Genomic DNA, 230,686 nt, shown 5'->3' on the forward strand with positions numbered 1-230,686 from the left:
AACGGTATTTCGACGGCACCAACTGGACCAGCGAATGGGCTTTCGCCACCGAGCCGCCGAAGAAGGGCGTCTCGGGAAAGGCGGCCCTGGCCCTGGCGGTACTCACCGCGCTCGTGCTCCTCGTCATCGTCGGCAGAAGCTGGGGCTTCGACGGAAAGGATGGCGGCCAATCGTCCCCGTCGGGTGGTGCGACCGTGGCGGGACCGTCGACACCGACCGAGGCGGCGCCGTCGACGCCGGCCGGTCCGAAGAAGCCCGACGGAGTGACCTTCACGACCGCTCCAGGCCCGGACGGCGACATCGTCAACGCCCGCTTTGCCATTCGAGACAACTACACCGAGGCGATGATCAGGGACGGCGCGCGGCTCGACACCATCGCGATTCTCAAGTACGCGCGAGCGACCTATCCCGAGGCCGCCGCGGTGAACGTTCAGGGCACTTTCCCGATGACCGACCCGTACGGCAACACTTCGACCCAGGTCGCCATCGACCTCACCTACTCGCGGGCGACGTTGAACAAGATCAACTTCGATGGCGTGAGCAAGAACAGCATCTGGGAGATTCGCGATTCCGGCGCCATTCTTCCGGCCTTTCAGCCCTAGCCGACGGCGGTGGCGGTGGGCCGGCGGTCAGGGCTTGGCGAAGCCCGCCTGGGCCAGGATCTGCTGGCCGGCCGGGGAAGTCACCAGGTCGACGAACTTCTGCGCCTGCGCGGCATGCGCGGCGTTCCGCAGCACCCCGATGGGGTAGACGTTCACCGCGCCGGCCGCCTCGGGGAAGGTCACGGTCGCGACCTTGCCGGCGGCCGTCTTGGCGTCGGTGACGTAGACGAGCGCGGCGTCGGCCTGACCGGTGGTGACCTTGTTGAGGGCGTCGGTCACGCTGAGTTCCTCGCTGACCGGGTTGAGCCGCACCCCGGCGCTGTCTTCGACGCGACGCGCGGCCGCCCCGCACGGCACCGGCTGCTGGCAGATCACCACGTTGAGGCCGGGCTTGGCCAGGTCGGCGAAGCTTTCGATCTTCTTCGGGTTGCCCGGCGCGGTGACGATGACCAACGTGTTCGCCGCGAAGTTCCTCGGCTCGCCGCTCAGCAGGCCCGCCTTGCCGACCGTGTCCATCTGCGCGGTGTCGGCCGACGCGAAGACGTCGGCGGTGGCGCCCTGCGTCAACTGGGTGGCCAGCTCGGAGGAGCCCGCGAACTCGAAATCGACGCCGGTGCCCGGGTTTTCGGCCGTGAACTGCTGACCGATCCGGGTGAACGCCGGTTTGAGCGACGCGGCGGCAAACACCATCGCCTTCCCGGACGCCTGCGGCGACTGCGCCGGCGGTTTGGAACCGCACCCGACCAGCCCGGCCACCAACACCGTCGAAACCAAACTGGCCAGGATCCCGATCCGACGCATGGGATGCACCCTAACCCGCCGATGCTGCGGTGCGCGTGGCGCCCAAATCGCCGCAAAAAGTGACGCACAAATAGTTACCGAACTGATCCGCGCGTCGCGGCGGCAAAAATTTCGCCGGCTAGCTACTGTCCAGTAACATATACGGGGATTGACGCCATAACGCGCTGAGGTCCCAGGCAGAGGAGGTCATGGCAGTGGAGGTACTGGTTACCGGCGGAGACACGGAGCTGGGGCGCGCGGTGGCCGAGGGCTTCCGCGACGACGGCCACAGAGTGACCCTCGTGGGCGCGCGCAAGAGCGATCTGGAGATCGCCGCCAAGGAACTAGAGGTCGAGGCGATCGTCTGCAACACCACCGACCCGGCCAGCCTCGAAGAGGCTCGCCCGCTGTTCCCCCATCACCTGGACACCATCGTCAACGTGCCGGCGCCCACCTGGGAGGCCGGCGACCCGCGCACCTACTCGATCGCCGACACCGCCAACGCGTGGCGCAATGCCCTTGACGCGACGGTGCTTTCGGCGGTGCTGACCCTTCAGACCGTGGGCGATCATCTGCGTTCGGGCGGGTCGATCATCAGCGTGGTACCCGAGAACCCGCCGGCGGGCAGCGCCGACGCGGCGATCAAAGCGACGCTGGCGACTTGGACCGCGGGACAGGCGAGCGTCTTCGGCACGCGCGGAATCACGGTCAACGCCGTCGCCAGTGGGCGCAGCGCTCAGGCCGGCTACGACGGGCTTTCGCGCACCGCCGCGCCGGTGGCCGCGGAGGTCGCCCGCCTGGCGCTGTTCTTGACCACGTCGGCGGCGCGCCACATCACCGGTCAGACGTTGCACGTGAGCCACGGCGCGCTGGCTCAGTTCGCCTGAGGCGTAACCCGCGCCCGCCGCAAACCCTTCTCCCGCGCCCGGCCGATCGCTACGGTAATCAGCGTGGCTATTCGACTTGGTCTGCAGATTCCCAACTTTTCCTACGGCACGGGGGTAGAGCAACTCTTCCCCACCGTCATCGCCCAGGCACGCGAGGCCGAATCCGCGGGATTCGACTCGGTTTTCGTGATGGACCACTTCTACCAACTGCCGATGCTGGGATCGCCCGATCAGCCCATGCTGGAGGCCTACACCGCCCTGGGGGCGCTGGCCACCGCCACCGAGCGGGTGCAGCTGGGCACCTTGGTCACCGGCAATACGTATCGCAACCCCACCCTGCTGGCGAAGATCATCACCACACTGGACGTGGTGAGCCAGGGCCGCGCGATCCTGGGCATCGGCACCGGCTGGTTCGAGCTCGAGCATGACCAGTTGGGTTTCGAATTCGGCACCTTCACCGACAGATTCAACCGGCTCGACGAAGCCCTCGAAATCATCCTGCCGATGATCAAGGGCGAGCAGGCGACCTTCTCGGGCAAGTGGTATCGCGCCAGCGACGCGGTCGCCAATCCCCGCTTCCGAGACCACATTCCGCTGATGATCGGCGGCAGCGGCGAGAAGAAGACAATCCCGCTCGCCGCAAGGCATTTCGACCACCTCAACGTGATCGCGGGCTTCGACGAACTGCCCGGCAAGTTGGAGGTGGTGCGGCGCTCGTGCGAGGAGGTGGGCCGCGACCCGGCGACCCTGGAGACCAGCTCGCTGACCACGGTGCTGATCGACGAGAACGCGAGCCTTGACCAGATTCCCGCGGAGATGAAACAGCGCATGGTGGTCGGCACCCCGGACTCGGTCGCCGATCAGATCAAGACCAAGGTCATCGACGCGGGCATCGACGGCGTGATCATCAACCTGCCGTTCTACACACCGGGCATCGTCGAGGCGGCCGGCGAGGCGCTGCGCCCGCTCGTCGGGCTCTAGGCGGCAGGGCTCAGCGCGCACCCGGTCGGCGAACATGACGAGAATCACGTTCGCCGACCAGGAGTGATGCGCGCGGTGTGGTTGATTACACACGTTGTGAGTTGGGTTTCGGGGTATCCGCCTGACTAGCGTGGTTGCTAATCGCAGTCGCGCGTCCAAAAGCCCTCGTCAGGAGCAGCGGAAACATGAGCCCCCAGCCAGGTACCAAAGCTGGACCGGAGCGTCGCCATCAGGTCGTCATCATCGGGTCGGGCTTCGGCGGGCTCAACGCTGCCAAGAAACTCAAGCACGCGAACGTCGACATCAAACTGATCGCCCGCACCACGCACCACCTCTTCCAGCCGCTGCTGTACCAAGTGGCGACCGGCATCGTGTCCGAGGGCGACATCGCCCCGCCCACCCGGGTCGTCCTGCGTCGGCAGCGCAACGTCCAGGTGTTGCTCGGCGACGTCACCCACATCGACTTGGACGGCAAGTTCGTCGTGTCGGATCTGCTCGGCCACACCTACGAAACCCCTTACGACAGCTTGATTGTCGCCGCCGGCGCGGGCCAGTCCTACTTCGGGAACGACCATTTCGCCGAGTTCGCCCCGGGCATGAAGTCGATCGACGACGCGCTCGAGGTCCGCGGGCGGATCCTGAGCGCCTTCGAACAGGCCGAGCGGTCCCGTGATCCGGAACGACGCGCCAAGCTGCTGACGTTCACCGTGATCGGTGCCGGCCCCACCGGCGTCGAAATGGCCGGGCAGATCGCGGAATTAGCGACCTACACGCTTAAAGGCTCGTTCCGCCACATCGACTCCACCAAGGCGCGCGTGATCCTGCTCGACGCCGCCCCCGCGGTGCTTCCGCCCTTCGGCGACAAGCTGGGTCAGCGGGCCGCCGACCGGCTGGAAAAGATGGGCGTGGAGATCCAGCTGGGCGCCATGGTCACCGACGTCGACCGCAACGGCATCACCGTCAAGGACTCCGACGGCACGGTCCGGCGCATCGAATCCGCTTGCAAGGTCTGGTCCGCCGGCGTTTCGGCCAGCCCGCTGGGCCGCGACCTCGCCGACCAGTCGACGGTCGAACTCGACCGGGCCGGACGCGTCAAGGTGCTGCCCGACCTGTCCATCCCGGGCCACCCCGACGTGTTCGTCATCGGCGACCTGGCCGCGGTCGAAGGCGTGCCGGGGGTAGCCCAGGGCGCCATTCAGGGCGCCAAGTACGTCGCGAGCACGATCAAGGCCGAACTCGACGGCGCCGACCCGGCCGAGCGGGAACCGTTCCAGTACTTCGACAAGGGATCGATGGCCACGGTGTCGCGATTTTCCGCGGTGGCCAAGATCGGTCCGGTCGAATTCAGCGGCCTGTTCGCCTGGTTCGCGTGGCTGGTCCTGCACCTGGTCTACCTGGTCGGGTTCAAGACCAAGATCAGCACGCTGCTGTCGTGGACGGTGACGTTCCTGAGCACCCGACGGGGTCAACTCACCATCACCGAGCAGCAGGCGTTCGCCCGCACCCGGCTCGAACAGCTGGCGGTGCTCGCCGCGGAGACCAAGCGCCCGGTCGCCCGACGGGCCAGCTAGCCGCGCGCCGTCGCCAGTCCCGTTGCGGGACCTAGGTATTCGGCGATCGCGCAACCGGAGTGCCCTGCGATCAGCCTTCGCGAAGCTCGAGGTTCTGCAGTCGCACCTGGCCGCGGGCAACCACGCGATCGTCGTCGTCGGTGATGGTGACCAACCACAATTGCTGGCGCCGGCCGCGGTGAATCGGTTCGACCCTGCCGTAGACCATGCCCGAGCCGATGGAGCGCAGGAAGTCGGTGTTGTTGTTGACTCCCACGACATTTCCGCCACCGCGGGTGGCCAGCCAGGTGTAGGCCGCCACGCTGGCCATGCTTTCGATCATCGAGCAGTAAACGCCGCCGTGCACCAGACCCATCGGCTGCAACAGCTTGGGCGTGACCTCGAGTTGGGCGCGGGCGCCGTCGGGGCCGAGTTCGGTGAACTGCAAGCCGATCTCGCGGTCGAAGGGCGCGGAGAAATGCGGCGGGATGATCGTTTCCTGCGGCTCTGGCACGCCCCTGTGTCTACACCATCGCGTGCGGGACGGCTTTGGCGGCAGCACAACTCGCCGGATATACCCCGAAAACGGCTGAGCCCCGTGCACTAGGCACGGGGCTCAGCCGATCGAGTAGACCGGGGGTCACTGCAGCCCTCAGGACTCTCACGCGGTCCGTTATCGCTCGACTGGATTAGCATAGGCAAGGCTGCCCTAACTTTGCAAGGGGTATTGTTCGACTTGTTCGCGCCGGGGCGCGACGGCGGGCCGGCACAGAGATTTGTCAGCTTTCCGTACGACGGTCGGTAGTAAGCGGGAGTAGTCTGGTTTCGACGCTCAGGAGATGAACGAACTATGGCCAAACTGACACGGCTGGGGGATCTGGAACGGGCCGTCATGGACCATCTGTGGTCCACGCCCGAGCCTCAGACGGTTCGCCAGGTCCATGAGGCGTTGGCGGCCCAGCGCGACCTTGCCTACACCACGATCATGACCGTGCTGCAGCGGCTGGCCAAGAAGAACCTGGTCTCCCAGATCCGTGACGACCGCGCGCACCGGTACGCCCCCGTGCACGGCCGCGACGAACTGGTCGCCGGGCTCATGGTGGACGCACTGGCCCAGGCCGAGGACTCCGGGGGCCGGCAGGCCGCGCTGGTGCACTTCGTCGAGCGCGTCGGCGCCGACGAGGCCGCGGCGCTTCGGCGCGCGCTCGCCGAACTGGAAGCCAATCAACGCAACAACTCGCCATCTGCTGGCGCAGCCCCGGAGGGCTGAGGGACACTAACAGTGTGTCCGCGCTGGCTTTCACCATTCTCGCGGTGCTACTGACCGGCCCCGTGCCGGCCATGTTGGCACGCGCGCGCTGGCCGCTGCGCGCCCCCCGTGCCGCCATGGTGTTGTGGCAAGCCGTCGCGCTGGCCGCGGTCCTGTCGGCCTTCAGCGCCGGGATCGCGATCGCCACCCGGCTGCTCATGCCCGGTCCCGACGGGCGACCCACGACCAGCATCGTCGGCGCCGCCGACCGGCTCGGATGGCCGCTGTGGACGGCATACATCGGGGTTTTCGCGCTAACCGTGCTGGTCGGCGCCCGATTGATGGTCGCACTCGCCCGGGTGGCCATCGCCAATCGCAAGCGACGGGCCCATCACCGCATGGTCGTCGACCTGGTCGGAGTCGGCCACGACGCGGCGCTGTCCCAGTCCTGCACCCGCAGGCGCGACCTTCGCGTACTGGATGTCCCGCAACCGCTCGCCTACTGCCTGCCGGGTGTGCGCAGCCGGGTGGTGGTCAGCGAAGGAACGCTGAGCACGCTCGCCGACGCCGAAGTCGCCGCCATCCTCACCCACGAACGGGCCCACCTGCGGGCCCGGCATGATCTGGTGCTCGAGGCGTTCACCGCCGTGCACGCCGCCTTCCCGCGGGTGGTCCGCAGCGCCAACGCGCTGGGGGCCGTCCAGCTTCTGGTCGAGCTGCTCGCCGACGACGCGGCGGTGCGCGCCGCCGGCCGCGCTCCCCTGGCCCGGGCACTGGTCGCCTGCGCGTCGGGGCGGGCGCCGTCGGGCGCGCTCGCGGCGAGCGGCCCCAGCACGGTGCTGCGAGTGCGCCGGCTGGGCGGACGCGGCAACAGCGCCACGCTGTCGGCGGTCGCGTACCTTGCCGCGGCGGCGGTCTTCGTGGTGCCCACCATCGCGCTCGCCGTGCCCTGGCTCACGGAGCTGGAACGCCTCTTCAACCTCTGACGCCGCCGAGGGCCGATCACCCCGGGCGCGTGTCCATGCGCTGTGCCACAGTGTCACCGAAAGCTTTTGCGAAATGTTCTCCCGATTTGAGAGGCAAGACATGAGTTCGTCGGACACGCAGGCGGGTTCCCAGACCGGCACCGCGCAGATCGGCGTCACGGGCCTGGCCGTGATGGGGTCGAACATCGCCCGCAATTTCGCCCGGCACGGCTACACCGTGGCGCTGCACAACCGGTCGATCGCCAAAACCGATGCGCTGCTCAAAGAGCACGGCGGAGACGGCACGTTCGTGCGTACCGAGACCATCGCCGAATTCCTCGACGCGCTGGAAAAGCCGCGACGGGTGCTGATCATGGTCAAGGCCGGTGACCCGACGGACGCGGTGATCAACGAGCTCGCCGACGCCATGGAGGACGGCGACATCATCATCGACGGCGGCAACGCCCTCTACACCGACACCATCCGCCGCGAGAAGGCGATGCGCGAGCGCGGCCTGCATTTCGTCGGCGCCGGCATCTCCGGCGGCGAGGAGGGCGCGCTCAACGGCCCGTCGATCATGCCGGGCGGCCCGGCCGAGTCGTACAAGTCGCTGGGCCCGCTGCTCGAGGAGATCTCCGCGCACGTCGACGGGGTGCCGTGCTGCACCCACATCGGTCCCGACGGCGCCGGGCACTTCGTCAAGATGGTGCACAACGGCATCGAGTACTCCGACATGCAGTTGATCGGCGAGGCCTACCAGCTGCTGCGCGACGGCCTCGGCAAGACCGCCGGCGAGATCGCCGACGTGTTCGACGAGTGGAACTCCGGCGACCTGGACAGCTTCCTCGTCGAAATCACCGCCCAGGTCTTGCGCCAGACCGACGCCAAGACCGGCAAGCCGCTCGTGGACCTGATCCTCGACGAGGCCGAGCAGAAGGGCACCGGCCGGTGGACGGTCAAGTCCGCCCTCGACCTCGGTGTGCCCGTCACCGGCATCGCCGAGGCGGTGTTCGCCCGCGCGCTGTCGGGATCGGTCACCCAGCGCAAGGCCACCACCGGGCTGGCCTCGGGTGAGCTCGGTGAAAAGCCCACCGACGCACGGCAATTCACCGAGGACATCCGGCAGGCGCTCTACGCGTCGAAGATCATCGCCTATGCGCAGGGCTTCAACCAGATTCAGGCCGGCAGCGCCGAATACGACTGGGGCATCACGCCCGGCGACCTGGCCACCATCTGGCGCGGCGGCTGCATCATCAGGGCGAAGTTCCTCAACCGGATCAAAGACGCCTTCGACGAAGACCCCGACCTGCCGACGCTGATCGTCGCCCCCTACTTCCGCAGCGCCATCGAGGCCGCCATCGACGGCTGGCGCCGGGTTGTGGTGACCGCCACCCGGCTGGGCATCCCGATCCCCGGCTTCTCCTCGGCGCTGTCGTACTACGACGCGCTGCGCACCGAGCGGCTCCCCGCCGCGCTGACCCAGGGGTTGCGGGACTTCTTCGGCGCCCACACCTACGGGCGCATCGATGACGACCCCGACAAGCGCTTCCACACGCTGTGGAGCGGCGATCGCACCGAAGTGCCCGCCTAGCCGGGCCACACTGGAGGGCGTAAGGGGGCTTGGGTTGCGATGAGGTTTCTCGACGGGCACCGACCCGGATACGACTTGACCTACAACGACGTCTTCATCATGCCGAACCGCTCGGAGGTCGCGTCGCGGTTTGACGTCGACCTGTCCACCGGGGACGGCTCGGGCACCACGATTCCGGTCGTCGTCGCGAACATGACCGCGGTGGCCGGCAAGCGGATGGCCGAGACGGTGGCGCGCCGCGGCGGGCTCGTGATCCTGCCGCAGGATCTGCCCATCACCGCGGTCGAGCAGACGGTCGAGTTCGTCAAGGGCCGCGACCTGGTCCTCGACACCCCGGTGGTGCTCGAGCCCGACGACTCGGTGTCCGACGCGATGGCGCTGATCCACAAGCGGGCGCACGGGGTCGCCGTCGTCGCCTTCGAGGGCCGGCCCCTGGGACTGGTGAGCGAATCGTCCTACCTGGGCGTGGACCGCTTCACCCGGGTGCGCGACGTCGCGATGACCGACTTCGTCACCGCCCCGGTGGGCACCGAGCCGCGCAAGATCTTCGACCTGCTCGAGCAGTCCCCGATCGGTGTCGCGGTCGTCACCAATGCCGACGGCACGCTGGCCGGGGTGCTCACCCGCACCGGCGCCATCCGCGCCGGGCTGTACACCCCGGCCGTGGACGCGCGTGGCCGCCTGCGGGTGGGCGCGGCCGTCGGCATCAACGGCGACGTGGGGGCCAAGGCGCGCTCGCTGGTCGAGGCCGGAATCGATCTCCTGGTGATCGACACCGCCCACGGGCATCAGGTCAAGACGCTCGAGGCGATCCGGACGGTCGCGTCGCTCGATCTCGGCGTGCCGCTGGCGGCGGGCAACGTGGTCTCGGCCGAGGGCACCCGCGACCTGCTCGCCGCCGGGGCGAGCATCGTGAAGGTCGGCGTGGGCCCGGGCGCGATGTGCACCACCCGGATGATGACCGGGGTCGGGCGCCCGCAATTCTCGGCTATCGTCGAATGCGCTTCGGCGGCACGGGAATTGGGCGGGCATGTGTGGGCCGACGGCGGCATCCGCCATCCGCGCGATGTGGCGCTGGCGCTGGCGGCAGGCGCGTCCAACGTGATGATCGGGTCATGGTTCGCCGGCACCTACGAGTCGCCCGGCGACCTGATGCGCGACCGCGAGGACCAGCCGTACAAGGAGAGCTACGGCATGGCGTCCAAGCGGGCCGTGGTCGCCCGCAGCGGCGCCGACACGGCGTTCGACCGCGCCCGCAAAGCCCTGTTCGAGGAAGGCATTTCGACCTCGCGGATGGGGCTGGACCCCGCCCGCGGCGGCGTCGAGGACCTGCTCGATCACATCACCTCGGGCGTGCGCAGCACCTGCACCTATGTCGGCGCCGCGAGCCTGGCGGAACTGTACGAACGGGTCGTCGTCGGGGTGCAGTCGACCGCGGGCTTCGCCGAGGGGCATCCGCTACCGCTGGGCTGGTGACACGCGCCATGCAGTAAGGCTAGCCTTGCCTAATAAGGCCTGCTAACCTACTGCGCCATGACCTCCTCTTCCCCCACCGTCAGCGCCGAGCTGCTGAGCATCCTGCGCGACGACCTCAACGTCGACGCGTCCCGCCTGACCCCCGACGCCAGGTTGGTCGACGACGTCGGACTGGACTCGGTGGCCTTCGCCGTGGGCATGGTGGCCATCGAAGAACGGCTGGGCGTCTCGCTGTCGGAAGAGGAGCTGTTGAACTGCGACACGGTCGGCGACCTGCAGGCCGCGATCGCCGCCAAACACCGCAATGAGTGAGCTGGCCGCGGCGCTGACGGCCGCGATGCGCGGCGCCAACAGCGATCTGGTCGTCTTCGACCGCGAGTCCTCGGCCTGGCGCCGCCATCCGTGGCCCGAGGTGCACGGGATGGCCGAGGGCATCGCCGCCTGGCTGCTCGACCGGGGCCGGCCCGCCGCCGTGGGGCTGGTCGGCGAACCGACCGTCGAGTTCGTCGCCGCGATCGCGGGCGCGTGGCTGACGGGCCAACCTGCGCGGCCTCAATCAGCGTCTCTCGGTGTCCCCCGCGGACGTCGGCTGCTCGTGGCTGCCGCTCTACCACGACATGGGTCTGTCCTTCTTGCTCGCGTCGTCGTTGGGGGGCATGTCGGTATGGCTCGCGCCCACATCGGCTTTCACCGCCTCGCCGTTTCGATGGTTGAGCTGGCTGTCGGAAAGCCGCGCGACGATCACCGCGGCACCGAACTTCGCCTACAACCTGGTCGGCCGGTACGCCCGCCGGGTCTCCGATGTCGACCTCGGCGCTGTGCGGGTGGCGATCAACGGCGGGGAGCCGATCGACTGCGAGGGATTCGAGCGCTTCGCGCAAGCGATGGGCCCCTTCGGGTTCGACGCCGGGGCGGCCACCCCGTCCTACGGGCTGGCGGAGTCGACGTGCGCGGTGAGCGTGCCCGCCCCGGGCACCGGGCTACGGTTCGCCGACGTCACCGACGAGACCGGCTCGCGCCGCCACGCGGTGCTGGGCGAGGCCATCCCCGGCACCGAGATCCGGATCTCGCCGCGTGACGGCGCGCAGGGCGACATCGGTGAGATCGAGATCCGCGGCGCGTCGATGATGGACGGCTACCTGGGCCACGCCCGCGTCGATACCGAAAACTGGTTTCCCACCGGCGATCTCGGCTTCTTTGCCGACGGCGGCCTGGTGGTGTGCGGCCGGGCCAAGGAGCTCATCACTATCGCCGGGCGCAACATCTTCCCGACCGAGATCGAGATGGTCGCGGCCGGGGTCCGCGGCGTGCGCGAAGGCGCCGTGGCGGCGCTGGCCACCGGCGAACGTTCCGCGCGCCCCGGCCTGATCGTCGCCGCCGAATTCCGGGGGTCAGATCAGGCGGGCGCGCGCGCCGACGTCATCGCGCGCGTCGCATCCGTGTGCGGCGTCGTTCCCTCCGACGTCATCTTCATGGCCCCGGGGTCGTTGCCCCGAACGTCGTCGGGCAAACTGCGCCGCCTGGAAGTGCGGCGCTCTCTAGAAACGGTGGATTAAGTGACGGCAACGCCTGAGACGACCGCAACCGACCTCGACGGCTACCGGGACCTGCTGACCGACGCGTTCGACGAGCAAGTCCTGGCCTGGACGGCGGAAGCCGAAGCGCGGCAACGGTTTCCACGTGAGCTGATCGAACACCTCGGCGCCCGCGGAGTTTTCCGCGAGAAGTGGGGCGACGGCCCGCTGCCCGACGTCGGCAAACTGGTCGAGCTCGCCTTCGCCCTCGGCAGGTTGTCCTCGGCCGGCATCGGGGTGGGCGTCAGCCTGCACGACTCGGCGATCGCCGTCCTGCGCCGGTTCGGCAAGTCGGACTACCTGCGGGACATCTGCGAACGAGCGATCCGCGGGCAGGCCGTGCTGTGCATCGGGGCCTCCGAGGAGTCCGGCGGCTCCGACCTGCAGATCGTCGAGACCGAGATCTCTTCTCGGGAAGGCGGTTTCGACGTCCGCGGGATCAAGAAGTTCGTCTCGCTGTCCCCCATCGCCGATCACATCATGGTGGTGGCGCGCAGCGTCGACCACGACTCGTCCAGCAGGCACGGCAACGTCGCGCTGGTCGCGGTGCCGACGGCCCAGGTCAGCGTGCAGCGGCCCTACGACAAGGTTGGCGCCGGGCCGCTGGACACCGCCGCCGTGCACATCGATACCTGGGTTCCCGCCGACGCCCTGGTGGCGCGGGCCGGCACCGGGCTGGCGGCCATCAGCTGGGGACTGGCCCACGAGCGGATGTCGATCGCCGGTCAGATCGCGGCGTCGTGCCAGCGGGCGATCGGGATCACGTTGGCCCGCATGATGTCTCGACGCCAGTTCGGTCACACGCTGTTCGAACACCAGGCGCTGCGCCTGCGGATCGCGGATTTGCAGGCGCGCGTCGACCTGCTGCGGCATGGCCTGCACGGCATCGCGGCGCAGGGCCGGCTGGATCTGCGCGCGGCCGCGGGAGTCAAGGTGACCGCGGCCCGCCTTGGCGAGGAAGTGATTTCGGAATGCATGCACATCTTCGGCGGGGCGGGTTACCTCGTCGACGAGACGCCGCTGGGCGAATGGTGGCGCGACATGAAGCTCGCCCGGGTCGGTGGCGGCACCGACGAGGTGTTGTGGGAGTTGGTGGCCGCCGGAATGGCGCCCGATTACGGCGGCTATGCGTCCCTGGTCGGCGATGCCGGGGCTTCCAGCGCGTAGAGCGCCATGCGCCGGTTCGTCGTGTCGTGCTCGCCGAGGAACTCACATCCGACGTACTCGCACAACCTGCGCGCGGCGGTGTTGCGGTGATCGGGATCGAACATGATCCGGCGGCACCGCGGCTCCATCGAAAAGGCGCTGGCCACGATCCGGGGCAACAGCATCGGGCCCAGGCCCCGGTTCACCAGCTTCACATCGGCGATGGCGGCGTGCAGCCCCAGGTCGTAGGGCTCGGCGTCGTAATAACGTGAGATGAGATCCCTTGCGCCCCAATACAGTTCGAGGTAGGCGCAGTCCGCGCCGCGCACGTTCCCGATCAACGGCAGGGAGTAGGTGCCCCCGAGTTGGGCGTCCAGGTGCTGCCGCCAGCGCGGCGTCGGCCAGTCGTACTCCCACGCCTCGGCCAGATGCGGCTGGTTCATCCACTCGGCCACCATGTCCGCATCGGCGAGCTGCGCGACGCGCAGCGCGAAGGGGGCATCCAGAAAGGGCGTGGGTGGCCGGGGGATCTGTGCGACGTGGTCGGCGATGTCGAAGCGCTCGCGGGGCAGGATGTGAACGGACGGCGTTTCCGGTGGGGCGTCGGACATAGTGCGCAGAGCGTACCTGAGTAAGGGTAGGCATACCGTAGTTGCCCCGGGTCGGCGGTCGCCTCCGGCGCCGGCACCAGCGTCGCGGCGGCGTCGCCGCCGCAGGGCCGAAACCCGGGCTAGCATAAGGCAGCAAAGACGGAAGCAACCGCGTCCGCCCGCGACCAGGCAGCGAAAGGATCGACGTGCCGCAGGCACCCGTGCAGGCCATCGGCTTGCCGGCGCACGGGCCGTCGGACGAGCCGCCCGATGCGGAGCCTCCCCCGGTCACCGCCTCGCCACATTCGATCCGCGGGCGGCGTGATTCATGAACGTCACCGTCACCGTGATCAGCATTGTGGCGATCGCGGTGCTGATCTTCGGCAACGCCGTGTTCGTCGCCGCCGAATTCTCGTTGACCACCCTGGACCGCAGCGCGGTCGAGGCAAACGCCCGCGGCGGCGGCCGCCGCGACCGCTGGATCCGCCGCGCGCATCAGCGGCTGTCGTTTCAGTTGTCGGGCGCGCAGCTCGGGATCTCCGTCACGACGCTGGCGGCCGGTTACCTGACCGATCCGATGGTGGAGGACCTGCCGCACCCGTGGCTGGACGCGCTCGGTATCCCCGACAGGGTCGGCGACGCGATCATGGCCGTCCTGGTGCTGGTGATCGTGACGTCGGTGTCGATGGTGTTCGGCGAGCTAGTCCCGAAATATTTGGCGGTGGCGCGACCTCTGTCGACCGCCCGCGCCGTCGTGGCCGCCCAGCTGCTGTTCTCGCTGCTGCTGACCCCGGCGATCCGATTGACCAACGGCGCGGCGAACTGGATCGTGCGCCGGCTGGGCATCGAGCCCGCCGAGGAGCTGCGGTCCGCCCGGTCACCGCAAGAGCTGTTGTCACTCGTGCGTTCGTCGGCGCGCAGCGGCGCCCTGGACGCCCCGACAGCCGCCCTGGTGCGCCGATCATTGCAGTTCGGCACCCTGAGCGCTGAGGAGCTGATGACACCGCGGTCCAAGATCGTGGCGCTGCAGACCGACGACACGGTGGCCGACCTGGTGACCGCGGCCGCCGAGTCCGGGTTTTCCCGCTTCCCCATCGTCGACGGTGACCTCGACGAGACCGTCGGCATCGTGCACGTCAAACAGGTGTTCGCGATCCCGCGGGCCGACCGGGTCCGCACGCTGCTGACGACGGTGGCCCAACCCGTGGCCGTGGTGCCGTCCACACTGGACGGTGACGCGGTGATGGCCGAGATCCGGGCCAGCAGCCTGCAAACCGCGCTCGTCGTCGACGAATACGGCGGCACCGCGGGCATGGTGACCCTCGAGGACTTGATCGAAGAGATCGTCGGCGATGTCCGCGACGAGCACGACGACGCCACTCCCGATGTGGTGCCCGCCGGCACCGGCTGGCGGGTGTCGGGCCTGTTGCGCATCGACGAGGTGGCCGCCGCCACCGGCTTCCGGGCGCCCGAAGGACCCTACGAGACGATCGGCGGGTTGGTGCTGCGCGAGATCGGTCACATCCCGGAGGCCGGTGAAACGGTGAAGCTTCCCGGGCTGGACGCCGACGGGCTGCTCGACGCGGTGACGCGCTGGCAGGCGCGGGTCATCCGGATGGACGGCCGCCGTATCGACCTGCTCGAGTTGACCGAACTCAGCGGTCACGGCGACATTCCCGCGGCGGAAGGACGCCGATGAGCGAGACCATGGGCGTGCTGCTGGCGTGCCTGCTGATCGCGGTGAACGCGTTCTTCGTCGGGGCGGAGTTCTCGCTGATCTCGGCGCGGCGCGACCGCCTCGAAGCGCTGGCCGAGCAGGGCAAGGCGGCCGCCGTCGCGGTGATCCGCGCCGGCGAGCAGCTGCCGTCCATGCTGGCCGGCGCGCAACTGGGCGTCACGGCCGCGTCGCTGCTGCTCGGCCGGATCGGTGAGTCGGCGGTCTCCGACCTGTTGCAAACGGCGCTCGGGCTGACCGCGATTCACCCGGCGCTGCTGCACACGTTGTCGTTCGTGATCGCCCTGGCCATCGTGGTGACGCTGCACGTGCTGCTGGGCGAGATGGTGCCCAAGAACATCGCGTTGGCCGGTCCGGAGCGCACGGCGATGCTGCTCGTCCCGCCGTATCTGGCGTACGTGCGGGTGGCCCGGCCGTTCATCGTGTTCTACGACAAGTGCGCCAGCGTGGTGGTGCGCGCGCTCGGCGTCGAGCGCAAGGAGGAGCTGGAGATCACGGTCTCGCCCGTCGAGCTGAGCGAGATGATCGCCGAGTCCGCGTCGGAAGGCCTGTTGGACCAGGAGGAGGGCACCCGGCTGGCCCGGGCGCTGCAGATCCGTCACCGCGTGGTCGGCGACGTGGCGGTGCCCCTCTCCGGGGTGCGCGCGGTGCCGGTGGCCGCGGCGGGCAAGGGCCCCACCGTCGGCGCGGTCGAGGAAGCCCTGGCCCAGAGCGGCTACTCCCGCTTCCCCGTGGCAAACGTCGACGGCAGCTTCGTCGGCTATCTGCACATCAAGGACGTGCTGACGCTCGACGACGGTCCCCAGACGGTGATCGATCTGGCAAAGGTGCGGCCCTTGCCGGGGCTGCCGCGGTCGCTGCCGCTGGCCGAGGCGTTGTCGCGGCTGCGCCGCAACAACAGCCACCTGGCGCTGGTCACCGACGAGATCGGCGCCGCGGTGGCGATGGTGGCGATGGAAGACCTGGTCGAAGACTTCGTCGGGACGATGCGCGAGGCCTAGCCGCACTGGCCCGACGGTTCCGACCGCGCGCAGCCCGTATGATCTTTCACGGCTACCAGTTAAGAAAATGCTGGAGGGCGCTGGAGGGCAGCACGCCGCTTGCGCACGGAATGTGCGTTGCTGGACATCGATTCCGGTGACCGCCGCAGCATCATTCTTGGGGCTGTCAGCGTATCTTGACCTGCTGTGGCGGGTCGACGGATAACGCTCGCCAGGCTGCGCTCGGTAGGCTGATGACATAGCTAATTTGGGCCTTTCTGGCCCATGGACGGCCCATGGACGGTCCAGGGCGGCCCATGACGGAGGAGAATCATGACTGATCGCGTGTCGGCGGGGAACTTGCGCGTCGCCCGGGTGCTTTACGACTTCGTGAACGAAGAGGCCTTGCCCGGCACCGATATCGACCCGGACAGCTTCTGGGCGGGCGTCGACAAGGTCGTCACCGACCTCACCCCGAAGAACCAGGATCTGCTGCGCCGCCGTGACGAGCTGCAGGCCCAGATCGACAAGTGGCACCGACAGCGGGTCATCGAGCCGCTCGACATCGACGCCTACCGCGAGTTCCTCACCGAAATCGGTTACCTGCTGCCCGAACCCGCGGATTTCACGATCACCACCTCGGGTGTCGACGACGAGATCACCACGACCGCGGGCCCCCAGCTGGTGGTGCCGGTGCTCAACGCCCGCTTCGCGCTGAACGCCGCCAACGCCCGGTGGGGCTCGCTGTACGACGCCCTGTACGGCACAGATGTCATCGGAGAAGACGACGGCGCCGAGAAGGGGTCGAGCTACAACAAGGTGCGCGGCGACAAGGTGATCGCCTACGCGCGCAAGTTCCTGGACGAGGCCGCGCCGCTGGAGTCCGGCTCATGGTCCGACGCGACCGGCCTGTCCGTCGAGGACGGCCGCCTGAAGGTCGCGACCGCCGACGGCTCCGTCGGCCTGGCCGACCCGGAGAAGTTCGCCGGCTACACCGGCGAGCTCGGTTCCCCCAACTGGTCGGTGCTGTTGGTCAATCACGGCCTGCACATCGAGATCCTCATTGATCCGGACTCGCCGATCGGCAGGACCGACGCCGCGGGCATCAAGGACGTGGTCCTGGAGTCGGCCGTCACCACGATCATGGACTTCGAGGACTCGGTGGCCGCCGTCGACGCCGACGACAAGGTGCTCGGCTACCGCAACTGGCTCGGCCTGAACAAGGGCGACCTGTCCGAAAGTGTCGACAAGGACGGCAAGACCTTCACCCGGGTGCTCAACGAGGACCGGACCTACTCCACGCCCGACGGCGAGGGCGAGCTGACACTGCCGGGCCGCAGCCTGATGTTCGTCCGCAACGTCGGACACCTGATGACCAACGACGCGATCGTGTGGAGCGACGGCGACGAGGAAAAAGAGGTGTTCGAGGGCATCATGGATGCGCTGTTCACCGGCCTCACCGCGATCCACGGGCTCAAGACCGGCGACGCGAACGGGCCGCTGGCCAACAGCCGCACCGGGTCCATCTACATCGTCAAGCCCAAGATGCACGGGCCCGACGAGGTCGCGTTCACCTGCGAGCTGTTCAGCCGGGTCGAAGACGTCCTCGGCCTGCCGCAGGGCACCCTCAAGGTCGGCATCATGGACGAGGAGCGGCGCACCACCGTCAACCTCAAGGCCTGCATCAAGGCCGCGGCCGACCGGGTGGTGTTCATCAACACCGGGTTCCTGGACCGCACCGGCGACGAGATCCACACCTCGATGGAGGCCGGTCCGATGATCCGCAAGGGCGCGATGAAGAGCACCACCTGGATCAAGGCCTACGAGGACGCGAACGTCGACATCGGCCTGGCCGCCGGCTTCAAGGGCAAGGCGCAGATCGGTAAGGGCATGTGGGCGATGACCGAACTGATGGCCGACATGGTCGAGCAGAAGATCGGCCAGCCGAAGGCCGGCGCGACCACCGCGTGGGTGCCCTCGCCGACGGCGGCCACCCTGCACGCGATGCATTACCACTACGTCGACGTGGGTGCCGTGCAGGAGGAGCTGGCGGGCAGGAAGCGCACCAACATCGACGAGTTGCTGACCATCCCGCTGGCCAAGGAATTGGCGTGGGCTTCCGAGGAGATCCGCGAGGAGGTCGACAACAACTGCCAGTCCATCCTCGGTTACGTGGTGCGCTGGGTCGCGCAGGGCGTCGGCTGCTCGAAGGTGCCCGACATCCACGACGTGGCGCTCATGGAAGACCGTGCGACGCTGCGGATTTCGAGCCAGCTGCTGGCCAACTGGCTGCGCCACGGTGTGATCACCGAGGAGGACGTGCGGGCCAGCCTCGAGCGAATGGCCCCGCTGGTGGACGAGCAAAACGCCAAGGATGCGGCGTATTTGCCGATGGCGCCCAACTTCGACGACAGCGTGGCATTCCTGGCGGCGCAGGACCTCATCCTGACCGGAACGCAGCAGCCCAACGGCTACACCGAGCCGATCCTGCACCGTCGTCGGCGCGAGGCCAAGGCGCGCGCCGCGCAGTCGAATTGAGCCTGCGCTCAATTCGGGTTCGCACGTGTAATAGTGCCGCGGATGACTAAGATCGGCGGCGAGTTCATTCGGATGGATCGACGGAAAGGCCGCGGGCACTGCTATGGGTAGGCACAGTGCGCCCGACCCTGACGACTCCCTCGACGAGCCTTCTCGCGACGACGCGGTCGACGAGCCGTCCCGAGGTGACGACGCAGGACATCAGCGGCGGGATGCCGGCGCCGGCGAGGCGGCGGACGAGGATTACTACTCGGACGCCGACGACTTTGCGGACGAGGATTACTACTCGGACGAACGTCACTACGCCGACGACGAGGAGCCCTACGCCGACGACGAGCCGTACGCCGCGGGCGACGCGTTCGCCGACAGCACGGCCGACGAGTACCCGGAGTTTCCGCCGCGGCAGCCCGCCCCGTCGAGTGCGGAGCCGCCGGCCGCCTCGCCGTCGCTGTTCCGGGGCGGGCATCGGGGGCTGACCGACTGGCGGGGCGGCCATCGGAGCGAGGGCGGGCGGCGGGGCGTCAGCATCGGTGTGATCGTCGCGCTGATCGCCGTCGTCGTCGTGGTGGGGTCGGTGATCCTGTGGAGCTTCTTCGGCGACGTGCTGTCCAAGCGATCGCACAACGCGGCCGGCCGCTGCGTGGGCGGTCAAGAGACCGTCGCCGTCGTCGCGGACCCGTCGATCGCCACGGCCGTCCAGGAATTCGCGGAAAGCTACAACAAATCGGCGGGGCCGGTCGGCGACCGCTGCATGGTGGTCAACGTCAAACCCGCCGACTCCGACGCCGTGCTCAACGGCTTCATCGGCAAGTGGCCCGCCGAACTGGGCGGCCAGCCGGCGCTGTGGATCCCCGGCAGCTCGATCTCCGCCGCACGGCTCGCGGGAGCCACGGCTCAGAAGACGATCAGCGAGAGCCATTCACTGGTCAGCTCCCCGGTGGTGCTTGCCGTGCGCCCCGAACTGGCACCGGCCCTCGCCAAGCAGAACTGGGCGGCACTGCCCGGGCTGCAAACCAACCCGAATGCGTTGGCCGCGTTGAACTTACCCGCCTGGGGATCGCTGCGACTGGCGCTGCCGACGGGCGGCAACGGGGACGCATCGTTTCTCGCCGGTGAGGCGGTGGCGGCCGCGTCGGTGCCGCCCGGCGCCCCGGTGACGCAGGGCACCGGCGCGGTGCGCACCCTGTTGAGCGCACAACCCAAACTCGCCGACAGCTCGCTGACCGAGGCGATGAACACGCTGCTGAAGCCCGGCGACGCGGCGACCGCGCCGGTGCACGCGGTGATCACCACCGAACAGCAGCTGTTCCAGCGCGGCCAATCGCTGCAGGACGCCAAGAGCGCCCTGGCGTCCTGGCTTCCGCCGGGGCCCGCGCCGGTGGCCGACTACCCCACCGTGCTGCTCAGCGGTTCGTGGCTTACCCGCGAACAGGCCACGGCGGCCAGCGAATTCTCCCGCTTCATGCACAAGCCCGATCAGCTGGCGAAGCTGGCGAAGGCGGGCTTCCGGGTCAACGGGGTCAAAACCCCGAGCAGCCCGGTGACCGCCTTCCCGGCGCTGCCGTCCACGCTGTCGATCGGCGATGACCCGATGCGCGCCACGCTTGCCGAGGCCATGGCCGCCCCGTCGGCCGGACAGGCCACGACCATCATGCTTGACCAGTCGATGCCCGGCCAGGAAGGCGCAAAGTCCCGGCTGGCAAACGTCATCGCGGCGCTGCAGGACAGGATCAAGGCCCTGCCCCCCACCGCCGTCGTCGGCCTGTGGACTTTCGACGGTCACGAGGGCCGCTCCGAGGTGGCGAGTGGGCCGCTGGCCGATACCGTTAACGGGCAGCCGCGCTCGGCGGCTCTGTCGGCCGCGCTGGACAAGCAGTACTCGTCGGGTGGCGGTGCGGTGTCATTCACCACGCTGCGCATGATCTACCAAGACATGCAGGCCAATTACCGTGCGGGCCAAGCCAATTCGCTTCTCGTGATCACCGCCGGGCCGCACACCGACCAATCCCTGGACGGCCCGGGGCTACAGGATTTCATCCGCAAGAGCGCCGATCCGGCCAAGCCGATCGCGGTGAACGTCATCAACTTCGGTGCCGATCCGGACCGATCCACCTGGGAAGCGGTCGCCCAGCTCAGCGGCGGCAGCTATCAGAACATCGCGACATCGGCGTCCCCCGAGCTCGCGACGGCGATCAACGCCTTCTTGAGCTGACGACGCGGGCGGCCGGCGCCATCGCGCGCCGCAGCCGGCCGGCGATGGATACGCCGGCGTGATCCCCCGAGCCCGACGGCATCGTCGGCGGAAAACCCGGAAATTCCCGCCGCCACCTATCCGATCGCGGCCGGTTGTGCCACACTCGTGATAGAACGAACCGTTCTTTCTATCAACGTTGATCTAGGAAGACGCACCGCAAAGACCGCCGAATCTCGTTGAGCTGTTGGCCAACCCAGGAAGGCGCACCATGGCCCACCCCCTGCCCACCGATCCGGAGGACCCGCAGGCCCGGATCGAGCGGCGCGCCCGGCGGGCGGACACGGATTCGGCCGACACGTCGTTTCTCGCCGAGGAGATGTCGCCGTGGCTGTCCCCCGCCTACGGCGCGGCGAATGTGGTGATGCAGCTGGCGAATTCCGGTGTGGCCTATGGCGTGATGGAGAGCAAGGTCGACAGCGGCAACCTGTACAAGCATCCGTTCAAACGGGCCCGCACCACCTTCACCTACATCGCCGTGGCCATCGCCGGCAACGCGCAGGATCGTCGGGTGTACCGGGAGGCCGTCAACGCCGCACACGTCGAGGTGCGCTCCGGCCCGCAAAGCCCGGTGCGCTACAACGCCTTCGATCCGGAGTTACAGCTCTGGGTTGCCTCCTGCATGGCCGCGGTCTTCGAGGACACCCGTAGGCTGCGGGGCGGCCGTTCCCGGCGCGACCCCGAAACCGTGCACGAGGCGGCGTCGGTGTTCGCCACCACCTTGCAGGTGCCGCCTGAAATGTGGCCTGCCGACCGGCAGGCCGCCGACCGGTACTGGCAGGAGCAACTCGATCGGCTCGACTTCGACGATCGCATGCGTAGCTACCTGATCGGCATCGCGCGCCTGGATTTCCTGCCCGCCCCGATTCCGGCGCTGTTCGGCGGATGGAATCTCTTCATGACGCTGGGATACCTGCCGCCGCAGCTGCGCGAAAAGCTCGGGTTCCGTTGGTCGGACGCGCAACAACGCCGATTCGACCGCTGGCAACGCGTCTTCGGGGTGCTGGACCTGTTCACGCCGCGGTTCTTGACGCGCCTCGGCGTGCACGCGGTGGTGTGGGACATGCGTCTGCGGCACCGGATCGGGGCAACCGTCGTGTGACGACAGACCGACGCGCACAAGGAGGAACGGTATGACGACGACAAGCCGAATCGAGCGACGCGGCAACGCTTCCGCTGCGACGTTCGTACCCCCCGAAGCGGAATGGAATTCCGCGCATCGCGCGTTGGCCGACGATGTCAGGTGGTTCGCGGGGTCGCCGTTGGCGGCGGCGTTCGGCCGCCTGGCCCTCGACCAGGTGGCGCATCGCGAAATCGCGGCCGCAGTGGACCGCAGCGGACGCTTTGCCGACAACTTCACCGACCGTGGGATCCGCAGCGCCGCGTTCACCGCCCTCGCCGCCTTCGGTGACAGCTCGGACGTGCCGGCGTCGCGGGCCGATCTCAAACGGTTGCACCGCGACGTGCGCGGGAGGGGGATGGACTCGTTCAGCGACACCCGCTACAGCGCGCTCAATCCCGAGGTGTGGACCTGGGTGGCCGTGAGTGGTCTCAACCTTTTGTATCAGGGTTATCTGCGAGTGTGCGGGCGTCGCCTCACCCTGGCCGAAAAGGAAGTCGTGTATCAGACGCTGCGCTCGGAACTGCAGTTCCTGGAGCTGCCCAGCAAGCAGGGGAAGCTGCCGGCGACCTTGCACGACATGCTCGAGCATTACGATGCAGTCGCGGCAAAAGACTTGGCGGACAACGAGTTTCTGCAATTCGCCAATCGCAGCTTCGTCGCCCCACCGATCCCGAAGTTGTTGGTTTCCCGGCAGATTCGGCCCGTGCTGCAATTGGTCTGGCCGGTCCTGACCACGCTGGCATCGCGTCCGGTGGTCGTTTGCTCGGCCGCTGTCGCCCATCCCACGATGCGCCGGCTGCTCGGGGTGCGGTGGGGCGCCCGCGAGCAGGCCGAGTTCGTCGTCTACGTCGCCGCGTTGCAGATGGGCTGGCGATGGCTGCCGCGCCGGCTCACGCTGGAACCATTGGCCTACAACCGTTACCGATACGAGCGGCTCCGGGACCGCTACCGTTCCGTGCTGTTGGACTCCTTCGCGGCGCCCGACCGGAATTGATCCGGCGCGATCGCTGAAGCGATGGCAGCGCACCGCAACGGCGCGAATGCGGATGAATAGGCTGAGGGAGCGCAGAATTGCCGCGATACCCCAATCGGCTGGAGGGCAGATGGTAGACCCCGCGATGCTGCTCGGCGCGCCGCCCGACGGCCTGGCCGCCCTCGATCCGACCGCCCGCTCGATCGTCACCGCCGCGCGCACCTGCTTCACCGAGCGCGGATTCTCCAACACCACCATGCAAGACATCGCCGACACCGCCGGTGTCGGCGTCGCCACCGTCTACCGCCGGTTCCGGCACAAGCGAAACCTGGTGCGGCTGACCATCATGGACGAATCGCTGCGGCTGAGCACGCTGGTTTCCGAGGTCGCGGGTCGCGCGGGATCACCGGAAGAAGGGATCGCCGAAGTCTTCGCCGCGTTCGTTCACGAGGCCTCCGCCCCCAAGCTGCTGACGCGAAGCATCCGCGAATCGCCCGCCGCCGGGGAGTTGACCGCCTACCTGACCGACGAGAACCTGATCGCCATGACTCGCGGCTACATCGCGACGTGGCTGCGCCGCTGGCAGGAGCGTGGCGAACTGGCCGCCGACCTGGACACCGAGGTCCTCGGGGAGATGATCGGCCGGCTGATCATTTCGCTGATCAAGACGCCCAAGTCCGTCATCCCGGTCTACAACCTGAACGAGGCCCGCGATTTCGCCCGCCGGTACCTGGTGCCGCTGGCGTTACAGGCCCCGGCGCGAACGCCGGGGTGAGCCCGCCCCGACCCGATCGTCAGGCGAACGCCTCCACGGGCGGGCACGAGCAGACCAGATTGCGGTCGCCGTAGGCGCCGTCGATGCGGCGGACCGGCGGCCACACCTTGGGCCGGAAGTCCTTGCCCAGCGGGTAGGCGGCCTCTTCCCGGGTGTACGGATGGTCCCACTGGCCGATCACCAGGCATTCGGCCGTGTGCGGGGCGCCCCGCAGCGGGTTGTCGTCGACCGACCACTCCCCCGCACCCACCCGGTCGATCTCGCCGCGGATCGCGATCATGGCCTCGCAGAAGGCGTCGACTTCGGTCAGGGTCTCGCTCTCGGTGGGTTCCACCATCAGCGTGCCCGCCACCGGGAAGCTCATCGTGGGCGCGTGAAAGCCGTAGTCCGCCAAGCGTTTTGCGACGTCGTCCACGGTCACGCCGGTGGCCTTGGTGATGCCCCGCAGATCCAGGATGCATTCGTGGGCCACCATGCCGTTCTCGCCGGTGTAGAGCACCGGGAAGTACTCGTCGAGGCGACGGGCGATGTAGTTGGCCGAGGTGATCGCGGTCAGCGACGCCGCGCGCAGGCCCTCGGCGCCCATCATCCGGATGTAGGCCCAGCTGATCGGCAGGATCGAGGCGGACCCGTAGGGCGCCGACGACACCGGATGCCCCTCGGGCAGTTCGGGGGCGTGCGGGTGACCCGGCAGGAACGGCGCCAGGTGCGAGCGCACCGCCACCGGCCCGACCCCCGGGCCCCCGCCCCCGTGCGGGATGCAGAACGTCTTGTGCAGGTTCAGGTGGCTGACGTCACCGCCGAACTTCCCCGGCCGCGCCAGGCCGACCAGCGCGTTGAGGTTGGCGCCGTCCACATACACCTGGCCCCCCGCGTCGTGGGTGGCCGCGCAGATCTCGGCGATGTCGTGCTCGTAGACGCCGTGGGTGGACGGGTAGGTGATCATCAGCGTCGACAGCCGCTCCCCGTGCTCGGCGACCTTGGCGCGCAGGTCGTCGAGGTCCACGTCGCCGTTGGAGTGGCAGGCCACCACCACGACCCGCATCCCGGCCAGGGCCGCCGACGCCGCGTTGGTGCCGTGCGCGCTCGACGGGATGAGGCAGATGTCGCGGTGCGGTTCGCCGCGGCTGGCGTGGTAGTCGTGGATGGCCAGCAGGCCGGCGTATTCGCCCTGCGATCCGGCGTTGGGTTGCAGCGAGACGGCGTCGTAGCCGGTGATGTGCACCAACCAGGCCTCCAGGTCGGCGATGAGCCGCCGCAGGCCCGAGGTGTCGGATGCCGGCGCGAACGGATGCTGGCGGGCGAATTCCGGCCAGGTGATCGGCTCCATCTCGGCGGCGGCGTTGAGCTTCATGGTGCACGAGCCGAGCGGAATCATGCTGCGGTCCAGGGCGATATCTTTGTCGGCCAGCATGCGCAGGTAGCGCATCATCGCCGTCTCGGTGCGGTACTGGGTGAAGGCGGGATGGGTCAGGAACTCTGATGTGCGGGTGATGATGCCCGCGCACACCGGCTGGGCGGCCGGCACGCCGAACGCCTCCAACACCGCGGCGACGTGCTCGTCGGTGGTGGCCTCGTCGCAGGCCACCGACACGTGGTCGTCGTCGACGCGCCACAGGTTGATGCCGTGGGCTTTCGCCGCGGCGATCACCTCGTCGGCGCGGCCCGGCACGCGGGCCAGCACGGTGTCGAAGTACTTGTCGTGCACCAGCGCATCGCCGATGCCCGCGGCGATCGCCTCGGCGTGACCGTGGACGCGGCGCGCGATGGCGGTCAGCCCCTCGGCGCCGTGGTAGCTGGCGTACATCGCGGCCATCACCGCCAGCAGCACCTGCGCGGTGCAGATGTTGCTGGTCGCCTTGTCGCGGCGGATGTGCTGCTCGCGGGTCTGCAGCGCCAGCCGGTAGGCGGGTGAACCGTCGGCGTCCAGCGACACACCCACCAGCCGGCCCGGCAGTTGGCGCGCGTGGTTGGCGTGCACCGCCAGGTAGCCGGCGTGCGGTCCACCGAATCCCATTGGCACACCGAATCTTTGGGTGGTGCCGAACGCGACGTCGGCGCCGATCTCACCCGGGGGCGTGATCAGCGTGCACGCGAGCAGGTCGGCGCCGATCGCGATCAGCGCGCCGCGGTCGTGCGCCTGCCCGACCAGCGGCGCCCAGTCGGTGACCCGGCCGCTCGCGCCGGGCAGCTGGGCGATGACGCCGAAGAAGTCGCCGTCGGGCAGTCCGTCGCGCAGGTCGGCGGTGACGATCTCGATGCCCAGAGGCGCGGCGCGGGTGGCCAGGATGGCGGCGGTCTGGGCGAAGACGTCGGCGTCGACGGCAAGCCGGTTGGTTTTGCCGCGGGCCGCGCGGTGCATCAGCGTCATGGCCTCGGCGGCGGCGGTGCCCTCGTCGAGCATGGAGGCATTGGCGACCTCCAGGCCGGTCAGGTCGGCCACCATCGTCTGGAAATTCAGCAGCGCCTCGAGCCGGCCCTGGCTGATCTCCGGCTGATACGGCGTGTACGCCGTGTACCAGGCCGGGTTCTCCAAGATGTTGCGCAGCAACACCGGGGGCGTGAGCGTGTCGTAGTAGCCCTGACCGATCATGGACACGGCCACGGTGTTGGCGTCGGCCAAGGCCCGCAGCTCGGCCAGCGCCTCGGTTTCAGTGGCGGGTGCCGGCAGCCGGTCGAGGCCGGGCGCCGCGCCGTTGTCGGTGAGTTTGTCCAGGATGCCCGACGGGACGGCTTTGGACGCCAGCTCGTCGAGGGAGTCGACACCGATGACGGCGAGCATGGCCGCGACGGCCTGGCTGTCCGGGCCGATGTGCCGAGCTGCGAACGGGGATTGATCGGACACTGGAAACTCCTGAGTAGGCGGACAACGACAGATCAAGGCAGAGGACGAACGGTCCTCTCCCTCTGTCTTCACCCTTCGCCGGGCGCCTGAGAGATTCGGCGCCGGATGCTTGTCCTGCGCGCCTTTCCCCATCGGCGGGTGTCGACCCGCAGGTCTTCACCGCTTTCCAGAGGCATCATTGTTTCGCGCGGTCCGGGTGCCTGAGAGGTTGACGGAGAGGTGTTGCTCCTTCGGCGCCCGTGACTGGCAGTCACGGAACTCTCCCGCTCGAATACGATGCGCGGCCCAGTTTACTCGGCCGCGTGGGCGCGAAGTTGCGCGCTCTCGGGGCGCGCCGTCAGCCGATCTTGCGGTCGCGGTGCTTGCGCCGGGACGCCAGCTCGTCCTCCGGCTCGGCGATCGACTCGCCGCCGTCGGCCCGCTCGCCCGGGAAGTCCGCGATGACGCCGGTCAGCTCCCGCATGGCGCCGGACACGGCGATGCCGAACACGCCCTGCCCGCCCTGGAGCAGGTCGACGACCTCTTCGGCCGATGTGCACTCGTAGACGGTGGTGCCGTCGGAGAACAGGGTGATGTTGGCCAGGTCCTGAACCCCGCGCTGGCGCAGGTGGTCGACCGCGACGCGGATGTTGTGCAACGAGATGCCGGTGTCGAGCAACCGCTTGACGATCTTGAGAACCAGGATGTCTTTGAACGAGTAGAGGCGCTGGCTTCCGGAGCCCGCCGCGCTGCGGATCGACGGGACGACCAGCGAGGTGCGCGCCCAGTAGTCCAGCTGCCGGTAGGTGATGCCGGCGATCTGGCACGCGCTGGGACCGCGGTAGCCGACCAGTTCGTCGGGCACGGAGTCGTCCGGGAAAAGTCCGGGCTGCACGGGGGCGCTGGCCGCGGTGACGCTGCGGTCGTTACTCGCGCCGTTTTCCTGCTCAGCTAGGTTGAGCTGCTCTTGGCGTGGCTGCTCGCTCACGGTGGTTCCTCTCCGCGATCGCGCTCTCGTCGTTAGCTGCGTCTCTGGCTGCACCGCAGCCACGTCTGCTCAGGCCCGAGTGCTAGTGAGCTTACGCTTTCCTAGAGCCGCCGCGCCTGAAGTCGTGATCAAAGTATGGCCGCCTCGGGGCCAACTGGGCGGGCTATCCGCCAGCGTGTCGACATCACGTTGCCAGTTGAGACGCATCCGTGATGTCCCCACCAGGCTAGTCCAGCGACACCCGCCTCTCCTAAACGCTGGTGGCAAACGCTGGTGGCAAGGCCGGGCAGGAGCTAGGTGGCTTTGAAATCGTCGGGAGACACGCTGTCGAGAAATTCTTTGAACTTCTCCACCTCGTCCTCGCGGACGGCGGTGCCGCCCTCTTCGTCGGTCTCGTCGGGGATCAGCAGCCCGGCCTGGGCAAGCACGGGCTCCTCGACGTAGATGGGGACGCCGACGCGCAGCGCTATCGCCACCGAATCCGATGGGCGCGCCGACACGGTGATGTTGCGGTCGAACACCAGGTCGGCGTAGAAAGTGCCTTCCTGCAGATCGACGATCCGCACCTCTTTCAGCGAATGCCCAAGCGCGGCAATGACATCCCTGATCAAATCGTGCGTCAACGGACGAGGCGGCTCGACGCCCTGCTGCTCGAGGGCGATCGCGGCGGCCTCCGACTGGCCGATCCAGATTGGCAGGTAACGGTCACCGTCGGTTTCGCGCAGCAACAACACCGGCTGGTTTTGCGGCTGCTCTACGCGAATGCCGACAACACGAACCTCACCCATTTGTGTCTGTCCTCCGCATTCGTGGCGCCGGTTGGATTGGTACTTCCAGCGACGGCGAGGCCAAAAATCCGCCCTACCGCCGAAACCAAGCTGTCGACCGAAGTCTAGTCCTCAGCGATCCAGAACGTCGCGAACGGCGGATTTGATCAACGACGTGTGCAACGTGATAGCCAGCGCCGCAACTTCACGCGCCAAATCGTCGGCGCGATCGCGGGCACCGGCCTTGCCGGCTTTGACTACCGGACCGGCGATTTGGGCGATCAGGTCCGACTGCCGGTCGGCCGCCGAGCGGAATGCGCGCAGATGCCGCGGCTCGACGCCGTAATCCGACAGCGCCCGCGCGCACTGCAGGATGACGACGGCGTGCTCGTCGAAGAAACCGGCGGGGCCGGTGGTGATGACGCCGGCTTTGAGTAACGCGGTCAGCAAGTCGTCATCCACGCCCGCACGCGCCAGCAGCTCTTCGCGGCTCAGCCGGACGTGCGTGGGCGCCACCGCCGACGCGTCGGAGCCGGGTCCGACGCTGCCGTCCGCCCCGTCCCCGGTGTCACCGATTCCCGTGACCGACACCAGGCGCGGGACGGCATAGGAGGTTTTGAAAGGCGGTAGCTCGCCGTCGGGCTGGGCGTCCAGTTGCGCCCGGATGACCTTCAGCGGCAAATAGTGATCGCGCTGCGCGGTAAGGATGAATCGCAACCGCGCGCAGTCGTACGCGGTGAACCTTCGATACCCCGACGCAGCCCGTTGCGGCGTCACCAGCCCCTCGGCCTCCAAGAAGCGAATTTTGGAGATGGTGACATCGGGGAAGTCCGGCCTCAACAATTCCAGGACCGCCCCGATCGACATCCCGGCCAGTGCCGAGCTATCGGGTGCGCTCACTAGCCTGAAGATCCTCCATCCTCACCCTGCTTGGGTCCGGTCAGAAACACCAAGCGGAACTTGCCGATCTGCACTTCGTCACCGTTGGCAAGCACCGCGGAATCCACGGGCTCACGGTTGACGTAAGTGCCGTTGAGACTACCAACGTCGACCACGCTGAATTCGTTGTTTTCCAACCTGAATTCGGCGTGCCGGCGGCTGACGGTCACGTCGTCGAGGAAGATGTCGCTGTCGGGGTGCCGGCCGGCCGACGTGGTGGGCTGGTCGAGCAGGAATCGCGATCCCGCATTGGGGCCCCGTTTGACGACCAGCAGCGCCGAACCCGCCGGGAGTCCCTCGACTCCGGATACCGCGCTTTCCGTGCCCGCTTGCGCGGGCGCGTCGAGCTCGTTGAGGAAGTCGGCACGAAAGACCGAGGTCGTCTCTACCGTGACTTCGTCCGAATTCTGGTCTTGCTGACTTCCTGAGTCCATGTCCGTCACGCGCTGCTCCTCACTGGCCGCTGTGGCGTTGTCTGTCCGGGCCGCTCGGCCGGCTTCCGCACCAGGTCGTGTTGCCCGGTTTGCCGGTCTTCAAAAGGTAGATGTGTCGACGGTACCGCGCACCTGCCTGCAATGCGCCCACCGCCTGACGATCCGAAACTGCGATCCCCCCGTGTGCCGGCTGCACCGCTCGCCTGGCCGTGCGGGGCTGCAGGGACATTAGCAACCGTCATTCGGTCAGCGTTCCGCGGTAGGCCTCCGCGTCGAGCAACGAAGAAATGGCGGACTCCGCTGCGGCGACGTCGGATACCTGCACATCCAGCAACCAGCCCGCCCCGTACGGATCGGAGTTGACCAGTTGCGGGCTGCCTTCCAGGTCGGTGTTGACGGCCGACACTTTGCCCGACACCGGGGCGTACAAGTCCGACACCGATTTCGTGGATTCGACCTCGCCGAAGGATTCACCGGCGGTCAGCTCGGCGCCCACGTCGGGCAGCTGTACGAAAACGACATCGCCCAACGCCGACTGCGCGAAGTCGGTGATGCCCACCCGCACGGTGTCATCACCACTTCGACGAACCCACTCGTGTTCGGCGGTGTAGTGCAGATCGGGCGGGATATCGCTCACGAGTGATCCTGTCTGTTCGGAAAAATGCTCACTTGACGGGCTGAGCGTATTGGTGCGGTTTTGGTTGCCGCAAGGTGGTCACGTCCACCCGGTCGGACTGCTGGACGGACATCCGCGCACCGACGCGTTTGACCGTGTCCTGCGCGCCGCCGGGGATGTTCATCGCCGCGGCCAGGGTGGGCGGATCACCAATCGCCAGAATCGAATACGCGGGCGACAGCGTCTTGGAGTCGACGGTCAGCGACCCGGGCACACCGGCGACCCAGGTGTCGACGCCCACCCGCACGGACTGGTGCGCATCGTTGATTTCGATCGCCTCGGCCCCGGCGGCACGCAACTCGTTGATCACGTCGAGCATCGCCTCGGGGGAAACCCCCGGCCCGGGGTCCTCGATCGTGACGGTGACGCCGGGCCCGGTGGCGCCCACGGCGCCGACCAGGATGGACAGCGCCGCGAGCCTGGATTGGGCGGACTGGATGGCGGCCTGGTCGTTGTTGCCGGACGCCTGCAGTGAATTCAGCGTGTTCTCCAGCTCGTTCACCTCGCCGCGGAGGGTGCCCTCGCGCTGCCGCAACGAATCCAGCAGCACCAACAGGTCCGCGGGCCGGGCCGTGTCCAGCGAATCGCCCGATTCGGTCTGGCGGACCTGGGTGACGATGGCGATGCCGAGAAGCAGACACAGCAGCACGGCCAGCGTCGCGAAACCCAGTCGGGAGCGGCCGCCGCGCAGCATGCCGGACAATCCGCGCCGGCGCAGCGGCCCGATCTCGGGACGGGGGTGTTTCCCGGGCAGTTCGTGACGTCCGCGCGGCGCGCCCGGATCCGGCGCCGCGTCGGCGCCGCGATCTCCCGGATCCTGGCTCACGCCGGGCTCGATCGGGTCATGGCGTCACGCCCCGAACAGCCGGCGGCGCAGGGCCGCGGCGTTGCCGAAGATGCGAATGCCCAGCACGACGATGATGGCCGTGGACAACTGGGTGCCCACACCCAGTTGGTCGCCGACGTAGACGATGAGCGCGGCCACGAAGACGTTGAACACGAACGAAATCACGAAGACCTTGGGGTCGAAGATCCGTTCCAGATAGGCACGCAACCCACCGAACACGGCATCGAGGGCCGCGACCACCGCGATCGGCAGATAGGGCTGGACGACTTCGGGCACCGCGGGGTGAAACACCAGGCCGAGCACGATGCCGATCGCCAGCGCCGCGAGACCGATCATGCGGGGTTTCCCGTCTCGCACAGGCGAAGCTGTCTGGTCGGGACTTTTCTCACTGTGGCCCAATCTGCTTGGCGAACTTGACATCCCGGACGGATCCGGCAGGCAGCGAAAGACCGTCGGCGACATCCACCGTAACCACCACGCCGTAGGAAATCTCCAGCAGCCTCAGGCGCTGCAGCCCCGGGCTGTTGTCGAAGACATCGCGCATCGACCGCGGCGCCCCGATGGCCAGGATCGTGTACGGACTGCTGGTCGGGTTGTTGTCGACGAGGATCGCGCCGCCGGCTTGCCGGATGGTCACGTTGGGCCCGATCCGCACGCCGCCGACCGAGATCGCCTCGGCGCCGCTGGCCCACAACGAGTTGACCACCAGCTGCAGGTCGCGGTCGAGGATGATCTGCCTGCTGCCGCTGACCCGCTGCTTGGACACGTCGGAAAGGTTCGGGCTGGCGCCCGGATCGGTCACGGTCAGCTTCAGGCCGGGACCGATGATCGCCGTGCTGCCGGCCGCGAGGCTGAGCGCGTCGAGGCGTTTCAGCAGCCGCTGCCCCTCGGCGTCGTCGGCCAGCGCGTGGCGCTGCACGTCGTCGAGTCGCGTGGAGAGCTGGTTGCGGCGCTGGGCCAGCTTGGTCGCGGAGCCCTCCGCCGACCGCACGTTGCCCAACAGCAGTTGCTGGGCGTCGCGCACCCCGGGCGCGACCGAACGGGCCTGCGCGACCGCGGCGGCGAAGACCGTCGCGATGAGCAGCGCCGCCAACGCCTGCCAGAGCCAGCCGAAGGCACGTTGGCGTCCTTCGGTGGTCGCTCGCCTGGCCGCCGCCGCGGCGTAGCCGGGATCCAGGTGCTCGGACAGCAGCGCGCGCAGCAGGGAGGGCACCGGAATGTGTTGTGGCCGCGCCGCCACGTGCGCGCTGTGACCGGCGTTGGGGTCGTAGCCGCCGAGCCTGCGGTCCACGTCAGCCATGGTCGGTCGCTTTCGCCACGGCCGACGGGCGCGACCCGCGATCGACCTTGGGCATGCGGCGCAGCACCAGCGTCATCTGGACCGCATACTGCACGAACGCCCACAGGTAGCCATACAAGCCCCAGATCAGGAAGGCCCACCCGCAGGCGCCCACCACGCGGCTCCACAGCGCGTCCCACGTGCCCAGCAGCACCAGCGGGAAGCCCGACATCAGCGCGAACGTCGCGGCCTTGCCGATGTAGGTCACCGGCAGCGCCGTGAGTCCGCGGCTCCACAGCAGGGGCAGCGTCGCGGCCAGCAGGCTATCGCGGGCGAGCAGGATGACGACGAACCACCACGGCACGATCCCGCTGAACGCCATCACCACGGGGACGGCGACCATGTAGAGGCGGTCGACGGCGGGGTCGAGCAGCACACCCAGGCGCGAGGACTGATTGAGCAGCCGCGCGATCTTGCCGTCGGCCCAGTCCGAGGCGCCGCTGAACATCAAGATCGCGACGGCCCATCCGTGGGCGTGCGTCACCAGCAAGGCGTAGATGAACACCGGAATGAGCGCCAGGCGGATGACGCTGAGCGCGTTGGGGACCGTCAGCACCCGGTTGGGCGGAAGCACCGGCTCCATGAGCCGTGACCTTAACGCGACTCCACGCCGAACGCCCGGCTGGGCGCACACTCGGGCGCGAACGCCCGGCTGGCCGCACGCTCGGCGAGTGGGTCTAGCGGAACACGCCGGGCAGGCTGAGGGTGGACAGCGTGTCATCCGACAGCGGGTTGTCGTTGACCATGTATGTCCACGTCGACGTCGGCCGCGCCAGCTTGGACAGGTCCAGTCCCTGCTCCTCTTCGAGGACGTTCGCGGTTTCGAAGGTCTGTTGGGCCGCCTCGACCGCGTCCGCGGCCAGCGACGCGAACGCGTCGACCGCCAACCGGTGAAACTCGTCCAGCGGATTCTGCCGGCCCAGCGCCCGCAAGTGGATGCTCTCGCGGATGTCGGCCAGGTACGCCAGATGGTCGGCCCAGCCGCGGTCCAGGTGATAGAGCATGATCTGCCGGCAGATCGTCTCGAGGCGTTCTTCGGAGATTTCCTCGGCCAGTTCCGCGTAGCGCTTCGGCGCCAGCTCGGCGAGTTCCTCACGCGCGGTCGCGGTGCGCAGCAACGTATTTCGTCGATCGACGATGATGGCGCGCTGCTGGGCGATCAACTGGTTGTAGCGCCAGGTGTTCGCGTGCACGTCGAGCATGCGGCCCTCGGCGACCCGCTGGGCATGGTCGAGCAGCCCGGCCGCCTTGGGGCTGACGATCCGGCCGTCCTCGTCGGTTTCCATCGGCAGCTTGTTGTGGTCGAGGTTGGCCGCCACGACGTCGTCTTCCCAGCTGGAGAAGAACACCGACGACCCCGGGTCGCCCTGCCGCCCGGCGCGGCCCCGCAGCTGGTTGTCCAGCCGCTCGGTGTGGTGCCGGCCGGTGCCCACGACGTGCAGCCCGCCCAGCTCGGCGACGCGGTCGTGGTCGGCTTCGTCGGAGCCCCCGAGCCGGATGTCGGTGCCGCGCCCGGCCATCTGTGTCGACACGGTGACCACGCCGAACTTGCCGGCCTCGGCGATCACCTGGGCTTCCTCGGCGTCGTTCTTCGCGTTGAGCACCACCGCGGGCACACCGCGGCGCAACAGCCGTTCGTGCAGGTCCTCGGACTCGGCGACGTCGCGGGTGCCGACGAGCACCGGCTGCCCGGTCTCGTGGACGTCGGCGATGTGCGCGACGATCGCGTCGTTCTTGGCCGCGCCCGTGATGTAGACCCGGTCGGACTCGTCTTCGCGAATGTTGGGCTTGTTCGGCGGAATTGGCGACACACCGAGCTTGTAGAACTGGCGCAGCTGCTCGCCGGCGGCCAGCGCGGTGCCGGTCATGCCGCACACGGTGGCGTAGCGGTTGATCAGCGCTTGCACGGTGATCGTGTCGAGCACCTCGCCGGTCTCGGTGGTCTCGATGCCCTCCTTGGCCTCGACGGCGGCCTGCAGCCCGTCGGGCCAGCGCTGCAGTTGCGCGATGCGGCCGCGCGAGGAATTGATCAGATGCACCGCGTCGTCGCGGACGATGTAGTGCACGTCGCGTTGCAGCAGCACGTGCGCGTGCAGCGCGACGTTGACCTCGGTCAGCGTGGTGCCGACGTGCTCCTCGGAGTACAGATCGATGCCGCCGAGCGCCTTTTCGACCTTGCGCGCGCCGGCCTCGGTCAGGTGGACGTTGCGGCTGTCGGAGTCCGTGTCGAAGTCGGTGTCGGCGCTCAGTTCGCCGACCAGCTTGATGATTTCGAGTCGCGGGGTCTCCCGATGGGTGGTCCCCGCCAGCACCAGCGGCACCAGCGCCTCGTCGACCAGCACCGAGTCGGCCTCGTCGATGAGGGCCACGTCGGGGTTGGGCGACACCAGGTCGTCGACGTCGGTCACCAGCTGGTCGCGCAGCACGTCGAAGCCGATCTCGTTGACCGAGGCGTAGGTGACGTCGCAGCCGTAGGCCGCCTTGCGCTCTTTGCTGGACGACTCGGCGGTGATCCAGCCGACCGTCAGCCCCATGGCCTCGATCAGCGGGCCCATCCATTCCGCGTCACGACGCGCCAGGTAGTCGTTGATCGTCACCACGTGCACGTGCCGCCCGGCGAGCGCGTACCCGGCGGCGGCGATCGCGCCGGCGAGGGTTTTGCCCTCACCGGTGGCCATCTCGATCACGTCGCCGGCCAGCATCCGCAGCGCCCCGAGCAGCTGCACATCGAATGGACGCAACCCGCTGGCCCGCTCGCCCGCCTCGCGGGCGATCGCGAGGAACTGCGGGATGTCCTCGGAGTCAGCGAGGTCCTCGAGGTTGAGCAGCCCGGCCGCCTTGCGGAGCTGCTCGTCGGTCAGACCGGCCGCCTCGTCGTCGTATTCCGACGAGTCGGTGACCTGGGTGAGAGAGCGGCTGCGGTCCTTTTCAGTGCTGGCGCCGAGCAGCTTCCAAAAGCGGCTGCTCAGCCGGCCGGGTTGAGCGCGGGTCGTCTTAGGCACAGGTCAACGGTACGCGGTGGGCCGCCGCGCACTCTCATCACGCGAGGTTGGATCGGCGTGGATAGGCGACGTTCGGGTCGGTGAGCACATTGACGACGGCGGGCAGGCCGCTGGCGAAGGCCCGTTCCAGGGCGGGCCGCAGCTCGCCGGGCGCGGCGACCAGCTCGCCGTGGGCGCCCAGGGCGCGCGCCACCTCGTCGTAGCGGGTCCCCGGGCGCAACTCGGCCACCACCGAATAGCCGTACAACGCTTCCATGGGGTGCTTTTCCAAACCCCAGATTCCGTTGTTGCCGATCACCGACACGACGGGCACGTTGTGCCGGACCAGGGTGTCCCATTCCATCCCGCTGAAGCCGAACGCGCCGTCGCCCTGCAGCAGGACCACCTGGCGCTCCGGCCGGGCCAGCTTGGCGGCCAGGGCGTAGCCCGGGCCCGAACCCAGGCAGCCGAACGGCCCGCTGTCCAGCCAGCACCCCGGCAGATAGCTGTCGATCACCCGGCCGGCGTAGGACCCGAAATCGCCGGCGTCGATCACGACGATGGCGTCGCGGTCCAGCATGGGCGCCAACTCCGCGTACACCCGCATGGGGTGCAGGGGGACGCGGTCGTCGGCGAGCTCGGCGGTCTCCTTGGCGCGCGCCGCGGTCTCGGCCGCCCGCAGTTCCTCGATCCACTCTCGGTGCCCGGCGCCGCCGGCGGTGGCCAGCGCCGCCAGGATCGTCAGCAGGTCGCCGTAGAGCTCGGCCTGCACCGGCCGCGGATGGCGTCGCTCGGGTTGGACACGGTCGACCACGACGAGCTGGGTCTGTTGCCCGAACACCGCGCCGAAGCCGAGCCGGAAATCCATCGGCACGCCGACGATCAGCGCAACGTCGGCCTCCCCCAAGGCTTTTCCGCGTGCCCGGGAGAACGCCAACGGATGGTCGGCCGGGACCGCGCCGCGGGCCATCCCGTTCATCAGCACCGGGATCTGGAGTTCCTCGGCCAGGCGCAGCAGCGCGGCTTCGCCGTGCCCCCACCACACGTTGGTGCCGGCCATGATGACAGGGCGCTTCGCCGCGGCCAGTAGACCGACGGCTCGCGTCAGCGCCTGGTCATCCGGTGCGGGCCCCGGCGGCACGTCGACGAGGGCCCCGGGTCGCCCCAACACGTCGGGGTCGTCCGGCATGGAGAACACGTGGTCCATCGGGAAGTCGACGAAACCCACGCCCGAGGGCGCACCGATTGCGGCGCGCAACGCGTCATCGACGAGGCGCCCGGCGTCGTCGGCCGACTGCGCGGTGGCGGCGAACCGGGCCAGCGGCGCCACGAACGGCACGTGGTCGATCTCCTGCAGCGAGCCCATCCCCCAGCGCTGCGCCGGCGCGCGGCCGCCCAGCACCACCAGGGGCGACTGGTTCTGCTGCGCCGCCGCCATCGCGCTCATCCCGTTGGTGATGCCCGGCCCCGCGGTCAGCGCCGCCACGCCCGGGGTCCTGGTCACCTTCGACCAGCCCTCGGCGGCGAAGGTCGCGGTCTGTTCGTGGCGGGTGTCGATCAGCCGGATACCCTCGTCGCGGCAGCCGTCGTAGATCGAGAACAGGTGACCGCCGGACAGCGTGAAGACGGTGTCGATTCCGCTGGCCCGCAGGCGCCGCGCGACGAGGCGGCCGGCATGTACGGTCTGGCTGGACAGATCGGCGCTCATCTGCGCAGCCTAGCGAGAACCGCTCGGGTAGCTTGCGGGGAAGTGCCGACCGCGGAAGGAGACGCCGAAATTGGACTCGAAGCTGTTCAAACCGTCCATCGATTGGTCGTCGGCATTTCAGGATTCCCTGCAGTGGCTCGCCATCGCGTGGGTCATCGGTGCCGTCTGCCTGTTGGCCGCGCTGGTCGCCGCCAGGTATCTGACCCCGTGGGGCCGCCAATTCTGGCGGATCACGCGCGGCTACTTCGTCGGGCCGACCAGCGTCAAGGCGTGGCTGGGGCTCGGTGTGCTGCTACTGCTGGTGCTGTTCTCGGTCCGGCTCAACGTGCTGTTCAGCTATCAGAGCAACGACATGTACACGGCGTTGCAGGTGGCACTCAAAGGGCTCGCCACGGGTAACGACGAAGTCAAACATTCCGGGATCCACAACTTTTGGGTCTCGCTCGGGATCTTCATCCTGCTGGCGGCCATCTTCATCGCCCGGGTGATCCTCGACATCTACCTGACGCAGCGGTTCATCATCGCCTGGCGCATGTGGCTGACGGGCCATCTCACCGACGACTGGCTCGCGGGCCGGGCCTATTACCGGGATCTGTTCATCGACAAGACGATTGACAACCCCGATCAGCGCATCCAACAGGATATCGACATCTTCACCGCGGGGGTGGGTGGCACCCCGAACATCCCGTCCAACGGGACGACCAGCACCCTGCTGTTCGGTGCCGTCAACGCGGTGGCGTCGGTGATCTCGTTCGCCGCGATCCTGTGGAACCTGTCCGGGGACTTCGATCTCTTCGGTGTGAACGTGCCGCGTGCGATGTTCTGGACCGTCCTGGTCTATGTCTTGATCGTGACGGTGGTCGCGATTTGGCTTGGGCGCCCGCTGATTTGGCTGAGCTTCAACAACGAGAAACTCAACGCCGCGTTCCGTTACGCCCTGGTGCGGTTGCGCGACGCCGCGGAGGCGGTGGGCTTCTACCGTGGCGAGCGCGTCGAACGCACCCAATTGTGGCGGCGCTTCACGCCGATCATCGACAACTACCGCAGGTACGTCCGCCGGACCATCATCTTCAATGGATGGAACTGGTCGGCGACGCAGACCATCATTCCGCTGCCGTTGGCGATTCAGGCGCCGCGCCTGTTCAGCGGGGAGATCGCTTTCGGCGATGTCACCCAGACCGCGCAGGCTTTCGGCAACATCAACGACTCACTGTCGTTCTTCCGCAACAACTATGACGCGTTCGCGGCCTTCCGGGCGGCGATCATCCGTTTGCACGGCCTCGTCGACGCGAACGACAAGGGCCGCGAGCTGCCCACCATTCTCGTCAAACCCAGCGAGGAGACCGCGGTCGAACTGCGCGGCATCGAGGTGCGCACGCCGGAGGGCGACCAGCTGGTCGACTCGCTGGACATCCAGCTCGATTTGGGCGACAGCCTGGTGATCACCGGACGCTCCGGAGCCGGCAAGACGACGCTGCTGCGCAGCCTGGCCGAATTGTGGCCCTACGCCTCGGGAACGCTGTGCCGTCCGGATGGCGACAACGAGACGATGTTCTTGTCGCAGTTGCCATATGTGCCGCTCGGCACTTTGCGCACCGTGGTGTGTTACCCGAATTCGCCGGACGGCGTCTCCGATGACCAACTGCGCGACGTGCTCACCAAGGTTGTTCTGGCGCCGCTCATCAGCCGGCTGGACGAGGAGCAGGACTGGGCCAAGGTGCTGTCCCCCGGCGAGCAGCAGCGCGTCGCGTTCGCGCGCGTCCTGCTCACCCGGCCGAAGGCGGTCTTCCTCGACGAGGCGACCTCCGCGCTGGACGCCGGCCTGGAATTCGCCCTGTATCAATTGGTTCGGGCGGAGCTGCCGGAGTGCGTCATGGTCAGCGTGAGCCATCGGCCCGCCGTCGAACAGCACCACGAGCAGCAGCTCCACCTGCTCGGCGGCGGCGCCTGGCAGCTGGGGCCCGTCGAAAAGGAGCCCGCGCAGGTCTAGCGCCTACGCTGCCCCGGGCCTTAACGCCTGCGCGCCGCGTACGCTCCGGCGGTGGGTCGTCGCGCGCCTACGCTGCCCCGGCCCGTCGGGCCGCGTGCGCTCCGGCGCGGCGCCCGAAGAACGAACCCTCACCCAGCTGCGTCCCGCTCGCGTAACCCTTGCCGTCCTGGGCGAGGTTGGACGCGCACGCGCCCGCGGCGTACAGGCCGGGCACCACGGTGCCGTCGTCCCGCTGCACCTCTCCGTCAACGGTCACCGCGAGGCCGCCGATCGTGAAGCCCGAGTACATCGCACGCCCGAGCGACAGATCGAACACCGCCCACGGGCCGTTGTCTTGCGGCGCAAGGTATTCCGGCTGCTTGTGGAAGTCGGGATCCTCACCGGCGGCGGCGAATTCGTTGTAGCGGTCCAGGGTGGCCGCGAGGTTGCCGGCCGGGATGCCAAGCGCGGCTTCCATTTCCGCGATCGTTTCGTAACCATCGAGGAAACGGATCAGCGGCATCGCCGGCATCTCGGTGTGCGCCTCGTCGACGACGAGGTATGCGGTCTGCTCCGGCTGCTCGAGCACGAAAGCCGAAGTGCGCGAATGGTAGGAGTCCTCGGCGACGAAGCGCTTGCCCTCCTTGTTGACGATGACACCGGTCAGCAGGATCTCGGGCGGGTAGGCGGCCGCGGTGATGAACAACTCGTCCATGTGCTTGGTGGCGCCACCCGCCGAGACCCCCATCCGGATGGACAGCCCGTCGTCGTTGGGGTTGCCCAGGATGTAGGGCGCCGCGAGGCCGTGGTGCTTGGTGCGCCGCGGTTGGCCCAGAGCGGGAGTGTGCTCGGCGACCATCTCCGGATTCATCGCGAAACCACCGGCCGCGATGATGACGGCTTTGGCCTTGATGGCGCCCGTTTCGGTGAAGTGCTTCCAGGCGACGCCGACCACGGCGCCGTCGTCGTCCAGGATGAGATTGGTGGCGCCGGTCTCGTAGCGGGTCTGCACGCCCAGCGAGTCGGCCCGCTTCACCAACAGGTCGATGACCATGGCCGCGCCGCCCAGCTCGCCGGGGACCGGCACGGAGTGCCCGCGCGGCGCCGGCTTGGCCCGCTCGCAGAAGGGCCACACCTTTTCGTTGCCCGTGTAGCTGAGTCCCTCGGTGCCCGGCGGCACGACGACTTTGCCCGGGTAGTAGCTGCGCTCGAACTGAAAGCCCAAGTCTTCCAGCCAGTTGAAATGCTCGACGCTGCCGTCGCAGTAGGCGCGGATCTTGTCGAGTTCGGGCTCACGCGAGACCTCGACGAGATACTTGTACATCTCCTCGGCGGAGTCGTCCTGACCGGTCGCCTGCTGCACCGCGGTCCCGCCGCCGAGGTAAAAGTGGCCCCCGGCAAGCGAAGTGGTGCCGCCGGCCGCGGCCGCGCGTTCGAGCACCAGCACCCGCGCCCCTTCGGCCGCCGCGCTGACCGCGGCGCAGCCACCGGCGATGCCGAAGCCGATCACCAGTACGTCGACCTCGTCGGACCACGACGTCACGTCGTTGGCACTGACTGTCGCCGGAATCTCGGTGCTCATTGGCGCTGCTCCTGTTTGATGTAGTCGTAAAACGCCCTCATGTCGGGCGCGATGTACGCGAACTCCACGAACGGCACACCCGCCTGTGGCGCCGCGACGTAGGCGAACTGGATTCCGCCGGGCATCACGCCTTGCTGCACGACCGCGGCGCCTCGCTCGGCCGCCTGGACCAACGCCGCCTCGAATTGCTCGGGGCTTTCGGCCTCCATGCAGATGTGGTGCAAACCCGGCCCGCAATCGCGCAAAAAGTCACTATAGATGTTCTCGCCGCGCACCGGTTGGATCAGCTCTAACTGCATGTCGCCGAGGTAGCTCAAAGAGATGCTGGCGACGAAATCGGCGGGCTCGCCGTGGTAGCTGCAGGCTTCCGGAGCAAAGTGCACGTCGGGTATTCGCACCCACTTCCGGACACCTAACAGGCCGGTGAGCGCGGTTTCTGTGGCGTCGAGGTCGGCGGTAACCCACGCGATCTGCGTTGGCGATTCAACGGGAAGGGTCATCGTCTCGCAGAATAGTCCAGCCGCCGGGCCGCCAGAAAGGGGCCGAACGACTTTGCCATGCCGGGCCGTTCCGCGCCGGAAATCCCCGGGTGAACACGTTCTAATTCCGTGTGTTCGCCGGTCCCCGGGGCATCAATGTTGGCTCAGCACATCCACCAGCAGCCGCAGCTGGGCGTCGAAGATCTCCTCCGGGTCGGTGAGGGTGTCCGTGCCGTATTGCCCGAACACCTCGAGGCTGATGGCGCCGAGCACCCCGGCCCATAGCAAGAAGCACTTGGCAAGCACCTGATCGTCACCGGGGAATCCGAATTCGTGTCGAATCCGCTCGAAGTCGGAGGACATCGGTTGCGGCGCAAGATCATTGGTGAGCCGGATGTCCCCGGTGGCGATGCCGGACGCGACGGCGTCGAACAGGGCCGCGACCACCCGGGTGCCGACGGCGACCGTGCGCTCCGGCGGCGCGTGATAGCCGGGGACCGGACTGCCGTACAGCAGGGCCCAGCACGCCGGGTGGGCGACGGCCCACCGCCGGGTCGCCCGCGCGATGGCGGTGACGTCGTCGCTCCACAGCTCCCCCGCGGTTTCGCGGGCGCGTTCCACGGTGTCGGCCAGGTCGGAATAGGCGTCGACCAGCAGCAAGGTCAGCAGCTCGTCGCGGCTGGAGACGTAGCGGTACACCGCTGAGGAGACCATGCCCAGGTCGCGGGCTATCGCCCGCACCGACAATCCGGCCGCACCGCGCTCGACCAGTTGGCGGCGACCGAGTTCGATGATTCGCGCCTCGATCTGTTCCCGTGACTCCTGGCGTTTGCCCACGCGATCAGTCTGACACAACCGAGAACACTGCTCTTGCTTTCTGGAGCGCGTTGTGGCAGCTTCATCAGAAGTGAGAGCGCCGCTCTCAACAATTCTGACGGGATTAGCCGAGAGGATGCACCATGTCCACGCGTTATGAGGAGCCGAACCGGGCCGCCCGCGCGGCCAACCTGGCGATCCGCTGGCTGGCCGACGCGGGGATCAGCATCGCCGGCACCCGCGCGCTGCGCGTTCGTGGGCGCAAGTCGGGCAAGCAGCGCGCGGTCGTGGTCAACCTGCTGACGGTCGACGGGGTGGACTACCTGGTCTCGCCCCGGGGCAACACCCAGTGGGCGCGCAACGTCCGGGCTGCGGCCGTCGTCGAGGTGGGTCCACGGTGGCGTCGCCAACGCGTTCGGGCCAGCGAGGTCGACGACGCGGTCAAGCCCGATCTGCTGAGGTGTTACCTGGCCCGGTGGTATTGGCAGGTCAAGGATTACGTCGCGGGGCTGACGCCGGACAGCAGCGACGAGCAGTTCCGCGCCGCGGCGCCGACGATTCCGGTGTTTGCGCTCACCAAGGCGGGCTGAGGCGATCCGGCCGGGCCGCTAACGCGCGTTGTCGCGCGCCCCGAGATCCTCGCGGACCTGCTGCGAGGTGGCCCCCCACGACACCGCCGCCGGAAAGTCCCCCCACACGCTGTTGAAGATCCCGACGAGCTGTCCCGGGCCGCCACTGGGCGCCAGATACACCGGCCCACCGGAGTCACCGTTGTGGCTCTGCACGCCGTTGGACATGGTGAACCAGCCGTTGTTCACGCTTTGCACCGTCCCGCAGGTTTCCCCGGTGATCACGCCGTAATGACAGATCGGCTGCCCGGGCGTCAGCGCCAGGCCGGGGTCGGAGACCAGCGGACGACCGCCCGGCAGGATGTTGTTCGCCGTGACGTCGTTGTCCAGCACGATCGCCTCGTAATCGTTGATCACCTGGCTCGTGGACACCGTCGTCCCGCTGGGTGTGTTGTCCCGGAAGGCCGCCAGACGGCCGATCACGGCGCCGCCCCGATCCGTGACCACTCCGCCCCCGCCGCGGCAGTGTCCGGCGGTGAACGCGACTTTCAGGGCGGGGTCGACATATCCCAACGTGCAGACGCGGTTGTCCTGGCGTATCTCCATGCCGGGATACACCACGACGTCCGCTTTTGCCGGCGCCGCCGGCAGCAAGGAGGCGAGCGCCGCGACAGTAACCGACGCGGCGAAGGCGCGCATTGCCAGGCGATGCACCATTCACTCCGATCCATCGGGCGGATACCGACGGGAGGTCGAGGTTACGGCGTAACCGGCCTCCACGTTCAGCTTTTCGCGCCGGGCAGCGCCGATGTTACAGAGTGGTCACGAGCGGGGCCGTCGCACCGGTTTGACCGGCGGTGCGCGGCGCCCAGCCGGGCGGGCCGAACACGTAGCCCAGCCGGTCCCGCAGCCGGGTGGCCGTCCGCCAGTCGCGGGCGATCGCAACGTATTCGCGCGTCTGCAGCTTCCAGATATTGAAGGTGTCCACCTGCTTCGTGAGGCCGTAGTGCGGGCGGAACAGCTCGGGCTGGAAGGTGCCGAAGAGCCGGTCCCAGATGATGAAGATGCCACCGTAGTTTTTGTCCAGGTACACCTTGTCCATTCCGTGGTGCACCCGGTGATGCGACGGTGTGTTGAAGACGAACTCGAACGGCCGGGGCAGCTTGTCGATCCGCTCGGTGTGGATCCAGAACTGGTAGATCAAGTTCACCGAGAAACTGAAGAACACCATCCACGGCGGAATTCCCAACAGCGGCAACGGAATCCACATCAAGATCTCGCCGCTGTTGTTCCATTTCTGACGCAGCGCGGTGGCGAGGTTGTAGTACTCACTGGAGTGGTGGGCCTGGTGCGTCGCCCACATCAACCGCACCCGGTGGGCGATTCGGTGGTAGGCGTAGTACAGCAGGTCGACGCCGAGAATAGCGATCACCCAGGTGTACCACTGGGTCGCCGACAGGTGCCACGGCGCCAGGTAGGCGTAGATCGCGGCGTAGCCGAGCAGGGCCAGCGTCTTCCAGCCGGCGGTGGTGGCCACCGAGACCAGCCCCATCGAGATGCTGGTCAGCGAGTCGCGGGTGCGGTGCGCCCCCGAAGCCGGACGCTCGGCGTCGGCCGCGAGGTGTTCCAGCTTGCGGGCCGCGGTCCATTCGAGGGTCAGCAGCAACACGAAGAACGGAATGGCGAACAGCACCGGGTCCCGCATCTGCGGAGGCAGCGCGGACAGGACGCCGGAAAGGGCACTCACACAGGTAAGACTACGACGAACGCCGTGATGCTCACCGGCGATCGTCGGACTGCACGTCGTTCCCGGCATACCACTGGACCGCCCGAACGCCGGGCAGCAGGGAGAGCTCTGCCACCAGCCGCTCCAGCCGGGCCGGGGCGTCACTATCCATCAGCAGGTGGGCGGTCAGGGTGATCTCGTCGTCGGCGGGATGCCCGGTGTGGATCCCGCGAAGCGTGATGTCATTGCCGCCGGCATGCTGGACGATCTGGGCGCGCGCGTACTTCTCGTGCTTGGGGCGGCAGACCACCTGCACCAGATACGGCAGCAGGCTTTCGTCTTCGTCGGCGCTGTTATCGCGGTCGATGAGCCGGCCGAGCGGGCGCCCCAGCACATGAATGCCGATGACCGTGCCGGTGCCGATCAACGCGAAGACCAGGTGCCCGGAAGCGGCCAGCACGCCGATGGCCGCTGAGCACCACAGGGTGGCGGCCGTGTTGAGGCCCCGGACGTTGACCCCCTCCCGCAAGATCACCCCACCGCCGAGGAAGCCGATACCGGACACCACATAGGACGCGACCCGGGTCGGGCTGGAATCCGAGGTGGCCGCCGCGTAGAGGACGAACAGGGTTGCGCCCCCGGCAACCAGCGCGTTGGTGCGCAGGCCGGCCCGACGGGCCCGCCACTGCCGTTCCAGGCCGATGAGGGCGCCGCAGCCCACACCGACGCCCAGGCGCAGCGCGAAATCGACGGCGCTCAGCGTTTCCACGACCCGCTCCTTCCCGGTTGCAGACGGCGAAGGGAGCCAACCAAATCCGGGTTAACCGCAAGTGGAGCCCAACCGAACCGCTGGCGTCGGGTATGTCCCCCGGCGGGCGGCGAGTCTCAGGCTAACCGGCTTTGGGCGTGAGGTGGTGGGGGCAGTAGGCGTTCGATGCGAGTGCCGCGAATTTGGCGGCGGCGTCCATCGTCATGCCGGGATTTTGGTCCTTGATGTCGCTGACGACCTGCAAACCCGTTTCGCCCCTGCCCATCAACCCGCACACGGCCTTGGCGGACGTGATGACTTGGCTCGGGCTGCTGTAGGTGATGCCGGAGTTGCTGAGGTTGGCCAAAAACGCCGCATCGTCGCCCTCGGGCTCGGCGTGCGCGGGCGCCGCGAAACCGACCACGCCGGCGGCGCACAGCAGCGCAACGAGACTTTTCATGCCGATCCCGCCTTTCCGAGAGTTGGCAACGTCACCTTGGGCTTGTCTCCGCCGGACACGTGCACCGCATGGATGCCGGGTTTCTTCGACAGTTGGTCGAGCAGATCGTCGAGTCCGGCCTTGTCGACGTTCCAGTGCTGCACGGCTTCCGGTTGCTTTTGCAGCTTCGCGATGACGTCGTCGAGTTTGACGGGCTCGGCGGGCTTCGCCGCGCCCCCGGCGCGGGCCCCCCTGCCGCTCACGACCTGCGGCGTGACGGCGCCGAGTGCGCCCCCGGTCAGGCTTCCCAGCGCCATCTGACCCAGCAGGCTGCCCGGAATTCCGGCCGCGGGCGCCGCGGCGATGCCGGCGCTCGGCGCCAGGCCGCTGGCCAGCCGGATGGCCGGGGTCGCCGACGCCCAGGTCGGTGGCACCGATAGCTTGCCCACCACGTTCGCCTCGCCCATGCCCGCCGATACCGCGCTGGTCAGGCCCGCGCCGGCCGACCGCATCCCGAGCCCGGCTCCCAGCGCGGACTTCGGGATGTCCAGGCCCTCAACCGGGAGGTTGTAGAAATACTTGAACTCGGTCATGCCGAGATTGATCGGAGCCAGGGCTTCGCTGGCTACCGTGTTGAACCGGCCGATGTCGGCCAGGATCCCGAACGTGTTCTGCCACGTCGTCCCGGCCAACGGTGACCCGGTCAGGGTGTTGAGCACCTGGTCCCAGAAGTCCATGTAGCCGCGGGACGCGTTGCCGATGGCCTCGAGCAGCTGGCTGATGATGCCCGACGGTGGGGCCGCGGCCTCCGCGGTGGCGGCGGTGCCGCTTGCCACGCCGGTTGCCTCGCCCAGCGCGGCCGCCTGGGCGGCGATCCCCGTCGGGTTGGTGGTCTGGGGTGGCTCGGTGAACGGTGCCAGTCGCGTGGCGGCAGCGGACGCGCCGGCGTAGGCGTACATCGCGGCGGCGTCCTGGGCCCACATTTCCCCGTATTCGGCCTCGGTGGCGGCGATCGCTGCGGTGTTCTGCCCAAAAGCGTTGGTAGCCAACAGCGTTGCCAGCCGGACGCGGTTGGCCGCGATCTCGGGCGGCGGCACCACCGCCGCGAATGCGCTCTCGTAGGCGCCCGCGGCCGCCGTGGCTTGGACGGCCGCCGTCTTGGCCTGCGCCGAGGTCGCCGACATCCATGCGACGTACGGCGCGGCCGCCGCGGCCATGGCGGCTGCCGACGGGCCGGCCCACGCCTCGTTGGCCAGGCCCTCGACGATCGAGCCGTAGGACGACGCCGTGGACTGCAGTTCGGCCGCGAGCGCGTCCCACGCGGCGGCGGCCGCCAACATCGGCCCCACCCCCGGACCCGTATACATCTGGCCGGAGGTGATTTCGGGTGGCTGGAAGGCGAAAGTCATGGCGATGGCCTTCCCGCGCCTGCCGGGCCGGTGGCCGCCGCGGACGAAGCGAGGGTGCCGGCAAACATCGCGTGCAGCGCGGGCGTTTGCGGCGGTGGAGTCACGGCTGACATGGGCCGTCCTGCACGGTCGAACGCGGTCTGAGGTGTCATGTCGAAGCCCCTCAATCCGCCGGCACCACGATGATCGTGGCGGTGGTCGCGACGCCGTCGGCGGCCGCCGCGGCGACGCCGGTCGTGCCGTTGCTAACGGTGCGCACGCCGGCGCCCGCGAGCGCGCGTCCGGCCACGCTCGCCATGGCCATCTCGCCGAACATCGCCCCCTGCGCCGTGGCGGTCATCGGCGGGACGGCGCCCAAACTCGCACCCGGCAGTATCGACGCGATCGTTTTCATCACGGGCGCGGCGGTGGCCCAGGCTTGGGGAACCGACAGCGATCCGACCAGGGTCGCGCGGCCCATCGACCCCGCCACGCCCCCGATGTCCGGTGTCACCGCGGAGACGTAGCCGCCCCGCAGCGGCGCCAGCGGCGAGAGTCCCCCGACGATGTCCTTCCCGCCGCCGAGCAGTTCGGCGACACCCGGCGCGTTCTGGGCTACGCCTAAGGGCTGGAGGGCGAACAGGAACCAGCCGCCGGGCACGATGAGTGCCCCAATGGGGCTGTAAGCACCGGTGACAGCGGCGAAAAAGGGCCGCAGAGCGGCCGTAATCGGGTAGATGGCTTCGATGATCGACGCCGCCGGCGTCGCCGCCGCGGCCGACGGGGTCGTCGCCAGGGCTTGCAACATGATGGGCGCCGCGTTGACCATCGCTGACAGCTCAGATTGGAGATCCGAACCGGCGCTTTGCGCCACGGCGGCGGATTGCCGTGCCGCCGCGGATGAATCGGTGGTCTGCGGCGGCTCGGTGAAGGGCGCCAGCTGCGTGGCCGCCGCCGACGAGGCGGCGTAGGTATACATCGCCACGGCGTCCTGCGCCCACATCTCGGCGTACTCCGCTTCGGCCGCCGCGATGGCCGCGGTGTTCTGGCCAAGGATATTGGTGGCGATCAGCGTCATCAACAGGCTGCGGTTGGCGGCAATCACCGGCGGGGGAACCGTCGCGGCGAACGCGGTCTCGTAGGCCGCGGCAGCGAGCCGGGCCTGCGTCGCCGCCTGCTCCGCCTGGGCAGCGGTCGCCGTCGCCCACGCCACGTACGGCGCGACCGCGGCGCTCATCGACGACGCTGCCGGTCCCAGCCAGGACCCCGCGGTCATGCCGGCGACCGTCGAGCCGTAGGCCGCCGCGTAGGAATACAGTTCGGCTCCTAAGGCATCCCATTCCGCGGCGGCGACCAGCAAGGGCCCCGATCCGGCACCCACGTACATCCGTCCTGAATTGACCTCTGGTGGCAGCGCCCCGAAGTCCACCCATTGCCTCCCGTCCTTCTGGCGCCAGGGTAGGAGCGGATACGCGGGCATCCCGCGAACAAGGTGCGGCTCACATGGAATTCATGAGATTCGCCGATGGAGCATATGTGTATTCCATGTGTTTACGGCAGCGCTGCAAAGCGTCCTTCGGCTGAGAAATTCTCAGGATCGGCAGTCCGCTCCGCCAACCGCTGATGCCAGCGAGGTGAATGCGCGCCGCGCGCAAGGGATTTCGGGCGCGAAACCGGCCCGGCCGATTGCACGGTCGCCGCGTGCTACGCAGCTATCTTCTGTTAAGTTGCTGCGGGCAATAGAATTTCGCCGCGATCGCCAAGAACGACGTCGCGTGGTCGTCGGTGAGTCCGGGGTTTTGGCTCTTCAATTCGTCCACCATTTGGGGGCCCAACTCGCCGTTTCCCATCGACACGCAGACGGCTTTGGCGAACTTTACGGCCCCATCCGGGGTCGCGTACGTGATGCCCGCGCCGCGCAGCGAAGCGAGGAACCCGGCCTCGTCGCCACCGGTCGACCCCGGTTCGCCATGCGCGAGCGGGGACAGACCGATGGCGGCCGAAACGCCGACGCCCAGCGCCAGCAGCAGTCTCATGACTCGAGATTCTCCCATGCCGCCGCGACGCGCGCAGCGCCCAGCCTCGAGGCCGCAGACATGCTGCGCGACAAAACATTCAGCGTCACCGGCCCGAAGGGCCGCCTGCGGATCAGGCTTTGGAGAGCTGGTTGGGGCAGTAGAACTTCGCGGACAGCACAGCGAAATTCGACGCCATCTCCATATCCATGCCGGGGTTGCGGGCCTTCACGTCGTGGACGACCTCCAATCCCGGTTCACCGTTGTTCAAGCACGAGCACACGGCCTGTCCGGCGGCGACGGCCGAACCCGGGCTGGCGAAGCTGAATCCGGCTTGGTGCAGCGCCGTGATGAAGCCGCCGTCGTCACCGTTCGGTTCTGGCCCGGGATCGGCGTAAGCCGGTGCGGCAAGGCCGATCATCGCGAACGCACCCAGGAGCGCCAGTAGTTTTGTCATCACTCATCACCCTTCTGTCATCACGCGCGGCCGGCGGCGTGAGCGCGGATTGCCTTGTCCCCTAACCCGACTGGGCTTCGGTCGGTAGGACGTTGGACTTGCCTCCCTTTTTCAGATGCACCGCGTGGATGCCGGGTTTCTTGGCCAGCTGCTCGAGCAGCGCGTCGAGGTTTTCCTGATCGACGTTGTGGTGCTGCACGCTTTCGGGCTTCTCCGAGATCTGTGCGACAAGGCGTTTCAGCTGTTCGGGCGATTGCTTGTCCTTGAGGTCTTTGATCGCGGCCATCCGGTTGCGCACCCCACCGCGGACCGCGGTGGGCCCCCCGGAACCCAGCGCGCTGCCCAGCATCCCGGCCAGGCCCATCGAACTGAACAGGCTTCCCTCGCCCAGCGCCGCCGCCGGCACGGCCTCGGTCCCGGCGGCCGACAGGGCGGCAGCGACGGTCCTGACCGACGGCGTGGCCGTGGCCCAGCTGGGCGGGATCGAGAGCTTGCCCACCAGGGTGCCGGCATTGCCCATGCCGGCGATGGGGCTGATCGCGCTGTAGAGCGTCCCGCGACCGAAGCCCAACGCCCCAAGCCCCGCGCCCAGAGCGTCCTTGGGCAACGCACCGTACGCGACGGGAGGGGCGAACTTGAGCCACTGTGACAGCGGAAAGTTGACCAGCAATCCGACGTCGTTGAACTGAGTGGTCAGACCCAACGGCACCTTCACGGCGTTGTACATCGCGGTGTAGAAGCTCGCCCCGCCCGGGACGGTGTTGAACAGATTCGTCATGAACGTCTGATAGAGGTACGCCAGGTTCGCCGCCCCGGAGAAGGGCCCGCTGTAGGGCAGCGTGGTGGTCGCCGCCGTCGCCGCGGCGTTCGCCACGTTGGCGGCGGGGGTGCCGGCCGCCGACGTCACCGCGGCCGCTTGCATCGGTTCGGCCGCCGCGCTGGTGGTCTGGGGCGCCGGGCTGAACTCCGTCAATTTGTTGGAAGCGGTCGCCGAGGAGGCGAAGTAGGTGTCCATCGCCGTGGCGTCCTGCGCCCAGAACTCGCCGTATTGAGCCTCGTTCGCGGCGATCGCGGACGTGTTCTGCCCGAAGAGGTTCGTCGCCACCAATTGCGCCAGCAGCGCCCGGTTTTCGGCGATCACCGCCGGCGGCACATGGGCGGCGAAGGCCGCCTCGTAGGCGGTTGCCGCTTCGGTGGCCTGGGTCGCGGATTGCGCGGCGGCGGCGGCGGTCTGCTGCATCCAGGCCACGTACGGGGCGGCCGCGGACGCCATGGCAAACGACGACGGACCCGCCCAGGGCCCGGCGGTCAGGCTCGAGATCGTCGCTGCGTAGGACGTCGCGGTGGACTGTAATTCGGTGGCCAGGCCCTGCCAGGCCGTCGCCGCGGCCACCAGCGATCCGGCGCCCGGGCCGCTGTACATCCGGCCCGAATTGAACTCCGGCGGAAAGGCTCCGTAAAACATCCGTGTTACCCCTTACCTCGGAATTCGAGCGAAAGCACCTGGCTGCCATGCGGTTTGGTCATCGCGGTCATTCCTCGATGCACGGGATCACGATGATGGTGGCCGCGGCCGGATCGGCCTCCGCGGCAACGCCGCCCAGCGCTCCCATTGCCGTGGCGGCGCCGCCGACCGGACGGGTTGCGGCGGCGGCGACGGCGCGTCCGGCCAAGCTCGACAGGGCCATCTGGCTGAAGACGCCCTCCTCGCCGGCCAACGCGGCCGGCGCCGCCGCCAAGTTCGTCGGCAACCCCTGGGCCAGCGTTCGGATCGCCGGGGCGGCTTCCGTCCAGCCCTGCGGCACCGACATGCCGCCGACCAGAGCGGCTTTGCCCATCGATCCCGACACCTGCCCCGCCCCGACCGCGGAGCTGAGCATGGGCTTGACGGCATCGGCGCCACCGGTGAGCGGGGCCAACGCGCCCGAGATGGCTTTCGGCCCAGCCAGATAGGCGGCCGCGCCCTGCCCGTTCTGCCCCCAGGCGTACGCCTGGCCGAACGACAGGAATGGGCCGCCGGGGATGGTGGTCCACGACTGCGGCGAGTACACCCCGGTCACCACCGACCAGAACTCGTTCCAGTTGGTGATGAAACTCGGCGTCGTCAGTTCGGCGGATGACGTTCCCGACGAGCCGGCGTTCGCCACGGATTGCACCGCAGGCTGCAGCGTGCCGCTCAGGTGCGACAGCTGGGTGGCGGTGGTGGTGCCGGACTGGCCGCTACTCTGAGCGACCGCTGCGGCTTGGGCGGGCCCGGCCGAATCGTTGGTGGTGCGCGGGGGCGGTGCGAACGGGGTCAGCTGGGAGGCGCTCGCCGAGGATGCCGCATAGCCGTACATCGCGGCGGCGTCCTGCGCCCACATCTCCATGTAATGGGCCTCGGTGGCGGCGATCGCCGGGGTGTTCTGGCCCAGGATGTTGGTGGCGACCAACGTGGCGAGCAGGGCGCGGTTGGCCGCGATCACCGGCGGCGGCACCGTGGCCGCGAATGCCGCCTCGTAGGCGCCGGCGGCGAGCTTGGCCCGCGCGCCGGCTTCCTCGGCCTGCGCCCCGGTCGCGTGCATCCAGGCGACGTAGGGGGCGGCCGCGGCCGCCATCGCCAGCGACGAGGGGCCCGTCCAGGGGCCCGTCGCGAGCGTCTCGATGGTCGAGCTGTAAGACGCTCCCGTCGTCTGCAATTCCGCGGCCAACTCGTCCCAGGCCGCGGCGGCGGCCAGCAGCGGCCCCGATCCCGCGCCGACATACATCCGCCCCGAGTTGAATTCGGGTGGGTACGCGCCGAAGTCCAGCATTCAGGACCTCCTCGAGTCTCGGCCACGCTGAGCGCGGCGTCGGGGGCCGCGCGTCGACAAATTCGCGCCTGGAAGGGAATTCACGAAGCATGCCTTCGACTGCGGGCGCGCATTTCGCGGGTTGGAAGACAGCAAGCCCTACTCTCCTAGCTGCAAACCGGCGCCATAAAGGGCGGATGAATGAGTAGTCAAGCCACGCTGCTATCGCAATGACGATGTTGCACGGTTGGTATTCAGGCGGCGTTCCCGCCAGGTAAAGCCGTGTAAAACATCGATGTCGCAGCCTTCAGTGCCGGTGTGAGAACGGCGCATGACATCCTTTCGACTAGTGGCGCATATCACCTGGTATGCGCGCGTCGGGCGGGGTTGGGCGTTCTGATGTATTGCTTCGAAGGTGTCCGCATTGCGACGCGACGCGACGACCGAAAAACTTTCTTTATCAACGATGAGTTCTGGCTTTCGGAATCGCCAAAGGACGATTCCGCGCCATTTTCGCGGAAATGCGATTAAGCCCAGTTCGAGCCGACGGCGTCGTCATCGCCGAACTGGCGGTTGTGGTCACGCTGTGTCCTACGGGGTCCGTTCATACCACTAGACGCGGCCAGTCTGCTGTGGCGCTGGTGGGCCACTGACAATTTCCTGTGGGATGAATTCCCGTAAGGCGCAGCGGCTTTCGGGTGTGACACAGACCTCTCGGCGCACGGCGGCGGCGCGATCGGCACCGCGAATTTTTCCATCCGCCGTTGTAAAGATCGGGGCGGTAACGGTTTCGCCCCAAAGCCAAGGGCGCGTGCCGGAGACCTATCCGGCCGCGGGCGGGCGCACCACGAAATTCGGCCGGAAGCCGTACTGCGGGATGGCGCGTCCGAGTCCGTGGCTGCCCATGGGGCTGAACGGCATACCGGGCAGGCCAGCCGCCATCGCCGGAGGTGGAGCCACCATCGGGGTGCCGCCCAGCGCCGGCCCCAACGGGCTGGCGACCGGCGCGGGAGGGGCCCAGCTCGGCGGCACCGACAGCGGACCGACCAGCGACGCCCGGCCCAGCCCCGCCGAGACCGATGCGCCCGCATTGCCCACGCCCGCCAAACCCGACAGTCCTTGGGCGCTTGTGCCGATGCCCGTCGCCGCCGGCGCCCCGCTGGCGATGTCGTTGAGCGCGCCGGCGCTGGCGCCGATCAGCGTCGAGCTCGTCACGCTCTGCACGATCTGGGCTGGGTTAATTGCGCCGGTCGACGTGATCGTGTTCCAGAAATTGCTGTTCGGGTCCAGGATCGACGACACGCCCGACGTCGAGGGCGTCGATGATTCCGTCGGTGACGACAGGGTCTGCAGCGCATTGGGCACGGCGGTGTTCAGCTGCGACAACGTCGCCTGCTGGTTTCCCGCCGTGGTGCCCGTCGCCTGGGCGACCGCGGCGGCCTGGCGGGCTTGGCCGTCCTGGCTGGCCGTTTGCGTCGGGTCGGTGAACATGGCCAGGCGGGTCGCGGCAGCCGAGGAGCCGGCGTAGCCGTACATGGTCGCCGCGTCCTGGGCCCACATTTCGCCGTACTGCGCCTCGGTGGCCGCGATCGCCGGCGTGTTCTGGCCCAGCATGTTGGTGGCGACCAGCGTCGCCAGCTGCGCACGGTTCGCCGCGATCACCGGCGGTGGCACCGTGGCCGCGAACGCGGCCTCGTAGGCCGCCGCGGCGGCTTCGGCCTGGGCCGCGGCCTGCTCGGCTCGCGTGGCGGTGGTGCTCATCCAGGCCACGTACGGCGTCGCGGCGGCGACCATCGCCGCCGATGCCGGGCCGTGCCATTCCTCGCTCGCCAGCGACGAGAGCGCCGACCCGTACGACAGTGCGGCCGAACGCAATTCCGCGGCCAAGCCATGCCACGCCGACGCGGCGACCAGCATCGGGCCCGACCCGGGTCCGGCATACATACGCGCGGAGTTGATCTCGGGTGCGAGCATTGCGAAGTCCACAAACATTTCGGGCCCCCTCCCCTAGCTCGCTGCGATCGTGTCGGCCATCGCCCGTGCCCCTGACGTCCCGCACATGGCGGCGACGCTGAATTGTGTTGCGGTTGACGCTGATAACTCAGCAACGGCTTCGCAACGCGTCATCGGAAACGACATCGGAGTTCTCCTCACTGAAGAGACCGAACTCAGCCGTGATGTGCCAGTCGGGCTAATTCCGCGCACACTCGCGCACGCACGCGAAAAGCGTTGGCGTGCGCGAGAATAAGTGGAAGGAGCCGATCAGGCTACGAAAGGTGGCCGGGGTCGGATCGCAACGAAATGGTCATCGATCTGGGATGCGGACTATCACCGGAACTCATTTCGCTCCTCACCTCCTCGCGGCCAGGGCATACGGGGATGCCATACGTCGCACACGGGGAGAAGCGCCCAACGCGAGAACCGTTGGGCGGGCACCCCTCTCGTCAGAGCTTCGGCACCACACGGCGTATCCGCCTCACCAGAGCCGGAAGCCACTTGGGCTCAACCCTTAATCCGGGAGGAGCTGTCCTGACCCTGGGCGTCTCTCGACGTTCGAGGTCAGTGGCCTATGTCCGTGCAGACGCCTCACCTAGCGAGGTGCTTGCACAGGCCATGGTGGCACCCGGGATTCGTTGAGTCAAATTGACGTGCAGCACAATCCCCATGCCCGCCGAGCCCGGCTACGCCGCTAGTCCGACTTCTCGGCCACCGCTGCGCTGAGGCCCTCCGCGAGATCCTCGCGGGTCAGCTCCTTGAACCGCAGCAGTTGGCGCTCGGTGAACTCGGTCACGTCGCTGGCCAGGACCGCATCCAGGTCCTCGTCGTCCAGACGGAAACTGCGATGATCCCGGGCCTTTTCCACCACGTTGCGCACGAAGCCGGCATTGCCGAGCGTATCGATGCCGCGGATGAGATCCCCGTCTTCCGAATACGTTTCGTCGAGATAGAACTTGGTGTACGACGGCAGCAAGGCCTGCGCCGACTCATCGGTGATGACGTCTTCGTTTTCCTGGCCCATCAGCCGGGTCAGCGCGACGAGTTCGTCCGGGGTGTAGCTGAAGAACTCGATCACGGTCGAAAACCGCCGTCGCAGACCCTGATTCACTTCAAGCATCTTGTCCATGGCCTTGGCGTAGCCGGCCCCGAAAACGACCAGCTCGTCGCGATGGTTCTCCATGTACAACAACAACGTATTGATGATGGCGTTGCCGTAGGGATCGCCCTGCTGATAGCCCTTCTCGTGCAGCGTGTGCATCTCGTCGAAGAAGACCGCACCGCCCAGGGCGCCCTCGAGCATCTCCTCGGTGTTCTTCTCCGCGTCGGCCATGTACCGGCCCAGCAGCTTGGTGCGGCTGGTCTCGACGACCACCGGTTTGCGCAGCACGGTCAACCCACACAGCTGCTTGCTGAAAGCCCTTGCCACCGAAGTCTTTCCGGTCCCCGGCGGACCGAGCAGCAAGGTGTGGCGCGACGTCACCGGCACGGGTAGGCCCATCTTGGCGCGCGCCAGGTTCACCTTCGTCGTCGCCTTGATCAACTTGATTTCCCGCTTGGCCCGCTCCATGCCGAGCATGGCGTTGAGCTCGGCGTCGCCCTCGGCCAGGTACTTCGCCGCATCCTCGGCGTGGCGGGCGGCCTCCGTCTCCGCGCGGGTGGGCGCGCTGTCGGGGTCCCACGGGTCGGTGCGGGCCTCGATCGTTTCCGGGTCGGTCAGGATCAGGCGAAAGTTCGGGTTGTCCAGCGCTTCCCGGGCCGGGGTGAACTTCGGATCCCGCGAATACACGCGCCGCAGCAGCTCGACGGCCTCGTCCTCGCGGCCCAGATGGCGCAGGCACATGCCCTGGGTGTACAGGGCGATGTTGGCCGCGCCCGGTACCCGGTCGCCCTCGATGGCGTCCTGGCCCCGGCGCAGGGCCTCTTCGAACACGCCCAGCGAGGCAAGGGCCGTGGTGGCCATCGCCGCCCCGGCGGCCTTCAGCTCGGGCTGGCGCCACCCCTTGCCCTCGGCGAATTGGTTGAGCACGTCCGGCCACCGCCCGGTGCGGAAGTACAGGACGCCGCGCACGTAGCTGACCAGCTCCTCCTCGAAGGCCTGGCGGGGTTCGACGCCGTCGAGCAGCTTCGCCGCTTCCGCATAGCGTTTGGCTTCGGCAAGCACCGCGGCGTAGGCGCATGCCAGCGACTCCACGCTGGTCACCGCCAGCCGCAGGAACAGCCCGTCGGACACCTCCGGGCGGAACTGCAGCTCGGTGACCCCGAGGCGGCGGGTCTCCCACCCGAACGTCCGGATCGACGACCAGGCGCCGGCGAGCACGTCGAGGCTCTGCTCGCCGGCCAGCATCCGCGCCAGCCAGGCGTCACACATCGACGGGTCCAGGTTGGTCGCCGTGGTGAACATCTGCGACGCAACCTGCGGGTTGTGGCTGGGTTGCAGCCCGTTGACCGACACGCCCGACGCCAACAGGCCGGCGACCATCGCGTTACGGGCGCCTTCTGCGGTTGATTGGGGCCTCGTCATTGCGCTACAGGTACGCCCGCCGAGCTCCCTCGCAGCTGATCGACGGACAGCGCGAGGTCATCGTCGTCGGCGCGCAACGGACGGCTCGGCACCACCAGCAGTGTGCGGGCCGTCGGGGCGGGCAGGCTGGCTCGCACCGCGGCCAGCTGACGACCGGTGAGACGGTTGAGTCCCGACGAGACGTTTCTGCGCAGCCGCTTCTCGGTGTGGTATCGCACCCACGCCGACACCTGCGGACGGCCGCCGCGGGAGGTGAGCCGAATGGTCAGCACGGTGGCGAAAGTGTCGTCCTCCCAGAGCTCCTCGAGCTTGTCGGTGGTGATGTCCGACGGCGTCAGCCACAAGCTCGTCACGAACCCGTTGAAGTGCTTGAGGCGGCGCCACCCGGGCCGGCTCCAGGTCGGCTCCAGATCGGCGAGCACCGCGCGGTCGACTTCGGCGAGCTCCTCGGCGGTCAACGGCCTTGCCGCACAGGTCAATCCGTCGAGATCCTGAGCGAGCCGCTCGGTGGCGGCCACCAGGGTCGACGCGAGCGAATCGCGGGCCGCCACCGCGGCGACGTTGCGCTGCGGGTTCATCCGCAGCACCAGCCAGGTCCGGCGCACGTAGGAGGTGGGCTGGTCATTCGCCACCTCCCATTCCTCGGGGCCCCAGTCGTCGAGCTTGGACAACTCGGCGGCATTACCGCCGCGGCGCACCTTCACCGACACGATGTCGATGTCATCGAGGTGGATGTCGAACTGGCGCAGCCCCGAGGCGACGGCCTGCACCAGCAGCGTGGGGCGCGACGACCGGTGACGATGGCGCGACGCCGAATCGTCCTCGCCGCCGTTGACGGCGATCACCGTGACGAGCTGGCCCTGGTACTCGCGCACGCCGACCTTGTCGCGGCCGAATTTGCGTTGGTGGTCGATGGCCGGGGTGCAGCCGGCCGCCAGTGCCGAGCCCGGATCGGCGGACCAATCCCACAGCCAGGTCGCCAGCCCCGACGTCACCGTCAAGCCGTGGTAGGTGACCAGCGACAGCAGCGTGATCAGCGCGGCCAGACCGACCCCCACCCAAAAGGCGATGCGGTAGGTGCCCTGCCAGGACTCCGGGCAGTGACTGGCCACCGCCATGATCACGACGTCGACCAGGAACACCGTGGTCACCCGCGGCCACGACAAAGACAACCCAAACCTGCGCTGCGCCTTCATGAGTGCTGCTGCTCCGCCCCTATTGCTGTTTCCGAGAACGCTTCATCAGCATCGCCGTGCCGAACACTCCGCCGCCGATGAGCAACGCCACGAACAATCCTCCGGCGGCAACCCATACTGGCACCATATCGCGGGGCGGGGCCGGTTTCGGAACGGTCAGCGGCGCCGACAGTTGCTGCGGCGGCTTCACCGGACCGTCGGGCACATCCCAGGTCAGTGCCGCGACCGGGTCGACGACCCCGTGGCCGACCTGGTTGTCCACGCCGCGGGCGGGAGCCCGGGCCGTGCGCGTCAACCGGTTGATGACCTGATACGCCGATAGCTGCGGGAACTTGGCGCGCACGAGCGCCGCAACCCCCGACACGATCGCCGCCGAGAAGCTGGTGCCGGAAGGAACCAGCAGCGTGTTGTCCGGTCCGTCGATCGCGTTGATCAGCCCGTCGTCGCGCGGCGAAAGCCCGACGACGTCCGTTCCGGGCGCGGCGATCCCCACCCACGGCCCGGCCACGCTCGTCGACGCCTGGCCCTGATTGCCCTGGCTCAGCGGGCGGCCTTCCTCGTCGACCGCCCCGACGGTCAGGACGTAGTCGCTGAACCAGGACGGCGTCACGACGGTGGTGACGGCATTCCAGTTGCGAGGATCGTTGGGCTGCAACGGATCATGAGGCGGGTTCTGCTTGCAGTCCTTTTTGCTGGTGTCGCCGGCCGCGGCCACGATGACGACGTTCTTGTCGACGGCCGCGTAGCGGACCGCGGCGCCCAGCGAGCGCTGGTCGATGACGTTGCGCGCGCTCATGCACGTCACGTCGGAGATGTTGATCACCGACGCGCCCATGTTGGCGGCGTGCACGATCGCCCGTGCCATCGTCTGGACGTTGTCGATCTTCGCCGACGTCTGCGGATCCTCATCGCCGGTGTAGGCGTCCTTGAGGCCGAAGGCCTGGCTGGTCTGCCGGATCGCGATGATGTCGACGTCGGGTGCGATCCCGCTGAACGCATCCGGACCGCCCTTGGGGGGCGCGGGTGGCGGCGGTGCCGGCGGCGGCGGGTCGAGCGGACGCGGATTGTCTACCTCGACCACGCGCCCACCACCGGAGTAGCCGGGGATGGTCACCGTGCCGGCGCCGTGGTTGCCCGCCGGCGCCTGCCCGCCTTGGGGGGGTCCGGGGGCGGGCCCGCCGGGCGCCGGGGCTGCCGGTGGCGGCGGGGGCGCCCCGAAGGGGCCCGGAGGCGGCTGCTGCTCCTGGGGCGGCGGGGGAACCATCGTCACGGTCTGGGGCAGCGGTGAGAGGGTCACCGTCTGCGGCGGTGGTGCTTTGGGCGGTGGCTCCGTAGTGGGAATGGTGACCGGCTTGCGCGGTGCCGCCGGCGGTACGCCCGCGCCGTTGGCCTGGGCCGCCCCGATCATCGACGCCACGATGGTGCCGTGCGCGTCGCAGTCGGACAGCCCGTCACCGGACATGATGTAGTCGCCGCCCGGGATCAGGTGCGGAAAGCGCGGGTGCGGGGTGACGCCGGTGTCGATGACGGCCACCTTCTGGCCGGCGCCGCGACCGAACTGCCACGCCTCCTGCAGATTGAGCATGTCCATGTATTTGGGCTGCAGCCGAAAATCGGTGCCGGGCAGCACGCCCACCTCGGTGCAGTACGAGTTCTGCTTCATCGGCGCCCCCGGCCCGGGCGGACCGTCCGGCGGCACCGCCGCGGCGTCGATCGTCGGAGGCGAGATCGCATACGCCGGCGGCAGATTCGCCAACGCGCCCGATGCGAGCAAGGCGGCGGTGACGCTCGCGGCGATGCCGCGGCCACGCCACACTTTGCCGTCAGCGGTAGCGGATTGCTGCATAGACATTCATCAACCACAATGCCAGCGGGAAAATTGGCATCAGGCAGAGGTATTCGATCCATTCCACGAATTTGCGGAATAGCGGGCTGTAGACGGTGTTTGGCACGACGGCCGCGGATGTCAGCCCCGCGACCGGCACCAAAACCAGGATCGCCGCGCAGATCGACACCGCCAGCGAGGACTGCAGCACGAGCGCGTAGCGCACCACGACAGCGCCGACGATCAGCACCCCGGTGCCGGCCAGGGTGATCGCCTGCCAGCGGTCGACGTACGAGCGGCCCCGCAGCAACAGGAATCCCGCGCTGAAGCCCGCCAGCAGGACCGGCAACCAGCGCTGCCCGGTGTGCGGGTCCGACAGGGCGGTCAGCGAGACGACCATCAGCACGCCGAGCCCGATCAGCAAACCCGACAGGAACGAACGGGCGCGTTCGGCCTGCGTCAGCACGTCGCGGACCGATGCGGGTCCCTCCAAAACCGGGGGGCCGCCGTCGTTGCGCACCACCGTGGTGGGCAGGTCGGGCCGAGCCTCGAACACCCATCGGCTGGTGGCCGACGGGAAGACGGGCAGGCGGATGCCGGCCAGCCGCCGGGAGATCGCGGGCGCACTCTGGTAGATCAGGACCGACACGAGCACGACGCAGGTCAGCAGCGTCACGGCGCTGGTCATGGCCACCATGCGCGCCAACGCGGCCACGGCCGCGATCGCGCTGACGGTGACGATCGCGGTGTAGATCGACAGCCGACGCCCGGTGAAACGCAGCGCGAGGATCGCGGCGATGGTGAGGACGCCGAAGCCCAGCACCGCGTGTGGCGACCCGACGCCGCCGGGCGGCGCGGACGCCGCGGCGATCGACAGCGGTGCGAGGCTGCTCAACAGCATGATGTCGGCGACGCGCCGATCCTGCTGGGTGGTCGCCCGCATCAACAGCAACAGCGAAACGCCCAGCATCAGCACGCCGATCACGCCCGCGTAGACGGTGGGCAGCCACGAGTTGTGGTGCCAGCGCCACCAGCCGAGCAGACCGGTCGCGGTCGTCACCCCGATGGCCACCATCGCCGCACCGACCTGCACGGCAACCACGGGGTCGATGGCGGCGAAGCGCTTGCTGAGGTCCGCGGCGACCGCGGTGGAGATGTGCTCGATGACCTGCGAGCGGTGCTCGGTGTCCGGGATGAATCGGATCCACAGCCGGTCGCCGTCGTAGACGTCCTGCTCGCTGAGCGATTGGGTGGCCCGCAGCGGCGAGCCGTCCACCAGGCACAGCGCCCATCGGCCCCGGCCCGCGGCTTCCAGCGGAGTCTCGCCGAGCTCGCGGAGCCGGCTGTTGACCACCTTCAGCAACGGGTCGGTCATGACCGAGACGGGGGCGTTCGCGTCCAGCAGGACGCCGATCTGGACGCCCGTGCCGGCCATCACGCCGACGACGACCGCCTGGGGCTGTGAGATGCCCTCAACGTCAGCCTGTGGTACTTCAACGACCGCAGTCATCGCCTTGCACTCCCTACCGTGATGAATGGGTGAGCCGGTGCCGCCGTCCGCGTGCCGGCCGGCGCCGGTGTACTCGCCGAGGTGCTGGGGTCCCCCCCGCAGCGCATTCCGACTAATTGGAATTCCATCTGCCTCGCCTTGCGATTAAGAGTTGTGGTTGACACCGTTTTGACATTTGCTGATGTCTTGACAGAAGTATGCCGTGTTCGCAGCTCAACCGCATGTTGAGTGCGACGACATTGATGAAATCTGTGTTTCGCGCGAGTGTCACACCCTGCTGTGAGTTTTCCACTCGCCGTAGGGAAGTGTGTCGAGCACGGTTTTGACGCCCACCTGCACGAGCTGCGGCGTCGCCGGGCAGATGGCGAGCCACGCCTCCCCCGAACCCGCGGTCCGGGCTTGCTGGTAGAGCGCGATGCGGCCACCGGAGCCGTCTTTCAGCGACAGCACGGACGCGCTGGGACCCTTGGCGTCGTCCTGGTATTGGCGGGCGTACACGGCGACCTCGGCGGCGGGGTCCGACAGCGCCTGGCCCAGCGCGGCCACGGTGGCGGCGCTGATGCCCATCCGGCGCAGGTCTCCGCCGGAGAAAACGTTGAAGCCCGACTCCTGCCACGACTTGGTCGCTTCCAGCATCTCCTCCAGCGGCACGTTGACCGCGTTGATCGCCGCAGGCTCGGCGTGGTGAATGGATTCCAGCGCGTCGATCACCAGGGACGCGATCGAGGCGCTGTCGGCGACGGCGACGTCGTCGACGGTGATCTCACCGCCGACCCGGACCGCCGACACCCAATGCTGGCCGCGGCGGGCCAGGACTACCCGAAATTCGTTGTCGGGGATGTCGCGCGAGCCCGGGGGCTGATTCTCGTCATCGAGGACGCCGTAGGCCAGCTTGCCCCGCGACAGCAGGGCGACCACCTCGAGGTCGGGCGCGGCGAGCACTTTCATCCGAGCGGCCACCTGCTCGTTGACCTGGTCGTTCTCGACGATGCCCTGCTCGCGCATCACCGCCATTCCGGGATGCTCGTTGAGCCAGTCGTTCGAGTCCGTGGATACGTAGGGCCGGCACCGCAACTCCGGCGCGACGTGCCGGATGTCCAGCAGCGCCTGGAGCATCCAGAAGCCGTCGACGTTGACGGTGATGTCGGTGCGGGTGCTCTGTTGGTCCATCAATTCCTCAACTGGTCCCTGAATAGCTCAAGCGTCACACTGCACGGTAACCGCAGGACGCGGCAGCACACCGACGGGTGGTGTGCTGCCGCGCCTGTGGTCGAGGCGTCAGGCCCAGCTGGACCCGACGGCGCTGTCGGTACTGGCCATGTTGCTGCCCGCGGACTGAACCTTCTGTCCGTGGGAGTTGGCCTGCTCGTAGATCACCTGGAAGTTGCGACCCAACTGGGTGATGAACTCCTGGCACGCGACCGAACCTGCACCGCCCCAAAAGTCGCCGGCAGCAAGCACATCGCGAACGATGGCCTGGTGCTCGGCCTCCAAGGAGGCGGCCTGGGCGCGGATCAGGGCACCGTGGGCGTCCACGTCGCCGAACTGGTAGTTAATGCTCATATCGGTGTTCTCCTAAAGTCTCGAAATGTTAGGCAGCGGCCGTTTTCGGCGCTAGCTGCTGAGGATCTGCTGCGAGGCCTGCTCTTGCTGCTCGTAGTTGTTCGCGTCGCGGATCAGCCCGTCGCGCACCCCGTGCAGCATGTTGACGATGTTGCGGAAGGCCTGGTTGACCTGGCCCATGGTGTCGTAGGACGTCGCCTGCGCCTGGCCGCTCCAGCCCGCGCCGGCGATGTTCATCGACGACGCCCACATCTTGCGGGCCTCGTCCTCAACGGTCTGGGCGTGCACCTCGAAACGCCCCGCCATCGCCCGCATCTCGTGCGGGTCGGTCATGAAACGTGTTGCCATGTCGGCTGTCTCCTTATTACGTAGTTAGTGGGTGTGTGGTTTAAGACGGTGGCCGGATCGTTTACGGATTACGCAACCGCCGTGCCGAATGGATAGAAATGGCCCCCCCTTCCCGTCAGCCGGCGGCCACCGGGCGTTGTCACGGTAAGACGGACGTCAGACCCGAACCGCGACGTTTGAGTTGACGGAATGCGTGTTGGTGTTGGGGTTGCTGCGTGGGGCGAACCCTGCGGCCCCGCGCTCAGCCCCTGGTGGGCGGTTACGTGGGAACCCACGTCGATGAGGATCTGTCCCAAGCCCGGAACCGCCGATGCGACTCAGCCGGCGGCGGCCGCGTTGGCTGCCTCGGTGGCAGCGTACGAACCGGAGCTCATGGACAGGGTGTTCACGAATTGCTCGTGGATGGCGGCAGCCTGGGCGCTCACCGCCTGGTACATCTGCGCGTGCGCCGCGAACTGAGCCGCGGTCAACGCCGACACCTCGTCGGCAGCAGCGGGTACCACCCCCGTCGTTGGGGCTGCAGCGGCTGCGTTCTGGGCGCTCAAGGTCGACCCGATAGCCTGCAGATTCCCGGCCGCCGCGGCCAAAGCCTCCGGCTGTGTGGTCACGAACGACATATTTGTTTCCCTCCTAGTTCAAATCCCCGACTCTGCGAGAGTAGATGACTGCGACCCCCGAGGCCGGGGTGGACGCAGCGTGTTTGCAATTGTTCACGTAGTGGTACGGCGAATTCACTTTCGTTAACGACACAGTAACAGCGTCTGACCTCGACCGCAGCCCTTCGCGCGACAGTCAGAACAAACGGCATCTGGCCCCGGTCGAAAAAGTTGCTGGTAGCCATCGGACAGGTTGCTGCGGCCACGTCGAGCGCCACAACGATCCGACTGCCGACGAACTCGCCGCACCGAGTCATCGCGATGACCTTTGCCACTAGCGCGTCGCTCGCACCTCCTTTCGTCCATTTCAGCTGGTTGATCGCACCGATGGCCGCGGCTCAGCCGGCGAAGGGTGGTCGGGCCATGACAGTGGGCCGGAAGCCGTATTTGGGTCCGGCCACGCCGTGTCCGCCGGCACCGGCACCGGCCAACGGCATCCCGCCGAGCAGGTTTCCGGGTCCACCGGCGGCCTCGGGGGCCGCGCTGATGGTGCTGACCGGAATCGCATGCCCGAGCGCCGGCGCCGCCGCCGGGGCCCCCGACCACGCGACCGGCACCGACAACTTGCCCCCGATCGAGGCCGCACTGCCCAACGCCGCCACCGGATGCGCCGCCGCAGCCCCCCCACCGAGCATGCCGCCCAAACCACCCAGCGCGGGCAAGGCCTTGGCCGCCGCCGGGGCCGCACTACCGATCAACCCCAACGACTTCGAGATCTGCACAAAGTTGTTCCCCATACCAATGCTGAAGTACGGCAGACCCTCGGTGTTATAGAACAATCCCGCAAACGGGGTGTAGCCGTTCACCGCGGTTCCCAGGCTGGTGGGGAGCGTAGTCTGCCCGGTCAACAGGAACCAGATCTCGGTCAGCGGGTCGGTGGCCGTCGTCGCCTGCGTCGTGGCGTTGGTGGTGGGCTGGGCCAGCGACTGCAACACCTTGGACGTGTTGACCGCCGAGGAATCCGTGGTCGCCTTGGTGACCGCCGCATTCTGGGTGGCCTGCCCCGACGCATTAGTGATCTCGGGAGCCTTCTGAAACGGCGTCTGCTTGGTCGCCGACGACGACTGACCCGCATACCCATACATCGCACCCGCATCCTGAGCCCAATACTCGCCATACTGGGCCTCCAACTGCGCAATCAACGGCGTGTTCTGCCCCAACACATTCGTCGCCTGCAACTGAGAGACCTGCATCCGATTCGACGCCACCAACGGCGGCGGCACCGACGCCGACAACGCCGCCTCATACGCCGCCGCCGCTGCCCGCGCCTGCGTCGCCGCCTCCTCAGCCTGCGCCGCCGCCGAGGTCATCCACGCAACGTACGGCTCCACCGCCTGAGCCATCGTCGCCGACGCCGAACCCAACCACTCCTCACTACTCAAAGCGGTCACCACCTTCTCGTAAGAAAGCGCCGCCGAATTCAACTCCGCAGCCAACGCACTCCACGCCGACGCCGCAGACACCAACGAACCCGACCCCGGACCCGAATAAATCCGCGCCGAATTGAACTCCGGCGGAAAAGCCCCATAATCCAGCACGAATAGCCCCTTAACCTGTGATCTGCGAATCGACGCGTCGAGTTGCGAAAGACGTTAATGCGCTGGTGGCCGGCCCCGCCCCGCTCGAATGGCGGGCGGCCTTCCGGCCCGCCTCTCGGGTGGCCGGCGCCATGCGCCGCTCGCCGCCGGCGGACCGCGCGGTGGTCGGCCCGGATAGCGGTCTGGAACTGCGGAAACGGCCGGAACCGAGGGTGCGCCCGGTCGGGCTACCGCGGTGCGATGTCGTGGTCGCTCGGGGCACGGGTATCGGGGCCGGGGATAAAATCCGGTCGCGGATAAAGGTGAGGGTGCGCATGCCGAATTCCGCCGCTTATCCGGCCGAGGGCGGGCGTGTCAGCACGCTGTAGCGGAATCCGTATTTGTTGACATAACCGGCGGCCGCGCCACGACGACCCAGCGACCCGGCCGGCATGCCACGCAGCAACCCGTTGGCCGGTCCACCGGTGGTGCCCGTCGCGGCGGCCTGGACGGGGGCGGCCTCCAGCTCCGAGACCGTCGAAGGACTGACCGCCGAGGTCAGCGTCGCCCAATGCTGGGGCACCGACAACATCCCCACCCGCGCGGCCTGCCCGGCACCGGCGGCAACCCCCCCGCTCGCATGGCCCAGCCCCCCGCCCAGGTTGCCCAGACCCAAACTTGCGAACTGCGGCGTGGGGAACCACGCACCACCGGCACCCGCCGTGCTACCACCGGGACCAGAGGTCAGCTGTTGCGCGATCGATGTGCAAAAGCTGGCCATACCGTTGGAGAAATACGCCAGACCCGTCGTCCGCTTCAGGATCGTGTCGTAGATCGTGGGGGTCAGCCCCAGCCAGTTGTTGGTGGGGGTCGGCAGCCCGTTCTGCAGCAAGTTCTGAAGCGTGCTCGTGAGCAACCCTGATTCCGAGGCGTTGGTCACGGTCGCCGGCGCCTGCGCGGCTTGAGTTGCGCTGAGCGACAAGGCTTGTGGCGACGCCAGCTGTGAGGTCGTTTGTGCGGTGTTGCCCGCCGGCTCGGCAACCGCCTGGGCCACCGCAGCGGCCTGCCCGGAGTCCCCGTCGGGGGTCGTGGTGTGCGGCGGCGCCGTGAACGGGGCCAACTCCGACGCGGTCAGCGACGAGCCGGAGTACCCGTACATCGCCGCGGCGTCCTGGGCCCACATCTCCATGTACTGCGCCTCGGTGGCCGCGATCGCCGGCGTGTTCTGGCCGAGGAAATTCGTTGCGACCAGATTCGCCAGCAGCACCCGATTGGTCGCGATCACCGGCGGCGGCACCGTCATCGCAAACGCCGCCTCGAACGCCGCCGCGGCGGCGCGTGCCTGGCCGGCCGTCTCCTCGGCCTGCGCGGCCAGGATGCTCAGCCAGCTCACATACGGCGTGACCGCAGACAACATCGACGCGGATGCCGGGCCCACCCAGGGAGCGTGGGTCAGTTCCGAGATCACCACCGCGTAACCGCTTGCGGCCGTGTCTAACTCGGCGCCGAGTCCATCCCAGGCCGCCGCCGCGGCCATCATCGGCCCCGAGCCCGGACCCGCATACATGCGACCGGAATTGACCTCCGGCGGTAATGCCCCGAAGTCCATGGCTATGAAGCGCCGGGCTCGAACGACATGTATCCCCTCGTACGTGGCATTGAGTCGGTGAAATTCAGCATTGGCTTGCTTGGGAAGGCTAAGTGGCCGCCCGGCTTATCGCCGCCTGGTCGCACGGCCGCTGGTGCGGCGACGGCCGCGCCCAGAGCGGAGTTACGACTCAGCGCCGGCGCGTCGCCGCGCTGGGCCGTGTCGCGCCGCGGCGACCGATTACCTGCGGGAACACCGCGTCCGTGCCCACCAGGGCGCGCCGTCGTCCCGGGTCGGCGGGCCGATTCCGGGTGTCTGCGCGCAGGTCAAAAGCCCCACCGCGGGATAAAAATCCGGCCGCAGATAAAGCCGTTGCGAGGTTCGCCGCTGCGGCGACCACCGCGGCCAGCACGACGGCCGCGAACAGGGCGGCAGCTGTCACGACGAAACACGCCCTGCCGCTTTTGCTTTCGGGGCAGGGCGTGTTCTCGATCGCTCCCGGGCTCGCGGGGCCCGGGGAAGCTATCCGGCGAAGGGTGGTCGGGCCATGACAGTGGGCCGGAAGCCGTATTTGGGTCCGGCCACGCCGTGTCCGCCGGCACCGGCACCGGCCAACGGCATCCCGCCGAGCAGGTTTCCGGGTCCACCGGCGGCCTCGGGGGCCGCGCTGATGGTGCTGACCGGAATCGCATGCCCGAGCGCCGGCGCCGCCGCCGGGGCCCCCGACCACGGGACCGGCACCGACAACTTGCCCCCGATCGAGGCCGCACTGCCCAACGCCGCCACCGGATGCGCCGCCGCAGCCCCCCCACCGAGCATGCCGCCCAAACCACCCAGCGCGGGCAAGGCCTTGGCCGCCGCCGGGGCCGCACTACCGATCAACCCCAACGACTTCGAGATCTGCACAAAGTTGTTCCCCATACCAATGCTGAAGTACGGCAGACCCTCGGTGTTATAGAAGAGGCTGGCGAACGGACTATAGCCATTGACGGCCGTTCCCAGGCTGGTGGGGAAGGTGGTCTGGCCGGTCAACAGGTACCAGATGGCAGAGAGTGGATCCGAGCCCTGCGACGTCGCCTGCGTCGTGGCGTTGGTGGTGGGCTGGGCCAGCGACTGCAACACCTTGGACGTGTTGACCGCCGAGGAATCCGTGGTCGCCTTGGTGACCGCCGCATTCTGGGTGGCCTGCCCCGACGCATTAGTGATCTCGGGAGCCTTCTGAAACGGCGTCTGCTTGGTCGCCGACGACGACTGACCCGCATACCCATACATCGCACCCGCATCCTGAGCCCAATACTCGCCATACTGGGCCTCCAACTGCGCAATCAACGGCGTGTTCTGCCCCAACACATTCGTCGCCTGCAACTGAGAGACCTGCATCCGATTCGACGCCACCAACGGCGGCGGCACCGACGCCGACAACGCCGCCTCATACGCCGCCGCCGCTGCCCGCGCCTGCGTCGCCGCCTCCTCAGCCTGCGCCGCCGCCGAGGTCATCCACGCAACGTACGGCTCCACCGCCTGAGCCATCGTCGCCGACGCCGAACCCAACCACTCCTCACTACTCAAAGCGGTCACCACCTTCTCGTAAGAAAGCGCCGCCGAATTCAACTCCGCAGCCAACGCACTCCACGCCGACGCCGCAGACACCAACGAACCCGACCCCGGACCCGAATAAATCCGCGCCGAATTGAACTCCGGCGGAAAAGCCCCATAATCCAACATCATTGACTCCTTAACCCGTCGCGGCCGCGTTGGCCGCCTCAGTCACCGCGTACGACCCGGAGCCGGTGCTCAGGGTGTTGACGAACGTTTCGTGGATTGCCGCCGCCTGCGCGCCGACGACCTGATACATCTGTGCGTGCGCAGCGAACGGCGCCGCAGTCACCTCCGGGATGAGGTGGATCATGGGGCATCGCCTCCGTATGTCGAGCTGTCCATGGGGGGTCATCCGGCCGAGGGCGGGCGTGTCAGCACGCTGTAGCGGAATCCGTATTTGTTGACATAGCCGGCGGAGGCGCCCCGCCGTCCCAGTGCCCCGGCGGGCATGCCGCGCAGTAGTCCGTTGGCCGGTCCGGTGGTCCCGGTCGCGGCGGCCTGGACGGGGGCGGCCTCCAGCTCCGAGACCGTCGAAGGGCTGACCGCCGAGGTCAGCGTCGCCCAATGCTGGGGCACCGACAACGTCCCCACCCGCGCGGCCTGCCCGGCACTCGCGGTAACCGCGCTCAGGTGGCCCGCTCCACCACCGAGGTTGCCCAATCCCAGGTTCGCGAACTGCGGCGTGGGGAACCACGCACCGCCGGCACCCGCCGTGCTACCACCGGGACCAAAGGTCAACTGCTGGGCGATCGACGACGCGAACTGCCCCATGCCGTTCGAGAAGTACGCCAGACCCGTCGTCCGCTTCAGGATCGTGTCGTAGACAGTGGGATTGAGCCCCAGAAGGTCCTGCAGCGAGCTCGAGACCCCGGTCGTCGTCGACCCCTGAGCCGATGCGTTCGTCGCCGTGGCCTGGACCTGCATGGCTTGAGCTGTGTTCAGCGTCAACGCTTGTGGCGAGGCCAGCTGCGACGTGGTTTGTGCGGTGTTGCCCGCCGGCTCGGCGACGGCCTTCGCCACCGCGGCGCCCTGATTGCCGGTTGCGTCCGGGGCAGTGGTGTTGGGCGGCGGCGCGAACGGGGCCAACTCCGAGGCAGTCGCCGACGATGCGGCGTACCCGTACATCGCCACGGCGTCCTGAGCCCACATCTCCATGTACTGCGCCTCGGTGGCCGCGATCGCCGGGGTGTTCTGCCCGAAGAAGTTCGTCGCGATCAGATTCGCCAGCAACACCCGATTGGCCGCGATCACCGGCGGCGGCACCGTCATCGCAAACGCCGCCTCGAACGCCGCCGCGGCCACCCGGCCCTGGCTGGCGGCCTCTTCGGCCTGCGCGGCCACGGCACTGAGCCAGCTGATGAACGGGGTGATCGCCGAGATCATCGAGATCGACGCCGGCCCCACCCATGGCCCACTGATGAGCTCCGTGACCACCGAGTTGTAGCCGGTGGCCGCCACGCCCACCTCGGCCGCGATCTCGTCCCAGGCGGCGGCCGCGGCCATCATCGGCCCCGAGCCCGGACCCGCATACATGCGACCTGAATTGATTTCGGGCGGTAACGCACCGAACTCAAGCACCTATCCTCCTCAGTCGGCCGAGCCCGCAGGCGATTTCGGCTGGCACATGGGAATCAGTGGTGGCGGTAATCACGGCTCTGTAAACGACCCCACCGGTCGATCGCTGCGTCCGCGGGAGCCCGTCAGCGGCCCTTCGGACCGCGACTCGGCCGGCCGGGCGGGCCGGCGCATGCTGACCAAGGGGCTGCGCCCGGAAAGGTGATCTGCCACCACGCTTCTCGGACGTCTGGTCAAAAACGACATGCACCTTCTGCCTCGGCCAATCCCGTTTTCAGCAACCGAGCGACAGCCCCGTGTCTTCGAACTGCCGCCCGGCACTGAGATTAGTTCGTTACGGGGCAATCGCCGACACGCAAAGGGCCCTGTTCATTAATGGCCAACCACTGTTCATTCCCGGTCGGCAGCAGTTCATACAGGGCAACGGTTTGTTCATTAACCGTTTGCTTTCCACCGCGCCGTGCCGCGGTTTCGCGCCGTCAGTCCTCGTCGAGGATCAGCGCCATCTCGGGGCAGGAGGCGACGCCATCGCGAGTCAATTGCTCGTCTTCGGGCCGGACGTCGTGCTCCTGAAGAATTGAATAGCCGGACTCGTCAATGGGAAAAAGGTCGGGGTCGACGGCGTAACACTGGGCGTGGCCCACGCATTTCGACTGGTCCAGACGAACCCTCACGAATTCCTCCCTACGCGGCCCGACATTGCGCTTCACGGTCCGATACCCAGATTAGCCGGTCGGTAATGTATCGAAGATGTTCGCCATCGAGAACCGGGCGCCGAATGGCTCGCATCGGTTCGGGTGCTCGGATCCGTGTTCCTTTGCCCCCCATGCAATATTGATGCGCCCCCAGATGTTGCTGCCGGCATGAGCGACGGTCAATACGGCTCGTTCCACCTACCCCGGCTGGAATTCGACAAGCTGCCGATGAGCGCCGATCGCGGCCTGGGGTGGAAGACGCTGCGCGACGCGGGGCCGGTCGTCTTCATGAACGGCCACTACTACATCACGCGCCGCGAAGACGTGCTGTCCGCGCTTCGTAATCCCAAGGTCTTCTCGTCGACGGTGCTGCAGCCCCCCGGCCACCCGCTGCCGGTGCTGCCCCTGGCTTTTGACCCGCCGCAACACACCCGCTACCGCAAGATCCTGCAGCCGTATTTCAGCCCGCACGCGCTGAGCAAGTCCCGCCCCGCGCTGGAGCGGCACGCCCGCGACATGATCGGGGCGCTGGCCGGCCGGGGTGCGTGCGAAGTGATGGCGGATCTGGCGAGCCTGTACCCGTTTCAGGTGTTCCTGGACCTCTACGGTCTGCCCCTCGAGGATCGTGATCGGCTGATCGACTGGAAAGACTCCGTCATCTCCGACAAGCCGTTCCTCACCCAGGCCGATATGGCGAAGGGCCAGCAGCTGCTGCAGTACCTCGTCGACGCCATCGCGCAACGCCGGCAGAATCCGGGTTCGGACATGTTGTCGCAGGTGATGACCGGCGACGGCGGCTTCAGTGACATCGAGCTGCTCGGCATGAGTCACCTGTTGATCCTCGCCGGTCTGGACACGGTGACCGCGGCGATCGGATTCTCGCTCTTCGAATTGGCGCGCCGGCCGCAGCTGCGCACGGAACTTCGCGACAACCCCAAGCAGATCAGGGTTTTCATCGAAGAGATCGTCCGGCTGGAACCCTCGGCGCCGGTGGCGCCGCGGATCACCACCGAGTTCGTCGAAGTCGGCGGCATGACGTTGCCGCCGGGCACCTCGGTGCGGCTCTGCATGGCGGCCGTCAACCGCGACGACAGCGACTCGATGTCCACCAATGAGCTCAACATGGACGGAAAAGTGCACCGGCACTGGGGGTTTGGCGGCGGCCCGCACCGCTGCCTGGGTTCGCACCTGGCGCGCATCGAGCTGACGGTGATCGTCGCGGAGTGGCTCACCCAGATTCCGGATTTCGAGCTGCCCGCGGACTACTCCCCCGTGATCAATTACCCCTCAAAGAGTTTCGCGCTCAAGGAACTGCCGCTGTGCTGGGGCTGAGCGGGATCTCCCGCCCGGCCCCGGCGCAGCGGCTGCAGTCCCCATGGGCCCTACTTGCGCAACTGGGTCGCCGCGACCTGGACGAACACACCGGTGTCCTCGGCCATCAGCAGGCCACGGCCGCGGGGCAGCGGGCCACCCTTCATCTTGCCGCGGATGAATCCCTCGTCGGGGTCGGCGTCCATCACCAGCAGGGGCGCGTTCGCCTGGGCCAGCGCCCGCAACATCGGGTCGCTGCCCGCCGACGACCAACCACCGAACGTCCGGGTGACGATCACGTGCAGGCCGACGTCGGCGGCCCGGGTCACCCACGGTGCGGCCTTGTGCAGCGGCGAATCGAAACCTGCCGGCAGCTGCTGGATGTCGTCGACGATCAGGAAGATCTCCGGTCCGCTCCACCACGACCGCGACAACAACTCTTCGGCGGACAAGCCGGGCGGTGGTTCGCGGCCGGCCAGGACCGCGGCCAGTTCGCCCATCATCGCCTGCACGCCGTCGAGGTTGTAGGCGAATTTCTCCACGTAGTCGGAGCCCAGCGTGGTCAGCAGCTGACGGCGCGGGTCCACCAGCCACACCTGGGCCGAGGGCTGTCCGGCCGGCGGCGGCGGCGCGCTGGTCGCTCCCGGCGCGTAGAGCCGCCCGATCTCGGACATGATGGTGGCCAGCGTCGTGGTCCGCCCACATTCGCGGCGGCCGGTGACCATCAGGTGCGCGTTCTCGGCGAAATTGAGATAGACCGGCGACAGGTCCAATTCCGAGATGGCCCAGGCGATTCCGCCCGCGCCGACGCCCTGGCGGGTGTCTCGGGCGGCGATCTCCCGCAGCTGCTCCACGCCGAAGGTCGCCGGCAGCCGGCGCACCGGCGGGGCCTGGCCGCTCGCGATCCGGCTGACGGCTTCGACGACGCTGTCGGACTCGAAACGGTTGTCCGGCGTGCTGGCCAGCGCGGGCCGGGCCACCAGCGTGTGCAGACCGGACTGGGGGTCGGCGTCGAGGCGGACGTAGTTGACCGCGACCATGCCGCGACCCGGCTTGACCGGAACGTCCTTGGCGAACCGGGAGCGCACCAGCTTGGCGTCTTCGACGGCGGCCAGCCGCAACTCGACCCGGGAGCCGAAGCCGCTGCGCACCGGTGGCCGCAACTCGGATTCGCGGTCGGCGGTGACCACCACGTGCACCCCGAACGAGGGGCCCTGGTTGATGATCACGTTCACCTGCTCGATCAGCACCTCGTTCTCTTCGGCCAGCGCCCGGTAGTTGTCCACCACCAGGTAGACGTCGCCGAACCCGTCGTTGGGGACCGGGCCGGGCTCACCGCCGAACTTGCGCCGCCGGAACACCTCCATCGAGGCGATCCCGTACTCGAGGAAGGTGCGTTTGCGCTCCCGCACCAGCGCCAGCAGCTCGGCCACCGTGCGGCGCACGCCGTACGGGTCGGTCGGACCGGCCACCTCACCGACGTGGGGCAGCCGGGCGACCGTGGTCAGCGCGGTGCTGCTGTAGGCCAAGCAGTAGAACTGGATCTGCTCGGGCGTGTGGGTCAGCGCCGCCGCGCAGATCAGGGTCTGCAGCGCGGTGGTCTTGCCCGAACCGCCGGCCCCCAGGATCAGGACGTTGGCGCCGGGGCCGGACGTGTCGACCGTCCACGGTGGCTGGTCGTGCTTGAACGGGCGGTCGATGATCCCGATCGGGAAGACCAGATCCTGCGCGGTGCCGTACTCCTGCTGCCACGGGTGACCGAGGAACCGGTTCACCAAATCGTCGATGGCGACCGGCTGGTTCAGCGGCGGCTGCCACAGCCGGTACGGCTGGAAGTCGATCTTGCGCAGCTGATCGATGATGACGGTGCCGACCTTCGGCGTCCTGATCCCCTCGACGTCCTCCTCGGCCGCCTCGATCGGAAGTACGTCGCCGTCGGTGGGGATGGCCGGGACGTTGACCTCAGGTCCCCCGACGCTGACCTCCAGCGGGGTGAACGAGTTGGTGAACAGCTGCGGGCGCACGTAGTCGATGCTGTGCACCAACGCCGGCGCCTCGTCCCCGTCGTCGGTGAGGCCGCGCGGAAAGTAGTCCCGCCACAGGAATTCGGCCTGGAACCGGACGATGTCCTCCAGGCTGCGGCGGAAATAGCCCAGGCCCGCCTGGGCGGGCAGGTTGACCGCGTTCGGCACGCCGGCCGCCTGCGCCGCACCGGCGGTACGCGCCTTCAGCACCAGCCGGTAACCCATGTTCTCCATGAGCTTTTCGGCGCGGCTTTCGATGGTCTGCGACGCCATCATCAGGTGAATCCAGTAGGCGCGGCCCTGACGGCCGATCGAGTCGAGGACGTCGACCGCCGTCGGCATGATGCGGAACCATTCGTAAAACTCGTCGATGACCACCACGAGCATCGGCAGCGGCGCCATGTCCTGCCCTCGCGCCCGCATCCGGCTGCGCACCGAGTTGTATTCCTTGGCGTCGTCGACGCCGGCGCTGTCGCAGATCGCCTTGCGGCGCGCGATCTCACCCCAGAGCGCGTCGAGGAAGCGCTCCATCAACGCCTGGTCTTCTTCCAGGTCGGTGATGATCCGGGACACGTGCGGGACCCCGGCGAACGGCTTGACCGCCGAACCACCCTTGAGGTCGGCGAGCACGAACTGCAGCTCCTCCGGCGGGTGGCTGAGCATCAGGGATTCGATCACGGTCCGCACCAGGGTCGATTTTCCCGAACCCGTCGTTCCGGACATGACCCCGTGTGGGCCGTCGCCGCCTTCGTCCAGCGACTTCATGTCCAAGAACAACAACTCGCCGTTGTCGGAACGAACACCGAACGGGGCCCGCAACCGCGACCGGCCCATCGAGTCGTTGCGGCTGCCCCACAGCGCCTCGAAGTCGATGTGGCCAGGATCGTCAATTCCGTAGTAGGCCATGATGTCTCGGGCGCCGATGTGCGCCACCCGTTGGCCGATCTCTTCGTATGCCTCGGCGAGCCGCCAGCGCGCCAGCTTTTGCGAGAACTCCTCCGCCTCGGCGACGCTGATGTGATCGGTGAGGGCGAAGAACCAGGGCTTCTCGTCGATCACCATCCAGGTGTCGCGGTCGCGGGGCAGCGCCTCGATCACACCCTTCTTGTCGAACCGCAGGGTCCGCTCCGGGACGGCGCTCCACATCGGCGAGCCGGTGAGATCGAAGAACGTCACCCCGTCGACGCCTTCACCGCTGATCACGTATTCCCATTGGGGGTCAACGGCGTCGGCGATGATCACCGTGTGCGGTGTCGGGGTCTGCGCGGACGAGCTGGCGTGCCGGGGAGTGAAAGACCCACGGCCGGCGAACAATTCGGCCTGCTCGGCGGCAAACTCGCGCACCGAGCTGTAGACCATCCGGGCATTGCCCGCGGCGTCCTGGCGGCGCGGATCACCGAAGTGGGGCAGCCATTTCACCCAGTCCCATTCGTCCAGATCCGAACTGACGACGATCATCCGCACGTGGTCGGGTCCGTGGGAGAACGCCAGCTGGCAGATGATCGCCCGCATCAATCCCAGGACCTGCTCGCGGTCCCCGTCCAGCGAGTACCAGGGTTCGACCAGCACCGAGATCATCTTGGGCAGGTTGTAAACGACGCTTTGGTAGCGCCCGAACTCCTGCAGCGCCTTACCGGTCACCGGCTCGAGCTCGATGTCGGTCGGCATGTTCTGGGGCTCACCCCAGGTCACCTCGGGGCGTGTCATACCGACGCCGACGCGGACGACACCGAAGTTGAGGTCCTTGCCGTCGGGTTTGCGTTCCCACATGCGCGACGAGCCGACCGCGGCGGCCAGCGTGGTGGGCGCGGGGTGGAACCACCGGTAGTTGGCGTCCATGCTGTCGGCCGACTCGTGGGCGGTCTCGCGCAGCATGTCCAGCATCAACATGAACTGGGCCCGCATCGAGTCCAGCTTGGGCCGGCTCATCTGCTGCTGGCCGCCGAATCGGCCGCCGAACATCATCATCGCGACGCCGCCGATCATGAAGATCGGGAAGATGGCGCCCGCGCCGCCGAACACGTGCGAGCCGCTGGCGAAGGTCATGCCGACCATGCCGATCAGCAGGCCGACCACCAGGACACCGACCACGACCAGCCACCACGGCTTGCCTTCCGGTGGCGGAATGCTCAGCGGGGTCGGAAGGACGATGTTCTCCGGCTTGATGACCGGGGGCTTCTCCGGTGTCGGCCGGGCAAATCCGCGTTTCACTTGGGTACCGCCAACTCTCCTGGGGACATATCCATCGGCAGCGTGTCGTGCTGCACCAGCGCATCGGAGCGCGACAACGTCGGCCCTTGCGGCAGCAGCCGCAGCGCCACCCACGGCGCCAGGGCCGGTTTCGTCTTCAGGCCCAACGCTTCTCGGACTTCGCGGGTGTCGTCGACCCCGAATCGGGCGCCGGCATCCGTGAGCCACCACAGCGATTCGGTGGTCTTGGCGCCGGGATCGTTTCCGGTGACGGCGACGAAGTTCGCGTAGTCGGGCCCGAAGAACACCTGGTCGGCTTCGCGGCCGGTGGTGTCGGCCTTGACCAGCGACACCACCCGGTTGACGTCCTTGGACTCGACCGGGATGGTCGCGCCCGAGATCACCTGCACACGGGCCCGGTTTTCACCGGAGGTCTTCTGCCACCACCAGCAGGTCGCCGGATTCTCGCGGATGTCCATCACGTTCAGGGGCGCATCCGGGTAGGACGACAAATCCAGCTTGTTGACCACCGGCATCTTCGCCAACGCCGACGGTTCCACGGTCACCGGTTTGGTGTTGCCCGGTCCGGCGTTCTGCAGGATCTGGGCCACCAACGGCGGCAGCGTCTGCACACCGTCGGCCAATACCAACGAATACTGTTGCGGCCCACTGATTTGCGGGGTGACGATCACCGTGCCGATGGGTCCGGGCGCCCCCGGGAACGAGGCGCCGGCGCCCGCGTTCTGAATCTGGGGCACTGTCAGTTCCGGGCCCACCGGCAACGCGTCGTACAAGGCGCGGCTCATCGGCTTGGCCATGCTGACCTGCTCGGGGGTCAGGCCCAGCGGCAGCAGCACCGACCGGTTCGCGGCGTCGATGCGCGAGCGGCGTCCGTCGCGGATCACCCAGGCGTCGCCGCCGTAATTCAGCACCACCGCGTCCGTCCCCGTCAGCACCCGTCGGTGGTGGCTCAGATCGGGGTTGCCGTCGATGACCGTGACCGTCACGCCGGACGGCGCCCCGGCACCGGTCGAATTCGCCACGGTGTCGCACACCAGCCACGACGACGCGGCCGGGCTGGTGGGGTGGAAGCTCGAGGGCGCACCCGGGATGCCCACCATCGGGCCGCGCGGCAGGGTCGCGATTTGGCTCGACCGGACCAGGTGGGGGTTGTCCGGGCGACCGGTGATCAGGCGCGCCGACGCCAGGTTCAGCGCGGGATACAACCGGTCCCCCACGCGGACGTACAGGGCGCCCGAGTCGCGGTCGGCGATGATCGGCGATTCGTTGATCTGGCCGGCCGGGCTGATGAAGGAGTAGAGCAGCGCGCCCAGGCAGATCACCAGCGCGGCCGAAATCGAGGCCACTACCGCAAGGTTCTGGCGCCGACCGGGCTCGACCTCCATGCGCACGCGCCACCGGGTCAGCGCTATCGCGGTCCGGCGGGCAAGGAACTGATAGCCGGTGACCTGGGTCCGCGTCGACAGCCCGAGGCCGTACCCCGACCCGCGCTGCCCGCGACTCTCTTCCGCCACTAATTCACCATCCGGTTTGCTCGAACGCCTGGATTTCGTCTCTCGGGACCGATCCAGCGCGAATTACATGACAACGGTAAGGCACCTGCACGGACCTCGCCATGCGGCGCCGAAGCGCATGCATTTCCACATCTGTCGAGGCACCCGAATCCGGCGCCGTTCGCCGCGCCGGAGCCCGCCGCGCCGACGGCGGCGGATGACACCACTGAGCTGGCAGTTTCTGTTCCCCCACGGATCAGTTCACCGGATTCTTGTCGGTCCCCTCAGGGCATCGTAGTGGCCCATGGCGTCGGCGTCCTGTTGAGCGCGCGAGCGGGTTACCGACGGGCGAGATAAATGAACGGCAGGCGACCGTCCAGCAAAGAAAACGCCAACTCGCGCCGGGTCCGGGTCGCCGGTCCACGAATCCTGGCAGCAAGATGGCCCTATGACCGAACTCGCGCCGTCGCTGATCGAACTCGCCCGGAGGTACGGCATCGCGACGGAGTACGAGGACTGGAGCGGCGCGCGGGTGCGAGTCTCCGAGACGACGCTGAAGGCCGTGCTGGCCGCGCTCGGCGTCGCGGCCGACAACGAACAGGAACGCAACGTCGCGCTGACCGCCAAGTTACGGTCACACTGGGCGCGGCGACTGCCGGCGACCATCGTCGGACGTACCGGCGAGCAGATCCGGTTTTGGGCCCACGTCACCCACGGTGACCCCGCCGAGGTGTGGTTGGCGCTCGAGGACGGCACGGTGCGCGGCGGCGTCGTGCAGGTCGACAATTTCACCCCGCCGTTCGACCTGGACGGACGCTGGGTCGGCGAGGCCAGCTTCCTGCTGCCCACCGACCTGCCGCTGGGATATCACCGGGTGCACCTGCGTTCCGGGGACTCCGAGACCAGCACCGCGCTGATCGTGACGCCCGATTGGCTCGGGCTGCCGGAGCAGCTGGGCAGTCGCCGCGCGTGGGGCCTGGCCACGCAGCTCTACAGCGTGCGGTCCCGGAAGTCCTGGGGCGTCGGGGATCTCACCGATCTGACCGACCTCGCGGTGTGGTCGGCGTCGCGGCACGGCGCCGACTACCTCTTGGTCAATCCGCTGCATGCGGCGGCGCCTCCCGGTCCGAAGAGCCGGATGGAGCCCTCGCCGTACCTGCCGACGTCGCGGCGCTTCGTCAACCCGATTTATCTTCGCGTCGAGGCGATCCCCGAATTCGCCGACCTGGGCAAGCGCAGCCGGGTCCGCCGGCTGCGCTCGGAAGTCCAGCAGCGCGCCGGCCGCCTCGACGCCGTCGACCGCGACAGCTCGTGGGCGGCCAAACGGGTCGCCCTCAAGCTGCTGCACGAGGAACCGCGGTCGGCCGGCCGGGAGCTGTCCTATGTCGCCTTTCGCGACCGGGAGGGCCGCGCGCTCGATGACTTCGCGACCTGGTGCGCGTTGGCCGAAACGTACGGCGACGACTGGCATTCCTGGCCCGAAGCGCTGCAGCATCCCGATGCCTCCGGGGTCGCGGACTTCGTCGAAAAGCATTCCGACACAGTGGATTTCCACCGCTGGTTGCAGTGGCAGCTCGACGAGCAGCTCGCCGCGGCGCAGTCCCAGGCGGTCCGGGCCGGAATGGCGTTGGGCATCATGCATGACCTGGCCGTCGGTGTGCACCCCAACGGCGCCGACGCCTGGGCGCTGCAGGACGTGATGGCGCTGGGCGTGACCGCCGGCGCGCCGCCGGACGAGTTCAACCAGCTCGGCCAGGACTGGTCGCAGCCGCCGTGGCGGCCGGACCGGTTGGACGAGCACGAATACCGGCCCTTTCGCGCGTTGATCCGCGCGGTGCTGCGGCATGCCGGCGGGGTGCGCATCGACCACATCATCGGGTTGTTCCGGCTCTGGTGGATCCCGCGGGGCGCGTCACCCACCGAGGGCACCTACGTGCGCTACGACCACGAAGCCATGATCGGCATCGTCGCCCTGGAAGCGCATCGGGCGGGCGCGGTGGTGGTGGGCGAGGATCTCGGGACGGTCGAGCCGTGGGTGCGGGATTACCTCCTGTTACGCGGCTTGCTGGGCACCTCGATCCTCTGGTTCGAGTTGGATCGCGACGGGAACGGCGGGCCACTGCCGGCCGAGCGCTGGCGGGAGTACTGCCTGTCCTCGGTCACCACCCACGACCTGCCGCCGACCGCCGGCTACCTGGCGGGCGACCATGTGCGGCTGCGCGATTCGCTGGGATTGCTGACCCGGCCCGTCGCCGAGGAGCTCGAGTCCGACCGTGCCGAGTTGGCGGCGTGGCTGGCCGAGTTGCGGCGGGTGGGTCTGCTCGAGGACGGCGACGACGACCCGGAGCGGGTCGTCGTGGCGCTGTACCGGTATCTGGGCAGGACGTCGTCGCGGCTGCTGGGGGTGGCGTTGACCGATGCCGTCGGTGACCGCCGCACCCAGAACCAGCCCGGCACCACGGACGAATACCCCAATTGGCGGGTCCCGCTGACCGGCCCGGACGGGCGCGACGTGATGCTCGAAGACGTCTTCACCGATCCCCGGGCCGCCACGCTGGCCGAGGCCGTGCGCGCCGCGGTCGCACCCTCAGAAAGCAGGGAAGGCGCGACCCGCTGACGGCGCGACCGGCCGCCTTGTTAGCTTCAGCAACCATGAAGGTCTCAGTCGTGGCCCCGGTCGCCGACGGTGTCACCGCGGACCCCGATTGGATGGTGGCTTTCGCGCGCCACCTCGAGGCGTGCGGATTCGAATCGATCGTCGCCGTCGAGCACACGGTCCTGCTCACGCGCTACGACAGCGTTTATCCCTACGACAGTTCCGGACGGGTCGGGCTGGCGGCCGACTGTCCCATTCCCGACCCGCTCGATCTGCTGGCGTTTCTGGCGGGCCACACCACCAGCCTCGGGCTGGCCACCGGGGTGCTGGTACTGCCCAATCACCACCCGGTGGTGCTCGCCAAGCGGGTCGCCACCGTCGATGTGCTCTCGGGCGGAAGGCTGCGGCTGTGCGTGGGCGTCGGCTGGCTCAAAGAAGAGCTGCAGGCGTGCGGCGCGGACTTCGACAACCGGGGCAGGCGTGCCGACGAGCAGCTGGCGGTGATGCGCGCGCTGTGGGCCGACCAACCCCGGGGGGCATCATTCCACGGCGACTTCTTCAGCTTCGACAATGTGACGAGCTATCCCAAACCCGTTACCGCGGAACGGTTTCCGGTGCACATCGGCGGCCATAGCCGAGCGGCCGCGCGCCGGGCGGGGCGCTTCGGCGAGGGCTTCCAGCCGCTCGGCGTCACCGGAGACCGGCTCGCCTCGCTGATCGCGCTCATGCGCGACGAGGCCTCGGCGGCGGGCCGCCATCCCGCGACCCTGGAGGTTTCGCTCGGCCACAGTGTCACCAAGATCGACGCCGAGCGCGCGGCGAGCCTCGTCGATCAGGGCGCCGACCGGCTGGTGTTGGCCATGCCGCCGACCGCCGACATCGAGCAGGCCAAAGACGCCCTGTCGGCGTGCGCGCAGCGGCTGTCACTGGTTTCGTGAGGCCGATGACGCTGTCCGCCGACGAGCGAATGGCGCTCAGCGATGTGGTCCACCGGTACGCCGCCCACGTCGACGACCGTGAATTCGATGCCGTCGCGGACCTTTTCACCGTCGAGGCCGAGTTGGTCGTGCCCGCACCACCGGCCGATCTGCTGCCGATACATGCGCATCGCGGCCGGGAAGCCATCGCGAGGGCCGTCGCGGCCGTCGCCGCGGTCGCGCGCACCGAGCACGCGATCGTCGGTGAGGTGTACGAGGCGGCCGGGCGGCCGGGCACCGCACGAGGGCGCGTCACGTGCGTCGCCCACCACTGGAACCAGCGCGGCGACGAGGTGGTGGATGTGGTGTGGCATCTGCGCTACGACGATGACTACCGCCTGACCGACGGGCGCTGGCGGATCGACCGCCGGGTCTTGACCATCAACGCCATCGAGGCTCGGCCGGCCAAACGATTGCGGCCCCGCGACCCGGCGTAGCCCCGACCATCCCGGAAGTTGTAGGTAAACTCACAGCTACCGCCCAGGGTCCGAGTTTGCGGCGTAAGCCTTCGCCTTCCTGTCGCAGTTGCGGCGATCGTCACCAATGCCCTGGCGGATTCTGCCCGCTGGCAACTGTTGCCGACGAATATATGGCGCGACAAGACTCGCCCAGCGGCGTTTTTTCCAATCAAACTTGGATTTATCCAGGTGTTTTCGTGTATTTTCAAGCCCGTGACGCATGCCGAAAGCAAGCACGTTGATCCGGTGGGGAACAGCTCGATCTCGACGTTGGCGGTAGGCACGCCGCTGACATCCGATCCTGGTTATCGGCACGAGATCCATACCGCTCACGACACCATCGATGTTGAGGAGTACGGCGGCGGGTTCGATCTCACGAGGCGGGCGACCGCCCCGAAGTTGCGCGTCGGCCGCGACCGGTGGTTCAACCTACTGTGGCTGATCCCGATCGGCTTTGCCTTGTTGATCGCGTCGGTGGCGATCGGTAAGGGTTTGCACAACATCCCGGCCATCCAGTCGTTCATCGCGCGCTACCCCGGGACCGACCCGCACAGCGGCGCTCCGGCCGGGCTGCCGGCGTGGATCGGTTGGACGCACTTTTTCAACCTCTTCATGATGATGTTCATCATCAGGACGGGGATTCAGATTCTCTGTGACCATCCCCGGCTTTACTTCAGCCGCAACGCCACCCCGGGCAAAGATGAGTGGCTGCGGGTCGGCCCACCGGTGCCTGACGACGAGCTCTGGACCGCCAACGCCGACACCGTCGCCCTCCCACCGCAATTCGGCCTGCCCGGATTCCGGCACTCCATCGGGCTGGCGCGGTGGTGGCACCTCGGCGTCGACGTGCTGTGGCTCCTCAACGGGGCCGTGTTCTACGTGCTGCTGTTCACCACCGGGCAGTGGCGCCACATCGTGCCGACCAGCTGGGACGTCTTCCCCAACGCCGCGTCGGTCACGATTCAGTACATGTCGCTGGACTGGCCGACTGACAACGGCTGGGTCGCCTACAACGGCCTGCAGCTGCTGTCGTACTTCACCACCGTCTTCATCGCCGCGCCTGCCGCGTTGATCACCGGCCTCGGGATGTCGCCGGCGCTGTCGCAGCGCGTGCACTGGCTGAGCAAACGCCTGAGCATTCAGCACGCACGGTCGCTGCATTTCCTGGTGCTGGTGTACTTCCTGTTCTTCATCCTGGTACACGTGACGATGGTGTTGACCACTCAGGCACTGCGGAACCTCAACCACATGTTCGCCTCCCGCGACGACAACAGCTGGATCGGTTTCTGGATCTTCGCCGCGGCCATGGTGCTGACGGCCGTCGCGTGGGTGTGGGCCACACCGTTCACCATCAAGCACCCGCGGGTCGTTCAGCGGGTCGGGTACGCCCTGGTCGGCCCGTTCCAGCGGGTGCTCGAGCGGCTGGACCCCAAGCCGGGCGCCTTCACCGAAAAGGACATCTCGCCGCACCACTGGCGCAACGGACGCCTGCCGGAGACCGTCGAGTACAAAGAACTCGAGCGCGACGACTTCAAGGACTGGCGGCTGAAGGTCTACGGGCTGGTCGAGCACCCGATGGAGTTCTCGCTCGAGGACTTGATGGCGCTGCCCTACCACGAGCAGATCAGCCAGCACTTCTGCATCCAGGCATGGTCGGGCGTCGCCAAATGGGGTGGCGTGCAAATGAAAACGATCATGGACATCGTCAAGCCACTGCCCGAGGCGAAATGGGCGGTCTTCTATTCGATGGGTCTCGGCGCCACCGGGGGCATCTACTACAACGCCCATCACATCGGCCAGATGGACCACCACATGACGATGCTGGCCTACAACATGAATGACCAGCAGCTGCCGTACATGCACGGCAGGCCGCTGCGGCTGCGCAACGAGCTGCAACACGGCTTCAAACTGGTCAAGTGGATCAAGGGCATCGAATTCGTCGCCGACTACCGCGACATCGGAAGCGGTTACGGCGGCTACAGCGAAGACCACAAGTACTTCGGGCGACACCAAACCCTGTAAGGCCCGTCAACTCCTCCAAGTCGTTTGTCCACCGGGCGTTTTGGGTAGCTCCAAAGAATCGGCCGGACGGAAGCGACAGCAGAGGAGACGCCCATGAGGCACAGCCCTGTCGACCATCATCGGACCGCCACCCACGATCGCGACGAATCGATGCCTGATGCGGCGCCGACGCCCGGACTGGTCGTGGTCTGCGCCGCGGCGCTGGCGTTCGTGGTGTGCGTCGCGAATTTCGCTCTGGGGCAGGCGCGCGCGGGCGTCACCGCCGCGATCGTCGCGATGCTCGCGTTCGGGGCGGGGCTGGCGTGGCTTGCGATGGACCGCAGGCGGATTCGCCAGGAACAGCGCGAGTGGGTGATCGGACACCCGGGCCGCTAGCTCCGCTACCGCAACGACGCGAGATTGTTCACGGACTTTTGCACATCGGATCGCAGCACCCGGGCGACCAGTCCCCCGATCGGCCCGCTGAGTAAGCCGCCCTTGAGATCGGCGGCGAGGTGAAAGGTCGATCCCGGGTTGTTCGCGGAGACGGTCATCTCCACGTTGAGCCGGATTCCACCACGGCCGCGGCCTTGCAGCTCAATCGATTTCGGCTCGTCATACCGGGTGACGGTCCAATGGATGACGTTGCGGAAACCCTTGACTTTCACGCACGACGAGACGCAGGTGCCCTTCTCGATCGTGGCCGGAACGGGACTTCGCCATCCGGCGAAGATCGTCATCCACTCGTCGAACCGGTCCAGGTCCGACGCCAGCTTCCAGGCCGCTTCCGGCTCCACCTTCGAGGACACCGAAACATCTACTCGAGCCAAGGCGTTTCTCCGCTCCTCCGCCACATCACCAGCGCTGCCACCCACCGGTGACACACGCACAACCGTGGATGAGTACCCCAACACCGCCGGCCCTATTCGTTGGCCAGGCTCAGGGCCACGCCTGTTCGAGTTGCTGAGCGACGTCGATGATCTGCGCGGCCTGCGACGCCGGCGCGTCGATCTCGGTCGCGACATACTGCGCGATGAATCGCCGGATCTCGCCGTCCACCCCGGCCAAGATCCGCAGCACCTCGCCGCGGATGGATTTGGACGAGACGTTGACGGTGATGTCGGAAGGCCGCGGCTTGGCGACGTCGACGATCAACAGCAGCGGTTCGGCCGCGCGCGCCGTCGCACGCAGGGCGATGTCGCCCGAGACCACGAAGCGCTGCTTGTCGAGCCACAGGTCCACCAGCAGATCGATCGACAGCGGAATGTGGATGACGAAGGTGATGCTGTCGCCCAGCCGGCGGGTGACGCGGGGTTCCTGGATTTTCACGTTCGCGCTGACCTTGGCGATCTTGCCCGGCCCCTGGGCGATCGGCTCCATGTCGAACTCGCTGCCCGCGATGTCGGCGAACGCGGCGGCAACACGCTCGGGAGTGACGGCGACCTCGAAGAACCGGCGACCGAATTCCTCGTAGGTGACAAAATCGTGATTCGACATAGGCTTATACGGTCTCACGTCACCTGCCCGAACGGCCGCTGATCCGCTCGCGTCGCAGGAATACGCGCCAGTTCCCGTCCCGGTAAACCGGGCCCGCCCGGCGGGTGATCTGCGTCGATCCCGCCGGCCTGTGAAGCCCGCCACACGCGGCGGGCTTGCGAACCGACGCTAGGCCTTGATCGCCTCGACGAAGTAGCCGCGCGGTATTCCGGGCACGTCGAGCGGGACCACCGGATGGTCCCAGCGATTCCACTTCGTTCCGGGCTCGGCGACATCGGTAACTTGGGCCGTCCAGCCGTGCCGCTCGACAAGGGACGCCGGTGCGTCGGTACCGAACGTCCATGGCGCACCGAGGCGCCGCATGAATTCCAGGGTGGGCTGCAGGAATTCCGCTTCCATCAACGTCGCCCCGACCAGGTCATAGAGCCCGCGAACCCGGCGCTGATAACGCGTCGATCCTGGTGAACAAGGCGCCGACATCCGATGCCTCGAGGTACTGCAGCAGACCCTCGACTAGCCACACCGCCGGTGCAGATGACGAAAATCCATAGGAACGCAAGGCCTTCGGCCAATCGTCGGCCAGATCGATTCCCACCGTGACCCGATGGCACCGGGGTTGCTCGCCGGCGAGCCGTTCGTCTTTGATCGTGGTCACCCGCGGCTGGTCGACTTCGTAAACGGTGGTGCCCGGCTGCCACGGCAGACGGTAAGCGCGGGCGTCCATGCCCGCGGCGAGGATCACCACCTGCGAAATGCCGTCCGATGAGCCCGCAGCAGGCGCTCATCCCAGAAGCGAGTCCGGATGGCGATTTGCGGTGACGTCGCGCCCGTCTTCGCCACGGCTTTGGCAAGCAATTCGCGACCTTCGTTGCCGGCGAGCCGTTCGGCGAACGGATCGGTGAACAGTCGGTCCCGGCGCGACGATTCCTCGGCGCGCATCGCGGCAACCAACAGGCCTGTGTGAGCTACGGCTCGTCCGGTGTCTTCCATGTCGCAATCATGTGCACGCCCGAGCGAATGGTCTTGGATATTTGTGCCGCTCGAGCGGGACGTGGCTGGGCAACAGGATGCGCTGCCGCCGGTAGTACGTCGGCGTCGTCCCGCTGAACGCCCGGAATTCCCGCACGAAGTGGGATTGGTCGAAATACCCTAAGTCGGCGGCGATGCGGGCGCCGCCCGTGCCGTCGCCAAGGCGCCTCAGCGCGGCTTGGAAGCGCCGGGCACGGGCGAATTCCTTTGGGGGCAAGCCAACTTCGGCGCGGAACAGTGCGATGAGCCGCTTGGTGGACAAACCCGTCATGCGGCGGACATCAGCCAGTCGAATCGAGGGATCGGCTTCGACCGCAACCATCGCGGCAGCGACGCCGGGATGCCGATGCACCGACGAGCGCGCCTGCGCCAGCATGAACTCCTCCAGCAGACGAAACCTGGCCGGGACGGACGGCGCCTCGATCAAGCGCTCGTGCAAGTCGCGTCCTCGCCGTCCCCAGATCTCACCGCCGCCCACGGGTCCATCCGCCAGGTCGCCCAACGGTATGCCCAGAAACGGAAATGCGCCCCCGGGTCGAAAATGAATGGCCATGACGGCCTCGTCGGCCGCGATGTCCGAGACGTAGGGCGTGTTCTACGATCCCGTGACGAACGCAGGCGGAACGCTCATCTCGGTGGTGCCGTCGGCGGCATAAAGGTCCAGGTGCTGGCGGTGGCCAACGTCGAAGACGATCGTCACCGCGCCGCGCGGCAGCGCTCGGCTTCGGTATCTCGCCCCGCGATGAAGCCAATGCCCAAAGAATTCGATATGGTCCGCCAGCACAGAGCCCGGGCGGTACAGCTGCGGCGCCGAGCCCATCAGCAGACCCGGTTCACATCGCGTTGGACACCGGTCACAGATGACATTCTCGCACTTCGCTCGACGCCTACGACCTTGGATACGGTGCGCGCCCGTCAGCGGAACAGGCTTATGCCGTAGTCGGTTTCGGACATCGGTCGATTGGCCGCCCTGATCTTCCGCCAGCGCCTGCTACCCCGCCCGCGCGCCGGCCAATAGAGCTCGAGCCCGAAGGCGCGACCCGCGGAACGGTCCGGTGCTTCATCGAAAGAGTTATCGAAAGAGTTGGAGACGGCCGGGTTACCCCTCGAAAGCTCGGCCGTCCCAACGTCTTGGTGCCCGCTCAACAGGTCACTGCGGCGGACTCGAACAGCGGTCCCCATTCGCGCCGGGCCGCGGATTGCGCATCGACGAAGCTCGGTGTCTGTTGGCCATCGCCGGCCAGATGCACCAGGGCCCATGCCATCGCGAACACCGGCACCTTGTGCCGCAATGCCGCGCTGTGCAGTTCGTCCAATGCGGCCTCCGAGGGGCATCGGCGCAGCCCGATGAGAATGCCCCGCGCGGTGTCCAGAATGCGACCGGAGTGCGGACCGCACGAAGTCTGGGCGGGAACCCAGTTCGTTGACATGCTGTGGATACCTCCTGCGGCGCCGTTCATGAATCCGTCACTCACGTACCGGACGAGGAATTCGTGTGTGCTACGCATCGTCGCGGCCGCATACCTCAAAAGCGCCCTGTGCCATGATTTGTCGATTGCCCGCGTTCTGCCAGACCGCCGCCGACATCGATATGCGCCCGTGACCGTTTCGGAATCGGTTGCTAACCACGGAATCCGCGACGCGTGGTAGCGAAACTGGTTGCCAAAAAGCGCGATTAGGCCGATCCCTACCTTAGAGAATCGCCTTGAGTTCCTTGGCCTTGGCGATGTCGTCCCAATCGACGTCGAGCTCCAGCAGGATTTCCTCGGTGTGCTGTCCGTGTTCGGGCGCCCGCGCGGGCGCCGGCGGGGTTTCGTCGAATTGCACTGGCGCGGCAACGATTCGGTACTTCTCGCCGTGGTCGTCGACGTTGGTCACCACGTAGCCGTTGGGCTCGACCTGCGGGTCGTTGAGGGTCTCCCGCGGCGTCGCCAGGGCGCCCCACACGCCGGGTTCGTCCGCGAGCACGCGTTGCCAGTGCGCGAGGTCGTGGCGGGCGAACGCATTCGCGAAAAGTTCGGTCGCCGCGGCGGCGTTGGCGATCAGGTTGGTCGACGGGACGAAGCGCTCGTCGTCGGCCAGCTCGGCCAGGCCCATGCGCTGGCAGAAGCCCACCCAGAATTTGTCCGGCTGCAGGAATACCAGCTGGATCCACCTGCCGTCCTTGGTCTTGTACCGGTTGACGAGGGGGTTGATGGCCAGGCCCGGCGGGGCGCCCGGAATGCCGTCGATGTCGAAGAAGTCGGCGGCCGAAATGGACGGCGCTATCGACCACATCGCCTGGGCCAGCAGCGAGGAGTCGACGATGGTCGGCTCGCCGGTGCGTTCGCGATGGAACAGGGCGGCGCAGACGCCGCCGGCCAGCGTCGCACCACCCTGCAGGTCACCGAAACCGGGTCCCTGAACCGCTGGGGTCTCGCTGCCGAACGGTGTGAGCGTGTACGCCACCCCGCCCCGCGCGAGGTACGTCGCGGCGTCGAACCCGCCCCTGTCCCGGTCCGGGCCCCGCACTCCCAGCCCGGTGCCGCGCGCGATGATGATTTTCGGGTTGAACGAGCGGATGTCGTCGACGGTCAGGCGCGCCCGCTCGAGCGCGCCCGGCAGCCAATTGGTCAAGAACACGTCCGCGCTGGCCAGCAGCCGGCCGAAGAGCTCACGGCCGGTCGCCGACTTGATGTCGATCCCGATGCTGCGCTTCCCGCGGTTGCCCAACTCGAGGATGAAGTCGGCGTCGGGGCGGGCGGCTTGCCGGGTGAAACCGCCGACCACCAGCGCGCGGCCCGGGTCACCCGAGGTGACGCCCTCCACCTTGATGACGTCGGCGCCCCAGTCCGACAGGGCGGCACCGGCCGACGGCACGTAGGTCCACGACGCCAACTCGATGACCCGCACGCCGTGGAGAACACCGTCGGACATCGCCAACCCCCTTGCTCGCTGCCATTCCTTGCTATTTTAGATATTCTAGCTAGTCTTGGGCGTAGTGATAGCCCGTCCGCAGGTCAGCGCAGTTTTTCGGGGAAGAGACGCGATGGAGCCGAGCGAAGGTCTCATTTCGCCGCCCACCGCGGTGATTGCGTGTCGCGGCACGACCCGGCCGGGTGACCGGCCCCCTCCTTCCCGGCGCAGCGGCGGCCGTCAAACCGAATGCCGTTGGGCCCCAAGGTCGATCGTGATATAGCCGCACGGACGAAGGACGAGGGATGGGCAGAGTAGCGGGCAAGGTGGCCGTCATCAGCGGCGCCGCGCGCGGCCAGGGCCGTTCGCACGCGCGGATGCTGGCCGCCGAGGGTGCGGACATCATCGCGGTGGACCTGTGCGCGGACATCGAGACCAACGAGTACCCCCTGGCCCGTCCGGAGGACCTCGACGAGACGGCGCGGCTGGTCGAAAAGGAAGGGCAACGCGCATACACGGCGGTCGCGGACGTTCGCGATCGCGTCGCCTTGTCCGCGGCCATCGATGCCGGCGTCGCCGAGTTCGGGCATCTGGACGTCGTGGTCGCCAACGCGGGGATCTGCCCCCTGACCGCGGGTCTGCCGCCGCAGGCTTTCGCCGACGCCGTGGACGTGGATCTCATCGGCGTGCTGAACCTGGTGCACGCGAGCCTCAAACATCTGCGGTCCGGCGCGTCGATCATCGTCATCGGCTCCAACGCGGCGTTCATGTCATCCCTGAGCACCTCCGGCGCTGAGAGTGGGGTCGGCGGCCCCGGCGGGGCCGGGTATGCCTTCGCGAAACTGGCTGCCGCACACTATGTCAACGACTTCGCGTTGGCGCTCGCCCGGTTTTCCATCCGGATGAACGCGGTGCATCCGACGAACGTCAACACCGACATGCTGCACAGCCCACCGATGTACCGCGCGTTCCGGCCGGATTTGACAGAACCGACCCGCGAGGATGCCGAGCCGGTGTTCCCGCTCGTGCAGGCGATGCCAGTCCCCTACGTCGAACCCGAAGACATCAGCGAGGCGGTGCTGTTCCTCGCTTCGGATGCGGCGCGCTACATCACCGGACAGCAGTTGCGCGTCGACGCCGGGGGCTTCCTGAAGGTCAAACCCTGGTCGGGAGCGTGATGACCACCAAACGCGGTGCACCGCAATGGGGCTCAGAGGGCGCCGAGCGCCGCCTGTACGAGCTGATGGTGCTGATGAAGGCGGCCGACGATCGACTGTCCAAGGGCATCGGCACCGGCGAGTTCATGTGCGTGTACTGGCCCTCGCGGGGCCAGGAGGCGATCGCCGCCGCGATGGGCGTGGCGCTGCGGCCCGACGACCAGCTGGTGACGACCTACCGCGGCCTGCACGACCTGATCGGCAAGGGCGTCCCGCTCGAGGAAATCTACGGCGAGATGATGGGCCGCACGGTCGGCGCCGGCCGGGGCAAGGGCGGCACCATGCACATCGCCAATCCCGCTAAGGGCGTGATGCTTTCGACCGGCATCGTCGGTGCCGGACCACCGGTGGCCGTCGGGCTGGCGATGGCCGCCAAACGCAAGGGCATCGACCGCGTCACCGTGGTCAGCTTCGGCGACGGCGCCACGAACACGGGCTCGTTTCACGAGGCGGCCAACATGGCCGCGCTGTGGGACCTGCCGCTCGTCTTCGTCTGCCAGAACAACCTCTACGCCGAGATGACGCCGACGTCGGACACCATGAAGCTCGAACACGTCGCCGACCGGGCCGCCGGCTACGGCATGCCGGGCGTGCGCGTCGACGGCAACGACCCGCTCGCCGTGAAAGCGGCGCTCGACGACGCGCTGCGGCGGGCGCGCGACGGAAACGGCCCCACCTTCATCGAATGCGTCACGTTCCGCTTCCGCGGCCACTACTTCGGCGACCGGACGCCCTACATCCCCAAAGAGCAACTCGAGGCGGCGATGGCCGCCGACCCGGTGCCCCGGTTCCGCAGCCACCTGGCCGCGACCGGCGTCAGCGATGACGACGAACTCGACCGCATCGACAGCGACGCGGCAGCCGCGGTAGAGGCGGCGCTGCAAATCGTGCTCGGCGCGGACCCCCCGTCGATCGACGAACTCGACCGCGACGTGTACGCCACCCCGATCGCGTTCCCGGTGTAACCGCATGGACGACAAGGAGATGAGCATGCGCGAGGCGCTCAACCTCGCGCTGGACCAGGCGCTCGCGGCCGACGAACGGGTGTTCCTGCTCGGGGAGGACATCGCCGATCCCGGCGCCTCCGGGCCGACGGCGGGCTTGTCGACGAAGTACGGCCACGACCGCGTCCTCGACACGCCGATCTCGGAGGCCGCGATCGTGGGCGCGGCCATCGGCGCCGCGATCGACGGGCTGCTGCCCGTCGCCGAGATCATGATCATGGATTTCATCGGGATCGCCGCCGATCAGCTGATCAACAACGCCGCCAAGCTGAGGTTCATGACCGCCGGGCGCACGTCGGCGCCCATCACCGTCCGCACCCAGGTGTACGCCGGATTGGCCACGGGTGCAACGCATTCGCAGAGCCTAGAGGCGTGGTTCATGCACATCCCCGGCATGAAGGTGATCGTGCCGTCCACCCCGCGGGACGGCAAGGGGCTGCTGACGGCGGCGATCTTCGACCCCGATCCCTGCCTGTTCGTCGAAACGATCCGGCTGCAGAGCAAGAAGGGTCCGGTCCCCACCGAGCCCGGGTTCTCCATCCCGCTCGGCCAGGCCGACATCAAGCGGCCGGGCACCGACATCAGCGTGATCGCCTACGGCCGCTGCGTGCACGACGCGCTGAGCGCCGCGGAGACGCTACGCGAACGGGGTGTCAGCGCCGAGGTGATCGACCTGCGCACCCTGGTGCCGCTCGACGTCGACACCATCGTGGGGTCCGTGCGCCGCACGCGCCGAGCCGTGATCGTCCATGACGCCGTGCAATTCGGGGGCCCCGGAGCGGAGATCGCCGCGATCCTGCACGCACAGCTCTTCGGGGAGCTCGCCGCGCCCGTCGAGCGGGTCGCCGCACGATTCGTCCCCAACCCGGCCGCGGCGGCGCTGGAGGCCCAGGTGTATCCGACGCCGGCGCGGATCGTCGAAGCGGCCCTGCGCACCTGCGAGAGGACGAAGGTGCGTGGCTGACTTCATCATTCGCATCCCCCGGGTCTCGGTGGCGGTCTCGGAGGCCGAACTGACCGGGCTGCTCGTCGGCGCCGGCGAGCACGTCGAAGCGGGCACGCCGATCTACGTCATCGCCACCGAGAAGGTCGAGCAGGAGATCGAAGCCGGGGCGACGGGGACCGTGCGGTGGACGGGCCAGGTCGGGACCACCTACGACATCGGCGCCGAAATCGGCGTCATCTCGTCATAACGAAGAAAGGTATCCCATGGATCTCAACGAGACCCGCGAGAGAATCATCTACGAAAAGGACGGCCCCATCGCGCGCGTCACCCTGAACTGGCCGGAGAAGGCCAACGCCCAGGACCAGAAGCTGGCCGAGGAAGTCGACGCCGCACTGGCCGACGCCGACCGCGACTACGACATCAAGGTGCTCATCCTCAAGGCCAACGGCAAGGGCTTCTGCTCGGGCCACGCGATCGGCAACAACGCCGTCGACTACCCGGCGTTCGTGGAGAACGCCATGGTCACCGGCCACCCCTGGAAAGCCCAGAGCGACTTGTTCGTCAAGCCGACACTGAACCTGTGGGAATTCTCCAAACCCACCATCGCCCAGGTGCACGGCTACTGCGTGGGCGGCGGCACGCACATGGGCCTGACCACCGACATCGTCATCGCCTCCGAGGACGCCTACTTCTCCTACCCACCCCTGCAGGGGTTCGGCATGCCGTCGGGCGAATGTTCCATCGAACCTTGGGTTTTCATGAACTGGCGGCGCGCCGCCTACTACCTGTTCACCGCCGAGGTGATCGACGCCAGGAAGGCGCTGGAAGTCGGCCTCGTCAACGAGGTGGTCAAGCGTGAGGACCTCGACGCCCGGGTGGACGCGATCGCCCGCCACATCGCCCAGGCGCCGCTGACGACGCTGATGCTCACCAAGGCCAATCTCAAGCGGGCCTGGGAGCTGATGGGCATGCGGGTGCACTGGCAGAGCTCCAACGACCTGGTCGCGCTCGCGTCGATCAGCAAGGACGTGCAGCAGCTGATCCAGACGGTGTTCAAGGACAAAGTGCTGCCCTCCGAGCACGCCCGCCGCCAGGCCGCCGCGGCCGCCCAGACCGACGGCGCCGCAACCACATAGGGTTCGCGGTGAACATCGCCGACCACGCCCGCAGTGCCGCGCAGTCGCCGGCGCTCATCGTCGCGGACGGCGAGGTGATCTCGTACGCCCAGCTGCACGCGCGCAGCCGGCGGGTCGCCGCGCTGCTGCACGACGCCGGGCTACGACGCGGCGACGGCGTCGCGCTGGTCCTGCCGAACCGCCCCGAATTCCTCGAAATCACCTGGGGCGCTCAGCTTTCCGGCCTCTACTACACCGCCGTCAACACCCACTTCACCCCCGAGGAGGCGGCCTACGTCATCGACGACTCCGACGCCAAAGCGGTGTTTGTCGACGCCTCGATGCCCGAACTCGCCGCGCACCTGCGTTCCGCCAATGCCGCGCCGGTCGCCCACGTCGCCGTCGGGGGCTCGACGGCCGGCTGGCAGTGCTACGAGGACGCGCTTGCCGCGGCCGGCGAAGCGCCACCGGTGTCGGATGGCTCGGAGATGCTGTATTCGTCGGGCACCACGGGACGGCCCAAGGCGGTGCGGCGGCCGCTTCCCGAGGACGGCAACGGGTCCTGGGCGCAGTCGGTGCTGGAGATGGCCCTGATCCACAAGTACGGGATGGGCCCGTCGAGTGTGTACCTGTCCCCCGCGCCGCTGTACCACGCGGCGGGGGTGAACTACACCATGGCCGCCAACCGGGTCGGCGCCGCGTCGGTCCTCCTGCGCAGGTTCGACGCCGAGACCGTGTTACGGCTGATCGAGACCCACCGGGTGACCCACGCCCAGTTCGTGCCGACGATGTTCGTGCGCATGCTCAAACTGCCCGAAGCCGTGCGACGGCGCTACGACGTGTCGAGCCTGCGGTGCGTCATCCACGCGGCCGCGCCGTGCCCGGTCGACGTCAAGCACCGGATGATGGAGTGGTTCGGACCGATCATCCACGAATACTACGGCGGCACCGAGGGTTTCGCGGGCACCACGATCGGACCACAGGAATGGCTTGCCCATCCGGGTTCGGTGGGCATCCCGACGGCCCCGGTGCACGTGGTCGGCGAGGACGGGCGGGAGCTTCCCGTCGGTCAATCCGGCGAACTCTATTTCGAGGGTGGACCGGACTTCGAATACTTCAAGAATCCCGCCAAGACCGCGTCGGTGTCCAACAACCGCGGCTGGCGCTCGCTCGGAGACGTGGGCTATGTCGACGGCGATGGGTACCTGTACCTCACCGACCGGTCGACGTTCATGATCGTCTCCGGCGGGGTCAACATCTATCCGCAAGAGGCGGAGAACCTGCTCGTCATGCATCCAAAGCTGGTCGACGCGGCCGTATTCGGGGTCCCCAACGAGGAATTCGGCGAAGAGGTCAAGGCCGTCGTGCAGCCGGCCACCGGCATCGTGGCCGGGCCGGACCTCGAGGCCGAGCTCATCGACTACTGCCGGGCCCACCTGGCCGGCTACAAGTGCCCGCGCAGCGTGGAGTTCGACCGAGAGTTGCCGCGGGACCCGAACGGAAAGCTCTACAAGAGGCGCGTCCGCGAACGGTACTGGCAGGGACGGGTATCGCGGATCTTGTGAACGAGGATGGCTATGAACGCTAGGAACGTGCCGTGGGCGGTCCGGACCCCCGATCGGATCCCCAAGCAGCGCTACTACGACCCGGATTTCTACGCGCTGGAAGCCGAGATGCTGTGGCCCCGCACGTGGCAAATGGCGTGCCGGCTGGAGGAGATCCCCCGGCCCGGCGATTACGTCGAATACGAAATCCTCGACGAGTCCGTCATCGTGGTGCGGGTGGACAGCCAGACGGTGCGCGCCTACCACAACGCCTGCCGGCATCGCGGCGTAAAGCTGGTGGAGGGCAACGGGAACCGCCGCACCTTCGTATGCCCCTTCCACGGCTGGTGCTGGGGCCTCGACGGCCACAACACGTTTGTGCTGCGGCCCGAAGCCTTCGCCGACGAGAACCTGGCCGCCGACGACCTTCGACTCGTGCCGGTGCGATGCGAGCTCTGGGGCGGTTGCGCGTGGATCAACCTCGACGACGACGCCCCGGCGCTGCGTGACTGGATGGAACCGTTCGCATCGGTGTACGACGCCTGGCAGGTCGACTCGCTGCGCGTCGAGTGGTGGAAATCGTGCCGACTGCCGGTGAATTGGAAACTCGCCGCCGCGGCGTTCATGGAGGGCTACCACGTCCCGCAGACCCATCCCCAGTTGCTGCCGTCCGCGCAGACCGGCGACGTTGCCGCGGCGGTGCACCCGGTCGTGGCGAGCAGCCTGTATTTCATGCGCACCCTCGGTGACGGCATGGCGGGCATGACGCACGAGAACGACATCCGCATCGCCGAGGGCCTGCAGAACATCGAGCTGCCGTCCGACCCGGCGGCGGCGATGGCCGCGTGGCGCAGCGCGCTGAACGACGCCGTCGTCGACTGGCATCGCGCCCGGGGCAGCGGCATGCCCGACCTCAACGACCTGGTCCGCCGCGGGATCACCGACGCGATCGGGTTCGCATTCCCGCATTACTTCATCCTGCCCACCTACAGCAGCGCGTCGTCGTACCGCATCCGGCCGCTGGGGCCCGAGGACACGTTGTTCGAGATCTGGTCCCTCGCCCGGCTTCCCAACGACGCGTCGGCCGGTAAACCGACGCCCCCGGTACCGATGGCGCCCGACGACCCGCGCTGGCCGCCGATTCCCGCCCAGGACTTCTCCAACCTGCCGCGGCAACAAAAAGGATTGCATTCCAAGGGCTTTGACTTCATGCGGTTGTCCCACCAGATCGAAGGACTGATCTCCAACTTCGAGCGTGTCATCGACGGTTTCCTGGCGGGCCTGCCGTACGACGCGCTGGTGCCCGCGATCCAGAAGACCAACACCACCATCGACGTGCCGATCGCCGATCTCGGCTTCACGGCGAGCTCCGTGGAGGCGCGATGAGCGCCCAGTGGGACCGCTCCGTGGATCTGCTAATCGCGGGCAGCGGCGGCGGTGGCATGGTCGCCGGGCTGGCCGCCCTGGACTGCGGGCTCGAGCCCCTCATCATCGAAAAGCAGTCACTGGTCGGCGGTTCGACGGGCCTGTCGGGGGGCATCGTGTGGCTGCCGAACAACCCACTGATGCGCAGGGATGGCGTCGCCGACTCGCACGAGGACGGTTTGGCCTACCTGGCCGACGTGGTCGGCGACATCGGGGCGCCGTCCTCGCCCGAGCGGCGCGAAATGTTCCTCACGGCGGGCCACGGGATGATCAATTTCCTCACCCGCAAGGGCGTCAAATTGGTCCGGTGCGCGGGCTGGAGCGACTACTACCCGAACCACAAGGGCGGCAACGCGTCCGGCCGCGCGGTCGAGGGAATCCCGTTCGACGCCGCGCAGTTGGGTGATTGGCGCGACAAGGTGCAGCCGCCGCTGGCCAAGAACTACGGATACGTGGTGCTGACCAACGAGTTGCGTTCGGTGCAATACTTCAACCGCTCGCCGCGCGCGTTCGCGGTCGCGGCCCGGGTGTTCCTGCGCACCGCCGCGGCGCGGGCCCGGCGGCGCCAGATCCTCACCAACGGCGCCTCGCTGATCGCTCAGCTGCTCAAGGCGCTGATGGATCTCAGCGACGGGCATCCCCCGCTGTGGACCGACGCCGCGATGGCGGACCTCGTCGTCGAGGACGGCCGCGTGGTGGGCGCGCGCGTCGTGCGCGACGGCACGCCGTTGAACGTCGAGGCACGCAAGGGAGTCCTGCTGGCCGCGGGCGGATTCGGCCACAACAAGGAGATGCGCCGCCGGTACAGCGGTGACCAGCCCAACGAAGGGCAGTGGTCGATCGCCAACGCCGGTGACACCGGCGAGGTGCTCGAGGCGGCGATGCGCCTGGGCGCCAAGACCGATCTGCTGGACGAAGCGTGGTGGCTGCCTTCGGTTTTCATCGCCAACGGTGGGGCCGTGGCCGCCTCGCTCGGATCGGGCCGCCAGCGGCCCGGCGCCATCTACGTGGACTCGAGCGGCCGGCGGTTCTGCAACGAATCGAACTCCTACGTCGAGGTCGGCAAAGCGATGTACGCCAACAAGGCCGTGCCCTGCTGGATGATCTTCGACAACGGATACGTCCGCAGATACGTCACCAGCGCCAACCCGCTCAAGCGGAACCAGGCGTTGCCGCCGGAGCTGATCGAGTCCGGCGCCGTGAAACGGGCCGAGACGATTGGAGAGCTCGCCGGCGAGATCGACCTTCCCGCAGACGAATTGGCCCGCACGATCCAGCGGTTCAACCGGTACGCGGCCAAGGGTCTGGATCCCGACTTCGGCCGCGGCCAGTCCGCCTATAACGACTGCCTCGGCGATCCGGGGTACCGGCCGAACGCCGCCATCGGGCCGCTCGACACCGCGCCGTACTACGCGACCCGGGTGCTCCCGGCCGACGTAGGAACGTGCGGGGGCGTGCTCACCAACGAGCACGCGCAGGTCCTCGACCAGCAGGACCGGGTGATCGAGGGCTTGTACGCCACCGGCAACACCACGGCGACCGTGATGGGCCGGACCTACCCGGGTGCCGGGGCGAGCATCGCCAGCTCGATGGTGTTCGGTTACGTCGCCGCCCGCCACGCCGCCGGCAAGTAACGGCGAAAGGACCCGTCAGGCGGGCATTCCCGCCGAACGTGACACTGTCGTCACGCTCGCCGCCGAACGTGACACTGTCGTCACGTTGGCGGGGACTCGTCGTCGTCGCGGTCGACGAATTCACGCGGCTTCAGGCCCGACTGCATGAGCTCGGCCCGCCGCGCCTGCACATCGGACGCGGCGCCGACCATGTTCGTCAGGATGTGACTGACCTGCAGGTGCACCCGCATGCCCATCAATTCCCACGCGCGCTTCACGTTGTTCTTGACGGCCATCAGTGTGGTCAACGGGATTTGGGCGATCCTGCGCGCCATCTCCTCGACGGTGTCCTCGAGCTGATCGCGCGGCACCACCCGGTTCAGCAGACCCCAGTCCAGGGCCTGCTGCGCGGAGAGGGTCGGCGCCAGCAGCAGCCAGTCCATGGTGCGGTGCCAGTTCATCAGCAGCCACGGCTCGATCATGGTGTGCCCGCCGGGCTCGCCGAGGCTTTGGGCAAGGGGCATTTGGAAATACGCGTCCTCGGAGGCCACGCAAAAGTCGGTCAGCAAGCCGAGATAGATTCCCCCGCCCATGCAATAGCCATGGATCTGCGAGATGGTCGGCTTGGGGAATTCCCACAGGTACAACGTCGGCCACAGGAACAGGTCGGCGGTGCCCTTGTAAAGGTCCTCGAACGTCTCGCCGAAATCCGGGTACGGGTTTTCGTCCGGGCCCCAACGCGCCACGTGCCCACCACAGAATCCCTTGCCGTTGGCTTTGAGGATGACGACCTTGATGTCCTTGTCGCGGTCGGCCTCGTGCAGGCAGTCGTCGACCTCGGTGACCAGGATCGCGTCTTTGGTGTTGGCCTTGTCCGCTCGGTTGAGGATGATCCGCGCAATTGGCGGTTCGCGTTCATAGATGACCGCTTCGAGCTCGCGCCGCTCCATGGTCGGACCATACCCTTCCGCATCCCGCGCACCGGTGATTTGGCGGTTGCGCGACCGCGGCGCGAGGAGTGAGCTGTAGTGGGTGCGCAGTGCCGACGGATGGGGCTGAGACGGCGACTCCTCTCGAACGGGTGCAGCAGCTGGACCTCGTGGCCCGGCTCAAATCCGCCTACCCCGAACTTCCGGACGCTCCCACGCCGGATCTCATCGACCACGAGCGATTCGCCGCCTACGTCAAGACCCCGCACGACGTCGGCGGCGAGCCGGACGCCCCGATCGAGTTCGAGAACAAGGAGTACGAGATCTGGGAGCACAACACCTATGTCATGTGCGAGGTGCTCGGCTGGCGCGGCATCTGGCTGTCCGAGGAACGGCGCCGGATGGGCAACGTCGATCTCGGCCGCACCATTTATCTCGGCCTTCCCTATTACGGGCGGTGGCTGCTGGCGGTCGCACGCGTGCTCGCCGAAAAGCACCACATCGGCCTGACCGAATTGGCCGAACGAATGGCCGAGGTCAAGGCCCGCTACGCGGATGGCCCGAGCGGAAAGCCCTTGGCGGCCATGCCGAAGTTCGAAGGCGATCCCGCACCCGTCAACCGCAATCGGCACCATATCCACGCCGCGGGCAAGGGTGACCCACAGGTGTACGCCGGGCAGGCCGGCGCACCGAAGTTCGGTGTCGGTGACAAGGTCGTGGTGCGCGATCTCCCCGTGCTGCTCTACACCCGCACCCAGGAATATGTGCGCGGCGCGACTGGCGAGATCGCGGTCGTGTCCTATGAAAGCCCCGCCGCCGAGGACGAGACGTGGGACGGCGCGGACCAACGGCCCGAGTGGTTCTACATCGTCCGGTTCAACCTCTCCGAGCTGTGGCACGGCTATACCGGTCCCGGCAACGACACCCTGCAGACCGAGATCCCGGAACGATGGCTGGAATCGGCCTAGCCACGGGATCCGAGTTCGAGAAAGGACTACGGCATGAGCGCTGACGAACACGATCACGAGCGCACCGCCGCGCCCATGGTGGATGAAATCACCGACTTCGAAGTCCTCGAGATCGCGCTCCGCGAATTGTGCATCGAGAAGGGGCTTTTCACCGCGGAGGATCATCGCCGCTTCACCGAGTTCGCCGAACAGATCGGCCCGACGCCCGCGGCGCGCCTGGTGGCGCGGGCCTGGCTCGATCCCGACTACAAGGAGCTGGTTCGCTCGGATCCGCTTGCCGCCAGCAAGGAGGTGGGCGTCGACTGGCTGGAACCGACCGGATTCGGGACCCCGAGTGACTTCACGGCCCTCCACGTGCTCGAAGACACCCCGACGCTACACCATGTGATCGTCTGCACGCTGTGTTCGTGTTATCCGCGGCCGATTCTGGGCAATTCGCCCGAGTGGTATCGGACGCCCAACTATCGCCGCCGCATCGTCCGCTGGCCCCGCCAGGTGCTCGCGGAGTTCGGCCTGATCCTTCCGGAGGACGTCGAGATCCGGGTGGAAGACTCCAACCAGAAGCACCGGTTCATGGTGATGCCCGTCCGTCCCGACGGAACGCAGGGCTGGACCGAAGACCAACTCGCCGAGATCGTCACGCGCGACTGCCTGATCGGTGTCGCGCTGCCCAAGCCGGGGGTGACAACCAACGCCGTCACCCAGACCCGAGCCGCCGTCCATCCCGCAGCGCCCTGAGGCACAGATGAGCACCGCGCACAACCCTCGCCCGATCGCGGAATCCACGGTCGCGCCGCTGACGAAAATCGTTGAGCGCAACCAGATCTGGAGTCGTATGACCGCGAAGTACGGGGTCGACAACCCGGTACCGCCCTGGCAGACGAGTCTCGACGGGATTTGCGATGCGATCGACCAAAGCCGTTGCGGCGCAGAGGCCCTCGGGTTCGCCGAGCGGCGGGAGGATGAGGACACGCTGTCGGCGACCGTCTACGCCGAACTGCCCTACCCGGAGAACCGGCTGGTTGCGCTGGCCCACTCGCTCGTCGCGCGCGGCGTCATCGACGAATCCGAACTCGAGGCAAGGCTGACCGCCGTGCGGGCCAGGTTGGAATCCTGAGCGACGTCATCGCAAATAGTGAGCTCCAGCACAACAACCCTTGCTTTTCGCGGCTGATGAGGGGCTTCGGTCGGCGATGCGCTACGCTGGCGACAACGTTGGCTTCGTAACACTGCATGCCAACACCGTCGTGGAACGCTTCCTCATCCCCCTGGTGCCCAGCGAAGAAGATCGCGCTTGACACCTAGATGAGCGTGCATCGTGCACTAGCTTGTCTCGCGGCGATCGATTTTGCCACCCGGCAATCTCGCCATCCTCGTGCCGATGCCCGCGTGACCTCTCGTCTCCGACACGGCACCACCGATGCCTGAAAGGCACCGAAAAGTGACTACCGACAAGACTTTCGCCGAACTCGGCGTGGGCAAAAACATCGTCAGCGCGCTCACAGCGCGCGGCATAACACACCCCTTTCCGATTCAGGTGGAAACCCTGCCCGACACACTCGCCGGCCGAGATGTCCTCGGCCGCGGGAAAACCGGCAGCGGAAAGACTCTCGCATTCTCGATCCCCCTCGTCAGCCGCCTCTCCCCCGGAAACCGGCGCCCCGCACGACCATCGGGGTTGGTTCTCGCGCCCACCCGCGAGCTCGCAACGCAGATCACCGCGACGCTCGAGCCGTTGGCGGCGGCCTGCGGCCTGCGGGTCACCACGATCTTCGGCGGGGTATCGCAGAGCCGTCAGGTGTCCGCGCTCAAATCCGGCGTCGACATCGTCGTCGCCTGCCCCGGCCGGCTCGAGGACCTGATGAAGCAACGTGTGATCAGCCTCGAGGCGATCGAGATCACCGTGATCGACGAGGCGGATCACATGGCCGACCTCGGTTTCCTGCCCGGCGTCACCCGGATCCTGGCCGCGACCCCGAACGGCGGCCAACGAATGATGTTCTCGGCGACCCTGGACAATGGCGTCGACAAGCTCGTCACCCGGTTCCTCCAGAACGAGGTGTTGCACTCCGTCGACGGGGCCGACTCACCGGTGGCGCAAATGACCCATCACGTGTTCCACGTGGCCAACGCTGCGGCCAAGAAGGACCTGGTGCACCGGCTCGCTTCCGGCACCGGGCGTCGGATCCTGTTCATGCGCACCAAGCATCAAGCCCGCAAGCTCGCCAAGCAGCTCACCGAGTCCGGCGTTCCGTCGGTCGACCTGCATGGCAACCTGTCTCAGCCCGCGCGCGAGCGCAACCTGGCCATGTTTGCCTCCGGTCGCGCCCGCGTGCTGGTGGCGACCGATATCGCCGCGCGCGGTGTGCACGTCGACGAGGTCGAACTCGTCGTGCACATCGACCCGCCGAGCGAGCACAAGTCCTACCTGCATCGGTCGGGACGCACCGCGCGGGCGGGAAGCGCCGGTGACGTCGTCACCGTGGTGCTACCCGAGCAGCGCCAGGATACGCAGGTGTTGCTGCGCAAGGCCGGCATCAAGGTCGCTCCTCAGCAGGTGACCGCGACGTCGGATGCGGTCCAGGTGCTCGTGGGTGAGGTCGCCCCCTACCAGGCCCCGGCGCCCGCCAACGTTCCCGCGCGCCAGCATCGCCAGAACACCGGCGGTAACCGGCGGCGACGGGGCAACGCCCGGTCACCCAAGGCCAGTTCCCCCGCCGAACCGGCGATATCGCACCGCAACGCCACACCGACACGGCGACTGGATCGTCGCCGCTCGAGCCGCGCACAAGGCAGCGCCGGATAGTCCGCCTTCTGGCGGTCAGGCTCGCGCCAGCAGCCAGGCCTGACCGCCTCCTTCACCGGCGGCGACCGCTTCCAGTTGAGCGAACGCGGCGGTTAGCTCGCCCGGCGCCGCGCGAAACGGCCCCGGTGGCGCCCCCACCTCGCTGAGCACGGCGATCGCCAGCAGCCCACCGGGCACCAGGCGCTCGATGATCGCACGGTCGAGGCGACGGTCCCGGAACTTGCAGCAGAGGACGACGTCGACGGGCGCACCCGCCGGCAGGCCGCCGTCGAAATCGGCGACGTCGAAGCGACAGCGGCCGGCCACCGAGGCACGCTGAGCCAAATCCCGCGCGTGGGCGATCGCCACCGGGGAGATGTCCAGCCCCACCACGTCCAGGCCGCGCAACGCCAGCCAGACCGAGCCGATTCCCTGCCCGCAGGCCAGGTCGAGCGCGGTGCCGGCGGTGGGAAACTCCTGCGCGTGGCGCGCGAAAACATCGGGCGGCGCAACCGAATCCAGCGTCGGCGGCGCCTTCGCCGCGTACCGCTCGTCCCAGCGATGCCGGTCCGATTCGCCCATACGCGACACTCTAGGACCCGCTTCTTCTGGACAGCTGTCTGCTATTGGAATCGCGCGGCGAAGACGACCGCGAGGAATGGAAGTTGTTGGCGGCGGGCCGCCTTCCTACACTGGACGAGTGTCCAAAGAGGCGTCGTTCCCGGCGGTTGTCGCCGGAACCGCCGCCGGTGCGGCCCGCCGGTCGGATCGCCGTCCGGGCCAGACGATTCGCAAGGTACTCGATGCCGGGTTGGAGGAGTTGCGGGAATCGTCGTACGCGAACCTGACGATGCGGGCCGTGGCGACTCGCGCAGGGGTGTCACCGGCGAGCGCCTACACCTACTTCCCGTCGAAGAGCGCGCTGGTCGCCGCGGTGTACCTGCGCTTCCTGCGCGACCTGCCGCTGCACACCGACGTCAACGAGACGACCAAAACCCGGGTCAGCGCCACCTTGCGGGACATGGCGGTGGTGGTCGCCGATGAGCCGGAGTTGACCGCCGCGTGCGGCGCGGCGCTGATGGCCGACGATCCGGCGGTCACGCCGCTGCGGGAACAGATCGGCGAGGAGGTGTCCCGGCGGATCGGCGCCGCGTTGGGCCCGGGTTGGCCGCGTGCGGTGAAATCCACGCTGCAGATGACCTTTTCGGGGGCGCTGATGACCGCCCGGTTCATCAGCTTCGCCGAGGTAGCCGGCCAGCTCGACGAGGCCGTCAACCTGATCCTGGGCGCCTCGGTGGCGTGAAAGCCCTTGCCGCGCAAGCTTATCCGTTAGCCGGTGGCGGCGAGCTTTCGGGAGGGGCGGCCCGCCCGCAGGAACTGACCGAATCGTTCCTTGCCCAGCGCCGGCGCGGCCTTGCCCGCAGCGAACGCGAGCTTCCCCGACACCAGCACGGCCGTGACGGTCTCGTCGTTGCGGTTGACCATCCGCGACAGCCCGCCGTAGGACTCGACGGGATGCTCGGCGTAGCGGTCGAGGGAGTCGTCGAGCTTGTCGGGATCGATGACGACGATGTCGGCGCGGTCACCCTCGCGCAGCGTCCCGGCGTCGATGCCGTACCACTCCCCGAGCTCGCCGGTCAGCCGGTGCACGGCGTGCTCCATCGAGATGAACGGCCTGCCGGACTTCTCGGCGTCGTGCGCGTGTCGCAGCAGGCGCAGTCCGGAGTTGTAGAACGCCATGTTGCGTAGGTGCGCGCCCGCGTCGGAGAACCCCATCTGGATGGTCGGGCTCTGGGCCATCTTCTTGAGGACCTCGGGGCGGTGGTTGGAGATCGTGGTGCGCCAGCGCAGCTTCTCGCCGTGTTCGACGACCAAGTCGAGGAAGGCGTCGACCGGGTGCAGCCCGCCGCGCTCCACGCCGACCTGCCCGAACGATTTGCCGATGACGGATTCATCGGGGCAGGCCACGATTTCGGCGTCGAAGAAGTCGCGGTGCCAGACCCGTGGCCCGAACTTGCTGTCGTAGTCCTTGCGGAACTTGCGCCGATACTCCTCGTCACGCATGAGCTGATTGCGCTCGATCTCGGTCTGCAGGTGCAGCGCCGCCGCACCGGAGCCGAACTCCTCGAACACCACCAACGAGATCCCGTCGGCGTAGACCTCGAACGGCACCGGCAGATGCTGCCAGCGGAAGTTGCCGCCGAGGGCGTTGACGACGCGGGCGAGCCGGTCCATGACGTGAATGACGAACGGGATGGCCTTGATGTCGGCCGCCGACAACAGGCTGGTCTTCAGCCGGGGCCGGCGGAACCCGAGCGACGTCAGCAGCTGCGAGAGCACCGACAGCGGATTCTTGATGTCCGGGCCGGACTGCAAGATCTTGTCGCGCCGCCGCAGAATCGCGTTCAGGCGGCGCAGCTCGCGCGGTGACGCGTACGTCGACGGCAGCGTGCGCGACCGGCAGACTTCGCCGTCGAGTTTGTCGAACAGCAGTTGCTGGGAGGACATTCCGACGAAACCTTCATCGAGCGCATCGTTCAGCATCGCTTCCATGCGGGCGAGTTCCGCCGCGGACGGCCGGACGTCCTTGCGCGTCGCCCGATCCAGACCCATCGTCGCCGCGCGCAGATCGGAGTGGCCGATGAAGGCCGCGAGGTTCGGACCCAGGTTGAGGCGTTCGAGTTCGGCCACATACTCCCTGGGATTGGTCCACGACCGCGCCGCGTCGAGGTGCTCGATGACGTAGCGCCTGGGGATGGCTTCGACCCGGCCGAAGATGTCACCGGCGTCAACGCTGTTCAGGTACACGGTGGACAGCGAACACGATCCCAGCATCACGGTCGTCACACCATGCCGCAGCGATTCGGAAAGGTCAGGCGCGCAAAGGATTTCGACATCATAGTGGGTGTGGATGTCGATGATGCCGGGGATCACCCATTGGCCCGTCGCGTCGATGACGTCGGCGCCGGTCGTGTCGAGTGGCCCCTCGGCGATGGTGACGACGCGGCCGTCACGTACCCCGATGTCCCGCAGCGCCGAAGGTCCTCCGGTCCCGTCGAACCAGCGCCCGTTGGTGATCACGGTGTCGTACTGCATCGGTCGGCCTTTCTGCCGGGCGCCCTGCCTGCTGGATCCACAGTGATCATACATACTGGGCATAGTGTCTGGCCGCGTTCTCGGTCCGCGACGCGATGGTTAGCCAGCAACGGCGGCGCCGCGACGGACGCTATGATCCAGCTGTGGGGATCACCGCCTACCGGTTTGCCGTTCGGTAATCATGCGCAGTCACGGTTGGGCAGGAAATACTCCGGCTTCCGATACGGAGGCCATCGAGCGCATCCTCGACGCCGCCGACAGGATCATCGACGAACGCGGTTCAGCGTTGCGGATCGCCGACGTGGCGCGGGCGCTGGGCGTCACCCGCCAGACCGTCTATCGCTATTTCCCCGGAACCCAGGCGTTGTTGGTGGCGTCCGCGATGCGTTCGGCCGACGGCTTCCTCGATCGCATGGCGGCCCATCTCGAAGGCGTTACCGACCCGGTCGTGGCCATCACGGAGGGGATGGCCTTCGCCGTCGAGGAGCTGGCCTCGGACAATCAGGTCGAATTCGTCCTCAACCAGCGCCATCGCGGTGGCCAGAAGGTGTCGATCATCTCCGATACCGCGTTGGCATTCGGTCGGTCGATGCTGCATCGCTACGACATCGATTGGGAGCATTACGGTTTCGACGAGGCGGGCCTGGACGAGCTGAACGAATTCTCGTTGCGGGTCCTGCATTCCTTCCTCACCGACCCCGGGCGGCCGCCGCGCAGCGGAGCCGATCTGCGGCGCTATCTCACCCGCTGGATCGGGCCGGCGATCGCCTACCCGCAGCTGGTCCGCGCGATGGATGCGCTGGGCACCGCCGAGCCGCCGCGAACGCGCCGGCGCTCGTCAAAGGCATCCTGACCCGGACCGCCGAAGAGGCTCGCACGTACCGCACCCGCCGGGCGCCCCGACGGTGGCCATACATTTCCATCGATATGTCCATCGCGGGTGTGTTCGCCCGTAAACGGTGCGGGGCCCGCCGGCCCGGATCATGCGGCAGGCGGCGGCTTTCGGACGTCCGGTGCGCCACCGCTCATCGCGCCTCGGTCGCGGCGCCGATCATGTTGTGCATGTCTTCCACTGACCACGGACCGGCCTCGTGGTGATCGCGATAACCCAACAGGCGCGGCGTGTGGCGGTCGAAGCTGCCGACGAAACCGCCCGCGGCCACGAGGATCTGGCCCGTCACGTCACGCGCCAAGTCGCTCGCGAGATAGGCGTAGACCGGGGCCACGAATGCGGGCGGCGCGCTGTCGAGCGAGGCCCGCATCGTCACGTCGTCGAGCAGCCCGCGGCGGTGCAGGTCTTCGATATGTCTTTCGTACTCGAGACCCGTAGAAAGCCGCGTCCTGGCGCCGGGACACACCACGTTGGCGCGAACGCCGTGGGGCTTCAGTTCGGCGGCGATGGCCATCGTCAGGCCGTTGACGGCCCCCTTGCCCGCGGGGTAGCCGGTCCCGCCGTAGTCGCCCAGAAACGCCACCGAACTGGTGTTGATGATGGCTCCGTGGCCCTGCGCGGCCATGACCGGCGCGGCGGCCCGGCACGTGTGAAACGCCGTGCCCAGGTGCGCACCGATCAGCCGGTCAAACTCGGCCGCGGAGATCTTCAGGATCGAGGAACCCGGCGGCTCGGCGATTCCGGCGCAATTGATCAGCGAGTCCAGCCGCCCGAAAGTGCTGACGCACGCGTCGACGAGTGTTTGGGCCACGCGTTCCTCATCCGCGGCTCCCACCACCGCGGCGGCGCGTCCGCCCGACGCGATGATCGCGGCGACCGTCTCCTCCACGGCGTGCCCGTCGCGCCCGTTGACGACCACACCGGCGCCCAGGACGCCCAACAATTCGGCGACGGCGCGTCCGATCCCGCGACTGCCACCGGACACCGCCACCCCGCGCCCCTCCAGCAGGGCCTGCGCGCCACGTCCGCTCACCGGGAGCCCCGGCACACCGCACGGCCCACGTAAAGCATTGCGCGCGAATCGCTCTCGCGATCGGTCCCACGCACGCCACTGGATTGGATCATGAACATCAGGCGAACGATACCGAAGCGAACACTGGCGCCGATCATCTTCGGGCCACCCGAGTCGCAAACGCCCTCTTCAAACCGGGTGTTCGCGTCCATGGCCCAGCCACCAACCCGCAGGCGGCGCCAGCCGAGCGAGACGACGACTCTGTTTGCCAACCATGCCGCGTCCTGGGTTGTCGGGCCGCCGGTAGTTCACAACACCGCAGCTCGGGACCATGACGGCAGCCAGCGTGCAGGCGCGGCGCCCAGATCGCCGACTTGCTGAACGCCACTAGTACACCGCGGAAACAGTTAAGCAACGCCACCAACCGGCTGCCGGGACCGATCGCCGGGTGCTGCGCGGGGGCGTATAGTCTCCACTGAAGTCCGCTTCTGGACCTGTCGCCGTTTAGCTCAAAGCGGCCAGTCAGCCCCACGGCTACTGAGCTTGGTACTGGCTCCGGCGATCAAACACCCGAGAGTCATCTCCCCGTTGGTAGCGCGGGTGCGGTGGTAAACGACAAGTCCCGCGGATCAGGATGCAGTGGAGGCGACTGTGCGGCGTTCCGCAATGTCTTTCTGCATAGACTCAGGGAAGTGAGTCAGCAATGCAAACTTGTTCTCGCGCAGGCGTTTACGCGATTTTTCGAGTGAACACAAGGTGCGTCGCCCGATGACCAACACGATTGCCCCAACCCGTCCGGCACCGGCAGGCGCCCGACAATCAGACGATTCCTACGACGACGTCGTCGACATGTTCGTGGAACTGAATCAGATGCCGGCCGAATCGCATGAGTACGGCCGCCAGCGCGAACGCATCGTGGCCCGATGCCTACCACTGGCCGACCACGTGGCCAGCCACTTTGCCCGCCGGGGCGAAGGCCTCGAGGACCTGATTCAGGTCGCGCGCCTGGGCCTGATGAACGCCGTCAACCGGTTCGACCCCGCGAAGGGCCCCAGCTTCATCGGGTTCGCCGTCCCCACCATGATGGGCGAGGTCCGGCGTTACTTCCGCGACCACAGCTGGGGCATGCGTGTGCCACGGCGGCTGCGCGAGCTGCACGTCCAAATCAGCAGGGCGACAGCCGATCTCGCCCAGCAGTTGGGGCGCGCCCCCACCGCCGGCGAGCTATCGCAGATGCTCGAGGTTCCACGGGAGGAGATCGTCGAATGCCTCGTCGCGGGCGATGCCTACCGGCTCGATTCCCTGGACGCACCGCTGGGCGCCGATAGTTCCGGAACGCCGCGCTCGGTGGCCGACTCGGTGGGCGACATCGATCCGCAGATCGAGCACATCACCAACCGGGAAGCGCTGCGCGTCCTCGTCGCCACGCTGCCGCCTCGCGAACGCGACGTTTTGCGCATGCGGTTCTTCGAATCGATGACGCAGAGCCAGATCGCGGAGCGGATCGGGGTGTCGCAGATGCAGGTCTCGCGCATCCTGGCAAACACCCTGCGCTGCCTGCGCGACCAACTCGAGTAACCCATCCGGCACCCAGTACGCTCCGCGGCGTCCCTCGCCGCGGAGCAATGTACTGTGCGATTCGAAGGACGGACCCGACGCGGTCGCCGGGAAGACCTGGAAGGGAACTCGATCGATGAGGATTTCACGAGCGCTGCTCGCGGGTGTCGCAGCGACAACGGCGCTGGCGGTGTCGGTGTCCGGCTGCGGCAACAACAAGCAGCAACCGTCGACGTCGAAGACCGGATCCGCGACCTCGGCAACCTCCGCCACCAGCAGCCCCGGCTCGGCACCACCGTCGTCGTCGGCGGCACCGGCACAGCCCAATGAGTACGCCCGGCTGCTCATCCAGGCGAGCGACATCAATGCACCGGTTCCCTTTACCGCCGCTCCCCCGACGAGCAATCCCAATGGGCAGCCGGGCGTGGCGACGACCTTCAAGGACGACGACGGCAGCCACGCGATCAAGGTGACCATTGGTGTCTACGACGACCCCGAGGCGGCGACGAACGCGTTGAACGCCGCCAAGGGCCAACAGGGCGGCGTCGTCAAGGACCCGACCACGCAACCGTCGAACGTCGGCAGCGGCGGCACGATGCTGATGGGAAACGCGCCCGACCGCAGTAAGGGTGTGGTGATCCTGCTCTTCACCGAGGGAAGGGCGCTCGCCACGCTGCAGTTCGACGGCCCGACCGACACGCTGGCCCCGCCTGATTTCGTCAACGATGTCGGCCAGAAGCAAGACGCGGCCATCAAGAAGGGGCTCGGCGGCTAGGCGCTGAGCAGGCCCGAGCAGACCCCCAGCCGAGGGACGCCATGAACGTCATCGGGATGCCGGCTCACGCCCTGTTGCTGCATTTCGTGTTGGTGCTCGTGCCGCTGACCGCCGCGCTGGAGATCGCGTGCGGGCTTTGGCCGGCCGCCCGGCGCGGGCAGCTGATGTGGCTCACGCTGATCTTGGCGGCGGTGACGATGGTGTTGACGCCCATCACCATCGACGCCGGAGCGTGGCTCTACGACCGCCAGGCCAACCCCAGCCCGATCCTGCGCGAGCACGCCGAGCGGGGCGGCGTCATGACCTACTTCTCCGCCGCGCTGCTGGCGGTTGCCGTCGCGCTCATCGCGCTCCGTGTCGTCGAACGCCGATCCGATCAGCGCCGCGTGGTGCTCCACGTCCTCGTCGCGATCGTGGTGCTCGCGACCGGCATCGCGTCGACGCTCCAGATCTACCGGGTGGGCGACGCCGGCGCCCACGCGGTCTGGGGCGGCTGAACAGCCGCTAGTGCTGCACGGGGCGGTTTCGATCGAGTTTGCCCAGCCCGGTGATTTCCAGGCTGACCGACTTACGTTGTCCCGCAGCGCCAAGCATGAAAAGCATGTCGGATAGCGGCGCGCCCAGCCAAAATCGCCAAAACCTTTTGCGGAAAAAGGTCCAGGCGTAGCTGCCGCTCCCGATCGTCCAATGCAAGGCCATCGTGACCAGGTAGTAGATGGCCCGTTTCGGGCGTGCGGTAACCATCTCGAGGTTCATCTCCCACGCCTCGAGGCCCCACGCGCGGTAGCGCCATTGCAACTCGTACTTGTTCTGGAACTCGTAGAACGCCAGCATTTCGCCATTGGTGACCAGATATTCGTCAAAGACAAGGATCGATCCCTCGACGAAGCGGTCCTTACAGGTTTCCAGCGCGTGCAGGCAACTCTCGTAGGTATCCAGATCCATGTGAAAAAGCTTGATGATGGCGTCCGGCCGGTCGGCCAGGAATGGGGCCAGCGTCTCGTAGGTGCTTCCCCTGATGAACTCCACCTTGCGGCCGAGCGCGTCGGGCACCCCGTCGTGCAAGCTGACGCCGGTATCCCGGATGAAACGTTGCGCCACCGGCTCCGCCAGTGAAAAGGTCCCGCGCTTGATGACGGTGTGGTCATCGATCTGCCAGTCCTCGACGAGCCCGGAAAAGGTATCGAACCCGTACACCGTGCGGTTGGAGGCGTCAGAGATGAGCCGGGTCGACCAGCCCGCCCAGACGCCGAGGTCAAGCAGCAATTCGTCAGGATCGCCGGGGCTTGGCGTCGCCAGGCGCGAGGCCTCCCACAGCAGCGTGTGGCCCCCGATCTTGCACCGACGCAGATCCGCGAGCGTGCGCCCGATAAACGAACGATATGCATCGTCGTAAATTTCGATGTCCCGCGCATACAAATTGGGGATATAACGGTCCCGGCCCTTATAGACCAAGCGCGCGCACAGCAGCGCCACAACAATCAGGGCGACCCCGATGAGGAGAACCGGCTGGAAGTAGCATGCCGCAAACACAATGGCCGCGATGCCGATAAGAATCGCTTTCCATATGCGGTGAAGCCCCGTCCGATCCACGGTCCGCGTGTCGATTACGACCACCGGTTCTGCCTCCCGATTTCTCGTCCGGATTAGACATCTCACGACCAATTTCGTCAAGGGGCGGCCCTGCGGTGCCCAGGGGATGCCGCCCGGCGTGCCCGGCGCGGCGCCCCGCATTCCCGGTCAGCTAACAACCGTGACGCGGGCGGAATTCGCTCGCAGCACGCCGAATTGGAATTCGACGGACCTTTCGGCCGCCGTCATCGGGCGCCGGCGGGCGGGATCCGGGGCCGCCGCGGAACCCCCAACTAAATAAATTGCTTGATTTAACCCAGCGGCGCGTGTTCACTGAGGCGATGACCGCCGAGCGGATCGCTCGTTCCGAAAGGTCGACGGGCACCCGAGAGGCGCTCTTGTCGGCCGCCGAGGTGTTGTTCGCCGAACGCGGGATGTATGCCGTGTCGAACCGGCAGATCAGCGAGGCGGCCGGACAGGGCAACAACGCCGCGGCGTGTTACCACTTCGGGAGCAGGGTCGACCTGCTGCGCGCGATCGAAGCCAAACACCGTGACCCGATCGAGGAGCTGCGCGCGCACATGCTGGCCGCGGTCGGCGATTCCGCCGAGCTGCGGGACTGGGTGGGCGCGCTGGTGCGTCCGCTGACCGAACATCTGGCCGCGCTGGGAACCCCGAGCTGGTATGCGCGATTCGCCGCCCAGGCCATGGCCGATCCCACGTATCGCCACGTGGTCACCAAAGATGCGCTGGCCTCGCCGTTACTGGTGGAGACGCTCGAGGGCATCAACCGCTGTCTCCCCGAGCTGCCCAAGCGGGTGCGTTCCGAACGGATGGTGATGGTGCGCAACCTGCTGATGCACACCTGCGCCGAGCACGAGGGCGCGCTGGCCGAGCACGGGCCGCGATCGCGTTCGGCCTGGCCGGTCGCCGCCGAAGGGCTGATCGACGCGATCGTCGGCCTGTGGCGCGCGCCCGTCCACGTGGCCGCGGCGGGCGGCCAGCCGTCACCGACAACCGCGTAAGCCGAACACCGAGGAGCACGATGACCGAAGGATCCACCGCCACCGATATCCCGGAGTTTCCGATGACACGCGCGCCGGGGTGCCCGTTTTCCCCGCCCCCGCAGGTATTGGAGCTCAACGCCGACAAGCAGCTGAGCCGGGTGCGGATCTGGGACGACAGCACACCGTGGCTCATCCACGGCTACGACGCGATCCGCGCGCTGTTCACCGACTCCCGCACCAGTGTCGACGACCGGCTGCCGGGTTATCCGCACTGGAACGCGGGCATGCTGGCCACGGTGCACAAGCGCCCGCGTTCGGTGTTCACCTCCGATGCCGAGGAGCACACCCGGTTTCGCCGGATGCTGTCGAAACCGTTCACCTTCAAGCGTGTTGAAGCCCTGCGGCCGGCGGTGCAGAAGATCACCGACGATCACATCGACGCCCTGCTGGCTGGGCCGAAGCCGGGCGACGTCGTCAGCACCCTCTCGCTGCCGGTCCCCTCCCTGGTCATCAGCGAACTGCTGGGCGTGCCGTACGAGGACGCGGAATTCTTCCAGACCCAAGCCCAGCGCGGCATGGGCCGTTACGCGACCGAGGAGGACACCGCGCAAGGTGCTGCCTCGCTGGCCAAGTATCTGGCCAACCTGGTTCGGACGAAAATGCAAAGCCCCTCAGAGGATTTGGTGTCCGACCTCGCCGAGCGGGTCAACGCCGAAGAGATCAGCGTGCGCGAAGCCGCACAATTGGCGACCGGTGTGCTGATCGCGGGTCATGAGACCACGGCGAACATGATCAGCCTGAGCATCGCCGCGTTGCTCGAGCATCCCGATCAGCGGGCACTGTTGCGCGACACCGACGATCCGAAGGTCATCGCGACCGCGGTCGAGGAGCTGATGCGCTACCTGAGCATCATCCAGACCGGTCAGCGCCGAATCGCCGTCGAGGACATCGAGATTGGCGGCGAGACGATCCGCGCCGGCGATGGCATCATCCTCGACGTCGCCCCGGCGAACTGGGATGAGCGCCAGTTCCCCCACCCGGACCGCCTCGACCTTTTGCGCGAAGACGGGCCGCACGTCGGGTTCGGCTACGGTCGCCACCAGTGCGTGGGACAGCAGCTGGCCCGCATGGAATTGCAGATCGTCCTGCCCACCCTGCTGCGCCGCGTCCCCACGCTGCGGCTTGCCGTGCCGCTGGATGAGCTTCCGTTCAAGCACGACGCGCTGGCCTACGGCCTCTATGAGCTGCCCGTGACATGGTGAAGCCCGATCTCGCGCTGAGTGTTCCCGATCTGCGCGGCAGGTTCGCGGTCGTGACCGGGGCGAACAGCGGTTTGGGGTTCGGCCTGGCGAAGCGGCTGACCGCCGCGGGCGCCGACGTGGTGATGGCTGTCCGTGACCGGGTCAAGGGCGAACGGGCGGCCGCCGACATCCGCCGAGAGGTGCCGCAGGCCAAGCTCTCCATCAGGCAACTCGACCTGTCGTCGCTGGAAAGCGTGGCGGCGCTGGGTGAACAGCTCACCGCCGAAGGGCGCCCGATCGACATTCTGATCAACAACGCCGGCGTCATGACGCCGCCGCAGCGCCAGCAGACCCGCGACGGCTTCGAATTGCAGTTCGGGACAAACCATTTAGGCCACTTCGCGTTGACCGGACACCTGCTCTCGTTGCTGCGGGCGGCGGAATCCGCGCGGGTGGTGACGGTCAGCAGCCTCGCCGCGACCCAGGGCAAGCTCGACTTCGGCGATGTCAATGCGCAGCAGGGCTATAAGCCCATGCATTCGTACGGGGTCGCCAAATTGGCGCAACTGATGTTCGCCGTCGAATTGGATCGGCGCAGCCGCCAGGGTGGCTGGGGGTTGATGTCCAACGCTGCGCACCCGGGCCTGACCAAGACGAACCTGCTCAGCGGCGCCTCGTACGGCCGCGACAAACCCACGTTGCAGGCCCGGTTGACGCAACTGACCTGGCGCGTGATGCCGTTCATGTGGCTCGACATCGACGAAGGCATCAAGCCGTCCCTCTACGCCGCGGTGTCCCCGGATGCGCAGGGCGCCATGTATTACGGTCCGCGCGGCTTCTACGAGACGGTCAGGGGTGGAGTCACTTTCGCTCGAGTCCCCCGGTTGGTGCGCAGCGACACCGACGTGCGACAGCTGTGGCAGCTTTCCGAGCGGCTCAGTGGCGTCACCTATCCCGACCCAGATGCACAATGATGAGTGATCCCCGATGAAGGGACGATGATGTCCAGCCCAGCCCAAACCGTCTATCCCGACGGCGTGATCGGCGCGCCCAAGGACCGTCGCGGTCATGCCGCGGAGTTCAGCACCGGCCTGCCGGCCGGCACCGAGGTCTTCTCCGCCGACAACCACATCTCGGTGGCCGACGACATCTTCTACGAGCGCTTTCCCGAAGATCTCAAGGATCAGGCCCCGCGGATCTGGTACGAGGACGGCGCGTACCTGCTCGGCCCGCCCGGACAGTCGATGGTGGTCGGCGACTTCAGCGCGGTGCTCATGCAGTACGACGATCTCGCCGGGGCGGCCACCAACAACGTCGAGGCCCGGGTTCGTGAGCTCGCCGAAGACGGCGTCGACAGGGAACTGGCCTTCCCGAATGCGGTGCTCGCGCTGTTCCACCATCCCGACCACGCGATCCGCGAGCGGATCTTTCGGGTCTACAACGAGCACATCGCCGACGTACAGGAACGTTCCGGCGGGCATTGCTATGGCGTCGGATTGATCAACTGGTGGGATCCGGCCGGCGCCCGCCGCACGCTCACCGAGCTGAAGTCGCTGCGGCTGACCACGTTTCTGATGCCGATCAGTCCCGGCAACGACCGCGACGGCCAGCCCATCGATTACTCCAGCACCGCGATGAGCGCGGTGTGGGACGAGATCGAAGAGGCCGGCCTGCCGGTCGCGCACCATATCGGCGAGAGTCAACCCAAGTTCCCCAGCGAGGTCAACAGCGTGGCGGTGGCCATGATGGTCAACATCGACTCGTTTCGAGAGATGTTCTCCAAGTACATCTTCGGCGGCATCCTCGACCGGCATCCGCGGTTGCGGGTCGGCTGGTTCGAGGGCGGTATTGCCTGGGTACCGACGGCGCTGCAGGACGCCGAGCACGTGCTGGCCTCGTATCGGCACATGCTCGCGCACCAGCCCGAGCGCCACATTCGCCATTACTGGGACACGCACATGTACGCCTCGTTCATGGTCGATCCCTTGGGCTTGCGGCAGATCAACGAGATCGGCGTCGACAAGGTGATGTGGTCGTCGGACTACCCGCACAACGAAAGCACTTTCGGCTATTCGGAGCGGTCGCTGGCCGCGGTGGTCGGCGCCGTCGGGCCGGAGGACGCCGTGCGTGTTGTCGGCGGCAACATCAAGAAATTCCTGGGGATCGCCGCATGACGAACTCGGCGACCGCCGTCGACTCGGTGCTCGACATCCCCGACGAGCCGGATTGGGCCCGCATGCGCGCGGAGACCGGAGCGCGGCTGCGGGCGGCGATGGCCGAACACGGTGTCGACGCGCTGATCCTGCTGCTGAACGGCTACGTCGGCTACGCCACGGGCGCCAGCTGGCCGCTGTTGGATGCGGGTCTGTCCCACGTGGAGCGCCCCGTCGCGGTGGTGCTCGCCGATGACGTGTATCCGCACCTGTTCATGCCGTTCCGCAGCGGGGCGTGCGCGGAAGCGCCGGTTCCCGACGACCATCTGCACGGCCCCGCGTACCTCGAATTCGACCACGGGGTCGAGGATTTCGCGCGGCGGCTGGCCGGGATCGTCCCGCCGGGAGCGCGCATCGCCGTCGACGAGCTCACCGGGGCGATGCGGCGGGCGGCGCCCAAGCTCTTCCCGGCGGGCCCACCGACGGATGCGGCCATCGTGGTCGGCGCCGCGCAGTTGGTGAAGACCCGCGACGAATTGTCCTGTCTGCGCAGGGCGGCCCGCATCACCGAACAGGCCATCGTGGACGTGCAGCAGGCGCTCGCGCCGGGCGTCCGCCAGATCGATCTTTCGGCCACGTTCGTGCGTCGCGCGTTCGAGCTGGGCGCCACCACCAACATGCTGGAGGCCATCTGGCAGGTGATGCCGAGCTCCCGGGAAGCCGGGGTATGGACGACGCACGGCGACCTCGCGCTGCCGTTGCTGCCGACGGATCGCGAACTGGCGGCCGGCGACGTGCTGTGGACCGACATCAGCATCACCTACGCCGGATACTGTTCCGACTTCGGGCGAACCTGGGTGGTCGGCGAGCGCCCGACGACACGACAGCAGGACCAGTTCCGGCAGTGGCGCACTGTCCTCGACGCGGTGCTGGCCGTGACCAAAGCCGGTGCGACGTCCGGTGATTTGGCGCGCGCGGCGATTGGCGCCAACGGTGGCCGCAAACCCTGGCTGCCGCATTTCTATCTGGGGCACGGCATCGGCACCTATCCCGCCGAGGCGCCGATGATCGGCACGGATCTCGGCGCGGAGTTCGACGACAACTTCGTCTTCCCGCCCGGCATGGTGCTGGTCTTGGAACCGGTCATGTGGGAGGACGGCACGGGAGGCTATCGGAGTGAGGAGATCGTGGTAATCACCGAGGACGGCTACGTGCCGATCACCGACTACCCCTACACCCCCTATGACGACTGAAGTTCTGCCCGACCCCGTGGCGTTGCGCTCGGGGCGCCGGGAACGCGCGCTGGCCCAGATGGACGAGCATGGTCTGGACATCCTGGTGCTCGGGCGGCAGGCCAACATTCGTTACGTCACCGGCGCGCCGCAGCTGTGGATCGCCGGGACACGACCGTTCGGTCCGATGTGTGTGCTGGTGCGTGCCACTAAGGACATCTACCTCAACAGCACCGACGATGAGGGGGTCCCGGAGGAGATCGACCACGATCACCTCTACGGGCTGGCCTGGAACCCGATGACGCTCATCGACGTGCTGAAGAAGGTCGACGGCGCAGAGTCGGCGCGGCGGGTCGGAACCGATGCGATCACACCGACTTTCGCCGCGCTGCTGCCCGAGGCATTTCCCCACGCGGAACTCGTCGACGCCGAGCCGGCGATGCGCGCGGCTCGGCGCATCAAGACGCCCGACGAAATCGCCGCGATGGAGGCGGCCCTTCGCGTCGCCGACCACGGACTCGCCACTGCCCTGGGCGAATTGGCGCCCGCGGTGTCGGAGCGGACCCTGGCCGGGGTGATGATGGAGGCGATGGCCGCCGGCGGGGTGAGCACGCCGGCCACCCAGGACGCCGCGTGGGTGACGTCGCGGGAACAGCCGTGGCGCCGCGCTTCTGCGCACGAGATCGGATCGGGCGATCTCGTCGCGTTCGCCGCGGGCGCGTTGGCGGACGGCTACGTCGCGGAAGTGGGACGCACCTGGCCCGCCGGCGACGCCGTCAGCGGCGATGTGCGCGAGCTCTTCTCGCGGTCGAACACGTTGTACGACACGATGCTCGCCGCGTGCCGTCCCGGCGCACCCACCCGCGATCTGCTCGCCGCCTATGAGGCGGTCGGTGAGCCGATACCGCCGATGCCGATCGCGCACGGGCTGGGGCTGGGTTTCGACCCGCCGGTCGTGTCCGAAGCCCTGCTGGCCGCGGGCGAGCACGACCAACTCGAGGCGGGCATGGTGTTGGCGATCACCGGTTATGTGTGGCGGCAGGGCGCCGGCGCGGTGTTCCGCCGCGACACCGTCCACATCACCGAGGAGGGCGTCGATGTGCTGACCACCAGTCCTGCTTGGGGTTAGCCTGGGCGGCGTCGGTCCTTCCCGGCCCCACGGGCGCGATTACGGATACCGGAAACGGATATCGAAATCCCTTGTGTCACTGCGGTTTCAGTGGTCACAATCCGCGGTTTTTTGTCGGTGGCCGTTCCTACACTTTGGGGCATGGGTTCGAGCAGTCGGGATGAGATCGTCGAGGTCTTCGAAGCGCTCGATGCCGACCTGGACCGGTTGTGCGCGTTGTCCTTTGAGGTGTTCACCACCCCGGAACGGTTGCGCACGCTCGAGCGCATCGAACGCGTTGCGCGCCGGCTGCGCGCCCCCCAGCATGAGTTGATCAATCAGCTGCGCGCCCAGGCCACCACGACAGAACTCGGTGGCACCCTGCGTTGTGCGCTGGCCGATCGGTTACGCATCACCAAGTCCGAGGCCGGCCGCCGGGTGGACGAAGCCGCTGATCTCGGGGAACGTCAAGCGTTGACCGGGGAGGTGTTGGCCCCCACCTTGAGCGCCACAGCGGCCGCCCAACGCCAAGGATTGATCGGCGACGGACACGTGCGGGTCATCCGCGGTTTCTTTGCCAACCTGCCGTCCGGGGGCGACCCGTGCATCCACGAGCACGCCGACCAAGATTTGGCGCAGCAGGCCCGCGGCTTTCGCCCCGATGAGTTGCACAAATACGCCCACCGGCTGATGGGCTGGATCAACCCCGACGGCAAACTCAAAGACGGCGAGCGTGCCCGCAAGCGCGGCATCACCGTCGGCGCCCAGCAATACGACGGCATGTCACCCATCCGCGGCTATCTGACCCCCGAGGCGCGCGCCACCTTCGAACCCGTGCTGGCCAAGCTGGGCGCCCCCGGCGCCTGCAATCCTGACGACGACGTTCCGTTCATCGATGAGGTTCCCGATGACGATGCAGTGCGCCGTGACCTGCGTACCCCAGCCCAGCGCAATCACGACGGTCTGCTGGTCGGGCTGCGCACCCTGCTGGCCTCCGGGGAGCTGGGGTGCCACAACGGCCTACCCGTGTCGGTCGTGGTCTCCACCAGCCTGCAGGAGCTCGAAGCCGCGGCAGGTAAAGGTATCACCGGCGGGGGCTCGTTGGTGCCGATGTCGGATCTGATCCGCATGGCCAGCCACGCCCACCACTATTTGGCGATCTTCGACCGCGGCAGGGCTCTGGCGTTACACCACACCAAGCGGCTGGCCTCTCCCGCTCAGCGAATCATGTTGTACGCCAAGGACCGGGGCTGCACGAAACCGGGCTGTGACGCGCCGGCGTATCACAGCCAGGTCCACCACGTGAGCGGCTGGACCACCACGCATCGCACCGACATCGACGACCTCACCCTGGCCTGCGGACCGGATAACCGGCTAGCCGAAAAGGGTTGGACCACCCGCAAAAACGCCCGCGGCGACACCGAATGGCTCCCACCGGCCCACCTCGACCACGGACAACCCCGCACCAACGCCTTCCATCACCCCGAACGATTCCTGAATTACGACGAGGACGACGACCCAGTTTGACGCTAGGGCACCGCGTCATCGAGCAGGTCCCCCACTCGATGACGTTCCCACGCGCTGAGCAGGTTCGACAGCATCTGCAGTGGCGCGCGCACGCTTTCGTCGTCCCGGATGCGTGGATCCTTGCGCGTGCCGGGCACGGCGTCGAATCGCTTGCGGATCAGGGCCGGCACGTCCAACAACCAGGCGACCCCCATGGCGGCCGCATAGAGCAGCATGTGCCGACGCAACCGGGACGGGTCGAGACGTGGACCGCCGCAGCGCTCGTATTCCATGACGAAGAGGGTCAGCAGCTCGTCGAGATGCGCGTCCCACATCTCGGTCTCGGCGCCGGACATCGCTCCCCACAGCGCCATGCCCAGATTCATCTGGGCGACGCATCCCCAGTCCATCAGGCCGCAGTGCAACGCGCCGTCGGCGTCGCGCCAGAACCACGCGTTGTCGATGTTGGCGTTCCAGTGGCACAGCGCGACATAGTCGGAGTCGTCGGCCAGTTGGTGCGCGATGGTGTGCTCATGGAGCGCCACGCGGGCTACGTCATCGCGCAGGCGGGCCAGGAATTCCGGCGAGCCGACGTTCGCCGGCAGCAACCCGGGATGGGTGCGCGCGAATTCGGCAAGTTGGTTCACCCGTCGGTCCAGCTGCTCCGCGGACAACGCCGCCCGCTCCCCGACCGTCGCGGCCCGCACGTCCAACGGAAAGTGAGCGGTCAATTCCGCGGGCAGCCGGCCGGAGCGATGCGTGCCGGCCAGGCGCGCGAGCGCGGTCAGCAGCGCGCGGTAGTGCTCGAGGGGTTCGGGCATTTCGTAGTCGAGGCACTTGTGGTACTGGCGCTCGATACCGTTGCCACCGAAGGTGATCCGCTCGGTGATCAGTAGGCCGGTGCCGGTTTGACCGTGGTAATCGGCGAACTGCGCGCAGGGTATGGCGATGGGGAATTCGGGGGCGCGCGACAGCGAGGCGAAGCGGACTTCGGGTTCCATCTGTGTCTTTCCGCGATCGCGCACCGGATTGTCGAAATCGCGGGAGAACTTGACGAACAGGTCGGTGTGCAGATCGGGTGCGGGACGGTCGTATTCGACCGACAACACCACTTTCCGTCCGGTGCTGCCGCCGTCGATCTCGCGGTAGTCGCCGATGTGGACAACGCTGTTGTCGTCGAGTGTCCCGGCCGCCCGAAAGGCCTTCGTGAGGAACGAAGCTCCACCGCTGAGCAGGGTCGCGGGGTCCGCCGGGATCGGCAATCCATACTGATCACCGATCACCCAGTGCGAACTCACAGCACTACCAGGTCTGTTCGGCGGCGCGCACCAGCATGTGGTTGACCGCCACCCGTCGGTCGCGGGTGACCATGAACAGGACCGCGTCGGCGATGTCCTCGGGCCGCAGCATGACCATGCCCGACGTCTGCTTTTCGAAGGCCTCCCGCGAGGATTCGGCCAGATGGCTGAAGATCTCGGTATCCACCGTTCCCGGGCCCACCACGCCGACGCGCACCCGCTTGCCGAGCACCTCTTGGCGGATGCCTTCGCTGAACGCGTTGACCCCGAACTTGGTCAGCGAATACACGGCGGTATTCGGCCGGGCCACCCACCCGGCGGTGGAACTGATGGTCACCAGGTCCGCCACGCCGCGGGGCGAGTCGGCGGCGGCGTCGATCAGGTGCGGTAGCGCCGCGCGCGTCGCGTAGAGGACACCCTGCACGTTGACGGCCACCATGTTGTCCCAATCCTGCAGCGAGGCTTCGGTCGCGGGCGCCGACTGCATTAGGCCGGCGTTGTTCACCAAGGTGTCGAGGCGCCCGAACTCAGCGATGGTGCGCTGCACGGCGGCCGCGACCTGCTCGGCGTCGGTGACGTCGGCGGCGACGACGAGCGCTGTGCCGCCGGAGGATTCGATCTCGGCCTTCAGCTCCGCCAGTCGGTCGCCGCGGCGCGCGAGAAGGGCCACCGCCGCGCCCTCGGCGGCCAGCGCTTTGGCCGTCGCCGCTCCGATGCCACTACTGGCGCCGGTCACCAGGGCCGCGGTCTGCGCCAAGATTGTCATGATCCGCCCGTCGGTTGCGTGCCCAATATCTCCTGCAGAACGTAATCCGTGTCCTCGCCCAGGTCGGGCGCGCCGCGCGCAATCCGCGCGGGGTTGCGCGCCAGCCGCCAGGACGGTCCGAGCACGGGCCGCTGGCCTTCGCGATGGTCCGAAACGAAACGAAACAGTTCGCGGTCCCAGAGTTGTTGGTCGGCAATCACATCCATGGCGGTGGCGCTCTTGGTGGCCGGCACTCCCGCCGTTCGTAGCCGATGAGCGAGTTCCTCGGCGTCGAGGGCGCGGGTCAGCGACGCGAGATCGGCGTCGAGGGGTTCGACGTGCCGGCGTCGGTCCTCTGACGTGGCGTAGCGGGGGTCGCCGGCCAGCGAGGCGGCACCGAGCACGCCGCACAACCGCCGCCATTCGGTGTCGTTGGAGACGGCCACGCTGACCCAAGAGCCATCCGCGCACGGGTAGCAGCCGTGCGGGCACATGTCGGGGTGGTGGTTTCCGTCGGCGCCGAGTCGTCGCCCGGTGAGGCTGTGTTCGAGCAGGCTATCCCCGATCATCGAGGAGAGGGTTTCGACGGCCGACACGTCGACGAATTGCCCTGCGCCGCTGAGCTCGCGGTGCAGCAGGGCCACCACGGCGGCGTATGCGGCCGCCGCGCCGACGGTGGAATCCCCGTAGCGCATGCTGGTTCCGAGCGGGGGCCCGCCGGCGTAGCCGACGAGCGGCGCGAGGCCGGCCAGGGCGGCGAAGCAGGGCGCGTAGCCGGTCTGATGTCCAGCGGCCCGTCGTTGCCCCACATCTTGATCGACACCGAGATGATGTCGGGTTTGATATCGGTGAGCCGGTCGTACCCGAGGCCTTGGCGCTCCATCGCGCCCGGCCGCAGGTTGTTGATGACGATGTCGCTGCGGGCGATCAGGTCCCGCAGTTGCGCCATGCCCTCGTCGGACTTGATGTCGATGTCGACGCTCAAGATCTCGGGGTTGATGCTCAGGAAGAACGGCGCGTGGTTGATGTCGGTGCCGCCGTAGGCCCGCATCTCCTCGGGCAGCGCCGCGGTTTCGACCTTGATCACCTCGGCGCCCAACAGCGCCAGCAGCTTGCCGGCGTACGGGCCGGCCCACACCTTGGTGAGTTCGACGACGCGCACCCCCTCCAGCGGGCCACCGCGCGGTGTCTTGGGCGGCTTCAGCTGCGCCGAATGCACCGCCGGTGGGGCGTGTGGAGTGTCGAGGAGGTCCGGGACCGACGCGGTGTGCTGGCCGAGCGCGGGTGCCGCGGAGGCGATTTCAGCGGGGGACGCGCTGAACAGGTACGGCACCGTGGGGTATGCCGCGTCGCCGAGCACGGGGTGGCTCACGTCGGAAAAGAAGCCGCGGTGACGGTACTGGGGTGAGCGATGCAGGTCGGCGGCCTCGTTGACCGGCACCAGCGGCACGCCCAGGCGCTGAGCCTCGTCGGCCGCCGTCTCCTTGGACAGGTCGCGGACCCACGCCGCGAATCCCCGCTGGAACGCGACGACCTTGTCCGGGGTGACGGAGAACTCCAGCCAGTCGTCGTCGAAGTCGTCGAGCCAAATCGGGCGGCCCATCAACTCCTTGACGCCGAGCCAGTGGGCGCGGCTGGTCAGGTACAGATAGACAAAGCCCTCGGCACAGGCGAAGAACGACGCCGGACCCTGCTGGTCGTAGTCGTCCCGGGTGCCGAGGGCGGGGACTTCGCCGGTGACCAGGCGCCCGAGAATGCAATCGGCCCGCGAGACCAGCACCGCCTGCTGGGAGACGTCGATGGTCTCGCCCCGGCCGGAGTGCAGGCGCCCGAACAACGCGGCCGCGACGCACAGCGCCGCCTCCAGCCCCGCCTCGTAGTCGGGCAGGAATCGGCCCGGCCCCCGCAGCGGCGGCCTGGTCGGGTCCGGATGGCTGGGGGTGTGATAGCCCCAGCCGCTGGCGTGGAACACGTTGATGCTCTTCGCATTCGCGTACTCGGCCGGGACGTCACGGCCGAACGGCGTGATGGAGCAGCACACTGCGCTCGGGTGTCGCCGCCCCCAATCGGTGTCGCCGTCGTCGATGACCGCGTCGGCGCCGCCGATGAGCCGATCCAGACGCTCGGCGCCTGCTCGCGAGGCGGTGTCGAGAACGACGGAACGTTTGTTGGTGTTGAGGTAGGCGAACAATGCGCCGCCCTCAACGCCGTCGGCGAGACGGGGCGCCATGGCCCGCGTCGGGCTGCCGCGACCCGGCGCCTCGACCTTGATCACTTCGGCGCCGAAGTCGGCCAGCAGCTTTCCGCAGTACTCCCCCGCGACCGACCCCGCCAATTCGATGACCCTGAAGGCCGTCAGCGCCGACATGTGCGCCCTCGCAAGGTGGTCAGGGCTTCGCGCGACCGGAGCGGCTCAGTCGCCACTCCGGTGGGAAGTTCATGTCGTTGTCCTTGACGACGTTGTTGAGGCCCTTCTCGAAGGTGCCCGCGGTCAGGTCGACCTCTTGCGCGTCATTGGCGATCATCGGCAGCATGCCCTCGACCATGCCGGTCAGCAGGCTGCCGAAGTACTCGCCCTTGTGCTGCTTGTAGAGCTCCAGGAAGGTCTTCTGCACGGCCACGGTGTCGGTCGGGCGGGCCTTCGAGCACGCCAGCGCGTACTTGAGGGTCTCGTCTTCCAGCTTGTCGCGGGGCACCACGCTGTTGACGAAGCCGCAGTCGTACATCTCCTTGGCGCTGAACGGCCTTCCGGTGAACAGCATTTCGGAGAACTTGCGCAGGCCCATCGTCTCGGCCCACCACCACAGCCGTGGGCCCCAGCCCACGTAGCGGAACGCCGGGTGGCCGAACAGGGCGTCGTCGGAGGAGATCACCAGGTCGGCGTCGCCGGCCTGGTAGAAGTGCCACCCGTAGCAGTAGCCCTTGGCCTCGATGATGCTGATCTTCCGAAGTTCTTGCAGCGGACGGTTTCCCGCGCGCGCCTTGGCGTAGAAGTCGGTGACCGTGGACAGGTAGCGGTAGGAGCCGCCGGGCGGGTACTTGACGTCGTCGTCGTTGATCGCGAGTTCGTGCAACAGGGGCATGCCCGGGTTCTCCAGCATCCCGCGCTGTTCGGGCAGGTCTCCGCCGCTACCAAAATCCTCACCCTCGCCGCGGATCACGACGACCTTGACGTCGTCGTCGACGTTGCACTTGTGGATCAGATCGGCGTAGTTCTGCCGCATCCCCAGGGTGGTGGAGTTCTGCGCGTCGGGGCGGTCGAAGGTGATGTAGGCGATGCGGTTCTTCTTATCCTTTTCGAACTTGATGTACTGCTCGGCTTCCTTCTTCATTTCTTCGTAGTCGTACTCGGGCATAGTCTTCTTCTTTCAGTTGAATTTTTGTTAATGCTTACTTGAGCAGAGCACCCGCGTCGACGGGTAGCGAAACGCCTGTGATGTAACGCGATTCGTCAGAGGCAAGGAACAGGACGGCATTGCTGATGTCGACGGCTTCCACCCAGGGCACCGGCAACGTGTGCATCATCTGCGAGAACGGCGCGAAATCGTCCGGCCCGGGATTTTCCAGGTCCGGCCGGAACAACCGGAACGTCACCTCGTTGATCGTCATCGGGGTGTTGACCTGGCTCGGGTGCACCGAGTTGACCCGAATGTTGTGCTCGCCCAGCTCGACGGCGAACGCCCGCATCAGCCCCAGAACTCCATGCTTTGCGGCAATGTAGTGGCCGGTGTGCGCCATGGCCTTGTGCGATCCGACGGAACCGGTCAACACGATGGAGCCGCCCCGGCCCCCAGAGATAATATGTGGCACACCGGCTTTCACCGTGTGCCACACGCCGGAGAGGTTCACGTCGATCATGTCGTGCCAGATGTTCTCGCGGATCTTGTGTAGCTTGTTGCCGAAGGTGCCGATGCCGGCGTTGGCGACGATGATGTCGAGGCGGCCGAGCTGTTCCACCCCGCTGTCCACGGCGGCCTTCAGCGCGTCGTAGTCGCGGACGTCGACCTGAGCGGTCACGATGCGGCGGTCGAGAGCCTTGACCAGATCGACGGTTTCGTCGAGGTCTTCCGGCGTCGAGTGCGGATAGGCCAGGTTCTCGATCGGCCCGCAGACGTCGATGGCGATGATGTCGGCGCCTTCCTGCGCCAGACGCACGGCGTGGCTGCGGCCCTGACCGCGGGCGGCGCCGCTGATGAAGGCGACCTTCCCTTCTACCCGCCCATTCACCCGACTTGTCATCGTGACACCAGCGCCGGCATGCACTCCCAGCCCCGCACCGTGGACGTGGGGCTGAGTGTGGCTTTGCTCAGGTCGACCTCCCATTCGGGGAAACGCTTGAGAATCTCCTCTAGCGCGACGCGGCCCTCCAGGCGCGCCAGCGCCGAGCCCAGGCAGAAGTGCGTGCCCATGCTGAACGTGAGGTGCGGACGGACCGCGCGATGAATGTTGAATTCGCCCGCGTCGGGCCCGAACTGGGCCTCGTCGCGGCACGCCGATCCGATGAGCATCATCATCACGCTGCCCTCGGGCACCGTCTGGTCGTGCACGGTGACGTCGCGGGTCACGTACCGGGACACGTGCGGGGCCGGCGGTTCGTAGCGCAACAGCTCCTCGATGGCCTGCGGGACGAGCGCGGGATTCTCGACGAGGTCGCGGCGCTGATCGGGGTGCTCGGCGAGAACCTTTCCGGACCAACCGATCAGCCGGGTGGTGGTTTCATTGCCCGCCCCGGCGACGACGTTGAGGTAGACGAGGATCTCTTCGCGACTGAGGTGCCGGGTCGTGCCGGATTCGTCGACGAACTCGACGTTGAGAAGTTCGGTCATGATGTCGTCGGACGGATGCTCCGCGCGCCAGTCGATGTACGCCTCGAACTGCTCACCCACGGACAGGCCGTGCTGGGCCGCGTCCATGGGCTTGCCGGCCTCCGTGCGCAGCTGCGCGTTGCCCCGGTCGCGGATGTACTCCTGGTCGTCTTCGGGGATGCCGAGCAACATGCTGATGACCTTCATCGGCATCTGCGCGCCCAGGTCGGTGACGAAGTCGAAGTGCCCCGAGCCCACCAGCGGGTCCAGGAGTTGGGCGCAGAAGTCGCGGATCATCGGCTCGAGCGCGGCGATCCTGCGCGGGGTGAACATCCGCGACAGCAGTTTGCGGTGCACGTCGTGGATCGGCGGGTCTTCGAAGATCAACATGCCCGACGGGATTTCGAGGTTGGCCTTGATCAGCTCGAGGATCGCGCCGCGCGCGGAGCTGTACGTCTCGTGGTCGACGAGCGCCTTGCTGACGTCGGCGTAGCGGCTCACCGCATAGAAGTCGAATTCGGCGTTGTAGTACAGCGGCGCCTCTTCGCGCAACCGCGCGAACATCGGGTAGGGGTCGGCGATCAGCCCGACGTCGTATGGATCGAAACGAACATGGCTGTCGGTGCTCGCCGTCACGAAACCCCTCCTACCGCTGCAGTTTTGGATATCCGGATTACCAGCGCCGGGGCCCGCGCTGCCAGCGTTACGGTGCTGGATTCGGTCCGGGGCAATTTACACACTCCGCTTAATTGCGTCGCTCTGGCGTGTGCACAAGTTCGGCTCAAAACGGCGCATGAACGTGGACTCACTCTATTGTCGTAGAGAACCATACTGCGGGTGCTCTGGCAAGGGTAAGAGCCCCGCGCGCCGGATCCGGCCGGGGCTCTCATTGCGACCCCGCCGCCCCGCCGCGCAGCAGCTGCAGGCCGCCCGCCTGGGTGAGCCGCCCCTTGTCCGAACTCCTCAATATCCCGGCCGCGATCGCCGACAAGACCCCATCGAGCTGTTCGGCGCTGTCGACGATCCGGTCGCCATGGGCAAACCGCTGCAGCAGGCCGTTGATGAACGTCAACGTGACGTTGCTCAGATCCTCGACGACGGCCGGATCCAGCTCCGCGCCATGCGGCATGAGCTGCACGAGGATTTCCCGATGCAGCTTGGTGAACTCGTCGGTGGCCTGCTGCAGGATCGCGGCCAGCGCGGGATCGCGGGTGGCCTGCATGGTCAGCTCATATCGCGCCCGGGTCCGGTACAGCTGCGGATCGCTGCCAGCCTGGATGACGACCTGCGACAACCGCGAGGGTGTGGGAGCCTCACCGCCGGCCTCGGAACTGTCCGCGATCGCCTGCAGTTCGGCGAGGTCGAGCTCGGCCGAACGCTCCGCGACGGCCCGCAGCAACGCCGAGCGGGTGCGGAAATAGAACGACGTCGTGCCGTCCGGCACGCCCGCCTTGCGATCCACCTTCAAATGGCTCAACCCCTTGGCCCCGTCATCGGCCAACAATCGAATCGCCGCATCGCATAAATCGCGGCGGCGCTCGGCGGGATTAGGCTTTCGTCGTTTATCCATAGCCATTCAGGATCGAGACACTACTCTATATTCGTAGTGTCAGTAAAGGATGGCACATCTCCCCCTCGGCGGCACCGCGCCCGCTTGGCACCAAAGAAACTGCGGTGCAAGAGTTCCGAGGATCCTCCGGATACGTGAGTAGAGTGTGTTTCGATGTGTCCCCGTCGAGTTCGCGTGCGCAACGCCGTCGCCTGGCTTGGGTCCATCGGTCTACTTGCGGCGCTGACGTGTGGCTGCCACTCGGCGCACAAGCCCGCGCCGTCCAGCCCGCCGACCACCAACGCGCCCACCACTTCTGCCGCGCCGCCGGCGCCGCCGCCGATCGTGAAGATTGCGCCGCTGCCCGTTCGGCCGGTGACAAAGTCACATCCGACGACGCCCGCCACCAAGTGCCCGGACATGGGTCCAAACGTCCCCGTCGCCCCGACCGACGCCCTCAACACCTGCGACATCGGCCGGGCCAACGTGTACGCGCTGGGTCCGGAAACCATGCAGCTCGGGCTGATCCACGTGGACCCGCCCAAGGCCCTGACGGCAGATTTTTACGAGGTGACCCTGGTGCTCGACCCGCCGTCGGCGGCGGCGTGGGCGTCGTTCACCGCCGAGCATCTCAAAGACCATGTGGCCTTCATCCGGGACAACCTGGTGCTGGAAGCGCCGATCATCGAGGAACAGGTCACCTCCGGACGGATCGTGCTGACCACCCAAACAGCCGAGGGGGCAGCACAATTGGCCCAGCTGGCGGGTCGTCCCGCGTGACGGCGGGAATTCCTAACTGGGCCGTCGAGCCGGGCTGCTGTCTTGCGTGCTCCACCGTCGACGGCACGCCATCAAGTTTCGTCGTTCGTGCGTAGTTCCCAGGGCTGCATGCCAAGCAGACCGGCAAGGCGCCGCTGCATCTGCACGCCGGACGGAAGCGGGCGCCACCATATGGTCACCTCGGCGATCTTGCCGTCCTCGTCGAGCAGGATGTAGTCCATCCCGTCGACCACGGTGTCTTCGACCTGCAGCCGGAAGTACGCGGCGTGGTGCGTCTGGCCGCTGAGGACTTCCTGGTAGGCGAGATCGGTCGCCACCGTGCCGACCCCTTGCATGGCGCCCAGGACGGCCTCCCGGCCGGTGAGTGGGTCATCGCCGAGCGGGCCGTAGAGCACCGCGTCCTCGGCGAGGAGTCCGGAAAGTGCGTCTTTGTCTGCGCCGCCGTGCATGCAGTCGACGAAGGCCTGCACCGTGCCGCGGTGCGGGGTGAACGTGGTCATGGTTACTCCTGTGTGGTTGTGGTCGTCGCTCACTCAGATCACCGTGGTGCCGCCGTCGACCACCAGCTCCATGCCGTTGACATAGCTCGAGTCGTCGGAGGCGAGGAACAACGCGGCCGACGCAATTTCCGTGGGGCGGCCCATCTCTCGCCGCGGGATCACGGACTGGAACTGGGCCTTCATCTCCTCGTCCATCACCTCATCCAACATCGGCGAGGCGACCTGGCCGGGAGTCAGCACGTTCACCCGGATCTTCCTGTCCCTCAACTCGGCCACCCACACCCGCGCGTAGGCGGGCAGCACGGCCTTGCTTCCCGCGTACACACTCCAATTCGGGTAGCCGCGCAGCGATGCGTTCGATCCGGTCATGAAGATCGAGCCGCCGTCGTTGAACAGCGGCAGCGCCTTCTGCACGGTGAACAGCGTGCCGCGCGCGTTCAGCCAGAAGGCGTCATGGAAGTCCGCCTCGGTGATCTCGCCGAGCCTGTTCTGCTTGCCTATCCCGGCGCTTGCCCACAACGCGTCGATCGCGCCTTTCTCCCGCCTGACCGTGTCGAACAAGCGGTCCAAATCGTCGAGTTCGGCCGAATCACCTTGCACGCCGGTCACATTCCGCCCGATCTGTTCGACGGCCTCGTCCAGGGCGTCCTTCCGTCGGCCCGTGATGAAGACGTGAGCCCCCTCGTCGGCGAACAACTTGGCGCCGGCCAGGGCCATGCCACTTGTCGCGCCGGTGATCACTGCGACCTTTCCATCGAGCTTTCCCACGATTACTCCATCCGGTTCGTAGCGCCGATGTTATATACACCGAACTGTGTGCTTAACGTATCGGAGAGACATCTGTAATGCAAGCTATGCACACCGATCCGTACCCAACTGGGCTAGGCTGGCTCTATGACCGAGTTGGAGAAGGGGCCGCGAGGGCTGCGCCGCGGCAGGGGCGCACGCGAGCGCATCCTGGGCGCTTCACGACAACTGTTCCGCGATCAAGGCATCAACAGCACCGGCCTTGACCAGCTCTGCGCGGTGGCCCAAGTGTCCAAGCGCACGTTCTACCAGCACTTCACCGGCAAGGATGAGCTGATCGCCGAACACCTCCGCCGATTCGATCCCGACATCCTGCCCGAGGTCTTCGACCGCACCGACCTCACGCCGCGTGAACGGCTCCTCGCCGCATTCGACATTCACGGGCCCCTGTGCCCGTTCATCGCGGCGGCCGTCGAGATTCGCGACCCGGGCCACCCGGCACGCGTCCACGCCCGCGACTACAAGAAGGCTTTTGCCGCTCGCCTCGCCGAAACCGCGCGCGAAGCCGGCGCCACCGACCCCGAACAGCTCGGCGAACAACTCGCGCTGCTCCTGGATGGCGCCTCGGCGCGCAACCGAGTCCTCAACACCGAATCCTTCGCCACCGCCGGCGCCATCGCCGCCGTCCTCATCGACAACGCCATCCCCACAGCAGCGGAACCGCCCGGCGCAGGCGGGAACCGGTCAACCGGGACGAGGCCGCGTGCCGGCTCCGACGGCGAGCTCAGCCGAAATTGACGACGAGGGAGAAGTTGAAATCCTCCAAGCCATTCCGGCCCACGCCTCCTGATAGCAGGTCCCCGAAGAAAGTATTGAACGCCTCAAGCCCCGACACCGCCGACCTCGACTCCGCGGTTAGAGTCAACGCATGGGGCAGGTAACGGACCGCTGGCGTGCCGCTCGGGTGGCATCGGCGTTGTACAACACGGCCGCGATGCATGACGGCGTCGCTACGGTGGGCGCAAAAGTGTTGTGGGGGTTGGTGTTCCATGACCTCCTGGAAGGGGTTCAGCGGGTCGGCGATGCTCCCGATGGCGCCCATATCCTTGACATCCCGTGCGGTGGAGGCTTCGCGTTTCGCGGTTTGCGCCGCGGGCAGGATTGCCGCTACGTGGCCGCGGACATTTCGTCGGACATGCTGAGGCGGGCGCGCGGCCGGGCGACCCAGTTGGGCGTGGTCGGCCTGATGGAATTCAGCGAGGCCGATATCACAGATTTGCCCTTCCAGGACAACACGTTTGACCTGGTTTTGACGTTCAACGGGCTGCATTGCCTTCCTGATCCGCAGGCTGCGGTGGTCGAGCTCGCCCGCGTGCTCAAGCCGGGTGGGATTCTGCGCGGGAGCACGTGTGTCCGGGGTCGCGGCTGGCGCCAAGATCGCTTTGTGACGGCGTTGCAGGCGGCCGGCTTTTTCGGGAATACGCCCCAGGCCGGTGACGTGCAGCGCTGGCTCGACGACGCGGGACTCGACGTCGTGGTCGCGCGGCACAGTGGTTCAGTCGAGCTATTTGAGGCCCACCGACCCGGCACGTGATCGAGAAGCGGTGAACCGGTAGCTAGAGCTCGGTCTCGAAGACGGAGACGGGTTCGAGGATCACGCCGGTTTCTTCGACGTAGCGATCCCACAGCGCCACCAGCTCGGCGAGCTTGTCGGGATGCGACGCGGCCAGGTCGTCGACTTCACCGGGATCGGAAGCCAGATCGTAGAGCTGCCAACTGCCCGGACCGTACGGGGCCGGCAGGTGCAGCGCCTTCCAGTCCCCCTGCCGGATGGCGCGGCGGCCGAACAGCTCCCAGCCGGTCCCGGTGTCCGCGTCGTGCACGGTCTCCGCGGCGCCGGTCAGGTACTCCACCAGTGAGCGGCCGCGCATGGGGGCGACCTCGCGGCCGCGGTAGGACGTGCCCGGGTGTGCGGCGCCGGCCAGCTCCAACAACGTCGGTGCGATGTCCATGACGGTGCTGAACGCGGTGCCGATCTGCTGTTGCCGGGCGAAGCCCGGCCAGGTGATGAAGCCCGTCACGCGGATCCCGCCCTGGGTGGTGAACGCCTTGTGCAGACGCGACGGCGCGGTGGCCGCCTGCGCCCAGCGCGGCCCGTACCAGATGAAGGACGTGGGCCGGCCGAGGTTGTCGAGGCTGTTGTCGCAATTCTTTTCGATCTGCGCGGCGATTTCCGCGCCGCGCAGCGGCATCGCCTCCACGATCGCGCCCTCGGCGCCGTTGTCGGACAGGAAGATGACCACGGTGTCGTCGAGTTCGCCGCTGGCCGACAGGTAGTCGATCACCCGGCCGACGTTGTGGTCCATCCGGTCCACCATCCCGGCGTAGACCTCCATGCTGCGGGCCGAGCGCGCGCGCTGCTCGTCGGTCATGTCGGCCCATTCCGGGGCGCCGTCGGCCACCACCGGGTGCGCGACGACGTCGGGCGGGCACAGGCCGAGCCGCTTGAGGGCGGCCAGTCGCTCCTCGCGCAGCGCGTCCGGTCCCTGGTCGTAGCGTCCGCGGTACTTGGCGACGGATTCGTCGGGCGCCTGCAACGGCCAGTGCGGCGCTTGGAACGGCAGATAGGCGAAGAACGGGCGGTCGTCCTCGGGTGCGCGCTCATCCAGGTAGCGCAGCAACGTGTCGGTGTAGGAGTCCGACGAGTAGAAGTCGTCCCCGACGGTGACGAATTGGTCGTCCTCGGTGTAAAGCGTTGGCACCGGCGAAAACCCACGCGCGCCCGCTCCCCCGTAGTGGCTGGCTCCGGCGGGCAGCAGCGCGAAAGATCGCTCGAAACCGCGCGCCCACGGCGACCTGTCGATCGTGGCGCCCAGATGCCATTTGCCCGACATCAGCGTCAGATACCCGGCGTCGCGCAGGAGTTCGGGCAACGCGACGACCCGATCGTTCAGGTAGCCCTCGTAGCCGGGCGCTCCGCGAAATCCCGGGGACGCCACCTCGAGCATCGTGCCGATGCCGGCGATGTGGTGGTCGGTCCCGGTCAACAGCATCGCCCGGGTCGGCGAGCACGCCGGCGCCGAATGGAAATCGGTGAGCCGGATCCCGGAGTAGGCGAGCCGATCGAGGTTGGGCGTTTCGATCTCGCCGCCGAAGGCGCCGATGTCGGAAAACCCGAGGTCGTCTGCGACGATCACGAGGAAGTTGGGGCGTTTCACGCTCAAGCATCCTGCCAGGTCGGTGGTCACGGCGGAACGCTGGCGCACCGCCGCAGCGCCGCAGCGCCGATCGCGGCCGATATTGTCTACGCATGGAGATGTTGGCGCAGTTCGGGATGTCCATTCCGCTGGTTGCGGCCCCGATGTCGGGGGGCCCGACCACGCCGGCCATGGTGTAGGCCGCCACCCGCGCGGGGGCCCTGAGCGTGCTGGCCGCCGGCTACAAGACCGTCGAGGCCGTCGAAGCCGAGATCAAAGCCGTTCGCGCCGAAGGGATCCCGTTCGGCGTCAACGTGTTCGCACCGAACCCGTTGCCGGTCGACGCGCAGCGCTACCGGGCCTACGCCTCGAACATTGCGGCCGACGCCGACCAGTTCGGCCTGACGCTGCCGTCCGAGCCCATCGAGGACAACGACAGGTTCGACGAGAAGATCGAGCTGCTGCTCGACGATCCGGTTCCGATGGTGTCGTTCACGTTCGGGATTCCGCCGCGCGACGTGATCGCGGCGTTGCAGCGGGCCAAGAGCGTGGTGGTCCAGACGGTCACGACGGCCGAGGAGGCGGCGCAGGCGCACGCCGCCGGGGTCGACATGCTCGTCGTGCAGGCGGCGGACGCCGGCGGGCATTCCGGCACCCTGGCGCCGTTGCGACCGTTGACGCCCGTCGGGATCGTCGATCTCGTCACGCAGGTCGCGGCGACGGTTCCCCTGCCGGTGCTGGCCACCGGCGGGCTCGCCACGCCGGCCGCGGTGGCCGAGGCGATCCGGGCGGGCGCGGCCGCGGCCGCCGTCGGGACCGCGCTGCTGCGCGCCACCGAGAGCGGCGCGTCGGCCACTCATCAGGCGGCACTTGCCGATCCCGCGTACACGGAGACGGTGCTGACCCGGGCCTTCACCGGCCGACCGGCGCGCGGCCTGCGCAACGCGTTCATCGACGCCCACGAAGCCGAGGCGCCTCCGGGTTATCCCGCCATCCACCACCTGACCAGCCCGCTGCGCAAGGCGGCCGCGGCGGCGGGCAGGCCCGAGTACGTACACCTGTGGGCGGGCACCGGTTTTCGGCACGCGACCGCCGAGCCCGCGACCGACATTCTGCGCCGGCTGGCGTCGGACCTGTGACGGTTCAGTATTCGAAGCGGTTGAGTACGTCGTAGCCGCGCCCGCCCATCACCCACGTGGCGTGGTAGATCAACCGCACCGCGGCCGACGGGATGTGCTTGTAGCCGGCCAGCGCGGGGGTCTGCTCGAGGAACCGCAGCCGGGGATGCCAGGCCGCCAGCTGGCGCGCGTCTCGGATGCCCCAGGTGATGATGCCCCTGGTGAAGACCTTGGACAGCAGCGGGGCCAGGGCCGAGAGCGTATCGAAATGCATTTCGCCGCCGGGGAATCGGTCGATCAGACGCTGCAGCAGCCGCCGGACTTCCTCTTCGCGCAGGTACATCAGCAGGCCCTCGGCCACCACCAGCGTGGGGCGCCCGGCGGGAACTAGGTCCAGCCACCGCAGCTCGGTCACCGACGAGCCGATCATCCGGTAGCGCTCGGTGTCGTCGTAGAGCTGCCGCCGCAGCCCGATGACGCTGGGCTGATCGACGTCGAACCAGGAAACCGACGGCGGTAGGTCAAGGCGGAAGGCTCTGCCGTCAAGGCCGCAACCCAGGTGCAGGACAACGGCGTCGGGATGACGGGACAGGTAATCGGCGCACCAGTCGTCGAACTTCTTGGCGCGCAAGGCGACCAAGTATTGGTTCGAGGCGGGCATCGTGCTCCGGCGCATGCGCTTGAAGTCATAGCCGATCCGGTCCACCGCCTCCGCCGCTACCCCGTCCCCCAAAATCGGTCGCTTCGAACGGCTTTCGCACGCGCGCAGATACAACGTGACAAGGTTCGTCCATTCCACCGAACCCCAGGCGACCGAGCTGAAGTCGACTTTGTCCGGTGCGGTCATCGCTGTCTCCTGTTCGCGCGGTATTCCGTCCACATTTCCATGAGCTGGTCGCGGTAGGCCTGCGTGCAGAACTCGCAGAAATCGCGGAAGTCCTCGACGCGCCGGCGCTGTTCGGCGCGGTCCTCCCCGAGCACGGACAGCGCGAAGTCGGCGGGCTCGATGCCCAGCCGCATCAGCGACAGCTGGGTTTCCAGCACGCTGGTGAACCCGCCTGGCCTGACCCGGTAGAGGTGTTGCCGGTTCGGGCTCGGCAACCGCTCCACCATGCCGCCTTCCAGCAGCTGGCGGGCGACGGTGCTGATCGACGCCTTGCTCACGGACAGCGCGGCGGCCAGCGCGGTCAGCGACTGCTGCGGCGGATCGCAGATCAGCAGCCACCCGTAGAGCCGACCCATGGTGCGGGTGGCGCCCAGCAGCTCGAAGAACAGCCCGAGGCGGTCGACGAACTCGGCCTCTTCCGGCGACATACGCCTCCATCAGATCGTTCAGTACATACTAAACGTAACTTACACCAAGCCGTCGGCGCAGGGAACCCCGCCGGAGGTCAAGGGTGCTAACCGGTCAGAATGCCTCGGGGTCCTGTTGCACCGCGGCCGGCACCGGGTGCCGGTACAAGCGGGACGCGTTCTCCCAGCTGAACTTACGGATGACGTCGGGCGGCAGATCGCCGATCTGTTCGTGGATGGCTTGTTGGGTGTGCGGCCACGTCGAGTCGCAATGCGGGTAGTCGGCTTCCAGCATGATGTTGTCGACCCCGATCCGGTCGCGCTGCACGAACGACGACTTGTCCTCGACCGCGCAGAACCAGAAGTTGCGGGTCAGCACCTCCGCGGGGGTCAGCCGCTCGCCGAGCGCCTGCCAGGTGCCATACATCGCGTGATAGCTGAGCATGTGGTCGAGGCGGTCGAGCAGCCCGGCGACCCAACCGATTCCGCCTTCGGACAGACAGATCTTCAGATCGGGGAACCTGCTGGGCAGCCCCGAGTACAACCAGTCGACCGCCGCGGAGATGGCATAGGCGAAAAACAGCACGCCCTGCACGTCCGGTGGCGCGTCCGCGGTGGTGGACGGCGACGACCCGGAGGACCCGATGTGCAGGTTCACCACGGTCCCGGTCTCGGCGCACGCGGCCATCATCGGATCCCAGTGATCGGTGTGAATGCTCGGCAGTCCCAGCATCGCCGGGTTCTCGCTGAACGTCACGGCGTGAAAGCCACGGTCGGCGTTCTCGTAGATCATCGTCGCGCCGAGCTCGGGATCGAGCAGCCACGGCAATTGGCAGGGAATGATGCGGTCGGGGTGCGAGCCCGCCCACACGTCGAAATGCCAGTCGTTCCAGGCCCGAACGGAGGCCAGCGCCAGGTCGCGGTCGCTGGTCACCTGCTGCAGCCGCTGTCCGGCGAAGCCCGGGAGAAACGACGGGAAGTTGAGCGAGGCGTAGATGCCGTTCAGATCCATGTCCTTGACGCGCTCATGGATATCCCATGCGCCCCTGCGCATCTCGTCGAATCGGACGGGTTCGAAGCCGTACTCCGCCACCGGTCGCCCGACCACGGCGTTGAAGCCGACGTTGGGCAGTTCTTGCCCGTCGTACACCCAGGTCTGTCCCCCGGTGTCGGTGTCGACGACTTTGGGCGCGCGGTCGGCGAACTTTCGGGGCAGCCGGCCGGTGAAGGTGTCGGGGGGTTCGACGATGTGGTCGTCGACCGAGATCACCGTGTAGCGGCGCGGCGCCCGAGGCGGATCGGGCAGAAAGGTGACTGACCGCTCGGTGCCGGTCTTGGCCGTGGTGAAGTTCAGGTCGGTGGCCAGCTCGTCGATCGATTTCACGCGTCAATCTCCTTGCGGCTCAAGTCAGTACGTCGGGGTCGGCCTTGATCGTCATGCGCGCGGCCCCGGCCCAGTACACGTCGGCGGCCCGTTCGATCAGCGAGCGTTGCATGCCGGCCATGTCCGACCACTGCATGGGGACCGGCTCCCTGCCGGTGAGCATGACGTCGTAGGCGAGCTTGCATACTCTTTCGATCGAGGCCGCGCGATAGACGGCCTCGGGCAGGTTGCGGCCGGTCGCGATGACGCCGTGGTTGGCCAGGATGGTCAGGTTGGCCGCGCCGATGCGGGCCGCGAGATCCGCGGCGCGAGTGGGGCTGTCGATTTCGCCGTCGTAGGTCTCGACCAGGCACAGGTCGTCGAGGAACAGCGAACCGGTTTGGTGCACCAACTCCGGCAGCCTGCCCAGCGCGGCGAGCACGCATGCGTAGTACGGGTGGTTGTGGATGACCACGCGGGCGTCCTGGCGGGCGCGGTGGAGTTCGGTGTGGATGTGGATCGCCGGAGTGACGTCCCAGCGACCGCTGACCACGTGCGCGTCACCATCCACGACGCAGATGTCGGAGGCGGTGATCTCCTGCCACCACAGACCCCAGGGATTGACGAACATGTCCGTCTGGCCGTCGAGCTGCCAGGTGATGTGGCCGGCCATGTTCTCGGCGAACCCGATGCCGGCGAGGTGACGGAACGCGATGGCAAGCGCCTGCTCGTGGGAGAGTTCGACGCCGATCGGTGGAACCACCGACGGCGCCCAGACTTCCAGCCCGCCGCGGCGTGCGTCAGGTGCGTTCATGGCCAGCCTCCATCCTCGCTCCAATATCCTCGCGAAGTAGGCCTTTGGCTATCTTTCCGCCCGACGAGCGGGGCAGTTCGTCGACAATGATGAGGCGCTCGGGCAGCAGTTCCTTGGAAACTCCCAGCGCCAGCAGGTGTTCGACGAGCTCGGGAAGGTCGATGGTGGCGGAGTCGGTGAGTTCGGCATAGAGGCAGACCTTTTCGCCGAACACCGGATCGGGCATGGCGACCGCGGCCGCCACCGCGATGGCGGGATGGGTGGTGACGGCGTCTTCGACCTGGCTTGCGCTGATGTTCTTGCCGCCGCGCACGATGAAGTCGGAGGTGCGCCCGGTGACCCGCAGATAGCCGTCCGCGTCGATTTCACAGATGTCGCCCATGCGCATCCACCCCTCGCGGGTGAACAGCTTGTCGTGGTCGGTGCCGCCGAGGTAACCGAGGCTGGTGGCCGGGCCCCGGCACGCGGGCTGGCCCCGGCCCGTGTCGGTGACGTCGCGGTCTCCGTCGAAGAGCCGGACCGACATTTCGGGGATGATGCGGCCCCCCGTGCGGAGCCGGTGTTCACGCGAGTCGTCGGCGGTGGTCGCGCTCAGCATCCCCGTCTCGTTCGAGCCGAAGAACTGCAGGATCTTGGCGCCGGTGAGGTCCTCGAATTGGGCCGCGGGCCGATACGGCAATGCCTCCCCGCCGGTGTAGACGACGCGCAGCGAACTCAGGTCGTGCTCGCGACTGGCCGGGTCCGCCATCAGCATCGTCAATTGTGTGCTGACGCAGCACAATACGCTGACCTTGTGCCGGGCGATCGCCTCGCAGGTGGCTTTGGTGGTGAACCGGTCGAGCAGCACCGCCGTGGCGCCGAGGTAGATCGGCGTGGTGTGGCTGGTCCAGAGCCCGAACCCGAATGGTGTGGGTATGACCGGCAGGAAGATGTCATCCGGCGTCAGCAGCCCGTTCGCGACGGCCTTCTGATGGAAGTAATACCAACGGTTCTGGGTGTGCACGACGCACTTGGGTAGCCCGGTGGTCCCCGAGGTGGAATTGATCAGGAAAACGTCGTCCGGGCCGAGCCGGCGGTCGCTCGTGAGCGCCGTGGGTTCGGCGTCGACATCCAGGCGAAGCGTCCGGCTCAGGAGCAGCGCGGGCAGCCCGAGTTCGCCCGCGACGCCCGCCGCGGCTTCGCGGTGGGGTTCGTCGCTGATCAGGACCTTCGGCGAGGCGCTGCGCAGTATCGCGGCGGCCTCGCGGGTGCCGGCCCGCGCGCCGACGCCGACGACCACCGCCCCGCAGCGTTCGACCGCGACGAACAGGGCGTGGATGGCCGCGGAATCCCCGTGCCACACCGCGACCCGATCCCCGCGCGCGACACCGGCGCCGGCCAGAGTTTCAGCCAAACGTGTTGCGACACCGTCGAATTCGCGCCGTGTCAGCGACGTTTGGTCGTGGTCGACATAGGCGGGACGGTCCGGGGTTTGCGCGGCGTTGCGACGCACCGCGTCCGACAGCGTCGTATCGCACCACCAGCCCGCGGCGCGAAACCGGGCCGGGTCCTCAATGGAGAACGCCGGCGACGACTCGATATCCAGCCCACCGGCGCTCATTCGGTAAATGATAGGAAAGCGGTGCGGGCCGCGGTCGAACCGCCGTCAAGAAATCAGGCGGCTAGGGATTCCTCGGGGCGGGAGTGGAGCGCTGGGTTTTGGCGGGAACACTCGGTGGGCGGGGGTGCGCCCTATGGCAGTTGCGCAGGCACCCGCAATTAAGGCCGATGATGCATCCTTCTCCGCCGGTGGCTTGCACGGGCAAGATGCCGTCGGGTCCGCTTTGCGATCCGGGCAAGGCGTTGATGCCGAGATCGAGAGCCGGCGTGGCCGGTCCTGGCGCGCCGCCGGGCGACCAGCCCATCGCGATGACCAGCGCGGCTACGCCCACGCAGATCGCGGGTCGTGCCCCTTCCTTTCGGCTCCCCACATGACACGAGTCTAGTGACGCCACAAGGGATGCACGGGACGCGCACGGACCCGGTAGGACACTCCAAGGTGTCACCAAGAATTCCTTAAGGCCCGTCGCGGGAGGGTTGATTCGTTGCCCGAGATGCCATTTCCCGCCCCCGCGTCCGCCGCCACACCATGGCCGTCCGGATGGCATAGATTCCGGCGCTGACCGCGGACATCACGGCGGTCAACAGCAGCCACCGACCCAGAAACGGGTCCTGGGTCTGGCCGGTCGCGGCCCGGTAGGTGGCGGCGCCCTGTTCGATGATGCCGGGCAAGAACACCAGCAGCGTCAGGCCCGCCCCCAGCGCGGGCACCCGGAGGTAGTTGAGCACGGGCAAGTCGGGGCCGGGGCGCGCAGGTCGGCGGGGCAGCAGCCGGTCGAGGCACGCGTAAACCGGGAACAACACCAGGTCGTGGGCGACGATGGCCGCGGCGAACCACACGATGATCGACTGCCACCACACGCCCGGGTTCCACAGCGTGACGGGTTTGACCGTGGCGACCGCATAGCCCAGCAGCGCGAATCCGGCGATCATCGTCAGCAGGTGCAGCGGATGGGATCCGTAGAGCCTCGCGAACGCGTTACGCATGTGCGGCCGTCCGAAAGTCAATGGCGGCCACCCATTTGGTGTTGTGGACGCCGGGCAGCGCGGGCACGATGACGCGCGCGGGGAAACCGTGGTCCGGGGACAGATCCGCGCCGTTGACGCGAAGCGCCAGCAGCGCATCCGGGTGCAACACCTGGCTGCCCTGCAGGGTGGCGCCGCCGAAGGCGCCGGTGCGTTCCAGCGACGACACCCGCGCCGATGCCGGTGCGGGCACGCCGGCCAGCCGGGCCAGATCCGCCAGCCGCACCCCGCTCCACGTTTGCGTGGTCGACCACCCTTCCACGCAGGCGATCGGCAACACCGCGGTGTGCTGCGGCATCGCCAGCAGCGCGGCGCGGTCGACGGTCACCGGTCGGGGGCCGCCGGTCATCCTCAGGCGCCATCGGTGGGCGGTGTCCTCGGGGGCGATTCCGGCGGCCGCCGCGGTCCGGTTGACCTCGAAGTCATTGGGCCCGTTGCCGCGGCTGCGCCCGCGTGGCAGCAGCAGGGCGGCGGGCCGGGCATACCCGCCCACGGTTTGACCGGCGGTGATGAGCGCGAGAAAGAGCGCACCGCCGCCCACCAGCGCCAGCGCGCCGCGGCGGCTCATCGTCGCGGGTCCGGGGTCGGCGGCGACCAGCCCGTCGGGCCGCCAGGGCTGCGGCTTGGTGTCGGAGCGCCCGGTGCGGAGCACGTCGCGCAGCGACATCGAGCGCAGACCGGACCACATGCGCCGGCCTTTGACCGCCACGTGCATGGCGAACCCGGTGATGAAGACCCACGCGCCGAAATAGTGCGCGGTGTAGAAGCTGAATCCGAAGATGTAGTCGTACTGGATGTTCAGCACGCCGGTGACGATCTCGAATAGGACGCCCCCGACCAGCATCAGCAGCGAAACCCGTTCCAGCAGTTGGGCAATCGACCGCGCGGGCGGCAACACGAACAGCCGCGGTATCACCGACCACAGCTTGGCGAGCACCACGGGAATCAGCACCAGCCCGAGTCCGACGTGAAGTCCCTGGGTCAGCCGGTACAGCCAGGACGGGCGGGTGGGCCAGTCGAAGGTCGGCAACTTCAGCCAGCCGACGTCGCCGGGGATGGCCTGGCCGAATCGTGGCCCGTAGGCGATGTAGGACAGCAGGCCGGTGAGGATCACGACTGGCAGGGTCACCAACAGGACCGAGCCGAATACCGCTGTCAGCCATGGCCCGCGCAGCGGGCTGCGCCACAGCCGCGCGGGAAAGGCGCTCGCGGTCCGGATGATATGCACCATCGATCATCATCCACGAGGCGCCGGCGATAGCGGTTCATTTCGATGATCGTCGGGCGAGCATGGGGCCTAGTGTCCTGAGTCATTAATTTTGGTGCAGTAGTTTGCGATGCTTGCCAGGATCTGGTCGGCGGTTTTGGTCCAGACGTAGGGTCGCGGGTTGTCGTTCCAGGTGTCGATCCAGGCGCGGATGTCGGCGTTGAGTTGGCGGACCGAGGTGTGGGTGCCGCGGCGCAGTTTCTTGGTGGTCAGCTCGGCGAACCAGCGTTCGACGAGGTTGAGCCAGCTTGAGCCGGTCGGAGTGAAGTGCAGTACGAACCGGGGATGTGTTGTCAGCCAACGCTTTACCGCAGGAGTCTTGTGCGTGGAGGCATTGTCGAGAACGACGTGGCAATCCAGGTCGGCGGGCACTTGTTCGTCGATCTTTTTCAGGAAGGCCAAGAACTCCTGGGAGCGGTGTCGGGCATGCAAAGAGCCGATGACTTTTCCGGTGGCCAGGTCCAGGGCGGCATACAGGCTCGACGTGCCATAGCGGACGTAGTCGTGGCTGGCCCGTGCTGGCGTGCCGGGCAGCATCGGGAACACCGGTGCGGTGCGGTTGAGCGCTTGGATCTGGGTCTTTTCATCGACGCAGAGCACCAGGGCGCGCTCGGGTGGGTCCAGGTAGAGCCCCACGATGTCGCGGACCTTGGCCACGAACAGCGGATCCTTGGACAGTTTCCACGAATCCTGCTTGTGCGGCGCCAATCCAAACGCCCGCCACACCCGCGAGACCATCGACTGACTCAACCCGAGGTGGGTGGCCATCGAGCGCGTCGACCAGTGCGTGGCATCGGGCGGGGTGGTCTCCAACGTCGCGGTGATCAACGCTTCGATCTGCCCATCGCCGACCACCCGAGGCCTACCCGGCCGCGGCTCGTCAAGCAGGCCATCGCAGCGCTGCTCAACAAAACGGTTACGCCACCGCTTGACCGTCGAGCGTGAGATTCCCATCCGGTCGGCCATGTCGGAATTGGACTCACCATCAGCGGCCGCCAACACAATTCGCGACCGCAACGCCAACCCCGCCGCACTCGTTCGTCGCCGAGCCCACCCCTCTAACTCGGCACGTTCAGCATCAGTCAACACAATCTCAGCAGCACGCGGAGTGGGCATCACCCAGTTTAACAACTGAGCCGTAATTAACGACTCAGGACACTAGTAGGGAAAGGGCGGTTCGTCCCTAGCCACCCGCGCGGCGCGAGCGGGGATGCCGTCAGTCGTTGCCGCGCGGTGGCGGTTGCACCGCCACGCCCGTTGATTGGTGTTCGGGACCCGCCGCCGGGTGTTCGGCCGGGACACGGTCGCGGAACCGGGCGCCCTCGCTGGGACGCTGCGGTGCGGGTTGGCCTCCCTGGCTTCGGTACGGGCCGGGTTTCCGCCGAGGCTTTCCGCCGGGGAATGCCAGCCGAAAGATGGTGCGCTGCACCATCAGCCACTGCTTCGAGAACCGCCCGGAGTTGTACGGCAGCTCGTAGCGCTCGCAAATGTCTTTGACCTTGGGCGCGATCTCCGAGTATCGGCTGCTCGGCATGTCGGGGTAGAGATGGTGCTCCACCTGATAACCCAGGTTGCCGCTGATGATGTGGAACAGCGGGCTGCCCTCGATGTTCGCGGCGCCAACCAACTGGCGCAGATACCACCCGCCGCGCGTCTCGTCTTCAACGTCTTCCTGGCTGAACGTGTAGGTCTGGTCGGGGAAATGACCGCAGAAGATGATCGCGTTCGACCACACATTGCGGATGAGGTTGGCGGCCGCGTCGGCACCCATGGTTCGTAGATAGGTGCTTTCCACGCCCGGCAGGATCTTGTCGAGGAACCCCGCCGTCGAGCCCAGGCGGCCCGCCCCGGCCCTTCGGAGCGCCCTGCCCAGGCGCGACTCCGCGGGCTGATCGAGCCTGCCGCGCAAGGCCAGCTGGACGAGCGCGAAGGCGCCGGCGCTGATCAGCGGCCACCCGAGATAGTCCTTGAAGATCTGCGCGCGGGCCTTGCCCCCGATGCCCCTCAGGTCCGTGCGCACCTCCGACCACGGCTTCTCGCGGCGCCGAATGGCGTCGATGTCCATGTCGTGAATGGCCACGCCCCACTCGAACAGCAGCATCAGCAAGACGTTGTAGAGCGGCTGAAAGAGGAACCGCGGGTGCCATTGTTGATTCGGATCGATCCGCAGGAGCTCGTAGCCGAGATCCTTGTCCTTGCCCAAGATGTTGGTGAAGGTGTGGTGAACGTAGTTGTGGGAGTGTTTCCAGGCCTCGGCGGTCGACGCGGTGTCCCAGTCCCACACCGAGGAATGGATATCGGGATCGTTCATCCAATCCCATTGCCCGTGCATGACGTTGTGGCCGATCTCCATGTTCTCCAGGATCTTGGCCATTCCCAGACAGGCCGTTCCCAGGACCCATGCGGTCTTCGAGCGCGAGCCGAGCAACAGCACCCGGGCGGCGACCACAATCTGTCGCTGCACCGAGATCACCGTCTTGATGTAATGCCGGTCGCGTTCACCGAGATCGGCGAACACCTCGTCATGAATCGCGTCCAACTCCTTCGCGAGCTTTTCGCGTTCTTGCTCCCCCAGGCGGGCGAGCAACTCGCCCCCGGTGGTTTTCGCAGCGGCTGTCACAACCCGCTCCTTTCCGTCACAGCTCGAGCTCGACATCACCTTCGGCGGTGTTGATGCAGATCCGGACGTCTTGTCCGGTGGGCTCGATCACGTCACCCGAGCGCAGGTCACGCAGCTTGCCCGACTTCAGCGTCCCGACGCAGGTATGGCAGATTCCGATCCGGCAGCCGTAGGCCAGGTTGAGGCCCGCCTTTTCCCCGGTCTCCAAAATCGATGTGCCGCCATCGCATTCGGCGGTCTTCTCACTGTCGAGGAAGGACACCGTGCCGCCCTCGCCGGCGTTGGCGTCGCCACCGATCTTGGGCTGAAACCGCTCGAAGTGCAGCCGGTCGCGGTCGCCGTTGCGTTCCCAGTGCTCGATCAGCGCGTCGAGCATGTCGCCGGGACCCGAGCAGAACGCCTCGCGTTCGCGCCAATCCGGACAGGCTTCGTCCAGGTCATCCGGCTTGAGCCGGCCCCGCTCGGAGGTCAGGCGCAGATCCAGCCGCATGCCGGGGTGGCGGCGGTCGAACTCTTCGAGGACCGACAAAAACATGACCTGCTCGCGGGTGCGGGCGGAGTGAATGACCACGACATCGCCGACGTCACCGCCGTGATCGATGCTGCGCAACATGCTGATGATCGGGGTAATGCCACTGCCTGCGCTGATGAACAGCAGCTTGGCCGGCAACGGCTCCGGCAAGGTGAACACGCCTTCAACCTCGCCCAGCCGGACCAGATCCCCGGGCCGGATCGTGTGCACCAGATACGGCGACACGACACCGCCGTCGACCCGCCTGGGCGTCACGCTGATCAGCCCGTCCTCGGGCGCCGGATCCGACGTCAGCGAATACGCACGCCAGTAGTAGACGCCGTCGACGACCACGCCGAGCCGAACATACTGACCGGGCTTGTGGCCTGGCCATTCGTACCCGGGCCGGATCAGCACACTCGCCGCTTCCGAGCCCTGCGGCTCGACCCGTTCGACCTTTCCGCGCAGCTCTTTGGTGGTCCACAGCGGATTGATCATCTCGAGATAGTCATCGGGTTCCAGCGGGCTGAACAGCCGCCGCACCGCCCGCAGGAACAGCCGACGCCCGCGGGGGACGTGGGGCCGGGCGCCGCGTTCAGCCATGCCAATGGAGTACACAGGTGTACACCGACTTAAACCGCAGATTTGAAATTGGTTGGCACACATGGTTACACATATGCAAAATGTGCCCACACATGTCGCATACACGTTCACCATTCAGTGTTTGGACGGGGTCGGCGCCCCGCGCGGCTAATGTCGGTGGGTGTGTTGATGGGCTTCCTTCTCGCGTTGGGCTGCTCGGTCTGTTACGGCACCGCGACCGTGCTGCAAGCGGCGGGGACGCGGTCGGTGGAAGCGGGCAGCGGCTCGGGCGTCGACACCGTCTTGCTGTTGCGGGCCGTCCGGCAGTGGCGCTACCTGGCCGGTGTCGGCCTCGACGTCGTCGGATTTCTCCTGCAGGTGGCCGCGCTGCGGCTCGTTCCGATTTACGTCGTCGCCGCCGCGTTGGCCGCCTCGATCGCAGTCACCGGCGTCGTGGCCGCATGGGTCTTGTCGGCCCGGCTGTCGCCGGCCGAATGGAGTGCCGTCGGCGTGGTCTGCGCCAGCCTCGTCGTCCTCGCACTGGCGGCCGGGCCCGGGCACTTTCGACATGCCCCGGCCGGGCTCGGCTGGGCGCTCCTGGGGGTGGTGGCCGCGATATTCATCGCCGGCGCCGCCGCCGGGCGTCTGCCGGACCGCGCGCGTGCGCTCGCATTAGGGCTGGGCGCCGGGACGGGCTTCGGCGTCGTCGAGGTCGGCGTGCGGCTGATCGACGTGATCGATCCGACCACGCGCGCGTTCTACACGAACCCCGCCCTGTACGCGGCGGCCGCGGGTGGCGCCGCGGGATTTCTGTTGCTCACGTCCGCTCTACACCGCGGCTCTGTGACCACGGCGGTCGCGGGCATGGTCGTCGGAGAAACCCTCGCACCGGCGTTCGTCGGGGTGGCGTGGTTGGGTGACACCGCACGCGACGGGCTCGGCTGGCTGGTGATCGCGGGATTCGCCGTCGCCGTGGCGGCCACACTGGTGCTGGCGCGGTTCGGGGAAGCCCCGGTACCTAGCGAGGCCGGTGGGGCCGACCCTGTGTCGGGCGGTTGATTCAGGCGCCCGCGGTGGCGGATGCCGAACGGCCACCGGTGTTTTCGACCGCCGGCGCATACGTGGTGGCGCGCGCGGGGCGCGTCCACAACACGCCGTCCTGGGCGCTGACGCCCACGGCGATGAGCGCGCGTTTGAGGATCTTGTTGGTCGCGGTCGCCGGCAGCTGGTCGTTGATGCGCACGTAGCGCGGCCACGCCTTGGGTGACAGATCGGGCTGGGCCGCGAGAAACTTCCCGAAGTCGTCCGGGGTCAGATCCGCCCCGGCACGCAGCACCAGGGCGGCCATCACCTGGTCACCGACTTGGTCGTCGGGAACCGCGTAGACGGCGACCTGGCTGATAGCGGGCAGCCGCGCCAGGATCCGTTCGATCGGGGCGGCCGCCAAGTTCTCCCCGTCCACCCGCATCCAATCGGAGGTCCGCCCGGCCAGGTAGATCCACCCGTCGGCATCGCGGTAGGCCAGATCGCCCGACCAGTACATCCCGTGCCGCATGCGCTCGGCCGTGGCCCTCGGATCGTTGTAGTAGCCGGCGAAGGGCCCCGCGCCCTGGGTGTTGACGAGTTCGCCGACGGCCTCGTCGAAGTTGGTCAGCGCGCCGTGCGCGTCGAACCGGGCGACGTCACATTCGGTCAGCGTCGCCGCGTTGTAGATGCTCACGCCGGGGTACGGCTTGCCGATGGAGCCGGGCGGGGTGCCGTCCTCGCGGACCACGATCACCGCGAATTCGCTGGAGCCGAAGCTGTCCACCACGCGGCACCCGAAACGCCGTGCGAATTCGGCGATGTCGCGATCGGTCGCCTCGTTGCCGAATGCCACGCGCAACGTGTTCTCGGCGTCGTCGGGACGTTCGGGGGTGGACAGGATCAACGCCAGGGGCTTGCCGACGTAGTTCAGGTAGGTCACGCGGTAGCGGCGCACGTCGTCGAGGAAGCGGGACGGCGAAAATTTGGCGGGGACCATGGTGGCCCCGCTGCCGATGGCCACCGCCCACCCTGCGGCGACGCCGTTGGAGTGAAACAGCGGCATCGCCAGGTAGCAGACATCGGCGGCGGTGACGTCGTACTGGAAGATCAGGCTGGCGCCGCACATGACGGCCATCCCGTGTGCGAATCGGACCACCTTGGGGTCACCGCTTGTCCCCGAGGTGAAGATCATCATGAACGTGTCGGCGGCGGCGACCTCGCGATGGGGGGTCAGCGGTGGCGCCGCGGCCACCGCATCGGCGTAACTCGTCCCGCCCACGTCGAGAACCTGAATTCCCGTGAGATCCAGGCCGTCCAGCAGGGGCAGGTGATCGTGGTCGACGAGCACGATCTGGCAGTCGGAGCGCCGGATGTCGGCGAGCAGCGCGGGTCCGCGGCGGGTCGTGTTCAGGCCGCACAGCACGTAGCCGCCGAGCGCGGCCGCTGCCATCGCGCGCAGCATCGCCGGTGAATTGCCCAGTGCGGCACCGACATGCAGCGGCCGGCTGGGATCGGCACGCCCGATCAGTGCCGCCGCCTCGGCCTCGGCTTCGGCGAGGTGCTCGCGCCAGGTCCACGTCCTTTCGTCGTGGGCGATCGCGGGGGTGTCCTCGTGCCTGCGCTGCCGCAGGAGCTGCTGAACCGTCTCCGGCACTGTCTCACTTCCTCTTTGCCGTCATCGGGTGCGGCCTCCGAGGCCGCCGCCGAGGTCGGACGGCCGGTACTTCAGCAACGTGATCCCGTCTGCGAGGTCGCAGAACACCGGCTCGAGCCGCATCCCGATCCGGATGCCGTCGGGATCGACGTCGACCAGCTCGGTGCTGAATTTCGGTCCGGCATCCCACTGCACCACCGCGGGCAGCTGCGGCACCGCGTCGGCCCACGGCGGGCCGGTGGGCCGACGGGCGATGGTGAAGGTGTACAGCGTTGCGGCGCCGTCGATCTCACGCCACTCCAGGTCGTCGGCCAGCGTCCCCGGAGCCAGGGTGCGCGGGTAGAACACGTAGCGCTGAAGCGACTGCGAGTACTGCACCAGAATCCGGTGCTGCGCCAGGCCGTCCCAAAACGGCCGGGAGACGGGCGTCGGCTCGGGAACGGGAAGGGCCGCTGGGTTCATCGGCTAGTCCCCCTGCATGAGCAGCGCGACCTGCTCGCTCATGATGCCGCCGTTACCGGTCACGAAGGCGGTGTCGCAGTCGGGCACCTGCGCGTCGCCCGCGCGCCCCATGATCTGCCGCGCGCCGTCGACCACGTGGTGCATGCCGCCGGCCATGCCGGCCTGACCGAAGGACAGTTGCCCGCCCGCGGTGTTGAGCGGGAACTCTCCGCGATAGGTCAGGTCGCGTTCGTTAATCCACGACATGCCTTTGCCTTTCGCGCAGAACCCGGCGTCCTCCAGGCTCATCAGCACCGTGATGGTGTAGCAATCGTAGATCGAGGCGACGTCGACATCGGACCGGGACAGCCCGGCCATCGCGAAGGCCCGCTCCGCGGCGCGCGCAATGGGTGTGGACAGCAAGTCCTCCGCGTAGGTGGGGGTCTTGAAGGCGATGTGTTCGCCGAAACCCTTGATCCACACCGGGCGGTGGCGGGCGCGGCGCGCGATGTCGGGGTTGGCGATCAACACCGCCGCTCCCCCGTGCACGCGCATCACCGTTTCCAGCATGTGGATGGGGTCGGCGATCATCGGGCTGTTCAGCACGTCGTTCACCGTGATGGGGGTGCCGTGAAAAACGGCGCCGGGGTGGGCGCACGCGTTGGTGCGTTGGTCGACGGCGATCTTGGCGACGGCGGCGGGGTCGTAACCGTATTCGGCCGCGTACCGCTGGGCGATCTGAGCGTAGGGCGCGTTTTGGCCCACGTTGCCGTAGGGGATCTCGAATTCGGCCTGCGGCGAGCCGTAGTTGTTGGAGGATGCCCCGTACCAATTCGGGTCGGCCGGGGGTCGCCGCCCGGACTGCGGCACCGACGCGGAGCCCGGTACCACGGCCAGCGCCGCCTCGCAGACACCGAGTTCGACGGCGGCCGCGGCACGCCACACCATGCCGGCCGAGGAGGCCCCGCCTAAGTCGACCCGCTCACCGAAATCCAGTGCCAGTCCCAGGTATTCGCACAGGGTGGCCGGGGCGAACATGGCCGACTCGGCGACACCGTGGGTCAGCAGGCCGTTCACGCAACCCGGGTCGATGCCGGCGTCCTCGATCACCACCTTCGCCAACAGCGCGTATTGGTCCAGGGTGAACAGCGCCGGCCGGGCGGGGCGCCGCTCGGCAGGCAACTCGGCGATGCCGACGATCGCGGCCTCCCCTCGCAGCCCGGTCATGCCCGGCTCCCCCGCCGCGGCAGCGCGACCGTGGCGGTGCCGGGCATCAGCACCGTGTCCTCGCGACGCCCGGCGATGTCCAGATCCACCAACCCGGCCCCCCTGAAAACGTCGTCTCCCAAGCGTTTACCGGTGACTGCGCCGCCGAAACTGAGCGCCTCACCGGGATAGGCGATCGCCCGGTTCTGCACGGCGAACGTCACCAGCCGGCCCCGCCCGCCGATCCAGTCCCCGAGGGCGCGGGCCAGCAGCGCCGCCTGCAGCGGACCGTGCACCAGCACGTTGTCGTAACCCTCGGTGTCGCGGGCCCATTCCTTGTCGTAGTGGATGCGGTGGCCGTTGTAGGTGGCGGCGCTGAAGAAGAACATCTGGGTCTCGTCGACGGTCACCGTCAGCGTGGGGATGTGATCGCCGACGGCGATGTCTTCGAAGAAGACCTGCTGGTCGCTCATGGGCGGGCGATCATCGACGTCGACGCTTCCGCCAGCAGGTCGCGGTCCTGGTTGCGGTACACCGTGTGCCAGGTGACGAGGACGAATCTGCCGGAGCGGCCCTGCTTTTCGACGATCGACTCGACGGTGCGGACCATTTCGATCTTGTCGCGGTGGTAGGCCGGCAGGTGAAAGGTGAAGCTCTCCCCGCCGGCCATCCGCTTGGGCGCGCGGGGAAACGCGAGGCCACCGGAGACCGCGCCGGAGGATCCGTCGGGGCGCAGCGACTCGAGCCGCGCCACCCCGAGGACCGCGTACTGCAGGAACAGCGGCGGGCAGATGATGTCGCGAAAGCCGTTGGCGCGGGCGTACTCCGGGTCGAAATACAACGGGTTGTCCTCGCCCACCGCGGCCGCCCACCGTTGCCAGTCGCGCCGGTTCACCTCACCGGTCGCCGACGCGGCGACCGTGCCCACCCGCGACGCGGACTCGGCGTCGATCAAGCTGTCCTCACTCATCGGCGCTCCCTTCGTGCATGGTTTCCTGAAGCCACGACGCCGCGACGTCGGCGCCGCCACCGAGCGTCGAACCGAGCCGGGCCCGTTCGGTCCACAAGTGCAGGTCCGTCTCGGTGACGTAGCCCATCCCGCCGTGCAGCTGGTGGGCGTCCAGCGTGATCAGCCGGGCCGCGGTGGCCGCGTGCATGCGGGCGATGGCCGTCTCCCTGCTCGCGGTGCGGCCGCGCCCCAGCCAGAACACCGCCGCGTGCGCCGCCAATCGCGCGGCCGCCAGCGCGATGTGCATGTTGGCGATCAGATGCTGGGCCGCCTGAAACGATGCGATGGGCCGGCCGAACTGGTGACGCAGCTTGGTGTAGTCGACGGTGCGGTCCAGCACCGCCTGCCCCACCCCCACCAAGTCGAGTGATCCCAGCGCCACCGCGGTGTTGGCCAGCCGGCGCAATCCCGGCGCCGTGACGCCGCCGAGCACGGCGTCACCGGCCACGACCACATCGTCGAAACGCACGGTGAACGCCCGGTGCCCGCCCGCCATGTCGAGCGGCTCGACGGTCACGCCACCGGCGTGCACATCGACGATGAAGACCAGTGTGCGTTCGGCTACGTCCCGCGAAGAGGCGGCCGACACCACGATGAGATCGGCGACGTCGGCGTCGGCGACGTAATCCGCAATCCCGTTGAGCCGCCACCGTTGCGAGGCAGGATCGGCGCGCAGCGGCGGACAGACGACCGCGGCGTCGCGGGCGTTCCAGAGCGCGGTGGTGGCGCGGACGCTCCCGGCCGCGAGCGGTGGCAGCCAGACGGCCTTGGCGCCCGGGGAGCCGAGCTGGTCGAGCGCGAGGGCGGCGTGCACGCTGCTGTGCACCGTCGTCGGGCACAGGGCGCGACCGGCTTCGGTGAAGAACACGGCCAGGTCATCGAGGGAGCCGCCGGCGCCGCCGTACTCCTCGGCGATGGCCAGGCCGAACACACCCGCGTCGGCCAGCGCCTTCCACAGCGCCGGTGTGCGGCGGTCCGCGCCCGGTTGGTCGAGGGCGCGCACCAGGCTGACCGGGCTCTCGGCGGCCAGCAGGGCACGCAACGCCGAGGCGAACTCGCGCTGTTCGGCGGACGGGATCGTCTTCATCGGTGGGTGCGAGGCTCCGAGTCAGCGTCCATAAGAGGGCATCCCGTGCCCGCGCTGGGCGATGATGTCGCGAAGCACCTCGTTGGTACCCCCGCCGAAGCGCATCAGCGGGGCGGCCCGGTAGAGCCGCTCGAATTTGCCGGCCAGCGGGGCCTGCTCGCTGCGGTGCGCCAACAAGCCATCCGGGCCGAGGAGATCGAGCGCCAGAGCGGCGATGCGCTGCCGCAGCTCGCTGGTGAACACCTTTTCGACGCTGACTTCGACGGTCGGAATGACGCCGTTGTCGAGGATCGAGGCCGCCTCGTAGCCCATCAGGGTGGCCACCGCGACGTCGGCTTCGGCCTGCGCCAGCCGACGGCGAAGCGACGGGTCCTCGGCGGGCACCGTCCCGTCGCGCCGCGGACGCCGCGAAAGCTCGTGCAGTTCCTCGACGGCGCGGCGCAGGTCTCCGGCGTTGGTCAGCGCGCCGCGTTCGAGGTCGAGCGCGCCGGTGATGTAGGTCCAGCCGCGGTTGACTTCGCCGACGAGATTGGTGACCGGCACCCGCACGTCGCGGAATCCCACCTCGTTGGTGCGGTAGCCCGACCACGCGTAGAGCGGGCGGATTTCGACGCCGGGGCTGTCGATCGGGACGATGATGACCGAGATGCCGCGGTGGCGGGCACCGCTCGGATCGGTACGGACGCAGAGCCATTCATGCGTCGCCCGCTGCGCCCCGCTGTTCCAGATCTTGGTGCCGTTGATCACCCATTCCTCGGCGTCGCGGGTCGCGCTGGTCCGCAGGTTCGCCAGATCGGTGCCGGCCTCGGGCTCGGAATAGCCGACGGCACAGATCATTTCGCCGCGGGCGATCAGGGGCAGCCATTCGTTTTTGTTTCGTTCGGTGCCGTGCCGCATGATCATCGGCGCCACCGACGTGACGGTCAGGTCGGGGCCGGGCACGCCCCAGTATTCGAATTCGCTCATCAACAGGTGCAGGTGAATGGCACCGAGGCCCAGGCCCCCGTACTCGCGCGGCCAGTTCAGCCCGAACCAGCCCTTGGCGCCGATCTTGCGTCGAAACCGCGCCACTTCGCCGTCGGGAAACTCCAAGTCGTGCGCGGCGAGCTCCGCCCGCAGGGCCGGGGTGACGTTGCCGTGCAGAAATTCGCGGACCTCGGCCAGCCAGGCGCGCTGCCCGGCGTCGAGTTCGAAATCCATTCCGGCGCCTGTGCCTTTCTCGCAGCCTCGAGGCCTTACATCGGGCAGCGTCAGCGTAACGCCGCCGCGAGATCACGCGTGGCATTCTCCGGTGCGTCGGTCGCGAACGGCCGGGGTTCCGACTGTAAATCCGCTGTTAAGACCCGCCGACGCTCTGGCGGATTCGGCGAAAGGCTGCGAAAATTCTCGGATTGGTTGGTCGACGCGGACCAGGCACTCTGCCCCAGCCCGAGGGAGAAATCATGCCCACTGTTGAGACGCGCCTCCGCGAAGATTTGCGCAACTACGCCGTCGAGTTGAGGCAGCTGGCGTACACCCTTCCCCTGGGCGTAGGCGAGCACAATCTTTTGCAATTGTCCGATCGCATGCGCGCCGCGGCCGACCAAGTGGTCCGCAAGGGCGCCTGACGGACGCGGCCGCGCGCGATCACCCGCCCTTGAGGCGAATCTTCCAGCGCACGAAACCCAGATAGACGGCGCTGATGAGCGCCAGCATGCCGACGTCGAACCACCATGCGGCCGGCGTGTGCTGCCAGTGCGAATCCTTCGGGGTCAGGGGGCCCGGCACCAGCTTGGTCAGGTCGGCGGTGGACGCCGACGCCGCGAATCCCCATCGGGCGGGCGTGGCCCAGGCCATCTGATCCAGGCCCACCCGGCCGGTCACCGGGATCATCCCGCCGGAGAACACCAGCTGCGACATGACGGCCACCACCAGCAGGGGCATGATCTGCTCGTTGGACTTGGCGACCGCCGACAGCGCCAGCCCGAGCATGGCGGAGGCGACGCACGTCAGCGCGACGTCGACGAACAACTCCAGGGCGGGCTTGCCCAGCGCCACCGCGCCCTGGGTCGGCGCGCCCTTGCCGAGCACCGCGATGATGCTCACGATCGCCGACTGGACGATCGCGAACACCGTGTAGACGCACACCTTCGCCAACAGGTACGCCGACGTGGACAGGCCAACCGCCTGCTCGCGCAAGAAGATCGCGCGTTCGCCGATGAGGTCGCGGATGGTGAGCGCGGTGCCCATGAACACCGCGCCGACGTTCAGCAGCACCAGGATCTGGCCCGGCTCGTTGGGTGCCGCACCCATCGGGTTCGGGATGCCGAAGCCGACGTCGCCGGGCACCGACATCGACAGCGAACCCATGATGAACGGCAGCAACGCCAGGAAGACGAAGTAACCGCGGTCCGAGATGATCAGCCGCATCTGGCGCCGGGCGATCGTGGAGAACTGCCGGAACAGGCTGGTGTGTGAGGGGTCGCCCAGTTCGGCGGGTTTCTCCGCCGGCGGCGGCGCCGGGGCCGGGCCCGTGCGGGCCAGGTAGCGCGCCCGGGACCCGTCGGGGTCGTTGGCGACGGTGCTGAAGATGTCGGCCCAGTTGGTGGTGCCCATGGCGGGACCGATTTGGCTGGGCGGCCCGCTGAACGCCGTCTTGCCGCCGGGGGCGAGCAGGAGCACCTGGTCGCAGACGTCCAGGTAGGTCAGCGAGTGGGTGACGACGAGCACCACCCGGCCGGCGTCGGCCAGCTGCCGCAGCATGGTCATCACCTGCCGGTCCAGCGCCGGGTCCAGCCCGGATGTCGGCTCGTCGAGGATCAGCAGCGACGGCCCGGTGAGCAACTCCAGCGCCACCGAGGCGCGCTTGCGCTGGCCGCCGGACAGCTTGTCGACCCGCGTGTGCAGGTGCTGGGTCATCTCGAGTTCCTCGAGCACCCGGGCCACCACCTGGGCGCGGTCGTCCTTGGTCGTGTCCGGCGGCAGGCGCAGCTCGGCGGCGTACATCAATGCCTGCTGAACGGTCAGCTGCCCGTGCACCACGTCGTCCTGCGGCACCATCCCGATTCGGCTGCGCAGCGAGGCGTACTCGGCGTGGACGTTGTGGCCCTCGAACGCCACGGTGCCCGTGGTGGGGTGCGTGTACCCGGCGACCAGCCGCGCGAATGTCGATTTGCCGGCGCCGGACGGCCCGATGATCGCCGTCAACGTCCCGGGCAGCGCGGTCAGCGAGATGTTGTCCAGCAGCGTCTTGGTGTTCTCGATCGTCCAGGTCACCCCGCGCACGTCGAGGCCGCCGGTGCGCGTCTCGGTGGCGGTCTGGTCGCGGCGGGCCAGGGTGCCGCCGTGGAAGACGAGGTCGATGTTGCCGATCGTGACGACGTCGCCGTCGCGCAGCACGGCCGAATCGACCCGGGCGCCGTTGACGAACGTGCCGTTGATGCTGCGGTTGTCGTGGATCTCGGTGCCACCGGGCGCCGGGATCAGGGTGGCGTGGTGGCGTGACGCGAGGACCTCGGGGATGACGATGTCGTTGTCGTTGGCGCGGCCGATCGTGATCGCGCCCGGTGTCGACTCCAGCCCGGCCTTGCCCGGCCGCAGGATCTTCATCATCGAGGTCGCGATGTTCGACGAGTCACCGCCGATCCGGCCCGTCTGGGATGCCGCCGGCTGCGCGGTGGTGGGCGGGGCCGCGTGCGTCGACGGCGCCCGGTAGATCTGCGGTGCGGGCTGGGCTGCGCTGGGCGGCGCGGCGAGGGGGCCGCTGGTCGGATAGCGGGGCTGCGGGCCCGACGGCTGGCTCGGGGTGGGCCCGCTGGGCGGCTGGCTGGGCTGTGTTGCGGTGGGCGGATGGGCCGGGTGACGGAACGAGGCCGACGCCGGCTGCTGCGGCTGGGCGGGGTGGTGGGTGCCGGTGGGCGGGCCGTGCGGCGCCCCCACCAGTGGCGCGCTGGACGTGCCGACGATCGGTATCGACGTCGTCAGGGGCGGCCGCCCCGCCGAACCCTGGTGACGGCCGACCTCGAAGGTCAGCGCCGGGCCGTCCGGATTGCCGACGTTGACGCGCTGCCCGTCCTGGATGTCGATGACCGGGACGCGGCGGTTGTTTACGTAAAGGCCGTTGAGGCTGCCGTTGTCGACGGCGATCCATCGGCCCTGGTCGTACCTCACGATGAGGTGGGTGCGGGAGATCAGGGGGTGGGCGACGCGGACGTCCGCGCGAAGGTCACGCCCGATCACTACGTCGTTGCCTGGCGCGAAGGTGCGTTCGGCTCCCTCGTACCGCACGGTCAGCGCAGGCGGGGCTGGTGGGCTCATCAGGACCAACTGTAACGGCAGCGGCGCGACTTACGCGCTGCGTCCCGTCCCCGGCCATCGCCGCCGGCCGGCACCGGCAGCGTGTGGCAACCGCAGCCACCGCGACCGAGGATGGACACCGTCCATCGAATCAGACTGCGGCACAATTACTTTCGTCGTCTTCAACCGGCCGCCGCGGCGCTGCGCAGGCGGCGCGCGTTTCGGACCTTTCTCCGGACCGCGTCCCTGACCGGGGTGACGTCTTTGACGAAGTCCCCGAGGTATTTGATGGCGCGGCGCCCCTCCGGCAAGATGTCGGCGGCCAGCGGGAAGTCGTGAATTTGGCCGTCCCAGAGGTGCAGATCGCACCGGATCCCGCTGGCTTCCAGGCGCTTCGCCATCAGTTCGGCGTCGGCGAGCAACAATTCGTCCGAGCTTGCGTGGATGGTCACCGGCGGCAACGACGACAGGTCGGCATCCACGGGCGAGGCGACCGTGGACTCGCCCCGGCCTTCGACGACCTGCGCATCGCCGAGGTACTGAGCGAACCTCGAGAAGGCGCGGCGGGTGAACATCGAGCACTTGCGTGCGTTGCGGTGCTTGAGCTTTCGTTCCGGGTCCGCGTCGGTGAACGGCGAGATGGTCGCAACCCCGGCCGGCTCCATGACGTCGTCGCGAATCGCCGACAGCGTGGTCATGAACGCCAGGTATCCCCCGGCCGAGTCGCCGGCCACGACGACCCGGTCGCCGTCGTAGCCGCGGTCCTGCAGCCACCGCAGGCCGCTGATCCCGTCGTCGATGGCATCGGTGATCTGATGCGCGGGCAGCTTCCGGTACGCGACGGCGAGCACGGCGGCGTCGGCCTCCTTGGACAAGCGAGTCACCATCGAGCGATGCGTGTTGAGGCCGCAGGTGAGGAACGCGCCGCCGTGCAGATAGAGGATGGCCCGGTCCCCCGAGACGCCGGGAGCGCGGACCCACTCGGCGGCGCAGTGCTCGAGACGAACCGGTTCGGTGCTCGCCCCGGAGCCGAGGCGGGGAAACATCCCGGCGAAATCGTCGACGTACTCGAGCGGCCAGTGCAGGTTGGGCGTCATGGCCCAGGCGCGCACGGCGTTCTTCACGATCAGGCGGCTGGCGAACGAGACGGCAACCGACTGCGGGCTATGCCGATGATGCATGCGCCGCGTCGTCGCCACGCTCGGCAATATGCGGGCCGGATCGATTGTGCTCACCATGTGTCATCAACTCCTCAAGTGGACACCGGATACCCGGCATACCGGCCGATGCAGCGCGCAGCAAACGTCGCATACGTCACTGTTTGCTGGCCGCAGAGATGGGTACCACTGCCTGATCCCGTTTGCGGTTGTCGCGCGGGCCGATCGGGGCCGGACCGGGTGTGGGCCGGCCCGCCGAGTGGCCCAAGATATGAGCGATGACACACGCACAGCATCCGGACCTGTTGCTGGCCGGCCGGGTGGCGGTCGTGACGGGCGGTGGCGGCGGTATCGGCGCGGCCACCGCGCGGCTCTTCGCCCGCCACGGCGCCCACGTCGTGATCGCGGATATCGACGGCGAGCTGGCCGATGCGACCGCCGACGCCATCACGGCCTCCGGCGGGTCCGCGCGGGCGGTCATCACCGACGTCCGGGCCCCCGACCACGTCACCCGCCTGGCCCGAACGGTGCTGGATGGGTATGGCCGGGTCGACGTGCTGGTCAACAACGTGGGCCACTGGCTGCGCCACCCCGGGAACTTCGCCGACACCGACCCGCAGCTCTGGGATGAGCTCTACCGAATCAACCTGCACCACGTTTTCCTGCTCACGCGGGCGTTCCTGCCCGCCATGGTGGACCGGCACGCCGGCGCGATCGTGAACGTCTCGTCGGTCGAGGGGCTGCGCGGTTACCCGGAGGATCCGGTGTATGCCGCGTTCAAAGCCGGCCTGATCGCGTTCACTCGGAGCCTCGCCGTGCAAGTGGGCATCCACGGCGTGCGGGTCAACGCGATCGCGCCCGACGTCACCGAGTCCCTTCAAGTGCCCTACTCGCAATGGCTTTCGCCCGAGGAGCAGACGCGATGGCCGCAGTGGGTGCCGGTCGGTCGGATGGGCGTGCCCGAGGATCAGGCCAACGTGATCCTGTTTCTGGCCTCGGACCTGTCGTCGTTCGTCACGGGCCACACCATTGCGACCGACGGCGGCACCGGCGCGGCCGGCGGATGGTTCCGCTCGGCACGCCGGCCCGGCCGCGAGTGGACGAATCGGCCCGTCGACCCCTGAGGGTCTTTCGTACGCCGCCGGCCTCGAAGCGCTTGTGCGGGACGGAATCCGGCTTGATCGCCGATGATCGTCACCGGATGCCGTCGATCACCGCGTTGCCGGGCGGCGGGTCGCGAAGCGTCGCGGGACCGCCGCTATTGTTCGGCTTTCTGGCGAGCTTCGTTGATCTCGGCGGCCTTTCGGGCGCTTTCGGCCTCGGCCTCCTTCTTGGCGGCCTCGCGCTGCGCGTCGGCCTTGTCCTGCTGGGCCTGGCCTTCGCGCATCAGGTCGTCACGTCCGGCGACCGCGCCGGCGACTTCCTTCACCTTGCCCTTGACTCCCTCGACGACGCCCTTGATGGCTTCCTCGGGACCGCTCTTGTCCGACATAGGTACTCCCTCCGTGTCGTGCGTCTTGCTCAGCACTTATTGCCCAACCGGCCGGCTCCCAAAACCTCGGAGTAGCCTTCGCCACAGCGGCGATGCGGCGGGCGGGCGAGACCGCGGGCAGCTCCGTTTAATTGCCTTGCCGTTCAGGATGTTTGGCAAGGGACCGGCGGGAGGAGCCGTAACAGTGGAAATGTGGGAGCTGGTGGCCCGCGAGCAGATCCGCGACACCTTGGCGCGCTACAACTGGTCCGGCGACGCCGGTGCGCTCGACGCCCTCGCGGAGACATTCTGCTCGGACGGTGTCCTCGAGATACGGGGATTCGACCCACTGCGCGGGCGATCGGCGATCGCGGAGTTCCTGGGCGGTGTCACCGGAAACCTCGCCGTCGACGTGGGCGTCAAACCCCTTGTGCGCCACAACGTCGCCAACGTGTCGTTCACCGAGCTGGCACCCGGCCAGGCGCGCGTCAGGTCGTACTTCACCGTGGTCACCCATATCGGCCTCGACCATTGCGGCCGCTACCGCGACATCCTGGTGCCCGAGGACGACACCTGGCTGATCAAGCACCGCCAGGTGTCGACCGACTGGGCAGCGCCCGACTCGGCGATGGCCCGCTAGCACTCCGCGACGTCGTCGTCTCGGCCTGGTCAAAGACTTTGGCCGCGTGGCGTTTTCGTATCGCACCGGGACGCCGGGGGGCGGCTTCGAACACTCTGCCGGCGAGATGTTTGCCGAAAGCCCCTCACCGGCTACAGATAAATGTCACACCAACACATTGCGGTCGCACCGAGCGGGCGTCCCGTCAGCGGGCCTGGGATGACCGATGGTCATGTGACCAGCGGTCAGAGCCACATACAAGAGACGAGCAGATATGCAACGACTCAGCGGGCTAGATGCGTTCTTCTTGTACCTCGAATCACCGACGCAGCCGTTGAATGTTTGCTGCGTCCTGGAGCTCGACCCGACGACCGCGCCGGGCGGGTATAGCTTCGCGCGTTTTCGTGAAGCGCTGGCGGAGCGGGTTGACGCCGTGCCGGAATTCCGCCTCAAGCTGGCCGACAACCAACTGAACTTCGACCATCCGGTCTGGGTGGACGACGACCGGTTCGATCTGGCTCGCCACCTACACCGCGTCGCCCTGCCCTCGCCCGGCGGACCCGAAGAACTGGCGGATATCTGCGGCCACGTCGCCGGGCTTGCGCTCGATCGCGATCGTCCGCTGTGGGAAATGTGGGTGCTCGAAGGCCTGCGCGGCGACGCGCTGTCCGTCGTCCTCAAGGCCCACCACGCGGTGGTCGATGGCGTGGGCGGTGCCAACCTGCTCGCGCAGTTGTGCAGCGCCGCGCCCGACGGCCCGCCGCCGAAACCGGCCGCCCGCACCGGCGCGGCGAATCCCCTGCAGATCGCCGCCAGCGGTCTGATCGGGGCGGCGTTGCGGCCGTGGCGCCTGGCCAGGGTGGTGCCGGCCACGGCGCTGACGCTGGCGCAGACGGTCCTGCGCGCCCGCGGCGGCGGCCACACGATGGCGGCCCCGTTCGCGGCGCCGCCGACGGCGTTCAACGGCCGTTTCACCCGGCGCCGCAACGTCGCCCTGGCCGGCGTGGACCTCGACGACATCAAAACCGTCAAAGCGCGGTTCGGGGTGACCGTCAACGACGTGGTGACGGCGATGTGTGCGGGGGCGCTGCGGCAGTTCTTTCTGGACCGCCACGCCCTACCGGCCATCCCTCTGGTCGCCAGCGTGCCGGTGTCCGTCCGCGGCAAGTCGTCGCGGCCGGGCCGCAACCAGACGACCTGGATGCTGTGCCGGCTCGAAACCCACATCGCCGACCCCGTCGAACGACTCACCAGCATTGCCGCCGGGAACGCCGCGGCCAAGGACCACGCCGCGGCGATGGGCCCGTCGCTGCTGCAGGACTGGACGCAAGTGGCCGGGCAGACCATGTTCGGCGCCGCGATGAAATTGCTGCCCCGCATCCCGCTGCCCGAGAAGCCGCCGCACAACCTGGTGATGTCGAACGTGGCCGGGCCACGAGACCAGCTCTACTTCCTGGGTTGCCGGCTCGACGCGATGTACCCGCTGGGTCCGATCATCGCCGGCGCCGGGCTCAATATCACCGTGATGTCGCTGGGGGGCCGTCTCGGCGTCGGCATCATTTCCTGCCCCGATCTCGTGCCCGACCTGTGGGACCTGGCCGACGCGTTCCCCGCCGCCCTCAAAGAGCTGATCAATTCGAGCGCGCCGGTCCGCGGAACCTGACCGCCGCCCGTTCAGCGGAACCCTTCCCCATCCCGCCGCCGCGGCATGGCAGGGTGACATCCGTGGCAGACACTTTTGGACAGACGACCATCGCAGAGCACGACCTGCGTGAAATCAGCACGGAAAAGGGCGCTTTGCGCTACTACGACAGCGGGGGCGGCGATTCCGCCCCGGTGCTGCTGTTCCTGCACGGCTCGGGGCCCGGTGTCACCGGGTGGCGCAACTTCCGCGGGGTGCTGCCGGCCTTCGCCGAGCGGTTCCGCTGTCTGATCCTGGAATTCCCGGGGTTCGGGGTCAGCGACGACTTCGGCGGCCACCCGATGGTGACCGCGTTCGGCACCGTATCGCCATTGTTGGACGCGCTCGGCGTCGCCAAGGTGCACATCGTCGGCAACTCGATGGGCGGCGGTGTGGGCATCAACTTCGCCACCCACAATCCCGACCGCGTCGATCGGCTGGTGACCATCGGTGGGATCGGCACCAACATCTTCAGCCCTAGCCCCAGCGAAGGCATCCGGCTGCTGCAGGAATTCGTCGAAGACCCGACCCGGCAACGCCTGGTCGACTGGCTCAAATCGATGGTCTACGACCAGGGGCTGGTCACCGAGCAGCTGATCGAGGAGCGCTGGCAGCTGGCCACGGACCCCGACACCCTGGCCGCGGCGCGACGCATGTACGGCAAGGCGGCGTTCGCCGGGATGAACGCCGCGCTGGCCGCCTCCGACCGGCCGCTGCCGTGGGCGACCATGCACAAGCTCACCGCGCCCACCCTGCTGACCTGGGGGCGCGACGACCGGGTGAGCCCGCCCGATATGGCCCTCATCCCGATGCGCACCATTCCCAACGCGGAGCTGCACATCTTCCCCAACTCGGGGCACTGGGCGATGATCGAGGCCAAGGAGGCGTTCGAAAGCACCGTGCTGGCGTTCCTCTCACGCGGCTAACGCAGGACCGTCCTCGTCACCGGGCGGCGGCCCCGAAGCGGCCGGCGGCCTGGGCTCACCGTCGCCGTCAGCCACCATCGACCTCCGCTCGCGTGCCGTCCGCCACTCCGCCACGATGAGCGAGTCACCAGTCCTGCCACGGGATTATCGTGCGCAGCGGTGTGCTGATCACGACGTCACCGGAAGCCGCCGAGTCCGGTAGACGCATATCTGTGGCGCCGACACGATCACGAATCCGGCTCGAGGTCGCCACGGGCTCGTCGTCGAGGTAGAGCAAGCGGATCCGCAGCGCGCCACGGTCGGCCACCGGGTCGAGGGCCCGAAGTCCAAGTCCGTTGCCTTGGTGGCGGTCGAGCGAAAATGTCCACACCCCAGCCACTCCCGGAATGTCGAGCAATGCCGGAATCAACACCCGATCCTCCCAGCGGTGGTGCTCGTGCGTGTCAGCGCCCAACGGATCGGTGAACCGCGTCATGCTCAGGTGCAGCCCGCGGTTGGGGCGGTAGGGAATGACCTGCGGCGACACCAACGACGATGCCGCGGCATAACCCTTGACGGGCCGGAAGAAAGCCAGCAGCGTTCGGCGCACTCCGGCGATCATGGGTCCCCGGCCCCACTCGAACGAGTCGCGTCCGAGTCGCTCCCACTCCCGTACCGATCGCTCGACCGGTTCCCGAAACCAGTACATGGCAACGTAGTCGGTTGCCGCATGCTCGGGGCCGGCGACCGATTCGGCGCGGCATCCGGCGGTGCGAGCCCACCGGTCTCCCCACGCGACGCCCGGCAGTGCCAGGTTCTCCGGTCGATGGTCGAGTTGATGCCACTCGTTGTAGCGGCGGTGCGCTTCGGGCTCCGGGTTGTCCAGCGCGACAAACGAAAAGAACACCAACGGGCAATCCTTCACGTCTCCTCCACACCTAGCGTCGGCGCCGTCGCACCCGCCAGGCCTGCGGTGAGCAAGGCGTGGGCGCCGGGATTACCATTGAGGACACGGCTCGTACGCTTGGTGATCCGCCAACGATTCTCGATGCGCCGCAACTCGAAATGGTTTGCCGTGCAACGCCATACGCGATAGCCCTCGCCGTCACGCACGAGGACCAGCGATTCGCTGACCGCCACTGCCGAATCTCCCGTGACCGTCACGACCGCCGGTCCGAGGAAGTGGCAGCAGCCATCACCCACCAGCTTCCGATGCGAGGCCGAGCTCACCATGGCGTGCACGTCGGCCTGGCTGTGCATCTGCCAACCCTCGACGTCGTAGCCGCCGTCGGCCGCCCAGAGCCGCGCCGCGGCGTCGGCATCCCCGGCGTCCACCGCCGGACCGTAGGACGCGATCAATCGGGCGATGTCGCGTTCGTCCTCGAGCCGGCATAGCCGCGTCAACAGTTCGTCGGCGTCGATCACCGTCGCTCCTTCCAGTCGATCGGCCAGGGAGGGCACCTCCGTGCCCACACCGGGGCAAATTACTTCTGGCCCAGGAGTTCCTGCACGGTTCTGTGGGCGCCCAGGACGATCGCGGCGCGGTCCGGTCCGCTGCCCCGCTGCACCGCGGCCGCGTTGCCGCCCGCGATGAACACCGGGCCGTTGGCCAGGTTCTCCAATCCCTCGCGGGCCACGTCAACCGGTTCGGAGACCGACAGCCCCGGCACATCGAACTTCAGGCCGACCCGGGCCATGGCCGGCGTGCGCGTCACACCCAGCACCAGTTCCAGCACGTCGACACCGTGCTCGCGCAGCTCCAGCCAGAGGCTCTCGGCGAAGAGGCGGCTGAAGGCCTTCACGCCGGTGTAGACCGATTGGCGCATCGAACCGTGGGTCGCCGCCATCGAGCCGACCACCAATATGCCGCCGCGGCCGCGGGACCGCATCGGCCGGCCAAAGTGCTGCACGAGTTGCAGCATCCGCGTCACGTTGAGGTCGATCACCCGGCCGAAGTCGCTGAGCTCGGCGTCCAGGAACCGCTCGCTGCAGGTGTTGGCGCCGGCGTTGTAGATCAACAGGCCGACCTCAATGTCCGTGGTCTGCGCGGTGACTCGCGAGACCGCATCGGGGTCCAGCAGATCGAGGGCCAACGTGCGCACCTGCGCGCCGGTCTCACGGCACTGCCGCGCCGTGTCCTGCAGCGGTCCCGGCTTACGAGCGATCAGCACCAGGCCGAACCCGTCACCGGCCAAGCGCTTTGCGAACTCGGCACCCACCCCTTCCGAACCGCCCGCGATCAACGCCCACGGCCCGTACTTCGCAATGTCGGTCACGGATCCTCCTTATTTTCCGGTGGCGCCCGCGTCGACGGGCAGGGTGATCGCGGTGATGTAGCGCGCCTCGTCGGAGGCCAGAAACAGCGCGGCGTTGGCGACGTCGATCGGGTCGATCCACGGCACCGCAAGCATGTTCATCGAACGAGCGGCGTCGGCGAATTCGGCGCGCGTGGGCGGCCGGTCCAGGTCCGGGCGAAATGCGCTGCTGACGAACTCATTGTGGATCATCGGCGTGTCGACGTTGGTCGGGTTGATGCAGTTGACGCGAACATTGTGCGGCGCAAGCTCACTAGCCAACGAGCGCATCAGGCCGACCACGCCGTGTTTGGCGGCCGTGTAGTGCGCGACGCCGACCAGCCCACGCAGCCCGGCGATGGAGCTCGTCAGGATCACCGAGCCGGCACCGCGGGCGATGAGGTGGGGAGCGCCGGCGCGGCAGGTGTGCCAGACTCCGGTGAGGTTGACGTCCAGCATGGTGCGCCAGGCGTTTTCGTCCAGGTCGACCGCCAGGCCGCGCGACGTGATCCCCGCGGTCGCGCACACCACGTCCAGGCCGCCGAACCGCTCGGCGCCTCGGTCGGTGGCGGCCCGCAGGCCGGCGAGGTCGCGGACGTCGACGATGTCGGTGTGCACCCGGCCGCCGGCCTCGCGGACCAGCGACGCGGTGGTGTCGAGGTCGTCCGGGGTGCTGTGCGGGACGATCACCGTGTCGATCGGGCCGCACACGTCGAGCGCGACGATGTCGGCGCCCTCCTGCGCGAACCGCACCGCCTGCGCGCGACCGATCCCCCGCGCCGCGCCGGTGATCAGGGCGACCTTGCCTTGGAGTCGCGCGCGGGGGGTCGCCCTCATGTCGTCTTCTGGGTCAGGCCGGCATCGACGACGAGCTGTGTGCCGGTGATGTAGCGGGCCTCATCCGAGGCCAGGAACAGCACGGCGTTGGCGATGTCGACGGGCTCGACCCACGGCACCGGAAGCAGGTTGCGGGCGCGCAGCACTTCGGCGGCGTCGGCCTCCGTCGGGTTGGCCAGGTCCGGTCGCAACCGCCGAAAGGTGGCCTCGTTAAGCACCATTGGGGTGGCGACCGGGCCGGGGTGCACGGTGTTGACCCGAATGCCGCGGGGCCCGAGCTCGTTGGCGAGCGTGCGGGCCAGTCCCACGACCGCGTGCTTGCTGGCGGTGTAGTGGGCGGTGTTGGGCAGGCCGCGAATGCCGCTGGTGGAGCTGATGATGACGACGGAGCCGCCGTCGGTGCCGATATGCGGCACGCCGGCCCTGACGGTGTGCCAGACGCCGGTGAGGTTGATGTCCAGCGTGCGCTGCCACACCTGCGGGTCGAGTTCCCAGGACGGCGCGCCCGGCAGGTGGACGCCGGCGTTGGCGACGATGACGTCGAGGCGGCCCAGCTCGGCGACGCCGGCATCGATGGCGGTGGTGACGGCCCCGAGGTCGGTGACATCGGCCAAGCCGGTCACGCATCGCCGACCGCGGTCGGCGACTTCCCTTGCGGCGCCCTGCAATTCGTCGGCCACCGCGGGCGCGTCGAGCGCGATCACATCGGCGCCCTCGTCGGCGAAGCGCTGACAGTGCACCCGCCCGGTTCCTTTGGCGGCGCCGGTGACGACGACAACCGTGTCCAGCAATCCCGTCATCGTTCGATCAGATCGAAGCCGCGGTAGCCGGCGTCGGCGACCTCGGCGCAGATGTCGTTGTACGCGGCGAAGCCCCCGACGAACAGCATGAAGCCCCGCGGCTTTCCCGGCACGTTCGCGCCCATGTACCACGAGTTCGCCTTGGTGAACAACGTCGTCTCGGCCCGGCGGGCGCATTCGGCGCCCCAGGCGTCCACGCTGTCGACCTTGGCTTCGATTGCGGCGTAACCGTGCTCGTCGAGGAACGCGATGGCCTCGGCGATCCAGTTCACCTGGGCTTCGGCATGCAGCACCATGTTCGCCAGCACGGCGGGCGCCCCCGGGCCCGAGATCAGGAACATGTTGGGGAACCCGTCGACGCCCAGCCCCAGATAGGTGCGGGGTCCGTGTGCCCAGTCGTCGCGCAGGGCGGTGCCGCGGCGTCCGACGATGTCGATCCTGCCCAACGCCCCGGTCATCGCGTCGAAACCCGTTGCCAGCACGATCATGTCGACGTCGTAGTGGGTGTCGGTGGTGTTGATGCCGGTGGTGTCGACGGATTCGATGGGGGTGGCGCGGACGCTGATCAGCGACACGTTCGGCCGGTTGAAGGTCTGGAAGTAGTTGCTGTCGGTGCAGATTCGCTTGGTGCCGATGGGGTGGTCGTTGGGGATCAGTAGGTCGGCGACGGCCGGGTCGTTGATGATCGCCCGGACTTTCTCCTCGTAGAATTTGCGGGCCTCTTCGTTGGCCTCCAGATCGGTCATCTGGTCCGGGAAGGTCTTCGAGAACAGCACACCGCCCAGCTGCCACCGCTTTTCGAACGCCGCTCGGCGCTCCTCGGGCGTGAACTGCATGGTCGGCTTCGGGGCGGTGAGGTGCGGTGAGCCGCCGCCGCTGCGCCACGACAGCGCGCGCCGCTGCGCATATTCCGCCTTGATTTCGTCGAGCTCTGCGGCCGTCAACGGCCTGTTGCCCGCCGGGACACTGTAATTGGGGGTGCGCTGGAAGACGTAGAGGTGCGCGGCCTGCTCGGCGATGATCGGGATCGATTGGATGCCAGAGGATCCGGTGCCGATGACGGCCACCCGTTTGCCGCGGAAGTCGACGGGGTCGTGGGGCCATTGGGCGGTGTGGTAGATCTCGCCGCCAAAGGTGTCCAGGCCGTCGAAGTCCGGGGTCAGTGCGGCCGACAACGGGCCGGTGGCCATCAGACAGAACCCCGCCGAGATCGTCTGTCCGGCATCGGTGGTGATCGTCCAGCGCAGCGTGGCCTCGTCGAGCGTCGCCGAGACCACCCGGGTGCGTAGCGCGATGTCGCGGCGCAGGTCGAGTTTGTCGGCGGCCCAGTTCAGATACTCGAGGATCTCGGCCTGGGTGGCATAGCGTTCGGTCCAGTTCCATTCCTGCTGTAGTTCGTCGGAGAACGAGTAGCAGTAATCGACGCTCTCGACGTCGCAGCGCGCGCCGGGATAGCGGTTGTAGTACCAGGTGCCGCCGATCTCGGGCGCGGCTTCCAGCACTCGCACCGACAGGCCCCGGCCGCGCAGCGTGTGCAGGGCGTAGAGGCCGGCGAAGCCGGCGCCGACCACGACGACATCGACGGACTGTTGGCCGGGATCGCTCACAAGTACTCACCGTAAGGCCTGCGGCATCGCGACCCGCTCCCCCTCCCGGTCACCGGACGCTTGAGGCGAGTTTTCCCGGCCACCGGGCGCGGGCGTCCGCCATCCCGGCGCCCCGGCCGATGATCGGCCGATGGCGGAAGTCGCACACGTCGAAGTCGATCTCGACGGTCGTCGGCATCGTTTGCGCTGGCCGTGCGGTCAGACGCTGGTCGAGACAATGCTCGACGCGGGGATCGCGGTGCCCCACTCGTGCCGGGAAGGCCGCTGCGGTTCGTGCGTGGCGACCGTCGTCACGGGCGAGGTGGCCATGGCCCCGTGCGACGTCCTGGGCCCGGAAGATCTCGAAGACGGCCTGATTCTCGCCTGCCAGGCGCGGCCGGCCGGCACCGATGTTCGGGTCGAATTTTGACAACCGCCGTGTCCGCTCATCGGGATTTCCTTTGGGACTGGCCCCCACTGCGGTAGACCATTACTAAGCCCCCACACGTAAGGACAACGATATGAGCGACCGGGTAATCGACCGGGTAGTGGCGATGGCCGATCAGTTGCGCGACCAGGCCGCCGAAGCCGAACAACTCGGCCGGCTGACCGACGACACCGTCAAGCTGATGAAGGGCGCCGGCCTGATCCGGCTGCTGCAGACCAAGCAATACCAGGGCTTCGAGGTCCACCCCCGCGAGTTCGCCGAAACGACCATGGCGACCGCGGCGCTGGATCCCGCCGCCGGCTGGATCGTCGGCGTGGTGGGTGTGCATCCCTACCAGCTGGCCTACGCGGACCCCAAGGTCGCCGCCGAAATCTGGGCCGACGACGTCGACACCTGGATGGCCTCCCCGTACGCGCCGCAGGGCGTGGCCAAACCGGTCGACGGCGGCTACCTCTTCAACGGGCGCTGGCAGTTCAGCTCGGGCACCGATCACTGCGACTGGATCATCCTGGGGGCCATGCTCGGCGACGACAAGGGCGTCCCGTTGATGCCGCCACAGATGCTGCACATGATTCTGCCGCGCAAGGACTACGAGATCGTCGAGGACTCGTGGAATGTGGTGGGGCTGCGGGGAACCGGTTCCAAGGACGTCATCGTCAAAGACGCGTTCGTCCCCGCCTACCGGACCATGGACGCGGCGAAGGTGATGGACGGCACCGCCCAGCGCGAGGCCGGCATGACCGAACCGCTGTACCTGATGCCGTGGTCGACGATGTTCCCGCTTGGCATCTCGGCGGCCACCATCGGCATCGCCGAGGGCGCGCTGGCCGCGCACCTGGATTATCAGCGGGGTCGGGTCGGCGCGACCGGCACCGCGATCAAGGACGACCCCTACGTGATGCACGCGATCGGCGAGGCCGCCGCCGACATCAACGCCGCCCGCCAGGAGCTGCTGGCCAACGCCGACCGCATCTACGACATGGTCGCGGCCGGCAAGGAGGCGTCGTTCGCCGACCGCGCGGCCGGGCGCCGCACCCAGGTTCGCGCGGTGTGGCGCGCGGTCTCGGCCGTCGACGAGATCTTCGCCCGCTCCGGCGGCAACGCGGCCCGGATGGACAAGCCGCTGCAACGCTATTGGCGTGACGTGCACGTCGGACAGATGCACGCCATCCATGTGCCCGGCACCACCTATCACGCGGCGGCGCTGAGTTCGATCGGCATCGACCCGCCCGAGGGCCCGCTGCGGGCCCTGATCTGAGGAGCTTTCGGTGACTGACCTGAAAAGCCTTGGCTACATCACGGTTTCGACCGCCGATATCGAGCGTTGGCGCCATTTCGCGTTCGGTGTGCTGGGATTTGCCGAAGGGAAAGGACCTGACGAGTCCGCGCTGTACTTGCGGATGGACGAGCGCGCGGCCCGGATCATCGTCGTGCCCGGCGACGTTGACCGGGTGATCACCGTCGGCTGGGAGGTGCGCGACCACCAGGCGCTGCAACGGGTCAAGGCCGCCCTGGACGGCGCCGGTGTCGGTTTCAAGGAATTGTCCGTCCAGGAGGCCGACGCCCGCCGCGTCGAAGAGGTGATCACCTTCGAGGACCCGGCCGGCACCACGCTGGAGGTCTTCCACAGCGCGGTGCTCGACCACAGCCCGGTGATCACGCCGTTCGGCGCGAAGTTCGTGACGGGCGACCAGGGCCTGGGCCACGTCGTCGTTCCCGCAACCGATTTCAACGGCGTCGTCGACTTCTACACCGAGGTGCTCGGTTTCCGGTCTCGTGGCGCGTTCCGGGTGCCGCTGCCCGCCGAGTTCGGCCCGATCCGGGTGCGGTTCCTCGGCATCAACGCGCGCCATCACAGCCTGGCGATCTGCCCCGCCGCCCAGCAGCGCGATCCCGGACTGGTGCACGTCATGGTGGAGGTGGACACCCTCGACGCGGTCGGCCAGGCGCTGGACCGGGTCAACGCCGATGGCTTCACCGTCGCGTCCACCCTGGGCCGGCACACCAACGACAAGATGGTGTCCTTCTACGTCCGCGCGCCCGGCGACTGGGACATCGAATTCGGCACCGACGGGATGCGGGTCGACGAAACGTACTACACCGCAGAGGAAATCACCGCCGACAGCTATTGGGGCCACGAGTGGATTCCGGATCCACCCGCGGCCATGCGCATGTGATCGCCGAAATTGATGTGACGCCGCTGGCGGCGTCGTCGATCACGTCGTGGGCCGCCGAGGCCGACGTCGTCATCGCCGGCTATGGGATCGCGGGCGCCGCCGCGGCGGTGGAAGCCGCCCGCTCCGGCGCCGACGTCCTGGTGCTCGAGCGCACCGGCTCCTGGGGCGGCGCGGCGTCCATGGCCGGCGGATTCATCTACCTCGGGGGCGGCACCCCGCTGCAAAAGGCTTGCGGCTTCGACGATTCCGTCGACAACATGGCGGCATTCCTCAATGTCGCGATGGGGCCCGGCGCGGACGAGACCAGGATCGCCGACTACTGCGCCGGCAGCGTCGCCCACTTCGACTGGCTGGTGGGCTGCGGCGTCCCGTTCAAGGCGGAGTTCTTCTCCGAGCCGGGCTGGGAGCCCATGGGCGATCAGGGGTTGATGTACAGCGGCGGCGAAAACTCCTATCCGTTCAACACGATCGCTGCCCCCGCCCCGCGTGGGCACGTCCCGCAGATGCAGAACAAGAAGCAGGGCGAAGCGAGCGCGGGCTACATGCTGATGAAGCCGCTCGTCGAAACGGCCACCGCCGCCGGCGCGCGGGCGCTCTACGACGTGCGGGTGCAGCGGTTGATCACCGAATCCGACGGCCGGGTGGTGGGCATCTGCGCCCGCCAGTACGGGCACGACATGGCGATCCGGGCGCGCCGCGGGGTCGTGCTCGCCACCGGCAGTTTCGCCTACAACGACGCGATGGTGGCGCGCTACGCGCCGCGCATCGCGGGACGGCCGGCCGCGTCGATCGAGCAACACGACGGGCAGGCGATCCGGATGGCGCAGGCGCTGGGCGCCGACCTGGCGCACATGGACGCCACCGAGGTCGCGATCTTCGTCGACCCCCAACAGCTGGTGCGCGGCGTCCTGGTCAACGGGCGCGGTCAGCGCTACGTCGCCGAGGACACCTACCCGGGCCGCATCGGCCAGCTCACGCTGTACCAGCAGGACAACGTCGCGTACCTGATCATCGACGGTGACGCGCAGGAGGAGGCGGAGGCGTCGTGGTCGCCGAAGCTGATGCTGCGCCCGGCGACCTGGGTGGCCGACACCGTCGCGGACCTGGAACGCGACATGGGCCTGCCGCCCGGTTCGCTGCAGGCCACCGTGACCGCCTACAACGAGGGCGCCGCGCGCGGCGAGGACCCGCTGCTGCACAAGAAGCAAGAGTGGATCAGGCCGATCGGCTCCCCGGTCGGCGCCATCGACCTGCGGGAAAGCACCGGCGGCTTCACGCTGGGCGGGCTCGCCACCACGCTGGATGCCGAGGTGCTGCACGTCAGCGGCGCGCCCATACCCGGGCTGTTCGCCGCCGGCCGGTGCACCGCCGGCCTGGCCGCGTGGGGCTATGCCAGCGGCGTCTCGCTCGGTGACGGCAGCTTCTACGGCCGCCGCGCCGGACGCTCGGCCGCCAACGCCTGATTCCCTTTTGCCCGCGGGCGTAACGCCACTGCGAAAAATCGCGCGGAGATTCACAGTGCCGTTACGCTCGCGGGTTTGTCGGCGCGGTGTGTGACAGCGACCACAGCGGTGTGGTAGAACTATATTCCTAATAGGAATATGCCAGCCAGGAGGACGTATGGCCGCGCCTGCCGAAACCCCCACCGCCGTCATCGACCGCATCTCGCTGGTCCTGGACGCCTTCGACGGCCCCGGACGGCTGACGCTGGCCCAGATCGTGCGCCGCACCGGCCTGCCACGCTCGTCGGCGCACCGGATGCTCGAGCGGCTGGTTCAATTGCGCTGGCTGCGTCGCAGCGGTCGTGACTACGAACTCGGCATGCGGCTGGTGGAGCTGGGTTCGCTTGCCGTGCACCAGGATCGGTTGGTGCGGGCCGCGGGCCCACTGCTGGGTGAATTGCACCGCGCCACCGGGCTTGTCGTGCACCTCGCGGTGCTGGACGGAGCCGACGTCGTCTACCTCGACAAGGTCGGCGACCGGATGCTCGGTGCGATCCCCACCCGGGTCGGCGGCCGTCAGCCCGCGCACTGTACCGCCGTCGGTAAGGCGATCCTGGCTTATCGCGACGAGGAGACCGACATCGATCTGGGGGCCCGCCTGACCAAGTACTCGATTTCCAGTGCCCCGCAACTGGCGGCGGAACTGGCCAAGGTCAGGGCGCACGGCGTCGCCTTCGAGCGCGAAGAAGCCCTGCTCGGGTTTGGCTGTGTCGCGGCCCCTATCGGGAGTCCCGGTGAGGCCGTGGCGGCCGTGTCGGTATGCGGTCCGCTGAATCGCATGGCGCTTGACCAGCGCCTCGCCGCCCCGGTGCGCATGACCGCGATGGGCGTGTGGCGCAACGTCGAAGGCGGCCCACAACGAGTCGCCCCGACCCTGCAGCCGCTGCGGCCGTTGCCTTCCCTGCGGCCGCAACACCCGGCGCCGGCGCGACGGCCGGCCCTGCAGTACGCGTGAGCCTCGATCCGCAGATCGCTGCGATCCTCCCGCAATTGGATGGCGGGTTCCCACCCGTGCAGGAGATGAGCGGCGCCGAGGCCCGAGCGCTCATCCGGTCAAGGCTCGTGCCGCCGGCGCGGCCCGAACCCGTCGCCGCGGTCGCCGATCGCTCGGTGGAGGGTCAGGGTGGCCCGATCCCCGTGCGCGTATACCGTCCCGAGGCGGCTGGACCGCTGCCGATCCTGGTCTACGCACACGGCGGCGGGTTCGTGTTCTGCGACCTGGACAGCCACGACGGGCTCTGCCGCAATATCGCCAACCTCGTTCCCGCCGTTGTGGTTTCGGTCGACTATCGGTTGGCTCCGGAGAATCCCTGGCCGGCGGCGGCCGAGGACGTGTACGCCGTGACGTGCTGGGCGTACGACAACGCCGGGTCGCTCGGGGCTGACCCCGAGCGTCTGGTCGTGGGCGGCGACAGCGCGGGCGGCAACCTGGCCGCGGTGACCGCGATCATGGCCCGCGACCGCGGCGGCCCGGCGCCGGCGGCCCAACTGCTGCTCTACCCGGTGATCGCGGCCGACTTCGACACCGAGTCCTACCGGCTGTTCGGCCGGGGCTTCTACAATCCCAAACCGGCGCTGCAGTGGTACTGGGATTGCTACGTGCCCTCGCGCGAGGACCGCGCGCACCCGTACGCCGCGCCGCTGAACGCCGACCTGCGCGGGGTGCCGCCCGCCGTGGTGGTGGTCGCCGGCCACGATCCCCTGCGCGACGAGGGATTGGCCTACGGCGCCGCGTTGACAGCGGCCGGCGTGCCGACCAGGCAATTGTGTTACGACGGCGGCATCCACGGGTTCATGACGATGCCGATGCTCGACATCGCGCACCGGGCGCGCAAAGAGGCCGCCGCAGCCCTGTCCGAGCTATTGCAGCGGTAGTTCGTTGGCGCGCAACGGTTCTGCCGCACCGTAGCGCTGTCCGGGATCGAGCACGCAATGGGTCCGCCCGAACACGGTGACCATGCATTTGTTGTTGTGGGTGCAGCGGCTTCGGGTGGCCGGATCGGCGATCATCCTGGAGACCAGGTCCGGTTCGCGCAGCAGCGCCCGCCCCATCGCCACGAAATCGAAGCCTTCGCGCATGCCGGTCTCGACGTGCTCGCGATTGGTGATGCCTCCCAGCAGGATCAGCTTGGTGTTGCGCATGAGGGGGACGAACTGGCGGGCATTCTCCAGCATGTAAAGGTCACGGTAGGGATAGTCGCCCATCGCCCACTTTCCGATGAAACGGATGCCGGTGCGCATGGGCTGCGGCATGACCTGGGCGAATTCCTTGACGGGGACGTCACCACGAAACAGATACATGGGCTTGAAAACCGAAGAGCCCTGGGTCAATTCGATGGCATCCAGCACGGCGTCGGCATCGAGCAGCGCCGCGGTGCGCAGCGCCTCGTCGACCCAGATGCTACCGGGCACACCGTCGTCCATATCGAGCTTGGCGGTCACCGCGATGCGGTCACCGATCTCGTCGCGAACGCGCCGGGCGATCTCACGGCAGAACCGCGACCGATTGTCGATGTCGCCGCCGTATTCATCCCTGCGCCGGTTGATCAACGGACTCAAAAACGAGCTCGGCAGGTATAGGTGACCGAAATGCAGTTCCACGGCATCGAAGCCCGCGTCGGCGGCCACCCGGGCGGCGGCACCGAATTGGTCGATCACCCGGGCGATCTCGGCGCGGGTGATCTCGCGGCAGTAACCCATGGACGCGGGGTTGACGAACCTGCTCGGCGCCATGGGCGTGACCCCGGTCAGCCTCTTCTGCGCCACGACACCCGCGTGCCCGAGTTGGGCCGAGATCGCCGCACCGTCCTGGTGCACCGCGTCGGTCAGCTTCCGCAGGCCCGGAAGGGCCGCCTCGCTCATCACGATTTGTCCGGGCGCGCTGGCGCCCTCGGGCGCCACGCAGCAGTACGCGACGGTCGTCATCCCGACGCCACCGGAGGCGAACGACCGATGGAATTCGATCAGATCGTCGGTCACCAAGCCCTGCGGCGATCGGCCTTCCGACGTCGCCGCCTTGATCACCCTGTTACGCAATGTCACCGGCCCCAGTACGGCGGGGGCGAAAGGGTCGGGCGGCGCTACACTCATGCGCCGACACTGAACCCCGCATCCGCAGTTGGTCAACGGTAGGTTCCCGGTGGCCGGGAGCCGACGGCGCCGCGTCCCCGGCGTGCCATACGGTCGGCTCATGGCCGACGGCGAAGTGTTCGTGATCGACCGGGTGGTGACCCGACCCGGGTGTGCCCGCCGATTCGTCGACGCCTATGTCGCCGAATACGCCCCCGGCGCGCGCGAACGGGGTATGACGCTGCGCGACGTTCTGGTGAGCCCGCCGATCTGGTTCGACGAGTCCGAGGAGCAGGTCAACACCGTCACCATCACCTGGACACTGCCTAGCGCGCAGGCGTGGTGGCAGATGACGTGGAAGGGGCGCCCGGATCCGGCGCTGGGCGAATGGTGGTCGCGGATAGGCGAATTGGTGACCGATCGGTCCCGGTCCTTCGCCGCGGCCGCCGACGACGTGGACGGACTGTGCGATGTATAACCTTACGCGGCTGATCGACGTCGCCGGGGCCGATCGCGACCGGATCCTCGACGAGTTGCGTACGGCCGCCGGTGCGGCGGCGCCACTGCGCCGGGTGGTGCAACCGACACTGCCCGGCTCGCGCAACGGGGGCGACATTCTGCTGCATCTGCGGTTCGCGACGAAAGACCAATGTGATCGCGCGGCAGATGATCTCGCCGCCGTGCTGGCTGATCCGTCGGTGGATCGGGTCAACGGCGCGGGCTACGCGGGCGCACCCGTTCGCTGCGGCGAGAAGCTGGGCAGCGTCTACCGAACGCTTTTGCTGCGCGTGCAGCCCGACACACCCGAGCACACCGTCGCCCGGTTCGAGCGCGAGCTGTCATCAATGCCGCGGCACTTACCGACGATCCGGGCCTGGCAGCTGAGCCGGGTATCCGCGGTGGTCGGAAACTGCTCGTGGACGCACGTTTTCGAGCAGGAGTTCGCCGATGTCGAGGCGCTGATGGGGCCCTACCTGATGCACCCTATCCACTGGGCGGTGGTGGACCGCTGGTTCGACCCGGAAACCACCGACGTGATCATCCGCGACCGGGTATGCCACAGCTTCTGCGCCATCCCCGACCCGGTACTCGTCTAGACCCCCGACGGGGCGATATTCGGGTTAGCGGTCGCCGGCGGCTGCAGCGGTGGCAACACCTCGGTGCCGTCCAGGCTGTGCACCGGTAGTCGTTGTGACCACGGGTAGTGCAGGCTGAACGCGACCAAGCCGGTGCGCTCCTGGGCGGGCAGATGGCACATCGCCAGCACCGTCTCGGCCAGATACTCCACCGGTTCGGTGGGGAACGAGTCCGGAATCAGTTGCGCGGCACCGGGAGTGCGTACCGCCGTCGAGGGCCCGACGCAATTCACGGCGATGTTGGCGTCCAGCAGCTCGGCGGCCACGCCCTGGGTGAACCGGTGCAGGGCGGCTTTCATGGACGCATAGATCACGTCGCCGGACGTCTTGTTGTATTCCCGGTACGGCCGGACGGGGGCCACGCCCGTCACCGAGCCGATGTTGACGATCCAGCCCGCGCCTTGGTTACGCATTTGCGGCACAGCGGATTTCGTCAGCACGAACGGAACGCGAAGGTAGTGCTCCACGGTGCGGTCGAACGTTTCCAGGCTCATGTCCTCGACCAGCGAGTAGTCGGCGAAACCGGCGTTGTTGACCAGGATGTCGATGCGTCCGGTGCGGTCGAGCACCGCCCCGACCAAACCGTCGCGCTGCCGCGCATCCTCCAGGTCGCTCGCAACGCCGAACGCCGAGCCCCCGGCGGCCTCGATCAGGTCGATCGTTTCGCCGATGGTCCCCGGCAACGCGGCGGTGGTTCCGGCCCGCGTCGACAGAGAAGACGTGTGCGATCGTGCGGTGACCGCCACGGTCGCGCCCTCGGCGGCCAGTCGCTGCGCGATGGCGCGCCCTATACCGCGGCTGCTACCGGTGACCAAAGCCGTTTTGCCGGAAAGTAACCCGTCGCTCATCGCAGCTCGAGATCCTCTTCGGCCGGGGCGCGATGGTCGTGCCAGAAGTCGACCAGGCGGTACGGGAAGGCGATCACGATCCGGCCCCCCGACCGATAGTAGGTGTGGGCCGACGGCGTGTGGCGCCATACTGTGCCGGCCATGGTCGCATCGATGCGGTCGACGTAGTCCTCGTAGGCGCGCTGCGTGACCTCCATCGTTGCGGCCTCGCGCAACGCCAGCAACTGCAGGCATTCCATCACGTAGTGCACCATCACTTCGACACCGAAGTTGTGCCCCGCGCCGTGACCCGGACTGTAGTTGGGTGCAGAGGAAATGAACAGGTTGGGGAATCCGGGCACCATCCCGCCGCGGTAGGCCCGGGGAGCATCGCCCCACTCGTCGGTCAGCTTCTTGCCGTCGCGGCCCCGAATATCCACGTTGGAAAGGAAATCCAGGTAGTAGCCGGTCGCGTAGATGATGATGTCGAGGTCGATCTGCCTGCCGTCGGCGGTCACGATTCCGGCCTCGTTGACCCGGGCCGGTTCGCTGGCCTCGACGTCGACGTGGTCGCGGGCCAGCGCGGCGTAGTAGCCGCCGGGGTCGCGGATGATCCGCTTGCCATAGGGAGCGAAGTCGGGGGTGACCTTGCGGGCGAGCTCGCTGCCCGCGCCGAACACGCGATCGATGTAATCGAGGCAGATCTGCAGCAGCACGTCGTTGGCCGGCGAGATCGACAGGTGCTCGGCCGCCCACTCCTCGTCATGCAGGATCACCGGATAGTTGTTGTCGGATGTGCCCCAATAGGACTTGAGCCGAACCCAATTGGCGTAGAACGGGAGCCGGGTGCCCAGCCACCTCTGGTAGGCGGGAACATCGTCGGATGGCCGCCGTCGCGGCGCGACCCAGTGCGGCTGGCGTTGGAACACCGTCATGTGCGCGACCTGGTCCACGCATGCGTCGACGATCTGGACCGCGGTGCACCCGGCTCCGATGATCGCGACCCTTTTGCCCGTGAGATCCAGCTTCGGATCCCACTGTGCGGAATGGATCGAAATTCCCGAGAACGTCTTGCGGCCAGGCAGTTCCGGCCACCGCGGCCGATTGAGATACCCGGCGGCCGGAATCACCACATTCGCGTAACTGACGTCGCGGGTTCCGTCCGGGCCGACCGCGTGGATCTGCCACTGCCGGCGCCCCTCGTCCCACCACAACGCTTCGACCTCGGTGCCGAAGCGGGTGTGCCGGCGCAGATCGTTCTTGTCCGCCACCGACACCAGGTAGGCCTGATACTCCGCACCCTGAGGGTAATAACTCGACCAGTCGCCGTTGATGTCACGCGACAGGGAGTAGTACGCCGAGGGCGTGTCAACACCGATGCCGGGATAGGTGGTGGTGTACCAGGTTCCGCCGACCTCGTCGTTTCGCTCGATGATCTGGTATTCGATACCCGCGTCCGCGCACGCGAGCGCGGCGGTGATGCCGGCAATGCCCGCGCCGATGATGACCACCCGGAAGTCCGCGGGAAGCTTTGCGGTGCGCGGCAGTACCGGTTGTGAGGGCTGGAACCCGCCCTGCTCGAGGAGCAGCTGCAGGTACTCGGGGCCGATCTCTCCCCCGAGCGCGATGGGGGCGATACGGGCGAACAGGTCGAGGTCGTCGGCGGGCACCGCGTCCGGCCGGCGCGGCTCCCCCAGTGCGGTGACGATCTCCTCGATGAGCCGTGCGGCGGTCTCGGGATCGGTGACGCCGGCCTGCTCCGGCGGGTTGGGCACGTGGCTGATCTTCGGTGCGAACCGCTCGGCCACGGTCGGGTCGCCGGTCAGCTGCGCCAGGACGGCGACCAGCACACCGGGGTCCGCCTGACGCAGGTTGGCGCGCAGTTCGCCGGCGCCGTCGTGATCCGGACCCGTCCACCCGGCGCTTTCGGTCGTGAAAGGGACACCAGTGCTCATGCCGATGAGTATCGGCGCGGTCCACCGCGCATGGCGGACCCCTGCCTACTCAGCGGGACACGGATGACCCGCCCGCGGGCGACGGCGCTTACCGTGACCGGCATGCAGTCCGATGACCTCGACGCCATGATCGAACGGGCACGTAGCCATGGACTCGGCGATATCCCCCGGCGATCGGCCCGCCGGCACCCGCACAAGATCGCGATCATCGACGACGGTGTCGTGCTGACGTTTGCCGAATTCGATGACCTGGTAGACCGGGCGGCAGCGGCCCTGCGCGACAGCGGGTTTGGGCCCGGCGGCCGATTAGGGCTCTTGTCACGCAACTGCTGGCAGTACGCCGTGCTGGCATTCGCGACGGCGCGTGCGGGAGTGGTCCTGGTCCCGATCAACTTCATGCTGACCGCAGAGGAGATCGCCTACATCCTCGATCACAGTCAGGTCGGCGGCCTCGTCGTCGAGGCGGATCTGACACCGACCGCCGAGGAGGCGATTCTGCGAGGTGGGGCGGTCAGGGCCAAGGTTGCCCTGGTGCCGAGGGGACACCAGGGCGTGCCCGGTTGGGCGGATTTCAGCCAGTGGCTGACCACCGACGCGCCGGTCCCTAGCCCGCACATCGACGACGACCAACCCCTGCGGCTGATGTACACCAGCGGAACCGAATCGCGCCCCAAGGCCGCCATCCACACCAGCCGCAGCCTGATGTGGCAGTACGTCAGCACGATTGCCGCGGGCGAGATGTCGCCCGACGACGTCGAGATCCACTCGCTGCCGCTGTATCACTGCGCGCAGCTGGACAACTTCCTGGCCACCGATATTTACCTGGGCGCGACCAGCATCATCCTGCCGCGGCCCGAGCCCGAAACCGTGCTGCGCACCATCGAGCGCTACCGCGTCACCAACTATTTCGCTCCGCCGACGGTCTGGATCTCGCTGCTGCGCTCACCGGTGTTCGATCAGGTGGACCTGTCCAGCCTGCGCAAGGGCTACTACGGCGCCTCGGCCATGCCGGTGGAGATCCTGCGCGAGATCCGCGAGCGGCTGCCCAACCTGCGGCTGTGGAACTTCTACGGCCAGACCGAGATGGCGCCGCTGGCCTCCGCGCTGGGACCCGACGAACAGGACGCGCACGGCGGAGCGGCCGGACGGCCGGTGCTCAACGTGGAAACGGCCATCCTCGACGACGCGGACAACCCCGTCGCGGCCGGCGTGGTCGGCGAGATCGCCCACCGCAGCCCGCATTTGACGCCGGGCTACCTGAATGACCCGGAACGCACGGCGGCGGCTTTCACGAGCGGCTGGTTCCACTCCGGTGACCTCGGCTACTTCGACGAACACGGGCTGCTGCACGTCGTCGACCGCAAGAAGGACATGATCAAGACCGGCGGCGAGAACGTGGCCAGCCGGGAGGTCGAGGAAGTCATCTACCGGCACAACGGTGTTGAGGAAGTCGCGGTGTTCGGCCTGCCCCACCCCGTGTGGGTGGAAGCCGTCGTGGCCGCCGTCGTCCCCCGCGACGGCGCCACCCTCTCCGAGGAAGACCTGTTCTCCCACTGCCGGGCTCATCTGGCCGGCTTCAAGACGCCCAAACGTGTCTTCTTCGTCGACGCGCTGCCGAAGAACCCCAGCGGGAAGTTGCTCAAACGCTTGCTGCGGGAACGTTTCAGTATTGAAGAGCACGCATTCAGTTGACCTCGAAACAGCATCTGCCCGAAAGGAATTCGTCGCCCGTGTACACAGGCCGCATCGCACGCTTCGACGGGCCCGGTAAGCCCTTCGAAATCGAAACCGTCAGCCTGCCCGAAGTCGGCCCCGGCGAGATCCTGATCAAGGTCACCCGGGCCAACATCTGCGGCTCGGATGTGCACGCCTGGCACGGCACCTTCGCCACCCGGGGCCTGGGCGGTCAGCTGCCGACCGTTCTGGGCCACGAGATGGTCGGCGCGGTCGAAGCGCTCGGCGACGGCGTCAGCACGGATTCCAGCGGCACACCTCTGCAACCGGGCGCCCGGGTGGTCTTCCCGTATTTTTTCTGCTGCCATCGGTGCCGGAATTGCCTGGCCGGCCGGCGTAACGCGTGTCTGAACTTGACGATGGCGATGCTCGGCCGTGCCGACGCGCCGCCGTATTTCGTCGGCGGATACGGCGACTACTACCTGCTGCCGGCCGGCGCGGTGGTGTACACCGTGCCCGACGGTGTTTCCGACGACATCGCCGCCGGCGCCAATTGCGCACTGTCGCAGGTGATGTACGGCCTCGAGCGGGTCGACCAGCAGCTTGGCGAGACCGTGGTCGTGCAAGGCGCCGGTGCGCTCGGCCTGTATGCGGTCGCGGTCGCCAAGGCGCGCGGGGCGGCACGTGTGATCGTCCTCGACGGGGTGCCCGAACGCCTGGAACTGGCGGGCGCCTTCGGCGCCGACCACGTCATCGACATCACCGAGGTGCCCGACGTCAAGGACCGCGCCAAGCTCGTCCGCAAGCTCACCGATGGGCAGGGGGCCGACGTGGCGGTGGAGGTGGCGGGCCACCCGGCGGCGATCGATGAGGGCCTCAAGCTGCTCGGGCAATTCGGCCGCTACGTCGAGATCGGCAACATCAACATCGGCAAGACCTTCGAGTTCGATCCTTCCCGATTCGTGTTCGCCAACAAGACGATGATCGGAGTGTCGCTGTACGACCCGGAGGTATTGTCGCGGGCGCTGGCCTTCCTGGAACAGAACCAAGCCAGGCTGCCACTGAGTCACCTTGCCGCGAAATGCTATTCGCTCGACGACATCAATGAGGCCTTCGCGGCCGCCGAAGGCAGGCGCGACGTCCGCGCCAGCATTGTCCCCTGACCGAAAGAAGACCATGCACGACTACGACCGCACCACGCTGTTCATCGACGGGCAATGGGTCGAGCCCGCCGGGCGCGATGCCATCGAGGTGATCGACCCCTCGACCGAGAAGCCGATCGGTTCGGTGCCCGCCGGCACGCAAGCCGACGTGGACGCGGCGGCGGCCGCCGCCCGGCGTGCGTTCGACCCGCTGATCGGCGTCGCCGAGCGCCGAGAGCGGGTCGCCGCGGTGATCGCCGCGATGGAGAAGAGGCTGCCCGACATTGCCGAGACCATCAGCCGCGAGATGGGCGCCCCGCTGCGCATCGCCCAAACCGTGCAGACGCAGGTACCGCTGGCGGTGGCCCGGGGTTTCGCCGGCGTGCTGGACTCCTTCGAATTCGAAGAGCGCGTGGGCAATTCGCTGGTCCTGCGGGAGCCCTACGGCGTGGTCGGGGCGATCACCCCGTGGAACTACCCGCTGTACCAGGTGGTCGCGAAGGTGCTGCCGGCGATCGCGGCCGGCTGCACGGTGGTGCTCAAGCCCAGCAACGAGGCGCCGCTGTCGGTGTTCGAATTCGTGGAGGCCGTCGCGGAGGCGGGCCTGCCCGCCGGCGTGGTGAATCTGGTGTCGGGGGCGGGCGCCGTGATCGGCGAGCGGCTCGCCGAACATCCCGACGTCGACTTCGTCTCGTTCACGGGCTCGACCGACGTCGGGGCGCGGGTCGGCGAACTGGCGGGGCGCACGGTGAAGAAGGTGGCGCTCGAGCTGGGTGGCAAGTCGGCCAACGTGATCCTCGAAGACGCCGACCTGGCCACCGCGGTCAAGGTGGGCGTCGGCAACGCCTTCCTCAACGGCGGCCAGACCTGCATGGCCTGGACCCGGATGCTGGTGCCGCGGTCCCGGTACGGCGAGGCACTGGACATGGCGCGGGCGGCGGCGTCGAAATACACCGTGGGAGACCCGTTCGACCCGGCCATCCGGATCGGCCCCTCGGCCTCGGCCAAGCAGTTCGGAACGGTGCTGGGCTACATCGAGCGCGCCGTGCGTGACGGTGCCCGACTGGTCACCGGCGGCGCCGAGAAGGTCCGCGACGTCGGCTACTACGTCGCGCCGACGGTCTTCGCCGACGTCGACCCCCACTCGGAGCTGGGCCAGCAGGAGGTGTTCGGGCCCGTCCTCGCGGTCATCCCGTTCGACGACGACGCCGACGCCCTGCGGATCGCCAACTGCACCCCCTACGGCCTGTCCGGCGCGGTGTGGGCCGGTGACATCGACCGCGCCATCGCCTTCGCGCGCGGTGTCCAGACCGGTCAGCTCGACATCAACGGCGGCACGTACAACCCGGTCGCCCCCTTCGGCGGCTACAAGAAGTCCGGCATCGGGCGCGAGCTCGGACGCGCGGGGTTCGAGGAGTACCTGCAGACCAAGTCCCTACAGTTGCCCGCATGACCGCGCCTCTCGATATCGCCACCGTCGGACCGACACAGGTCTGGACGATCAACCTGCCCGACATGGGCAACGCGATCACCGGCAAGGATTTCATCGCCGCGTTCGAGGAGGCCGTCGACGCCGCCAACGCCGACACCTCGATCTGCGCGGTGATCCTCACGGGCGCGGGCAAGATCTTCTCTGCCGGCGGCAACGTCAAGGAAATGGCCGACCGTGCCGGCATGTTCGGTCTCGACGCTCTGGACCAACGGCACGCCTACATCGCCGGAATCCAGCGGATCCCGCGGGCGCTGCAACTGCTCGAGGTGCCGCTGATCGCCGCGGTCAACGGCGCGGCCGTCGGCGCCGGCTGCGACCTGGCGATGATGTGCGACATCCGGATCGCATCGGAGCGCGCGTCGTTCGCGGAGAGTTTCGTGCAGCTCGGCCTGATTCCCGGCGACGGCGGCACCTGGTTCCTGCCACGTGCGGTGGGCTACGAACGCGCCGCCGAGATGACGTTCACCGGCGATCGCGTGGACGCGGCGACCGCCCTGGAATGGGGCATGGTCAGCCGCGTGGTGCCGCACGACGACCTGCTGCCGCAGACCCGGGCGCTGGCCGAGCGGATCGGCAAGAATCCGCCCCACGCGCTGCGAATGGCCAAGCGGCTACTTCGGGAGTCCCGCACGGGCTCGCTCGATGCCACGCTCGGCATGGCCGCGGCCATGCAACCGCTGGCGCACCGCTCCGCCGAACACGCGCGGCGCATCGAGAAGTGGAAGGCACGCTGATGGCACTCCCGCGCCTGGTGCCGCCCGCCGGCGTCGACACCGCGGCGACCGAGGACCTGCGTTTCGAGGTGCGCGATTTCCTGGCCGACCAATCGGCCGCGGGGGCGTTCACCCCGTCCGTCGACGCCTGGCTGACGGGGTGGGACGAAGAATTCACCGCCGCCCTCGCCGCGCGCGGTTGGCTGGGCATGACGGTGCCGGCCGAATACGGCGGGCACGGGCGCTCATTCCTGGAACGGTTCGTCGTCACCGAGGAACTCCTGGCCGCCGGCGCACCCGTGGCGGCACACTGGATCGCCGATCGCCAAATCGTGCCCTCGCTGCTCAAATACGGGACAGAGCACCAGAAGTCGGAGTTCCTGCCCCGGCTCGTGCGCGGCGAGTGCTTCTTCGCCATCGGGATGAGCGAGCCGGACTCCGGTTCCGATCTGGCCAGCGTGCACACCCGGGCGGTGCAGGTCGACGGTGGCTGGTCGCTGACCGGCACCAAAGTGTGGACGTCGGGTGCCCACCTCGCGCACGCGTTCATCGCGCTCGCGCGCACCGCAGCGGTGGACCCCGCGAACCGGCACGCCGGCCTGAGCCAGTTCATCGTCGACCTGCGCGGACCCGGCGTCGAGATCCGGCCGATCGTGTCGATGAACGGCGCCCACCACTTCAACGAGGTGATCCTGGATTCGGCGTTCGTCCCCGACGCCATGGTCTTCGGTGAAATCGGCAACGGCTGGCAACAGGTGACCTCCGAGCTCGCCTTCGAACGCAGCGGGCCCGAGCGGTTCCTGTCCACGTTCGTGCTGTTGGCGGCCTGCGCCGATCGCATGGCGTCGAACGCCATCCCCCGCGACCCCAATATGGGGCGCCTGGTGGCGCGCATCGCCGGCCTACATCAGATGTCCACCGCGGTGGCGGGTGCGCTGGAACGGCACGAAGCCGCGGACCTACCGGCCGCGGTCGTCAAGGTGCTGGGCACCACCACCGAAGGCGACATCGCCGAATTCGCCGACCTGCAGGAGGCCCCCGACTCGGCCTTCTCGGACCTGGTGTGTGCGGCCGTCGATCAGCGGCCCGGCTTCACGCTGCGCGGCGGCACCAACGAGGTGTTGCGCGGTGTGCTCGCGCGCGGGTTGGGCATGCGATGAGCACCGGGCCCTCCGTTGACGGCGCCCTCGTCGAGATGATGGACGCGGTTTTCTCCGATTACCGCGACAAGCACCCACCCGCGGCGACGATCGAGCGCGATCCCGCCCTCTGGCGGCACCTCGACGAACTCGGCCTCGTGCGCTTGACCGGTGCGGAACAGCACGGCGGTAGCGGGGCAACCTGGTACGAAGCCGCCGAACTGGTGACCGCGGCCGCCGGCCACGGGGTTCGAATCCCGTTGGCCGAGCACGACTTATTGGCCTGCTGGATGCTGGAGGCCAGCGGGATGCCCGCGGACGACACGGTTCGGACCGTGTGCGTGCTCGACAAACAGGCAACCGCAACGGCGGTGCCCTGGGCCACTTCCGCCGACCGGATCGTGGTCGTGTGGCGAGCCGAGGGCGGACACCGAGTTGCCGACGTCGCCACTGAGCGGCTCACGGTCACCCCGGGCAGCAACCTGATCGGCGAGCCACGCGACACTGTGACCGCCGATCCGGCGGACCTGCAAGGGATCCCGGTCGGACTTGCCCTCATCACCCAGCTTCGGCTGAAAGCCGCGCTGGTGCGATCCATCCAAGTGAGCGCCGCCCTGGACCGGATCCTGCAGCTGTGTACCGACCACGCGGCCGCACGGGTCCAGTTCGGCCGCCCCCTGGCCAAGTTCCAGGCCGTACAGAACCTGATCTCCGATATCGCCGCCGAAGCCGCGCTCGCCCGAGCGGCGACCGAGGCGGCACTGCACGCCGGGGTCATCAGTCAATGGACGGCGCCCCACCTGGAATTCCTTGTGGCCGTGGCACGTTCGTGTGCCGGTCATGCGGCTTCGGTGGCGGTCCGCAACGCTCATCAGGTGCACGGCGCGATCGGCACCACCCGCGAGCACCGGTTGCACGAGTTCACCCGCGCGGCGCTCGCGTGGCGTTCGGAGTTCGGCTCGGTGCGGTATTGGGACGAACGGATCACCGACGCGGCGATGCACGCGAGCGCTGGAGCCCTGTGGGAGCTGATCACCGGCTGAATCCAGACCGTGTTCCACTGACCGGGCATCGGCAAACTCAGCGGGACAACACCGGAGTTGACTTGTGCCCATGAGCAACGACATCAGCCTGGCCGAGCTGCAGGAGTTCATCGCGTCCTTCTGGTACCACTACGACGAGGCCCACTACGAAGAACTGGCGACCAGTTACGCCGAGGATGTGCACTATCTGACCCGGAGCGATTCCGGCGCAAGCCCTTTCGAAGAACTGATGTCACCGGAGCTCAGCGGTCGCGACGCGGTGATGGAATGGCTGTCCGAGCACCGCAAGCAGAGCCCCTACCCGTTGCGGCACCACGCCACCAACGTGCATCGCACCGGAACCGACGGCCCTGCCGACGGGGTCACCCGCGCGCGGTTCTACATCTTCGTCAACCAGATCGCGAACTTCGTGCCGTTCGCGGTGTCCAGCGGCGTGGTCAACGTCGGGGTCCGGCGCGGCGTCCGGGGACTGGAATTCACCGAGATGGACGTCGTCCTCGACGCCACCAACTCGGTTCTGCTGTCGGAAATGCACGCCGAAAGCGGCGCCGGCTCATAGCGATGGATGCCCAGACAGCCTTCGGCGGCGGTGTCGCGGTCATCACCGGCGCAGGATCCGGCATCGGCGCCGGACTGGCCCGGTACGCCTCCCGGTTGGGCATGGCGGTGGTGCTGGCCGACGTCGACGGGGACGCCGCCACAGCGCTGCGCGACGAGCTGTCCGCGGCCGGCGGCGTGGCGCACGACGTCGTCTGCGACGTGCGTGACCCCGACGCCGTGCAGAACCTCGCCGACCGTGCCTACCGCGACGTCGGGCCGGTGCGCCTGTTGGTGAACAACGCGGGCATCGAACAGTTCGGCTACCTGTGGGACACGCCGGTGGCCAACTGGCAACGCGTCATGGACATCAACGTCAGCGGTGTCTTCCACGGCGTGCGCGCGTTTCTGCCGAAGATGATGGCCAGCGACGAGCAGGCATGGGTGTGGAACATCGCATCGGTGGGCGCGGTGGTGGCGATGCCGTTGCAGGCGCCCTACATCGTGAGCAAGCACGCGGTGCTGTCGCTGACCGAGTGTTTGCACCTGGAGGTGCGGACCACCGGGCACGCCCATCACATCCACGTCCAAGCCGTGCTACCCGGGCCGGTGCGCTCCAACATCTTCGAGTCCGCGGGAGGCGTCGACCCCGGCGCGGCCACCGATGTGGCCGCGGCCGAAACCCACCGCTCGACCATGCTCGGCATCAAGACCGCGTCCATGGATCCGCTGGAGGCCGCCGAGACGATCTTCGGGCAGTCCGCCGAGGGGCGCTTCTACCTGCACACCCACCCGGACAGCGTCGGCGCCGCGATGACAGAGCGAGCCAATGTGCTTGCCGCGCAACAGCCCCCACGACTGCGGACCGAGACCCGGTTCGAATCCGCACCGCACTGACGTGGCGGCGACATGACTTCTCCCGCACTGGATCCCGACGCGGCCGCCCGGATCGCCTCGTTCGGCGAGATCGCCCCGATGCGGCAGCGGGGTTTGGCCGCGGTGCGCGCCGGGCTGGAGGCCGCGCCGCCGCCCGAGGCGATGCCCGAGATGGCGGCCGTGACCGAGACGCTCGCACCCACCGCCGCCGGCGTTGTACCCGTCAGGATTTATTGTCCGACAACGGATTCCGGTGCACCGGTGTTGATCTACCTACACGGCGGTGGGCTGGTGATGGGCTCCAACCGCTCGTTCGAACCCTTGGCACGCGAGCTGGCCTCGGCGGCGGCGGCCGTCGTCGTCGCCGTGGACTACCGGTTGGCCCCGGAGGCACCGCCGCCCGCGCAGTTCGACGACGCCTACGCCGCCACGGAATGGGTGTCGCACAACGCCGACCAACTGGGTGTCGACGCCGAGCGGCTCGCGGTCGTCGGCGACAGCGCGGGCGGTTCGCTGGCGGCGGCGGTGGCGCTGGCCGCGCGCGATCGCGACGGACCGGCCATCTGCGCACAGGTGCTGCTGTATCCCGGCCTGGACCGCGACATGTCCGTCGCCTCGATTGCGGCGATGCCCGACGCGCCGCTGCTCACCCGCGACGACATCGACTACATGCACGCGGTGGTCGACGGCGACGCCGGACCGCCCACCGACCCGTATCTCGTACCGGCATATGCGACCGATCTGTCGGGTCTGCCGCCGGCGATCGTGGTCACCGGGGGCTGCGATCCGATTCGGGACTGGGGTGAGCGCTACGCGGCCCGGCTGCGCGACGCCGGCGTGCAGACCACCGTCACCCGCTATCCCGGCATGTACCACGGATTTTTGATGCGTTCCGACGCCACCGCGCGGGGCCGGCTGGCCCTCGCGGAGGTCGGGGCCCTGCTTCGGGCGAAGTTCGCCCATCCGCTCCATTTTTGACGTCCCGATCACCGGACAGCCGTCCACCGAATCGCGGTGACACTGCGCACAATCAACCGATCTCGAACTGCAAAGGAGACCGCTGATGCTCACCGACGAGCGCCGGATGGAGCTTTCCGACGTGCTGAGGCCGGCCGCCCCACCCCGCGAAATCGACGACGTCTACACCGACGACCAGCGTGAGCGCCTGCTCGACGTGGTGCGCACCGAAGGCCCGTGGAAGCTGATCATCGCTCAACACTTCGCGTCGGCCGACGAATTGATGGCGACGATGAGCGGCATGTTCCCCGAGGGCTTCTCCCCCTCGCTGGACTTGTTCCTGACCCCGACCTTCCGCGGCTACCTCGCCAACTACGGCGCGGTGCTCTACCCGCAACTACACGACTGCTTCTACAACGAGCGCTTCCTGGACATGGCCAAGAACTACTGGAACGCCGAATACGCCAAGCCCCAGTTGATGCTGTTCAACATCAACGGGCCCTGCGCCAATCGCGACCCTGGCCACCTGGATTCGCCGAGCTTCCGCGGCGTCCGCCACGAGAACGCCCCGACGTGGTTGACCAGCGTCATGGGCAAATCCGGCCTGTTCCGCGACCATCTGATCAAGATGGCGCAGGTCATCACCTGGTTCTCACTCGACGCCGGCAGCGGATTCACCTATTGGCCGCAGGGGCCGCTCAAGGCGCCCCAGCGCATCCTGCCGCCGATCAACAACCGCGGCGTGGTGGTGCAAAACGAGATGATGGTGCACCGCGGCGAGGCGAATGGCCCACTGGACCAACAAATTCCGGCGGGCCTGGCCTTCGACACCGTGTTCGCGGGAGACCCCGCCAGCCGCGACCACTGGCTGCTGAAGAACGGCGAGGACGTGATCGCCCGCCACCACACCGACGAACTCCGGTTCCTGGTGCACTGGTCGGCCGAAGTGTTCTCCGACTACGACGAGCTGAAAAAGAACATGGAAGGCTCGGATGACCTGACCGTCGAGAAGGCCATCGACATCATGGTCGATGACCTCAAGGCCAAGGGCATCAAGCTCGACATCCCGAGTGAACCGCTGCACGACCCGGCGTTCATCGCCGCGCTCAACGCCGCCTACGACCTCGGCGGGCCGACCGCGTACCCGGAGGAAGCCCCGATCAGCGCCTTCCAACTGGCATGAACGAAAGGTCTGCACTGATGGATCGTTTCGCCGATCGGCGGGCCATCGTCACCGGAGCCGGCTCCGGCATCGGGCAGGCCACCGTGGCCCGGTTGCTCGACGAGGGGGCGACGGTCGTGGCCTACGACGTCGCCGCGGAGGGGTTGGCGCGCACGGCGGCCGCCGCCGACGACGCCGGCACCGCCAAGCGCTTGACCACCGCGGTGCTCGATATCTCCGCCGAGGACGACGTGATCGCCGCCGTCGATGCCGCGGTGGCCGACCTGGGCGGCCTCGAGGTACTGGTCAATGTTGCGGCCGTGCAGACCTGTTCGCACACTCGCCAGACCACGCTGGCCGACTGGAACAGGACGCTGGCGGTCAACCTGACCGGCACATTCCTGATGACGCGCCAGGCGCTGCCGGCGCTATTGGAATCCGGCCGCGGTGTCGTCGTCAACTTCACCTCCACCGCCGCGTCGTTCGCCCACCCCTACATGGCCGCGTACGCCGCCAGCAAGGGCGGCATCCTGAGTTTCACCCATTCGCTGGCGCTGGAGTACTCCAAGCAGGGGTTGCGCGCGGTGAACATCCAACCCGGCGGGATCTCAACGGCTTTGGCCAACAGCACGCTGGAGAAAATGCCCGACGGGTATGACCTCGGCCTGTGGGCCAAGCAGACTCCGCTGCTGCACGGCAAGGACAGCGAAATACTCGGCGACGCCAGTGCGGTCGCCGCGGTGATCGCCATGGTGGCCTCCGACGACGGCGCATTCATCACCGGCACCGAGATCCGCGTCGACGGCGGGGCGCACGCCTAGGCCAAGGGAACAGCCGCATGGATGACGAACGATTGCAGGCTCTCTGCGACGAACGCGACATCGAACGCGCGCTGAATCTTTTCGCGAGGGCCATGGACAATCGCGATTGGGACACGATGGCCGAGATCCTTGCCGAGGATGCGCAAGGGGATTTCGGGACGGGGCGTTTGGAGGGAACCGCGGCGATCATCGAAACGATTCGCGGGTTTCTCGACAAGTGCGGCCCCACCCAACACCTCCTGGGCAATGTCGTCGTCGACGTCACCGGCGACACCGCAGTGAGCCGCGCCTATGTCCGTGACGTGCACCTGAATTCGGCGGCTGACCCATCGACGCGGTTCTACACGGTCGGCGACTATCACGACACATGGCGGCGCCGCCATGACGGATCGTGGTGCCTGACGGAGCGGGTGAAGGCCAACCGCGCTTACGTCGGAGCGCTCGATGTTTTCGGTGGCTGACGGTCCGTCCGATTCCGGCTAGCGCACCACGACGCTGCTCGGCGTCCGGGGCGAGCCGAGCATTTCCCGGTGCGACGGCGGGCGGCGGCCGCCCTCGTCGGTGATCCCGTAACGCTCCGCAAGTTCCGCCCCGATCAGCGCCTGCCCGCTCAGCTCCTCCAGGGCCGGATCGCAGAACAACGCGTGAATCAAATGTCCAGTGAATTCGGGTGTTTCGGCGTGTTCGGCGGTCGCGGCAAGCGCCGCCGGATCCGCACTGAAAGCGGCGCGCAGCTTTTCGGTCAGCAGGATGCCCATCCAGATCGACACCGTCGCGACCCCGGTGCCCCGGAAGTCCACGGCCATGTCCGCGACCATCTTGTCGACCCCGGCCTTCTGCGCGCCGTAGGCGGGACCGTGCATGTAGCACACCGACCCCGGCGAGGACGTGAACGCGATCAGGCCGCCGCCGGCGGCGATCAGTAGCGGTGCGGCACACCATGAAGCGACGTAGGACGATCGCAGTCCCACATCGAGCACGTCGGCCAGCTCGAGTGGCTTCTCCCAGAAGGGCTTTGGGCTGACCAGCTCGTCGGAGATGGTCGCGGCGTTATTGACCAGAAGATCGAGGCGCCCGCACTCATCGCGCACGCGGTCGAACAGGCCCTTGACGGCGTCGTCGTCCCCATGATCGACACGAACGGGCACGATGCCGGGCGGAGCGTCGCTGATGGTGCGGCTTGTCGCATACACCCGCCAGTCGCGGGCGGCAAGCGCGGCCGCGATACCGCGTCCGGCGCCGCGGCTGGCTCCTGTCACGACGGCGACCCGTGCTGCACCACTCACTGTCATCACATTACGGGGTCGACGACCGCCAATTCTCCTGTGGCCACGGCGGCCTGGATCGAATCCCGCAGTGCGGCACACACCAGGAAGGGCCCGTGGTGATGACCGGCGAGGCGCTCGGCTTCACGGCGCTCGATACAGCTCGCCGAGGCGCGCTCGTTCCACTGCACACTCGTCTGGTTCCAGCTGCTTTTGCGGGCCAGCACCCGCGCACCGCACTCGCGGCACGTGATCGGGGCCATGGGCATGTCGACGAGTCGGTTGTCGGTCCTGACGGACCCGTCGAGTGCCATCACACGGAACCCGCCGCCTGGGCCGCGAGGTTCGCTTCGACCTCTTTCATCCATGCTTCGTACGGCCGGGTCGTGTCGAGTTCGAACTCGAAGCGATCCACCATGTCCGGTTGCACGTCGGCGGCGTCGACGTAGAACTGCTGATACCAGCGACGCAGCTGATAGACCGGCCCGTCCTCCTCGACCAGCAGCGGGTTGTCGATGCGCGCCTTGTGCCGCCAGATCTGCACGTCCTGCTCGAAACCGAGCTTGACGTAGTCGCCGAGGGTGATCGCGGTCTCCATCGCCTGGTCGTCGGGCATCACCTCTGACTTCTTCACGATGATGCCGTATTGCAGCACAAAGGAATTCGCGTCGATCGGATAGTGGCAATTGATGAGGATCGTGTTGGCGTCCCCGTGCTCGTAGTGATACGTCAGGTCGTCGATCATGAACGAGGGACCGTAGTAGGACGCCACCGATGTCGTCCCCAGCATCTGCGATCCGGTGCCACCCATGTCCGGCCGGCTTCCACCGTTCATGTATTGCGTGGCCACGTGCCCCTCGAAGATGTTCTTGAAGTACGTGGGCAACGAGCCGTGGATATAGAAGAAGTGCGCCATATCCACGACGTTGTCGATGATTTCGCGGCAGTTGCTTCCCACGACGGTGGTGTACCAATGCCAGTCGGTCCACTGGTCGCTGGTGGCGCCCTCGATGCGCGGGATCGTCACGTCCGACGGCGGGGGTTTGCGCTCGGGGTCGTTCCAGACGAACAGCAAGCCGTCCTGCTGCAGCGTCGTCCAGGCTTGTGTGCGGGCCAGTTTGGGGGTGCGACGGCTGTAGGGCACCTGCTTGCAGCGGCCGTCGCCGCCCCAGCGCCAATCGTGGAACGGGCACGCGATCTCGTCGCCCTTCACCTCGCCCTGCGACAGGTCGCCGCCCATGTGCCGGCAATAGCTGTCGAGCACGTTGATGTTGCCGTCACCGCTGCGGAACACGACGAGCTTCTGTCCGAACGCGTTGATCGCGTGGGGTTTGCCGTCGGCGAAGTCCCTTATCAGTCCCAGGCAGTGCCAGCCGCGGGCGAACCGCGTCGGCGCCGCCTGCGCTTCTATCAGCCGAACTTCGTCGGCCTCAGTCTGCGACGTCATGGGCGCGATTCAACTCCCCCGGCCCGGCACGTGGGCCGCGTTGTTCCACTCATCAGGACGGCTCTTCCGGTAGCGCGCCGGCGCGGCCTACCGTTTCGGACGTGACGACGCGCAGCACGACGATCCCTGCCGGCCTTCCCGTGGCCGACACCGCCGTTGATCTGCTCGTCGTCGGCTCCGGTACCGGCATGGCGGCGGCGTTGGCCGCCCACGAATCCGGGTTGTCGGCGTTGATCGTGGAGAAATCGTCGTATGTGGGTGGCTCGACCGCCCGGTCCGGCGGAGCGCTGTGGCTGCCGGCCAGCCCGGTGCTGGCCGAGGCCGGCGCCGGCGACACCGCCGAAAGCGCCAGCGCTTACTTGGACTCGGTGGTCGCCGGGTCGGCGCCCGCGCAGCGGTCGGCCGGGTTCCTGGCGCACGTGTCGGCGACGGTGGACATGCTGCGCCGCACGACGCCGCTGCGGCTGTTCTGGGCCCGCGACTATTCCGACTACCACCCCGAGAAGCCCGGCGGCAGCGCGGCCGGGCGCACCTGCGAATGCCGCCCATTCGACACCGCGCTGCTCGGCGAATACCGCACCCGGCTGGAGCCCGGCCTGATGGAAGTCAGTATTCCGATGCCGACGACGGGCGCGGACTACCGCTGGATGAACCTCGTCGCGCGCATGCCGCGCAAGGGCATTCCGACGTACGGCAAGCGATTGGCGCAGGGCGTGGCGGGTCGCATGCTGGGCCGGCGCTACGCGGCGGGCGGTCAGGGCCTGGCGGCCGGGCTGTTCACCGGGGTGCTGCGCGCCGGGATCCCCGTGTGGACCGACACCGCGCTCGCGCGACTCGCCCGCGAGGGTGAACGCGTGACGGGCGCCGTCGTCGAACACGGCGGCCGCGAGGTGACGATCACCGCCCGGCGCGGCGTGGTGCTGGCCACCGGCGGTTTCGACCACAGCATGGACATGCGGTGGAAGTTTCAATCGGAGTCGTTGGGCGCCGATCTCAGCCTCGGCGCCGCGGCCAACACCGGCGACGGCATCCGCGCGGGGCAGGAACTCGGTGCCGGCATCGACCTGATGGATCAGGCGTGGTGGTTCCCCGCCATCGCGCCGCTGCCCGGCAAGGCGCCGGCGGTGATGCTGGCCGAGCGCTCGCTTCCGGGCTGCCTGATCGTGGACCAGAACGGGCGCCGGTTCGCCAACGAAGCCACCGATTACATGACGTTCGGGCAGCGGGTGCTCGAGTTGGAGCGATCCGGCAGCCCGGTCGAGGCGATGTGGATCATCTTCGATCAGCAGTACCGCAACAGTTATGTCTTTGGCGCCGAACTGTTCCCGCGCATGCGCGTCCCGCAGGCGTGGTATGACGCCGGCATCGCGGCCCGGGCCGATAATCTCACCGATCTGGGCGCGCGGATCGGGGTGCCGGTCTCGACGTTCTTTGAGACGATGACGCGGTTCAACCACCATGCCGCCGTCGGCGAGGATCCCGACTTCGGCCGCGGCCGCAGCGCGTACGACCGCTATTACGGCGACCCGACGGTCACGCCGAACCCAAACCTGCGTCCGTTGGTCAAAGGCCCCTTCTACGCCGTGAAGGTGGTGCTGTCCGATCTGGGCACCTGCGGCGGCCTCAGGACCGACGAGCGGGCGCGGGTGCTGCGTGAGGACGGCGGGGTGATCCCCGGGTTGTACGCGATCGGCAACACCGCCGCGAATGCGTTCGGCACGACGTATCCGGGTGCGGGCGCAACGATCGCGCAGGGTCTGGTGTACGGCTACATCGCGGCGCAAGACGCGGCGATCGCGAGCGCGGCGCAGCCGGGCGAAGCGGGTCGCCGCCCTCGGAGCTAGCGGCGATCGCGAAGTGTTATGCCGCGCCGGGGTTGTCGGCTTCTTCGTCGTCGTCGTGTTCGTGGTGGAGGAGTTTTTCGGGGTGGTGGTAGGTGTTGGTGCGGGGTTGGCCGCGCTCGAGGTGGGGCGGGGGTTTCCATTCGGTGTCGCCGCGGGCGTTTGTGCGGGTGTGCCATCCGCCGGGGTTGAGCATGCGGTGATGCGGGCCGCAGGCGAAGGTGAGATCGTTGATGTCGGTGCTGTGACACTTGCTGTAGTCCGTGGTGTGGTGGACTTCGCAGTAGTAGCCCTTAACCCCGCAGCCTGGGGCGGTACAGCCACGGTCCTTGGCGTACAACACAATCCGCTGCCCCGGGGAAGCGATCCGCTTGGTGTGATACAACGCCAGGGCCTTGCCCTTATCGAAGATCGCCAGGTAGTGATGCGCGTGGCGGCCCAGGCGGATCACCTCACTCATCGGCAGGATGGTGCCCCCACCGGTCAGGGCGCGCCCGGCGGCGGCCTCCAACTCGCCCAGGGTGGTGGTGACGATGATGGAGGCCGGCAACCCGTTGTGCTGACCCAACTCCCCGGAGGCCAACAGCGCCCGCAGTGCGGCCAGCAGGGCGTCATGGCCGCGCTGAGCAGCCGAGCGGGAGTCGCCGTCGATGGCGGCCTGGCTGGGCGTCCCCTCCACACACGGCATCTCATCAAGCGGGTTGCACATGCCCGGCGCGCCGAGTTTGGCCTCCACGGCTTCGACGGTGGCCCGTAGTTCGGGAGTGATCAGCCCCCGCAACTCCGACATGCCGTCGGGTCGTTGGCGGCCCAGGGTCACCCCGCGGCGACGGGCCCGGTCCTCATCGGTGAAAAGACCGTCGGGATTGAGGCAATCTTCCAGGACGTGCGCCAGGCCGTCGAGTTCGTCGGGCCGGTGATACGCGGCGTGGCCGGCCAGATCGGCCTCGACGCGCTCGCGGGTGACCGGGTCGATCCAGCCGGGCAGCCGGTGAAAGAACCTGCGGATCACCGCGATGTGTCCGGCGCCCAGCTCGCCGCGGCGCTGGGCGGCGGCGGTGGCGGCCAACACCGGGGGCAAGGGTTCACCGGTCAGACCATGACGTGGGCCCAGATCGGCGGCCTCTGTGACCCGCCGGCCGGCCTCGGTGTGGCTGATCCGCAACCGGTCAGCGATGGCCTGATCGAGTTTGGCGCCGAGTTCTTGGATGCTGGCTTGGCGGGCCAGGTGATTGATCAACGCATGCTCGGGCACGGGCAGGCGGCGGCGCACGCTTTCGCAGCGCTCCAACAGCGCCAGGCACTCCCGAGGGGCCAGCGCGTCAAAACTCAGCCCTGCCACGCCCTCGAGGGCGGCGTCGAGCGCGTCGAAGGCTTCGACGATCTCCTCACGCGTACTCGAACCCATGCCGCAGACATTACGAAGACCCACCGACAGAAAACCCCGCATTGTGACCACAGAAAACACAGTGACACAAGGGAATTCAATATACGTTCCCGATATCCGAAACCGCACCCGCGTGCACGCAACGAGCGGCGACACAGGGCGAAACGACCGCCGCCACAACTACTCGGCGTCGCGCTTCGCCTGGACCTGCTTTTCGATTTCGCGCCAATACCCCGGCGTGGGACGCGGCTTGCCGAACCCGCCCTTCTCGGCCTTCTTCAGGACGGCGTCGGCCTCGTCGATGTCCTTCATGAGCTCCAGGGCGAACTCACGCTCGGCGGCGTAGTACTTCGCGGCCCAGCGCAACGCGATCACCGAATACGCCCACGCCGGTTCGCCTTCGGCGCCGTCGGCGTCTTCCACCGCCTTGCGATGACGGGCATCGGCGAACGCCACATGTTCTTGCAGCAGTTCCTTGAGCCGAGCCGGATTGGTGAGGTGACCGAACGTAACCCTAAGCAGCACACTGTGTTTGAGCACCGGCGGGTCCACCGGCGCGTCGTTGACCCACTCGATGGCAGCCGCCATGCCGGCTTCGGTGATCTTGTAGAGCCGGCGGGTGCGGGTGCCCTCGTCGCGCTCGACGCGCGACGTGACCAGCCCCATGCCCTCCAACTTCTTCAGCTCCGTATAGATCTGGCTGTAGGACGGGCTCCAGTAGTAGAGATCGACGCTCCAGTCGATCCACTTCTTGAGGTCGTAGCCGGAGATCTCCTCCTCATAGGACATCATGCACAGCAACGCCCGACTGGTGGCCGCCAAGGCGGCGTTCGTCGGCTTTTTGCTGGCAGGGTCCGTTTCGGAGTCCACGTGGCCAGGTTAACAACACGCACCCTAGATTGGGGGACATGGACCGCTGGCTGGGATGCCCGTGAAATTCGCCTTCCCCGTTCCGCACATGCTGCGCCTCAAGGCGATTTCGCAACCCTGGGAAGCGGCCGTCACCGGCCCAGAACAGCGGCGCATGATGCGGTGCGCCGACCAGTGGGGCTACGACATGATCGCGGTGCCCGAACATCTCGTCATCCCGACCGACCACGTCGACTTGTCCGGGGCGCACTACCTGCATTCGACGGTCGCCCAGGCCTTCATCGCCGGCGCCACCGAACGGGTCGTCGTCAATTCCTGCATCACCATCCTGCCGCTGCAACATCCGATCGTGCTGGCCAAAGCGTTGGCCACCGCCGACTGGATGAGTGGCGGCCGGATGATGGTCACGTTCGGCGTCGGGTGGCTGGCGCGGGAGTTCGAGCTCGTCGGCGTGCCGTTCGGGGAACGCGGGCGGATCGCCGACGAGTACCTGGCGGCCATCGTCGAACTGTGGACCAGTGACGCGCCGCGATTCGAGGGCCGCTACGTGTCGTTCGCCGACATCGCCTTCGAGCCGAAACCCGTTCAAAAGCCCCACCTCCCGATCTGGATCGGCGGCGACGCCGACGCCGCGTTGCGCAGGGCCGCCGCCTTCGGTTCGGGTTGGTGGCCGTTCCTTACCAAGCCCGAGCAGATCGCCGAAAAGCTGGACTACATCAAGGCCCAACCTTCCTACGACGGCCGCCCTTTCGAGGTGATGCACGGGTTGGGCACCAACCGAGTGGGCGAAGGGCACGTCGCCCGGCGCGACGCCAGCGATCGGCCGGGCATGAGCGCGGCGCAGATCGTCGACCGGCTGGGCTGGCTCGCCGAGCAGGGCGTGACGATGACCGCGGTTCCCGTTCCGGCCGTCGGTGGCGTGGACGAGTACCTCGACTACGCGCAGTGGGTCATCGAAGAGATCAAGCCGCAGCTCACCTGATCTGCAGCCCGCGCCGGCGCACCCATCCGACCGCTGCGACGCTGCACGCGATCCACACACTGACCGCGATGGCGACGTGGACAACGCTTTTGGTGTCCCGGCCGAACACCGGCCAGATGAGGGCGGGCAATCGCTGCCACAAGACACGGTGCTCCACACCGTTCATCGGATCGGCGACGTGGTACAACGCGTACGGCAGCGCCAGCGCCAAAAGCCAGCTGCGCATGCGGCGCAGATCGCCGCGCTGGCGCCACCGCCGGATCAACGGCTCGACACTGACCGGGTAGAGCACCGACATCAGGTTCCCCACGCCCAGCCACGACACGATCGGCACCGCGACGGTGGGGACCGTAATAGCCAGGCGCGCAGGCGATTCCAGCAACAACGTCAGCACCGTCGCGGCGGCCATGGTCGGCAGCCCGACGATCGCGAGCAGGGCGAGGTTCTTGATCAACAGGATGCGCCCGAACGGCACGCCCGCGGACAGCCCCCGAAGGATGCGGTAATGATCGGCGCCCAGGAAATTGGTGGTGGTGACGTCGGCGAGCACCCACGAAGAGAAGTAGGTGCCAACCAGGATCACCCAATCGTGGTGCCGGCCCACCGGGGTCAGCGGCTGCACCACCAGCCAGGCGGCGGCGATGACCACGTTGGCCACCACACCCATCAGCCAGGTGCGCGGCGGGGTGAACGCCCACCGGACCTCGGCGACGACCGCCGGGACGAGGTCCTTCGCGAAGTCCATGGCGGCGCGCTGTGCCGCGGCGGGACGGGGGGGCCGAGGCTCGCACGAGGGCGCGCAGAAGGGCGTCCAATGACGTGGCCTCCTCGCAATCGGATCGTCGACGTTCGTCCGCACCGTACGCACGGCAGGATAGCCCCATGAACCGAAAGCGCGTCGTCGTCGCGGGACTCGGGGACGCGGGCGTCCTCGCTGCGATCCGGCTGTCCCGGCACGCCGACGTCGTCGGGATCTCGGCCAAACCCGCGCTGGTGAGCGGCCAGGAACTCGGCGTCCGGCTCTCCCGCCCGCACGACTGGGCCCGCGATTACTGGATCCCGTTCGACCGGTTCCGTCGCCTGGACCGCGTCCGCACGGTGCAGGCGACGCTGACCGGAGTGGACCTGGAGGCCCAGACCGTGTTCGGCCGAGGCGACGACGGCGCGACCATCACCGAGGCCTACGACGCGCTGGTCATCTCGACCGGGGTCAGCAATGGGTTCTGGCGCCGGCCGACACTGCAGACCGCCGCCGAGATCGGCGCCGAGTTGCGCGCGGCGCACGACCGGCTCGCCGCCGCCGCGTCGGTGATCGTGGTGGGCGGCGGCGCGGCGGCGGTCAGCAGCGCCCTCAACATGGCGACCACCTGGCCGGACAAGCGGATTGACCTGTACTTCCCCGGCGCGTCCGCGCTTCAGGAGTATCACCCGCGGACGTGGCAGCGGATCCGCACCCGACTGCGCGAGCTGGGCGTCGGCGTGCATCCGGGCCACCGCGCGGTGCTCGGCGAAGGCTTCGTGGGCGACGAACTCACCGACGAACCGGTGCGCTGGAGCACCGGACAACCCCCGGCCAACGCGGACGCCGTGCTGTGGGCGATCGGGCGGGTGCGGCCCAACACCGATTGGCTGCCACCGGAGTTGCTCGACGAGTTCGGGTTCGTGCGCGTCACACCGGAGCTGCGGGTGCCCGGACAGCGGCGCGTCTTCGCGCTCGGCGACGTCGCGGCCACCGACCCCCTGCGCAGCTCCGCCCGCAACCGCGGCGACGCCCTGGTGGCGCGAAACCTCCTCGCGGAGTTCGCGGGCCGCCCGCTGCGCACCTACCGCGCGCCGACGCGGCGATGGGGTTCGTTGGTCGGCATCCAGCCCAACGGGCTGGAGGTCTTCCTGCCCACCGGCCACGCCTTCCGCTTCCCGTCCTGGTCGGTCGAACGCGTGGTGATGCCGTGGTTCGTGCGCTGGGGCATGTATCGCGGAGTGCGCCAGAACGACCCACTCGGGTGAGCGCTCCATCCGGCGACGACGAGCTTCGCCGAAGCCTCGGGGTCGTCGACGCGGTGGTGATCGGGCTGGGGTCGATGATCGGCGCCGGGATTTTCGCCGCGCTGGGTCCCGCGGCGCGCGCCGCCGGTTCGGGACTGCTGCCGGGCCTCGCGCTGGCGGCGGTGGTGGCCTACTGCAACGCCACTTCCTCCGCGCGGCTCGCGGCGCGCTATCCCGCGTCGGGCGGCACCTATGTCTACGGGCGAAAGCGGCTGGGCGATTTCTGGGGATACCTGGCGGGTTGGGGCTTCGTCGTCGGCAAGACCGCCTCGTGCGCGGCGATGGCCCTGACCGTCGGCGCCTACGTCTGGCCCGCGCAGGCGCATGCGGTGGCCGTCGCGGTGGTGGTCGCGCTGACCGCGGTGAACTACGCCGGAGTGGGGAAGTCGGCCTGGCTGACCCGCGTCATCGTCGCTTTGGTGCTGGGCGTGCTGGCGGCGGTGATCGTCGCCGCGTTCAGCTCGGGAAGGGCCGACATCGATCCGTTCCGCCTGGCCGGCGCGACCGTCGGCGGTGTGGTGCAAGCCGCGGGGCTGCTGTTTTTCGCCTTTGCCGGGTATGCGCGCATCGCGACGCTGGGCGAGGAGGTGCGCGACCCGGCCCGCACCATTCCGCGAGCGATACCGCTGGCGCTGACCATCGCCCTGGCCGTCTACGCCCTGGTGGCGGTCGCGGCGCTGTCCGTGCTGGGGCCGGCCCGCCTGGCCCAGAGCGCCGCCCCGCTGGTCGAAACGGCCCGCGCGGCGGGCGCGGCCCGGCTGGTTCCCCTCGTCCAGGCGGGGGCCGCGGTCGCCGCGGTGGGTTCGCTGCTGGCGCTGATCCTCGGCGTCTCGCGCACCACGCTGGCCATGGCGCGAGATCGCCATCTCCCCCACGCGCTGGCCGCCGTGCACCCGCGGTTTCGGGTGCCCCACCGCGCGGAACTGCTGATCGGCGTCGTCGTCGCGGTCCTGGCGGCCACCACCGACCTTCGCGACGCCATCGGCTTCTCCTCGTTCGCCGTGCTGATCTACTACGCCATCGCCAACGCCTCCGCGCTCACCCTCGGGCGCGATGAGGGCCGCCCGCCCCGGGCCGTCCCGGTGGTCGGCCTGCTCGGATGCGTGGTGCTGGCTTTCGCGACGCCACGGTGGTCGGTGCTGTCCGGTGTGACGGTGTTGGGCATCGGTGTCGCCGCCTACGCGATCCGGCGGATCATCTCCCCAATGATGTTGCGTCGCGGCGCAAATCGCGGGAACACGATTCCCCCGGGGTCTGACGGGGAAGACTGACCGGATGGCCGACCCCGAAACCGACCCGGAGACCGAGGCATTCGACAAGCTGGTGGCGGTGCTGAACTATCCGATGTTCGTCGTCACCACGCAGGCCAATGGCACCCCGGCCGGCTGCCTGGTGGGGTTCGCCAGCCAGGCCAGCATTCATCCGCCCCGATTTCTGGTCGGCCTGTCGCGGCGAAACCACACGTTCCGCACGGCCCGCGACGCCACCCACCTGGCCGTGCACGTCTTCGATCACGACCACCTCGACGTCGTCGAGCTCTTCGGCAGCCAGACCAGCGACAAGATCGACAAGTTCGACCGCTGCTCCTGGCACTCGGGCCCCGACGGGATGCCCATCCTCGACGACGCGGCCGCATGGTTCGTCGGTGAGATCCTGGAACGCTTCCCGCTGGGCGACCACGTCGGGCACCTGCTGGCACCGGTCGGCGGCAGCGCGCCACGGGAGCTGGAAAGCTGGGTGTCGTTCGGCGACGTCCGCCAACTGGAACCCGGCCACGAGGCGTGAGGGTGGACCAGACTCCCCGGGTCAGCATCGTCCCCAGCATCGTCGAACTCGCGCCCTTCTACGCCGATCCCCCGGATGGCCTGCGCGCCAACATGATCTTCAGCGCCGACGGAGCCGCCGCGTTCGGCGGGCGCGCCGGCCCGCTGTCGTGTCCCACCGATCAACGGCTGTTACGAATCCTGCGCGGGCTTGCCGACGTCGTCCTGGTCGGAGCCGGCACCGCCCGCGCCGAAAACTATGGCCCGGTGAAGCTCACCGACGCCGCGCGGGCCAGGCGGCACCACGAGGGCCGGTTCGCGCCCCCGCCGATCGCGGTCGTCAGCCGCAGCGGCGAACTGCCCGCCCGGCTGTTCAGCAATCCGGAACAACCACCGATCCTGGTGACCTGCGCGCGAACCGCGGCGCGCCTCGACAATGACGACCGCCTGCGCCTGCTGGTCGCCGGTGAGGACACCGTGGACGTGGCCCGCGCCGTCGCGATGCTGCGTGAGCACGGCATGCACCGCATCCTGTGCGAGGGTGGGCCGACCCTGCTCGACGAGCTGGTGGAGGCCGACGTCGTGACCGAACTGTGCGTCACGCTCGCTCCCCGACTCGCCGCGAGCCAGCCGGTGGGTTACCGCGTGCACCCGGCGCGGTTGACCGCGCCGGTCACGATGCGCCTGGCGCACGCGTTGGTCTGCGAGGACTACCTGTTCCTGAAGTACAGCCGCTGACACCGGTGCGCAAAAGCGCTCGACATGCAGCGGGCAGCTTCCCTTCCTATGATGAGAATGCCCGGCTTGTCGCCTCCCGCGCGCTGCACACAGAAAAGGATCACCGGCCAGGTGAGCAGTTCCGACCACGAGCATGACTATCGAAATCTGGCGGTGAATCGATTGCGCCCCAGCGAAATTCAATGGGCGCTGAACCACGATGCCGTGCACGGGATTGCGTACGCGTTCAGGAATCCCGTCGCGGTCGCCGAGTCCCTCGAGGACCCGGACGACGACCGCAGGACATACCTGGTCCGGGTCAAGCGCGACGACCTGGCCAACGCGCTGGAAAAGATCAACGCGTGGATTTTCGACAATCCCGGCCCGGCCGGCATGCAGGCCTACGGATTCGTCCGGGCGCTGTCTCGCGAAGGGCTCACCGACCGCGCCGCCGGTGACGACGACGTCCGTTAGTCGCGTCCCACGCCCCCGCCCGCGCGGATGCTGTACTTTTCCTGCGGTGAGATCGACGGCCCACCCGCCGGTCTTGATTGGAGTCAGCGATGGGCGACGCGCAGGGCTCGCGGTCGGGGACGATGTTCGGGCCCTACCGCCTGAAGCGATTGCTCGGCCGCGGCGGGATGGGCGAGGTCTACGAGGCCGAGCACACCGTCAAACAGTGGACCGTGGCGCTGAAGCTGATGTCGCACACGTTCAGTCAGGATCCGGTGTTCCGCAAGCGCCTGGAGCGCGAGGCCCGCATCACCGGCAGGCTGCTGGAACCGCACGTGGTGCCCGTTCACGACTACGGCGAAATCGATGGGCAGCTGTACTTGGAGATGCGCCTCATCGAGGGCGTCGACCTCGACCGCCTGCTGGAACGGGAAGGACCGCTGGCCGCGCCGCGCGCGGTGGCCATCATCCACCAGGTCGCGTCGGCACTCGACGCCGCGCACACCGCCGGGGTCACACACCGCGACGTCAAACCGCAGAACATCCTGATCACCGGCGATGACTTCGCCTATCTCGTCGACTTCGGCATCGCCAGCGCCAAGACCGACGAGAAACTCACCCAGCTGGGCACCGCGGTGGGGACCTTGAAATACATGGCGCCCGAACGCTTTTCGAGCGACGCTGCAAGCGACCCTGCATCAAACGATGTGACCTCCCGCGCCGACGTGTACGCACTGGCCTGCGTGCTGTACGAAGCCCTGACGGGGACGCCGCCCTACGGCGCCGACAGCACCGGCGCGCTGGTCAACGCCCACCTGACGGCGCCCATCCCCCAACCCAGCGCGCACGGCGTGAGCCCGGCATTCGACACGGTGATCGCGGGTGGAATGGCCAAGGATCCGAGCGAGCGCTACCCCTCCGCCGGTGCCCTGGCGGCCGCCGCGCACACCGCGCTGAGCAGTCCCGAACGAGAGCGCGCCGAGACGATCCTGCAGCGCGGCGACGCCCCGGCGATCAGCCCGGCGGGCCCGCCGCGCACGCGCTCCCGGCGGCCGATCCTGGCCGCAGCGGCCGCCGCGGCCGTCGTCGCCGCCGCCATCTGCGCCGTCGGCGTCTGGCTCGTGCTGAAGCCGACCAGCGAGCCCTCGCACCGGGCCGGCATCGGGAAAACCGCGCCGCCGAGCACCGCCGCCGGAAGCGGTGACCAGGCCCGCCTGATCAGTCTGCTGCCGCCGGGCTACCTGCCCGGAACGTGCACGCCCGCCACCCCAGAGTCGGGCAGCGTCTGGACGCACGCGGTGGCCATGGTCACCTGCGGGCAGAACACCCAGCCCGGCGGCCCGAGCCGCGCCACCTACGGGCTGTTCGGGACGCCCGACCGGCTGAAGAAGGCGTTCGACGACGACATCGGCAACGTCAGCCTGGTGAACTGCCCGGGCGAGGGACGCTCACCGGTCGGCTGGCACTACGACGAAACCCCGAACGACATGGCCGGCCTGATCGCGTGCGGCAGCTACAACAACCACCCGAACGTGATCTGGTCCAACGACGCGAGGCTCATGCTCAGCGACGTGACCGGCGACCCGGCCACCGTCGAAGACCTGCACACGTGGTGGGACGCGTACGGCTGATCCATCCGGACCGTCAGTCCGGTAGCGCCGAATCCTCTTGGCTTTCGGCGTCTTCGGCGTCTTCCACAGTCAACGGCAACGCCAGCTCTTCCAGCGGGCGCCGCTCGGCGGCGACGCCGAGCCACAGTTCGACCACCCCGGCCGCCGCCATCACCAGCGCTCCGATCAAGAACGACCAGACGACCTCGTTGCGATGCCCCGAGTTGATGAGCTGACCGAACAGCAACGGGCCGGTGATGCCGCCGATCGCCGTCCCCATCGCGTAGAAGAACGCGATCGCCAGCGCCCGCGTCTCCATCGGGAAGATCTCGCTGACCGTCAGGTACGCCGCGCTGGCACCCGCCGAGGCCAGGAAGAACGCAACGATCAGCACCCCGATGAAGGCCCAGACGCCGCCGGCCTGGGTGACGAACACCAACGCCAGCACCACCACCGCGACACCGGAACCGATGTAGGTCAGCGTGATCATCGGTTTGCGGCCGACGGTGTCGAACAGGTGCCCGAGCACCAGCGGGCCGGCGAAATTGCTGAGGGCCCACAACACGAAGAACACCGGCACCATGCCCGACGGCACGGCGTAGAACTGGCTGAGCAGCGTGCCTAGGTTGAACGTGACGCCGTTGTAGAGGAACGCCTGCCCGATGAACAGCGCCAGCCCGAGCACCGCGCGCCGCGGGTAGAGCTTGAAGGCCACCCCGGCGATCTCCCGGAACGAAATCGCCTTGCGCTGACGTATCCGCAGCGGCTTGCCCTGCGGTTCGGGCAGCGCTTCGCCCGTCTCCCGCTGAACCTCGTCTTCGATCTCGCCGACGATGCGCTCGGCTTCCTCCTCGCGGCCGTGAATGAACAGCCAGCGCGGGCTTTCCGGGACGTTGCGCCGCACGAGCAGGACGAAGATGCCGAGGATCGCGCCGATGCCGAAGGCGAGCCGCCACCCGAGGTTGGGCGGAAAGTTCGCGGTGTTCAACAGGATCAGCGCGCCGCCGGCGCCGGCGGCCGAACCCAGCCAATAGGTTCCGTTGATCACCAGGTCGACACGGCCGCGCACCCGCGCCGGGATCAACTCGTCGATGGCCGAGTTGATGGCGGCGTATTCGCCGCCGATGCCGGAGCCGGTGAAGAAGCGGGTCAAGAAGAAATACCAGGGGGCGAACGCGAACGCGGTCGCCACGGTGGCGACCAAATAGATCGCGAGGGTGAGGATGAACAGGTTTCGTCGCCCGAACCGGTCGGTGAGGTGACCGAAGAACAACGCCCCCGAACACGCCCCGGCGATGTAGATCGCGGCCGCCATGCCGATCTGCGCGGGGTTCAGCGCGATGCCGCTGTTGTGCTCCATCAGCCGCGCCGAGACGTTGCCGACCATGGTGACCTCGAGCCCGTCGAGCACCCACACCCCGCCCAGGCCGACCACGACGCGCCAATGAAACCGTGACCACGGCAGCCGGTCCAGCCGGGCGGGCACCTGCGTCGCGATGGACTTCGTTTGCGCGCTCGCACTCATGGGCGTCTCAGTCGTTTTCGTCGTCGGGGTACAGCAGGTCACCGAGCATGAGCCGGTCCTGCTCGCGGTCCAGGGGCATCTCATCGCCGCCACAAACGTAGCGCCCCATGATCTCGGCGATGGTGTGAACTTTGATGTTCGTACGTTGCGAAAGGTCCCGTAGGACGTTCCAGGCGGTGGCCGAATCGCAGTGTTGCGCGTGCATGATCATGCCGACGGCCCGGTCGGTGTCGGCTCGAGAACTCAGAACGGCTTGAACGCTGGCTTCCTGATTGCGCACCGTCTGCTGGGTTGCCAGCCACAACTCGAGTTGCTCCATCACCACCCCGGCCAGCAGTTGGAGGCCAGCAGTTTGCTTGGGGGTGACCTGGCCCGGGTGGGTGTCGAGCACGTTGACCGTGCCCAGGCGGTGCCCGTCCGGGGTGATGATCGGTGCGGCCGCATAAAATCGGATCCCCAACTCGCCGCGCACCAGCGGATTATCGAGAGCCTTGGGGTCGCGCAGGGTATCCGGAATCACATACGGCTCGTCCTGCAGGATCGCCGACGCGCACAGACCCGGATCTCGGCCGATCTGCGTGGTCTCCTCCGGCAAACCCTCAATGGCCTTGAACCAGATGCGGTCCTCATCCACGATCGTCACGGAGGCGAACGGTGCGTTGAACATGCGGGCCGCAATCGCCGCGACACGATCGAAGACTCCGTCTCGTGGAGTGTCGAGGATCGCGAAGCGGCGGACCGCGGCCAGGCGCTGCGATTCCACATCAGCGGCAGTGCCGTCGGGCCGAGTCTTTGCACCGGTCATGGTCGGTGGCTCCTCTCGCGGGTCGGCGTTTTCGGGTGGCAATGGGCCGACCGGATATCGGACCGGCACCGCAGGCGCGGCGTCAGCCACGATCGGAGCGGGACTCCTCGGGCGTCCAGGCCTGCGGCTGCCCGGGGTGGCCGGGGAAGAGGAAATCGATGAAAGCCGCTGCGGTGGGCTGAGGTTCGTGGTTGGCCAGCCCCGGTCGTTCGTTGGCTTCGATGAACGCGTAGTCGGCGCCGGTGACGTCGGGCACCAGCAGGTCGATGCCGGTCACCGGGATGCCGATCGCGTCGGCCGCGGTCACCGCGACCCGGCACAATTCGCTGTTCACCTGCGCGGTGACGTCGTGGATGGTGCCGCCCTGATGCAGGTTCGCGGTGCGACGCACCCGAAGGCGGGTGCCCTGGGGCAGCACATCGTCGAGCTCCCAACCGGCTTCGGCGACGGTCGATTCCGTGAGGTCATCGAGCGGGATGCGGGACTCGCCCCCGGTGGCCGCCGAACGGCGCCGGCTTTCGGCCGCGATCAAGTCCCGCACGCTGTGCTCCCCCGTGCCGATGATCTCCGGGGGCATGCGCAGCGCGGCGGCGACGACGCGGCCGTCGATCACCACGAGCCGAAGGTCGTCGCCGGCCACCCGCTGCTCGATGAGCACGTCCGGGTATTGCTTGCGGGCGCGCGCGAGCGCGGCGGACAGATCGTCGGGCCCGTTGTCGGCGACGACCCCGACCGTGATGCCCTTGCCCTGCTCACCCCGCGTCGGTTTGACGACGACCTCGCCGACCTCCTTGAGGAAGGCGAAGTCGCTCTCGTCGAAGGTGGCCAGGCGGGCGCGCGGCACGGTGATCCCGGCCTCGGAGACCAGGCGCCGGGTCAACCGCTTGTCGTCGCAGCGGCACATCGCCACCGCCGAGGTGTATTCGGACAGCGATTCGCGGGTGATGACGCTGCGGCCGCCGTGGGTGAGCCGCATCTCGCCGGTCTCGGCGTCGAGCACCTCGACCCAGATCCCGCGGCGCAGCGCCTCGTCGGCGATGATGCGGGCGTAGGGGTTGAGGTCGTCGACCGTCTCCGGCGGCGGGCTGAACAACGGCTCGTTGATCGCGTTCTTGCGCTTGATCGCCAGCACCGGGACGCGGCGGAAACCCAACTTCTCGTACAGGCCGATGGCGGCGGCGTTGTCGTGCGCCACCGACAGATCCATGTAGGCGCGGCCCGCGTCGCGGAAGTGCTCGGCCAGGGCCCGGGTGAGGGCCGCGCCGACGCCCGGGAGCCCCGCGGCCGGATCGACGGCCAGCGTCCACAGGCTCGACCCTTCCTCCGGGTCGTTGAACAGCAACTCGTGATCAACCCCGGTGACGGTGCCCACGACGGCGCCGTCCTCGTCGCGCACCGCCAGCAGGTACTTCACCGCCGGCACATGCTGATGGTTGTCCCAGATCACGTCGACCCCGGCCGGGACCATTCCGCAGCGCACGTACACGCGGTTCATGGCGTCGGCGTCGATCGGATCGTTGAGCGTGCGCACCGTCACGCCCAACGGCGCCGGCGGCGAGGTCTTCTTCTTGCCGGTGAAGCGCAGCCGGTAGGTGTGGCTGGGATCGATGAACAGCTCGGTCGGCGCCTCGGCGACCACGACGTGGGATTCGCGGGCGTAGATGCAGATGTCGCGCCGCCCGGGCCCTTCGCGCCGCAGCGCCTCGACCAGGTGCTGGGAGTCGGCGAAGGTCTGGCCGAAAATGAGTCGGCCCCAACCCAATTCGAGCTCGACATCCTTGGCCATCGCATCGACCAGCTCCGGCGGCGAGGCGTCGTGCAGGCCGAGCGTGATCGCTTCGGTGTGGTCGCCGGATGGATCGACCACGGTCATGCAACCGGCCCCGTGACGCCGTGCCGCTGCAACCACAGCTCGAGAAGCGCGATCTGCCAGAGCTCGTTACCGCGCAGCGGGGTCAGCTTGCCATTGGGATTCTCCAGCAGGCTGTCGACCGCTTCCGCGCGAAACAGGCCGCGCTCCTTGGCAACCGGCGCGTAGAGGGCGTCGCGCACCATGTCGAGGTAGGGCCCTTCGAGATGGGTCAGCGCCGGAACCGGGAAATAGCCCTTCGGCCGGTCGATGACCTCTGACGGAACGACCCGCCGCGCAGCCTGTTTCAGGACGCCCTTGCCCTCGTGCGCGATCTTCAACTCCGGCGGGCAGGTGGCGGCCAGTTCCACCAACTCGTGGTCGAGGAACGGAACCCGGCCCTCCAGCCCCCACGCCATCGTCATGTTGTCGACCCGCTTGACCGGGTCGTCGATCAGCATGACGGTGGTGTCGAGCCGCAACGCGCGATCGACGCCCGTCTCGGCGCCGGCCTGAACGAAGTGCTCGGTGACAAACCGGCCGCTGGGGTCGCCGGGCGCCATGATGCCTGGTCCCAGCAGGCCCGCCAGCTCGGCCGAATCACGGTCGAAGAAGGCGCCGCGGTACTCGGCGACCGCACCCTGCAGCGACGCGGCGGCCGGTGAGCCCATCGGCGGGTACCAGTGGTAGCCGGCGAACACCTCGTCGGCGCCCTGGCCGGACTGCACGACCTTCACGTGGCGCGCCACTTCCTGACTGAGCAGGTAGAAGGCGACGCAGTCGTGGCTGACCATCGGCTCGCTCATCGCGCCGATGGCCCCGTCGAGGGCGGGCAGCATCCGGTCGGTCTCGATGCGGATCTGGTGGTGGTCGGTCTCGAAGCGCTGGGCCACGATGTCGGAGTACTGGAACTCGTCGCCCTTGACGCCGCCGGCCGACTCGAAGCCGATCGAGAAGGTGGACAGCCCATGCTGGCCGGCTTCGGCGAGCAGGCCCACGATCAGGCTGGAGTCGACACCGCCGGACAGCAGGCAGCCGACCGGCACGTCGGCGACCAGGCGGCGCTTCACCGCCAGGCGCAGCGTGGACAGCACGGCGTCTTCCCAGTCGCGCTCCGACCAGTCCGCGCGGTCGGCGTGCCGGGTGAAATCGGGCGCCCAGTACGTGGTGACGGTGCGCCTGCCGTCGGGCTCAATCGCGACCAGCGAGGCGGGCGGCACCTTGCGCACCCCGCGCAGGATGGTCGCCGGGGCGGGCACCACCGAGTGGAAGCTCATGTAGTGGTGCAGGGCGACGGGGTCGATGCGGGTGTCCACGCCGCCGCCGGCCAGCAGGGCCGGCAGGGTCGACGCGAACCGGACCCGGTGGCTGTCCTCGGTCAGGTAGAGGGGTTTGATGCCGAGCCGGTCGCGCCCGAGCAGCACCCGCCCGCTGTCGCGCTCGACGATGGCGAAGGCAAACATGCCGAACAGGTGGCTGACGAAGTCGTCGCCCCACCGGTGGTAGGCCTTGATCAGAACTTCGGTGTCGCTGTGCGAGAAGAAGCGGTAGCCGTACCCGCTGAGTTCGCTGCGCAGTTCCTTGTAGTTGTAGATGCAGCCGTTCCAGGCGATGGACAGACCCAGCTCGGAGTCGACCATCGGCTGCGAGCCGGCCTCGGTCAGGTCGATGATCTTGAGGCGACGATGACCGAGCGCGACCCGGCCCTGTGACCAGGCGCCGCCACTATCCGGGCCCCTCGGCGTCAGCACGGCGGCCATCGCTGAGACCGCCGCTACCTCGGGCGCCCGCCCGTCGAGTCGTACCTCCCCGGTGACTCCGCACACCTCTTCGACCCTACCGGGGCCCGATTCGACCCGCGCGTGACGTCCGCCAAAAGCGCTGCAACGGCCCATCAACGCCCATGATCAACGCTTGGTGATCACCGCGATCGGCGCGAGTGTGAGGTGGCTCGCACCGCCGCGCGGAGAAGGTGGCGGAGTCGTTCGCCGTACATCGCGACCGATTCGGCGGTCAGCATCTCGTGGTGCGTGCAGTCGATCGGGTGCACCCGGATGTCGCCGGACGCGTAGGGCGCCCACGATCGCGACAGCTGCGCGCCGCGATCGCCGCCGTCGCGGGCCGCGGAAAACACGGTGACCTCCCCCTCGAAGCGCCCGGGCTCGTGGCGGCGATAGAGCTCGATGTTGTCGTCGAGGTTCCCCAGCAGCAGCTCGAAGAGCGGTTTGCTGCGCGGCCGGCCTTCTTCGGCCTGTCCGTCTTCATCGCCACGGCCAATGTCGTTGGCCCGCAACACTTCTTCGAGCACCCGCTGCTCGCCCAGGGCGTGCTCGCCCAGGGCGGCGCCTCCGTCGAGGTTGGGTTGGGCGTCGAGCAGGATCAGGCACCCGATCTCGCATCCGCGCCGCTGCAGCTCGATGGCGATCTCGTGCGCCACGACCCCACCGAACGACCAGCCCAAAATGTTGTAGGGCCCGCCGGGATAGGCGTCCTGGATCCGGTCGGCGTAGGTCTGCGCCATCGCCCGGATCGACCGCGGGCCCGCGTCGCCGTTGCGCGGGAGCTGCTGAATCCCGACGATCGGGCAGTCGAGGTGGTTTCCGAGAACCTGATACGGCCAGCTCACCCCGCCGGCGGGATGCACGCAGAACAGCGGAACACCGCCGGCCCCCTGCTTCAGGGTCTGCACCGGGACCAGCTCTTCGGCGTCCGTCGCGGGCGTGCGCAGTCGCTGACTCAGCGCCCTCACCGTGGGCGCGTCGAACAACGTCCGCACCGGCAGCTCGGCGCCCAGCCCGGTGTTGATCGCGGCGATCAGGCGCATCGCGGAGATGCTGTCGCCGCCCAGGTCGAAGAACGAGTCGTCGACCCCGACCCGCTCCACGCCGAGCACGTGGGCGTAGGCCGCGGCCAGCGCCTCCTCGAGGGCGCTCGACGGGGCCCGGTACCCGCTGCCGGTGTACTCCGGCGCGGGCAGGGCGCGGGCATCGAGTTTGCCGTTGGGTGTCAACGGCATCGCGTCGAGCCCGACCACGGCCGCGGGCACCATGTAGCCCGGCAGGCGTTGGGCCAGCGCGGTGCGCGCCTCGCCGGGGTCGGCGGTTCCGGTGATGTAACCCACCAGGCGTTTGTCGCCGGCGCGGTCCTCGCGGGCGATCACCACCGCCTGGTCGACGTCATCCAGCGCGGCCAGCGCGGTCTGGACTTCGCCGAGCTCGATGCGGTAGCCGCGGATCTTGACCTGCTCGTCGGCGCGGCCCAGGTATTGCAGCTGCCCGTCCGTTCCCCAGCACACCAGGTCCCCGGTGCGATACATGCGCGACCCGGGCGCCCCGAACGGGCAGGCCACGAACCGCGACGCGGTCAGCCCGGACCGGCCGACATATCCCGCGGCGACCCCGTCACCGGCGACGTACAGCTCCCCCACGACGCCCGCGGGCACCGGACGCAACCACGCGTCGAGCACGAACAGCGCCGCGCCGTCCACCGGCGAACCGATCGGTGGCGTCCCGGATCCCGCCGTCAGGGGCGCGCTGATCGCCACGCACATCGTCGTCTCGGTCGGGCCGTAGGCGTTGACCATCACCCGCCCCGGCGCCCAGCGGTCCACCACCTCGGGCGGGCAGGCCTCGCCGGCCATCACCAGCGACACCGAGTCGAGGCCCTCGTGGGACAGCATCGCCACCGCGGACGGGGTCTGGGTCAGCACGCTGACCCGTTCGGCGGCCAGCAGATCGTGGAAGTCGTGCGGGGAGCGCGCCACCGACTCGGGCACGACCACCACCCGCCCGCCGCGCAGCAGCGCGCCGAAGATCTCCCACACCGAGACGTCGAACGCGTACGAGTGGCTTTGCGTCCACACGCCGGCGCGCGGCAGGCCCGCGTCCAGCGTCTCCAGCAGCTGCGTCACGTTGCGATGAGTCACCGCAACGCCTTTGGGGACTCCGGTGGTGCCCGAGGTGTAGATGATGTAGGCGACGCCGTCGGGCGGGGGCGCCGGCAACGGCGTGCCCACTGCGGTGTCGGTCTGTGCGTCCTCGATGTCGATGACGGTGACGTCGCACCCGTCCAGCCGCGAGCGCAGGCCCGTGGTGGTGACGGCCGCGACCGGCGCGGAATCCTCGAGCATGAACCTGATCCGGGTGGCGGGTGCCGCCGGGTCGATCGGCAGGTACGCCGCTCCGGTCTTGAGCACCGCCAGGATCGCGACGATCGCCTGCGGCGAGCGTGAAAACAGCAGCGCCACAGCCTGTCCCGGGCCCGCGCCATGGCCGGTCAGCAGGTGCGCCAGCCGGGTGGCGGCGTCGTCGAGTCCGCGGTAGGTCATCGACAGGTCGCCCCAGCGGACCGCCACCGCGTCCGGCGTCCGGGCGACGTGCGCGTCGAACAACGCCGGAATCGACGGGAATTCGAGTGGCGCCCGGCCCAGGACCGCCCGGTTGCCGACCTCGTCGAGGCGCGCGTGTTCGGACGCGTCGAGCAGGTCCACCGACGAGAGCGGCCGGGCCGGATCGGCGGTCATCGCGACCAGCAGCCGCTCGAGCCGCTCGCTCACCGCCGCGATGGTCTGCGCGTCGAAGACGTCGGCGTCGTATTCGACCCGAAGGCCGAGTTCCTCGCCGGACAGCGCGGCCTGCATCGTCAACGGGTAGTGGTTGCGCTCGAACATGTTGACGTCGGTGATGCCCAGTTCGTGGTCGACGGCCATCGCCGAGGTGTCCAGCGGGTAGTTCTCGTAGGCGAACAGGGTGTCGAACAGCTTGTCCTGACCGGTGATTCGGTGGATCTCGCTCAGCGCGAGGTGCTGGTGATCGAGCGTCTCGGTGTGCGCGCTTTGCAGCTGGGCGAGCAGGTCGGCCGTCGTGGTCGCCGCCGTGATGCGCGCGCGCACCGGGACGGTGTTGATCATCAGGCCGACCATCGAGTCGGCGCCGGGCACCTCGGCGGGCCTGCCGGAGACGGTGGTGCCGAAGGCGACGTCGTGCTGGCCGGTCAGCCACGACAGCAGCTGCGCCCACGCGGCGTGGAGCACGGTGCTGACGGTGGTGCGGCTGGAGCGGGCCAGCTCGCTGAGCGCGGCGGTGATCTCGGCGGAGACCGCGAACGACTGGACGCCGCGGGCGCCGGGCACGAGCTGTTGCGGCGGCCCGACGAGCGTCGGGGTGTCGAAGCCGGCGAGCACCCCGGCCCAGGCCGCGCGCGCGGCGTCGAGGTCGCGCTCGGCCAGCCAGCTCACGAACCTGCGGTAGGGCGGGGCCGCGGGGAGGCGCTGCCCGGTGTAGCAGGCGAACGTCTCGTTCAGCAGGATCGGGACCGACCAGCCGTCGAGCACGATGTGATGGATGGTGAGCACCAGCCGGTGCCGGTTGTGCGCCGTGCGGATCAGCACCGCACGCACGGCGGGCTCGTCGGCCAGGTCGTAGACGGCTTCGCGTTCGGCCGCGCACAGGCGTTGGATCCGCTCCTCGGGCTCGGATCCGTTGGCCGCGACCTCGAGGTAGCGCCAGGCCATCGCCGGGTCGGCGGGGATGATCTGCACCGGCTCGTCGAACTGGTCGCAGAACCGGGCGACGAGGTGCGGGTGCCGGCCGATGACCGTGTGCATCGCGTCGCGCAGCCGGTCGCGCTCGATCGGACCGGCCAGGCTGAGGTCCAGCTGGACCACGTAGAGGTGGTCGTCACCGCGGGTGGTGTTGGCGTGGAAGAGCAGCCCCTCCTGCAACGGGGTCAGCGGCAGGATGTCGGCGATCCGGTGGCGCCGCTCGAGCTGGTCGATCTGCGGCTGGTCCAGCCGGGCCGGCACGACATCCGTCGGGGTCAATCCGCCGCCGCCGTCGCGCACGTGCGCGCAGATGCCGGCCAGCGCCTCGAACCACAGCGTGCTCAACCGGGCCACCTGCTCGCGGTCGAGCGCGGAGGGCGCCCACGTCCAGGTGGCGTGCAGCTGGGGGCCGTCCTCGGTGTCCATGGTGCCGGCGTTGAGGTCCACGGTGTGCATCAGCGGCATGGGCACCGCGGTGCTGGCGGCGGTGGCCGACGAACCGTCCCGGCTGACCCGCCACAGCTCGTCGGTGAGCTCGGCCGCTGCTCCGCCGAGCCGGCCGAGGTAGTTGAACCCGATCGTCGGGTCGGAGCCGTCCAGGTTGACGTCGTCGTTGAGGTAGCGCAGCAACCCGTAGGTCAGCGGGTCGGGCAGGGCGCGCAGCTGCTCCTTGGCGTCTTTGAGCAGCCCGCCCAGGATCGGCGCGCCGGCCACGACGTCCGCCCAGGACAGGCCGTCCACGTTGAGGGCCACCGGGTATTTGGTGGTGAACCAGCCCACGGTCCGCGACAGGTCCACGCCGGCGGCCAGGTCCTCGTGGCGGCCGTGGCCCTCGACGTCGATGCCGATCGGGGCCCCCACGTTGCCGAGGAACTCGGCCCAGGCCAGGGCGAAGCCGACGAGCAGGATGTCGTTGACCCCGGCGTGGAAGGCGGCCGGCGCAGCGCCGAGCAGCGTGCGGGTGGTCTCGGCGTCCAGCGTCACGGACAGGTTCTCGGCGGTCTCGTAGGTGTCCAGGCCGGGGCGCACGGCCGGCAGCGCGGGCGGGGTCGCCGCCACCCGCCGCCAGGCGTCGGCCCGTCCGACGACCGCGGGCGCCTGCGCGTGTTCGGCCAGCAGCGCGGCCCAGCGGGCGAACGAGGTGCCGCCCGCGGGCAGCGCCACCGGCTGCCCGTGATGGTGCTGGCCCCAGGCGATGTTGAGGTCTTCCAGCAGGACGCGCCAGGAGACCCCGTCGACGGCCAGGTGGTGAACGATCAGCACCAGCCGGCGGGTGGGGGTGACCCAGAGCGCGCTGAGCATCACCCCGGCGGCCGGGTTCAGCCGCGATCGCGCCTCGATGACCGCCGCGTCGGACAGTTCGTCCACCGAGAGCACCCGCTGGGCGGCGTCCACCGAACCCGGCTCGGGCACCTGGAGCGACCACTCGCCGGCGTCCTCGTCGACGCGCAGCCGCAGCATGGCGTGCCGATCCAGCAGAGCCTGCAACACGGTCACCACGTCGGCCTCGGTGACCCCGGCGGGCGCCTGCAGCACCATCGTCTGGTTGAACTGGTCGACCGGGCCGCCTGCCCTTTCCAGGCTGCGCAGCCAGCGGATGATCGGGGTGGCGGTGATCGCTCCGGTGCCCTCGTCGACCACGCCGTCCCCGCCGTCGGCCGCGACGGCCACCCGCGCCAGCCGGGCCACGGTCTGCTCGGTGAAGATGTCGCGGGTCCGCACCGCCAGGCCGGCGGCCCGGGCCCGGGTCACCACCTGCATCGAGGAGATGCTGTCCCCGCCGAGGTCGAAGAAGGAGTCGTCGGCCCCGACCCGCTCGACGCCCAGGACCTGGGCGTAGATGCCGGCTAGGGTCTCCTCGACCGGGGTCTCGGGCGCGCGATAGCGATCGGCGTCGGTGTATTCGGGTGACGGCAGGGCCCGCGCGTCGAGCTTGCCGTTGGGGGTCAGCGGCAGCGCGTCGAGCGACACGACGGCCGCCGGGACCATGTACGCCGGCAGGTGATCGCTCAGCCGGGCGCGGAGCTCGGCCGGGTCGGCGCCCCCGGTGACGTAGCCGACCAGGCGCTTGTCGCCGGGACGGTCCTCGCGCGCAATGACGGCGGCCTGGTCCACCCCGTCGAGGGCGGCCAGGGCCGAACGCACCTCGCCGAGCTCGATGCGGTAGCCGCGGATCTTGACCTGCTCGTCGGCGCGGCCGACGTACTGCAGCTGGCCGTCGCCCGATCCTGAAGTGCCCCAGCACACCAGGTCCCCGGTCCGATACATGCGCGATCCGCGCGCCCCGAAGGGGCAGGCCACAAACCGCGACGCCGTCAGGCCGGCCCGGCGCCAGTAGCCGCAGGCCACGCCGGCGCCGGCCACGTAGAGCTCCCCGACGACGCCTCGCGGCACCGGGCGCAGGGATTCGTCCAGTACGAACAGGCCCGCGCCGGGCACCGGGGATCCGATGGGAACGACGTTCGATCCGGACTTGAGCGGCGCGCTGACCGCCGCGTACACCGTCGCCTCCGTGGGGCCGTAGGCGTTGATCATCGCCCGGCCCGGCGCCCACCGGTCCACCAGCTCCGTCGGGCAGGCCTCCCCGGCGACCACCAGGGTCGCCGATTCGAGCCCCTCGGGCGACAGGACGCCCGCCGCCGACGGCGTCTGACTGATGACGTCGACCTGTTCGTCGACCAGCAGCGCGTGGAAGTCCTGCGGGGACCGCACCACCGAGTCGGGGATGACCACGAGCCGCCCGCCATGCAGCAGCGCGCCGAAGATCTCCCAGACCGAGACGTCGAAGGCCAGCGAGTGCCACTGCGACCACACGCCGCTGCGCGGCAGGCCCGAGTCCCCGGATGCCAGGAGCTGGGCGACGTTACGGTGGCTCACCGCAACGCCTTTGGGCACACCGGTGGTGCCCGACGTGTAGATCAGGTAGGCGATGTCGTCCGCGCTCGGCGCCGGCAGCGCGGTGGCGGGCTGGGCGTCGATCGCGGGGTCGTTCATGTCGAGGACGACGACGTGATGCCCGCGCAGCCGCGCGGCCAGATCGCCGGTGCTGATCGCGGCCATCGGCGCGGCGTCGGAGAGCATGAACCCGATCCGCTCGGCCGGCAGCCCGGGGTCGATCGGCAGGTACGCGGCGCCGGCCTTGAGCACCGCCAGGATCGCGATGATCGCGTCGGCCGAGCGGCCGAACAACAGGGCCACCCGCTCGCCGGGGCCCACGCCGAAGCCGGCCAGCCGGTGCGCCACGCGGTTGGCGGCCTCATCGAGCTCGCGGTAGGTCCACGAGCGGCCCTGGTCGCTCAGTGCCATCGCGTCGGGGGTGCGCGCCGCCTGCTCGGCGAACAGCGCCGGAACCGACGCGTCCGTGGTCGCGGGGGCGGTCAGGGCCGCGCGGTTGCCGAGGGCGTCGAGGCGGGCGTGCTCAGCCGCGTCGAGCAGGTCCACCGACGAAATCGGGCGGGTGGGATCGGCGGTCATCGCCGTCAGGACCCGCTCGAGCCGCCCGATCAACCCCCGGATGCTGTCGGCGTCGAACACGTCGGTGCGGAACTCGACCCGCCCGCCGATCCCGGCGGGCTCGTCGCCCTCGGCCCAGCGTTCGGCCAGCGAGAACACCAGGTCCATGCGGGCCACCTGGGTGTCCAGCGGGATCGAGCTGACCCGCACGTCGCCGAGGGCCAGGCCGGCCCCGGGGTCGCCGTCCTGGCCGGCGAAGTTCTGCCAGGCCAGCATCACCTGCACCAGCGGGTGATGCGTCAGGCTGCGCACCGGGTTGACCCGTTCGACCAGCACCTCGAAGGGCACGTCTTGGTGCTCGAAAGCCTCGAGGCTGCGGGTGCGCACCCGGGCCAGCAGGTCGGTGAAGCTGGGATCGCCGGCCAGGTCGACGCGGAGCACCAGGGTGTTGACGAAGAAGCCGACCAGCTCGTCGAGCGCGGGGTCGCGCCGCCCGGCGATCGGGAAGCCGACGGCCACGTCGGTGCTGGCGCTGATCTTGGACAGCAGCACCGCCAGGGCGGCCTGCACCACCATGAAGCTGGTGGAGTTGTACTCGCGGGCCAGCCCGGCGACCTGCTGCTGCAGGTCCGCCGGCCAGTCCACCTCGACGGCCGCCCCGCGCTGATCGGCGATCTGCGGGTAGGGCCGGTCGGTGGGCAGCTGCAGCCGCTCGGGCATGCCGGCCAGCGCCTCCTGCCAGTAGGCGAGCTGCGCGGCGATGCGGCTGCCGCTGTCGGCGAGCTCGCCGAACTGGTCGCGCTGCCACAGGGTGTAGTCGACGTATTGCACCGGCAGCGGCTCCCAGTCGGGGGCCCGCCCGGCAGACCGGCTGGCGTACGCCAGGCCCAGGTCACGCACCAGCGGGCGCAGCGACCAGCCGTCCGCGGCGATGTGGTGCACCACGGCCACCAGCACGTGTTCGTCCTCGGCGACGCGGAAAAGCGAAGCGCGCAACGGGATTTGGGTCGCCAGGTCGAACGTTTCGGCGGCGGCGACGTCGATGGCGTCGCGCAGCCGGCCGGCCGACCACCTGCGGGCGTCGACGGTCCGCCAGCTGAGATCGGCCCGCTCGGCCGGGATCACCACCTGCTGGGGTGATCCCTCGGGTGCGGCGAACACCGTCCGCAGGCTCTCGTGACGCGCCACGACGTCGGCCAGCGCCGCGCCGAGGGCCTGCGCGTCGAGCCGCCCGTGCATCCGCAGCGCCGCGGCCATGTTGTAGACCGGGGACGGTCCCTGCAGCTGGTCGAGGAACCACAGCCGGCTCTGGGCGAACGACAGCGGGATCACCGCCGGCCGGGCGCCCGCCACCAGCGGGTCCAGCCGGCCCGTGTCCTCACCGATGCGCGGCGCCAGCTGGGCGACGGTGGGCGCCTCGAAGATGACGCGCACCGGAACGCCGGTGTCCATGGCGCTGTTGATCGCCGCGATGACGCGCATCGCCGAGATGCTGTCGCCGCCGAGGTCGAAGAAGGAGTCGTCGACCCCGACCCGCTCGACTCCGAGCACGTGGGCGTAGATGCCGGCCAGGATCTCCTCGGTGGGGGTGGTCGGCGAGCGGTACCCGGCGGCGGAGTACTCCGGCGCCGGCAGGGCGCGGGTGTCGAGCTTGCCGTTGACGGTCATCGGCAGCGCCTCGAGCGCCACCACGGCCGCCGGGATCATGTAGGTCGGCAACCGCTCGGCCAGCTGGGTGCGCAGGACGGCCGGGTCGGCGGTGCCGGTGATGTAGCCGACGAGGCGCTTGTCGCCGGGCCGGTCCTCGCGGGCGACGACGACGGCCTCGTCCACCCCGTCGAGCGCGGCCAGCGCCGAGCGCACCTCGCCGACCTCGATGCGGTAGCCGCGGATCTTGACCTGCTCGTCGGCGCGGCCGACGTACTGCAGCTGGCCCTCACCGGATCCGGAGTCGCCCCAGCGCACCAGGTCGCCGGTGCGATACATGCGCGATCCCGGCTCGCCGAACGGGCAGGCCACGAACCGTGACGCGGTCAACCCGGCGCGGCGCACGTACCCGTATCCGACGCCGCGGCCGGCGACGTACAGCTCGCCGACCACGCCGGGCGGCACCGGGCGCAGCCACCCGTCGAGCACGAACAAGGCGGCCCCGGGGACGGGCGAGCCGATCGGGGGTGCACCCGACCCCGCACTCAACGGTGTGCTCGTCGACGAGAAGATCGTGGCTTCCGTTGGGCCGTAGACGTTGACCATCACCCGCCCGGGCGCCCAGCGGTCCACCAGTTCCGGTGGGCAGGGCTCCGCGCCGATCACCAGCGCCGCGGAGTCCAATCCCTGCGGCGACAGCATCCGCACCGCCGAGGGGGTTTGGCTCAAGACGGTGACCTTCTCGGCGACCAGCAGGGCGTGGAAATCCATCGGCGAGCGGGCCACCGAATCGGGCACCACGACGAGTCGCCCGCCGTGCAGCAGCGCACCCCAGATCTCCCACACCGAGAAGTCGAAGGCATACGAATGGAACTGCGTCCACACCTGGTCCGCCGACAACTCGACGCCGACGGCCTGCGCGTCGAACAGCCGGGTCACGTTGTGGTGGCTGACCGCAACGCCTTTGGGCACACCGGTGGTACCGGAGGTGTAGATGATGTGCGCGACGTGTTCGGGCGCCGGAGCCGGGAGCGCGGTGGCGGGCCGGCGGGCCAGGCCGCGGTCGTGGATGTCGATGACCATCAGGTCGTGGGCGTCGAGCTGGTCGGCCAGGGCGGCGACCGTGAGCGCGGCCATGGGTGCGGTATCGCCGAGCATGAAATCGATGCGCGCCGCCGGCAGGGCCGGGTCGATCGGCAGGTAGGCCGCGCCGGTCTTCAGCACCGCCAGGATGGCGACGATCGCGTCGGCCGACCGGCCGAACAACAGCGCCACGGACTCGCCGGGGCCAACCCCACGGTCAACCAGCAAGTGCGCCAACCGGTTCGAGCGCTCGTCGAGTTCGCGGTAGGTCATCGACCGGCCCTCGAACGTCACCGCCGGCGCGCGCGGGGTGCGCGCCACCTGGGCGGCGAACAACTCCGGGATGGACGCCGCCGTGCCGGCCCGGGTCAGGATCGCCCGGTCACCCCACGCGTCCAGCCGGTCGTGTTCGGCGGGCTCGAGCACGTCGATCGACGACAGCCGCCGCGCGGGGTCGCTGGTCATGACGGCCAGCACCCGCCGCAGCCGTTCGATCAGCGTTGCGATCCGTGCCGCGTCGAAAACGTCTGTGTCGTACTCGACTTGGAGGCGCATCTCGCGTCCGGGCTGGGCCTGCACCGTCAACGGGTAGTGGGTGGACTCCCTGCTGGTGATGTCGGTGACGGCGAGTTCGTGGTTGCCCGACAGCGCGCTGGCGTCGATCGGATAGTTCTCGTAGGCGAACAGGGTGTCGAACAGGGTGTCCTGTCCGGTGATGCGGTGAATCTCGTTGAGCGCCAGGTGCTGGTGGTCGAGCGTGTGGTTGTACGCGCCCTGCAGTTGGTCCAGCAGATCGGCGGTGGTGGTGGCGGCGCCGATGTTCGCCCGCACTGGCACGGTGTTGATCAGCAGGCCCACCATCGTGTCCGCGGCGGCGATTTCGGCGGGGCGGCCCGACACCGTGGTGCCGAAGACGACATCGCGCTGGCCGGTCAGGCCGCACAGCAGTTGCGCGAATGCGGCCTGCAGCACCGTGTTGACGGTGGTGTGGCGCGACCGCGCCAGGTCGCCGACGGCTTGGGTGAGGTCGGCGGGCAGCGTGAACGTCTCGACGCTTTGCCGCCCGAGCTCCGCCCGGTCCTGGGGGCCGACCAGGGTGGGGGTGTCGAAGCCGGCGAACACCTCGCCCCAGGCCGCGCGGGCGGCGTCGAGGTCGCGTTCGGCCAGCCAGCTGACGAAGCTGCGGTAGGGCGCCGCGGGCGGAAGTCGCTGCCCGTAGTAGCCGGCGAAGATCTCGCCCAGCAGGATCGGCATCGACCAGCCGTCGAGCACGATGTGGTGATTGGTCAGCACCAGCCGATAGCGCTCGGATGCGGTGCGCACCAACGCCACCCGGAACGCGGGCTGCTCGGCGAGGTCGCCGCAGACGGCCGCGCGTTCGGCGGCGCAGAGGCGCTGAATCTGCTCGTCGGTGTCGGTGCCATCCAGCTCGAGGTACCGCCAGGCCGGCGCGGGGTCGGCCGGGATGATCTGGACCGGCTCGTCGTACCGGTCGCAGAAGCGGGCCACCAGGTTCGGATGCCGGGCGATCACGGTGTGCACCGCGTCGCGCAGGCGGTTCGGGTCGAGCGGGCCGGTGAGGCTGATGTTCAGCTGTCCCGCATACAGATCGTCGGTCGCGGGTGCGGTGTTGGCGTGGAACAGCAGCCCCTGCTGGACCGGGGTCAACGCCAGGACGTCGGCGATATGGTGTTGGCGCGCAAGCTGATCGAGCTGCTGTTGGCTCAGGCGCGCGGGCGCGATGTCCGACGGCGTCAATCCGCCGCCGCCGGAGCGCACGTGGGCGCAGATGCCGGCCAGGGCCTCGAACCACAGCCGGCTCAGCCGGGTGATCTGTTCGTCGTCGAGCGCCGACGGCGCCCAGGTCCAGTTGGCGTGCAGGCGCGGACCTTCCGCGGAGTCGACGGTGACCGCGTTGAGTTCGAGGGTGTGCATCAGCGGCATGGCTATCGACGCGGCGGCGCGGGTGACCGACCCGCCGTCCGGCACGGGCCGCCACATGTCCGCGGTGAGCTCGCCCGTACCGCCCTGGCGTCCCAGGTAGTTGAACCCGATCGGTGGTTCGGCGCCGTCCAGGTCGACCTCGGGGTTGAGGTAGCGCAGCAGCCCATAGGTCAGCGGGTCCGGCAGCGCGCGGAGCTGTTCCTTGGCGTCTTTGAGTGCGGCGCCCAGCTCGGTCCCGCCTGCGACGACCTGCCCCCAGGAGACGCCGCCCACGCTGAGAGCCGTCGGGTATTTCGTGGTGAACCACCCGACGGTGTGGGACAGGTCGATGTCGCGGCCCAGTTCCTCGTGCCGGCCGTGGCCCTCGACGTCGATGCCGATGGGCGCGCGGCCGCCGCGGAATTCCGCGCACGCCAACGCGAACGCGATCAGGAGGATGTCTTGGACGCCGGCGTGGAACGCCGCCGGAACCTCGCCGAGCAGCATGCCGGTGGTCTGGGCGTCCAGCTCCGTAACGAGGTGTCGGGCCGTGGCGAAGGTGTCCGCGTCGGGGCGGAGCGCCGGCAGCGCCGGCGGCGTCGCCGCCACCTTCGCCCAGGTGTCCGCCTGATCGACGACGTCGGGGTGGTGCGCATGCCGGGCCAGCTGCGACGACCACCGGGCAAACGAGGTGCCCGCGGCGGGCAGTTCGACCGGCTGCCCGCTGTGATGCTGGGCCCAGGCGATGTTCAAGTCCTGCAACAGGATCCGCCAGGAAACACCGTCGACGGCGAGGTGGTGGACGATGACCACGAGCTGCCCGGTGGCGCTGGCCCACAGCGCGCTGAGCATCACGCCGGCGGCCGGGTTCAGCCGCGACCGCGCTTCGATAACCGCCGCGTCGGTCAACTCGTCCACGACGTGCAGGCACTGGGTGGCATCGACCGAGCCCGCCCCGGGCACCGTCAGCGCCCATTCGCCGGCGCCCTGGACGCCCGAGCGGTCGACGCGCAGCCGCAGCATCGCGTGGCGATCCAGCAGGGCCTGCAGCACCGTGACCACGTCGGCCTCGGTGACCCCGGCGGGGGCCTGCACCAGCATGGCCTGGTTGAATTGATCGACTTGTCCGCCAACGCTTTCCACGCCGTGCAGCCAACGGATGATCGGGGTGGCCTGCACCGGCCCGACGCCCTCGTCGAGCACCGCGGCGTCGGCGTCGACCACCTCGGCCACCCGGGCCAGCCGGGCCACGGTCTGCTCGACGAAGATGTCGCGGGTCTTGCACACCAGGCCGGCGGTGCGCGCCCGCGTCACCACCTGCATCGACGAAATGCTGTCCCCGCCAAGGTCGAAGAACGAGTCATCGACGCCGACCCGCTCGAGCCCGAGCACCTGGGCGTAGATGCCGGCCAGGATTTCTTCGACGGCGTTGTCGGGGGCCCGATATTGGTCGGCGTCGGAGTATTCCGGCGCGGGCAGCGCGCGGGTGTCCAGCTTGCCGTTGGGGGTCAGCGGCAGGGCCCGCATGACGACGACGGCGGCGGGAATCATGTAGCCCGGCAGCCTTTCGGCCAGCGCGGCACGCACCGCGGCCGGGTCGGCGGTCCCGGTGACGTAACCGACGAGGCGCTTGTCCCCTGGCCGGTCCTCGCGGGCGACGACGACGGCCTGCTCGACGCCGCCGGTCCAGGACAGCGCCGCCCGCACCTCGCCGAGCTCGATGCGGTAGCCGCGGATCTTGACCTGCTCGTCGGCGCGGCCGAGGTAGTCGAGCTGCCCGTCCCCGCGCCAGCGCACCAGGTCGCCGGTGCGGTACATGCGCGATCCGGGCGCCCCGAAGGGGCAGGCCACGAACCGTGACGCGGTCAGGCGGGCCCGCTTCCAGTAGCCGCAGGCCACGCCGGCGCCGGCCACATACAGCTCGCCGATCACGCCGGGTGGCACCGGCCGCAGCCACTCGTCGAGCACGAACGCCGCGCCGCCGGGCACCGGGGACCCGATCGGCACTGGGCCCGGTGAGCCCGCCTGAAGCGGGGCACTGATCGCGGCGTAGACCGTGGCTTCGGTGGGGCCGTAGGCGTTGATCATCACCCGGCCGGGAGCCCAGCGGTCCACCAGATCGGCCGGGCAGGCCTCGCCGGCGACCACCAGCGCGACCGACTCCAGGCCCGCGGGTGAGAGGGCGCCGGCCGCCGACGGGGTTTGACTGAGGACGCTGACCTGTTCGGCCACCAGCAATGCGTGCAGGTCTTCCGGTGACCGCGCCACGGTTTCGGGCACCACGACCAGTCGGCCGCCGTGCAACAGGGCGCCAAAGATTTCCCAGACCGAGACGTCGAAGGCCAGCGAATGCCATTGCGACCACACGCCGTCGGTCGGCAGGCCCGAGTCCTCGGATGCCAGCAGCTGGGTCACGTTGCGGTGGGTGACCGCAACGCCTTTGGGGACACCGGTGGTGCCGGAGGTGTAGATCAGGTAGGCGAGGTTGTCCGGCCCCGGCGCCGGCAGTGCGGTCGCGGGCTGGGTGTCGACGGCGGGATCGTTGACCTCGATGACCGCGGCCTCGTGGCCGTCGAGCCGCTCGACCAGATCGGCGGTGGTGAGCGTGGCGATCGGAGCGGCGTCGGAGAGCATGAACCCGATCCGCTCGGCCGGTAGCGCCGGGTCGATCGGCAGGTAGGCAGCCCCGGTCTTCAGCACGGCCAGGATCGAGACGATCGCCTCGGCGGAGCGTGAAAACAGCAGCGCCACAGCCTGTCCCGGGCCCGCCCCACGGCCGGCCAGCAGGTGCGCCAGCCGGTTCGACGCCTCGTCGAGCTCGCGGTAGGTCATCGCGTGTCCGTCGCACACCACCGCGACGCTGTCCGGGGTGCGGGCCGCCTGCGCGGCGAACAGCGCCGGGATCGAGTCGGTCCCGGTGGCCGGTCCGGTGAGCGCCGCGCGGTTGCCGACGTCGTCCAGTCGGGTGTGTTCGGCGTCGTCGAGCAGATCCACCGACGACAACGCCCGTGCGGGGTCGGCGGTCATCGCGAGCAGCACCCGCTGCAACCGGCCGATGAGGGCGGCGATGCTGTCCGCGTCGAATACGTCGGTGCGGAATTCCACGGTTCCGCCGATGCCGGCGGGCTCACCCGCGTCGCTCCAGCGTTCACCCATCGAGAACGTCAAATCCATTCGGGCGGTGTGAGTGTCGACCGGTATGGGTGTGACGTCGACATCGCCGAGGGACAGCCCGGCGGCGGGGCCGCTTTCCTGCCCGGCGAAGTTCTGCCAGGCCAGCATCACCTGGATCAGCGGGTGATGGGTCAGGCTGCGGGCGGGGTTGAGCCGCTCCACCAGCACCTCGAAGGGCACGTCCTGGTGCTCGTAGGCGGCCAGGCTGCGGTGACGCACCTGGGACAGCAGCTCGGCGAAGGTGGGATCACCGGCCGCATCGACCCGCAACACCAGCGTGTTGACGAAGAACCCGACCAGTTCGTCGAGCGCGGGGTCGGGCCGACCGGCGATCGGAAATCCCACCGCGACATCGGAACTCGTGCTGATCTTCGACAGCAACGCCACCAGGGCGGTCTGGATCACCATGAAGCTGGTGGCATTGTGTTGACGCGCCACGTCGGCCACCCGCTGTTGCAGCTCGGCGGGCCAGTCGATCTCCACCGTGGCGCCGCGCTGGTCGGCCACCATCGGGTAGGGCCGGTCGGTGGGCAGCTGCAACCGTTCCGGCATGCCGGCCAGGGCGTCTTCCCAGTAGGCGAGTTGGGCGGCGATGCGGCTGTTGCCGTCGTCGAGGTCGCCGAATTGCGCACGCTGCCACAGGGTGTAGTCGACGTATTGCACTGACAGCGGCGCCCAGTCGGGCCCGTGCCCGTCGCACCGGCCGGCATATGCCATCCCCAGATCACGGACGAGCGGCGTGAGGGACATGCCGTCGGCGGCGATGTGGTGCACCACGGCCACCAGCACGTGCCGGTCGCCGCGGATGCGGAAAAGCCCTGCCCGCAACGGGATTTGGGCCGACAGGTCGAAGGTGTAGCGGGCGGTGGCACCGATCGCCTCGTCCAGCTGTTCGGGCGACCAGGCGCTGGCGTCGACGACCTCCCACCCGAAATCTGCCTTGTCGGCGGGGATCACCACCTGCTGCGGCAGCCCATCGGGTGCGACGAACACGGTCCGCAGGCTCTCATGGCGGGCCACCACGTCGCCCAGCGCCGCGCCCAGGGCGTCGGCGTCGAGCGGCCCGTCCAACCGCAGCGCGGCCGCCATGTTGTATACCGGTGAGGGTCCTTGCAATTGGTCCAGGAACCACAGCCGGTTCTGGGCGAACGACAGCGGCACGACCGCGGGACGCTCGGCGGCCGTCAACGGCTCGAGCCCGCCGCCGCCCTCGCCGATCCGGGGCGCCAACTGCGCGATGGTGGGCGCCTCGAACACGGCCCGCACGGCGAGGCCGCTGCCCAGGCTGGCGTTGATCGCGGCGATCAGGCGCATCGCGGAGATGCTGTCGCCGCCCAGATCGAAGAAGGAGTCGTCGACCCCGACCCGCTCGACGCCGAGGACCCCGGCGTAGACGCCGGCCAGGATTTCCTCGGTGGGCGTTGTCGGGGCGCGGTACTGGCCGGCCGTGTATTCGGGTGCGGGCAGGGAGCGCGTGTCGAGTTTGCCGTTGGGCGTCAACGGAATGGCGTCGAGCGCCACCACCGCGGCGGGCACCATGTAGGCGGGCAGTCGTTCTGCCAGCGCGGCGCGCAGCCGGGCAGGGTCGGCGTTGCCGGAGATGTAGCCGACGAGTCGCTTGTCCCCGGGGCGGTCTTCGCGCGCGACGACGACGGCCTGCGCGACACCGTCGAATCCGGCCAGGGCGGACTGGATTTCGCCGAGCTCGATGCGATAGCCGCGGATCTTGACCTGCTCGTCGGCGCGGCCGAGGCACTGCAGTTGGCCCGCACCGGATCCCGAGTCGTCCCAGCGGACCAGGTCGCCGGTCCGATACATGCGGGTTCCGTCCCCGCCGAAGGGGCAGGCGACGAACCGCGACGCGGTCAGGCCCGGTCGGCCGATATACCCTGCGGCCACCCCGAATCCGGCGACGTACAGCTCACCGACGACGCCGGGCGGCACCGGCCGCAACGCGTCGTCGAGCACGAACAACGCCGCCCCCGGGACCGGGGCGCCGATGGGAACCGGTCCCATCCCGGCCGCCAGCGGCGCGCTGATCGTCACGCACATCGTGGTCTCGGTCGGGCCGTAGGCGTTGACCATCACCCGCCCGGGCGCCCACTGGTCGACGACCTCGGCCGGGCAGGCCTCGCCGGCCATCACCAGCGACACCGAATCCAGCCCCTCCGGCGAGAGCATGGCCACCGCCGACGGGGTCTGGGTCAACACGCTGACTCCGGTGGCGACCAGGACGTCGTGCAGGTCGTGCGGGGAAGCCGCCACAGCCTCGGGGACGACCACCAGGCGCCCGCCGCGCAGCAGCGCGCCGAAGATCTCCCACACCGAGACGTCGAACGCCAGCGAGTGACATTGCGACCAGACCCCCGCGGCCGGCAGCCCGGCATCCAGTGATCCCAGCAGCTGGGTGACGTTGCGGTGAGTGATCGCAACGCCTTTGGGGACACCGGTGGTGCCCGAGGTGTAGATCAGGTAGGCGAGGTTGTCCGGCCCCGGCGCCGGCAGGGCCGTCTCGGGCAGGGTGTCGATGCGGGAATCGTTGACGTCTATGACGGTCACGTCGCGACCGTCGAACCGCTCGGCCAGATCGGCGGTGGTGACCGCGGCGACCGGTGTGGCGTCGCCGAGCATGAATTCGATGCGCGCGTCCGGCGAGGACGGGTCGATCGGCAGATAGGCCGCTCCCGTTTTGAGCACGGCCAGGATCGACGCGACGGCTTCGGCGGACCGCGAAAACAGCAGCGCCACAACCCGTCCCGGGCCCGCGCCCGCGGACGCCAGGCAGTGCGCCAACCGGTTGGACGCCTCGTCGAGTTCCCGGTAGGTCACCGACAGGTCGCCGCACACCAGCGCCACGGATTCCGGGGCCCGCGCGGCCTGCGCGGCGAACAGCTCCGGAATCGACGCCGGCGCGTCGCCGGCCGGCCGGGTCAAAACCGCGTGGTTGCCAAGCTCATTCAGGCGGGCGTGCTCGGCCTCGTCGAGCAGATCCACCGACGACAGCGGGTGGGCGGGGTCGGCGGTCATCGCGGTCAGGACCCGCTGCAGGCGGCCGATCAACGCCTCGATGGTCGTGGCGTCGAACACGTCGGTGCGGAATTCCACCCGTCCGCCGATGCCGGCGGCCTCCCCGCGCTCGGTCCACCGTTCGGCCAGGGAGAACACCAGGTCCATGCGGGCCGACTGGTCCTCCACCGGGACTGAGGTCACCTCGAGGTCCCCCAGCGTCAGGCCGGCGGCGGGATCCTCGTGGCCGGCGAAGTTCTGCCAGGCCAGCATCACCTGAACCAGCGGGTGATGCGTCAGGCTTCGGGTCGGGTTGACCCGCTCGACCAGCACCTCGAACGGCACGTCCTGATGTTCGAAGGCCGCCAGGCTCTGCGCCTGGACCCGTTCCAGCAGTTCGGTGAAGCTGGGGTCGCCGGCCAGGTCGATCCGCAGCACCAGAGTGTTGACGAAGAAGCCCACCAGTTGGTCGAGCGCGGGGTCGCGCCGGCCGGCGATCGGGAAGCCCACTGCCACATCGGAACTCGCGCTCACCTTCGACAAGAGCACGGCCAGCGCGGCCTGCACCACCATGAAGCTGGTCGCGTTGTGCTCGCGGGCCACCCGGCGCACCTGCTGCTGCAGCTCCGCCGGCCAGTCGACCACCACGCTGTCGCCGCGCTGATCGGCCACCGGCGGGTACGGCCGATCGGTGGGCAGCTCGAGCCGCTCGGGCATGCCGGCCAGGGCATGCTCCCAGTACGCCAGTTGAGCGCCGATGCGGCTGTCGCCGTCGTCGAGGTCGCCGAATTGGGCGCGCTGCCAGAGCGTGTAATCGATGTACTGCACCGACAAGTCGGCCCATCCGGGGGGACGCCCGGCGCAGCGGCTGGTGTAGGCCACGCTCAGATCGGCACCCAACGGGGTCAGCGACAAGCCGTCCGCGGCGATGTGGTGCACGACGATCACCAGCAGGTGCTCATCGTCGGTGACCGTGAAAAGTCGCGCCCGGATCGGGATCTCGGCCGCCAGGTCAAAGGTGTGGCGTGCCGCCGCCTTGACGGCGTCGTCGACCTGGCCCGCCGGCCATGCGGTGGCATCGACGACGTCCCAGCCGAATTCGGCGCGCTCGGCGGGCACGACCACCTGCCGGGGGGTGCCTTCGTGCGACGGGAACAGGGTGCGCAGGCTCTCGTGGCGACTCACCACGTCGGCCAGCGCGGCGCCGAGCGCGCGCGCGTCGAGCCGCCCGCGCAGGCGCAAGGCCGCCGCCATGTTGTAATGCGGTGAGGGACCCTGGAATTGGTCGATGAACCACAACCGGTTCTGCGCGAACGACAGCGGGACCGCCGCCGGCCGCTCCCCCGCCTCCAGCGGTTCGAGCCCGCCCGAGCTCTCCGCGATGCGGGGCGCCAGCTGGGCGACCGTGGGCGCCTCGAAGACGACGCGCACCGCGAGATCGGTTTCCAGCGCGGAGTTGATCGCCGTGATCAGGCGCATGGTGGACAGCGAGTCGCCGCCGAGATCGAAGAACGAGTCGTCGACCCCGACCCGATCGACGCCGAGGACCTCGGCGAAGATGCCGGCCAGGATCTCCTCGACGGCGGTGCTCGGGGCGCGGTAGTGATCGGCGTTGCGATATTCGGGTGCGGGCAGGGCGCGGGCGTCGAGTTTGCCGTTCACCGTCACCGGCAGCGAATCCAGCACCACCACCGCCGCGGGGACCATGTACGCGGGCAGACGCTCGGCCAGGGCGGCGCGCGCCCGGGCGGGCTCCGC

At 68.2% G+C, this 230,686-nt stretch carries 189 protein-coding genes, 7 pseudogenes and 3 riboswitches (2 of these 199 running past the window's edge); of the genes and pseudogenes, 88 read left to right on the forward strand and 108 right to left on the reverse strand.

Annotated elements, in window-relative coordinates:
- Positions 1–602 carry the 3' portion of a DUF2510 domain-containing protein gene (locus AC0KTM_RS10820; RefSeq protein WP_225330540.1) on the forward strand. The gene continues 82 nt to the left of window position 1, outside the view, so only the last 602 of its 684 coding nucleotides appear in the window; its start codon lies off the left edge, out of view; it ends in the stop codon at positions 600–602.
- A 27-nt stretch (positions 603–629) separates the two neighbouring features.
- Here the strand turns inward: AC0KTM_RS10820 and modA are convergent, their stop codons facing one another.
- Entirely contained in the window at positions 630–1,403 is a 774-nt protein-coding gene (modA, locus tag AC0KTM_RS10825; protein ID WP_225330539.1) for a molybdate ABC transporter substrate-binding protein, read from the reverse strand.
- Between the two features lie 188 nt (positions 1,404–1,591).
- Between modA and AC0KTM_RS10830 the strand changes: the two genes are divergently transcribed.
- From AC0KTM_RS10830 to AC0KTM_RS10840, 3 genes are all read left to right on the forward strand, one after another.
- Entirely contained in the window at positions 1,592–2,269 is a 678-nt protein-coding gene (locus AC0KTM_RS10830) for an SDR family oxidoreductase (protein ID WP_225330538.1), read from the forward strand.
- Between the two features lie 57 nt (positions 2,270–2,326).
- On the forward strand, positions 2,327–3,250 hold the full coding sequence (locus tag AC0KTM_RS10835) for an LLM class F420-dependent oxidoreductase (protein WP_238957285.1): 924 nt from the start codon (positions 2,327–2,329) through the stop codon (positions 3,248–3,250).
- Between the two features lie 185 nt (positions 3,251–3,435).
- On the forward strand, positions 3,436–4,821 hold the full coding sequence (locus tag AC0KTM_RS10840; protein WP_225330537.1) for an NAD(P)/FAD-dependent oxidoreductase: 1,386 nt from the start codon (positions 3,436–3,438) through the stop codon (positions 4,819–4,821).
- A gap of 70 nt (positions 4,822–4,891) precedes the next feature.
- Here AC0KTM_RS10840 and AC0KTM_RS10845 read toward each other — a convergent pair whose 3' ends face one another.
- Positions 4,892–5,314: a PaaI family thioesterase gene (locus tag AC0KTM_RS10845; RefSeq protein WP_225330536.1), complete on the reverse strand. Its 423-nt coding sequence runs from the start codon at positions 5,312–5,314 to the stop codon at positions 4,892–4,894.
- 336 nt (positions 5,315–5,650) lie between these two features.
- Between AC0KTM_RS10845 and AC0KTM_RS10850 the strand changes: the two genes are divergently transcribed.
- From AC0KTM_RS10850 to mbtN, 7 genes and pseudogenes are all read left to right on the forward strand, one after another.
- Positions 5,651–6,070, forward strand: coding sequence for a BlaI/MecI/CopY family transcriptional regulator (locus AC0KTM_RS10850; protein WP_238955859.1), 420 nt, complete (start codon positions 5,651–5,653; stop codon positions 6,068–6,070).
- A gap of 14 nt (positions 6,071–6,084) precedes the next feature.
- Positions 6,085–7,035: a M56 family metallopeptidase gene (locus AC0KTM_RS10855; protein ID WP_225341308.1), complete on the forward strand. Its 951-nt coding sequence runs from the start codon at positions 6,085–6,087 to the stop codon at positions 7,033–7,035.
- 100 nt (positions 7,036–7,135) lie between these two features.
- Positions 7,136–8,605, forward strand: a complete 1,470-nt coding sequence (gene gndA / locus AC0KTM_RS10860) for an NADP-dependent phosphogluconate dehydrogenase (protein WP_238955860.1) — start codon at positions 7,136–7,138, stop codon at positions 8,603–8,605.
- Positions 8,606–8,644: 39 nt separating this feature from the next.
- Positions 8,645–10,081, forward strand: coding sequence for a GuaB1 family IMP dehydrogenase-related protein (locus AC0KTM_RS10865; protein WP_225329248.1), 1,437 nt, complete (start codon positions 8,645–8,647; stop codon positions 10,079–10,081).
- Between the two features lie 57 nt (positions 10,082–10,138).
- Positions 10,139–10,393: an acyl carrier protein gene (locus tag AC0KTM_RS10870; protein WP_472415533.1), complete on the forward strand. Its 255-nt coding sequence runs from the start codon at positions 10,139–10,141 to the stop codon at positions 10,391–10,393.
- A pseudogene (locus tag AC0KTM_RS10875) lies at positions 10,386–11,637 on the forward strand (AMP-binding protein). The gene AC0KTM_RS10870 and the pseudogene AC0KTM_RS10875 overlap by 8 nt, the downstream one beginning before the upstream one ends.
- On the forward strand, positions 11,638–12,822 hold the full coding sequence (gene mbtN / locus AC0KTM_RS10880) for a mycobactin biosynthesis acyl-ACP dehydrogenase MbtN (protein ID WP_238955862.1): 1,185 nt from the start codon (positions 11,638–11,640) through the stop codon (positions 12,820–12,822). It begins immediately after the preceding pseudogene.
- Here mbtN and AC0KTM_RS10885 read toward each other — a convergent pair.
- A complete protein-coding gene (locus AC0KTM_RS10885) occupies positions 12,780–13,412 on the reverse strand; it encodes a GNAT family N-acetyltransferase (protein WP_225329243.1) in 633 nt (210 codons plus the stop codon). The genes mbtN and AC0KTM_RS10885 overlap by 43 nt on opposite strands.
- A gap of 307 nt (positions 13,413–13,719) precedes the next feature.
- On the opposite strand from AC0KTM_RS10885, the gene AC0KTM_RS10890 reads away from it, so the two are divergent.
- The 7 genes from AC0KTM_RS10890 to AC0KTM_RS10920 all read left to right on the forward strand — a co-directional run bounded on the left by AC0KTM_RS10890 (position 13,720) and on the right by AC0KTM_RS10920 (position 23,766).
- The gene (locus AC0KTM_RS10890; protein ID WP_225329242.1) at positions 13,720–15,090 is read left to right on the forward strand and encodes a hemolysin family protein; all 1,371 of its coding nucleotides are present in this window, start codon (positions 13,720–13,722) and stop codon (positions 15,088–15,090) included.
- A complete protein-coding gene (locus AC0KTM_RS10895; protein WP_238955864.1) occupies positions 15,087–16,127 on the forward strand; it encodes a hemolysin family protein in 1,041 nt (346 codons plus the stop codon). The genes AC0KTM_RS10890 and AC0KTM_RS10895 overlap by 4 nt, the downstream gene beginning before the upstream one ends.
- 312 nt (positions 16,128–16,439) lie before the next feature.
- On the forward strand, positions 16,440–18,644 hold the full coding sequence (locus tag AC0KTM_RS10900) for a malate synthase G (RefSeq protein WP_225329240.1): 2,205 nt from the start codon (positions 16,440–16,442) through the stop codon (positions 18,642–18,644).
- 103 nt (positions 18,645–18,747) lie between these two features.
- On the forward strand, positions 18,748–20,856 hold the full coding sequence (locus AC0KTM_RS10905) for a substrate-binding domain-containing protein (RefSeq protein WP_225329239.1): 2,109 nt from the start codon (positions 18,748–18,750) through the stop codon (positions 20,854–20,856).
- A 250-nt stretch (positions 20,857–21,106) separates the two neighbouring features.
- Complete coding sequence (locus AC0KTM_RS10910; RefSeq protein WP_472415534.1) at positions 21,107–21,997, forward strand: oxygenase MpaB family protein; 891 nt, start codon at positions 21,107–21,109, stop codon at positions 21,995–21,997.
- A gap of 31 nt (positions 21,998–22,028) precedes the next feature.
- Positions 22,029–23,012: an oxygenase MpaB family protein gene (locus tag AC0KTM_RS10915; protein ID WP_472415535.1), complete on the forward strand. Its 984-nt coding sequence runs from the start codon at positions 22,029–22,031 to the stop codon at positions 23,010–23,012.
- A gap of 109 nt (positions 23,013–23,121) precedes the next feature.
- Positions 23,122–23,766 (forward strand): TetR/AcrR family transcriptional regulator, encoded by a 645-nt coding sequence (locus AC0KTM_RS10920; RefSeq protein WP_472415536.1) that lies wholly within the window; start codon positions 23,122–23,124, stop codon positions 23,764–23,766.
- A gap of 19 nt (positions 23,767–23,785) precedes the next feature.
- On the opposite strand, the gene gcvP is transcribed toward AC0KTM_RS10920, so the two are convergent.
- The 12 genes from gcvP to AC0KTM_RS10980 form a co-directional block, all read right to left on the reverse strand.
- A complete protein-coding gene (gene gcvP, locus AC0KTM_RS10925) occupies positions 23,786–26,611 on the reverse strand; it encodes an aminomethyl-transferring glycine dehydrogenase (RefSeq protein ID WP_472415537.1) in 2,826 nt (941 codons plus the stop codon).
- A gap of 52 nt (positions 26,612–26,663) precedes the next feature.
- Positions 26,664–26,789, reverse strand: a riboswitch (glycine riboswitch).
- A riboswitch (glycine riboswitch) is annotated at positions 26,790–26,887 on the reverse strand. It abuts the riboswitch before it with no gap.
- A 61-nt stretch (positions 26,888–26,948) separates the two neighbouring features.
- A complete protein-coding gene (locus tag AC0KTM_RS10930) occupies positions 26,949–27,578 on the reverse strand; it encodes a MerR family transcriptional regulator (protein WP_225329234.1) in 630 nt (209 codons plus the stop codon).
- A 293-nt stretch (positions 27,579–27,871) separates the two neighbouring features.
- Complete coding sequence (locus AC0KTM_RS10935; RefSeq protein ID WP_008256980.1) at positions 27,872–28,366, reverse strand: bifunctional nuclease family protein; 495 nt, start codon at positions 28,364–28,366, stop codon at positions 27,872–27,874.
- A gap of 111 nt (positions 28,367–28,477) precedes the next feature.
- A complete protein-coding gene (gene ftsR, locus AC0KTM_RS10940; protein WP_225329233.1) occupies positions 28,478–29,245 on the reverse strand; it encodes a transcriptional regulator FtsR in 768 nt (255 codons plus the stop codon).
- Positions 29,245–29,718 (reverse strand): glycogen accumulation regulator GarA, encoded by a 474-nt coding sequence (gene garA, locus AC0KTM_RS10945; RefSeq protein ID WP_014382626.1) that lies wholly within the window; start codon positions 29,716–29,718, stop codon positions 29,245–29,247. The genes ftsR and garA overlap by 1 nt, the downstream gene beginning before the upstream one ends.
- Positions 29,719–29,956: 238 nt before the next feature.
- Entirely contained in the window at positions 29,957–30,355 is a 399-nt protein-coding gene (gcvH, locus tag AC0KTM_RS10950) for a glycine cleavage system protein GcvH (protein ID WP_225329232.1), read from the reverse strand.
- Between the two features lie 28 nt (positions 30,356–30,383).
- A complete protein-coding gene (locus tag AC0KTM_RS10955) occupies positions 30,384–31,220 on the reverse strand; it encodes a DUF881 domain-containing protein (RefSeq protein WP_225329231.1) in 837 nt (278 codons plus the stop codon).
- Between the two features lie 24 nt (positions 31,221–31,244).
- On the reverse strand, positions 31,245–31,577 hold the full coding sequence (locus tag AC0KTM_RS10960) for a small basic family protein (RefSeq protein ID WP_014942127.1): 333 nt from the start codon (positions 31,575–31,577) through the stop codon (positions 31,245–31,247).
- A 49-nt stretch (positions 31,578–31,626) separates the two neighbouring features.
- Positions 31,627–32,541, reverse strand: a complete 915-nt coding sequence (locus AC0KTM_RS10965; protein WP_225329229.1) for a DUF881 domain-containing protein — start codon at positions 32,539–32,541, stop codon at positions 31,627–31,629.
- Entirely contained in the window at positions 32,534–33,163 is a 630-nt protein-coding gene (locus AC0KTM_RS10970; protein WP_225329228.1) for a CDP-alcohol phosphatidyltransferase family protein, read from the reverse strand. Before AC0KTM_RS10970 ends, AC0KTM_RS10965 begins: the two co-directional genes overlap by 8 nt.
- A gap of 94 nt (positions 33,164–33,257) precedes the next feature.
- On the reverse strand, positions 33,258–35,582 hold the full coding sequence (gene secA2, locus AC0KTM_RS10975; protein WP_472415538.1) for an accessory Sec system translocase SecA2: 2,325 nt from the start codon (positions 35,580–35,582) through the stop codon (positions 33,258–33,260).
- Positions 35,583–35,619: 37 nt separating this feature from the next.
- Positions 35,620–37,269: an acetolactate synthase gene (locus AC0KTM_RS10980; protein WP_472415539.1), complete on the reverse strand. Its 1,650-nt coding sequence runs from the start codon at positions 37,267–37,269 to the stop codon at positions 35,620–35,622.
- Positions 37,270–37,339: 70 nt separating this feature from the next.
- Between AC0KTM_RS10980 and AC0KTM_RS10985 the strand changes: the two genes are divergently transcribed.
- The gene (locus AC0KTM_RS10985) at positions 37,340–39,259 is read left to right on the forward strand and encodes an ABC transporter ATP-binding protein/permease (protein ID WP_472415540.1); all 1,920 of its coding nucleotides are present in this window, start codon (positions 37,340–37,342) and stop codon (positions 39,257–39,259) included.
- A 67-nt stretch (positions 39,260–39,326) separates the two neighbouring features.
- Here the strand turns inward: AC0KTM_RS10985 and AC0KTM_RS10990 are convergent, their stop codons facing one another.
- The 3 genes from AC0KTM_RS10990 to AC0KTM_RS11000 form a co-directional block, all read right to left on the reverse strand.
- A complete protein-coding gene (locus AC0KTM_RS10990; protein ID WP_472415541.1) occupies positions 39,327–40,820 on the reverse strand; it encodes an FAD-binding protein in 1,494 nt (497 codons plus the stop codon).
- Positions 40,817–41,320 (reverse strand): VOC family protein, encoded by a 504-nt coding sequence (locus AC0KTM_RS10995; protein ID WP_472415542.1) that lies wholly within the window; start codon positions 41,318–41,320, stop codon positions 40,817–40,819. Before AC0KTM_RS10995 ends, AC0KTM_RS10990 begins: the two co-directional genes overlap by 4 nt.
- A gap of 132 nt (positions 41,321–41,452) precedes the next feature.
- On the reverse strand, positions 41,453–42,136 hold the full coding sequence (locus AC0KTM_RS11000; protein ID WP_225329223.1) for a TetR/AcrR family transcriptional regulator: 684 nt from the start codon (positions 42,134–42,136) through the stop codon (positions 41,453–41,455).
- A 122-nt stretch (positions 42,137–42,258) separates the two neighbouring features.
- Between AC0KTM_RS11000 and AC0KTM_RS11005 the strand changes: the two genes are divergently transcribed.
- Positions 42,259–42,705: a nitroreductase/quinone reductase family protein gene (locus AC0KTM_RS11005; protein ID WP_472415543.1), complete on the forward strand. Its 447-nt coding sequence runs from the start codon at positions 42,259–42,261 to the stop codon at positions 42,703–42,705.
- 18 nt (positions 42,706–42,723) lie between these two features.
- Here AC0KTM_RS11005 and AC0KTM_RS11010 read toward each other — a convergent pair whose 3' ends face one another.
- The 26 genes and pseudogenes from AC0KTM_RS11010 to AC0KTM_RS11135 form a co-directional block, all read right to left on the reverse strand.
- Entirely contained in the window at positions 42,724–43,401 is a 678-nt protein-coding gene (locus AC0KTM_RS11010; RefSeq protein WP_225329221.1) for an Rv1815 family serine proteinase, read from the reverse strand.
- Positions 43,402–43,495: 94 nt separating this feature from the next.
- On the reverse strand, positions 43,496–44,431 hold the full coding sequence (locus AC0KTM_RS11015; RefSeq protein WP_238955871.1) for a sterol desaturase family protein: 936 nt from the start codon (positions 44,429–44,431) through the stop codon (positions 43,496–43,498).
- 31 nt (positions 44,432–44,462) lie between these two features.
- Positions 44,463–45,179 (reverse strand): MgtC/SapB family protein, encoded by a 717-nt coding sequence (locus tag AC0KTM_RS11020; protein WP_225329219.1) that lies wholly within the window; start codon positions 45,177–45,179, stop codon positions 44,463–44,465.
- Between the two features lie 121 nt (positions 45,180–45,300).
- On the reverse strand, positions 45,301–45,618 hold the full coding sequence (locus AC0KTM_RS11025; RefSeq protein ID WP_238955872.1) for a DUF732 domain-containing protein: 318 nt from the start codon (positions 45,616–45,618) through the stop codon (positions 45,301–45,303).
- A complete protein-coding gene (locus tag AC0KTM_RS11030) occupies positions 45,615–47,006 on the reverse strand; it encodes a PPE family protein (protein WP_238955873.1) in 1,392 nt (463 codons plus the stop codon). The genes AC0KTM_RS11025 and AC0KTM_RS11030 overlap by 4 nt, the downstream gene beginning before the upstream one ends.
- Positions 47,007–47,169: 163 nt before the next feature.
- Positions 47,170–48,414, reverse strand: coding sequence for a PPE family protein (locus AC0KTM_RS11035; RefSeq protein WP_238955874.1), 1,245 nt, complete (start codon positions 48,412–48,414; stop codon positions 47,170–47,172).
- Positions 48,415–48,697: 283 nt separating this feature from the next.
- Positions 48,698–49,021, reverse strand: coding sequence for a DUF732 domain-containing protein (locus tag AC0KTM_RS11040; RefSeq protein WP_225329215.1), 324 nt, complete (start codon positions 49,019–49,021; stop codon positions 48,698–48,700).
- A 112-nt stretch (positions 49,022–49,133) separates the two neighbouring features.
- Positions 49,134–49,460: a DUF732 domain-containing protein gene (locus tag AC0KTM_RS11045; protein WP_238955875.1), complete on the reverse strand. Its 327-nt coding sequence runs from the start codon at positions 49,458–49,460 to the stop codon at positions 49,134–49,136.
- Between the two features lie 58 nt (positions 49,461–49,518).
- Entirely contained in the window at positions 49,519–50,922 is a 1,404-nt protein-coding gene (locus tag AC0KTM_RS11050; RefSeq protein WP_472415544.1) for a PPE family protein, read from the reverse strand.
- Positions 50,923–50,989: 67 nt separating this feature from the next.
- Positions 50,990–52,249 (reverse strand): PPE family protein, encoded by a 1,260-nt coding sequence (locus AC0KTM_RS11055; RefSeq protein WP_472415545.1) that lies wholly within the window; start codon positions 52,247–52,249, stop codon positions 50,990–50,992.
- 801 nt (positions 52,250–53,050) lie between these two features.
- Positions 53,051–54,220, reverse strand: a complete 1,170-nt coding sequence (locus AC0KTM_RS11060) for a PPE family protein (protein ID WP_255642090.1) — start codon at positions 54,218–54,220, stop codon at positions 53,051–53,053.
- Between the two features lie 437 nt (positions 54,221–54,657).
- Positions 54,658–54,833, reverse strand: a riboswitch (M-box (ykoK) riboswitch).
- Between the two features lie 84 nt (positions 54,834–54,917).
- Positions 54,918–56,747, reverse strand: a complete 1,830-nt coding sequence (gene eccA5, locus AC0KTM_RS11065) for a type VII secretion system ESX-5 AAA family ATPase EccA5 (RefSeq protein ID WP_043954905.1) — start codon at positions 56,745–56,747, stop codon at positions 54,918–54,920.
- Positions 56,744–57,943 (reverse strand): type VII secretion protein EccE, encoded by a 1,200-nt coding sequence (gene eccE / locus AC0KTM_RS11070; protein WP_225329211.1) that lies wholly within the window; start codon positions 57,941–57,943, stop codon positions 56,744–56,746. The genes eccA5 and eccE overlap by 4 nt, the downstream gene beginning before the upstream one ends.
- Positions 57,944–57,962: 19 nt before the next feature.
- A complete protein-coding gene (locus AC0KTM_RS11075; protein WP_472415546.1) occupies positions 57,963–59,789 on the reverse strand; it encodes a type VII secretion-associated serine protease mycosin in 1,827 nt (608 codons plus the stop codon).
- Positions 59,767–61,278 carry a type VII secretion integral membrane protein EccD gene (gene eccD, locus AC0KTM_RS11080; RefSeq protein ID WP_238955878.1) on the reverse strand — a complete coding sequence of 504 codons (1,512 nt, stop codon included), beginning with the start codon at positions 61,276–61,278 and terminating at the stop codon, positions 59,767–59,769. Before eccD ends, AC0KTM_RS11075 begins: the two co-directional genes overlap by 23 nt.
- A gap of 267 nt (positions 61,279–61,545) precedes the next feature.
- Positions 61,546–62,448 carry an ESX secretion-associated protein EspG gene (locus AC0KTM_RS11085; protein WP_225328212.1) on the reverse strand — a complete coding sequence of 301 codons (903 nt, stop codon included), beginning with the start codon at positions 62,446–62,448 and terminating at the stop codon, positions 61,546–61,548.
- A gap of 108 nt (positions 62,449–62,556) precedes the next feature.
- A complete protein-coding gene (locus tag AC0KTM_RS11090) occupies positions 62,557–62,841 on the reverse strand; it encodes a WXG100 family type VII secretion target (protein WP_007771417.1) in 285 nt (94 codons plus the stop codon).
- 51 nt (positions 62,842–62,892) lie between these two features.
- A complete protein-coding gene (locus AC0KTM_RS11095) occupies positions 62,893–63,189 on the reverse strand; it encodes a WXG100 family type VII secretion target (protein WP_003874404.1) in 297 nt (98 codons plus the stop codon).
- Positions 63,190–63,506: 317 nt separating this feature from the next.
- The gene (locus AC0KTM_RS11100) at positions 63,507–63,806 is read right to left on the reverse strand and encodes a PE family protein (RefSeq protein ID WP_014942104.1); all 300 of its coding nucleotides are present in this window, start codon (positions 63,804–63,806) and stop codon (positions 63,507–63,509) included.
- A 377-nt stretch (positions 63,807–64,183) separates the two neighbouring features.
- Positions 64,184–65,383 carry a PPE family protein gene (locus AC0KTM_RS11105; RefSeq protein WP_014942103.1) on the reverse strand — a complete coding sequence of 400 codons (1,200 nt, stop codon included), beginning with the start codon at positions 65,381–65,383 and terminating at the stop codon, positions 64,184–64,186.
- Between the two features lie 331 nt (positions 65,384–65,714).
- On the reverse strand, positions 65,715–66,971 hold the full coding sequence (locus tag AC0KTM_RS11110) for a PPE family protein (protein WP_225328211.1): 1,257 nt from the start codon (positions 66,969–66,971) through the stop codon (positions 65,715–65,717).
- A gap of 169 nt (positions 66,972–67,140) precedes the next feature.
- Positions 67,141–67,392: a hypothetical protein gene (locus AC0KTM_RS11115; RefSeq protein WP_225328210.1), complete on the reverse strand. Its 252-nt coding sequence runs from the start codon at positions 67,390–67,392 to the stop codon at positions 67,141–67,143.
- Between the two features lie 80 nt (positions 67,393–67,472).
- Positions 67,473–68,678, reverse strand: a complete 1,206-nt coding sequence (locus AC0KTM_RS11120) for a PPE family protein (RefSeq protein ID WP_472415547.1) — start codon at positions 68,676–68,678, stop codon at positions 67,473–67,475.
- A 7-nt stretch (positions 68,679–68,685) separates the two neighbouring features.
- Positions 68,686–68,847, reverse strand: a pseudogene (locus tag AC0KTM_RS11125) (PE family protein); the annotation flags it as partial.
- 50 nt (positions 68,848–68,897) lie between these two features.
- Positions 68,898–70,127 (reverse strand): PPE family protein, encoded by a 1,230-nt coding sequence (locus tag AC0KTM_RS11130; protein WP_225328209.1) that lies wholly within the window; start codon positions 70,125–70,127, stop codon positions 68,898–68,900.
- 476 nt (positions 70,128–70,603) lie between these two features.
- A complete protein-coding gene (locus AC0KTM_RS11135) occupies positions 70,604–70,798 on the reverse strand; it encodes a ferredoxin (RefSeq protein ID WP_225328208.1) in 195 nt (64 codons plus the stop codon).
- Between the two features lie 189 nt (positions 70,799–70,987).
- On the opposite strand from AC0KTM_RS11135, the gene AC0KTM_RS11140 reads away from it, so the two are divergent.
- Positions 70,988–72,151, forward strand: a complete 1,164-nt coding sequence (locus tag AC0KTM_RS11140) for a cytochrome P450 (protein ID WP_225328207.1) — start codon at positions 70,988–70,990, stop codon at positions 72,149–72,151.
- Positions 72,152–72,201: 50 nt separating this feature from the next.
- Here AC0KTM_RS11140 and eccCa read toward each other — a convergent pair whose 3' ends face one another.
- Together eccCa and eccB are read right to left on the reverse strand one after the other, a co-directional pair.
- Positions 72,202–76,365 carry a type VII secretion protein EccCa gene (gene eccCa / locus AC0KTM_RS11145; RefSeq protein WP_225328206.1) on the reverse strand — a complete coding sequence of 1,388 codons (4,164 nt, stop codon included), beginning with the start codon at positions 76,363–76,365 and terminating at the stop codon, positions 72,202–72,204.
- Positions 76,362–77,879 carry a type VII secretion protein EccB gene (eccB, locus tag AC0KTM_RS11150; RefSeq protein ID WP_014942094.1) on the reverse strand — a complete coding sequence of 506 codons (1,518 nt, stop codon included), beginning with the start codon at positions 77,877–77,879 and terminating at the stop codon, positions 76,362–76,364. The genes eccCa and eccB overlap by 4 nt, the downstream gene beginning before the upstream one ends.
- Before the next feature lie 427 nt (positions 77,880–78,306).
- On the opposite strand from eccB, the gene malQ reads away from it, so the two are divergent.
- The 5 genes from malQ to AC0KTM_RS11175 all read left to right on the forward strand — a co-directional run bounded on the left by malQ (position 78,307) and on the right by AC0KTM_RS11175 (position 84,286).
- Positions 78,307–80,475 carry a 4-alpha-glucanotransferase gene (malQ, locus tag AC0KTM_RS11155; protein WP_225328204.1) on the forward strand — a complete coding sequence of 723 codons (2,169 nt, stop codon included), beginning with the start codon at positions 78,307–78,309 and terminating at the stop codon, positions 80,473–80,475.
- Between the two features lie 35 nt (positions 80,476–80,510).
- A complete protein-coding gene (locus AC0KTM_RS11160) occupies positions 80,511–81,392 on the forward strand; it encodes an LLM class F420-dependent oxidoreductase (RefSeq protein WP_225328203.1) in 882 nt (293 codons plus the stop codon).
- Between the two features lie 5 nt (positions 81,393–81,397).
- Positions 81,398–81,868 carry a nuclear transport factor 2 family protein gene (locus tag AC0KTM_RS11165; protein WP_225328202.1) on the forward strand — a complete coding sequence of 157 codons (471 nt, stop codon included), beginning with the start codon at positions 81,398–81,400 and terminating at the stop codon, positions 81,866–81,868.
- Positions 81,869–82,135: 267 nt separating this feature from the next.
- The gene (locus AC0KTM_RS11170; protein ID WP_225328219.1) at positions 82,136–83,911 is read left to right on the forward strand and encodes a molybdopterin-dependent oxidoreductase; all 1,776 of its coding nucleotides are present in this window, start codon (positions 82,136–82,138) and stop codon (positions 83,909–83,911) included.
- Positions 83,912–84,004: 93 nt separating this feature from the next.
- Positions 84,005–84,286, forward strand: a complete 282-nt coding sequence (locus tag AC0KTM_RS11175; RefSeq protein WP_238955881.1) for a LapA family protein — start codon at positions 84,005–84,007, stop codon at positions 84,284–84,286.
- Positions 84,287–84,291: 5 nt separating this feature from the next.
- Here the strand turns inward: AC0KTM_RS11175 and AC0KTM_RS11180 are convergent, their stop codons facing one another.
- From AC0KTM_RS11180 to AC0KTM_RS11205, 6 genes and pseudogenes are all read right to left on the reverse strand, one after another.
- Positions 84,292–84,720: a type II toxin-antitoxin system Rv0910 family toxin gene (locus AC0KTM_RS11180; protein WP_238955882.1), complete on the reverse strand. Its 429-nt coding sequence runs from the start codon at positions 84,718–84,720 to the stop codon at positions 84,292–84,294.
- A gap of 109 nt (positions 84,721–84,829) precedes the next feature.
- Entirely contained in the window at positions 84,830–85,387 is a 558-nt protein-coding gene (locus tag AC0KTM_RS11185) for a hypothetical protein (protein ID WP_014942085.1), read from the reverse strand.
- Positions 85,388–85,555: 168 nt separating this feature from the next.
- A pseudogene (locus AC0KTM_RS11190) lies at positions 85,556–86,377 on the reverse strand (SAM-dependent methyltransferase).
- A gap of 7 nt (positions 86,378–86,384) precedes the next feature.
- Positions 86,385–87,236, reverse strand: a pseudogene (locus tag AC0KTM_RS11195) (AraC family transcriptional regulator).
- A gap of 322 nt (positions 87,237–87,558) precedes the next feature.
- A complete protein-coding gene (locus AC0KTM_RS11200; RefSeq protein WP_472415548.1) occupies positions 87,559–87,846 on the reverse strand; it encodes an ANTAR domain-containing protein in 288 nt (95 codons plus the stop codon).
- Between the two features lie 262 nt (positions 87,847–88,108).
- Entirely contained in the window at positions 88,109–89,332 is a 1,224-nt protein-coding gene (locus tag AC0KTM_RS11205; RefSeq protein WP_472415549.1) for a CaiB/BaiF CoA transferase family protein, read from the reverse strand.
- Between the two features lie 284 nt (positions 89,333–89,616).
- On the opposite strand from AC0KTM_RS11205, the gene AC0KTM_RS11210 reads away from it, so the two are divergent.
- From AC0KTM_RS11210 to AC0KTM_RS11245, 8 genes are read left to right on the forward strand one after another with little or no spacing between them, the layout of a single operon-like run.
- Entirely contained in the window at positions 89,617–90,489 is an 873-nt protein-coding gene (locus tag AC0KTM_RS11210; protein WP_064933205.1) for a mycofactocin-coupled SDR family oxidoreductase, read from the forward strand.
- The gene (locus tag AC0KTM_RS11215) at positions 90,489–91,493 is read left to right on the forward strand and encodes a thiamine pyrophosphate-dependent dehydrogenase E1 component subunit alpha (protein ID WP_472415550.1); all 1,005 of its coding nucleotides are present in this window, start codon (positions 90,489–90,491) and stop codon (positions 91,491–91,493) included. Before AC0KTM_RS11210 ends, AC0KTM_RS11215 begins: the two co-directional genes overlap by 1 nt.
- A 4-nt stretch (positions 91,494–91,497) precedes the next feature.
- Positions 91,498–92,496 (forward strand): alpha-ketoacid dehydrogenase subunit beta, encoded by a 999-nt coding sequence (locus tag AC0KTM_RS11220; RefSeq protein ID WP_472415551.1) that lies wholly within the window; start codon positions 91,498–91,500, stop codon positions 92,494–92,496.
- Entirely contained in the window at positions 92,489–92,725 is a 237-nt protein-coding gene (locus tag AC0KTM_RS11225) for a biotin/lipoyl-containing protein (protein WP_008257090.1), read from the forward strand. Before AC0KTM_RS11220 ends, AC0KTM_RS11225 begins: the two co-directional genes overlap by 8 nt.
- Positions 92,726–92,741: 16 nt before the next feature.
- The gene (locus AC0KTM_RS11230; RefSeq protein WP_472415552.1) at positions 92,742–93,614 is read left to right on the forward strand and encodes an enoyl-CoA hydratase-related protein; all 873 of its coding nucleotides are present in this window, start codon (positions 92,742–92,744) and stop codon (positions 93,612–93,614) included.
- 8 nt (positions 93,615–93,622) lie between these two features.
- Positions 93,623–95,158 carry an acyl-CoA synthetase gene (locus AC0KTM_RS11235; RefSeq protein WP_472415553.1) on the forward strand — a complete coding sequence of 512 codons (1,536 nt, stop codon included), beginning with the start codon at positions 93,623–93,625 and terminating at the stop codon, positions 95,156–95,158.
- Positions 95,159–95,170: 12 nt separating this feature from the next.
- Positions 95,171–96,523: an aromatic ring-hydroxylating oxygenase subunit alpha gene (locus AC0KTM_RS11240; protein ID WP_225328191.1), complete on the forward strand. Its 1,353-nt coding sequence runs from the start codon at positions 95,171–95,173 to the stop codon at positions 96,521–96,523.
- Complete coding sequence (locus AC0KTM_RS11245) at positions 96,520–98,196, forward strand: FAD-binding protein (RefSeq protein ID WP_225328190.1); 1,677 nt, start codon at positions 96,520–96,522, stop codon at positions 98,194–98,196. Before AC0KTM_RS11240 ends, AC0KTM_RS11245 begins: the two co-directional genes overlap by 4 nt.
- A gap of 80 nt (positions 98,197–98,276) precedes the next feature.
- Here the strand turns inward: AC0KTM_RS11245 and AC0KTM_RS11250 are convergent, their stop codons facing one another.
- Positions 98,277–99,125: an enoyl-CoA hydratase-related protein gene (locus AC0KTM_RS11250; RefSeq protein WP_225328189.1), complete on the reverse strand. Its 849-nt coding sequence runs from the start codon at positions 99,123–99,125 to the stop codon at positions 98,277–98,279.
- Positions 99,126–99,256: 131 nt separating this feature from the next.
- Here AC0KTM_RS11250 and AC0KTM_RS11255 point away from each other — a divergent pair, with 131 nt between their 5' ends.
- From AC0KTM_RS11255 to AC0KTM_RS11270, 4 genes are all read left to right on the forward strand, one after another.
- Positions 99,257–100,072 carry a nitrile hydratase subunit beta gene (locus AC0KTM_RS11255; protein ID WP_238955889.1) on the forward strand — a complete coding sequence of 272 codons (816 nt, stop codon included), beginning with the start codon at positions 99,257–99,259 and terminating at the stop codon, positions 100,070–100,072.
- A gap of 33 nt (positions 100,073–100,105) precedes the next feature.
- Positions 100,106–100,810, forward strand: coding sequence for a thiocyanate hydrolase subunit gamma (gene scnC / locus AC0KTM_RS11260; protein ID WP_225328187.1), 705 nt, complete (start codon positions 100,106–100,108; stop codon positions 100,808–100,810).
- 7 nt (positions 100,811–100,817) lie between these two features.
- Entirely contained in the window at positions 100,818–101,189 is a 372-nt protein-coding gene (locus AC0KTM_RS11265; protein ID WP_225328186.1) for a thiocyanate hydrolase, read from the forward strand.
- Positions 101,190–101,513: 324 nt separating this feature from the next.
- Entirely contained in the window at positions 101,514–102,878 is a 1,365-nt protein-coding gene (locus tag AC0KTM_RS11270) for a DEAD/DEAH box helicase (RefSeq protein ID WP_225328185.1), read from the forward strand.
- A gap of 15 nt (positions 102,879–102,893) precedes the next feature.
- Here AC0KTM_RS11270 and AC0KTM_RS11275 read toward each other — a convergent pair whose 3' ends face one another.
- Positions 102,894–103,439, reverse strand: a complete 546-nt coding sequence (locus AC0KTM_RS11275) for a class I SAM-dependent methyltransferase (RefSeq protein ID WP_225328184.1) — start codon at positions 103,437–103,439, stop codon at positions 102,894–102,896.
- Positions 103,440–103,557: 118 nt separating this feature from the next.
- Between AC0KTM_RS11275 and AC0KTM_RS11280 the strand changes: the two genes are divergently transcribed.
- Positions 103,558–104,160 carry a TetR/AcrR family transcriptional regulator gene (locus tag AC0KTM_RS11280; protein ID WP_014942069.1) on the forward strand — a complete coding sequence of 201 codons (603 nt, stop codon included), beginning with the start codon at positions 103,558–103,560 and terminating at the stop codon, positions 104,158–104,160.
- Positions 104,161–104,186: 26 nt separating this feature from the next.
- Here AC0KTM_RS11280 and AC0KTM_RS11285 read toward each other — a convergent pair whose 3' ends face one another.
- On the reverse strand, positions 104,187–105,953 hold the full coding sequence (locus AC0KTM_RS11285; RefSeq protein WP_225328183.1) for an N-acyl-D-amino-acid deacylase family protein: 1,767 nt from the start codon (positions 105,951–105,953) through the stop codon (positions 104,187–104,189).
- 181 nt (positions 105,954–106,134) lie between these two features.
- On the opposite strand from AC0KTM_RS11285, the gene AC0KTM_RS11290 reads away from it, so the two are divergent.
- Positions 106,135–106,806 (forward strand): TetR/AcrR family transcriptional regulator, encoded by a 672-nt coding sequence (locus AC0KTM_RS11290; protein ID WP_225328182.1) that lies wholly within the window; start codon positions 106,135–106,137, stop codon positions 106,804–106,806.
- Positions 106,807–106,978: 172 nt separating this feature from the next.
- Here the strand turns inward: AC0KTM_RS11290 and AC0KTM_RS11295 are convergent, their stop codons facing one another.
- Both AC0KTM_RS11295 and AC0KTM_RS11300 read right to left on the reverse strand, forming a co-directional pair.
- On the reverse strand, positions 106,979–107,878 hold the full coding sequence (locus AC0KTM_RS11295; RefSeq protein WP_225328181.1) for an SDR family NAD(P)-dependent oxidoreductase: 900 nt from the start codon (positions 107,876–107,878) through the stop codon (positions 106,979–106,981).
- A complete protein-coding gene (locus tag AC0KTM_RS11300) occupies positions 107,875–108,069 on the reverse strand; it encodes a hypothetical protein (RefSeq protein WP_225341287.1) in 195 nt (64 codons plus the stop codon). The genes AC0KTM_RS11295 and AC0KTM_RS11300 overlap by 4 nt, the downstream gene beginning before the upstream one ends.
- Positions 108,070–108,625: 556 nt before the next feature.
- On the opposite strand from AC0KTM_RS11300, the gene AC0KTM_RS11305 reads away from it, so the two are divergent.
- The 3 genes from AC0KTM_RS11305 to AC0KTM_RS11315 all read left to right on the forward strand — a co-directional run bounded on the left by AC0KTM_RS11305 (position 108,626) and on the right by AC0KTM_RS11315 (position 110,686).
- Positions 108,626–109,435, forward strand: coding sequence for a SigB/SigF/SigG family RNA polymerase sigma factor (locus AC0KTM_RS11305; RefSeq protein ID WP_238955895.1), 810 nt, complete (start codon positions 108,626–108,628; stop codon positions 109,433–109,435).
- Positions 109,436–109,550: 115 nt separating this feature from the next.
- Positions 109,551–110,189: a hypothetical protein gene (locus AC0KTM_RS11310; RefSeq protein ID WP_225328179.1), complete on the forward strand. Its 639-nt coding sequence runs from the start codon at positions 109,551–109,553 to the stop codon at positions 110,187–110,189.
- 41 nt (positions 110,190–110,230) lie between these two features.
- Positions 110,231–110,686: a DUF2231 domain-containing protein gene (locus tag AC0KTM_RS11315; protein WP_225328178.1), complete on the forward strand. Its 456-nt coding sequence runs from the start codon at positions 110,231–110,233 to the stop codon at positions 110,684–110,686.
- 7 nt (positions 110,687–110,693) lie between these two features.
- Here AC0KTM_RS11315 and AC0KTM_RS11320 read toward each other — a convergent pair whose 3' ends face one another.
- Positions 110,694–111,806 carry a class I SAM-dependent methyltransferase gene (locus AC0KTM_RS11320; RefSeq protein WP_238955896.1) on the reverse strand — a complete coding sequence of 371 codons (1,113 nt, stop codon included), beginning with the start codon at positions 111,804–111,806 and terminating at the stop codon, positions 110,694–110,696.
- A gap of 281 nt (positions 111,807–112,087) precedes the next feature.
- Here AC0KTM_RS11320 and AC0KTM_RS11325 point away from each other — a divergent pair, with 281 nt between their 5' ends.
- From AC0KTM_RS11325 to AC0KTM_RS11355, 7 genes are all read left to right on the forward strand, one after another.
- On the forward strand, positions 112,088–112,786 hold the full coding sequence (locus AC0KTM_RS11325) for a TetR/AcrR family transcriptional regulator (RefSeq protein ID WP_225328176.1): 699 nt from the start codon (positions 112,088–112,090) through the stop codon (positions 112,784–112,786).
- Positions 112,787–112,806: 20 nt separating this feature from the next.
- Positions 112,807–114,030, forward strand: coding sequence for a cytochrome P450 (locus AC0KTM_RS11330; RefSeq protein ID WP_225328175.1), 1,224 nt, complete (start codon positions 112,807–112,809; stop codon positions 114,028–114,030).
- Complete coding sequence (locus AC0KTM_RS11335) at positions 114,024–114,983, forward strand: SDR family oxidoreductase (RefSeq protein ID WP_225328174.1); 960 nt, start codon at positions 114,024–114,026, stop codon at positions 114,981–114,983. Before AC0KTM_RS11330 ends, AC0KTM_RS11335 begins: the two co-directional genes overlap by 7 nt.
- Before the next feature lie 27 nt (positions 114,984–115,010).
- Complete coding sequence (locus AC0KTM_RS11340) at positions 115,011–116,183, forward strand: amidohydrolase family protein (protein WP_225328218.1); 1,173 nt, start codon at positions 115,011–115,013, stop codon at positions 116,181–116,183.
- A complete protein-coding gene (locus AC0KTM_RS11345; protein ID WP_238955897.1) occupies positions 116,180–117,415 on the forward strand; it encodes a M24 family metallopeptidase in 1,236 nt (411 codons plus the stop codon). The genes AC0KTM_RS11340 and AC0KTM_RS11345 overlap by 4 nt, the downstream gene beginning before the upstream one ends.
- Positions 117,405–118,523 (forward strand): M24 family metallopeptidase, encoded by a 1,119-nt coding sequence (locus tag AC0KTM_RS11350; RefSeq protein WP_225328172.1) that lies wholly within the window; start codon positions 117,405–117,407, stop codon positions 118,521–118,523. The genes AC0KTM_RS11345 and AC0KTM_RS11350 overlap by 11 nt, the downstream gene beginning before the upstream one ends.
- A gap of 141 nt (positions 118,524–118,664) precedes the next feature.
- Positions 118,665–120,029 carry an HNH endonuclease signature motif containing protein gene (locus AC0KTM_RS11355; protein WP_472415554.1) on the forward strand — a complete coding sequence of 455 codons (1,365 nt, stop codon included), beginning with the start codon at positions 118,665–118,667 and terminating at the stop codon, positions 120,027–120,029.
- Positions 120,030–120,031: 2 nt separating this feature from the next.
- Here AC0KTM_RS11355 and AC0KTM_RS11360 read toward each other — a convergent pair whose 3' ends face one another.
- The 7 genes and pseudogenes from AC0KTM_RS11360 to AC0KTM_RS11390 all read right to left on the reverse strand — a co-directional run bounded on the left by AC0KTM_RS11360 (position 120,032) and on the right by AC0KTM_RS11390 (position 128,426).
- Positions 120,032–121,291: a hypothetical protein gene (locus tag AC0KTM_RS11360; RefSeq protein WP_472417443.1), complete on the reverse strand. Its 1,260-nt coding sequence runs from the start codon at positions 121,289–121,291 to the stop codon at positions 120,032–120,034.
- Positions 121,292–121,310: 19 nt separating this feature from the next.
- A complete protein-coding gene (locus AC0KTM_RS11365; RefSeq protein ID WP_225328170.1) occupies positions 121,311–122,072 on the reverse strand; it encodes an SDR family NAD(P)-dependent oxidoreductase in 762 nt (253 codons plus the stop codon).
- Positions 122,069–124,419: pseudogene (locus AC0KTM_RS11370) on the reverse strand (CaiB/BaiF CoA transferase family protein). The gene AC0KTM_RS11365 and the pseudogene AC0KTM_RS11370 overlap by 4 nt, the downstream one beginning before the upstream one ends.
- A gap of 19 nt (positions 124,420–124,438) precedes the next feature.
- On the reverse strand, positions 124,439–125,407 hold the full coding sequence (locus AC0KTM_RS11375) for an enoyl-CoA hydratase/isomerase family protein (protein ID WP_009952401.1): 969 nt from the start codon (positions 125,405–125,407) through the stop codon (positions 124,439–124,441).
- Positions 125,408–125,441: 34 nt separating this feature from the next.
- The gene (locus AC0KTM_RS11380) at positions 125,442–126,278 is read right to left on the reverse strand and encodes a mycofactocin-coupled SDR family oxidoreductase (RefSeq protein WP_308193079.1); all 837 of its coding nucleotides are present in this window, start codon (positions 126,276–126,278) and stop codon (positions 125,442–125,444) included.
- 8 nt (positions 126,279–126,286) lie between these two features.
- Positions 126,287–127,492, reverse strand: coding sequence for a cytochrome P450 (locus tag AC0KTM_RS11385; protein WP_238955901.1), 1,206 nt, complete (start codon positions 127,490–127,492; stop codon positions 126,287–126,289).
- A gap of 250 nt (positions 127,493–127,742) precedes the next feature.
- Entirely contained in the window at positions 127,743–128,426 is a 684-nt protein-coding gene (locus AC0KTM_RS11390; protein WP_225328167.1) for a TetR/AcrR family transcriptional regulator, read from the reverse strand.
- Between the two features lie 153 nt (positions 128,427–128,579).
- Between AC0KTM_RS11390 and AC0KTM_RS11395 the strand changes: the two genes are divergently transcribed.
- Positions 128,580–129,185 carry a SecDF P1 head subdomain-containing protein gene (locus AC0KTM_RS11395; RefSeq protein WP_255642030.1) on the forward strand — a complete coding sequence of 202 codons (606 nt, stop codon included), beginning with the start codon at positions 128,580–128,582 and terminating at the stop codon, positions 129,183–129,185.
- A gap of 71 nt (positions 129,186–129,256) precedes the next feature.
- Here AC0KTM_RS11395 and AC0KTM_RS11400 read toward each other — a convergent pair whose 3' ends face one another.
- Both AC0KTM_RS11400 and AC0KTM_RS11405 read right to left on the reverse strand, forming a co-directional pair.
- Positions 129,257–129,685 carry a nuclear transport factor 2 family protein gene (locus AC0KTM_RS11400; RefSeq protein ID WP_225328166.1) on the reverse strand — a complete coding sequence of 143 codons (429 nt, stop codon included), beginning with the start codon at positions 129,683–129,685 and terminating at the stop codon, positions 129,257–129,259.
- Between the two features lie 33 nt (positions 129,686–129,718).
- On the reverse strand, positions 129,719–130,453 hold the full coding sequence (locus tag AC0KTM_RS11405; RefSeq protein WP_225328165.1) for an SDR family NAD(P)-dependent oxidoreductase: 735 nt from the start codon (positions 130,451–130,453) through the stop codon (positions 129,719–129,721).
- Between the two features lie 126 nt (positions 130,454–130,579).
- Here AC0KTM_RS11405 and AC0KTM_RS11410 point away from each other — a divergent pair, with 126 nt between their 5' ends.
- Positions 130,580–131,230 (forward strand): TetR/AcrR family transcriptional regulator, encoded by a 651-nt coding sequence (locus tag AC0KTM_RS11410; protein WP_225328164.1) that lies wholly within the window; start codon positions 130,580–130,582, stop codon positions 131,228–131,230.
- 196 nt (positions 131,231–131,426) lie between these two features.
- The gene (locus AC0KTM_RS11415) at positions 131,427–132,026 is read left to right on the forward strand and encodes a methyltransferase domain-containing protein (RefSeq protein ID WP_275254332.1); all 600 of its coding nucleotides are present in this window, start codon (positions 131,427–131,429) and stop codon (positions 132,024–132,026) included.
- 22 nt (positions 132,027–132,048) lie between these two features.
- Here AC0KTM_RS11415 and AC0KTM_RS11420 read toward each other — a convergent pair whose 3' ends face one another.
- Positions 132,049–133,650, reverse strand: a complete 1,602-nt coding sequence (locus tag AC0KTM_RS11420; protein ID WP_225328162.1) for an arylsulfatase — start codon at positions 133,648–133,650, stop codon at positions 132,049–132,051.
- A gap of 200 nt (positions 133,651–133,850) precedes the next feature.
- Here AC0KTM_RS11420 and AC0KTM_RS11425 point away from each other — a divergent pair, with 200 nt between their 5' ends.
- A complete protein-coding gene (locus AC0KTM_RS11425) occupies positions 133,851–134,768 on the forward strand; it encodes a nitronate monooxygenase (RefSeq protein ID WP_472417445.1) in 918 nt (305 codons plus the stop codon).
- A gap of 4 nt (positions 134,769–134,772) precedes the next feature.
- Here AC0KTM_RS11425 and AC0KTM_RS11430 read toward each other — a convergent pair whose 3' ends face one another.
- The 10 genes from AC0KTM_RS11430 to AC0KTM_RS11475 form a co-directional block, all read right to left on the reverse strand.
- The gene (locus AC0KTM_RS11430) at positions 134,773–135,594 is read right to left on the reverse strand and encodes a class I SAM-dependent methyltransferase (protein WP_238955904.1); all 822 of its coding nucleotides are present in this window, start codon (positions 135,592–135,594) and stop codon (positions 134,773–134,775) included.
- The gene (locus AC0KTM_RS11435; RefSeq protein ID WP_238955905.1) at positions 135,591–136,061 is read right to left on the reverse strand and encodes a GbsR/MarR family transcriptional regulator; all 471 of its coding nucleotides are present in this window, start codon (positions 136,059–136,061) and stop codon (positions 135,591–135,593) included. Before AC0KTM_RS11435 ends, AC0KTM_RS11430 begins: the two co-directional genes overlap by 4 nt.
- Before the next feature lie 94 nt (positions 136,062–136,155).
- Positions 136,156–137,424 carry an amidohydrolase family protein gene (locus AC0KTM_RS11440; protein ID WP_238955906.1) on the reverse strand — a complete coding sequence of 423 codons (1,269 nt, stop codon included), beginning with the start codon at positions 137,422–137,424 and terminating at the stop codon, positions 136,156–136,158.
- Between the two features lie 19 nt (positions 137,425–137,443).
- The gene (locus AC0KTM_RS11445) at positions 137,444–138,217 is read right to left on the reverse strand and encodes a class II aldolase/adducin family protein (protein ID WP_238955907.1); all 774 of its coding nucleotides are present in this window, start codon (positions 138,215–138,217) and stop codon (positions 137,444–137,446) included.
- Positions 138,204–139,817, reverse strand: a complete 1,614-nt coding sequence (locus AC0KTM_RS11450; RefSeq protein ID WP_472415555.1) for a class I adenylate-forming enzyme family protein — start codon at positions 139,815–139,817, stop codon at positions 138,204–138,206. The genes AC0KTM_RS11445 and AC0KTM_RS11450 overlap by 14 nt, the downstream gene beginning before the upstream one ends.
- Positions 139,818–140,272: 455 nt before the next feature.
- On the reverse strand, positions 140,273–140,803 hold the full coding sequence (locus AC0KTM_RS11455; RefSeq protein ID WP_238955909.1) for a hypothetical protein: 531 nt from the start codon (positions 140,801–140,803) through the stop codon (positions 140,273–140,275).
- Entirely contained in the window at positions 140,796–142,073 is a 1,278-nt protein-coding gene (locus AC0KTM_RS11460) for a molybdopterin-dependent oxidoreductase (protein WP_225328154.1), read from the reverse strand. Before AC0KTM_RS11460 ends, AC0KTM_RS11455 begins: the two co-directional genes overlap by 8 nt.
- A 66-nt stretch (positions 142,074–142,139) precedes the next feature.
- Complete coding sequence (locus tag AC0KTM_RS11465; RefSeq protein WP_472415142.1) at positions 142,140–143,225, reverse strand: IS630 family transposase; 1,086 nt, start codon at positions 143,223–143,225, stop codon at positions 142,140–142,142.
- 100 nt (positions 143,226–143,325) lie between these two features.
- Positions 143,326–144,729 (reverse strand): fatty acid desaturase family protein, encoded by a 1,404-nt coding sequence (locus AC0KTM_RS11470; RefSeq protein WP_472415556.1) that lies wholly within the window; start codon positions 144,727–144,729, stop codon positions 143,326–143,328.
- Positions 144,730–144,745: 16 nt separating this feature from the next.
- The gene (locus AC0KTM_RS11475) at positions 144,746–145,843 is read right to left on the reverse strand and encodes a ferredoxin reductase (RefSeq protein WP_238955910.1); all 1,098 of its coding nucleotides are present in this window, start codon (positions 145,841–145,843) and stop codon (positions 144,746–144,748) included.
- A gap of 150 nt (positions 145,844–145,993) precedes the next feature.
- Here AC0KTM_RS11475 and AC0KTM_RS11480 point away from each other — a divergent pair, with 150 nt between their 5' ends.
- Positions 145,994–146,881: a DMT family transporter gene (locus tag AC0KTM_RS11480; RefSeq protein WP_308193055.1), complete on the forward strand. Its 888-nt coding sequence runs from the start codon at positions 145,994–145,996 to the stop codon at positions 146,879–146,881.
- A 1-nt stretch (position 146,882) separates the two neighbouring features.
- On the opposite strand, the gene fadD1 is transcribed toward AC0KTM_RS11480, so the two are convergent.
- Genes fadD1 through AC0KTM_RS11515 form a run of 7 tightly spaced genes read right to left on the reverse strand, consistent with a single transcriptional unit; the run spans position 146,883 to position 153,445 of the window.
- The gene (fadD1, locus tag AC0KTM_RS11485; protein ID WP_238955912.1) at positions 146,883–148,502 is read right to left on the reverse strand and encodes a fatty-acid--CoA ligase FadD1; all 1,620 of its coding nucleotides are present in this window, start codon (positions 148,500–148,502) and stop codon (positions 146,883–146,885) included.
- A 21-nt stretch (positions 148,503–148,523) separates the two neighbouring features.
- Complete coding sequence (locus AC0KTM_RS11490) at positions 148,524–148,964, reverse strand: Zn-ribbon domain-containing OB-fold protein (RefSeq protein WP_238955913.1); 441 nt, start codon at positions 148,962–148,964, stop codon at positions 148,524–148,526.
- Between the two features lie 3 nt (positions 148,965–148,967).
- Positions 148,968–150,170, reverse strand: a complete 1,203-nt coding sequence (locus AC0KTM_RS11495) for a thiolase family protein (protein ID WP_238955914.1) — start codon at positions 150,168–150,170, stop codon at positions 148,968–148,970.
- The gene (locus AC0KTM_RS11500; protein ID WP_238955915.1) at positions 150,167–150,622 is read right to left on the reverse strand and encodes a MaoC/PaaZ C-terminal domain-containing protein; all 456 of its coding nucleotides are present in this window, start codon (positions 150,620–150,622) and stop codon (positions 150,167–150,169) included. The genes AC0KTM_RS11495 and AC0KTM_RS11500 overlap by 4 nt, the downstream gene beginning before the upstream one ends.
- Positions 150,619–151,119: a MaoC family dehydratase gene (locus AC0KTM_RS11505; RefSeq protein ID WP_238955916.1), complete on the reverse strand. Its 501-nt coding sequence runs from the start codon at positions 151,117–151,119 to the stop codon at positions 150,619–150,621. The genes AC0KTM_RS11500 and AC0KTM_RS11505 overlap by 4 nt, the downstream gene beginning before the upstream one ends.
- The gene (locus tag AC0KTM_RS11510; RefSeq protein ID WP_238955917.1) at positions 151,112–152,245 is read right to left on the reverse strand and encodes an acyl-CoA dehydrogenase family protein; all 1,134 of its coding nucleotides are present in this window, start codon (positions 152,243–152,245) and stop codon (positions 151,112–151,114) included. Before AC0KTM_RS11510 ends, AC0KTM_RS11505 begins: the two co-directional genes overlap by 8 nt.
- Positions 152,246–152,266: 21 nt before the next feature.
- Positions 152,267–153,445: an acyl-CoA dehydrogenase family protein gene (locus AC0KTM_RS11515; protein ID WP_238955918.1), complete on the reverse strand. Its 1,179-nt coding sequence runs from the start codon at positions 153,443–153,445 to the stop codon at positions 152,267–152,269.
- Positions 153,446–153,687: 242 nt separating this feature from the next.
- On the opposite strand from AC0KTM_RS11515, the gene AC0KTM_RS11520 reads away from it, so the two are divergent.
- Positions 153,688–153,852: a hypothetical protein gene (locus tag AC0KTM_RS11520; RefSeq protein WP_008257199.1), complete on the forward strand. Its 165-nt coding sequence runs from the start codon at positions 153,688–153,690 to the stop codon at positions 153,850–153,852.
- A gap of 19 nt (positions 153,853–153,871) precedes the next feature.
- Here AC0KTM_RS11520 and AC0KTM_RS11525 read toward each other — a convergent pair whose 3' ends face one another.
- Positions 153,872–156,541 (reverse strand): FHA domain-containing protein, encoded by a 2,670-nt coding sequence (locus AC0KTM_RS11525; RefSeq protein ID WP_238955919.1) that lies wholly within the window; start codon positions 156,539–156,541, stop codon positions 153,872–153,874.
- A gap of 161 nt (positions 156,542–156,702) precedes the next feature.
- On the reverse strand, positions 156,703–157,758 hold the full coding sequence (locus tag AC0KTM_RS11530; protein WP_238955920.1) for an alpha/beta hydrolase: 1,056 nt from the start codon (positions 157,756–157,758) through the stop codon (positions 156,703–156,705).
- Positions 157,759–157,955: 197 nt separating this feature from the next.
- On the opposite strand from AC0KTM_RS11530, the gene AC0KTM_RS11535 reads away from it, so the two are divergent.
- Positions 157,956–158,801: an SDR family oxidoreductase gene (locus AC0KTM_RS11535; RefSeq protein ID WP_225328759.1), complete on the forward strand. Its 846-nt coding sequence runs from the start codon at positions 157,956–157,958 to the stop codon at positions 158,799–158,801.
- Positions 158,802–158,935: 134 nt separating this feature from the next.
- Here the strand turns inward: AC0KTM_RS11535 and mbp1 are convergent, their stop codons facing one another.
- Complete coding sequence (gene mbp1 / locus AC0KTM_RS11540; protein ID WP_225328758.1) at positions 158,936–159,169, reverse strand: microaggregate-binding protein 1; 234 nt, start codon at positions 159,167–159,169, stop codon at positions 158,936–158,938.
- Positions 159,170–159,353: 184 nt separating this feature from the next.
- On the opposite strand from mbp1, the gene AC0KTM_RS11545 reads away from it, so the two are divergent.
- The 3 genes from AC0KTM_RS11545 (at position 159,354) to AC0KTM_RS11555 (ending at position 162,374) form a co-directional block, all read left to right on the forward strand.
- On the forward strand, positions 159,354–159,788 hold the full coding sequence (locus tag AC0KTM_RS11545; protein WP_225328757.1) for a nuclear transport factor 2 family protein: 435 nt from the start codon (positions 159,354–159,356) through the stop codon (positions 159,786–159,788).
- 253 nt (positions 159,789–160,041) lie between these two features.
- Positions 160,042–161,430: a WS/DGAT/MGAT family O-acyltransferase gene (locus AC0KTM_RS11550; protein ID WP_225328756.1), complete on the forward strand. Its 1,389-nt coding sequence runs from the start codon at positions 160,042–160,044 to the stop codon at positions 161,428–161,430.
- A gap of 62 nt (positions 161,431–161,492) precedes the next feature.
- Positions 161,493–162,374, forward strand: a complete 882-nt coding sequence (locus tag AC0KTM_RS11555; RefSeq protein WP_225328755.1) for an alpha/beta fold hydrolase — start codon at positions 161,493–161,495, stop codon at positions 162,372–162,374.
- Positions 162,375–162,498: 124 nt separating this feature from the next.
- On the opposite strand, the gene AC0KTM_RS11560 is transcribed toward AC0KTM_RS11555, so the two are convergent.
- The 6 genes from AC0KTM_RS11560 to AC0KTM_RS11585 are packed head-to-tail and all read right to left on the reverse strand — an operon-like array spanning position 162,499 to position 167,891.
- Complete coding sequence (locus tag AC0KTM_RS11560) at positions 162,499–163,260, reverse strand: hypothetical protein (protein WP_238955921.1); 762 nt, start codon at positions 163,258–163,260, stop codon at positions 162,499–162,501.
- Positions 163,261–163,274: 14 nt separating this feature from the next.
- The gene (locus AC0KTM_RS11565) at positions 163,275–163,778 is read right to left on the reverse strand and encodes a nuclear transport factor 2 family protein (protein WP_225328773.1); all 504 of its coding nucleotides are present in this window, start codon (positions 163,776–163,778) and stop codon (positions 163,275–163,277) included.
- 59 nt (positions 163,779–163,837) lie between these two features.
- Positions 163,838–164,629, reverse strand: a complete 792-nt coding sequence (locus AC0KTM_RS11570; protein ID WP_472415557.1) for an SDR family NAD(P)-dependent oxidoreductase — start codon at positions 164,627–164,629, stop codon at positions 163,838–163,840.
- A gap of 9 nt (positions 164,630–164,638) precedes the next feature.
- Positions 164,639–165,484 carry a mycofactocin-coupled SDR family oxidoreductase gene (locus tag AC0KTM_RS11575; protein WP_238955923.1) on the reverse strand — a complete coding sequence of 282 codons (846 nt, stop codon included), beginning with the start codon at positions 165,482–165,484 and terminating at the stop codon, positions 164,639–164,641.
- The gene (locus AC0KTM_RS11580; protein ID WP_238955924.1) at positions 165,481–166,284 is read right to left on the reverse strand and encodes a mycofactocin-coupled SDR family oxidoreductase; all 804 of its coding nucleotides are present in this window, start codon (positions 166,282–166,284) and stop codon (positions 165,481–165,483) included. The genes AC0KTM_RS11575 and AC0KTM_RS11580 overlap by 4 nt, the downstream gene beginning before the upstream one ends.
- On the reverse strand, positions 166,281–167,891 hold the full coding sequence (locus tag AC0KTM_RS11585) for a flavin-containing monooxygenase (RefSeq protein ID WP_238955925.1): 1,611 nt from the start codon (positions 167,889–167,891) through the stop codon (positions 166,281–166,283). Before AC0KTM_RS11585 ends, AC0KTM_RS11580 begins: the two co-directional genes overlap by 4 nt.
- A gap of 130 nt (positions 167,892–168,021) precedes the next feature.
- Here AC0KTM_RS11585 and AC0KTM_RS11590 point away from each other — a divergent pair, with 130 nt between their 5' ends.
- The 6 genes from AC0KTM_RS11590 to AC0KTM_RS11615 all read left to right on the forward strand — a co-directional run bounded on the left by AC0KTM_RS11590 (position 168,022) and on the right by AC0KTM_RS11615 (position 173,872).
- Positions 168,022–168,300, forward strand: a complete 279-nt coding sequence (locus AC0KTM_RS11590; RefSeq protein WP_238955926.1) for a 2Fe-2S iron-sulfur cluster-binding protein — start codon at positions 168,022–168,024, stop codon at positions 168,298–168,300.
- Between the two features lie 91 nt (positions 168,301–168,391).
- Positions 168,392–169,576 carry an acyl-CoA dehydrogenase family protein gene (locus AC0KTM_RS11595; protein WP_238955927.1) on the forward strand — a complete coding sequence of 395 codons (1,185 nt, stop codon included), beginning with the start codon at positions 168,392–168,394 and terminating at the stop codon, positions 169,574–169,576.
- Between the two features lie 10 nt (positions 169,577–169,586).
- Positions 169,587–170,495: a biphenyl-2,3-diol 1,2-dioxygenase gene (gene bphC / locus AC0KTM_RS11600; protein WP_225328747.1), complete on the forward strand. Its 909-nt coding sequence runs from the start codon at positions 169,587–169,589 to the stop codon at positions 170,493–170,495.
- Entirely contained in the window at positions 170,459–171,958 is a 1,500-nt protein-coding gene (locus AC0KTM_RS11605) for an FAD-dependent oxidoreductase (protein ID WP_472415558.1), read from the forward strand. The genes bphC and AC0KTM_RS11605 overlap by 37 nt, the downstream gene beginning before the upstream one ends.
- A gap of 157 nt (positions 171,959–172,115) precedes the next feature.
- Positions 172,116–172,952 (forward strand): IclR family transcriptional regulator, encoded by an 837-nt coding sequence (locus AC0KTM_RS11610; RefSeq protein ID WP_238955929.1) that lies wholly within the window; start codon positions 172,116–172,118, stop codon positions 172,950–172,952.
- On the forward strand, positions 172,949–173,872 hold the full coding sequence (locus AC0KTM_RS11615) for an alpha/beta hydrolase (RefSeq protein ID WP_238955930.1): 924 nt from the start codon (positions 172,949–172,951) through the stop codon (positions 173,870–173,872). Before AC0KTM_RS11610 ends, AC0KTM_RS11615 begins: the two co-directional genes overlap by 4 nt.
- Here AC0KTM_RS11615 and AC0KTM_RS11620 read toward each other — a convergent pair.
- Positions 173,858–175,087: an NADH:flavin oxidoreductase gene (locus tag AC0KTM_RS11620; protein ID WP_238955931.1), complete on the reverse strand. Its 1,230-nt coding sequence runs from the start codon at positions 175,085–175,087 to the stop codon at positions 173,858–173,860. The two genes, AC0KTM_RS11615 and AC0KTM_RS11620, sit on opposite strands and share 15 nt — an antisense overlap.
- Positions 175,088–175,187: 100 nt before the next feature.
- On the opposite strand from AC0KTM_RS11620, the gene AC0KTM_RS11625 reads away from it, so the two are divergent.
- Entirely contained in the window at positions 175,188–175,544 is a 357-nt protein-coding gene (locus AC0KTM_RS11625; protein WP_238955932.1) for a hypothetical protein, read from the forward strand.
- Positions 175,537–176,163: a Dabb family protein gene (locus AC0KTM_RS11630; protein ID WP_238955933.1), complete on the forward strand. Its 627-nt coding sequence runs from the start codon at positions 175,537–175,539 to the stop codon at positions 176,161–176,163. Before AC0KTM_RS11625 ends, AC0KTM_RS11630 begins: the two co-directional genes overlap by 8 nt.
- On the opposite strand, the gene AC0KTM_RS11635 is transcribed toward AC0KTM_RS11630, so the two are convergent.
- Both AC0KTM_RS11635 and AC0KTM_RS11640 read right to left on the reverse strand, forming a co-directional pair.
- Positions 176,160–177,050: an SDR family NAD(P)-dependent oxidoreductase gene (locus AC0KTM_RS11635; protein ID WP_238955934.1), complete on the reverse strand. Its 891-nt coding sequence runs from the start codon at positions 177,048–177,050 to the stop codon at positions 176,160–176,162. The two genes, AC0KTM_RS11630 and AC0KTM_RS11635, sit on opposite strands and share 4 nt — an antisense overlap.
- Complete coding sequence (locus AC0KTM_RS11640; RefSeq protein ID WP_238955935.1) at positions 177,047–178,984, reverse strand: flavin-containing monooxygenase; 1,938 nt, start codon at positions 178,982–178,984, stop codon at positions 177,047–177,049. The genes AC0KTM_RS11635 and AC0KTM_RS11640 overlap by 4 nt, the downstream gene beginning before the upstream one ends.
- Positions 178,985–179,077: 93 nt before the next feature.
- Here AC0KTM_RS11640 and AC0KTM_RS11645 point away from each other — a divergent pair, with 93 nt between their 5' ends.
- From AC0KTM_RS11645 to AC0KTM_RS11700, 12 genes and pseudogenes are all read left to right on the forward strand, one after another.
- Positions 179,078–180,676 carry an acyl-CoA synthetase gene (locus AC0KTM_RS11645; RefSeq protein WP_238955936.1) on the forward strand — a complete coding sequence of 533 codons (1,599 nt, stop codon included), beginning with the start codon at positions 179,078–179,080 and terminating at the stop codon, positions 180,674–180,676.
- A 38-nt stretch (positions 180,677–180,714) separates the two neighbouring features.
- Positions 180,715–181,821 (forward strand): zinc-binding dehydrogenase, encoded by a 1,107-nt coding sequence (locus AC0KTM_RS11650; RefSeq protein ID WP_238955937.1) that lies wholly within the window; start codon positions 180,715–180,717, stop codon positions 181,819–181,821.
- Between the two features lie 13 nt (positions 181,822–181,834).
- Positions 181,835–183,253, forward strand: coding sequence for an aldehyde dehydrogenase family protein (locus AC0KTM_RS11655; RefSeq protein WP_238955938.1), 1,419 nt, complete (start codon positions 181,835–181,837; stop codon positions 183,251–183,253).
- The gene (locus tag AC0KTM_RS11660) at positions 183,250–184,026 is read left to right on the forward strand and encodes a crotonase/enoyl-CoA hydratase family protein (protein WP_238955939.1); all 777 of its coding nucleotides are present in this window, start codon (positions 183,250–183,252) and stop codon (positions 184,024–184,026) included. The genes AC0KTM_RS11655 and AC0KTM_RS11660 overlap by 4 nt, the downstream gene beginning before the upstream one ends.
- A complete protein-coding gene (locus AC0KTM_RS11665; protein ID WP_238955940.1) occupies positions 184,026–185,165 on the forward strand; it encodes an acyl-CoA dehydrogenase family protein in 1,140 nt (379 codons plus the stop codon). Before AC0KTM_RS11660 ends, AC0KTM_RS11665 begins: the two co-directional genes overlap by 1 nt.
- A complete protein-coding gene (locus tag AC0KTM_RS11670) occupies positions 185,162–186,187 on the forward strand; it encodes an acyl-CoA dehydrogenase family protein (protein ID WP_472415559.1) in 1,026 nt (341 codons plus the stop codon). Before AC0KTM_RS11665 ends, AC0KTM_RS11670 begins: the two co-directional genes overlap by 4 nt.
- Positions 186,188–186,257: 70 nt before the next feature.
- Positions 186,258–186,746, forward strand: a complete 489-nt coding sequence (locus AC0KTM_RS11675; protein WP_472415560.1) for a nuclear transport factor 2 family protein — start codon at positions 186,258–186,260, stop codon at positions 186,744–186,746.
- Between the two features lie 2 nt (positions 186,747–186,748).
- Positions 186,749–187,621 carry an SDR family NAD(P)-dependent oxidoreductase gene (locus AC0KTM_RS11680; RefSeq protein WP_472415561.1) on the forward strand — a complete coding sequence of 291 codons (873 nt, stop codon included), beginning with the start codon at positions 186,749–186,751 and terminating at the stop codon, positions 187,619–187,621.
- Positions 187,622–187,633: 12 nt separating this feature from the next.
- A pseudogene (locus tag AC0KTM_RS11685) lies at positions 187,634–188,618 on the forward strand (alpha/beta hydrolase).
- A 45-nt stretch (positions 188,619–188,663) separates the two neighbouring features.
- Positions 188,664–189,740: a hypothetical protein gene (locus AC0KTM_RS11690; protein ID WP_472415562.1), complete on the forward strand. Its 1,077-nt coding sequence runs from the start codon at positions 188,664–188,666 to the stop codon at positions 189,738–189,740.
- Between the two features lie 17 nt (positions 189,741–189,757).
- The gene (locus AC0KTM_RS11695; protein WP_472415563.1) at positions 189,758–190,540 is read left to right on the forward strand and encodes an SDR family NAD(P)-dependent oxidoreductase; all 783 of its coding nucleotides are present in this window, start codon (positions 189,758–189,760) and stop codon (positions 190,538–190,540) included.
- A 17-nt stretch (positions 190,541–190,557) separates the two neighbouring features.
- Positions 190,558–191,001: a nuclear transport factor 2 family protein gene (locus AC0KTM_RS11700; RefSeq protein ID WP_472415564.1), complete on the forward strand. Its 444-nt coding sequence runs from the start codon at positions 190,558–190,560 to the stop codon at positions 190,999–191,001.
- 18 nt (positions 191,002–191,019) lie between these two features.
- Here the strand turns inward: AC0KTM_RS11700 and AC0KTM_RS11705 are convergent, their stop codons facing one another.
- From AC0KTM_RS11705 to AC0KTM_RS11715, 3 genes are read right to left on the reverse strand one after another with little or no spacing between them, the layout of a single operon-like run.
- The gene (locus tag AC0KTM_RS11705) at positions 191,020–191,832 is read right to left on the reverse strand and encodes an SDR family NAD(P)-dependent oxidoreductase (RefSeq protein WP_472415565.1); all 813 of its coding nucleotides are present in this window, start codon (positions 191,830–191,832) and stop codon (positions 191,020–191,022) included.
- Positions 191,832–192,119 carry a ferredoxin gene (locus AC0KTM_RS11710; protein ID WP_472415566.1) on the reverse strand — a complete coding sequence of 96 codons (288 nt, stop codon included), beginning with the start codon at positions 192,117–192,119 and terminating at the stop codon, positions 191,832–191,834. Before AC0KTM_RS11710 ends, AC0KTM_RS11705 begins: the two co-directional genes overlap by 1 nt.
- Positions 192,119–193,252, reverse strand: coding sequence for a Rieske 2Fe-2S domain-containing protein (locus AC0KTM_RS11715; protein ID WP_472415567.1), 1,134 nt, complete (start codon positions 193,250–193,252; stop codon positions 192,119–192,121). Before AC0KTM_RS11715 ends, AC0KTM_RS11710 begins: the two co-directional genes overlap by 1 nt.
- Before the next feature lie 101 nt (positions 193,253–193,353).
- Between AC0KTM_RS11715 and AC0KTM_RS11720 the strand changes: the two genes are divergently transcribed.
- Positions 193,354–195,096 (forward strand): 3-ketosteroid-delta-1-dehydrogenase, encoded by a 1,743-nt coding sequence (locus AC0KTM_RS11720; protein ID WP_472415568.1) that lies wholly within the window; start codon positions 193,354–193,356, stop codon positions 195,094–195,096.
- A 16-nt stretch (positions 195,097–195,112) separates the two neighbouring features.
- Here AC0KTM_RS11720 and AC0KTM_RS11725 read toward each other — a convergent pair whose 3' ends face one another.
- Positions 195,113–196,501, reverse strand: a complete 1,389-nt coding sequence (locus tag AC0KTM_RS11725; protein WP_472415569.1) for an HNH endonuclease signature motif containing protein — start codon at positions 196,499–196,501, stop codon at positions 195,113–195,115.
- A 159-nt stretch (positions 196,502–196,660) separates the two neighbouring features.
- Positions 196,661–197,350 (reverse strand): PadR family transcriptional regulator, encoded by a 690-nt coding sequence (locus AC0KTM_RS11730; RefSeq protein WP_225328721.1) that lies wholly within the window; start codon positions 197,348–197,350, stop codon positions 196,661–196,663.
- A gap of 61 nt (positions 197,351–197,411) precedes the next feature.
- On the opposite strand from AC0KTM_RS11730, the gene AC0KTM_RS11735 reads away from it, so the two are divergent.
- Positions 197,412–198,332 (forward strand): TIGR03619 family F420-dependent LLM class oxidoreductase, encoded by a 921-nt coding sequence (locus tag AC0KTM_RS11735; RefSeq protein ID WP_225328772.1) that lies wholly within the window; start codon positions 197,412–197,414, stop codon positions 198,330–198,332.
- On the opposite strand, the pseudogene AC0KTM_RS11740 reads toward AC0KTM_RS11735, so the two are convergent.
- Positions 198,325–199,147 (reverse strand): annotated as a pseudogene (locus tag AC0KTM_RS11740) (hypothetical protein). The gene AC0KTM_RS11735 and the pseudogene AC0KTM_RS11740 overlap by 8 nt on opposite strands.
- Before the next feature lie 67 nt (positions 199,148–199,214).
- On the opposite strand from AC0KTM_RS11740, the gene AC0KTM_RS11745 reads away from it, so the two are divergent.
- The 6 genes from AC0KTM_RS11745 to AC0KTM_RS11770 all read left to right on the forward strand — a co-directional run bounded on the left by AC0KTM_RS11745 (position 199,215) and on the right by AC0KTM_RS11770 (position 204,942).
- Positions 199,215–200,339, forward strand: a complete 1,125-nt coding sequence (locus AC0KTM_RS11745; RefSeq protein WP_472415570.1) for an FAD-dependent oxidoreductase — start codon at positions 199,215–199,217, stop codon at positions 200,337–200,339.
- On the forward strand, positions 200,336–201,649 hold the full coding sequence (locus tag AC0KTM_RS11750; protein WP_472415571.1) for an APC family permease: 1,314 nt from the start codon (positions 200,336–200,338) through the stop codon (positions 201,647–201,649). Before AC0KTM_RS11745 ends, AC0KTM_RS11750 begins: the two co-directional genes overlap by 4 nt.
- Positions 201,650–201,653: 4 nt before the next feature.
- Positions 201,654–202,163, forward strand: coding sequence for a flavin reductase family protein (locus AC0KTM_RS11755; protein WP_225328718.1), 510 nt, complete (start codon positions 201,654–201,656; stop codon positions 202,161–202,163).
- 2 nt (positions 202,164–202,165) lie between these two features.
- Complete coding sequence (locus AC0KTM_RS11760) at positions 202,166–202,879, forward strand: pyrimidine reductase family protein (protein WP_238955954.1); 714 nt, start codon at positions 202,166–202,168, stop codon at positions 202,877–202,879.
- A 111-nt stretch (positions 202,880–202,990) separates the two neighbouring features.
- Complete coding sequence (locus tag AC0KTM_RS11765) at positions 202,991–203,332, forward strand: hypothetical protein (protein WP_225328716.1); 342 nt, start codon at positions 202,991–202,993, stop codon at positions 203,330–203,332.
- A gap of 89 nt (positions 203,333–203,421) precedes the next feature.
- Positions 203,422–204,942, forward strand: coding sequence for a serine/threonine-protein kinase (locus AC0KTM_RS11770; RefSeq protein WP_472415572.1), 1,521 nt, complete (start codon positions 203,422–203,424; stop codon positions 204,940–204,942).
- 13 nt (positions 204,943–204,955) lie between these two features.
- Here the strand turns inward: AC0KTM_RS11770 and AC0KTM_RS11775 are convergent, their stop codons facing one another.
- The 5 genes from AC0KTM_RS11775 to AC0KTM_RS11795 all read right to left on the reverse strand — a co-directional run.
- Positions 204,956–206,446 (reverse strand): MFS transporter, encoded by a 1,491-nt coding sequence (locus AC0KTM_RS11775; protein ID WP_225328537.1) that lies wholly within the window; start codon positions 206,444–206,446, stop codon positions 204,956–204,958.
- A 7-nt stretch (positions 206,447–206,453) separates the two neighbouring features.
- Positions 206,454–207,251, reverse strand: a complete 798-nt coding sequence (locus AC0KTM_RS11780; RefSeq protein WP_225328536.1) for a GAF domain-containing protein — start codon at positions 207,249–207,251, stop codon at positions 206,454–206,456.
- Positions 207,252–207,333: 82 nt separating this feature from the next.
- On the reverse strand, positions 207,334–209,124 hold the full coding sequence (ngg, locus tag AC0KTM_RS11785; protein ID WP_225328535.1) for an N-acetylglutaminylglutamine synthetase: 1,791 nt from the start codon (positions 209,122–209,124) through the stop codon (positions 207,334–207,336).
- Positions 209,121–210,926: an N-acetylglutaminylglutamine amidotransferase gene (locus tag AC0KTM_RS11790; RefSeq protein WP_472415573.1), complete on the reverse strand. Its 1,806-nt coding sequence runs from the start codon at positions 210,924–210,926 to the stop codon at positions 209,121–209,123. The genes ngg and AC0KTM_RS11790 overlap by 4 nt, the downstream gene beginning before the upstream one ends.
- A 95-nt stretch (positions 210,927–211,021) precedes the next feature.
- On the reverse strand, positions 211,022–230,686 hold the 3' portion of the coding sequence (locus tag AC0KTM_RS11795; RefSeq protein WP_472415574.1) for a non-ribosomal peptide synthase/polyketide synthase. Its footprint extends 11,640 nt past the window's final position; 19,665 of the gene's 31,305 nt are visible here — the last part of the coding sequence; the start codon falls outside the window, past its right edge — the gene reads right to left on this strand; it ends in the stop codon at positions 211,022–211,024.

The sequence above is a fragment of the Mycobacterium sp. NTMscope_Eco_3 genome, assembly GCF_976985685.1.

What these genes read in the sequence shown, in the direction of transcription:
- AC0KTM_RS11410 (WP_225328164.1), top strand. Translation starts at nt 130,580, where the DNA reads ATGACCGAGTTGGAGAAGGGGCCGCGAGGGCTGCGCCGCGGCAGGGGC.
- AC0KTM_RS11285 (WP_225328183.1), bottom strand. Translation starts at nt 105,953, where the DNA reads ATGCAGTACGACACCGTGATCACCAACGGGCGCTGGTTCGACGGGACC.
- AC0KTM_RS11345 (WP_238955897.1), top strand. Translation starts at nt 116,180, where the DNA reads ATGACGAACTCGGCGACCGCCGTCGACTCGGTGCTCGACATCCCCGAC.
- AC0KTM_RS11275 (WP_225328184.1), bottom strand. Translation starts at nt 103,439, where the DNA reads ATGGGCGAATCGGACCGGCATCGCTGGGACGAGCGGTACGCGGCGAAG.
- AC0KTM_RS11390 (WP_225328167.1), bottom strand. Translation starts at nt 128,426, where the DNA reads ATGGATAAACGACGAAAGCCTAATCCCGCCGAGCGCCGCCGCGATTTA.
- AC0KTM_RS11775 (WP_225328537.1), bottom strand. Translation starts at nt 206,446, where the DNA reads ATGAGTGCGAGCGCGCAAACGAAGTCCATCGCGACGCAGGTGCCCGCC.
- AC0KTM_RS10840 (WP_225330537.1), top strand. Translation starts at nt 3,436, where the DNA reads ATGAGCCCCCAGCCAGGTACCAAAGCTGGACCGGAGCGTCGCCATCAG.
- modA (WP_225330539.1), bottom strand. Translation starts at nt 1,403, where the DNA reads ATGCGTCGGATCGGGATCCTGGCCAGTTTGGTTTCGACGGTGTTGGTG.
- AC0KTM_RS11630 (WP_238955933.1), top strand. Translation starts at nt 175,537, where the DNA reads ATGTATAACCTTACGCGGCTGATCGACGTCGCCGGGGCCGATCGCGAC.
- AC0KTM_RS11120 (WP_472415547.1), bottom strand. Translation starts at nt 68,678, where the DNA reads ATGATGTTGGATTATGGGGCTTTTCCGCCGGAGTTCAATTCGGCGCGG.
- AC0KTM_RS11395 (WP_255642030.1), top strand. Translation starts at nt 128,580, where the DNA reads ATGTGTCCCCGTCGAGTTCGCGTGCGCAACGCCGTCGCCTGGCTTGGG.
- AC0KTM_RS11660 (WP_238955939.1), top strand. Translation starts at nt 183,250, where the DNA reads ATGACCGCGCCTCTCGATATCGCCACCGTCGGACCGACACAGGTCTGG.
- AC0KTM_RS11040 (WP_225329215.1), bottom strand. Translation starts at nt 49,021, where the DNA reads ATGAGACTGCTGCTGGCGCTGGGCGTCGGCGTTTCGGCCGCCATCGGT.
- AC0KTM_RS11375 (WP_009952401.1), bottom strand. Translation starts at nt 125,407, where the DNA reads ATGCCCGAGTACGACTACGAAGAAATGAAGAAGGAAGCCGAGCAGTAC.
- AC0KTM_RS10870 (WP_472415533.1), top strand. Translation starts at nt 10,139, where the DNA reads ATGACCTCCTCTTCCCCCACCGTCAGCGCCGAGCTGCTGAGCATCCTG.
- AC0KTM_RS11435 (WP_238955905.1), bottom strand. Translation starts at nt 136,061, where the DNA reads ATGTCGCCGGAAGAGGCCGAGTTCGTCGACCGCCTCGGGCTGTTCTTC.
- scnC (WP_225328187.1), top strand. Translation starts at nt 100,106, where the DNA reads ATGAGCGCTGACGAACACGATCACGAGCGCACCGCCGCGCCCATGGTG.
- eccA5 (WP_043954905.1), bottom strand. Translation starts at nt 56,747, where the DNA reads ATGACGAGGCCCCAATCAACCGCAGAAGGCGCCCGTAACGCGATGGTC.
- AC0KTM_RS11005 (WP_472415543.1), top strand. Translation starts at nt 42,259, where the DNA reads ATGTCCACGCGTTATGAGGAGCCGAACCGGGCCGCCCGCGCGGCCAAC.
- AC0KTM_RS11780 (WP_225328536.1), bottom strand. Translation starts at nt 207,251, where the DNA reads ATGACCGGTGCAAAGACTCGGCCCGACGGCACTGCCGCTGATGTGGAA.
- AC0KTM_RS11310 (WP_225328179.1), top strand. Translation starts at nt 109,551, where the DNA reads ATGAGGATTTCACGAGCGCTGCTCGCGGGTGTCGCAGCGACAACGGCG.
- AC0KTM_RS11300 (WP_225341287.1), bottom strand. Translation starts at nt 108,069, where the DNA reads ATGGACGCGAACACCCGGTTTGAAGAGGGCGTTTGCGACTCGGGTGGC.
- AC0KTM_RS11690 (WP_472415562.1), top strand. Translation starts at nt 188,664, where the DNA reads ATGCTCACCGACGAGCGCCGGATGGAGCTTTCCGACGTGCTGAGGCCG.
- AC0KTM_RS11215 (WP_472415550.1), top strand. Translation starts at nt 90,489, where the DNA reads ATGACCACCAAACGCGGTGCACCGCAATGGGGCTCAGAGGGCGCCGAG.
- AC0KTM_RS11625 (WP_238955932.1), top strand. Translation starts at nt 175,188, where the DNA reads ATGGCCGACGGCGAAGTGTTCGTGATCGACCGGGTGGTGACCCGACCC.
- AC0KTM_RS11445 (WP_238955907.1), bottom strand. Translation starts at nt 138,217, where the DNA reads ATGAACGCACCTGACGCACGCCGCGGCGGGCTGGAAGTCTGGGCGCCG.
- AC0KTM_RS11090 (WP_007771417.1), bottom strand. Translation starts at nt 62,841, where the DNA reads ATGAGCATTAACTACCAGTTCGGCGACGTGGACGCCCACGGTGCCCTG.
- AC0KTM_RS11580 (WP_238955924.1), bottom strand. Translation starts at nt 166,284, where the DNA reads ATGACGGGATTGCTGGACACGGTTGTCGTCGTCACCGGCGCCGCCAAA.
- AC0KTM_RS10890 (WP_225329242.1), top strand. Translation starts at nt 13,720, where the DNA reads ATGAACGTCACCGTCACCGTGATCAGCATTGTGGCGATCGCGGTGCTG.
- AC0KTM_RS11455 (WP_238955909.1), bottom strand. Translation starts at nt 140,803, where the DNA reads ATGCGTAACGCGTTCGCGAGGCTCTACGGATCCCATCCGCTGCACCTG.
- AC0KTM_RS11165 (WP_225328202.1), top strand. Translation starts at nt 81,398, where the DNA reads ATGACGCTGTCCGCCGACGAGCGAATGGCGCTCAGCGATGTGGTCCAC.
- AC0KTM_RS11340 (WP_225328218.1), top strand. Translation starts at nt 115,011, where the DNA reads ATGTCCAGCCCAGCCCAAACCGTCTATCCCGACGGCGTGATCGGCGCG.
- AC0KTM_RS11055 (WP_472415545.1), bottom strand. Translation starts at nt 52,249, where the DNA reads ATGCTGGACTTCGGCGCGTACCCACCCGAATTCAACTCGGGGCGGATG.
- AC0KTM_RS11110 (WP_225328211.1), bottom strand. Translation starts at nt 66,971, where the DNA reads ATGGACTTCGGGGCATTACCGCCGGAGGTCAATTCCGGTCGCATGTAT.
- AC0KTM_RS10910 (WP_472415534.1), top strand. Translation starts at nt 21,107, where the DNA reads ATGGCCCACCCCCTGCCCACCGATCCGGAGGACCCGCAGGCCCGGATC.
- AC0KTM_RS11535 (WP_225328759.1), top strand. Translation starts at nt 157,956, where the DNA reads ATGACACACGCACAGCATCCGGACCTGTTGCTGGCCGGCCGGGTGGCG.
- AC0KTM_RS11160 (WP_225328203.1), top strand. Translation starts at nt 80,511, where the DNA reads ATGAAGGTCTCAGTCGTGGCCCCGGTCGCCGACGGTGTCACCGCGGAC.
- AC0KTM_RS11710 (WP_472415566.1), bottom strand. Translation starts at nt 192,119, where the DNA reads ATGGCACTCGACGGGTCCGTCAGGACCGACAACCGACTCGTCGACATG.
- AC0KTM_RS10970 (WP_225329228.1), bottom strand. Translation starts at nt 33,163, where the DNA reads ATGGAGCCGGTGCTTCCGCCCAACCGGGTGCTGACGGTCCCCAACGCG.
- AC0KTM_RS11655 (WP_238955938.1), top strand. Translation starts at nt 181,835, where the DNA reads ATGCACGACTACGACCGCACCACGCTGTTCATCGACGGGCAATGGGTC.
- AC0KTM_RS11525 (WP_238955919.1), bottom strand. Translation starts at nt 156,541, where the DNA reads ATGAGCCCACCAGCCCCGCCTGCGCTGACCGTGCGGTACGAGGGAGCC.
- AC0KTM_RS10895 (WP_238955864.1), top strand. Translation starts at nt 15,087, where the DNA reads ATGAGCGAGACCATGGGCGTGCTGCTGGCGTGCCTGCTGATCGCGGTG.
- AC0KTM_RS11450 (WP_472415555.1), bottom strand. Translation starts at nt 139,817, where the DNA reads ATGAGCGCCGGTGGGCTGGATATCGAGTCGTCGCCGGCGTTCTCCATT.
- mbp1 (WP_225328758.1), bottom strand. Translation starts at nt 159,169, where the DNA reads ATGTCGGACAAGAGCGGTCCCGAGGAAGCCATCAAGGGCGTCGTCGAG.
- AC0KTM_RS11715 (WP_472415567.1), bottom strand. Translation starts at nt 193,252, where the DNA reads ATGACGTCGCAGACTGAGGCCGACGAAGTTCGGCTGATAGAAGCGCAG.
- AC0KTM_RS11550 (WP_225328756.1), top strand. Translation starts at nt 160,042, where the DNA reads ATGCAACGACTCAGCGGGCTAGATGCGTTCTTCTTGTACCTCGAATCA.
- AC0KTM_RS10850 (WP_238955859.1), top strand. Translation starts at nt 5,651, where the DNA reads ATGGCCAAACTGACACGGCTGGGGGATCTGGAACGGGCCGTCATGGAC.
- AC0KTM_RS11200 (WP_472415548.1), bottom strand. Translation starts at nt 87,846, where the DNA reads ATGTCAACGAACTGGGTTCCCGCCCAGACTTCGTGCGGTCCGCACTCC.
- AC0KTM_RS11745 (WP_472415570.1), top strand. Translation starts at nt 199,215, where the DNA reads ATGAACCGAAAGCGCGTCGTCGTCGCGGGACTCGGGGACGCGGGCGTC.
- AC0KTM_RS11590 (WP_238955926.1), top strand. Translation starts at nt 168,022, where the DNA reads ATGGCGGAAGTCGCACACGTCGAAGTCGATCTCGACGGTCGTCGGCAT.
- ngg (WP_225328535.1), bottom strand. Translation starts at nt 209,124, where the DNA reads ATGACCGTGGTCGATCCATCCGGCGACCACACCGAAGCGATCACGCTC.
- gndA (WP_238955860.1), top strand. Translation starts at nt 7,136, where the DNA reads ATGAGTTCGTCGGACACGCAGGCGGGTTCCCAGACCGGCACCGCGCAG.
- AC0KTM_RS10900 (WP_225329240.1), top strand. Translation starts at nt 16,440, where the DNA reads ATGACTGATCGCGTGTCGGCGGGGAACTTGCGCGTCGCCCGGGTGCTT.
- AC0KTM_RS11350 (WP_225328172.1), top strand. Translation starts at nt 117,405, where the DNA reads ATGACGACTGAAGTTCTGCCCGACCCCGTGGCGTTGCGCTCGGGGCGC.
- AC0KTM_RS11030 (WP_238955873.1), bottom strand. Translation starts at nt 47,006, where the DNA reads ATGACTTTCGCCTTCCAGCCACCCGAAATCACCTCCGGCCAGATGTAT.
- AC0KTM_RS11675 (WP_472415560.1), top strand. Translation starts at nt 186,258, where the DNA reads ATGAGCAACGACATCAGCCTGGCCGAGCTGCAGGAGTTCATCGCGTCC.
- AC0KTM_RS11490 (WP_238955913.1), bottom strand. Translation starts at nt 148,964, where the DNA reads ATGAACCCAGCGGCCCTTCCCGTTCCCGAGCCGACGCCCGTCTCCCGG.
- AC0KTM_RS11500 (WP_238955915.1), bottom strand. Translation starts at nt 150,622, where the DNA reads ATGAGCGACCAGCAGGTCTTCTTCGAAGACATCGCCGTCGGCGATCAC.
- AC0KTM_RS11265 (WP_225328186.1), top strand. Translation starts at nt 100,818, where the DNA reads ATGAGCACCGCGCACAACCCTCGCCCGATCGCGGAATCCACGGTCGCG.
- AC0KTM_RS11095 (WP_003874404.1), bottom strand. Translation starts at nt 63,189, where the DNA reads ATGGCAACACGTTTCATGACCGACCCGCACGAGATGCGGGCGATGGCG.
- AC0KTM_RS11635 (WP_238955934.1), bottom strand. Translation starts at nt 177,050, where the DNA reads ATGAGCGACGGGTTACTTTCCGGCAAAACGGCTTTGGTCACCGGTAGC.
- AC0KTM_RS11700 (WP_472415564.1), top strand. Translation starts at nt 190,558, where the DNA reads ATGGATGACGAACGATTGCAGGCTCTCTGCGACGAACGCGACATCGAA.
- AC0KTM_RS11475 (WP_238955910.1), bottom strand. Translation starts at nt 145,843, where the DNA reads ATGGCTGAACGCGGCGCCCGGCCCCACGTCCCCCGCGGGCGTCGGCTG.
- AC0KTM_RS11305 (WP_238955895.1), top strand. Translation starts at nt 108,626, where the DNA reads ATGACCAACACGATTGCCCCAACCCGTCCGGCACCGGCAGGCGCCCGA.
- AC0KTM_RS11185 (WP_014942085.1), bottom strand. Translation starts at nt 85,387, where the DNA reads ATGTCGAATCACGATTTTGTCACCTACGAGGAATTCGGTCGCCGGTTC.
- AC0KTM_RS11290 (WP_225328182.1), top strand. Translation starts at nt 106,135, where the DNA reads ATGCGCAGTCACGGTTGGGCAGGAAATACTCCGGCTTCCGATACGGAG.
- AC0KTM_RS11575 (WP_238955923.1), bottom strand. Translation starts at nt 165,484, where the DNA reads ATGAGGGCGACCCCCCGCGCGCGACTCCAAGGCAAGGTCGCCCTGATC.
- AC0KTM_RS11620 (WP_238955931.1), bottom strand. Translation starts at nt 175,087, where the DNA reads ATGAGTGTAGCGCCGCCCGACCCTTTCGCCCCCGCCGTACTGGGGCCG.
- AC0KTM_RS11505 (WP_238955916.1), bottom strand. Translation starts at nt 151,119, where the DNA reads ATGAGTGAGGACAGCTTGATCGACGCCGAGTCCGCGTCGCGGGTGGGC.
- AC0KTM_RS10965 (WP_225329229.1), bottom strand. Translation starts at nt 32,541, where the DNA reads ATGGCTGACGTGGACCGCAGGCTCGGCGGCTACGACCCCAACGCCGGT.
- AC0KTM_RS11315 (WP_225328178.1), top strand. Translation starts at nt 110,231, where the DNA reads ATGAACGTCATCGGGATGCCGGCTCACGCCCTGTTGCTGCATTTCGTG.
- AC0KTM_RS11140 (WP_225328207.1), top strand. Translation starts at nt 70,988, where the DNA reads ATGAGCGACGGTCAATACGGCTCGTTCCACCTACCCCGGCTGGAATTC.
- AC0KTM_RS11480 (WP_308193055.1), top strand. Translation starts at nt 145,994, where the DNA reads ATGTCGGTGGGTGTGTTGATGGGCTTCCTTCTCGCGTTGGGCTGCTCG.
- AC0KTM_RS11400 (WP_225328166.1), bottom strand. Translation starts at nt 129,685, where the DNA reads ATGACCACGTTCACCCCGCACCGCGGCACGGTGCAGGCCTTCGTCGAC.
- AC0KTM_RS11230 (WP_472415552.1), top strand. Translation starts at nt 92,742, where the DNA reads ATGGATCTCAACGAGACCCGCGAGAGAATCATCTACGAAAAGGACGGC.
- AC0KTM_RS10990 (WP_472415541.1), bottom strand. Translation starts at nt 40,820, where the DNA reads ATGAGCACCGAGATTCCGGCGACAGTCAGTGCCAACGACGTGACGTCG.
- AC0KTM_RS11595 (WP_238955927.1), top strand. Translation starts at nt 168,392, where the DNA reads ATGAGCGACCGGGTAATCGACCGGGTAGTGGCGATGGCCGATCAGTTG.
- malQ (WP_225328204.1), top strand. Translation starts at nt 78,307, where the DNA reads ATGACCGAACTCGCGCCGTCGCTGATCGAACTCGCCCGGAGGTACGGC.
- eccD (WP_238955878.1), bottom strand. Translation starts at nt 61,278, where the DNA reads ATGACTGCGGTCGTTGAAGTACCACAGGCTGACGTTGAGGGCATCTCA.
- AC0KTM_RS11060 (WP_255642090.1), bottom strand. Translation starts at nt 54,220, where the DNA reads ATGTTTGTGGACTTCGCAATGCTCGCACCCGAGATCAACTCCGCGCGT.
- AC0KTM_RS11240 (WP_225328191.1), top strand. Translation starts at nt 95,171, where the DNA reads ATGAACGCTAGGAACGTGCCGTGGGCGGTCCGGACCCCCGATCGGATC.
- AC0KTM_RS11365 (WP_225328170.1), bottom strand. Translation starts at nt 122,072, where the DNA reads ATGACAATCTTGGCGCAGACCGCGGCCCTGGTGACCGGCGCCAGTAGT.
- AC0KTM_RS11515 (WP_238955918.1), bottom strand. Translation starts at nt 153,445, where the DNA reads ATGGATTTCGAACTCGACGCCGGGCAGCGCGCCTGGCTGGCCGAGGTC.
- AC0KTM_RS10960 (WP_014942127.1), bottom strand. Translation starts at nt 31,577, where the DNA reads ATGATCGGTCTCGCGGCGCTGGCGATCGGCATCGTGCTCGGCCTGGTG.
- AC0KTM_RS11520 (WP_008257199.1), top strand. Translation starts at nt 153,688, where the DNA reads ATGCCCACTGTTGAGACGCGCCTCCGCGAAGATTTGCGCAACTACGCC.
- AC0KTM_RS11025 (WP_238955872.1), bottom strand. Translation starts at nt 45,618, where the DNA reads ATGAAAAGTCTCGTTGCGCTGCTGTGCGCCGCCGGCGTGGTCGGTTTC.
- AC0KTM_RS11770 (WP_472415572.1), top strand. Translation starts at nt 203,422, where the DNA reads ATGGGCGACGCGCAGGGCTCGCGGTCGGGGACGATGTTCGGGCCCTAC.
- AC0KTM_RS10830 (WP_225330538.1), top strand. Translation starts at nt 1,592, where the DNA reads ATGGCAGTGGAGGTACTGGTTACCGGCGGAGACACGGAGCTGGGGCGC.
- AC0KTM_RS11695 (WP_472415563.1), top strand. Translation starts at nt 189,758, where the DNA reads ATGGATCGTTTCGCCGATCGGCGGGCCATCGTCACCGGAGCCGGCTCC.
- AC0KTM_RS10865 (WP_225329248.1), top strand. Translation starts at nt 8,645, where the DNA reads ATGAGGTTTCTCGACGGGCACCGACCCGGATACGACTTGACCTACAAC.
- AC0KTM_RS11640 (WP_238955935.1), bottom strand. Translation starts at nt 178,984, where the DNA reads ATGAGCACTGGTGTCCCTTTCACGACCGAAAGCGCCGGGTGGACGGGT.
- AC0KTM_RS11510 (WP_238955917.1), bottom strand. Translation starts at nt 152,245, where the DNA reads ATGAAGACGATCCCGTCCGCCGAACAGCGCGAGTTCGCCTCGGCGTTG.
- AC0KTM_RS11755 (WP_225328718.1), top strand. Translation starts at nt 201,654, where the DNA reads ATGGCCGACCCCGAAACCGACCCGGAGACCGAGGCATTCGACAAGCTG.
- AC0KTM_RS11665 (WP_238955940.1), top strand. Translation starts at nt 184,026, where the DNA reads ATGGCACTCCCGCGCCTGGTGCCGCCCGCCGGCGTCGACACCGCGGCG.
- AC0KTM_RS10920 (WP_472415536.1), top strand. Translation starts at nt 23,122, where the DNA reads ATGGTAGACCCCGCGATGCTGCTCGGCGCGCCGCCCGACGGCCTGGCC.
- AC0KTM_RS10980 (WP_472415539.1), bottom strand. Translation starts at nt 37,269, where the DNA reads ATGAGCGCCGATCTGTCCAGCCAGACCGTACATGCCGGCCGCCTCGTC.
- AC0KTM_RS11335 (WP_225328174.1), top strand. Translation starts at nt 114,024, where the DNA reads ATGGTGAAGCCCGATCTCGCGCTGAGTGTTCCCGATCTGCGCGGCAGG.
- AC0KTM_RS10885 (WP_225329243.1), bottom strand. Translation starts at nt 13,412, where the DNA reads ATGTCCGACGCCCCACCGGAAACGCCGTCCGTTCACATCCTGCCCCGC.
- AC0KTM_RS11205 (WP_472415549.1), bottom strand. Translation starts at nt 89,332, where the DNA reads ATGTCCGACGGTGTTCTCCACGGCGTGCGGGTCATCGAGTTGGCGTCG.
- garA (WP_014382626.1), bottom strand. Translation starts at nt 29,718, where the DNA reads ATGGACTCAGGAAGTCAGCAAGACCAGAATTCGGACGAAGTCACGGTA.
- AC0KTM_RS11610 (WP_238955929.1), top strand. Translation starts at nt 172,116, where the DNA reads ATGGCCGCGCCTGCCGAAACCCCCACCGCCGTCATCGACCGCATCTCG.
- AC0KTM_RS11725 (WP_472415569.1), bottom strand. Translation starts at nt 196,501, where the DNA reads ATGGGTTCGAGTACGCGTGAGGAGATCGTCGAAGCCTTCGACGCGCTC.
- AC0KTM_RS11680 (WP_472415561.1), top strand. Translation starts at nt 186,749, where the DNA reads ATGGATGCCCAGACAGCCTTCGGCGGCGGTGTCGCGGTCATCACCGGC.
- AC0KTM_RS11210 (WP_064933205.1), top strand. Translation starts at nt 89,617, where the DNA reads ATGGGCAGAGTAGCGGGCAAGGTGGCCGTCATCAGCGGCGCCGCGCGC.
- AC0KTM_RS11245 (WP_225328190.1), top strand. Translation starts at nt 96,520, where the DNA reads ATGAGCGCCCAGTGGGACCGCTCCGTGGATCTGCTAATCGCGGGCAGC.
- AC0KTM_RS10905 (WP_225329239.1), top strand. Translation starts at nt 18,748, where the DNA reads ATGGGTAGGCACAGTGCGCCCGACCCTGACGACTCCCTCGACGAGCCT.
- AC0KTM_RS11250 (WP_225328189.1), bottom strand. Translation starts at nt 99,125, where the DNA reads ATGGAGCGGCGCGAGCTCGAAGCGGTCATCTATGAACGCGAACCGCCA.
- AC0KTM_RS11415 (WP_275254332.1), top strand. Translation starts at nt 131,427, where the DNA reads ATGCATGACGGCGTCGCTACGGTGGGCGCAAAAGTGTTGTGGGGGTTG.
- AC0KTM_RS11100 (WP_014942104.1), bottom strand. Translation starts at nt 63,806, where the DNA reads ATGTCGTTCGTGACCACACAGCCGGAGGCTTTGGCCGCGGCGGCCGGG.
- AC0KTM_RS11430 (WP_238955904.1), bottom strand. Translation starts at nt 135,594, where the DNA reads ATGACCGCACCGGACAAAGTCGACTTCAGCTCGGTCGCCTGGGGTTCG.
- AC0KTM_RS11670 (WP_472415559.1), top strand. Translation starts at nt 185,162, where the DNA reads ATGAGCACCGGGCCCTCCGTTGACGGCGCCCTCGTCGAGATGATGGAC.
- AC0KTM_RS10995 (WP_472415542.1), bottom strand. Translation starts at nt 41,320, where the DNA reads ATGACCCTTCCCGTTGAATCGCCAACGCAGATCGCGTGGGTTACCGCC.
- AC0KTM_RS11075 (WP_472415546.1), bottom strand. Translation starts at nt 59,789, where the DNA reads ATGCAGCAATCCGCTACCGCTGACGGCAAAGTGTGGCGTGGCCGCGGC.
- AC0KTM_RS11175 (WP_238955881.1), top strand. Translation starts at nt 84,005, where the DNA reads ATGAGGCACAGCCCTGTCGACCATCATCGGACCGCCACCCACGATCGC.
- eccE (WP_225329211.1), bottom strand. Translation starts at nt 57,943, where the DNA reads ATGAAGGCGCAGCGCAGGTTTGGGTTGTCTTTGTCGTGGCCGCGGGTG.
- AC0KTM_RS11530 (WP_238955920.1), bottom strand. Translation starts at nt 157,758, where the DNA reads ATGGTGAGCACAATCGATCCGGCCCGCATATTGCCGAGCGTGGCGACG.
- AC0KTM_RS11330 (WP_225328175.1), top strand. Translation starts at nt 112,807, where the DNA reads ATGACCGAAGGATCCACCGCCACCGATATCCCGGAGTTTCCGATGACA.
- AC0KTM_RS11050 (WP_472415544.1), bottom strand. Translation starts at nt 50,922, where the DNA reads ATGTTTTACGGAGCCTTTCCGCCGGAGTTCAATTCGGGCCGGATGTAC.
- AC0KTM_RS10935 (WP_008256980.1), bottom strand. Translation starts at nt 28,366, where the DNA reads ATGGGTGAGGTTCGTGTTGTCGGCATTCGCGTAGAGCAGCCGCAAAAC.
- AC0KTM_RS11465 (WP_472415142.1), bottom strand. Translation starts at nt 143,225, where the DNA reads ATGCCCACTCCGCGTGCTGCTGAGATTGTGTTGACTGATGCTGAACGT.
- AC0KTM_RS11355 (WP_472415554.1), top strand. Translation starts at nt 118,665, where the DNA reads ATGGGTTCGAGCAGTCGGGATGAGATCGTCGAGGTCTTCGAAGCGCTC.
- AC0KTM_RS11460 (WP_225328154.1), bottom strand. Translation starts at nt 142,073, where the DNA reads ATGGTGCATATCATCCGGACCGCGAGCGCCTTTCCCGCGCGGCTGTGG.
- AC0KTM_RS11220 (WP_472415551.1), top strand. Translation starts at nt 91,498, where the DNA reads ATGGACGACAAGGAGATGAGCATGCGCGAGGCGCTCAACCTCGCGCTG.
- AC0KTM_RS11705 (WP_472415565.1), bottom strand. Translation starts at nt 191,832, where the DNA reads ATGACAGTGAGTGGTGCAGCACGGGTCGCCGTCGTGACAGGAGCCAGC.
- AC0KTM_RS11085 (WP_225328212.1), bottom strand. Translation starts at nt 62,448, where the DNA reads ATGGACCAACAGAGCACCCGCACCGACATCACCGTCAACGTCGACGGC.
- AC0KTM_RS11010 (WP_225329221.1), bottom strand. Translation starts at nt 43,401, where the DNA reads ATGGTGCATCGCCTGGCAATGCGCGCCTTCGCCGCGTCGGTTACTGTC.
- AC0KTM_RS10915 (WP_472415535.1), top strand. Translation starts at nt 22,029, where the DNA reads ATGACGACGACAAGCCGAATCGAGCGACGCGGCAACGCTTCCGCTGCG.
- AC0KTM_RS11495 (WP_238955914.1), bottom strand. Translation starts at nt 150,170, where the DNA reads ATGACCGGGCTGCGAGGGGAGGCCGCGATCGTCGGCATCGCCGAGTTG.